At 32.0% G+C, this 230,686-nt stretch carries 233 protein-coding genes and 5 tRNA genes (2 of these 238 running past the window's edge); 112 read left to right on the top strand and 126 right to left on the bottom strand.

The window, feature by feature from the left end; translation table 11 throughout:
• The 3 genes from tig to clpX form a co-directional block, all read left to right on the top strand.
• Positions 1 to 707, top strand: the 3' portion of a protein-coding gene (gene tig, locus RN605_RS08345) for a trigger factor (protein ID WP_313324138.1). The gene continues 622 nt to the left of window position 1, outside the view; the window shows 707 of its 1,329 coding nt (coding positions 623-1,329); its start codon lies beyond the left edge, outside the window; the stop codon is at positions 705 to 707.
• A 143-nt stretch (positions 708 to 850) separates the two neighbouring features.
• Entirely contained in the window at positions 851 to 1,507 is a 657-nt protein-coding gene (clpP, locus tag RN605_RS08340; RefSeq protein ID WP_313324135.1) for an ATP-dependent Clp endopeptidase proteolytic subunit ClpP, read from the top strand.
• Positions 1,508 to 1,542: 35 nt separating this feature from the next.
• The gene (gene clpX, locus RN605_RS08335; protein WP_313324133.1) at positions 1,543 to 2,778 is read left to right on the top strand and encodes an ATP-dependent Clp protease ATP-binding subunit ClpX; all 1,236 of its coding nucleotides are present in this window, start codon (positions 1,543 to 1,545) and stop codon (positions 2,776 to 2,778) included.
• 43 nt (positions 2,779 to 2,821) lie between these two features.
• Here the strand turns inward: clpX and RN605_RS08330 are convergent, their stop codons facing one another.
• The 4 genes from RN605_RS08330 to RN605_RS08315 form a co-directional block, all read right to left on the bottom strand.
• Positions 2,822 to 5,041 carry a TonB-dependent receptor domain-containing protein gene (locus RN605_RS08330; protein ID WP_313324131.1) on the bottom strand — a complete coding sequence of 740 codons (2,220 nt, stop codon included), beginning with the start codon at positions 5,039 to 5,041 and terminating at the stop codon, positions 2,822 to 2,824.
• 174 nt (positions 5,042 to 5,215) lie between these two features.
• Positions 5,216 to 5,356: a hypothetical protein gene (locus RN605_RS08325; protein WP_313324129.1), complete on the bottom strand. Its 141-nt coding sequence runs from the start codon at positions 5,354 to 5,356 to the stop codon at positions 5,216 to 5,218.
• A 12-nt stretch (positions 5,357 to 5,368) separates the two neighbouring features.
• Entirely contained in the window at positions 5,369 to 5,986 is a 618-nt protein-coding gene (locus tag RN605_RS08320; protein ID WP_313324127.1) for a hypothetical protein, read from the bottom strand.
• Positions 5,987 to 5,992: 6 nt separating this feature from the next.
• Positions 5,993 to 7,519: a GH3 auxin-responsive promoter family protein gene (locus RN605_RS08315; RefSeq protein ID WP_313324125.1), complete on the bottom strand. Its 1,527-nt coding sequence runs from the start codon at positions 7,517 to 7,519 to the stop codon at positions 5,993 to 5,995.
• Positions 7,520 to 7,603: 84 nt separating this feature from the next.
• Here RN605_RS08315 and RN605_RS08310 point away from each other — a divergent pair, with 84 nt between their 5' ends.
• Entirely contained in the window at positions 7,604 to 8,398 is a 795-nt protein-coding gene (locus RN605_RS08310) for a DUF2797 domain-containing protein (protein WP_313324123.1), read from the top strand.
• A 366-nt stretch (positions 8,399 to 8,764) separates the two neighbouring features.
• Here RN605_RS08310 and RN605_RS08305 read toward each other — a convergent pair whose 3' ends face one another.
• Positions 8,765 to 11,362, bottom strand: coding sequence for an AsmA-like C-terminal region-containing protein (locus RN605_RS08305; protein ID WP_313324121.1), 2,598 nt, complete (start codon positions 11,360 to 11,362; stop codon positions 8,765 to 8,767).
• 177 nt (positions 11,363 to 11,539) lie between these two features.
• On the opposite strand from RN605_RS08305, the gene folK reads away from it, so the two are divergent.
• Positions 11,540 to 12,673, top strand: a complete 1,134-nt coding sequence (gene folK, locus RN605_RS08300; protein ID WP_313324119.1) for a 2-amino-4-hydroxy-6-hydroxymethyldihydropteridine diphosphokinase — start codon at positions 11,540 to 11,542, stop codon at positions 12,671 to 12,673.
• A 1-nt stretch (position 12,674) separates the two neighbouring features.
• On the opposite strand, the gene RN605_RS08295 is transcribed toward folK, so the two are convergent.
• From RN605_RS08295 to RN605_RS08285, 3 genes are all read right to left on the bottom strand, one after another.
• Complete coding sequence (locus tag RN605_RS08295) at positions 12,675 to 14,762, bottom strand: Ig-like domain-containing protein (protein ID WP_313324117.1); 2,088 nt, start codon at positions 14,760 to 14,762, stop codon at positions 12,675 to 12,677.
• Positions 14,763 to 14,876: 114 nt separating this feature from the next.
• Complete coding sequence (locus RN605_RS08290) at positions 14,877 to 15,410, bottom strand: RNA methyltransferase (protein WP_313324115.1); 534 nt, start codon at positions 15,408 to 15,410, stop codon at positions 14,877 to 14,879.
• A gap of 76 nt (positions 15,411 to 15,486) precedes the next feature.
• Positions 15,487 to 15,945, bottom strand: coding sequence for a DUF1573 domain-containing protein (locus RN605_RS08285; RefSeq protein ID WP_313324113.1), 459 nt, complete (start codon positions 15,943 to 15,945; stop codon positions 15,487 to 15,489).
• A gap of 150 nt (positions 15,946 to 16,095) precedes the next feature.
• Here RN605_RS08285 and mutS point away from each other — a divergent pair, with 150 nt between their 5' ends.
• The 4 genes from mutS (at position 16,096) to RN605_RS08265 (ending at position 20,354) form a co-directional block, all read left to right on the top strand.
• Positions 16,096 to 18,702, top strand: coding sequence for a DNA mismatch repair protein MutS (gene mutS, locus RN605_RS08280; RefSeq protein ID WP_313324112.1), 2,607 nt, complete (start codon positions 16,096 to 16,098; stop codon positions 18,700 to 18,702).
• Positions 18,703 to 18,844: 142 nt separating this feature from the next.
• Positions 18,845 to 18,917 (top strand) — tRNA-Gly (locus RN605_RS08275).
• A 16-nt stretch (positions 18,918 to 18,933) separates the two neighbouring features.
• A tRNA-Leu gene (locus RN605_RS08270) sits at positions 18,934 to 19,019 on the top strand.
• Between the two features lie 54 nt (positions 19,020 to 19,073).
• On the top strand, positions 19,074 to 20,354 hold the full coding sequence (locus tag RN605_RS08265) for a tyrosine-type recombinase/integrase (RefSeq protein ID WP_313324110.1): 1,281 nt from the start codon (positions 19,074 to 19,076) through the stop codon (positions 20,352 to 20,354).
• Between the two features lie 66 nt (positions 20,355 to 20,420).
• Here the strand turns inward: RN605_RS08265 and RN605_RS08260 are convergent, their stop codons facing one another.
• The 23 genes from RN605_RS08260 to RN605_RS08150 form a co-directional block, all read right to left on the bottom strand.
• Positions 20,421 to 20,762, bottom strand: coding sequence for a hypothetical protein (locus RN605_RS08260; protein WP_313324108.1), 342 nt, complete (start codon positions 20,760 to 20,762; stop codon positions 20,421 to 20,423).
• Between the two features lie 14 nt (positions 20,763 to 20,776).
• A complete protein-coding gene (locus tag RN605_RS08255; protein ID WP_313324106.1) occupies positions 20,777 to 21,607 on the bottom strand; it encodes a hypothetical protein in 831 nt (276 codons plus the stop codon).
• Positions 21,608 to 21,646: 39 nt separating this feature from the next.
• A complete protein-coding gene (locus RN605_RS08250; RefSeq protein WP_313324105.1) occupies positions 21,647 to 21,805 on the bottom strand; it encodes a hypothetical protein in 159 nt (52 codons plus the stop codon).
• 27 nt (positions 21,806 to 21,832) lie between these two features.
• Positions 21,833 to 22,078, bottom strand: a complete 246-nt coding sequence (locus tag RN605_RS08245) for a hypothetical protein (protein WP_313324103.1) — start codon at positions 22,076 to 22,078, stop codon at positions 21,833 to 21,835.
• Positions 22,079 to 22,102: 24 nt separating this feature from the next.
• On the bottom strand, positions 22,103 to 25,780 hold the full coding sequence (locus RN605_RS08240) for a zincin-like metallopeptidase domain-containing protein (protein ID WP_313324101.1): 3,678 nt from the start codon (positions 25,778 to 25,780) through the stop codon (positions 22,103 to 22,105).
• 20 nt (positions 25,781 to 25,800) lie between these two features.
• On the bottom strand, positions 25,801 to 26,277 hold the full coding sequence (locus tag RN605_RS08235) for a hypothetical protein (RefSeq protein WP_313324099.1): 477 nt from the start codon (positions 26,275 to 26,277) through the stop codon (positions 25,801 to 25,803).
• A gap of 3 nt (positions 26,278 to 26,280) precedes the next feature.
• Positions 26,281 to 26,844 (bottom strand): peptidoglycan-binding domain-containing protein, encoded by a 564-nt coding sequence (locus RN605_RS08230; RefSeq protein WP_313324098.1) that lies wholly within the window; start codon positions 26,842 to 26,844, stop codon positions 26,281 to 26,283.
• A gap of 16 nt (positions 26,845 to 26,860) precedes the next feature.
• Entirely contained in the window at positions 26,861 to 27,403 is a 543-nt protein-coding gene (locus RN605_RS08225) for a hypothetical protein (RefSeq protein WP_313324096.1), read from the bottom strand.
• A gap of 24 nt (positions 27,404 to 27,427) precedes the next feature.
• The gene (locus RN605_RS08220; RefSeq protein ID WP_313324094.1) at positions 27,428 to 27,973 is read right to left on the bottom strand and encodes a hypothetical protein; all 546 of its coding nucleotides are present in this window, start codon (positions 27,971 to 27,973) and stop codon (positions 27,428 to 27,430) included.
• Positions 27,973 to 28,293, bottom strand: coding sequence for a hypothetical protein (locus RN605_RS08215; RefSeq protein ID WP_313324093.1), 321 nt, complete (start codon positions 28,291 to 28,293; stop codon positions 27,973 to 27,975). Before RN605_RS08215 ends, RN605_RS08220 begins: the two co-directional genes overlap by 1 nt.
• A 21-nt stretch (positions 28,294 to 28,314) precedes the next feature.
• Positions 28,315 to 28,662 (bottom strand): hypothetical protein, encoded by a 348-nt coding sequence (locus RN605_RS08210; protein WP_313324091.1) that lies wholly within the window; start codon positions 28,660 to 28,662, stop codon positions 28,315 to 28,317.
• Positions 28,663 to 28,664: 2 nt separating this feature from the next.
• Positions 28,665 to 30,416: a hypothetical protein gene (locus RN605_RS08205; protein WP_313324089.1), complete on the bottom strand. Its 1,752-nt coding sequence runs from the start codon at positions 30,414 to 30,416 to the stop codon at positions 28,665 to 28,667.
• 76 nt (positions 30,417 to 30,492) lie between these two features.
• Positions 30,493 to 31,023 carry a transglycosylase SLT domain-containing protein gene (locus RN605_RS08200; protein ID WP_313324088.1) on the bottom strand — a complete coding sequence of 177 codons (531 nt, stop codon included), beginning with the start codon at positions 31,021 to 31,023 and terminating at the stop codon, positions 30,493 to 30,495.
• Between the two features lie 100 nt (positions 31,024 to 31,123).
• The gene (locus RN605_RS08195; RefSeq protein ID WP_313324086.1) at positions 31,124 to 31,696 is read right to left on the bottom strand and encodes a hypothetical protein; all 573 of its coding nucleotides are present in this window, start codon (positions 31,694 to 31,696) and stop codon (positions 31,124 to 31,126) included.
• A 1-nt stretch (position 31,697) separates the two neighbouring features.
• A complete protein-coding gene (locus tag RN605_RS08190) occupies positions 31,698 to 32,153 on the bottom strand; it encodes a hypothetical protein (protein ID WP_313324084.1) in 456 nt (151 codons plus the stop codon).
• Positions 32,150 to 32,677, bottom strand: coding sequence for a hypothetical protein (locus RN605_RS08185; RefSeq protein ID WP_313324082.1), 528 nt, complete (start codon positions 32,675 to 32,677; stop codon positions 32,150 to 32,152). Before RN605_RS08185 ends, RN605_RS08190 begins: the two co-directional genes overlap by 4 nt.
• A gap of 7 nt (positions 32,678 to 32,684) precedes the next feature.
• Complete coding sequence (locus tag RN605_RS08180; protein ID WP_313324080.1) at positions 32,685 to 32,879, bottom strand: hypothetical protein; 195 nt, start codon at positions 32,877 to 32,879, stop codon at positions 32,685 to 32,687.
• Entirely contained in the window at positions 32,872 to 33,714 is an 843-nt protein-coding gene (locus tag RN605_RS08175) for a hypothetical protein (RefSeq protein ID WP_313324078.1), read from the bottom strand. The genes RN605_RS08180 and RN605_RS08175 overlap by 8 nt, the downstream gene beginning before the upstream one ends.
• Positions 33,715 to 33,734: 20 nt before the next feature.
• Complete coding sequence (locus RN605_RS08170; RefSeq protein WP_313324077.1) at positions 33,735 to 33,998, bottom strand: hypothetical protein; 264 nt, start codon at positions 33,996 to 33,998, stop codon at positions 33,735 to 33,737.
• Between the two features lie 7 nt (positions 33,999 to 34,005).
• Positions 34,006 to 34,371: a hypothetical protein gene (locus RN605_RS08165; protein WP_313324075.1), complete on the bottom strand. Its 366-nt coding sequence runs from the start codon at positions 34,369 to 34,371 to the stop codon at positions 34,006 to 34,008.
• A gap of 78 nt (positions 34,372 to 34,449) precedes the next feature.
• Positions 34,450 to 35,055 carry a hypothetical protein gene (locus RN605_RS08160; RefSeq protein ID WP_313324074.1) on the bottom strand — a complete coding sequence of 202 codons (606 nt, stop codon included), beginning with the start codon at positions 35,053 to 35,055 and terminating at the stop codon, positions 34,450 to 34,452.
• Positions 35,056 to 35,117: 62 nt separating this feature from the next.
• Positions 35,118 to 35,573 carry a hypothetical protein gene (locus RN605_RS08155; protein WP_313324073.1) on the bottom strand — a complete coding sequence of 152 codons (456 nt, stop codon included), beginning with the start codon at positions 35,571 to 35,573 and terminating at the stop codon, positions 35,118 to 35,120.
• An 11-nt stretch (positions 35,574 to 35,584) separates the two neighbouring features.
• Positions 35,585 to 37,246 carry a hypothetical protein gene (locus RN605_RS08150; RefSeq protein ID WP_313324071.1) on the bottom strand — a complete coding sequence of 554 codons (1,662 nt, stop codon included), beginning with the start codon at positions 37,244 to 37,246 and terminating at the stop codon, positions 35,585 to 35,587.
• Between the two features lie 193 nt (positions 37,247 to 37,439).
• Here RN605_RS08150 and RN605_RS08145 point away from each other — a divergent pair, with 193 nt between their 5' ends.
• Positions 37,440 to 37,658, top strand: a complete 219-nt coding sequence (locus RN605_RS08145) for a hypothetical protein (protein WP_313324069.1) — start codon at positions 37,440 to 37,442, stop codon at positions 37,656 to 37,658.
• A gap of 80 nt (positions 37,659 to 37,738) precedes the next feature.
• Here the strand turns inward: RN605_RS08145 and RN605_RS08140 are convergent, their stop codons facing one another.
• The 23 genes from RN605_RS08140 to RN605_RS08030 form a co-directional block, all read right to left on the bottom strand.
• On the bottom strand, positions 37,739 to 38,011 hold the full coding sequence (locus tag RN605_RS08140; protein WP_313324067.1) for a hypothetical protein: 273 nt from the start codon (positions 38,009 to 38,011) through the stop codon (positions 37,739 to 37,741).
• Between the two features lie 152 nt (positions 38,012 to 38,163).
• Positions 38,164 to 38,394 carry a hypothetical protein gene (locus tag RN605_RS08135; RefSeq protein WP_313324066.1) on the bottom strand — a complete coding sequence of 77 codons (231 nt, stop codon included), beginning with the start codon at positions 38,392 to 38,394 and terminating at the stop codon, positions 38,164 to 38,166.
• Positions 38,395 to 38,508: 114 nt separating this feature from the next.
• Positions 38,509 to 38,739, bottom strand: coding sequence for a hypothetical protein (locus RN605_RS08130; protein WP_313324066.1), 231 nt, complete (start codon positions 38,737 to 38,739; stop codon positions 38,509 to 38,511).
• An 84-nt stretch (positions 38,740 to 38,823) separates the two neighbouring features.
• On the bottom strand, positions 38,824 to 39,039 hold the full coding sequence (locus RN605_RS08125; protein WP_313324064.1) for a hypothetical protein: 216 nt from the start codon (positions 39,037 to 39,039) through the stop codon (positions 38,824 to 38,826).
• A 4-nt stretch (positions 39,040 to 39,043) separates the two neighbouring features.
• Positions 39,044 to 39,343, bottom strand: a complete 300-nt coding sequence (locus RN605_RS08120) for a hypothetical protein (RefSeq protein WP_313324062.1) — start codon at positions 39,341 to 39,343, stop codon at positions 39,044 to 39,046.
• A gap of 195 nt (positions 39,344 to 39,538) precedes the next feature.
• Positions 39,539 to 39,895, bottom strand: coding sequence for a hypothetical protein (locus tag RN605_RS08115; protein ID WP_313324061.1), 357 nt, complete (start codon positions 39,893 to 39,895; stop codon positions 39,539 to 39,541).
• A 23-nt stretch (positions 39,896 to 39,918) separates the two neighbouring features.
• Entirely contained in the window at positions 39,919 to 40,164 is a 246-nt protein-coding gene (locus tag RN605_RS08110) for a hypothetical protein (RefSeq protein ID WP_313324059.1), read from the bottom strand.
• Positions 40,165 to 40,167: 3 nt separating this feature from the next.
• The gene (locus RN605_RS08105) at positions 40,168 to 40,494 is read right to left on the bottom strand and encodes a hypothetical protein (protein WP_313324058.1); all 327 of its coding nucleotides are present in this window, start codon (positions 40,492 to 40,494) and stop codon (positions 40,168 to 40,170) included.
• The gene (locus RN605_RS08100) at positions 40,491 to 40,715 is read right to left on the bottom strand and encodes a hypothetical protein (RefSeq protein ID WP_313324057.1); all 225 of its coding nucleotides are present in this window, start codon (positions 40,713 to 40,715) and stop codon (positions 40,491 to 40,493) included. Before RN605_RS08100 ends, RN605_RS08105 begins: the two co-directional genes overlap by 4 nt.
• Entirely contained in the window at positions 40,712 to 40,888 is a 177-nt protein-coding gene (locus tag RN605_RS08095; protein ID WP_313324056.1) for a hypothetical protein, read from the bottom strand. Before RN605_RS08095 ends, RN605_RS08100 begins: the two co-directional genes overlap by 4 nt.
• A gap of 2 nt (positions 40,889 to 40,890) precedes the next feature.
• The gene (locus tag RN605_RS08090) at positions 40,891 to 41,262 is read right to left on the bottom strand and encodes a hypothetical protein (RefSeq protein ID WP_313324055.1); all 372 of its coding nucleotides are present in this window, start codon (positions 41,260 to 41,262) and stop codon (positions 40,891 to 40,893) included.
• A gap of 2 nt (positions 41,263 to 41,264) precedes the next feature.
• Positions 41,265 to 41,861, bottom strand: coding sequence for a hypothetical protein (locus RN605_RS08085; protein WP_313324054.1), 597 nt, complete (start codon positions 41,859 to 41,861; stop codon positions 41,265 to 41,267).
• Positions 41,862 to 41,863: 2 nt separating this feature from the next.
• Complete coding sequence (locus RN605_RS08080; protein WP_313324053.1) at positions 41,864 to 42,160, bottom strand: hypothetical protein; 297 nt, start codon at positions 42,158 to 42,160, stop codon at positions 41,864 to 41,866.
• An 18-nt stretch (positions 42,161 to 42,178) separates the two neighbouring features.
• Entirely contained in the window at positions 42,179 to 43,927 is a 1,749-nt protein-coding gene (locus RN605_RS08075; protein WP_313324051.1) for a hypothetical protein, read from the bottom strand.
• Positions 43,928 to 43,953: 26 nt separating this feature from the next.
• Positions 43,954 to 44,409 (bottom strand): hypothetical protein, encoded by a 456-nt coding sequence (locus RN605_RS08070; RefSeq protein ID WP_313324049.1) that lies wholly within the window; start codon positions 44,407 to 44,409, stop codon positions 43,954 to 43,956.
• A gap of 52 nt (positions 44,410 to 44,461) precedes the next feature.
• Positions 44,462 to 44,965, bottom strand: coding sequence for a hypothetical protein (locus tag RN605_RS08065; protein WP_313324048.1), 504 nt, complete (start codon positions 44,963 to 44,965; stop codon positions 44,462 to 44,464).
• Positions 44,966 to 44,975: 10 nt separating this feature from the next.
• Positions 44,976 to 45,239, bottom strand: coding sequence for a hypothetical protein (locus RN605_RS08060; protein ID WP_313324046.1), 264 nt, complete (start codon positions 45,237 to 45,239; stop codon positions 44,976 to 44,978).
• Positions 45,240 to 45,241: 2 nt separating this feature from the next.
• On the bottom strand, positions 45,242 to 45,736 hold the full coding sequence (locus tag RN605_RS08055) for a hypothetical protein (RefSeq protein WP_313324044.1): 495 nt from the start codon (positions 45,734 to 45,736) through the stop codon (positions 45,242 to 45,244).
• A gap of 4 nt (positions 45,737 to 45,740) precedes the next feature.
• Positions 45,741 to 46,049 carry a hypothetical protein gene (locus RN605_RS08050; RefSeq protein ID WP_313324042.1) on the bottom strand — a complete coding sequence of 103 codons (309 nt, stop codon included), beginning with the start codon at positions 46,047 to 46,049 and terminating at the stop codon, positions 45,741 to 45,743.
• Positions 46,046 to 46,297, bottom strand: coding sequence for a hypothetical protein (locus RN605_RS08045; RefSeq protein WP_313324040.1), 252 nt, complete (start codon positions 46,295 to 46,297; stop codon positions 46,046 to 46,048). Before RN605_RS08045 ends, RN605_RS08050 begins: the two co-directional genes overlap by 4 nt.
• On the bottom strand, positions 46,297 to 46,575 hold the full coding sequence (locus RN605_RS08040; RefSeq protein WP_313324038.1) for a hypothetical protein: 279 nt from the start codon (positions 46,573 to 46,575) through the stop codon (positions 46,297 to 46,299). The genes RN605_RS08045 and RN605_RS08040 overlap by 1 nt, the downstream gene beginning before the upstream one ends.
• Positions 46,576 to 46,764: 189 nt before the next feature.
• Positions 46,765 to 47,010 carry a hypothetical protein gene (locus RN605_RS08035; protein WP_313324036.1) on the bottom strand — a complete coding sequence of 82 codons (246 nt, stop codon included), beginning with the start codon at positions 47,008 to 47,010 and terminating at the stop codon, positions 46,765 to 46,767.
• Positions 47,011 to 47,098: 88 nt separating this feature from the next.
• Positions 47,099 to 47,305 (bottom strand): hypothetical protein, encoded by a 207-nt coding sequence (locus RN605_RS08030; RefSeq protein WP_313324034.1) that lies wholly within the window; start codon positions 47,303 to 47,305, stop codon positions 47,099 to 47,101.
• A 141-nt stretch (positions 47,306 to 47,446) separates the two neighbouring features.
• Between RN605_RS08030 and RN605_RS08025 the strand changes: the two genes are divergently transcribed.
• On the top strand, positions 47,447 to 47,839 hold the full coding sequence (locus tag RN605_RS08025; protein WP_313324032.1) for a helix-turn-helix domain-containing protein: 393 nt from the start codon (positions 47,447 to 47,449) through the stop codon (positions 47,837 to 47,839).
• Between the two features lie 53 nt (positions 47,840 to 47,892).
• Complete coding sequence (locus tag RN605_RS08020; protein WP_313324030.1) at positions 47,893 to 48,378, top strand: hypothetical protein; 486 nt, start codon at positions 47,893 to 47,895, stop codon at positions 48,376 to 48,378.
• A gap of 294 nt (positions 48,379 to 48,672) precedes the next feature.
• Here RN605_RS08020 and RN605_RS08015 read toward each other — a convergent pair whose 3' ends face one another.
• The 3 genes from RN605_RS08015 to RN605_RS08005 all read right to left on the bottom strand — a co-directional run bounded on the left by RN605_RS08015 (position 48,673) and on the right by RN605_RS08005 (position 52,484).
• On the bottom strand, positions 48,673 to 48,882 hold the full coding sequence (locus RN605_RS08015; protein ID WP_313324028.1) for a PG1828 family lipoprotein: 210 nt from the start codon (positions 48,880 to 48,882) through the stop codon (positions 48,673 to 48,675).
• 148 nt (positions 48,883 to 49,030) lie between these two features.
• Entirely contained in the window at positions 49,031 to 51,187 is a 2,157-nt protein-coding gene (locus RN605_RS08010; protein ID WP_313324027.1) for a S46 family peptidase, read from the bottom strand.
• 52 nt (positions 51,188 to 51,239) lie between these two features.
• A complete protein-coding gene (locus RN605_RS08005; protein ID WP_313324025.1) occupies positions 51,240 to 52,484 on the bottom strand; it encodes a 3-deoxy-D-manno-octulosonic acid transferase in 1,245 nt (414 codons plus the stop codon).
• Positions 52,485 to 52,580: 96 nt separating this feature from the next.
• Here RN605_RS08005 and RN605_RS08000 point away from each other — a divergent pair, with 96 nt between their 5' ends.
• The 3 genes from RN605_RS08000 to galE are packed head-to-tail and all read left to right on the top strand — an operon-like array spanning position 52,581 to position 55,190.
• A complete protein-coding gene (locus RN605_RS08000) occupies positions 52,581 to 53,714 on the top strand; it encodes a DegT/DnrJ/EryC1/StrS family aminotransferase (protein WP_313324024.1) in 1,134 nt (377 codons plus the stop codon).
• A gap of 1 nt (position 53,715) precedes the next feature.
• On the top strand, positions 53,716 to 54,168 hold the full coding sequence (locus RN605_RS07995; RefSeq protein ID WP_313324022.1) for a nuclear transport factor 2 family protein: 453 nt from the start codon (positions 53,716 to 53,718) through the stop codon (positions 54,166 to 54,168).
• 8 nt (positions 54,169 to 54,176) lie between these two features.
• The gene (galE, locus tag RN605_RS07990; RefSeq protein ID WP_313324020.1) at positions 54,177 to 55,190 is read left to right on the top strand and encodes a UDP-glucose 4-epimerase GalE; all 1,014 of its coding nucleotides are present in this window, start codon (positions 54,177 to 54,179) and stop codon (positions 55,188 to 55,190) included.
• 42 nt (positions 55,191 to 55,232) lie between these two features.
• Here the strand turns inward: galE and RN605_RS07985 are convergent, their stop codons facing one another.
• From RN605_RS07985 to RN605_RS07925, 13 genes are all read right to left on the bottom strand, one after another.
• On the bottom strand, positions 55,233 to 55,481 hold the full coding sequence (locus RN605_RS07985) for a hypothetical protein (RefSeq protein WP_313324019.1): 249 nt from the start codon (positions 55,479 to 55,481) through the stop codon (positions 55,233 to 55,235).
• Between the two features lie 47 nt (positions 55,482 to 55,528).
• Positions 55,529 to 56,209 (bottom strand): peptidoglycan DD-metalloendopeptidase family protein, encoded by a 681-nt coding sequence (locus tag RN605_RS07980; protein WP_313324018.1) that lies wholly within the window; start codon positions 56,207 to 56,209, stop codon positions 55,529 to 55,531.
• Positions 56,210 to 56,215: 6 nt separating this feature from the next.
• Entirely contained in the window at positions 56,216 to 57,088 is an 873-nt protein-coding gene (fabD, locus tag RN605_RS07975) for an ACP S-malonyltransferase (RefSeq protein ID WP_313324016.1), read from the bottom strand.
• Positions 57,089 to 57,129: 41 nt separating this feature from the next.
• Complete coding sequence (locus tag RN605_RS07970; RefSeq protein WP_313325811.1) at positions 57,130 to 57,660, bottom strand: NADPH-dependent FMN reductase; 531 nt, start codon at positions 57,658 to 57,660, stop codon at positions 57,130 to 57,132.
• A complete protein-coding gene (locus RN605_RS07965; RefSeq protein ID WP_313324014.1) occupies positions 57,656 to 57,886 on the bottom strand; it encodes a (4Fe-4S)-binding protein in 231 nt (76 codons plus the stop codon). Before RN605_RS07965 ends, RN605_RS07970 begins: the two co-directional genes overlap by 5 nt.
• A gap of 2 nt (positions 57,887 to 57,888) precedes the next feature.
• Complete coding sequence (locus tag RN605_RS07960) at positions 57,889 to 58,296, bottom strand: OsmC family protein (RefSeq protein WP_313324012.1); 408 nt, start codon at positions 58,294 to 58,296, stop codon at positions 57,889 to 57,891.
• A gap of 1 nt (position 58,297) precedes the next feature.
• Positions 58,298 to 58,573, bottom strand: coding sequence for a GNAT family N-acetyltransferase (locus RN605_RS07955; RefSeq protein WP_313324010.1), 276 nt, complete (start codon positions 58,571 to 58,573; stop codon positions 58,298 to 58,300).
• 769 nt (positions 58,574 to 59,342) lie between these two features.
• Complete coding sequence (locus tag RN605_RS07950; protein ID WP_313324008.1) at positions 59,343 to 60,059, bottom strand: pirin family protein; 717 nt, start codon at positions 60,057 to 60,059, stop codon at positions 59,343 to 59,345.
• Between the two features lie 78 nt (positions 60,060 to 60,137).
• Positions 60,138 to 60,713, bottom strand: a complete 576-nt coding sequence (locus RN605_RS07945; RefSeq protein ID WP_313324006.1) for a Crp/Fnr family transcriptional regulator — start codon at positions 60,711 to 60,713, stop codon at positions 60,138 to 60,140.
• Between the two features lie 9 nt (positions 60,714 to 60,722).
• Entirely contained in the window at positions 60,723 to 61,034 is a 312-nt protein-coding gene (locus tag RN605_RS07940; RefSeq protein ID WP_313324004.1) for a DUF6370 family protein, read from the bottom strand.
• A gap of 4 nt (positions 61,035 to 61,038) precedes the next feature.
• Positions 61,039 to 62,202, bottom strand: a complete 1,164-nt coding sequence (gene purT, locus RN605_RS07935; protein WP_313324002.1) for a formate-dependent phosphoribosylglycinamide formyltransferase — start codon at positions 62,200 to 62,202, stop codon at positions 61,039 to 61,041.
• A 57-nt stretch (positions 62,203 to 62,259) separates the two neighbouring features.
• Positions 62,260 to 63,447 carry a pyridoxal phosphate-dependent aminotransferase gene (locus RN605_RS07930; RefSeq protein WP_313324000.1) on the bottom strand — a complete coding sequence of 396 codons (1,188 nt, stop codon included), beginning with the start codon at positions 63,445 to 63,447 and terminating at the stop codon, positions 62,260 to 62,262.
• Between the two features lie 55 nt (positions 63,448 to 63,502).
• Entirely contained in the window at positions 63,503 to 64,597 is a 1,095-nt protein-coding gene (locus RN605_RS07925; RefSeq protein ID WP_313323998.1) for a fatty acid desaturase family protein, read from the bottom strand.
• 110 nt (positions 64,598 to 64,707) lie between these two features.
• Here RN605_RS07925 and rsmG point away from each other — a divergent pair, with 110 nt between their 5' ends.
• Positions 64,708 to 65,337 carry a 16S rRNA (guanine(527)-N(7))-methyltransferase RsmG gene (gene rsmG / locus RN605_RS07920; RefSeq protein ID WP_313323996.1) on the top strand — a complete coding sequence of 210 codons (630 nt, stop codon included), beginning with the start codon at positions 64,708 to 64,710 and terminating at the stop codon, positions 65,335 to 65,337.
• Between the two features lie 33 nt (positions 65,338 to 65,370).
• Here rsmG and RN605_RS07915 read toward each other — a convergent pair whose 3' ends face one another.
• The 12 genes from RN605_RS07915 to RN605_RS07860 all read right to left on the bottom strand — a co-directional run bounded on the left by RN605_RS07915 (position 65,371) and on the right by RN605_RS07860 (position 82,068).
• Positions 65,371 to 67,650 carry a T9SS type A sorting domain-containing protein gene (locus RN605_RS07915; RefSeq protein WP_313323994.1) on the bottom strand — a complete coding sequence of 760 codons (2,280 nt, stop codon included), beginning with the start codon at positions 67,648 to 67,650 and terminating at the stop codon, positions 65,371 to 65,373.
• A gap of 108 nt (positions 67,651 to 67,758) precedes the next feature.
• Positions 67,759 to 69,387 (bottom strand): L-glutamate gamma-semialdehyde dehydrogenase, encoded by a 1,629-nt coding sequence (pruA, locus tag RN605_RS07910; protein WP_313323992.1) that lies wholly within the window; start codon positions 69,385 to 69,387, stop codon positions 67,759 to 67,761.
• A 121-nt stretch (positions 69,388 to 69,508) separates the two neighbouring features.
• Complete coding sequence (apaG, locus tag RN605_RS07905) at positions 69,509 to 69,895, bottom strand: Co2+/Mg2+ efflux protein ApaG (protein WP_313323990.1); 387 nt, start codon at positions 69,893 to 69,895, stop codon at positions 69,509 to 69,511.
• Between the two features lie 72 nt (positions 69,896 to 69,967).
• Positions 69,968 to 71,218, bottom strand: coding sequence for a type IX secretion system plug protein (locus RN605_RS07900; protein ID WP_313323988.1), 1,251 nt, complete (start codon positions 71,216 to 71,218; stop codon positions 69,968 to 69,970).
• Positions 71,219 to 71,283: 65 nt separating this feature from the next.
• Positions 71,284 to 72,054, bottom strand: coding sequence for a class I SAM-dependent methyltransferase (locus RN605_RS07895; protein ID WP_313323986.1), 771 nt, complete (start codon positions 72,052 to 72,054; stop codon positions 71,284 to 71,286).
• Positions 72,054 to 72,872 (bottom strand): type I methionyl aminopeptidase, encoded by an 819-nt coding sequence (gene map, locus RN605_RS07890; RefSeq protein WP_313323984.1) that lies wholly within the window; start codon positions 72,870 to 72,872, stop codon positions 72,054 to 72,056. Before map ends, RN605_RS07895 begins: the two co-directional genes overlap by 1 nt.
• 42 nt (positions 72,873 to 72,914) lie before the next feature.
• Positions 72,915 to 74,300, bottom strand: a complete 1,386-nt coding sequence (locus tag RN605_RS07885; RefSeq protein WP_313323982.1) for a TolC family protein — start codon at positions 74,298 to 74,300, stop codon at positions 72,915 to 72,917.
• On the bottom strand, positions 74,300 to 75,640 hold the full coding sequence (locus tag RN605_RS07880; RefSeq protein ID WP_313323980.1) for an HlyD family secretion protein: 1,341 nt from the start codon (positions 75,638 to 75,640) through the stop codon (positions 74,300 to 74,302). The genes RN605_RS07885 and RN605_RS07880 overlap by 1 nt, the downstream gene beginning before the upstream one ends.
• A 2-nt stretch (positions 75,641 to 75,642) precedes the next feature.
• Complete coding sequence (locus tag RN605_RS07875; protein ID WP_313323978.1) at positions 75,643 to 77,310, bottom strand: peptidase domain-containing ABC transporter; 1,668 nt, start codon at positions 77,308 to 77,310, stop codon at positions 75,643 to 75,645.
• 3 nt (positions 77,311 to 77,313) lie between these two features.
• Complete coding sequence (locus tag RN605_RS07870) at positions 77,314 to 77,988, bottom strand: TetR/AcrR family transcriptional regulator (RefSeq protein ID WP_313323976.1); 675 nt, start codon at positions 77,986 to 77,988, stop codon at positions 77,314 to 77,316.
• Between the two features lie 119 nt (positions 77,989 to 78,107).
• A complete protein-coding gene (gene gpmI, locus RN605_RS07865) occupies positions 78,108 to 79,628 on the bottom strand; it encodes a 2,3-bisphosphoglycerate-independent phosphoglycerate mutase (RefSeq protein ID WP_313323974.1) in 1,521 nt (506 codons plus the stop codon).
• A 73-nt stretch (positions 79,629 to 79,701) separates the two neighbouring features.
• The gene (locus RN605_RS07860) at positions 79,702 to 82,068 is read right to left on the bottom strand and encodes a DUF5916 domain-containing protein (RefSeq protein ID WP_313323972.1); all 2,367 of its coding nucleotides are present in this window, start codon (positions 82,066 to 82,068) and stop codon (positions 79,702 to 79,704) included.
• A gap of 263 nt (positions 82,069 to 82,331) precedes the next feature.
• On the opposite strand from RN605_RS07860, the gene RN605_RS07855 reads away from it, so the two are divergent.
• Positions 82,332 to 83,024 (top strand): murein L,D-transpeptidase catalytic domain family protein, encoded by a 693-nt coding sequence (locus RN605_RS07855; RefSeq protein WP_313323970.1) that lies wholly within the window; start codon positions 82,332 to 82,334, stop codon positions 83,022 to 83,024.
• A 1-nt stretch (position 83,025) separates the two neighbouring features.
• Here RN605_RS07855 and RN605_RS07850 read toward each other — a convergent pair whose 3' ends face one another.
• Positions 83,026 to 84,612: a L,D-transpeptidase family protein gene (locus tag RN605_RS07850; protein WP_313323968.1), complete on the bottom strand. Its 1,587-nt coding sequence runs from the start codon at positions 84,610 to 84,612 to the stop codon at positions 83,026 to 83,028.
• 262 nt (positions 84,613 to 84,874) lie between these two features.
• On the opposite strand from RN605_RS07850, the gene RN605_RS07845 reads away from it, so the two are divergent.
• Positions 84,875 to 84,947 (top strand) — tRNA-Gly (locus RN605_RS07845).
• A gap of 48 nt (positions 84,948 to 84,995) precedes the next feature.
• Here the strand turns inward: RN605_RS07845 and pepE are convergent.
• Positions 84,996 to 85,700 carry a dipeptidase PepE gene (pepE, locus tag RN605_RS07840; RefSeq protein WP_313323966.1) on the bottom strand — a complete coding sequence of 235 codons (705 nt, stop codon included), beginning with the start codon at positions 85,698 to 85,700 and terminating at the stop codon, positions 84,996 to 84,998.
• 114 nt (positions 85,701 to 85,814) lie between these two features.
• Here pepE and RN605_RS07835 point away from each other — a divergent pair, with 114 nt between their 5' ends.
• The 6 genes from RN605_RS07835 to RN605_RS07810 all read left to right on the top strand — a co-directional run bounded on the left by RN605_RS07835 (position 85,815) and on the right by RN605_RS07810 (position 91,070).
• On the top strand, positions 85,815 to 86,564 hold the full coding sequence (locus tag RN605_RS07835) for a hypothetical protein (RefSeq protein WP_313323965.1): 750 nt from the start codon (positions 85,815 to 85,817) through the stop codon (positions 86,562 to 86,564).
• 7 nt (positions 86,565 to 86,571) lie between these two features.
• Positions 86,572 to 87,306 carry a hypothetical protein gene (locus RN605_RS07830; protein ID WP_313323963.1) on the top strand — a complete coding sequence of 245 codons (735 nt, stop codon included), beginning with the start codon at positions 86,572 to 86,574 and terminating at the stop codon, positions 87,304 to 87,306.
• Entirely contained in the window at positions 87,307 to 87,807 is a 501-nt protein-coding gene (locus tag RN605_RS07825; protein WP_313323961.1) for a DUF6702 family protein, read from the top strand.
• 62 nt (positions 87,808 to 87,869) lie between these two features.
• On the top strand, positions 87,870 to 90,113 hold the full coding sequence (locus RN605_RS07820) for a M1 family metallopeptidase (RefSeq protein WP_313323959.1): 2,244 nt from the start codon (positions 87,870 to 87,872) through the stop codon (positions 90,111 to 90,113).
• Between the two features lie 76 nt (positions 90,114 to 90,189).
• Complete coding sequence (locus tag RN605_RS07815; protein ID WP_313323957.1) at positions 90,190 to 90,513, top strand: Sec-independent protein translocase subunit TatA/TatB; 324 nt, start codon at positions 90,190 to 90,192, stop codon at positions 90,511 to 90,513.
• On the top strand, positions 90,513 to 91,070 hold the full coding sequence (locus tag RN605_RS07810; protein ID WP_313323955.1) for a phosphatase PAP2 family protein: 558 nt from the start codon (positions 90,513 to 90,515) through the stop codon (positions 91,068 to 91,070). The genes RN605_RS07815 and RN605_RS07810 overlap by 1 nt, the downstream gene beginning before the upstream one ends.
• Positions 91,071 to 91,072: 2 nt before the next feature.
• Here RN605_RS07810 and RN605_RS07805 read toward each other — a convergent pair whose 3' ends face one another.
• Positions 91,073 to 91,714 carry an O-methyltransferase gene (locus RN605_RS07805; protein ID WP_313323953.1) on the bottom strand — a complete coding sequence of 214 codons (642 nt, stop codon included), beginning with the start codon at positions 91,712 to 91,714 and terminating at the stop codon, positions 91,073 to 91,075.
• Between the two features lie 60 nt (positions 91,715 to 91,774).
• On the opposite strand from RN605_RS07805, the gene rlmN reads away from it, so the two are divergent.
• Positions 91,775 to 92,815, top strand: a complete 1,041-nt coding sequence (gene rlmN / locus RN605_RS07800; protein WP_313323951.1) for a 23S rRNA (adenine(2503)-C(2))-methyltransferase RlmN — start codon at positions 91,775 to 91,777, stop codon at positions 92,813 to 92,815.
• A gap of 50 nt (positions 92,816 to 92,865) precedes the next feature.
• Here rlmN and RN605_RS07795 read toward each other — a convergent pair whose 3' ends face one another.
• Entirely contained in the window at positions 92,866 to 93,702 is an 837-nt protein-coding gene (locus RN605_RS07795) for a hypothetical protein (RefSeq protein ID WP_313323950.1), read from the bottom strand.
• Positions 93,703 to 93,832: 130 nt separating this feature from the next.
• Between RN605_RS07795 and RN605_RS07790 the strand changes: the two genes are divergently transcribed.
• From RN605_RS07790 to dnaG, 5 genes are all read left to right on the top strand, one after another.
• The gene (locus tag RN605_RS07790) at positions 93,833 to 94,810 is read left to right on the top strand and encodes a polyprenyl synthetase family protein (protein WP_313323949.1); all 978 of its coding nucleotides are present in this window, start codon (positions 93,833 to 93,835) and stop codon (positions 94,808 to 94,810) included.
• A 156-nt stretch (positions 94,811 to 94,966) separates the two neighbouring features.
• Positions 94,967 to 95,527 (top strand): RNA polymerase sigma factor, encoded by a 561-nt coding sequence (locus RN605_RS07785; RefSeq protein WP_313323948.1) that lies wholly within the window; start codon positions 94,967 to 94,969, stop codon positions 95,525 to 95,527.
• Positions 95,514 to 96,272, top strand: coding sequence for a hypothetical protein (locus RN605_RS07780; RefSeq protein WP_313323946.1), 759 nt, complete (start codon positions 95,514 to 95,516; stop codon positions 96,270 to 96,272). The genes RN605_RS07785 and RN605_RS07780 overlap by 14 nt, the downstream gene beginning before the upstream one ends.
• Positions 96,273 to 96,303: 31 nt before the next feature.
• Positions 96,304 to 97,356 carry a hypothetical protein gene (locus RN605_RS07775; RefSeq protein WP_313323945.1) on the top strand — a complete coding sequence of 351 codons (1,053 nt, stop codon included), beginning with the start codon at positions 96,304 to 96,306 and terminating at the stop codon, positions 97,354 to 97,356.
• 111 nt (positions 97,357 to 97,467) lie between these two features.
• Positions 97,468 to 99,444, top strand: coding sequence for a DNA primase (gene dnaG, locus RN605_RS07770; protein ID WP_313323944.1), 1,977 nt, complete (start codon positions 97,468 to 97,470; stop codon positions 99,442 to 99,444).
• A 30-nt stretch (positions 99,445 to 99,474) separates the two neighbouring features.
• Here dnaG and RN605_RS07765 read toward each other — a convergent pair whose 3' ends face one another.
• Positions 99,475 to 100,104, bottom strand: a complete 630-nt coding sequence (locus RN605_RS07765) for a response regulator transcription factor (RefSeq protein ID WP_313323942.1) — start codon at positions 100,102 to 100,104, stop codon at positions 99,475 to 99,477.
• Positions 100,105 to 100,188: 84 nt separating this feature from the next.
• Complete coding sequence (nadE, locus tag RN605_RS07760; protein ID WP_313323940.1) at positions 100,189 to 100,992, bottom strand: NAD(+) synthase; 804 nt, start codon at positions 100,990 to 100,992, stop codon at positions 100,189 to 100,191.
• A 93-nt stretch (positions 100,993 to 101,085) separates the two neighbouring features.
• Here nadE and gldB point away from each other — a divergent pair, with 93 nt between their 5' ends.
• Positions 101,086 to 102,054 carry a gliding motility lipoprotein GldB gene (gldB, locus tag RN605_RS07755; protein ID WP_313323938.1) on the top strand — a complete coding sequence of 323 codons (969 nt, stop codon included), beginning with the start codon at positions 101,086 to 101,088 and terminating at the stop codon, positions 102,052 to 102,054.
• On the top strand, positions 102,047 to 102,376 hold the full coding sequence (gene gldC, locus RN605_RS07750) for a gliding motility protein GldC (protein WP_313323936.1): 330 nt from the start codon (positions 102,047 to 102,049) through the stop codon (positions 102,374 to 102,376). The genes gldB and gldC overlap by 8 nt, the downstream gene beginning before the upstream one ends.
• Before the next feature lie 27 nt (positions 102,377 to 102,403).
• On the opposite strand, the gene yihA is transcribed toward gldC, so the two are convergent.
• Both yihA and RN605_RS07740 read right to left on the bottom strand, forming a co-directional pair.
• Positions 102,404 to 103,021 (bottom strand): ribosome biogenesis GTP-binding protein YihA/YsxC, encoded by a 618-nt coding sequence (gene yihA, locus RN605_RS07745; protein WP_313323934.1) that lies wholly within the window; start codon positions 103,019 to 103,021, stop codon positions 102,404 to 102,406.
• Between the two features lie 43 nt (positions 103,022 to 103,064).
• Positions 103,065 to 103,829 carry an alpha/beta fold hydrolase gene (locus tag RN605_RS07740; protein WP_313323932.1) on the bottom strand — a complete coding sequence of 255 codons (765 nt, stop codon included), beginning with the start codon at positions 103,827 to 103,829 and terminating at the stop codon, positions 103,065 to 103,067.
• A 401-nt stretch (positions 103,830 to 104,230) separates the two neighbouring features.
• Here RN605_RS07740 and mraZ point away from each other — a divergent pair, with 401 nt between their 5' ends.
• The 16 genes from mraZ to RN605_RS07660 all read left to right on the top strand — a co-directional run bounded on the left by mraZ (position 104,231) and on the right by RN605_RS07660 (position 121,264).
• Complete coding sequence (gene mraZ / locus RN605_RS07735; RefSeq protein ID WP_313323930.1) at positions 104,231 to 104,701, top strand: division/cell wall cluster transcriptional repressor MraZ; 471 nt, start codon at positions 104,231 to 104,233, stop codon at positions 104,699 to 104,701.
• Entirely contained in the window at positions 104,682 to 105,584 is a 903-nt protein-coding gene (gene rsmH, locus RN605_RS07730) for a 16S rRNA (cytosine(1402)-N(4))-methyltransferase RsmH (protein ID WP_313325809.1), read from the top strand. Before mraZ ends, rsmH begins: the two co-directional genes overlap by 20 nt.
• Before the next feature lie 7 nt (positions 105,585 to 105,591).
• On the top strand, positions 105,592 to 105,939 hold the full coding sequence (locus RN605_RS07725) for an FtsL-like putative cell division protein (protein ID WP_313323928.1): 348 nt from the start codon (positions 105,592 to 105,594) through the stop codon (positions 105,937 to 105,939).
• Positions 105,930 to 107,933 (top strand): penicillin-binding protein, encoded by a 2,004-nt coding sequence (locus RN605_RS07720; protein ID WP_313323926.1) that lies wholly within the window; start codon positions 105,930 to 105,932, stop codon positions 107,931 to 107,933. Before RN605_RS07725 ends, RN605_RS07720 begins: the two co-directional genes overlap by 10 nt.
• Positions 107,930 to 109,393, top strand: a complete 1,464-nt coding sequence (locus tag RN605_RS07715) for a UDP-N-acetylmuramoyl-L-alanyl-D-glutamate--2,6-diaminopimelate ligase (RefSeq protein ID WP_313323924.1) — start codon at positions 107,930 to 107,932, stop codon at positions 109,391 to 109,393. The genes RN605_RS07720 and RN605_RS07715 overlap by 4 nt, the downstream gene beginning before the upstream one ends.
• A gap of 5 nt (positions 109,394 to 109,398) precedes the next feature.
• Positions 109,399 to 110,625, top strand: a complete 1,227-nt coding sequence (gene mraY, locus RN605_RS07710) for a phospho-N-acetylmuramoyl-pentapeptide-transferase (RefSeq protein ID WP_313323922.1) — start codon at positions 109,399 to 109,401, stop codon at positions 110,623 to 110,625.
• A 1-nt stretch (position 110,626) separates the two neighbouring features.
• Positions 110,627 to 111,961 (top strand): UDP-N-acetylmuramoyl-L-alanine--D-glutamate ligase, encoded by a 1,335-nt coding sequence (murD, locus tag RN605_RS07705; protein ID WP_313323920.1) that lies wholly within the window; start codon positions 110,627 to 110,629, stop codon positions 111,959 to 111,961.
• A gap of 9 nt (positions 111,962 to 111,970) precedes the next feature.
• Positions 111,971 to 113,254: an FtsW/RodA/SpoVE family cell cycle protein gene (locus RN605_RS07700; RefSeq protein ID WP_313323918.1), complete on the top strand. Its 1,284-nt coding sequence runs from the start codon at positions 111,971 to 111,973 to the stop codon at positions 113,252 to 113,254.
• A gap of 4 nt (positions 113,255 to 113,258) precedes the next feature.
• Positions 113,259 to 114,350: an undecaprenyldiphospho-muramoylpentapeptide beta-N-acetylglucosaminyltransferase gene (gene murG, locus RN605_RS07695; RefSeq protein WP_313323916.1), complete on the top strand. Its 1,092-nt coding sequence runs from the start codon at positions 113,259 to 113,261 to the stop codon at positions 114,348 to 114,350.
• The gene (gene murC / locus RN605_RS07690; protein WP_313323914.1) at positions 114,350 to 115,690 is read left to right on the top strand and encodes a UDP-N-acetylmuramate--L-alanine ligase; all 1,341 of its coding nucleotides are present in this window, start codon (positions 114,350 to 114,352) and stop codon (positions 115,688 to 115,690) included. Before murG ends, murC begins: the two co-directional genes overlap by 1 nt.
• Entirely contained in the window at positions 115,687 to 116,409 is a 723-nt protein-coding gene (locus RN605_RS07685) for a cell division protein FtsQ (RefSeq protein WP_313323912.1), read from the top strand. The genes murC and RN605_RS07685 overlap by 4 nt, the downstream gene beginning before the upstream one ends.
• Before the next feature lie 7 nt (positions 116,410 to 116,416).
• Complete coding sequence (gene ftsA, locus RN605_RS07680) at positions 116,417 to 117,796, top strand: cell division protein FtsA (RefSeq protein ID WP_313323910.1); 1,380 nt, start codon at positions 116,417 to 116,419, stop codon at positions 117,794 to 117,796.
• 38 nt (positions 117,797 to 117,834) lie between these two features.
• Complete coding sequence (gene ftsZ, locus RN605_RS07675) at positions 117,835 to 119,769, top strand: cell division protein FtsZ (protein ID WP_313323909.1); 1,935 nt, start codon at positions 117,835 to 117,837, stop codon at positions 119,767 to 119,769.
• Positions 119,770 to 119,872: 103 nt separating this feature from the next.
• On the top strand, positions 119,873 to 120,322 hold the full coding sequence (locus RN605_RS07670; RefSeq protein ID WP_313323907.1) for a GatB/YqeY domain-containing protein: 450 nt from the start codon (positions 119,873 to 119,875) through the stop codon (positions 120,320 to 120,322).
• Positions 120,323 to 120,349: 27 nt separating this feature from the next.
• Positions 120,350 to 120,423: transfer RNA gene (locus RN605_RS07665), tRNA-Arg, on the top strand.
• 25 nt (positions 120,424 to 120,448) lie between these two features.
• Entirely contained in the window at positions 120,449 to 121,264 is an 816-nt protein-coding gene (locus RN605_RS07660) for a zinc-dependent peptidase (protein ID WP_313323905.1), read from the top strand.
• Here RN605_RS07660 and rpe read toward each other — a convergent pair.
• The 10 genes from rpe to RN605_RS07610 form a co-directional block, all read right to left on the bottom strand.
• A complete protein-coding gene (gene rpe / locus RN605_RS07655; RefSeq protein WP_313323903.1) occupies positions 121,261 to 121,923 on the bottom strand; it encodes a ribulose-phosphate 3-epimerase in 663 nt (220 codons plus the stop codon). The genes RN605_RS07660 and rpe overlap by 4 nt on opposite strands.
• Positions 121,924 to 122,108: 185 nt before the next feature.
• Positions 122,109 to 122,972: a sigma-70 family RNA polymerase sigma factor gene (locus tag RN605_RS07650; protein WP_007804760.1), complete on the bottom strand. Its 864-nt coding sequence runs from the start codon at positions 122,970 to 122,972 to the stop codon at positions 122,109 to 122,111.
• Positions 122,973 to 123,067: 95 nt separating this feature from the next.
• Positions 123,068 to 124,804, bottom strand: a complete 1,737-nt coding sequence (locus RN605_RS07645) for an APC family permease (RefSeq protein WP_313323792.1) — start codon at positions 124,802 to 124,804, stop codon at positions 123,068 to 123,070.
• A 139-nt stretch (positions 124,805 to 124,943) separates the two neighbouring features.
• Complete coding sequence (locus RN605_RS07640; protein ID WP_313323791.1) at positions 124,944 to 126,347, bottom strand: hypothetical protein; 1,404 nt, start codon at positions 126,345 to 126,347, stop codon at positions 124,944 to 124,946.
• Positions 126,337 to 126,885, bottom strand: coding sequence for an RNA polymerase sigma factor (locus tag RN605_RS07635; RefSeq protein ID WP_313323789.1), 549 nt, complete (start codon positions 126,883 to 126,885; stop codon positions 126,337 to 126,339). The genes RN605_RS07640 and RN605_RS07635 overlap by 11 nt, the downstream gene beginning before the upstream one ends.
• A 24-nt stretch (positions 126,886 to 126,909) precedes the next feature.
• Complete coding sequence (locus RN605_RS07630; protein WP_313323787.1) at positions 126,910 to 127,290, bottom strand: hypothetical protein; 381 nt, start codon at positions 127,288 to 127,290, stop codon at positions 126,910 to 126,912.
• Between the two features lie 118 nt (positions 127,291 to 127,408).
• A complete protein-coding gene (locus RN605_RS07625; protein WP_313323786.1) occupies positions 127,409 to 129,565 on the bottom strand; it encodes a polyribonucleotide nucleotidyltransferase in 2,157 nt (718 codons plus the stop codon).
• Between the two features lie 137 nt (positions 129,566 to 129,702).
• On the bottom strand, positions 129,703 to 129,972 hold the full coding sequence (gene rpsO / locus RN605_RS07620) for a 30S ribosomal protein S15 (RefSeq protein WP_313323784.1): 270 nt from the start codon (positions 129,970 to 129,972) through the stop codon (positions 129,703 to 129,705).
• A gap of 128 nt (positions 129,973 to 130,100) precedes the next feature.
• Positions 130,101 to 131,327, bottom strand: coding sequence for a cation:proton antiporter (locus RN605_RS07615; RefSeq protein WP_313356332.1), 1,227 nt, complete (start codon positions 131,325 to 131,327; stop codon positions 130,101 to 130,103).
• Positions 131,328 to 131,397: 70 nt separating this feature from the next.
• A complete protein-coding gene (locus RN605_RS07610; RefSeq protein WP_313323781.1) occupies positions 131,398 to 131,853 on the bottom strand; it encodes a GAF domain-containing protein in 456 nt (151 codons plus the stop codon).
• A gap of 70 nt (positions 131,854 to 131,923) precedes the next feature.
• Here RN605_RS07610 and xrtF point away from each other — a divergent pair, with 70 nt between their 5' ends.
• The 9 genes from xrtF (at position 131,924) to RN605_RS07565 (ending at position 139,580) form a co-directional block, all read left to right on the top strand.
• Positions 131,924 to 132,478, top strand: coding sequence for an exosortase family protein XrtF (gene xrtF, locus RN605_RS07605; RefSeq protein WP_313323779.1), 555 nt, complete (start codon positions 131,924 to 131,926; stop codon positions 132,476 to 132,478).
• The gene (locus RN605_RS07600; RefSeq protein WP_313323777.1) at positions 132,456 to 132,905 is read left to right on the top strand and encodes an exosortase F system-associated membrane protein; all 450 of its coding nucleotides are present in this window, start codon (positions 132,456 to 132,458) and stop codon (positions 132,903 to 132,905) included. The genes xrtF and RN605_RS07600 overlap by 23 nt, the downstream gene beginning before the upstream one ends.
• A 31-nt stretch (positions 132,906 to 132,936) precedes the next feature.
• Positions 132,937 to 133,767, top strand: coding sequence for a restriction endonuclease (locus RN605_RS07595; RefSeq protein ID WP_313323776.1), 831 nt, complete (start codon positions 132,937 to 132,939; stop codon positions 133,765 to 133,767).
• Between the two features lies 1 nt (position 133,768).
• On the top strand, positions 133,769 to 135,124 hold the full coding sequence (locus RN605_RS07590) for an MBL fold metallo-hydrolase (protein WP_313323774.1): 1,356 nt from the start codon (positions 133,769 to 133,771) through the stop codon (positions 135,122 to 135,124).
• A gap of 54 nt (positions 135,125 to 135,178) precedes the next feature.
• Entirely contained in the window at positions 135,179 to 135,595 is a 417-nt protein-coding gene (locus RN605_RS07585) for an HYC_CC_PP family protein (protein WP_313323772.1), read from the top strand.
• Between the two features lie 54 nt (positions 135,596 to 135,649).
• Positions 135,650 to 137,656, top strand: coding sequence for a TonB-dependent receptor plug domain-containing protein (locus RN605_RS07580; RefSeq protein ID WP_313323770.1), 2,007 nt, complete (start codon positions 135,650 to 135,652; stop codon positions 137,654 to 137,656).
• 16 nt (positions 137,657 to 137,672) lie between these two features.
• Positions 137,673 to 138,014: a heavy-metal-associated domain-containing protein gene (locus RN605_RS07575; protein WP_313323769.1), complete on the top strand. Its 342-nt coding sequence runs from the start codon at positions 137,673 to 137,675 to the stop codon at positions 138,012 to 138,014.
• A 52-nt stretch (positions 138,015 to 138,066) separates the two neighbouring features.
• A complete protein-coding gene (locus RN605_RS07570) occupies positions 138,067 to 138,792 on the top strand; it encodes a DUF2490 domain-containing protein (protein WP_313323768.1) in 726 nt (241 codons plus the stop codon).
• A 74-nt stretch (positions 138,793 to 138,866) separates the two neighbouring features.
• A complete protein-coding gene (locus RN605_RS07565; protein ID WP_313323767.1) occupies positions 138,867 to 139,580 on the top strand; it encodes a DedA family protein in 714 nt (237 codons plus the stop codon).
• Positions 139,581 to 139,623: 43 nt separating this feature from the next.
• Here RN605_RS07565 and groL read toward each other — a convergent pair whose 3' ends face one another.
• The 8 genes from groL to miaB form a co-directional block, all read right to left on the bottom strand.
• A complete protein-coding gene (groL, locus tag RN605_RS07560) occupies positions 139,624 to 141,255 on the bottom strand; it encodes a chaperonin GroEL (protein WP_313323765.1) in 1,632 nt (543 codons plus the stop codon).
• A 38-nt stretch (positions 141,256 to 141,293) separates the two neighbouring features.
• On the bottom strand, positions 141,294 to 141,644 hold the full coding sequence (locus tag RN605_RS07555) for a four helix bundle protein (RefSeq protein WP_313323764.1): 351 nt from the start codon (positions 141,642 to 141,644) through the stop codon (positions 141,294 to 141,296).
• A gap of 36 nt (positions 141,645 to 141,680) precedes the next feature.
• On the bottom strand, positions 141,681 to 141,956 hold the full coding sequence (locus RN605_RS07550) for a co-chaperone GroES (protein ID WP_313323762.1): 276 nt from the start codon (positions 141,954 to 141,956) through the stop codon (positions 141,681 to 141,683).
• Between the two features lie 142 nt (positions 141,957 to 142,098).
• The gene (gene secG, locus RN605_RS07545; RefSeq protein WP_313323760.1) at positions 142,099 to 142,461 is read right to left on the bottom strand and encodes a preprotein translocase subunit SecG; all 363 of its coding nucleotides are present in this window, start codon (positions 142,459 to 142,461) and stop codon (positions 142,099 to 142,101) included.
• A 2-nt stretch (positions 142,462 to 142,463) separates the two neighbouring features.
• Positions 142,464 to 143,288, bottom strand: coding sequence for a tetratricopeptide repeat protein (locus RN605_RS07540; RefSeq protein WP_313323758.1), 825 nt, complete (start codon positions 143,286 to 143,288; stop codon positions 142,464 to 142,466).
• A 43-nt stretch (positions 143,289 to 143,331) separates the two neighbouring features.
• Positions 143,332 to 143,835, bottom strand: coding sequence for an LptE family protein (locus RN605_RS07535; RefSeq protein ID WP_313323756.1), 504 nt, complete (start codon positions 143,833 to 143,835; stop codon positions 143,332 to 143,334).
• Positions 143,836 to 143,907: 72 nt separating this feature from the next.
• Positions 143,908 to 145,164 (bottom strand): sigma-54 interaction domain-containing protein, encoded by a 1,257-nt coding sequence (locus RN605_RS07530; RefSeq protein WP_313323754.1) that lies wholly within the window; start codon positions 145,162 to 145,164, stop codon positions 143,908 to 143,910.
• A 6-nt stretch (positions 145,165 to 145,170) separates the two neighbouring features.
• Positions 145,171 to 146,625 carry a tRNA (N6-isopentenyl adenosine(37)-C2)-methylthiotransferase MiaB gene (gene miaB, locus RN605_RS07525; protein ID WP_313323752.1) on the bottom strand — a complete coding sequence of 485 codons (1,455 nt, stop codon included), beginning with the start codon at positions 146,623 to 146,625 and terminating at the stop codon, positions 145,171 to 145,173.
• A 474-nt stretch (positions 146,626 to 147,099) separates the two neighbouring features.
• On the opposite strand from miaB, the gene topA reads away from it, so the two are divergent.
• The 7 genes from topA (at position 147,100) to RN605_RS07490 (ending at position 156,777) form a co-directional block, all read left to right on the top strand.
• Positions 147,100 to 149,601, top strand: coding sequence for a type I DNA topoisomerase (gene topA, locus RN605_RS07520; RefSeq protein ID WP_313323750.1), 2,502 nt, complete (start codon positions 147,100 to 147,102; stop codon positions 149,599 to 149,601).
• A gap of 3 nt (positions 149,602 to 149,604) precedes the next feature.
• Complete coding sequence (locus RN605_RS07515; protein ID WP_313323748.1) at positions 149,605 to 150,756, top strand: formimidoylglutamase; 1,152 nt, start codon at positions 149,605 to 149,607, stop codon at positions 150,754 to 150,756.
• 257 nt (positions 150,757 to 151,013) lie between these two features.
• The gene (gene porK, locus RN605_RS07510) at positions 151,014 to 152,417 is read left to right on the top strand and encodes a T9SS ring complex lipoprotein PorK/GldK (RefSeq protein ID WP_313323746.1); all 1,404 of its coding nucleotides are present in this window, start codon (positions 151,014 to 151,016) and stop codon (positions 152,415 to 152,417) included.
• A gap of 52 nt (positions 152,418 to 152,469) precedes the next feature.
• Positions 152,470 to 153,099, top strand: a complete 630-nt coding sequence (porL, locus tag RN605_RS07505) for a type IX secretion system motor protein PorL/GldL (protein ID WP_313323744.1) — start codon at positions 152,470 to 152,472, stop codon at positions 153,097 to 153,099.
• Positions 153,100 to 153,155: 56 nt separating this feature from the next.
• Positions 153,156 to 154,703, top strand: a complete 1,548-nt coding sequence (gene porM, locus RN605_RS07500) for a type IX secretion system motor protein PorM/GldM (protein ID WP_313323742.1) — start codon at positions 153,156 to 153,158, stop codon at positions 154,701 to 154,703.
• Positions 154,704 to 154,750: 47 nt separating this feature from the next.
• Complete coding sequence (porN, locus tag RN605_RS07495; protein ID WP_313323740.1) at positions 154,751 to 155,665, top strand: type IX secretion system ring subunit PorN/GldN; 915 nt, start codon at positions 154,751 to 154,753, stop codon at positions 155,663 to 155,665.
• A gap of 65 nt (positions 155,666 to 155,730) precedes the next feature.
• Positions 155,731 to 156,777, top strand: a complete 1,047-nt coding sequence (locus RN605_RS07490) for an NAD(P)/FAD-dependent oxidoreductase (protein WP_313323739.1) — start codon at positions 155,731 to 155,733, stop codon at positions 156,775 to 156,777.
• Here the strand turns inward: RN605_RS07490 and RN605_RS07485 are convergent.
• Positions 156,752 to 157,147 carry a DUF983 domain-containing protein gene (locus RN605_RS07485; RefSeq protein ID WP_313323737.1) on the bottom strand — a complete coding sequence of 132 codons (396 nt, stop codon included), beginning with the start codon at positions 157,145 to 157,147 and terminating at the stop codon, positions 156,752 to 156,754. The two genes, RN605_RS07490 and RN605_RS07485, sit on opposite strands and share 26 nt — an antisense overlap.
• 66 nt (positions 157,148 to 157,213) lie before the next feature.
• Here RN605_RS07485 and RN605_RS07480 point away from each other — a divergent pair, with 66 nt between their 5' ends.
• Positions 157,214 to 159,118: an ABC-F family ATP-binding cassette domain-containing protein gene (locus RN605_RS07480; protein ID WP_313323735.1), complete on the top strand. Its 1,905-nt coding sequence runs from the start codon at positions 157,214 to 157,216 to the stop codon at positions 159,116 to 159,118.
• A 3-nt stretch (positions 159,119 to 159,121) separates the two neighbouring features.
• Here the strand turns inward: RN605_RS07480 and RN605_RS07475 are convergent, their stop codons facing one another.
• A complete protein-coding gene (locus tag RN605_RS07475) occupies positions 159,122 to 160,270 on the bottom strand; it encodes an 8-amino-7-oxononanoate synthase (RefSeq protein ID WP_313323734.1) in 1,149 nt (382 codons plus the stop codon).
• A 90-nt stretch (positions 160,271 to 160,360) separates the two neighbouring features.
• Here RN605_RS07475 and RN605_RS07470 point away from each other — a divergent pair, with 90 nt between their 5' ends.
• Positions 160,361 to 160,636, top strand: coding sequence for a 4a-hydroxytetrahydrobiopterin dehydratase (locus tag RN605_RS07470; RefSeq protein ID WP_313323733.1), 276 nt, complete (start codon positions 160,361 to 160,363; stop codon positions 160,634 to 160,636).
• Positions 160,637 to 160,688: 52 nt separating this feature from the next.
• Here the strand turns inward: RN605_RS07470 and RN605_RS07465 are convergent, their stop codons facing one another.
• On the bottom strand, positions 160,689 to 161,168 hold the full coding sequence (locus RN605_RS07465) for a DUF1761 domain-containing protein (protein WP_313323731.1): 480 nt from the start codon (positions 161,166 to 161,168) through the stop codon (positions 160,689 to 160,691).
• Positions 161,169 to 161,370: 202 nt separating this feature from the next.
• Here RN605_RS07465 and RN605_RS07460 point away from each other — a divergent pair, with 202 nt between their 5' ends.
• The 5 genes from RN605_RS07460 (at position 161,371) to RN605_RS07440 (ending at position 165,849) form a co-directional block, all read left to right on the top strand.
• Positions 161,371 to 162,225 (top strand): leucine-rich repeat domain-containing protein, encoded by an 855-nt coding sequence (locus tag RN605_RS07460; protein ID WP_313323729.1) that lies wholly within the window; start codon positions 161,371 to 161,373, stop codon positions 162,223 to 162,225.
• Positions 162,226 to 162,353: 128 nt separating this feature from the next.
• Positions 162,354 to 163,997, top strand: a complete 1,644-nt coding sequence (locus RN605_RS07455) for a tetratricopeptide repeat-containing sensor histidine kinase (RefSeq protein ID WP_313323727.1) — start codon at positions 162,354 to 162,356, stop codon at positions 163,995 to 163,997.
• Positions 163,998 to 164,003: 6 nt separating this feature from the next.
• The gene (locus RN605_RS07450) at positions 164,004 to 164,672 is read left to right on the top strand and encodes a response regulator (RefSeq protein WP_313323726.1); all 669 of its coding nucleotides are present in this window, start codon (positions 164,004 to 164,006) and stop codon (positions 164,670 to 164,672) included.
• A gap of 98 nt (positions 164,673 to 164,770) precedes the next feature.
• Entirely contained in the window at positions 164,771 to 165,574 is an 804-nt protein-coding gene (locus RN605_RS07445; RefSeq protein ID WP_313323724.1) for a hypothetical protein, read from the top strand.
• Positions 165,575 to 165,600: 26 nt separating this feature from the next.
• Positions 165,601 to 165,849 (top strand): hypothetical protein, encoded by a 249-nt coding sequence (locus tag RN605_RS07440; RefSeq protein ID WP_313323722.1) that lies wholly within the window; start codon positions 165,601 to 165,603, stop codon positions 165,847 to 165,849.
• Between the two features lie 294 nt (positions 165,850 to 166,143).
• Here the strand turns inward: RN605_RS07440 and RN605_RS07435 are convergent, their stop codons facing one another.
• The 3 genes from RN605_RS07435 to RN605_RS07425 form a co-directional block, all read right to left on the bottom strand.
• Positions 166,144 to 166,950: an arylamine N-acetyltransferase family protein gene (locus RN605_RS07435; RefSeq protein ID WP_313323720.1), complete on the bottom strand. Its 807-nt coding sequence runs from the start codon at positions 166,948 to 166,950 to the stop codon at positions 166,144 to 166,146.
• A 187-nt stretch (positions 166,951 to 167,137) separates the two neighbouring features.
• A complete protein-coding gene (locus RN605_RS07430; RefSeq protein ID WP_313356330.1) occupies positions 167,138 to 167,764 on the bottom strand; it encodes a c-type cytochrome in 627 nt (208 codons plus the stop codon).
• A 97-nt stretch (positions 167,765 to 167,861) separates the two neighbouring features.
• A complete protein-coding gene (locus RN605_RS07425; RefSeq protein ID WP_313323716.1) occupies positions 167,862 to 168,701 on the bottom strand; it encodes a hypothetical protein in 840 nt (279 codons plus the stop codon).
• A 347-nt stretch (positions 168,702 to 169,048) separates the two neighbouring features.
• Here RN605_RS07425 and RN605_RS07420 point away from each other — a divergent pair, with 347 nt between their 5' ends.
• From RN605_RS07420 to RN605_RS07385, 8 genes are all read left to right on the top strand, one after another.
• The gene (locus tag RN605_RS07420) at positions 169,049 to 169,216 is read left to right on the top strand and encodes a hypothetical protein (protein WP_313323714.1); all 168 of its coding nucleotides are present in this window, start codon (positions 169,049 to 169,051) and stop codon (positions 169,214 to 169,216) included.
• Positions 169,217 to 169,403: 187 nt separating this feature from the next.
• Positions 169,404 to 169,607 (top strand): hypothetical protein, encoded by a 204-nt coding sequence (locus RN605_RS07415; protein ID WP_313323713.1) that lies wholly within the window; start codon positions 169,404 to 169,406, stop codon positions 169,605 to 169,607.
• 172 nt (positions 169,608 to 169,779) lie between these two features.
• Positions 169,780 to 169,995 carry an HTH domain-containing protein gene (locus RN605_RS07410; RefSeq protein WP_313323711.1) on the top strand — a complete coding sequence of 72 codons (216 nt, stop codon included), beginning with the start codon at positions 169,780 to 169,782 and terminating at the stop codon, positions 169,993 to 169,995.
• Positions 169,996 to 170,017: 22 nt separating this feature from the next.
• Positions 170,018 to 170,254 (top strand): hypothetical protein, encoded by a 237-nt coding sequence (locus RN605_RS07405; protein WP_313323709.1) that lies wholly within the window; start codon positions 170,018 to 170,020, stop codon positions 170,252 to 170,254.
• A gap of 99 nt (positions 170,255 to 170,353) precedes the next feature.
• Positions 170,354 to 177,046 (top strand): PKD-like domain-containing protein, encoded by a 6,693-nt coding sequence (locus RN605_RS07400; protein WP_313323707.1) that lies wholly within the window; start codon positions 170,354 to 170,356, stop codon positions 177,044 to 177,046.
• 12 nt (positions 177,047 to 177,058) lie between these two features.
• A complete protein-coding gene (locus tag RN605_RS07395) occupies positions 177,059 to 178,090 on the top strand; it encodes a PorP/SprF family type IX secretion system membrane protein (protein ID WP_313323705.1) in 1,032 nt (343 codons plus the stop codon).
• A 15-nt stretch (positions 178,091 to 178,105) separates the two neighbouring features.
• Positions 178,106 to 178,483 (top strand): hypothetical protein, encoded by a 378-nt coding sequence (locus RN605_RS07390; protein WP_313323703.1) that lies wholly within the window; start codon positions 178,106 to 178,108, stop codon positions 178,481 to 178,483.
• A 139-nt stretch (positions 178,484 to 178,622) separates the two neighbouring features.
• A complete protein-coding gene (locus RN605_RS07385) occupies positions 178,623 to 179,423 on the top strand; it encodes an endonuclease/exonuclease/phosphatase family protein (protein WP_313323701.1) in 801 nt (266 codons plus the stop codon).
• A gap of 346 nt (positions 179,424 to 179,769) precedes the next feature.
• On the opposite strand, the gene RN605_RS07380 is transcribed toward RN605_RS07385, so the two are convergent.
• Positions 179,770 to 180,507: a hypothetical protein gene (locus tag RN605_RS07380; protein WP_313323698.1), complete on the bottom strand. Its 738-nt coding sequence runs from the start codon at positions 180,505 to 180,507 to the stop codon at positions 179,770 to 179,772.
• A 235-nt stretch (positions 180,508 to 180,742) separates the two neighbouring features.
• Here RN605_RS07380 and RN605_RS07375 point away from each other — a divergent pair, with 235 nt between their 5' ends.
• The 7 genes from RN605_RS07375 to RN605_RS07345 all read left to right on the top strand — a co-directional run bounded on the left by RN605_RS07375 (position 180,743) and on the right by RN605_RS07345 (position 187,936).
• Positions 180,743 to 181,675, top strand: a complete 933-nt coding sequence (locus RN605_RS07375) for a TolB-like translocation protein (RefSeq protein WP_313323696.1) — start codon at positions 180,743 to 180,745, stop codon at positions 181,673 to 181,675.
• 90 nt (positions 181,676 to 181,765) lie between these two features.
• Positions 181,766 to 181,838 (top strand) — tRNA-Met (locus RN605_RS07370).
• A 50-nt stretch (positions 181,839 to 181,888) separates the two neighbouring features.
• A complete protein-coding gene (locus tag RN605_RS07365; RefSeq protein WP_313323694.1) occupies positions 181,889 to 182,143 on the top strand; it encodes a GIY-YIG nuclease family protein in 255 nt (84 codons plus the stop codon).
• A 162-nt stretch (positions 182,144 to 182,305) separates the two neighbouring features.
• Positions 182,306 to 182,758, top strand: a complete 453-nt coding sequence (locus RN605_RS07360) for a KTSC domain-containing protein (protein WP_313323692.1) — start codon at positions 182,306 to 182,308, stop codon at positions 182,756 to 182,758.
• A gap of 30 nt (positions 182,759 to 182,788) precedes the next feature.
• Positions 182,789 to 183,670 (top strand): GTPase Era, encoded by an 882-nt coding sequence (era, locus tag RN605_RS07355; protein ID WP_313323689.1) that lies wholly within the window; start codon positions 182,789 to 182,791, stop codon positions 183,668 to 183,670.
• A gap of 74 nt (positions 183,671 to 183,744) precedes the next feature.
• Positions 183,745 to 185,055, top strand: coding sequence for a ribosome biogenesis GTPase Der (der, locus tag RN605_RS07350; protein ID WP_313323688.1), 1,311 nt, complete (start codon positions 183,745 to 183,747; stop codon positions 185,053 to 185,055).
• A gap of 100 nt (positions 185,056 to 185,155) precedes the next feature.
• Positions 185,156 to 187,936: an outer membrane beta-barrel protein gene (locus tag RN605_RS07345; protein WP_313323686.1), complete on the top strand. Its 2,781-nt coding sequence runs from the start codon at positions 185,156 to 185,158 to the stop codon at positions 187,934 to 187,936.
• A 95-nt stretch (positions 187,937 to 188,031) separates the two neighbouring features.
• Here RN605_RS07345 and RN605_RS07340 read toward each other — a convergent pair whose 3' ends face one another.
• The 5 genes from RN605_RS07340 to RN605_RS07320 are packed head-to-tail and all read right to left on the bottom strand — an operon-like array spanning position 188,032 to position 191,247.
• Positions 188,032 to 188,847 carry a TPM domain-containing protein gene (locus RN605_RS07340; RefSeq protein WP_394853498.1) on the bottom strand — a complete coding sequence of 272 codons (816 nt, stop codon included), beginning with the start codon at positions 188,845 to 188,847 and terminating at the stop codon, positions 188,032 to 188,034.
• A 5-nt stretch (positions 188,848 to 188,852) separates the two neighbouring features.
• The gene (locus RN605_RS07335; RefSeq protein ID WP_313323685.1) at positions 188,853 to 189,290 is read right to left on the bottom strand and encodes a TPM domain-containing protein; all 438 of its coding nucleotides are present in this window, start codon (positions 189,288 to 189,290) and stop codon (positions 188,853 to 188,855) included.
• A gap of 3 nt (positions 189,291 to 189,293) precedes the next feature.
• Positions 189,294 to 189,911, bottom strand: a complete 618-nt coding sequence (locus tag RN605_RS07330; RefSeq protein ID WP_313323683.1) for a LemA family protein — start codon at positions 189,909 to 189,911, stop codon at positions 189,294 to 189,296.
• Positions 189,912 to 189,934: 23 nt separating this feature from the next.
• Positions 189,935 to 190,267: a MerR family transcriptional regulator gene (locus tag RN605_RS07325; RefSeq protein ID WP_313323682.1), complete on the bottom strand. Its 333-nt coding sequence runs from the start codon at positions 190,265 to 190,267 to the stop codon at positions 189,935 to 189,937.
• Complete coding sequence (locus tag RN605_RS07320; protein ID WP_313323680.1) at positions 190,267 to 191,247, bottom strand: peptidoglycan DD-metalloendopeptidase family protein; 981 nt, start codon at positions 191,245 to 191,247, stop codon at positions 190,267 to 190,269. Before RN605_RS07320 ends, RN605_RS07325 begins: the two co-directional genes overlap by 1 nt.
• 123 nt (positions 191,248 to 191,370) lie before the next feature.
• On the opposite strand from RN605_RS07320, the gene RN605_RS07315 reads away from it, so the two are divergent.
• The 4 genes from RN605_RS07315 (at position 191,371) to RN605_RS07300 (ending at position 197,035) form a co-directional block, all read left to right on the top strand.
• Positions 191,371 to 192,228 (top strand): SRPBCC domain-containing protein, encoded by an 858-nt coding sequence (locus RN605_RS07315; RefSeq protein WP_313323679.1) that lies wholly within the window; start codon positions 191,371 to 191,373, stop codon positions 192,226 to 192,228.
• Between the two features lie 15 nt (positions 192,229 to 192,243).
• Positions 192,244 to 194,880 carry an alanine--tRNA ligase gene (alaS, locus tag RN605_RS07310; protein ID WP_313323677.1) on the top strand — a complete coding sequence of 879 codons (2,637 nt, stop codon included), beginning with the start codon at positions 192,244 to 192,246 and terminating at the stop codon, positions 194,878 to 194,880.
• A gap of 160 nt (positions 194,881 to 195,040) precedes the next feature.
• Positions 195,041 to 195,778 (top strand): hypothetical protein, encoded by a 738-nt coding sequence (locus tag RN605_RS07305; protein ID WP_313323675.1) that lies wholly within the window; start codon positions 195,041 to 195,043, stop codon positions 195,776 to 195,778.
• Positions 195,779 to 196,243: 465 nt separating this feature from the next.
• Positions 196,244 to 197,035 (top strand): hypothetical protein, encoded by a 792-nt coding sequence (locus RN605_RS07300; RefSeq protein WP_313323673.1) that lies wholly within the window; start codon positions 196,244 to 196,246, stop codon positions 197,033 to 197,035.
• 12 nt (positions 197,036 to 197,047) lie between these two features.
• Here RN605_RS07300 and RN605_RS07295 read toward each other — a convergent pair whose 3' ends face one another.
• Positions 197,048 to 198,808: an ABC transporter ATP-binding protein gene (locus tag RN605_RS07295; protein WP_313323672.1), complete on the bottom strand. Its 1,761-nt coding sequence runs from the start codon at positions 198,806 to 198,808 to the stop codon at positions 197,048 to 197,050.
• 115 nt (positions 198,809 to 198,923) lie between these two features.
• Between RN605_RS07295 and RN605_RS07290 the strand changes: the two genes are divergently transcribed.
• The 6 genes from RN605_RS07290 to RN605_RS07265 all read left to right on the top strand — a co-directional run bounded on the left by RN605_RS07290 (position 198,924) and on the right by RN605_RS07265 (position 205,652).
• Complete coding sequence (locus tag RN605_RS07290; RefSeq protein ID WP_313323670.1) at positions 198,924 to 199,877, top strand: GSCFA domain-containing protein; 954 nt, start codon at positions 198,924 to 198,926, stop codon at positions 199,875 to 199,877.
• 72 nt (positions 199,878 to 199,949) lie between these two features.
• Positions 199,950 to 201,827, top strand: a complete 1,878-nt coding sequence (locus tag RN605_RS07285) for an outer membrane protein assembly factor BamB family protein (protein WP_313323668.1) — start codon at positions 199,950 to 199,952, stop codon at positions 201,825 to 201,827.
• 79 nt (positions 201,828 to 201,906) lie between these two features.
• Positions 201,907 to 202,437: a DUF6252 family protein gene (locus RN605_RS07280; protein WP_313323666.1), complete on the top strand. Its 531-nt coding sequence runs from the start codon at positions 201,907 to 201,909 to the stop codon at positions 202,435 to 202,437.
• A gap of 211 nt (positions 202,438 to 202,648) precedes the next feature.
• The gene (locus RN605_RS07275) at positions 202,649 to 202,867 is read left to right on the top strand and encodes a hypothetical protein (RefSeq protein ID WP_313323665.1); all 219 of its coding nucleotides are present in this window, start codon (positions 202,649 to 202,651) and stop codon (positions 202,865 to 202,867) included.
• Between the two features lie 37 nt (positions 202,868 to 202,904).
• Positions 202,905 to 204,803 (top strand): tetratricopeptide repeat-containing sensor histidine kinase, encoded by a 1,899-nt coding sequence (locus RN605_RS07270; protein WP_313323662.1) that lies wholly within the window; start codon positions 202,905 to 202,907, stop codon positions 204,801 to 204,803.
• Positions 204,804 to 205,004: 201 nt separating this feature from the next.
• Entirely contained in the window at positions 205,005 to 205,652 is a 648-nt protein-coding gene (locus tag RN605_RS07265) for a response regulator transcription factor (RefSeq protein WP_313323660.1), read from the top strand.
• On the opposite strand, the gene RN605_RS07260 is transcribed toward RN605_RS07265, so the two are convergent.
• On the bottom strand, positions 205,653 to 205,961 hold the full coding sequence (locus RN605_RS07260) for a rhodanese-like domain-containing protein (protein WP_313323658.1): 309 nt from the start codon (positions 205,959 to 205,961) through the stop codon (positions 205,653 to 205,655).
• A 99-nt stretch (positions 205,962 to 206,060) separates the two neighbouring features.
• Between RN605_RS07260 and RN605_RS07255 the strand changes: the two genes are divergently transcribed.
• The 16 genes from RN605_RS07255 (at position 206,061) to RN605_RS07180 (ending at position 222,436) form a co-directional block, all read left to right on the top strand.
• Entirely contained in the window at positions 206,061 to 206,630 is a 570-nt protein-coding gene (locus tag RN605_RS07255) for a TetR/AcrR family transcriptional regulator (RefSeq protein ID WP_313323656.1), read from the top strand.
• Between the two features lie 123 nt (positions 206,631 to 206,753).
• On the top strand, positions 206,754 to 207,827 hold the full coding sequence (paaE, locus tag RN605_RS07250) for a 1,2-phenylacetyl-CoA epoxidase subunit PaaE (RefSeq protein ID WP_313323654.1): 1,074 nt from the start codon (positions 206,754 to 206,756) through the stop codon (positions 207,825 to 207,827).
• 29 nt (positions 207,828 to 207,856) lie between these two features.
• Complete coding sequence (paaA, locus tag RN605_RS07245; RefSeq protein WP_313323652.1) at positions 207,857 to 208,813, top strand: 1,2-phenylacetyl-CoA epoxidase subunit PaaA; 957 nt, start codon at positions 207,857 to 207,859, stop codon at positions 208,811 to 208,813.
• A complete protein-coding gene (gene paaB, locus RN605_RS07240) occupies positions 208,813 to 209,097 on the top strand; it encodes a 1,2-phenylacetyl-CoA epoxidase subunit PaaB (protein WP_313325806.1) in 285 nt (94 codons plus the stop codon). Before paaA ends, paaB begins: the two co-directional genes overlap by 1 nt.
• 1 nt (position 209,098) lies before the next feature.
• Positions 209,099 to 209,851, top strand: a complete 753-nt coding sequence (gene paaC / locus RN605_RS07235) for a 1,2-phenylacetyl-CoA epoxidase subunit PaaC (protein WP_313323650.1) — start codon at positions 209,099 to 209,101, stop codon at positions 209,849 to 209,851.
• A 1-nt stretch (position 209,852) separates the two neighbouring features.
• A complete protein-coding gene (gene paaD, locus RN605_RS07230) occupies positions 209,853 to 210,353 on the top strand; it encodes a 1,2-phenylacetyl-CoA epoxidase subunit PaaD (protein ID WP_313323648.1) in 501 nt (166 codons plus the stop codon).
• 63 nt (positions 210,354 to 210,416) lie between these two features.
• Positions 210,417 to 211,199 carry an enoyl-CoA hydratase-related protein gene (locus RN605_RS07225; RefSeq protein WP_313323646.1) on the top strand — a complete coding sequence of 261 codons (783 nt, stop codon included), beginning with the start codon at positions 210,417 to 210,419 and terminating at the stop codon, positions 211,197 to 211,199.
• A 1-nt stretch (position 211,200) separates the two neighbouring features.
• The gene (locus tag RN605_RS07220) at positions 211,201 to 212,349 is read left to right on the top strand and encodes a 3-hydroxyacyl-CoA dehydrogenase NAD-binding domain-containing protein (RefSeq protein WP_313325805.1); all 1,149 of its coding nucleotides are present in this window, start codon (positions 211,201 to 211,203) and stop codon (positions 212,347 to 212,349) included.
• Positions 212,349 to 212,756 (top strand): PaaI family thioesterase, encoded by a 408-nt coding sequence (locus tag RN605_RS07215; RefSeq protein ID WP_313323645.1) that lies wholly within the window; start codon positions 212,349 to 212,351, stop codon positions 212,754 to 212,756. Before RN605_RS07220 ends, RN605_RS07215 begins: the two co-directional genes overlap by 1 nt.
• 1 nt (position 212,757) lies before the next feature.
• Positions 212,758 to 213,960: a 3-oxoadipyl-CoA thiolase gene (pcaF, locus tag RN605_RS07210; protein ID WP_313323643.1), complete on the top strand. Its 1,203-nt coding sequence runs from the start codon at positions 212,758 to 212,760 to the stop codon at positions 213,958 to 213,960.
• A gap of 45 nt (positions 213,961 to 214,005) precedes the next feature.
• Positions 214,006 to 216,501 (top strand): phenylacetic acid degradation bifunctional protein PaaZ, encoded by a 2,496-nt coding sequence (gene paaZ / locus RN605_RS07205; RefSeq protein ID WP_313323641.1) that lies wholly within the window; start codon positions 214,006 to 214,008, stop codon positions 216,499 to 216,501.
• Positions 216,502 to 216,658: 157 nt separating this feature from the next.
• Positions 216,659 to 217,408 carry an enoyl-CoA hydratase/isomerase family protein gene (locus RN605_RS07200; RefSeq protein ID WP_313323639.1) on the top strand — a complete coding sequence of 250 codons (750 nt, stop codon included), beginning with the start codon at positions 216,659 to 216,661 and terminating at the stop codon, positions 217,406 to 217,408.
• A 12-nt stretch (positions 217,409 to 217,420) separates the two neighbouring features.
• The gene (locus tag RN605_RS07195) at positions 217,421 to 218,017 is read left to right on the top strand and encodes an acyltransferase (RefSeq protein WP_313323637.1); all 597 of its coding nucleotides are present in this window, start codon (positions 217,421 to 217,423) and stop codon (positions 218,015 to 218,017) included.
• Position 218,018: 1 nt separating this feature from the next.
• Positions 218,019 to 219,302, top strand: coding sequence for a dihydrolipoamide acetyltransferase family protein (locus RN605_RS07190; protein ID WP_313323635.1), 1,284 nt, complete (start codon positions 218,019 to 218,021; stop codon positions 219,300 to 219,302).
• A 3-nt stretch (positions 219,303 to 219,305) separates the two neighbouring features.
• On the top strand, positions 219,306 to 220,373 hold the full coding sequence (locus tag RN605_RS07185) for a branched-chain amino acid aminotransferase (RefSeq protein ID WP_313323634.1): 1,068 nt from the start codon (positions 219,306 to 219,308) through the stop codon (positions 220,371 to 220,373).
• Positions 220,374 to 220,390: 17 nt separating this feature from the next.
• A complete protein-coding gene (locus RN605_RS07180; protein ID WP_313323633.1) occupies positions 220,391 to 222,436 on the top strand; it encodes an alpha-ketoacid dehydrogenase subunit alpha/beta in 2,046 nt (681 codons plus the stop codon).
• Positions 222,437 to 222,469: 33 nt separating this feature from the next.
• Here RN605_RS07180 and RN605_RS07175 read toward each other — a convergent pair whose 3' ends face one another.
• From RN605_RS07175 to RN605_RS07160, 4 genes are all read right to left on the bottom strand, one after another.
• Positions 222,470 to 223,003 carry a DUF4136 domain-containing protein gene (locus tag RN605_RS07175; RefSeq protein WP_313323631.1) on the bottom strand — a complete coding sequence of 178 codons (534 nt, stop codon included), beginning with the start codon at positions 223,001 to 223,003 and terminating at the stop codon, positions 222,470 to 222,472.
• A gap of 68 nt (positions 223,004 to 223,071) precedes the next feature.
• Positions 223,072 to 225,048: a urocanate hydratase gene (locus RN605_RS07170; protein WP_313323630.1), complete on the bottom strand. Its 1,977-nt coding sequence runs from the start codon at positions 225,046 to 225,048 to the stop codon at positions 223,072 to 223,074.
• Between the two features lie 26 nt (positions 225,049 to 225,074).
• A complete protein-coding gene (locus tag RN605_RS07165; protein ID WP_313323628.1) occupies positions 225,075 to 225,257 on the bottom strand; it encodes a DUF5522 domain-containing protein in 183 nt (60 codons plus the stop codon).
• Between the two features lie 355 nt (positions 225,258 to 225,612).
• Positions 225,613 to 230,686, bottom strand: the 3' portion of a protein-coding gene (locus RN605_RS07160; RefSeq protein ID WP_313323626.1) for a fibronectin type III domain-containing protein. The gene runs 119 nt beyond the window's last position; the window shows 5,074 of its 5,193 coding nt (coding positions 120-5,193); its start codon lies beyond the right edge, outside the window; the stop codon is at positions 225,613 to 225,615.

The raw sequence follows: 230,686 nt of genomic DNA, 5'->3' as shown, positions 1-230,686 counted from the left end.
AAACAAAAGGGTTGTTTGATGATGATCACAAATTAATGGACTATTTAGCGGTAAGTCATGAAGATGTTCATGGATTAGATGTTGAAGTTACTTTTACTATTGATGAAGTTACGACTCACGAACCTGCAGTTTTAGACCAAGAATTATTTGATAAATTATTTGGACCAAAAGTAGTTACATCTGTTGATGAATTGAAAGCAAAAATCAAAGAAGATGCTGAAAAACAATTTGCGCAACAAGCAGACCAAAAGTTCTTAAACGACGTTACTGAATTTTTAATAGACAATACTAAGTTTGATTTGCCTGCTGAGTTTCTAAAAAAATGGATTCAAGCAGCTGGAGAAAATCCTTTAACGGCAGAAGAAGCAGAAGCTGAATATGCAAAATCAGAAAAAGGATTACGTTATCAATTAATAGAAGGAAAAATTATTACTGATAATAATTTGCAAATCACTTTTGAAGATTTAAAAGCTTACACAACGGAGTTGATTAAAAAACAAATGGCACAGTTTGGTCAAATGAATCCAACCGATGAAGATGTTCAAGGAATTGTTGCGAGAGTAATGTCTAATCAAGACGAAGTAAAAAGACTTTCTGAGCAAGTAATGAATGAAAAAATGTTGAATTTGTTCAAAGAGCAAGTAAAATCAAAATCAAAAGAAGTTACTTATGATGATTTCATCAAAGCGATGTATGGTGAAATCTAAATAAATATTTTATTATATTTGAGCGTCAAAGTCAAAATGATTTTGGCGCTTTTTTATTGTCATTATGACATGGTTTAAAATAGGCATGACTTTTGACTTTTGAAATTGTATTACGAAAACATAGAACTAATAAATAGTAAAAAATGAACTACGGAAAAGAATTTAAAAAATTTGCAACCAAAAAACATGGTGTAAACAGTTTGTATTATGATAAAATGGTTGCTAGTTTGACGCCATATATCATTGAAGAAAGACAACTAAACATTTCTCAACTTGATGTTTTTTCAAGATTAATGATGGATAGAATCATTTTCATGGGAACAGGAGTTGATGATTATATGGCAAATATTATACAAGCTCAATTGCTGTTTTTAGAAAGCGTTGACGCTTCAAAAGACATCCAAATCTATATCAATTCTCCAGGTGGAAGTGTTTATGCTGGCTTAGGAATTTATGATACTATGCAATATATCAAGCCTGATGTAGCAACTATTTGTACTGGTATGGCAGCTTCAATGGGTGCAGTTTTACTTTGTGCTGGTGCTGCAGGCAAACGTTCTGCTTTGCCTCATTCAAGAGTTATGATTCATCAACCTTCTGGCGGTGCACAAGGTGTAGCAACTGATATGGAAATCAACTTAAAGGAAATGTTGAAGTTGAAAGAAGAATTATATACTATTATCGCTAATCATTCCGGACAAACATATGATAAAGTCTATAAAGATTCAGAACGTGATTATTGGATGATTGCTGATGAAGCTAAAGAATACGGAATGATTGATGAAGTTTTAAGAAGATAATTAAGGTTGAGTTTTCAACTTTACAAAATAAAAAAATGGCAAAGCAAGTATTAGAATGTTCTTTTTGTGGAAGAAAAAAACCAGAAACCAATTTATTGATAGCTGGAATAAATGCACATGTTTGCGATAGATGTATTGAGCAAGCGCATGGAATAGTGATGGAGGAATTAAAAGGAACTTCTGCATTACCAAAACCAACAAATGATTTGGTTCTAAGAAAACCAAAAGAAATCAGAGCTTTTTTAGACCAATATGTTATTGGTCAAGATCAAACCAAAAAAGTAATGTCGGTTGCAGTTTATAATCACTATAAAAGATTGATGCAATTGCAAAACGAAGAAGATATTGAAATTGAAAAGAGCAATATTATCATGGTTGGACAAACAGGAACGGGAAAAACATTGGTAGCAAAAACTATTGCACGAATGTTAGATGTTCCTTTGGCAATTGTTGATGCTACCGTTTTAACAGAAGCTGGTTATGTTGGTGAAGATGTTGAAAGTATTTTAACTCGTTTACTACAGGCAGCTGATTATGATGTTCCAAAAGCTGAAAGAGGAATTGTTTTTATTGATGAAATAGATAAAATTGCAAGAAAAAGTGATAATCCATCAATAACACGTGATGTTTCTGGTGAAGGAGTTCAACAAGCATTATTAAAATTATTAGAAGGTACAATGGTAAATGTTCCACCAAGAGGTGGAAGAAAACACCCAGACCAAAAGTTCGTAGAAGTAAATACTAAAGATATTTTATTTATTGCAGGTGGTGCTTTTGATGGTATTGAACGTATTATTTCGAAGCGAATGAATCGTCAGGCTATAGGTTATTCTAATGCAAAAAATATAGATGGAATTGACAAAAACAATTTATTGCAATATGTAATTCCAAAAGACATTAAAGATTTTGGGTTAATTCCTGAAATTATTGGTCGACTTCCAGTTTTAACTTATATGGACCCGCTTGATGCTGAAACCTTGAGAGCTATTTTAACAGAACCAAAGAATGCCTTAATCAAACAATATGAAAAATTGTTTGGAATGGATGGTGTTAAATTTACTATTTCAAAGGAAGCATTAGATTATATTGTTGAAAAAGCTTTGGAATACAAACTTGGTGCTCGTGGACTTCGTTCTTTGTGTGAAGCAATTTTGACGGATGCAATGTATGACTTGCCTAGTACAGACGAGAAAAAACTACATGTAGATGTTGATTATGCAAAAGAAGCTTTGACAAAAAATCTCTTGAAAAGATTAGAAATAGCATCTTAAAAACTATAAAAAAAACCAGCTTATTAAGCTGGTTTTTTTATTTTTATTTTCCAAAACCTCCAGTACTTTGTACTTTTTCAACATCAATATTGGTGTTTTCTTTTTGCAATTTTAAGTTTCCAAAATTGTAAGTCAACGAAATTCTAAAAGTTCTGCTGTCTTGTTTTTGATAAAAAGTAGTGTTCAAATTTTGGCCTCCAACTAACGCATTTACTTCATTAGCATTAAATACATCAAAGCAATGTAAACCTAGTTTTAATTTTTTATCCATAAATTCTCTGTGGAAAGAAATATCAAACTGTTGAATTGGTTTTGTGATTTTATAAATTTCCCAATTTCCTTTGTCTACGATAAAATAGGTAATTGTATTTTTAATTTCCCAAGGCAAAATAAATTGTGCTTGTGCCGAATAATTCCAAATGGCTTTGTTAGAATATGGAAATTCAAAACCTTCAATTTCATTTTTAACATAATTAATGTTCAAGAAAATATAATTCATCTTATCCATATAATTCATTCTCTTTTGAAACTCTTCTTTTCCTTTGAAGAAATAATCCAGAGGAATTGGGAAACTCAAAAAAGCACTAAAAGTATCATATCTTTTAAACTGTTGGAAAGTTTGATTGCTAACGGGTTCAGTTGCATTAGCATCAGCGCTAAAAATAAATAGATTGTTGTCTTTTGTTCGTGTGAAATTGGCTCCAAACTGAATAAATTGCATCGCTGAAACCTTGAATTCATAATTGTCAAAGAACGTTGGATTTAAAAATATATTTCCTTGCGATGAATTATATTGGTCAAAAGTTGAGCTATTATTTGGGTCTAAAGTATTGTAATTTGGTTGATTAATTTTTCTTGAATAAGAAGCTGAAAGATTTACATTATCATTTATTTCATAAATAGCACTCATGTTAGGAAACAAATTTGTGTTTCTGAACTTGATTTTTTCAGCAACGGTACTCGAAATACGCTCAACATTAAAATCTTCAAAACGTAGGCCTAAAGTGAAACTAAACTTCTTTATTTTTTTTCTTGCTTCAGCATAAAAAGCCAAATTATTTTCGGTGTAGTCAAAATTTATAGTGTTGGCAGTTGGACTATTAATGAAATAATCGCCAACGTTATCTACTTTTAAAATATTGTATTTTCCACCAGTTGCTATTGAAAAATTGTACTTTTCAAAAGGAATATTGAAATCATATTTCAAGTAATAATTTTTTAAATCAAAATCATTTTCACCATTATTAAAATAGTTTTCATTCGAAACAAAATCTGTTGCATCAGAGTTTGTAATTGGATTTCTTTTGAATAAGTTACTATAACCAGTAATATCTAGCGTTCTTCCTAAAGTGTCTAATTTTGTTTTGTATTGCAAACTCAATTCGTGATTTTGGTGTTTAGTTTTAGAAATACCATTGTTGTAATAATCGATATTTTCACCAAAAGTAGTTGCGTCAAAAACTGTTCGGTCATTACCTAAATATAAATTATAGTTTAAAAGAAAATTTGTTCTGTCGCTTAATTTATAGTTAGTTCCTGTTCTCCAATAAAAATTTCTATTGGTGTTTACCGAAAAATTTTCTTGTTCCAAAACCTTATTTGGAGTAAACGCTGTAAAGGTTTGATTGGTAATCGTTCTGTTTTCGCTATCAATATAGTTGTAGCCAATCATAGTTTGCCAACTTAAGTCTTTTTCTTTTCCATTTAAAAGAATTTGAGGGCTTGGTTTTTGGTATTTATTGAAGTTGTAATTAATGTTAAAACTCGCATTAATTCCTTTCATTCTTCTTGAACTTGTAATGATATTAATAATTGAACCACTGGCATTGGCATCAAATGCAGCACCAGGATTGTATATTAATTCAACTTTTTCAATTGCGTTGGCGGGTAACGAAGAAAGATAATTTTGCAAATCTTGTCCGCTCAATGTACTTGGAGCATTGTCAATATAAACAGCGACACCTTTTCCGTTTAAGGTTAAACTTCCTGTTGGCGAAGTAATAACACCAGGTAGTTTTTTTACAGCTTCCAAAGCATTACCGGTGCTTAGCATTGGGTTTTCTTTGATGCTGATGGTTGTTTTATCAGCGTCAACTTTTACAAATTGTTTTTTGTTTCCAAAAATAGTGACACCTTCAAGTTCATTTATTTTTGGAGATTTAATAGTGTCGTTAACAGTAGTTTGTTGGAAAGTTTTTTCAGCTTCTTGAGCATAAAAAGTTGCACTAAAGGATACAATAAGTGCAGTGAATAATGATTTCATTTGTGATTAATTTGATTGATGATTACTCATAAGACTTTTCATCAGTCAATATGTTACAACAAAATCAACTATTTTTTAGTTTTTTATAAATTCAAATAAATACACTGCTGATTATGAATAATGTAGTAAATTCAAAAATAAACAAGGGATAATTTTGATTTCAATTAAATGAAATCAAGCAACATTTTTATCAAAAACAGGTTTTTCTTTTGGCATTTCAACCAAACATCTTCTTCCCGGACCACATTTCATTCTATGCGGACCGCAAGAAGCGAGAAATCCTAAAAAGATTAGTAATACAAATATTTTTTTCATAGCTACAATATATTATTCTTTTTCAAATCGTTTAATTTCTTTTTTTCTATCATTGATGTAATTCTCATCAATTATTTGGAACATACAATAACATGAATAATGTTGACTTAAAATTCCTTTGTTAAATAGTAAATGAGCAAACATATTTAATTCGTTATGGTTTTTCCCAAATTCCATTCCAGTATACTCTTTTTTTGATAGCTTAACTAAAATTGAATCAAAATTTATTTTTTTCTCATAATCTTTTAATTCATCAATACTATATGAATAAAAGCCTATGTTATTTAATGCAGCCGTATCTTTGAACTCAAAATAGCGTTCTTTATTCCGAATTTGTTGTTGTATTTTATCATTTTTATTTTCGACTTCTAAAGCATAATCCAAAAACCCGCTATAAGTACATATTTCTTTCTTTTCTCCAGTATTTAAATTTTTCACATTAACAACAATGTATCTATCAATAGTGCCATTTCCTAATTCAATTAGATTAATATAGTTTAGATATTTGATTGAATCTGATTTTGATTTAAATTCTTTTTTACTTTTTATAGAGTTATTTGTCTTGTTCTTTTCACATGAAAAAATTGAAACAATAAAGATTATCAATACTAATATGAATTTTTTATTCATAGCAGTTTATTTTGGTATTTCTACCATCATGTTTTTCAATTGTTCCAAATAATCACGTTCGTTTGAAAGTCTTGGTATTTTGTGTTGTCCGCCTAATTTATTGTTTTCTTTCAGCCAATCGTAAAACAAATTTTCGCGGGCAACATTGACTTTCAAATTGTTCAATGTCATGTTTTTGTAGCGTTTAGCTTCGTAGTCAGAGTTAATGGCTTGAAGGTTTTCGTCTAGTAATTTTTGAAATGATTTTATATCATCTGGATGTTTGTTAAATTCAACCATCCATTCGTGCGCACCTTTTTCTTTTCCTTTCATAAAAATAGGAGCAACGGTATAATCTTTCACATCACAGTTCAATTCTGAACAAGTTTTGGCAATGGCTTTATCGGTGTTTTCTACCATCAATTCTTCACCAAAAACATTAATATAGTGTTTGGTTCTTCCCGAAACTCTTATTCTGTATGGATTCAACGATGTAAATCGAACGGTATCGCCAATCATATAGCGCCATAAACCCGAGTTGGTTGTAATCACAATGGCGTAGTTTTTATACAATTCAACTTCTGAAAGGCGAATAATTTTTTGATTTTCGGTGCCAAAAGTATCCATCGGAATAAATTCGTAGAAAATTCCATAATCCAGCATCAACAATAAATCATTGCTATCGTTCAAATCCTGAATGGCAAAAAATCCTTCGGAAGCGTTGTATATTTCGTAATATTTAAAATTCGAATTAGGTAAAATTTTATTGTATTGGTCGCGATAAGGTTCAAAACTTACTCCGCCGTGAAAATATACTTCTAAATTTGGCCACAATTCATAAAGATTTTCTTTGCCAGTTTCGGTTAGAATTCGGTTTAACAACACCAACATCCAAGAAGGAACACCTGCAAAACTGGTTACATTTTCGGCTTTAGTTTCATTAATTATGGCAGTTAATTTTTCTTCCCATTCGCTCATTAATGAAATTCTACTGCTTGGCGTACTGCTGAATTCTGCCCAAATTGGCATGTTTTCAATCAGTATTGCCGATAAATCGCCAAAATACGTTTTGTTGTTTTCATAGATTTGAGAACTTCCACCAAGGCGTAAACTTTTGCCCAAAAACAATTCAGAATCTTCATTATTGTTCAAATACATGCACAGCAAATCTTTGCTGCCTTTGTAATGACAATCCATCAAAGCGGTTTCGCTAACCGGAATGAATTTACTTTTTGCATTGGTAGTTCCGCTAGATTTTGCAAACCATTTGATAGGTTTGTGCCAAAAAACATTTTGCGCTCCTTTTCGCGTTAGCTCAATCATTGGTTCTAAATCTTCATAAGTAGAAACCGGAACTCTTTCGGCAAAAGTGTTATAATTTTTAACTGAATTGAAATCGTATTTTTTTCCAACAACCGTTTCTTCGCAGTTGCGAATTAAATTCATCAGCAATTCATTCTGAACTTCATTCGGATATTTTAGAAACAACTCAATCTGATGAATGCGCTGTTTCAAAACCCACGAAGCAATTGAATTGATGATTGGAAATGGCATTTTTTTATTATGGATTATGATTTACCAATTGCGAATTATAACTTTACCAAAAATAGCAAAAAAACCTTAATACAACCATTTAAAATGACTTACGAAGGAGTTTTAACCAAAATGCAAACCGAATTTCAAGCGCCAATTCAATATTATCTGGTGTTTGAAAACAGTTTTTTGAACCTCAATCAATTATTAGACAAATCGCTAGAAATAAATTTCGTTGGCTATCAATGTTTGAATTGTGGAAAAAAGAAAAAGATTTTTCGTCAAGGATTTTGTTACGATTGTTTTATGAGTTCGGCTGCGGCTGGCGATTGGATTATGAAACCCGAACTTTCAACAGCACATCTTGATATTGAAGACCGAGATTTAGAATACGAAAAAAGAGTACAATTGCAACCGCATATTGTTTATTTGGCTTTATCTAGCGAAGTGAAAGTTGGTGTTACCCGAAAAACGCAAGTTCCAACCCGTTGGATTGACCAAGGCGCGGTACAAGCCATTCCGATTGTGGAAGTTCCTAATCGTTATTTAGCCGGAATTACTGAGGTTGCGCTCAAAGACCATTTTGCCGACAAAACCAACTGGCAAAAAATGCTTAAAAATGAAGTTCCCGATATGGATTTGATTGCTGAACGTTCAAAATTAAAATCTTTTTTACCCAATGAAGTGCAAGAATATTTTCATCCCGAAAAAGAAGATTTATACGAACTCAAATTCCCAGTGTTGCAGTATCCGAAAAAAGTGAACAGTTTAAATTTAGATAAAACAGCCAATTTTACGGGGAAACTAACCGGTATTAAAGGGCAATATTTACTTTTTGAAGACGGAACGGTCTTTAATGTTCGCACCTACGAAGGTTATGTTGTGAAACTTTCGGTTTAAAATTTTTCAAACGAGGTAAAAAACATCACCGTTCAGGTTATTAACCTCTCCGTTGAACTTCAGAACCTCGTTGTTGAAGTAAAAAGCCTCGTCGTTGAAGCAAATAACTTCTTCGTTGAAGTTAAGAACTTCTTCTGCGAAGTAAAAAGCCTCGTCATTGAAGTTAATAACCTCGTCGTTGAGGTTCAGAACTTGTTTGATTAAGTAAATAACTTCAAATTAAGAAGTAGATGTCTTAATTAAGGAGCTACTAGCTTAATTAAGGAATTTTTTCTTAATTAAGGACTACTTATCTTAATTAAGCATTTTTTCCTTAATTATTGTTGATAAAAAAATCCCTTTTAGAATTTCTAAAAGGGATTGGGATTATTCAGTTTTTTTGGGTTCTTCTTTTTTCTTGCCGCCAAGCAAACCTTTAATTAAGCCAGTTGCTTTGTCTTTCACATCGGTTTTGACATCGGTTTTGGTACTATCGGTTTTTGGTTTTGTAACGTTTGAAATCACATCGTTCAACGCGTCTTTGGTATTATTAACCAATTTGTCTTTTTGTTGTTTTACCAAATTCGTAACCAAATTTGTAGTGGCTTGTTTTACGTCGGTTGAAACTTTTGGATTCGAAAAACTACCTGTCAGCATTGCATTGATAGGCACGCTTTCTACTTTATTAGCATCGGCAGGCGTTAGTTTTGCAATTAAATTGTTGACTTCGGTTCCTAAATATTTGGCAGGAACATTTAATTTTAAATCATAATTCATCAATTGGTCAAAACCATGTGTTCCGCCAATGGTTGCCGAAATATCTTGGTATTTTAAGTCAAAAGGTTTGATGTTTACTTTTCCGTCTTTAAACGTCAACGCTGCTTTTAAATCGTTTAGATTTAATTTGTTCAAATCAATAAAATTCAAATTGCTGTCTAAAGCAGAAAGCAACGTTGAATTTTTAGAATTTACAGTTGTAGAAAGTAATTGACCTAGCAAATCTCCAGTCAATGATTTTAAATCGGGAGTCATTTCTTTTTCATCAAGATTTCCGTTAAGATGAATGGTAGAATTCAATTTTCCGTTTATGATTCCTGCAATTGGAGCAATTTTTTTCATCATGTCCAATTGGGTAAACGTTTGCGCAATATCAACATTGTTTAACCCCAAATTCATATTGAATTTAGGCGTTTTTTCTTTGGTAGAAACATCGCCATTAAACGTAATTAACCCATTGAAAATATTAGTTTTTCCGTTTTCAAGCGTTACTTTTTGGTCTTTAATGATTAGTTTTCCCGAAACATCTCTCAAAGTTAAATTGTCATACAAAACCGTGTTAGCTTTGGCGGTAAGTGTACAATTTAAGAACGCTGGAATTTTCATAGCTTCGGTTTGTTTCTTTTCGCCTTCTTTTGGTTCGTTCGTAGTCATGAAATCATCCACCGCAATTTGATTGGAGTTTAAGTTAAAATCACCTTTCAACTCTTGGTTTTTGAATACAAAACCATAGAAATTTTCTAGAACACCGTTAACAGCCAAATCACTCTTTCCAGTAACAGCGTTAAATTGTTTCAAATTCACACGACTTGGGTTAAACTCAACAACAGCTTTGCTGATAGCCATTTTTTTGCCGTTTTCATCAGTATAATTAAAGCCAGTCAAATCGATATTACCAGCATTTTTAATTCGTGCATAATCGCTTTTTTCTACCGATTGCATGTCGAATTCGGTTTTTACATCGGCTTTCAAAATTCCCGAAAGTGGTTTGTCTAACTTCACAGGATAAGCTTTAGTAACATTGCCAAGATTGATAGTTCCTTTTAAATCGGCATTTACCAAGGCGTTTTCGGCAATGTTTCTAATGTTTGCTTTGGCGTTAAAAACATCTTGGTCAATGCGGAATGATAATTTATCCAGATTTACATAGGTATCATTCATTACACCAGTTTCATTGATGATTCGGGTATCAATCATGATGTTCTGAACCGATTTTGGCAAATTAGGATATTGAAACGAAGCATTGTTAGAAGCAATTTCGATGTTGAATTTTGGAATCGTAGTATCAGTATACGTTCCTTTCGCAAAACCATTTACGGTAAAATCGCCTTCGGTTTTTACATCTTTTATATTCGTTGCATACTGTGCCGGAATTAGTCCTAAGAAATTTTTAAAGGAAGAAGTTGGCGTTTTAAAAGTCAAATCATATAGCTGACCATTTTCAACCATTTGAATGAAACCATTGAATTCTAAAGGCAATTCGTTGATTTTTGCTTTGTTTTCTTTGAAAGTATATTTGCTTTGCTCCATGTCAATACCAAGAACAGCATCTAAAGACAAGGCAACATTTTTTAAATAATTGGCTTTGTCCATGTCCAAAGAAACTTTTGCAGTTGTTTTGGTGTCCAAATCGAGTTTAGAAGCGGCGAAATCGCCTTTTCCTTCGTGATTTATAGAATCTAAAACCATTTTCATTTTAGAAGCTTCGTCATAGTACTGAAATCTGAAATTTTCAACCGAGTATTCTTTGATTTTAAAAGCCATTGGTTTGCTTTTATCATCATCTTTTTTGTCTTTGTCGTCTTTTAAAGCAATGTCATAATTACCAATCCCATCTTTGTTGAAAATAATATTAATCAAACCATTTTTTGATGAAATACCGTCAATATTGATTGGTTCATCTTCGCCTTTAAATAATTCTTTGATGGACATTTTAAGGTTTAATTCTTCAAAAGCAACCAAAGTATCGCCTTCAAAAGGCGCTTTATTTATAATGGATAGCTTTTCAACACGTACACTTGCATTTGGAAAGTTTCTGAACAAACTCAAATCAGCATCAGCAAAAGCCACTTTTGCATCTACTTTTTCGTTGATGGTTTTTTCAATTTTGGCTTTAATTTGATCTTTGAAAAAATAAGGAATTGCAAAAGCAGAAACGATTAAAAGTAACAATACAATTCCAACGATTTTTAAAATTTTCTTTACCATGATTTGAGTATAAAATTCAATAATTTGCCTAACAAAGATAATGCCATCAAATGTAAAATACATTATAGAATTATGACCATATGTTTGCAAAATTTTAATATTTAATGTGAATAGTTATTAACACATCGGGTTTTTGAATAGCATTCTTAAATAACTTTTATTTATTTTGCACTTCCTATGAAGCAACATCAAGTCATTTTATCGTTAGGCAGTAATCAAGGCAACCGACTTGAAAATATTGAACGTTGTATTCAACAAATTCAGAATGAAATTGGAACGGTTATACGAGTTTCCAAGTTATACGAAACGCCAGCTTGGGGTTTTGAAAGCGAGAAGTTCTATAATTGTGCTTTAGTGATGCATACTGCAAAAGCGGCCAATCAAATTTTAGAAGAAGTTTTAGCTTTAGAAACAAAATTGGGTAGAGTTCGAACAGAAGCAGAAGGTTATCAATCAAGAATTATCGATATTGATGTTATTGCTTTTGATGAAGAAATTATTGATTCTGAAAAGTTAAAAGTGCCGCATCCTGAAATGCAAAACCGTTTGTTTGTTTTGGTTCCGATGCGCGATTTGAATTTAGATTGGCGTCATCCTATTTTACAGAAATATTTGCATGAACTAGTAGTACTTTCGGAAGATAAGGCGAATTGTAAATTCATAAAAACTTTAGAAAATCCGTTGCATAAAATTTCGTTGAATAGTTTTAATTACATTGCTATCGAAGGAAATATTGGTGCTGGAAAAACGACCTTATCTAATAAATTAGCGGAAGATTTTAATGCAAAAACGGTTTTAGAACGTTTTGCAGATAATCCTTTTTTGCCAAAATTTTATGAAGACCAAAGCCGTTATGCATTTCCTTTAGAAATGTCATTTTTGGCGGATAGATACCAACAAACGGCTGATGATTTGGCACAATTTGACTTGTTTAAAGATTTTATTGTTGCCGATTATCATATTTTTAAATCATTGATTTTTGCAAAAGTTACTCTTGCAGAAGATGAATTTAGGCTATACAAAACCATGTTTGATATCATTTATAAAGAAATGCCAAAACCTGATTTGTATATTTATTTGTATCAAAGTACCGAGCGACTTTTAGAAAATATTAAAGCTCGTGGAAGAGATTATGAACAAGAAATTCCGGCCGAATATTTGGAAAAAATAAACAATGGTTATCTTGATTATATTAAAACACAAAAAGACTTGAACGTTTTAATCATTGATGTAACCGAACGAGATTTTATCAAAAGTCAAGAAGATTATATGTTTATTTTGAACGAAATTCAAGGAAAAACCTCAAAATAAATTATCGTTTTAGAGCAAAATGACCTTTTTGTTCGGGTAAACTATCATCAATTTTTGCATTGTACCAATAATCATCTGCTGGAAGAATTTTTCCGTTAAAAGTGCCGTTCCAAAAAGGATTAGATTGATTAAGTATTGTTATCAACTTTCCATAACGATCAAAAATTTTGACGCTTGCATTTGGATAGATTGACATTCCTTTAATAGTCCAAATATCGTTATAACCATCATTATTTGGAGTAAAAAAGTGAGGTATCGAGATTACTGCAAATAGAGTAGAATCATTTCCACAACCACTAATTTCGTTTACATAAGCAGTATAAATTCCTCCAGGAACATTCAAGAAAATGGGAGAAGTTTGATAATTTATACCATCAATTGAATATTCAAAATTTCCTGTATTTGTTGTGGTTATAGTAACTGTAGCTTCATTTGTAATTACGTCATCAATTATTGGAATTTCATTAACTTGAATATTAAATGTTCTAGTTGACGAACAGTTTGACGCATTGGTTACAACTACATTATATTGACCGCTAATTGTAGCTGTAATAGTCTGGGTTGATTCACCAGTTGACCAAAGATAATTCTCTCCTGCAATTCCAGCATTCAATTGGATTGATTGTCCTTGACAAATAGTTGTTGTCAAATCTCCAGGAAGTATTGGAACTGCATTTGTGATTATAGTTACTTCAAATCTTGGTGAAAAACAATTGTTGTTATTTGCTTCAACAAAATAACTAGTATTTTGATTAATAATTGGTGTTGTAAAATTACTTCCAGTTGCAATTGGTGTTGCGCTTGAAATAGAGGTAAACCAATTTATTACACCAACATTCGTTGTTGCAGATAAGTTCGCAGAATTATTTTCGCAAATCATTATTGATGAGATTGTGGATAATTGTGGATTTTGTATTACCGTTACCGTTATTGGAGTTCTAATTCCAGTTGTGCAACCTGTTGGGAAAGGATCTAAATAATATGTTGTAGTTGAAGTTAAAACAGGAGTTGTAAATGTATTGCCAAATGCAATAGGACTTCCGCCAGAAGGAATAGCATACCAGCTAATTGAACCATTAGTTGCACTAGCACTAAGTGTCATAGAATTCATTTCACAAATTGACTGAGTACTAACAGGAAAAATAGACGGAATAGTTAAAGTTGTACTTGTGGAAATATTTAAAACAGGATCGCCAGACATTCCGCCATATTCAACAATGTATCCTTTTGGTTGATAGTTTCCACTCGTATCTCCATTATTAGACAAATCATTCCATGAACCTAGAATTCCAACTCCAACTGCCGTAATGTGAGCATAATCTTCATCGCCTGCACTATTGGGTTCACCAGTATTCCAAAATGCATAATTTGGAGTTGAGCCATTTGCTAAACCATTCCAAAAGATTGTTCCGTTTTCAGGACCAGTTACCCATTTCCAAACGCCTTCTGTTTCTGCATCACTTCCGCCAATCCAACCTGCGCCTGTAGTTTGTGCACCAGCAATTTGTGATTCTTCAGCAGATGTTAATGTTGCCAAATAACCTTGCAAGCCATAATAGTTTGTGTTTTCAGCAGCTACTTTTGCAGCTGTCCAAGTGATTCCTAAATTCGGGATGTAGAGATAATAATGACCATTAGAAGGTAAATAATTAGCTTGTCCAACGGAAATTGAAAAGTTTCTTATTCCGCTTGGGTTGCTTGAGGTTGAGTTAAATGTGACATCTTTAATTGCCGCAATTAAATCTATATAAGTTGGCTGACTTGAAACTCCTGTTAAAGAGAGTGTTCCAGTAGTTGCATTCCATGAAGAATTAATAGTTGGATGAATACCTGTCAAAGTTAAAAACTCTTCGCCATTTACATAACCCGATGAAATTTGGATGTAAATAGCATCAATTCCAATATCATCAGGATCAACAATGGTCATGTCTGTAACAATTTTTATGCTTGTTCCTGGACAATAAATTTGGTTGCCAGTTGCATCCAGCATAGGAGCAACATTGTTTGCATTTAATTGATTAAATGTAATTTGATGAGTTTTTATAGAGTCTTTAATGTGTAATTTCAAATCACTTTTTGAAATCAACATCCCAAAGGCATTTTTAGAAATAAATAAAAATAAAAGTAGAGGTAGAAATTTATTTAAAAACATTTTATAAAAATACTGATAAATAAAAAGAAGAATATTAATATTTAGTGTCAATTAACATTTTTTTAATTTTTGAAATAAATCCCAAATCACAATTCCTGTACTAACGGATATGTTTAATGAATGTTTTGTCCCTAATTGTGGGATTTCAATACTTCCATCACACAGTTCAATGGCTTTTTGATTGACTCCAAAAACTTCATTGCCAAAAACTAAAGCATATTTTTTATCTTTTTCAATCTTAAAATCATTTAAGAAAATAGCATTTTCTACTTGTTCAATAGCGAAAACGGAAATTTTTTCTTTTTTTAATTTTTCTATTACAGATAAAACATCTTTTTCATATTCCCAAGCAACGGTTTCGGTTGCGCCAAGAGCAGTTTTGTGAATTTCTTTATTTGGCGGAACAGCTGTAATTCCACATAAATATATTTTTTCTACTAGAAAAGCATCCGAAGTTCTAAAAACCGAACCAATATTATGAAGACTTCTAATATCATCTAAAACAATAATGATTGGTGTTTTTTTAGCTTCTTTAAAATCGGTAACCGTTAGTCGGTCAAGTTCTTTGTTTTCGAGCTTTCTCATAAATTAATTTTGGCAAAGATATTCAAAAAAAAAGCTCCCGAAAAACGGAAGCTTTTTAGAAAAACTATATTAATAATTAACTCTTAATAGTTTCACCTGCTGGTTTATCTTCAACTACAGTACCTTTTATAGTTAAAACTTTTGGAGTTTCTGAAGCATCAGAAGTGATAGTAACTGTTTTTGTAAAAGGACCAACTCTGTTAGTGTCATATTTCACACCAATTACACCTTTTGCACCTGGAGCGATTGCACTGTCTGGCTTAGTAGGAACAGTACATCCACATGAACCTTGAGCATTTGAAATTGTAACAGGTTTAGTTCCATTGTTTACGAATACAAATTCTCTTTTTCCATCAGCACCTTTAGTAATAGTTCCGTAATCAATAGTTTCGTTTTCAAAAACCATTCCTGGACCATCAACTTTTGGAGCTTCAACTTTAGCTGCAGCTTTCTTAACAGTTTGTTTTGTAGTTTGTGCATTTGTTGCAGTTAATCCTGCAATTGAAAGGACAGCAAGTAAAATTATTTTTTTCATTTTTAGTGTTTTTTAATGATTACGATACAAATCTATTTATTTTCATTTTACGCCTGTAAAATTTAAACTTAAGATTAAATTAATATTATAAATCAGGTTACATTTAAAATAATTAAATTCGCTGTCAAAATCTTTTAAAACCAATAAGTCTTGTCAGCTAAAGAATCCAAAAGCAAAGAAACACCTTTAATGAAACAATACAACGAGATAAAAAGCAAGTATCCCGATGCTTGTTTGTTGTTTAGAGTTGGCGATTTTTATGAAACTTTTGGTGAAGATGCTATTCGTGCCTCAAAAATTCTTGGAATAGTTTTGACAAAAAGAGGCGCAGGTTCTGAAACAGAAACGGCTTTAGCTGGGTTTCCGCACCATTCTTTAAATACGTATTTGCCAAAACTTGTAAAAGCTGGACTTCGTGTAGCAATTTGTGACCAATTAGAAGATCCAAAAATGACTAAAACGATTGTAAAACGTGGTGTGACTGAATTAGTAACTCCTGGTGTTGCAATGAACGATGAGGTTTTGCATTCTAAGTCAAATAATTTTTTAGCTTCTATTTATTTTGGAAAAAAATTGCTTGGAATTTCTTTTTTGGATGTTTCAACGGGAGAATTTTTGGTAGCGCAAGGAAATGAAGAGTACATCGATAAGTTGTTGCAAAATTTTGTTCCAAGTGAAATTTTAATTCAAAAAAACAATAGAAATCAGTTCAAAGAAACTTTCGGTGAAGATTACAACACATTTTATTTAGAAGATTGGGTTTATAAACAAGACTACGCTTTTGAAACTTTAACCAATCATTTCCAAACCAATTCATTAAAAGGTTTTGGTATTGAAGAATTACCAGATGGAATTATTGCGTCAGGTTCAATTTTATATTATTTATCAGAAACGCAACATAATAAAGTACAGCACATAACAAATATCCAAAGAATAGCTGAAGACGCTTATGTTTGGATGGATAGATTTACGATAAGAAATTTAGAGTTATACCAAAGTAATTCTCATAATGCGGTTACTTTGCTTGATGTAATTGATAAAACATTGTCTCCAATGGGTTCTCGATTGTTGAAGCGTTGGTTGGCTTTGCCGTTGAAAGATATTCACAAAATTAGAAGTCGTCATGAAGTAGTTAGCTATTTAAAAGAAAATCAAGAAGTGCTTCAAAAGATTCAATATCAAATCAAGCAAATTTCAGATTTAGAACGATTGATTTCAAAAGTTGCCACTGGAAAAATTTCACCTAGAGAAGTTATTTATTTAAAGGAATCGCTCGATGCTATAATCCCAATCAAAAGTTTGGCTTTAGAAAGCAAACAAGAAGCAGTCCGAATTATTGGAGACAATCTTCATGCTTGCGATTTATTAAGAGAAAAAATAAAAAACACTTTAAATCAAGATGCTCCAGTTTCTATTAATAAAGGAAATGCCATTGCTGTTGGAGTGAATCAAGAATTAGATGAACTTAGAAACATAGCTTTTTCAGGAAAAGAATTTTTAGAAGCAATTGAAGCTAGAGAATCTGAAAAAACTGGAATTTCCTCATTAAAAATTTCGTTTAATAATGTTTTTGGATATTATATTGAAGTTCGAAATACGCATAAGGATAAAGTTCCTTCGGAGTGGATTAGAAAGCAAACTTTAGTTAATGCCGAAAGGTATATCACAGAGGAATTAAAAGAATACGAATCAAAAATTCTTGGTGCTGAAGAGAAAATTCATCAAATAGAAAGTCAATTATTTGAGCAATTAGTGAATTGGATTGCCAGTTACATCAAGCAAGTACAATTGAACGCAAGTCTTGTGGCACAATTAGATTGTTTAACTTCCTTTGCTCAATTAGCTATTGATAATAAATATGTTTGCCCAATTTTAGACGATTCTTTTGAATTAGAAATCAAAGAAGGTCGTCATCCAGTTATTGAAAAACAATTGCCAGTTGGCGTTCCATATATATCAAACGATGTTTTTCTAGATAGAGAAACACAACAAATAATCATGATTACGGGACCAAATATGTCTGGTAAGTCGGCAATTCTACGTCAAACAGCATTAATTGTTTTGTTAGCTCAAATGGGAAGTTTTGTTCCGGCAGAATCACTTAGAATGGGAATTGTAGATAAAATATTTACTCGTGTTGGTGCAAGCGATAATATTTCGATGGGTGAATCTACTTTTATGGTAGAAATGAATGAAACGGCTTCAATTTTGAATAATATTTCAGATAGAAGTTTAGTTTTGTTAGATGAAATTGGTCGTGGAACAAGTACTTATGATGGAATTTCAATTGCTTGGGCAATTGCCGAGTTTTTACATGAAAATCCAGCAAGACCAAAAACATTATTTGCTACACATTATCATGAACTTAATGAAATGTCTGAACTATTACCAAGAATTCAAAATTATAATGTTTCTGTAAAAGAATTAAAGGATACGGTTTTGTTTATCCGTAAATTGGTAAAAGGTGGAAGTGCACATAGTTTTGGAATACATGTTGCAAAAATGGCTGGAATGCCTCAAATGGTTATTCAAAAAGCACAGAAATTATTAAAAAAACTCGAAAAAGACCATTCAAGTGATGTTTTAAATGGAATAAAAACAACTAAAGATGAAATGCAACTTAGTATTTTCAATTTAGATGATCCTCTTTTGGAGGAAATTAGAGAAGATATTTTAAGTTTAGATATTAATACTTTGACACCTGTTGAAGCGTTAATGAAGTTAAATGAAATAAAAAGAATGCTTCAAAAAAAATAGTGTCACTTATTTAGTTTTGTAAATCAAAGGATTAAAAAATAGTGAAGTTTTTTTCAAAAAAAGGTTTGTATAATTGAATTTATGTTTTACATTTGCATCCGCATTACAGGATAAGTGATGCAGTTCTTTTAAATATTTAATTGCGAAAATAGCTCAGCTGGTAGAGCGCGACCTTGCCAAGGTCGAGGTCGCGGGTTCGAGCCCCGTTTTTCGCTCAACTACCTATAAATTGCTCGAGTGGTGGAATTGGTAGACACGCTGGACTTAAAATCCAGTGGGTAGTAATGCCCGTGCGGGTTCAAGTCCCGCCTTGAGTACTTCAAAAACCCTTTATTTTAAAGGGTTTTTTCGTTTCTAGGTGTTTCTAAAAAATGAAATACATAGAGATAGTTTTTGAAAGTGTACCTACAAATGTACCTATAAAGTTAAAAATTTCAGTTGTGGAAAACCAGTATTCAGAAGTACGGCTTTACTGCTCAAAAGTTGACGGAAAACCTGCAATTGTTCCAGGTAAGTATTGGTACATTTATTACTACTTTAGGCATCCATTAACTAACAAAATGGTTAAATTTATGGATAAACTAAATATCAATAAATTTAAAACCGTTAAGGACCGTTTGAAGGTTGCTAATGCATGGATCAAAGCACAAGAGTTGATTTTAAGCAATGGTTTCAATCCTTTTACTGCTGAAGGTTTAAAAACCAAAAATGATAAATTTGATTTTGAAAACTACACGGTTAAAACTGCTTTAGAATATGCGTTAACCAACAAGGCAGGAGAACTAAAAACAGCCACTTTAAACGATTACAAGGTTAGAGTAGGAGTATTTGCTCAATGGTTAAAAGAAAACGGCTTAGAAGATAAAAATATCAAGGAATTAAAAGACGTTCATATTATTGCTTTTATGAATCATTTAATTGATCCGTTAGGCAGGAACTTAGGCAAAACTTCTCAAGATAATTATAAACGTACTTTGTCGGCAATTTTTGGTAAATTGAAAAAAGACAAAATTATAGTTGAAAATATTGTTGACTATGAAACTAGCAAAGATGATCCTATAAAAAACAAACCTTTTACTGGCGAACAAATTAAAACGATCAAAGATTATCTTCTACAAAACGATGTACAATTATATCATTTTATCATGTTTGTAATTTACGAGTTTTTACGTCCTGTGGAAATTATTCGCTTGAAGGTAGAAAACATTAATTTAGCCGAAAAAACGCTTTATGTAGAAACAAAAACCAATCGAAAAAAAGGCAAACGTTTGATTGATCCTATCATTGATTTTTTGAAAGGCATAAACATTGAAAACTTACCACAAAAAGCGCATATTTTTACCAATACTGGAAACTTTGAAGTTTGGGAAGCACTCGAGAAAACAAAAGTAGATCACTTTAGCAACCGATTTAAAAAACTCAAAGCTGCGCTTTCACTTGGTCCAGAATATGGCGTTTATTCATTTCGTCATACTGCTGCGCTTGATGTTTACAATACATTTATAAAAGAAGGTGCAACGCACCAGGAAGCCGTAAGCAAACTAAGTCCTATTATTGGTCATACCAACGCTAAAACTACTGAAACGTATTTGCGTGATGTTGGTGCATTGTTGCCAAAAGATTACGGCGAATTTTATACATTAGATTTTTAATAAAAAACCTCGAGTAGATCTGCTCGAGGTTTTTTGGAATCTAAAATTTGACAACGGTTATATTTTTCAACTATTTTCTTCGATGTTGGTATCTTCCCAACGTAAATAATCTTCTAAAAATTTCCATGCTTTTTTTAAAATTTCATCAGGATTATTGTTGGTTGCTTCACAATTATTTTGAACATAAACGCCAAACCAGTTTTCGATATAACCTTCGTTATCTTCATACTCAAAACGTTCTTGTTTTCCTGTAAATTGAAAATCAACAAAATCATCAACAAGAATAAATTCTATTAATGATAAACTTTCAAGCGAATATATCCAAATTCTGTCATCATTTTGTGTTCCGTTTTTAATTGGAATTTCACAAAAAAGAAATTCTGGTCTTTTAAAATCAAATTTTTCCATAAAGCAAATGTAGATTATTTTTTAAAATAATCATTTGCAAAATGTTCCCATTGACTTGTATTGTTTGTTGCTATATTTTTTAAAGCTATTATTTTTTTATCATCAAAAGTAAAATCTTTTCCTGTTTCTCCTTTTATGGATATCATTCCGCCAGTTGAAGAAATATGCGTTACAACACCTTTAATTTTACTTTCTCCAACATATCTAAACAAACCTCTTGATTTTTGATACTCTTTTTTGGTTAATACTGCTGTTGGTTTTAGTTCAATTATTTTTTCTAATATCTGTTGCTGAATTTGCTTATCAGTTTTAGAATAATTGATTTTTAATTTTTTGAATAGTTTGATTACAATTTCTGGGTGTTTTGATTTTATAACTTTCTTTTCAACTTTATTTATAAAAACATTTTTATTTACAGATAGTTTTTCAATTTTTGAAAAGTAATTTTTTAAAAAAATTATTGCTTCGTCTTTCCTTTCTTTAGAAAAAATATTAATATCAATTTCATTACCATAATCATAAATAGTATCATCATCTACACCATCAATTTTTGAATGATCAGAAACTCTAACACTGAAATCTATTTCTGTTTTTGGGACATAAAATTTTAAATAAATTGATCCTGTTCTAGCTTTGTCTAAAGTATAATCTTCAACTTTACCGTCAATTATTTTATTAATTGCCATTATACTTGCTTGCGGTTTTAAATTATTGACATCAATTTTAGAACCTCTTGAACTGTATCTATTGATAAGGTTTTTTACTGCGCCTAACTTGTTTTTTTCTTTTTCTGATGAAGCTGCTGCAATTGCAATAGCTGTTCCGATTAATAATAATGGAATCATAGTAATAAATTTTAATCCCGAATTTCTTCGGGATTGGTTTTACTTTCTTTTTTTAGAAACAGCTTTCTTTTTAGCTGCTGCTTTCTTTTTTGGAGTTACTTTTACAATTGCGCCGCCTTTTTTGTACTTGTAACCTGGTTTTAATCTTGTGCCGCAGGAAGTCAATCCTGTTTTTTTGGCTACTCTTTTTTCTGCCATGATGCTTGGTTTTTTAATGGTTAATGATTAAATTTTTACTTGCTCTTTGCCTTTCGTTCCTTTCACAAATTTGTGTCCTGGTAATCTACACACTTTGCCTGTGTTGTCGGTTGGTGTTGTTGAGTTTTTTAACTCAAAAACAAACATTCCTTTGCTGTGGTTTGCCGTTAACTGATCTTCGGTGCAATTTAATTTTTTTACTGCTCCAGCAATTGCTCTTTTTTCGTCGTTGTTAACTTTGCTTTTTACTACTTTGTAAACTGATTTTTCCATGATTGTTGGTTTTATTAATGGTTATTAAATTTTCTCTATTTCTTCAGTAAATTCTATTTCTTCAAAATCTACATTTTCAGCGTTGGCTTCTAACCATTCCTGGTAACGCTTTGGATTGTATCTTTTAAAGCCTTCTTCCCAAACTATTTTTTCTCCTGCTCCATAACGACCTCGATTTTCAATAAGGAAATCTTCTACTGTCATAATTGCATCTACTAAATGTGTCCAACCTTGATCGCCTTTAAAGTTTCCGCCTTTGGTAACTTCAAAAATTAGGATGAATGAAACATTTGGAAACTGCTTGATGAATTTTTCTTTGAAATCTTCGGGTTTAATTTTTTCTTTACGTATGTAATCGCTGATCATGTCAATAAAAACAAACTTATACTTGCCTGTTTTTATTTCTTTTTCTAAATCGGCTAAATTATCGATGTCGCTTGGTTCTGCTGCTGCATTGTCTGACAAACCGCTATTGATCCATAAATCTTGTGTTGACTTATTAAAACCTTGATCGGCAAAATTGTAGAGTACTTTACCAAACTTGGTTAAATAATCTGCCATTTGTAAAGCTGCTGACGTTTTACCATTTTTAGGCGCACCCCAAATAGCAATTTTCATGTTTGCCGCAGGGTTTTGCATTAGTTCCTGCCAACCTTCGTCCATTTCTAAACTGTCAAACTGCATCGCCATTAATTTATTAGTTTTAGCTGCTGTTTCTGGTTTTTTTGGATGAATAATTTTATTGGTAATTACTGAAGCTGTTACACCAGTTGCAACACCTACCATAACATCAGAAATGCCGCCGTTTAGTTGGTCCTTTTCTGGTCCAAATAGTCCAATTTGATTGTTTCCGCCTTTGATATAATTAGCTTTGTTTTGCTCGAGTTCTATTTGCTTTTTATGGAAATGCGCAATTTCGCCTTTTATTGAAAACTGTTTTTTGATAGCATTTTTATATGTGGTTTCCTCAAAAGGAGAAATATATTCTGGATCAGAAACATTGGTTAATCTATCTTGCAACCTTTTGTATTGGTTATGAAGTTCGGTTAACTTGTCTTTTAGTTCCTGGTACTCTTTGTTATATGTTGTTTCGCCTTCGCTTACATATTTTATCCTTTTTAAATTCAAGCTGTTACTTGCATCAAAATCAAAACCACCCGCAATGGCGTAGATTTTTTGTAGAAAATCGGCTTTTGTTCTTATGCGCTTACTATCTTCTGCATTGATCAAGAAATTGTACATTTCGTTTTCATGTGCGTTGGTTAATGCAACATATTTTTTACGTGCTTCGCCTATCCAGTCTGCAATACGTTCAATAATTGAGGCGTTTTGCTTGTCGCTGTTTTCGGTTAATTTTTCAACGGCTTCAAGTGTTATACCTTTTGGGTTCAACGCTGCCAGGTTTAGAATATAATTAGCGTTTTTGCCTTCGGTTTTTTTGGCTAATGCTTCAATTTCTGACTTTGATTTTTTGCCTTTTAATTCACGGTAAATTTTTGCTCGTTCAATAGGAGTTTCTAAACTTCTATTCGAGTTGCTTTTTACTTTTGCAAATTCCATGGCCATGGATTCCGTTCCTTCAAAATACTTGATTGGTGCGGTTTTCTTTTTCAAAGTTTTCAATCCTTCGTGTCTATGATGTCCTGCTAGAAGATAGGTTTTTTTGTTCTTAGGATCAATCCACACAATTAACGGATCGAGTTCTGTTTCGTTGAAGTTTTCAACGATGTTTTTTACAATAGCCTGGTTTAATTTTGTTCTGTTTTGAAAACGTCCAGGATCAAGTGTAATTTTGGATAAAGCAATTGTTTTAACGGTAGTATTGGTTTTAGTTACGCTTTTAGTTTTTTTTATTACGTTTTTTGGCTTTTTATTATACGTTTTGCTGTATTTTTTCCAATTGTCAGAGGCTAATTCCTTGTCGTATCTTTTTCTTTGAGAAGGCGTTAATTTAATTGCTTTTGTTGGCGTTACTTTTTTTTTACGTGGTGTTGGCTTTTTAGCTTCAACTGGTTTTTTCCAATCAACTATTACTCTTTTTCCTTGAGTGTTTTTTCCGTTTTTTACAACTATTTCATAAACAAAAATTTCTAAATCTTTTCCAATTTCGTTTTGCTCCAATGAATTGTAAACAGCTTTCAATTCAGCAATTGTTTTTTTAGAAGCTGCTAATTCGCCAGACAAACTGTCTAACAACATATAACCAACAATTTTACTTTTTGTTGGCGTTGGTTTTTTTGTTGGTGTTGGCTTTTTGGCTTCAACTTGTTTTTTTATATCATTCAAATATTTTGGTTCGCCTTCATTATTAAACTGCAAAACATAGTCGCACAATTCCTGCGCTTTTGTACAAGCCTTCATAATAAATTTGTTATCTTCTTTCAAGTGAACTAGGGCATTGTTCCAATTTTTTAAATATTCTGCATGGTTTTTATTGGTGTGCCAAATTATACCTGCTTCAGCACTTAAAAAAGTTGCTCCCCATTCTGCCACTAATTCCTCAAAGGCATAAGGTTTACTTCCGAAACTTCCCGAAAAATCACGGTTTAGCCTGTGGAAATTTCCTGTTGAGTGTGAAAGTTCGTGAAACAACGTTCTGTAATAATCTTGTGAGGTTTCAAAATCTACTAAATGCGGCATTTGAATTAAATCTTGACCAGGAGAATAAAAAGCCCTGTCGCCGCCGTGTTTTAATTTTGGAGCAGGACTAGGATAATTTTCTACTATTGCATCGGCAATAGGTAAGCGTTTTTCTTCGGATGCAGGTAATTCATTTTCGATAAAACCTATTTTGAAGTTTTTTAAATCAAAATCTATATTTTCAACGTCTTTTCCGTTGAAAACATTGTAATATTTTAAAATTGGTATTCTTTTTACGTCCTTTTCGGTTTTGCCTATTTCAATTGCATACTTAATGGCTTTTTCTTTGTCATACGTGCCAAAATCAATGTTTTTCTTTTTATCTTCAACTTTATACAAGTATGTAAAATAAACTACTGGAAAACCTTTTGATCCTTTTTTTAATTTTCCTTTGTTGGATTCAATTTGTTTAAACGTTAGAAAATAAGGATTTTCTAAAGGTTCAAAACCTGCTAGTAAAAATACATTTACGCCTCTGTAACGTTTTTTTGTTTCCCAATTGAAAGGAATAGTATAGCCTGTGCCGTATTGTTTTGCTTTCCATTTTTGAACGTAACCGCTTCCTGTTGCTTCTTTGATCATTAGCAGCATTTTATCGGTAATCATTTGGTAAACATCATTAGGAGAAACGGCTTTGCCTAATTGGTCAAAATCTGCATCGTTTTCAATAAATTCTAAACCGCTTAAAATATCTTGATCTAGGCTGTGCGCTTTTTTTCTAATTTTTCTACGTCCTGTTTGTCCAATACCTTTTTTATGCCAGGTTATTACGCCTTTTGGGTTTACTGTGGCGGCTTTTTGTCCGTCTAAGTAATATACAAAGTCTTTGCCTTCTTTTTTAAACTCTAAGCCGCTTAAACGGTCCAATGATTCTGGTAATTTGGTAACGGCGTTTTCCTCAAACTCAAAAATTTCTGTGTCTGGGTTATCATTAAGAAGTTTAGATATTTTTTCGTGTACAACGAAATTTTGCTCGTCAAACGCTTGAGTGCTTAGTTTTGTGATTTCTGAACGAGAAAAAGACTTACCGCCTAAACGGTTGAAGGTTTTTGTAACTGGCATAAAAATTGGTCTTTAATGGTTTAATAGGCTAGTTCTTGGTCAATGGTATAGGTTTTGCCTAATGCTTCGACTTCAATTTGAAGTTGGTAATTCTCTAAATTTCCGTCGATTCCGTTGTTTAGAAACTGATCTATTATATTCAAAAGTAATAATTTTGTTTCAATGTTTTGCACAACAACATTACTTTTTGCGGGTAACGAAAATTCTGTTAGGTTGCTTTCGGCTTCGCCTATTAAATTTCCTTTGTAAAACAATCTTATTTTACGTAGTGAAATCATGCCAACAGTATAAATATCAAAATCAATATTAGTGTTGTTATGAAACGAAATTGAAACGTTCATAAAGAGTATTCCGCCTTTATATCGCAAGTTTGAAACACTATGAAGATCAATAGTCATTTTTTCAATTACTTCGGTATAATCACGTTTTTTCTTAAACGCAAAAAGTGTTGTTGCTCCCGCAATAACACCTATTAGCTTTAACATATCATTTGCCATAATTTATATTTTTTTCACGTCAGTTGCTTTTACGAAAATCATTTTATAGTTACCGTATAAAACTAAGTACCAATCGCCTAATTGAGTTGATGATCTTACTACTCCTGCTTCACGTCCAAAATTCATGTGTAAAAAAACATCATTCGTTTTGTACCAAAGTTTGTCGGCATTTTGTTGAGCAATGTAAAGATTTGAACCGTTTGGGTTGTTTATCATTACTCTTGATCCGCTTGGTATTCTGTCGGGGTTGGCATTTGGTAACGCTACAAACTGTTTTAACGTAGTTTGTTTAACCGCTTTTTGTCTATACAATGCAGCTTCAGTAATTGAACCAAAAACACCGTCAGCACCAACGTTTAACATTTCTTGAAGTTTTTGGACTTCTGGTCCTGTACTTCCTTTTTTTAGCAATTTGTTTTCGTCTAAAACAATTGGTAAAGGCGTTGTTGGGTTTTCGTTAAAAGGTATATCGGTAGTTGTTTCTGCCTTCTTTCTTGAAAGAGAAACAACACCGATAATGGTTAACAAACCCAATCCTGCATATAAATATGTGTTATTTGATTTCATGGTTTGTTTGTGTTTTTTAGATGCCTAAAAACATAGGATTTCCTAAGCCTGTAAAACTATTACTTACCAAAGTTCTAGGCATTTGAACTTTACCTCCGTATGGGCATGGTCTGTCGCCGCCTTGTTGACTGTAAGTCGTTGTGCTTCCGTCTGGATTAGTTCTAACACAAACTGGAATTTGTCTAGTTGGTTCGCCTAATCTTCTTGTTGAATTGAAAGGTCTTAACTCTAAATTTTCGTAGATATGTCCGCTTATTGGATAAGCTGCCAATTGTTCTTCTGTTAATCCTTCAATTGGAGTTTCGTTTCCAGGATATTTGTTTTGAAAATCAACAATAGCCTGTACGTTTGCTGTGTACCAACGCTGACCGTTTAAAACTACAAACCAATTTCCGTTGTCTTTTACAACTAATTTTCCTTCGTAGGTTTGTTGTGGCAATGTAGTTCCCGCATCTGAATAACTTGGGGTTGCTGCTTCTTGGTTTTTTTTCTTTTTTAAGTAGGTTGCTATTCCGAAAACTGCTGCTGCTCCTACAATTACTTTAGTTGTTGTATTCATAATATTGGTTTTTTAATGGTTATATTATTTTTTGATTTTCCAAATGATAAATATTAGTAAAAAAAGCCAAAACAAACGACCAACCCAAAGGTTGAATTTTTGCTCTTGTGTTAATGGTTTTTCTATCAATACTGGTTTTATTGTTTCAATGGTTGTTTTGGTGCTAACGTCTTTTTTGCTTTTTGAAATTACTATGCTGTCGTAGGCTTCTTGCAGCTTTGAGTAAGCGGTTAACGTTTTTGTATATTTATTATAATAAAAACTAATTTCGTTTTTACCTTGCTTTAATTTGCCGTTAAGCGATTCAAATATTTTTTCTTTCTCCTGGTTGCAAATGCTATCGCAATTTTTAGAAACTCCTGTTTTAATATCTGGGATTGGTTTGTCAACTTGTAATTCTAGTTCTGGACGTTTTGTAACTTTTGTAGTCGTTGTGTCATTGCTTGAGTTGGTGGTGTTGGTAGTGGTGTTTTTAGTTTCAACTACTGTTTTTTTAGGACCACAAGAAAACACTAGCAAAATTGCTAGAAATAAAAACCAAACGATTAAGAATTTATATTTAAGTTTCATTACTTTATTTTATTATTTTCACAAATTGAGCATTGGTCGATATATTGTTGAAGTTTCTTTTTTATTTCTTTGTTTTCTGATTCAATTATTTTGTTTTTTTCTTCAATTTCATCCATACGCTTATTAACTTGTTCTACCATTCGAGTATAGATATTATCAATACCAGCAATGGCGTTTATATCTTCTTGTTTCCCTTTAGCAAGTTCTTGTATTCCTTTTCCTTTTTCTTGGTTGCGTTGGTAACGAATAGTAAAAATGAATGTTATAATTCCAGTAACTCCACTACTTGTTACTATGGTAATAATTGTTTCTACGTTCATAAAATTAAAGGCGTGTATAAATTAAAAAATTGCTATATAAATTAAGTGTCCAATTATGAAAACCGAACCAGTAAAAAGAATATCGGGTACGCTATTTTTTTGCCATTCTTTCCAAGTTAGATTTACTTGAAATTGGTGCGCTTGCCATACTTCAAATAACCACGAAAAACCATAACCAATTATTACGGTTAAAATAGTTTGAAAATAATGCTCCGTACCTATTTTGCCCTCGAAATAGGCTTCTTTTAAATGCATAAAATTGCAATAGTTCATTAAGAACGACCATACAAAACCAATAGGTAAAGCAATGCTGTGTAAATGCCAACGTTGAGCAATGAAATAAGCGTATATTTTTTTTATCGTTTTCATTTTTAATCGACTACTAAAATACTGTTAGGGTTAGTTGAATTGGTTTGTATGTTTGATAAGTCGCCATCCATTCCACCAAGATTATTGAATAATAAAACATTTGGATAATGAATTGAAACAATTTCAGAAGTTGTAAATATATTGGCTGGTAAAGTTGCGGTTGCAAGAGTTCCAAGTTTGCCTAAAATATCAAAACGACCACCATAATCAACACAAAAATCAACACCACAATCATAAATCCAGTAAACTTGATTTTTTTCTCTAGGTGATGAACCTTGCAAAAACGAATCGCCAACAGTTAATTTACCAAACGAATTGTTGCCACTTGAAGCAAGAAAACAAGAACCACCAAAAGCAACTTCTTTGAAAGTAGTATTTGCTTGTGAATTTATAAAACTATTGTTTCCGAACGAACAAAAATCATCGCATTTAATAGTCACGTTTTCTAAACAATTAAGGAATGTTTCATTTCCAAACGTACAATTTGAGCCAAAAATATAGTTACCGATAGTAACCGATTCAAAACAATTGTCTTGAAATATGTTGCCGTTTCCGAAATTATTATTACTTAATGCAGATGAAAAGTTATAAATACCAAAACTTATATAATCCCCAAAAGTGTTGTTTCCTTGTGCTGAATTGAAGCAATTTTCCTCAAAATTGCAATTACTTAAAAAAGTTAAATTTGCGCTACTGCTTTCAAAACATTGAACGTCAAAACTATTATTTTGCTTAAATATTGTTTTTTGTGAGTTGTAGTTTAAAAATGAATTATCGCCAAACGTTGAATTTTCGCCAAAAAGAGCATCAAAAACAACGGCATTTTTAAAACATTCCGTTCCGAAAACTTGTGTATTTCCAATGGTTAATTTATCAATATTTATGCCTTCAAAAACTTGATTTTCAAACGTACAATTGCTACCAATTTCAATAGTACCAGTAGCAAACCTAAATGTTAGATTCCCAAAAGTACAATTGTTTCCAAAAGTATTTTTACCAGTAACTCCATACAAAGCGTTCGCTTCAAAAAAACAATCATTACCAAAGGTATTGTTAGCTTTTGAACTATTTAAAGTAAAAACATCAAAAAAACTATCAGTTCCAAAAATATTATTTCCTTCTGTAAGATAAAAAGAGTTATATCCATAAGAACCATAAGAACCAAAAACTAAATTTCCTTTGTAAACAATGAAACAATTTTCACCACAAACGGTAGTAATACCAAAAGTGTTGTTTCCACTTGCATTGCTAAAACATAAGTTTTCAAAAGTATTTGTGTTTCCGAAAGTGTTGTTTCCAGTAGCTTCTTTGAAACTTTCTTCTGAAAAATAGTTGTTATTACCAAAAGTGTTGTTTCCAGTTGATTCCGAAAAACTTAACTCTTTAAATAATATTCCGCCACCAAAAACGTTGTTTTGGTCGTTAGCTTCAAAAGATTGTTTTTGAAATCCAATAACAAGACCAAGTTCATCAATAAATTGTAAATGTTCGGCATCGGTTGGTTTACCGCAAAAACCGTCAATTAATGTTAGTGTTGTGTCTTGCGGTAATGTGAAATAAAAAGTATTGTTTGAATAACTGGTTTCAGTTGGTATAACTGCCGTAAATAAAGCTAAATAAGTCAATGCTCCAGCCAAGTCAGAAAACTTTTGTTGCGTAGCATCCACAAGCTGAATTTTACCTAACGGCAAAGAACCGCCACCGTTTGACGTTTCTTTTTTTACTACTCCAATTGTTACACCTAAATTATTCATTTCTTTTTATTCTTATCGTAATAATGCTTTCCTATGAAGAAAGCTGCTGTTAAAAATGCTAGTCCTGTTATTCCAATTACTGCTTTTTTTTTACAAATTCCTTAATCCATTCAGTAGGCAGCTTTCTTAACATTACGGTTGCAATTTCGCCTACGGTAACTTTTTTGTCTTTGTTTATATCAAAGGCGGGATTTTGTGTCGCTATCAATGATGCGGGTAATTTGCTCGTTTGAATAATGTAGTTTTCATCTTTGCCAACTGCGGCAGGAAAAAACGTAACAAGATAACAGTCAACATAATTTGTGATTTTTGATTTATAAGGCAAATAATATTTTAAAACATAATCAAGCTGCTGTACTGCTGTCATGTTTCTTAATGCTGTGGTTGTAGTTCCTAAGCCAATGGCTGTGGAAGGCATGAACTGAATTAAACCAGTTGCACCAATGCTATTAGTGATTGAAGGCGAAAAAGTTCCTGCGCTTTCCCAATGCATTATTGCCATTAACCAATTAGGGTTAATACCAAGTTTTGTCGCTATTTCTTTTACTTTTGCAATAAAAGGAATACGATAACTTGAAGGCACTTTATTTTCGTAAATCAAACTCATACTTTTTTGTTTTTAGAAATTGACAATTGCGGGTTTACCGTCCAAATTCAACCCGCAAGTTGCCAACATTCACGCAAATTTTTGCTGCTAACTAACCTAACTAAATACTTGAAACTGTTGTTTTCTTTTTCTCTGTTGCTTTTTTGATTACTGCTGCGGCTAACAAAGCTGCTGCAAACCAACCTAAGTAACTTTTAGGCGGTTTTATTATTATTGGCGGCAAAACATTACTGTCTTGCTCTAAAACTACTACTGAAGGCACATTTTTAGCAATTGCTTTAAACGGCTTATAACCTATATAACTGATTATTATTGAAGCGTTAGCGTTGGTATTAATCAATTGAATAAAACCATTTTCGGTCGTGCTGTAAAACTGATCATCAACTTGAACGGTAGCCAATGGCAAAGTTTCCTCTTTGCTTTTTACCGTTGTGCGTAACGTAATTTTAACGTCTGGCTCAATTTGTGGTAAAACATCGCCAGAAGTAGGCTGTAAAGCTGTTGGCAATGTTACTGTTGGTATTGTTGTTATTGGTTGCAATCCTGTTGGAACTAAAACATTAATTGGTGTACCAGGATTATAAGTCGCTATATTTGCAAGATCAGTATTAAATGAACTATCCAAATTGGCTGCAACCGCACCTAAACCATTAAAATTGATTGTATTATTCATGTTATAGGTAGTTTGGATATTTTTGTTTTAAATCATTATAATCGTCCGTTGATAATTCGTTTTTTAGAATTATATCTAAAGGATAATAAGTTGGTGTTTGCCATAATAAAAACAAATCATTAGCAGAAAATTTATTGTAAGCACGTTTACCAAAAGCCGTCATAAGTTGCCCAAATTGATTTTGAGAAACGGTTCTTAATAATGAAAAAACTTCTTCGGTTTGTCCTGGATTAAGAAAACTAGAACCGCCCGTACGTCTTAATAAATTATAAAGTTCGTCGGCTATTTTTTTAGCATTAAAAACAGAATTATTAGCGTTGGTTACGCTGCCGTTTCCTGTTGGATCGTAGGTTGAATTAGAAGGATCGTTTTTTTTCTTAAAAATTGCAGAAAGCAATAATATTGCGGCAATTCCACCAACTCCGTAGGTTATGTATTTTTTGTCTTGTGGTGTCATATTCCAATAAATTTAGCTTGAGAAACTTCTTTTTTTGTAACTTCTTTTGTTGGTTCTGGTGCTTGTCTAAAAAATGCTCCATTTAGTAAAAATGAAAGTTTGGTTAAATCTTCGCCTCTAAATTGGTCCTGCAACCATTCAATAAGGTTTAATTGTCCGCCAAATAATTGTCCTCTACGTTTACCAAAAGCATTGTAAACACGCACAAAACCGTTATAATTTAAGCCTGTTAATTGTGCTGCAACAGTATTGTAGTCGGTAGTAAACCAACCCATTGATCCCTCAATTGCATCGGCTTTAGATTTTGCAACTGCCAAAGAAACATTAGCTTGTGGATAGTTAGAGTTTTCAGATATTTTTACAAAACGATTGGACCAACTTCTGTAAATCAAATATCCTGCTGTACCTACAACGGCAAATTTTATTAAAAACGGAAGCACAGAAGCAACTTGTTTGTTTACTTCTGATTTGTTTACTGCTTCCGCCAACAAAACTGGATTTCCTATTTTTGATTTACTAGGCATCTTTTTTTTACTTTAGTAATACTTTTAACGTCATGAATTTTGCCGCACTTTCTAAATAACTTTTAGCTTTTGGAATTTCTGATAATTCGCCTAACCTGGTTAATTGATCCGTTGGCAATTCATTGATTTTTTGCAATATCATTTTTCTTTTCAAAGCGTCCATATCTGAACTGCCTTTGACTACAATTGTATTATTATCCATTGACAATTAATTTTTCAACTTCTTGAACTAAAGCAGGATTACTACTAAACTTATGGCAAATTGCACCTAATAACTGTACTTGCTGATCATTTAAAATATCGAGAATTGTAACAAACTCTTTTTTGGTTTCACTCCAATTAGGGTTTCCAAGTTGCTCAACTTCTGGCGAAAAGCCACCGTTTTTCATAGCTGCTATTTTTTCCAACATTTCTGGTGCTTTTTCAAGCAACTTTTGAAAACCGTCGCCGTCGAAAAAGCCTTTGTTTTCCATTTTAGCCATCATTACGGCTAAAGTTTCTTTTGCTTCGGCGGTTTCGAGTTTCGTTTTGGTTGTGCGTAACTCTAAATCTAATCTGTCGTTGGCACTTCTTAAATTTCTGATTTCGTCCTTTGCCTCGTTTAGTTGATCTACTTTATCTTCATAACGTTGAGAGTTAACTTTGTCTGTTATGATTTGTCCCAACATATCAACGCCAAGTCCACCTAAACTGGCAGGAAGATTGTAAACTGGTGCTGCTTGAACTTGTTGCGTTGTTGCTACTTCCATAGTTTGAACTGGTGCATTGTTGTTATTTGCATTAACTTCAACTGGAAATGATGCTTTCTTTACTGAAGTGTTGCCTTGTTTTTCTCTAACTTCAACCCAAAAACGAGCAAAATCGTTAGGGTTGTTTAGGTTGGATTTTAGAAAATTTTCCAAATCTTCGTTTGGTATTTCTTGTAAGTAGATATACTTTTTTACAACATGGTTAGATGTTGATTGATCTACAATGCTTAAAAACCTAGTTTCTGGACTAAGTTTTAAGAATTGAATTGCTTTTGAAATATTGCTCATGTCTTTGCGTGAATTGAGTTTTATTGATTTAGTGTTACATATCCTATATAAAGGATGTTTTGTTTTGTCGAATCATTACCAAAAGTGATTTTAATTTCATTTTGTAAAACCACACCTGGTACATTTACAGGAAAACTGTCGCCTGGCTCTAATAACATACCGTTAACGTAAACGTTTTGCGTTCCTTGATTTTGAAACGTAGGATTGCATTTCCCTTTCATGGAAAAATTATTAATAGAGTTGGTAACTAGTTCGTTAACCATGTCGCCTGGTACAAAAAACATATTTTAGTTAGTTTTTTTGGTACATGAATAATACTTGAACTTGCACGTTTTGTACTGCCGAAGTTTCATAGGCTGATAACTCAACATAGTATTGAAAACTTCCAGGCAAATCGACTGGTCGCATACTATCTTGATAAGTTCCGCCATTCGTTTTTTGAGAAAATCTAATGTCCGCAGCTTTTACAACGTCATTATTGTTTTGATAAACGGTTAAATCAATGATTCTACCTTCAGTATTATCAGTAGGAACACAAGCCATTGCAACAACTCTTGAGCCTGGAATATCGGCTAATACTCTAGTGCTTTTCAAGGTGTTTTTTTCCAATATTACATTAACGGTAACGTAATCGTATTTAGGTGTTTCAAATTCCATTTTGTCTTTAGATTAAAAAAAGCCTCGCCTTAATAGGCAAGGCTTTTTTGGTTATTGGTTTTAATAATGGTTCGGTTATTATGATTTAACTTGCGTTTGACAACCTTTCAAACGAATAAGTACATAATGGAATTTTGCAGGATCTAATGAAACTCCAGGAGGAAACTTAATGTACATATCAATAGTATCAACATCATTAAGCAATCTCAAAGAATTTGTAGAAGTATAGGCATCTTTTGAGTTTTGTCCTGTATCAATATTGCAAATATCTCTTACTGGTGCTTCAAAAACTACTAAACCGTTTTGTTTAATTATGAAATCACAGTTTTGTAATACCGCAGGTGGCACATCGTCATAAGCTAATGCTCCTTCTTCTCCGTCGGCTGTGCCTTCCGCATATTCAAAGGCTACACTATCAAAAACGACTGCTCTACCTGGTTGAAGTCTGTTTTTATCGAAGTTACAAATACCTGTCACTCTTTCTGTTGTACCGTCTAACAAATCCGCTTGGTTTCCGCCTTCGATTTGTTTACGGATGTACAAAGTTTGGTCATCTAACTTAACTTTTCCTGGTTCTTTTGACAATGAAGAAACTAATTGAGCTGATAATGAGTTTGTCATTATTGCTAAAAAGTTCAAAATGATAAAGAATGTTTTCTTGTTATAATTTTGTAATGGGTTCATGATCTTTTTTTTTAATGGTTTTGTTTTATTTTTTTTGTTACTATTTTTTGATTTCTACTTTTTTATGCTCCTGTCCAGGCGACATCTTGAGTTTCTACTCTATCCCAAACGCTTGCAGCGTCGTTATTTGGCATCCAATCAACTGCTGCTAATCTTTCAGCTAATTCTACTGGTTCGTCTTTGTGTCCTAAAAAGGCATTAAAGAATTTACCAGCAATAGTGTTAGGATCTTGCGGAGCAATTGCCTCTTTTGTACGTGCTGTAATTTCATCATAGATCGGTTTTCCGCCGAAGCCTAATAATGCTAATTGTACGTTTTCGCCCATTGGCTTTTTAGTATCTACTGAAGCTGCGCCCAATAGTCCTAGTGCAGCAAGAATGTAGTTTTTATAACTGTTGGTCGAACTCGGCATAATTGCAGAAACACCGTCAGCCATTTTAACACCTACACCAACTGAAACAGCTTTCAAAACTGTATCTGTACCACTTTTAATCGAAGGTTTTTTAATTATTGACATATCGTTTTTTTTTATTTTTTAGTTTTTGTTTTCGGTTTTGACTTTGTTACATCAGTTTTTGGTTTAACCAAGAATAAAGCTGCTGCAATTCCGCCGCCTACTAAAGCTACGTTTGTAAGGCTTAAACCTTTATTGCTATCTGGTTTTGGTGGAGTTGCAACGTTTCCGCCACTTGTAGTTCCGCCGCTTGTATTTCCGCCACCTATCGAAATTGTATCGCCGCTATTAATAGGGGTAAACACAACTTTTGATAAGTTTAAAAACGGATAATCTACAAATGAATTTTGTGGAGCTTTCCAGGTTGCATTTTCTCCGCCGTCATAACCTGTTATAGATTTTGGCATCATAAATACAATAGGCGAAATTCTTTTTGTTTCTACGGTTGCACCTTTTGAAACTAAATCGCTAACTATTGCATCGGCTTTTACTTTTAACGGCTTAACAAAATCTTGATACATTTTGATTGCCTTTCTTGCACAAGCCGACCAGTTAGCCTCGCTTGGTTTTATTTCAAACTGATATTTATTGATTGCGTAAGCATCACGGATAAATTGATTAACCGCAGCTTGTAAATCATTGGTGTTTGTGGCTGTTTGTATTCTGTTTAACCAATAGTTAAAAGTTGGTACATATTGTTTTTCAATATTTACTTTTGCTTTTTGCGGGGTTAAACTTGCTCCCCAACATGATAAATCAAAACCGTTGGCAAAAACTGCTCCGAAAGTTGAGTTTAAAAAATTGGTTGGTATAATTGAAGAAACTAAGGTTTTGATTGATTGAGTATCGCCAGAAAAAACACCTGTTACTGCTGTTGCTGTTGTTCCTAAATCTAATCCTAAGCCGTGAACTCTACCTAAACCAGTAGGCGTATTCATAGCAATTGCACGTTGAAAAACTTCGCTTAAATTTGGATCTATACCGTTTTCAATGTTTTGCTTTACGATTGCTAACATTGTATTGGTAACATTACGGTTAACGCCGTTTCTTTCAAGCTGCGTTAAAAACTTATGAAAGTTGTTTACTGTATTTTGTAATACCATTGGATTACCTAAACCAGTTCTGGCTATTGGTTTACCTTGACAGGCGCAACCTAAACCAGTAAATTGTAACGGACTTGCTAAACCACGATGATACATCATTTTTTTATCGTATTTCTTAGTGTAAAAAACTTCTTTGTTGTTGTGCGTTGTTGCATCGATAATGTGTAGTTTGTTTCCTTCGGGTACTACTACGTAAACGTGCGACCAGAAAGGCGTACTTTGTTGAACTTGACGAAATGAACAATCAATTTTTAAATTGTCTAGTAACATTTGAGCCAACATACTGAAGGTTTTACAGTCAAAACCTTTTTCTCTATAATGCCATGCGGCACTTGGACTATAAAGGTTTTGCGCTTCGCCGTCTAGTTTGTATTGGAAATGATTATAAAGAAAATTGTAAATGTTTCTACAAGTTTCTGCTAACGTTTTTCCTTTTAATAACGGTGCTACTTTTGAAAACTGCCAGGAATATTTTTTGCTCCATTGAGCCATGTACTCCAACGTATCAAACGTATTACTGTTATCGCTTGGCTTGTCAAATTTTTTAACTACATTTTCAAACTTCGGTATCAGTTTTTCGTACTGATCGCCTTTTTTTAGTTTTCGATATAATAAAGCATCAACAACATTCATTTTTTGTAAAACTTTGAAACAAATTTTAGCATGAATGTTTTATAATGGTTTGGATTTTTTAGGATTGTGTCAAAATGCTACGGATTTTGTTGGATTTAAACGAATTATAACGGATTCCGTCGAATTTTTTTTAATTGATTTTATTTTTGAATTGAAAATTATAGTACTTTTGAATAACCATTAATTTACCAATATGCCAATTTACCAACCACAACGTAAAGCTGATATTTACGAAGCACTAAAACCAATTTCATTGCTAGAAATTAGAGCCGAAATTATTGAGGTTATAATGGAATTAAGAAATTGCCCAGAGAAACAAGCAAAAGACGTTAAAACGTTATATCCTAACGAGGTTGCCGAAGTGTACCGACGTTTTAAAATGGATATAGACGAAAAAAAAACCGCTAGTTAGCGGCTTTTTTTATATTGCGCCATTAAAACGGCGCATAACAGTCAATTGTAGCAATTTTGCAAACTGCTACAATTTTTGTGTTATAAAACATTTTTAAGATAGTGGTGCAGACAAGCGTAAAGTTCTTTAATTGCTTCATCGCTCAACCCAACCAAAGAATATTTTATCTTTTCGTTTTCAGAAAATTTAGTAATTGCACCATCTTCTTTTCCTGTTTCAGAAGTCAAAGAAGTTATGTAAATCATATTTCTATTTTTGCCATCAACTTCTTTTTTAACAACTGCAAATCTTCTGTTTTTTGCCTTAATAGTAAAAGCATCTTTATAACCTTGTAATTTAATTGGTTTGTACATAATAAAAACGTTTTATAACAGCAATTACACGCTATTGCTTTATTGTGATTAATTTAATTTTGGTTTTGTACCTTTCAAATCCGTGTTAAATCGAAAGATAGTTTTGTGTTTTTACGCAACATCGTGTAGTTGCGAAACGTTATAAGAAATAGCTACGATTCGTTTTCAAAATCAAATTCTTCCTTAATAATTTCGTCTAAATCTGTAGATGGTTTTTCGTCTATAATTCTAAAAGCAATTTTATGACACTCTTGAATTATATATTCAATTTCATCTTCTGTTAACAATTCACAAGTTGTTTCTCCAGTAATATCATTCATCAATAAAATAGCCTGACACCATCGTTTTGCTATTCTTCTTAAAACTAATTTATCTTTTACCATAACTTTTTGTTTAATTACCCGCTACTTCTTATAACAGGTGTTTGTAGCTACCAGCCGAAATTATAGGAGCGTGTAGGCTGGCATCTACAAGCACCGATACGTTATAAGAAATAGCTACGATTCGTTTTCAAAATCAAATTCTTCCTTAATAATTTCGTCTAAATCTGTAGATGGTTTTTCGTCTATAATTCTAAAAGCAATTTTATGACACTCTTGAATTATATATTCAATTTCATCTTCTGTTAACAATTCACAAGTTGTTTCTCCAGTAATATCATTCATCAATAAAATAGCCTGACACCATCGTTTTGCTATTCTTCTTAAAACTAATTTATCTTTTACCATAACTTTTTGTTTAATTACCCGCTACTTCTTATAACAGGTGTTTGTAGCTACCAGCCGAAATTATAGGAGCGTGTAGGCTGGCATCTACAAGCACCGATACGTTATAACAGGTAAAATAGTGTATTGATTTAGCTGCATCTTGATTTTATTATCTTCAATAGCTTTAAATGCTAATTCTTGAGTGGAAAAATTGTTTTCTTTTCCGTTGGGTAAGTTTTCTATTTCGCCTAAAACATATTCTTGATCTGACGTTGAAAAATAAGGTTCGCCTTGTTTTATCAATTTAAAAATTTTATACATAATTTTATTTTTTATGGTTTATCATTTTATAGTTGTAAAAAGCAATTAAGCAATTTTCACAAGCGGTTTTGTAGTCGGCGCATTGAAGATTATCATTGCTACAAACTTTCTTTTTTGAGGCTTTTTTTTCTAATTTATAATAAATATCTGCAATCATTTTAGGTGTTGTTTTTTTATCGTAAGCCATTGCTTCGCCACCATAAAGAATGAATAATTTTGAGATCTTAAATAAGTGGAAAATGATTCCAATAATATTAAGCATTAAGAAAAAAGGTAGTCCGAGTATTCGTTTTAAATATTTCATATTTTATTGTTGTTTTTAATTTTTCTACCTAAGCAAAATGCAATTATTGGATACATGATCATTAACGTAAGTAAACCTATTATTGTAACGGTTTTTATAAGCATATAAACCAACGTTGCAACGCTGTTAATTAGAAGTTTCATTTTATAAATTATAATTAAGAAATACTTATAATTCTAAATTTTGGAATGTCTTTTAATGGAATATCTGAATAGGAAAACAACAATCAATAATTACAGCGTTTGGAAGATTATTTTTCATGTTTGTTTTAATGAATATCAATGATTTTATAAAATCTTGATCTGTTAATTTTTTGATTTGTGCATAATTTTTAACGTTGTTAAACGTTAATGATCCTATTTCTTTTTTTAATTGAAAGGTATTTTTCAATAAATTTATATATTCAACGTTGAAATTATTGTTTCCTTCATTAATTACTCTTAATGGGTTTATCCAACATTTAGCCAATCCAAAAATAACGTTGTGTTTTTTTATATTTCTTCTGTTTTCTATTACTGGTTCTGTTGAAAATACTAAAATTATTGTTTCCATTTTGCGTGGTTTTTTAATGGTTATTATCTTATTTTAAAGTTATTTTTAGGTTTAGAAAAATATTTACTAGGATTGAATTTAGAAGGGATTTTACTGAAAAGCGATTCTTTAAAAAATATTTTTTCTGCTGGAAAACCTACTTCATCATCTTTATAACCTTCAACAACAACAAATTCAATTTCATTTTCAATACTTTCATAAAAATCTTTAAATAATTCTTGATTATGATTTTTACCTATGGCAATTATTAATTTTGGCATTTCTTTCATAGTTTACGATTTTAGCTGCTGATCAATAACGGCAGCATATTTGAGAAAAACGTTTTTTGAATAATCGTTAACGTCGTTATGTTCCTGGCACACCTTGAGTAAAACTCCTGCGTATGAAATTGGTAATGTTATCGACGTTACAACGTTGCAGCTTTCAACTTTATTACGTAGCGAATAGTATAGTTTTAAAGCTATATCCATGAATATAATTGAATCGATGTAGTTACGTTTAACGTTACCGTTTAACGTTTCCATGTAGTTAATGATTTCGTCCCGCAAAACGATTAATTCTACTTGTTTTATCTTTTTTAAAGCTACTTTTCTTGTCATTGTGATTTGATGCTTTGAATTAGTTTACCGTTTTCGTAAAAATGGACCGCATTTGCGTTAGCAAATTTTCCTTTTGCTTGGTATCTTCTTAACATTCCTAAAATTATAACCTCGTCCGATTTTCGGTTTTGATCTAATGGAGAGTAAACGGTTTCGTTAGCAAAACCATTTTTATTGAGAATAACCATTTTGATACGTGATTTTTCTTTGCTGCCAATCATTTGTTTAACTGTTTTTTGAGGCGTTTGTTTTTACTTTTTAGTACTAAAATTTCACGTTCTTTGTCGTAGAGTTCATTTTCTAATTCTCTGTTTTTATCTACTTTATTGAGGTATAAAATCGTAAAAACAAAGACAATTATTGTAACAATAATGATGTGAGTTTCTATTTTCATAACTATATTTCTTCTATTAATTCTTTAATTTCTTCTTGGGTAATTTCTTTTTTGCGTTTTGCCCAGAAAACGTGTCTACCAAACCATGTATTTTGAATTTTTATTTCATGTGTCATTAATTTTTTTACTAAATTATCTTTGGTTATAGATTCAATTTTTTCATTTAATGTATTTTCATTATCTTTAAAAGCGGAAATTGCTAAATCGAGTTCTTCCTCAATTTCTTTTACGGCTTCTGGAATTTCTAGGAATAAATATTTTTTTTCTTCTCCATTAACACTTATTACAACAGGTGTTTTGTTTTCGAGATAGCTTTTTTTTATAAATTCTAACTCATTATATTTTTCAAGTGAAATTGTTACTGTATTTATCATAACTATTTTGAATTTTTAGTTTTTAATTTATTTGATATTTCTAAACATTTTTGACAATTAACTTTATACTCTAGTCCATTTTCTCCTAAAGTTCCAGACCAATTGCCGCTATATTTAGATTTTACTTGACTACACAAGAAATTTTTTGCTTCTCTTTTTAATCTGCCAGAAGAAAAACTTTCATGTAAATAAATATGTCTTACTGTGTTTTTTTTCCAACCATTACCGCTGCTTTTTTCTGATAGTCCGCTTAAAACTTGTTTTATTTCTGACGACCATTTTACAGGAATTTCTAAGGAATTATTAAATTCAATCGCTTCTTTTTTTAAGTTTTCATAAAATAACTTTCTTTCTTCATGTTTTTTTTCTCTTTCAATCTCTATGTTTTTTTGATATTCAGAGTATTTTTCAAAATCATAAGCATAAGGATACCAACTACCAAAAACTATTATTTTTTTATGTAAATCGTTTTCGACTTCTATTTTGTTTCCTAAAATTGTTCTTTCGTTAGGTTGTAAAATAAATTGATGTCCAATAAAGTATTTCCAAAATCTTGGATCTGGAAAGTTTAGTTTTATTTTAATTTTTTCAAGTATCATAACTATTTTGAATTTTTAGTTTTTAACTTGTTTTTGCGTTTTAATTCTCGGTGCTTAAAGATTGCTCCTGCTTGAGTTCTGGCATAAATGGTTGTGCCGTCGTGCATGGTAAATGGTTTTTGTCCTTTTGCTTCGGCTTTTGCAATTTCTCGTTTGATTTTTTGTTTAGATTCAACCAGGTTTATAGCTTGTTGCCAAAGGTTTTTAAACCAGGAAACAGAAACTTTTGATTTGATCAGTAAAGCGATGAAACAAATTGCAAAAAAATAAGCGATAACGGTAATAAGTGTAAAGTACATATAATTGATTTTTAAGGTTTAACAAGTGTATTTAGTTGAAATTGAAATTAGATTTTCGGTTAATTTTTGCATATAATTTGAAGGTAAATTATTGCTCACATAGTCTATAAATTCCTCGAGAGTAAGACGGTTTCTAAAGAATTGATTCAGTTTATTTTGAAACTTTTTATCGTTATTGATAGAGTTTTCACGAATAGCAGCTTTCTTTTTAATCGATTTTTCAAGTCTTGGTTTATTTTCAAGGTATTTTATATGATTTTCGTAGGCTTTCTGGGTATATTCAAAACCGATTTCGCTTTTGGTTTTTCTGGTAAAATCAAAGTAATCAGAAGGAAACAAAGGATTTATTTTGGTTTTTGTAAACCAACGTTGTGCGTTATTGATGCGCCAGATCATTTGATCTAATTTATCTACCATTAACTCCTTGTTGTACAATGAAATTGAGTTACCATTATTGACTGTAAATAGTTTTTCGAGGTATGAGTTTATAGCTTTCTTCCATGATCCAACGAAAACCGTTTTTCCTCTATACAATTTAGCAGCATTTTTAAAAAACTCCTGGATGATCAACTCTTTAAAGTCGTGTCGGTTCATTGTTCCATACGCAGCTTCGTGGTATAAAATGCGTTTATCAATACGTTGGTAGTTGTTGAACTCGCCAGAAGATAGTTTTACGGCAAATTCCTGTTGGTCCAGGATAGAATTTTCTAGTTTTTCTGAAATTTTAACACTTTTTTCGGCGGCGGCGTTGTTTAAATTCGGTTTTTGCTTCGGATGTTCCAGTAGAAAAACAGATGAAGTAGCAGCCGAAGGCGTTCCTTTCTCAAGAAAAGCGGCAATGCCGTTTTCTATTTTCTTAATATTACTTTGTAATGGTCTAGTAGCTTCATCTTTATTGGTTAAATCTTTGTGCGTTCCAGATGTAAGTGATTGATTTTCAGCGTTGGAAAATTTCCCTGTTGAAGCATCAAAAACAACCAAAATTTGACTATTCACGGTCATTTTAACGGCAGATTTATTGCCTCTAAAGGTGTACTCTACCAAAATTCCTGCTTCTTCTAAACGGCTTCTGTGATTGCGTATCGTTGCTTTACAAACGTCTATTGCTTGTATTTCATTTCGTTTCATGGTGGCAACTTGCCAGGAGTTAATGGCTAATTGCTTTAACGGTGTAGCTTCTTTTACGCCTAACTTCATGTATTCGTTTGAAGATTTGGCTAACTGCATTGAATAAATGTAAACAAGCTGTTGGAAAACTAACTCGGTTGCATACTTAATGGTGGCAAAACGTTTCTTTTCGATTAGTAAACCGTATTCCTGGTTAAACTCGTCCGCTAGATCGTTAAACTTTTTAGGATCAAGTTTGTTGTTTTTGAGGTAAAACATTTGAGTAAACGTTTTTTGTACTTCGGTTAATTCAGTATTATCGATATATTTTACAACTTTTGCGTTGTGTATTCTAATATTTTCGTTTTCGTTGTAAACGTTTTCATTGTAGTTTGCTACGTAACTACGGTAATTATCCATTGTCATAGCCATTGCTTCCTTGTTTATATAGGGGTAAACGGCGTTTATTGAAGTATGATTTTCGACGTTTTGCGTAAAAGTTAAACGTTCAAGCCTCGTTACTTTAACGTTCGTTTTGCGTTGGCTACTGCGTTGTGCAACGTTACGTTGGTTTGACGTTGCATTTACGTTAAGTGGAAAAATGTTACTTGCAAAAAGGTTGCCAATGCTGTTGCTCTGGTTGGTTCTTTTTTGGTTCATGGTGGTTTTTTAATGGTTGTAGGTAACTATTTTGAGGGTTTACTAAACTCAATCTCACATTTATTAGTGGCAAATTTGCCTTCTGGGTACTGTATGGAAATAAGATTTTCGCCAAGTAGTTGTTTTATAAATTCATGTTCAAAGCCTTTAAGAATAGGCGTTTTGTATAAGTGAAACTTAACTTTAAAAGTTCTTTCGTTTTCAAAAACACGTCTGTCTAATCCAAAACAAATTCTGTCTATAAATTTGTTTAGAGTTTTTAAAACTTCTGGAAATTCTTCATAAACCTCTATTTCTCCTGAATCTTTATTGATTTCGTGACATTCAATACAATAGTGTTTGCCTTTTATTTCAGCCCACCCAGATTCATGAGCAATCTCAATTGCCGAATCTTCATCGCTCCAATAAGCGTGTTCATCATCTTTGCATATTTCTTGACAACGATTGCATTTTACTCCGAAAAAAACTTCTGTTATTATCATTTTATTTGCTTTTTTAAATTTTAAATATTACTTTTATACCGAAGGGGTAAATCTATTTTTCTTCGTCTTTTGCCAGTTCATTACAAATGAGTTTTTTGTGCTGCATATTCAAAACATCGTTTTCAAAACGCTTTATCATTGCTGCAACTTGAATAGCTTCTTTGATAAGGTTTAAAACGTTTAGTTTCATTTGGTGTAATGTGTCGCTTGGATCGGAGTTGGTTTTTACTTTTTTCCAAAAAACATCATTAATAACTCTGATAATGTCCATTTCCTCGTCCATTTCTTGAATTTCTTCGAGAAGTACTGCATAACCTTCGTGAGCCGATGCAAATTTTGGAAACTTTGCTTGTGCAAAATCTAATTCTCTTTGAACTAAACCGTTGATAATATCAACTTTTTTGTTGCTTAACGGTAGTTTGCTGCTTATTTCTTCTTCTGCTTTAGCGATTAAGTGCGGCAAGTTGCTTGAACAACAATATTCTATAAATTCATTCCAGGATTTATAGTTATTTTCTTTTGCGTAATCGTCTTTAATTTTTTCAAGTGTAATCATATCTTAGGATTTAGTTAGTTAAAACGCTTTTTTTGATGTTTGAAACTTCTTTTGTAAATGCGGTTATTGAAATAAGGTTTTTAGCGTCAAACTCGGTTTTCATGTCTATAAACGTTGCTTTCTGGTCCAAACCATACATTATGGTATTATAAATTTCTTCGGCTAGTCCAACGTCTTTAAATTGGTATTGCACGTTATCCAGAATCAAGTAGTTGTTTTCAACTGCTATAAATCTTGGCGTTACTTTTAGCTTATTTGGAAGAATTAAATACATAACTAACTCAATTTAGATCTAACAAACGTTGTGCGTGAGGTTTTAAAAAAGCCTATCAATCCAGACAATTCAATCTGGTAACGTATCATTTTGCGTAAAAAAGTTTCAACCTTATTGCGTACTAAAACGTCTTTGGTATTGAGAAAAATATAAGCCAGGTTTCCAATAGTTGTAGCGTTGTAGTAGTCGTATCGGCAAAATTCAAATTCACTTATATTTTTCGACGTAAATTTGTCAAAGTTTTGTTGTGTGAAACGATCTGAAAAGTCGGCTTGTAGTTGAACTGGTAAAAGGCTAATTCGAGTGCCGTATTTTGCCAACGTTTCCAACGTATATTTTGAGCCGTGTATTAAATAATCGTCTTGCGGTTTTTCGTAGAGTTTTGCTACTGTGTAATAAAACTTTTTTTCATCAAGTTCAATTAAATCTAAAATTGGATCTAATAATTGGTCCATGAACTGATCAACGGTAACGCTGCCTAACTTGTCTAAATTCATAACGTTATTTTTTTAAGTGGTACAAAAAATGAAGTTTGTCGATGTACTGAAACAACAAGCCGTTAACGAGTAGAAAGTGGCATTTGTTGGAACTGGTAGAACAATCGTAAATAAATGATTTGTCGGGCATTGGTGTAACCTTAACAACGTTGTAGGTAACGTTATTTATCGTGATTTTATCCTCTGTGATTTTTACTGAAGCTGCGCCAGGAACTACTAACCATTTTTCGTTAGTGCGCTGCTCAATTAACGTAACATTATACGTTTGTGCATACGTTGAAAATGCAAATAAAAATAGAATTATTGTTTTCATGCTGCGGTTAATTGTTGAAGTTTTTCTTTGTAGCTTTTGATCTTGTTTTTGTAAACGGTTTTTAACTCCGTTTCAAAAATTTTTGTCGAATTTTTAGAGTAAAACTCAAAGTTTCTTTCTAAAACCTTAATGCTCGAAAAAAGATTTAATTTCTCTTTTGTGGCTTCGTCTAAATTGTGGTAATGATGCGCTCTTAAAAAAGGATCAGAACTGCATAATTCGTTATATAAAACTTCTATTTGGTCCATTAGTCCGCTATTAATTCTGTAATTGCTTGATCAACTTGAAAATTATAAATAGCGTTTGAGTAGCATATAGAAGAAATTAAGGCTACTTCATCATTTTTTAAGTTAACTGTATTTAAGTCATATTTCGGCTCTATTTCTCCTTCTTCATCAATAAAATTGGTTACTAGCATAACTTTTTTTGAAGTTAAAATATTGAAACAAAGTTTTAGCTTGAATAACAGCATTTCAAAAGAGTTGCCTCTTTTATAATCTTTAATTTTAGACTGGTTAATGTGCATAATTTTTACTTTTTAGGTTAAAAAAAATAGCCGTTGCAAAGGACTTTTTCAATAAAGCTTTTAACAAATTTTATATGAAAATTGTCGAATTGGGTAAGAACGTATTGCCTTTGCACGGCTATAAATCAGTAAGAACGTAATGCTATCGGGAAAGGCTCAAGCCTACTTTGAGCCAAACCGTCAAGCCTTTTATACAAGATTGCTCTTGCTTCGGATATTTTTTGCACGATGTCTAAGTATTAGTTTATTTGCTAATACATTAACATCGTTCGGGTTATTCTTTTTGGTAACTTTTGGCACGGTTTGTGCCTTTTGCGAAGTAAGTTTTGAAAACTCTTTTTCAAAAGCTGCTAGTTCATCGGCAGAAAGCGTGTGAACTAATTGAAGTGCAATATTTGTTTGAGTTGACAACATATAATTTCTTATATTTGTCATGTAGTACTGGTAATACTACATGAACTGGTTACTTCGGTAATTGGTTTTTTAATGGTTCGGTTAGGCTTGGTCGCCTAACCGATTTTTTTTATACTGCTTTTGGCACGGTTTCTGATTTGCCACTTCTATAATTGGGATTGTACAAAATTTGTTGAATTGTTGAAGTTGAGAGATCGGTTTCTTTAGAAATAACCTCTAAACTTTCAGTTCGATTTTTTTTATCTACTTTTCTCAATTGTTGATAACGTGAACGAATAGTCTTGTTTTGCTCTTTTAGAAAATCAGCTTTATTCATTTTCGATTATTTTTTCTTTATATTTATAAAGCAAAGATATGTTATTTAATTTCACAAACGCAAATAAAATGCTATAAAAACAAATTAAATTTTACATCAAATTTCTATTTACTTCATTTTCAACGCATTAACTTAACCAAAATGAGTGAAAAAATTTACATTTCGAAAAATATAGATTTTCTTGTCAGAAAAGCTAAAGTTTCAAAAGATGAGTTCGGAACTTATTTTGATTTGAATAGAGGCGTAATTTCTCAATATATTAGAGAAATATCAACACCGCCAATTAAAACAATAATTAAGATTTGTGAAACTTATAATGTTTCTATTGATGATTTTATAAAAAAAGATTTAGAAAAAGAAAAATATGAACAAAAAGACACTTCCAATGTTATTTTTGAACCGCCAGAAGGTTACGGATTGATTTCTTTAAAATACGTTGAATCTTTAGAAACTACGGTAGATACACAAAAAAAATTATTAAAAGAATATGAAGAAAAATTACTTTCAAAAAAAAAAGTGATTGAATTGGCATAAAAATTGAAAGAATAGTAGTTAATTTGATAAACATTAACTAAAATTCTACAAACATGAAAAAATTATTTTTAGCAATTGTATTCCTGGCAATTGGAGTAAATGCACAAACTGAATCCTCTTTTACAATTCCAGAAGGAACTATAATAAAAGTTGCTTTAGACAAAGAAATTAACGGCAAGTATCTTAATGCAGGAGATAAAATAGATTTTACCACAACCGAAGATCTGATCATAGGAAACTATGTAGTTTTGAAAAAAGGACTAAAAGCAATCGGCACGGTTACTGAAGCTGCAAAAAGCAAAGGACTTGGAAAAAAAGGAAAGTTATCTTTTAAAATCGAGTTTCTTTATTTAGAAAACGGTAAAGTAATTAAGCTGCGTAATGAAGTTACTAAAAACCTAAACGGAAGCGGTGGAGTAGTAGCTGCAACGTCAGTAGTCTTAACGCCGTTAGCTTTATTCATAAAAGGAAAAAACGCAAAGTATGAAAAAGGTGCTGTTTTTGAGGCTTTTATAGATGAAACAACAACAATAAATTAAACATAAAATCGTACCTATAAACGAAAAAGTTCCTGTAAATCTTGAAAATTAAAGGGTTGAATTTCAGTAAATTAAAAATTTAAAAAGTCTTTAAAAGTGGATTTATTGAACTTAAAATCCAGTGGGTAGTAATGCCCGTGCGGGTTCAAGTCCCGCCTTGAGTACAAAAAGCTTCAAACTATGTTTGGAGCTTTTTTTGTTTATGCAATTCGTGAACTTTGAACTTTAATAAAAATAAAAAAACCATCACGCGAAGCGGATGGTTTCTTTAAAACGTTAGTTTCTAACTGTTTCTTAGTGAGCAGCTTCAGCTGGAGCAGCTTCAGTAGCAGCAGCTTCAGTAGCAGCAGAATCAACTGTTGTAGCAGCAGAGTCAACAACTGGAGCAGCTTCTACTTCAGTAGCAACTGAATCAGTAGTAGCTTCAGCGTTAGCATCAGCTTGTTTACAAGATACTACAGTTAATGTAGCGATAACAGCTAAACTTAAAAATACTTTTTTCATCTTACTTAATTATAAAAGGTTAATTATTAATTCGGAGCAAAGATATAAATTTTTTTATTCGAATAAATAAAATATCTACTTTTTTTAAAAAAATATTACTTTGAATTCCGCAAAACTTATTTACAATAATCGTGCCAAAAAAACCAATTTATTTTTTTGTTTTCTTTTTTGTTGGATAATTGATTTTCAATTCATTAATAATATTTTTTGCGTTTGCATATTTATCAATGATGAAAAGTATATATCTAACATCTACCATAATGTTTCTACAGATATCAGGACTATAATAAATATCACTCATAGTTCCTTCCCAAACTCTATCAAAATTTAGCCCAATTAGGTTACCATTTTTGTCTAAAGCTGGACTTCCAGAGTTTCCTCCAGTAGTATGATTTGTTGCTATAAAGCAGACAGGCATTTTACCATTTACACCATAATTACCATAATCTTTATTGTTGTAAAGTGTAATTAACTTTTGTGGAACATCAAATTCATAATCTCCTGGAATATATTTTTCCATTACACCATCAAGGCTTGTAAATGGTTCATAATATACAGCATCGCTAGGCTTGTAGCCTTTAATTTTCCCATAAGTTACGCGCAAAGTACTGTTTGCATCAGGAAATATTCTTGCCGATTTTGGGCTTAATTCCAATATTGCTTTCATATATGTGCGTTGTAATGCTGTATTTTTTAAGTTAATTTCATCATATTTTGGAGCGATTTGATTGAAATATGAATCGGCTATTGCTTTGATGATTTGGTATCCTTTATCGTTATTCATGTTAGCAATTACTGTTTTAGAATCGCCAGTAAGCAACTCTTTAATTTTATCATAACTTACGAATTTAGAATTTGAATAAACTTCTTTTGAAAGTTTTTCAGCATCAATATTTTTTAAATTTTCTGGTAAAAATTGACTCGGATATAATTTTGAATAGATAGTAATTAATTGTTCAAAGACTTTTTCATCAACATTTGAATTAAAATCTTTATAGAAATCGCCTAAACCATTTACTAAATTATTACGTCTATCATTAAAAGATTGTTCTCCTTTGGTGTTTAAAATTTGCTCCAATTGATATAATTTATAACCAACTGAAAGCAATTCTGTATTTCTTAAAGCTACTTCGCTGAACAAATCTCTAGCTAAAGCATAATCATTTATATCTGAGTAATTCTTTTCAAATTCGCTCAATAAATTTCCATACTCAGCTTGTTTTCCAGCTTTAGCAACTTTTTCTTGAAACTCTTTTTCAAATTTTTGTTTTATGGCAATAGCATTCGATTTTTTTAAACCTTTGGTTTCGCCAATCCATTTTTTCCAATAATTAGCTACACTAGCATATTTTGAAGCATATTGAATTTTGATGGCTTTATCTTTTCGCATAAATCCGTCCTGCACTTTCAAGGCAGCATCTCGAACTTCAATTTTTGCAGGATTTAAAGTGTTTACAATTTGTTCAACCGCAAATGATGGTAAATATTCCTGCGTTCTTCCAGGATAACCCATAACCATTGTGAAGTCATTTTCTTTTAAACTTTCTAGAGAAATAGGGAAAAAGTGTTTCGGAACGTATGGAACATTGTCTTTAGAATATTCAGCAGGTTTATTGTTTTTATCAGCATAAACTCTGAATAGCGAAAAATCTCCTGTATGTCTTGGCCAAACCCAGTTGTCGGTATCTGAACCAAATTTTCCAATAGAACTTGGCGGCGCACCAACCAAACGAACATCTTTAAACGTTTCGGTTACAAATAATATGTATTGATTTCCGTCATAAAAAGTTTTAATACTGTTTTCTTGCCACGATTCTTTCGGAGAAGAATTGGTTAAATTGCTAATGTTTTCCTGAATTTTTCTCTGTTTATCACTTTCATTTGATAAAGAAGCGACACCTTCTAAAACCTTTGTAGTTACATCTTCAATTCTAACAATAAATCTAACAAACAAATCTTTATTTGGTAATTCTTCCTCTAAACTATAAGCCCAAAAACCATCGGTTAAATAATCGTGTTCAACCGTGGAATGACTTTGAATATTATCAAATCCACAATGATGATTAGTTAATAAAAGTCCTTTATTTGAAATCATTTCGGCAGTACAACCACCGTCAAAATGTGGCACAGCATCTTTTAAACTTGATTTATTAACGGAATAAATATCTTCAGCAGAGATTTTCATTCCAAGGTTTTTCATCTCGGTTTCATTCATTCCTTTTAGCAAAGAAGGAATCCACATTCCGCCTTGTTGAGCATGAGATTGAATAAATAGGAATAAAATAAGTAATCGTAGAAATTTCATTTTTTATAATTTTATTGAGGTTGCAAGATACAATTTTTGATTTTTTTGAAAATCAATTTAAGGTTTCGTTAAGAACATGATTTAAAATAATAGAAGTTGCACCTTTATTCATTTGCACAAAAGTGGAACAAATATGTCCTTTTTCATAACGTTCATCTTCGTTTTGGAGTAATAAATCAAAAGTATCATTGAGTTCTTTTTGATTAGTAACAGAAATACAGCCGCCAAGATTTACCAAAGCAATGGCTTCAGCAAAATTGGAATAATTTGGACCAATAACTATTGGTGTTCCAAATGTTGCTGGTTCTAAAATATTATGCAAACCAGCAGTTCCAAATCCACCACCAACATAAGCAATGTCAGCATAGGAATAAATTTTTGTCAAAATTCCGATTGTGTCGACAATCATTACTTGAAAATCTTCTAATTTTTGATTTTCTTTTTCAGAAAACAGAATAGTTTTTTTAGAAATTGAATTTTTTAATTCTTGGATTTGTTCTGTTTTAATATTGTGAGGAGCAAATATAAATTTTGTGTTTCCGACATAATTATTTATATAGTTTACCAAATAGTTTTCGTCTTTTGGCCAAGAACTACCAATGACAATTGTTGTTGTATTATTTTTAAATTGTTCAATGAAATCTAAAGAATTATTGCGCTCTAAAATAGAGACAACTCTATCAAAACGAGTGTCGCCAGAAATTTTAACGTTATTGAAACTAAGTTTGTGTAATAATGTTTTAGAATTTTCATTCTGAACAAAAAAATAGTCAAAGGTCTCTAATGCTTTCTTATAGAAACCTCCATACCATTTAAAAAACGCTTGATTTTCTCTGAAAATTCCAGAAATCAAATAGGTTTTAATATTTCGAATTTTTAATTCATTTAAATAGTTTGGCCAATATTCATATTTAATGAAAAACACCATTTCAGGATTTAGGATTTCTATAAATCTTTTAGCATTCGATTTCGTATCCAAAGGCAAGTATACCGTAACATCAGCAATAGCATTGTTCTTTCTTACTTCATAACCTGAAGGAGAAAAAAAGGTAACTACAATTTTGTGATTAGGAAATTGGGTTTTAATTTTTTCTATAACAGGCAAACCTTGTTCAAATTCGCCTAAAGAAGCAGCATGAAACCAAATTGTTTTGTCTTCTTTTTTGATTTTATCAGTCAAGGTTTGAAAAACTGTTTTTCTACCATCTACAAAAAGTTTAATTTTTGGACTAAAAAAAGCCAGTAATTTTACTATTTGAGAAGCCAAAAGCAGCAATAGGTTGTATAGAAATAGCATGCTGAAAATTTTGTTGCGCTAAAATACGTTTCTTTTGTGTAACATGGAATTCTACTTTAGAATTTCTTACTTTTGTAAACTATAATTGTTTAAAGCATGAGAAAACTACAAATGGTTGACTTGAAAAGTCAATACGATAAAATAAAAACTACTGTTGATGCTTCTATCCAAGAAGTTTTAGATACCACAACTTATATTAATGGACCAAAAGTTCATGAATTTCAGAAAAATTTAGAAGAATATCTTGGCGTAAAACACGTTATTCCATGTGCAAACGGTACTGATGCATTGCAAATTGCAATGATGGGTTTAGGTTTACAACCTGGCGATGAAGTTATTACGGCTGATTTCACATTTGCTGCAACAGTTGAAGTAATAGCATTGCTTCAATTAACACCAGTTTTGGTTGATGTAGAAATGTATAACATGAATATTTCTCTCGATGCTATCAAAAAAGCCATTACTCCAAAAACAAAGGCAATTGTACCGGTTCATCTTTTTGGTCGTGCTGCAAATATGGAAGCAATTATGGCTATCGCTAAAGAGCATAACTTATATGTAATTGAAGATAATGCACAAGCTATCGGTGCCAATTGTAAATTTTCGGATGGAACTAAAAAGAAAGCTGGAGCTATTGGACATGTTGGTGCAACTTCGTTTTTCCCAAGTAAAAATTTAGGTTGTTATGGCGATGGTGGTGCAATTTTTACTAATGATGATGAATTAGCTCACACTATTAGAGGAATCGTGAATCACGGAATGTATGTTCGTTATCATCATGATGTAGTTGGAGTAAATTCAAGATTAGATAGTATTCAAGCAGCAGTTTTAAATGCTAAATTGCCTTTGCTTGACCAATATAATACAGCTCGTCAAAATGCGGCTAGAAAGTATTCAGCTGCTTTTGAAGGAAATGAAAACATTATCGCTCCAATAATTTGTGATGTTTGTGACTGTCATGTTTTTCATCAATATACTTTGAGAATTACTAACGGGAAAAGAGATCAGTTGATGGAGCATTTACAGGTGAAGCAAATACCATGTGCAATTTATTATCCAATTCCTTTACATAGCCAAAAAGCATATGCTGACGCACGTTATAAAGAAGAAGATTTTCCAGTAACAAACCAATTAGTACAAGAAGTAATTTCGTTGCCAATGCACACGGAATTGGAGGATGAACAAATTAAGTTTATAACTGATTCGGTTTTGGAATTTTTTAATAAATAAGATGAAAAATATTTTAGCGTTATTTTTTGTTTGCCTTTTCCATTTTTCAGTAATGGCTCAAAAAGATTCTAATGCAGAACAAAAAGTTGTTGCTAATCAAGTTGAAGCGTTAAGAATTGCAATGATTGATGCTAACGCAGAAAAATTAAAAGAACTTACTTCTGCACAATTGAGTTATGGACATTCAGGTGGTCATATCGAAAATCAAGAAGAATTTATTCAAAAAATTGTAAGTAGGAAATCTGATTTTGTAACCATTGAACTTCAGGACCAAACAATTTCAATATCTGAGAATATTGCAATCGTAAGACACAAACTTTATGCGCATACTAATGATAATGGAGTTGAAAAAGTTATTCAACTTGGCGTAATGTTAGTTTGGCAAAAACATAAAAAGAATTGGTTGTTAATTGCTCGTCAGGCTTTTAAATTACCAACATCAGAAAAGCATTAATAAAGAGCATGAAAATAGTAGTAACCGGAGGTTTAGGATTCATTGGTTCGCATACTGTAGTAGAGTTGCTGAATGAAGGTTTTGAAGTAATTGTAATAGATAATTTGTCAAATTCTTCAGAAACAGTTTTAGATGGAATTGAAAAAATTACTGGAAAAAGGCCTTTTTTCGAAAACATAGATTTACGAGATAAATTATTAGTCCAAGATTTTTTTGTAAAACACTCAGATATTGATGGTATAATACATTTTGCAGCTTCTAAAGCGGTTGGAGAAAGTGTTGAAAACCCTTTATTGTATTACGAAAACAATTTAAATTCATTGGTTTATCTTTTGCAAGAAATTACAAAATTACCTCATGCTAATTTCATTTTCAGTTCTTCATGTACAGTTTATGGTCAGGCAGAAAAAATGCCAATAGATGAAAATGCTTCTGTTCAAAAAGCGATGTCACCCTATGGAAATACAAAGCAAATAGGAGAAGAAATTATACTAGATGTTGCCAATGTATCTAATCTTAATTCTATTTTATTAAGATACTTTAACCCAATTGGTGCTCATCCAACTTCAGAAATTGGAGAATTACCGCTTGGTGTTCCTCAAAATTTGGTTCCTTTTATAACTCAAACGGCTATGGGTTTGCGTAAAGAATTATCTGTTTTCGGGAATGATTATCCAACAGCTGATGGAACTTGTGTTAGAGATTATATACATGTTGTTGACCTAGCAAAAGCACATGTAATTTCTTTAAAAAGATTATTAGAAAAACAAAATATTGAGAAAGTTGAAGTCTTTAATCTTGGAACAGGAAAAGGAAGTTCAGTTCTAGAAGTGATTAATGCTTTTGAAAAAGTTTCGGGACAAAAACTGCCTTATAAATTTGTCAATAGGCGAGAAGGTGATGTTATTGAAGCCTATGCAAGCACAGAGAAAGCCAACAATGTTTTAGGTTGGAAATCAAAATTAACTTTAGAAGATGCATTGGATAGTGCTTGGAAATGGGAGCAAAAAATAAGAAGTTAATAAAATAAAAAACCCCAAAATATTTGGGGTTTTTATTTTTAATTACATTGATTTTTTTACTTCATTAGCTTTTTCTTCAACTTTTTCAGCACCTTCTTTTACAGCATCTTTAACATCATTTCCTACTTCAGTTGCTGTCGAATCTACTTTTTCTGCTGCATCTTCAACTCCAGATTCTATATCATCGCCAACAGCTTCGGTCGCATCTTCAACTTTATCTTTTGTTGATTCTTTACATGAAAACGTCATTAGTAAAGCCATGATTGCGATACTTAAAATTATTTTTTTCATAATAAATTAGTTTTTAGATTGTTATTAATAACTTCAAAGTTATTGAATTACTTTGTGATTTTCAAAAGTGATTCTGGATTTGGACAGTTCTTCAGATAAAATTCTAAATTATTTTTACTTGTAACTCCGGGATAATCACCTATTTTATTTTCCATATTAATAATAATTTGGAAATGTAGATGCGGAGCATAATCACCATTAATTGGAGGCAAACCTAAAGTTCCAATTTTTTTACCTTTTTTTATTTTACTCCCAACTTTTTTGTCATTCAAACTTTCTAAACTTAAATGTCCGTATAATGTGTGAAAAACTAAACCATTAATCTCGTGTTTCAGAATAATAGTTGGTCCATAATCGCCAAGTGCTGAGTTGTTTTGAAAACTATGAATTTCTCCATCCAATGTAGCATGTATCGTTACTTCTTCATTAATCCAAAGGTCTAAACCAATGTGAATATTGCGTTCTTCGGAGTTATTGTCATTAAAAACGGAACTTCTTTTATATAAATTTCTAGTTTCATTATAACCACCAAAAGCAATTTTAGCATTGTTCTTTTCTAAGAAATTCTGAATGTAATTTTCGTAGTCAGAAGCTTTTTCTAAAATAGAATTTTGAAGTGCACTATTTGATTCAGAAAAATCAATTGGGATATAATCATCAAAATTAATTTCTGGAGCAATAACTTTTGAAGCGTTTACTTTTGAAAATATTTCCAGAATTTTATTCATCAAAAATTATGCAGAAATTGTTTCTACTTCCTTATTAATTTTATTTACCAAACCAACTAATACTTTTCCTGGACCAACTTCGGTAAAACTTGTTGCACCATCAGCAATCATTTGATTAACCGATTGTGTCCATTTAACAGGTGCAGTTAATTGAATAATTAAATTTTTCTTGATTTCATCAGCATCAGAAACAGCACTAGCAGTAACGTTTTGATAAACTGGACAAATTGGAGTAGAAAAAGTTGTTGCTTCAATTGCAGCCGCAAGTTCTTCTCTTGCTGGTTCCATCATTGGCGAGTGAAATGCACCACCAACAGGCAAAATTAAAGCACGTTTTGCTCCAGCTTCTTTCATTTTTTCGCACGCTAATTCTACAGCAGAATATTCTCCAGAAATAACTAATTGTCCTGGGCAATTATAATTTGCAGCAACTACAACTCCATCAATAGAAGCACAAATATCTTCAACAATTTTATCGTCAAGATTTAATACCGCTGCCATTGTAGAAGGTTTTATTTCACAAGCTTTTTGCATAGCCAAAGCACGTTTTGAAACTAATTTTAATCCATCTTCAAAAGATAAAGCGCCATTTGCAACTAAAGCTGAAAATTCACCTAATGAATGACCAGCAACCATATCTGGTTTGAAATTTTCTAATGTTTTAGCTAAAATAACAGAGTGTAAAAAAACAGCAGGTTGTGTAACTTTCGTTTCTTTCAATTCTTCGGCAGTTCCTTCGAACATGATATCTGTAATTCTAAATCCTAAAATTTCGTTGGCTTTTTCAAATAATTCTCTTGCTACTGTTGAGTTCTCGTATAATTCTTTACCCATACCAGTGAATTGTGCTCCTTGACCAGGAAAAACGTATGCTTTCATGTGTTTGTTTTATTGTTTGAAAGGCAAAAATACTAATAAAATTAGAACTCGATAGAATTGATAATTTCCATCAATTCATTTTTTAATTCCATATCTGTTATGACACCTTTTTCAACATCAAAACTTTCATTAAAACTCGGCAAAGAAAAAGTTCCAACAATTTCGGCATCATGTCTTGGAAATCTATCTTTTGCAATTTCTAAAACAGAACTTCCTCCGCGACCACCAGGAGAAGTTGCCATCAAAAGCATTTTTTTACCTAGGAAAGTCTTAGGGTTTATTCTAGATGTCCAATCTAAAATATTTTTGAATGCAGTAGTATAATTTCCATTATGTTCTGCCATTGAAACAACAAGTAAATCAGCACTTTCTAATTTTGATAGAAATTGAAAAGCTAAATCCGGAAAGCCATTTTCTTTTTCCTTATCTATGGAATAAATAGGCATTTCATAGTCATTTAAATCTAAGATTTCGACATCTACATTTTCAAAAAATGAAGTTGCATAGGTGACTAATTTTTTATTGATAGAATTTTTACTAGACGAACCTGCAAAGGCAATAATTTTTTTAATCATTTTTGTTTATAAAATAAGTTAAAGCACCTGAAGGACATTTTTTTACGGTTTCAACAATCTTTTCTGTTGTTGAATTTTCTGGAGTTATCCATGGTTTTTCTTTTGGTTTAAAAACATCTGGATTGTTACGAACACAGTTTCCTGAATGAATGCATTTTCCTGATTGCCAAACAATGGTTACTTCGCCATTGGTGTATTCTTTTTTTATGTCTTTTGGATCCATAATTATAAAGTTGTTTCGATGTTAATAGTTCCTTTTAAAAGTTTTGAAATTGGACACTTATCTGCAATAAATAATAATCGTTCTTTTTGTGCTTGACTAATTTTTTCTGAAAAGCTCAAACTTCTTGTAATTGTTGTAATCAAATTTTTTTCAGTTTCCTGATATAAATTTAATGAAATTTTTATTTCTGGAATGTTCCATTCTTTTCGGTCAATATACATTCGTAGAGTTGAAAGTGTACAACTCGCTAAAGAAGCTAATAAAGTAGAAAATGGATCAGGACCAATGTTTTTTCCGCCAAGATTTTCAGGTTCATCCATTAAAAGTTCACCATTTCTCCATGAAATGGTACACAAATATTTTTGTGTGCCAATTTTCCCTTCAATGTTGTTTTCTAAAATTTTTGCCATTTTATAATACATCTTTAAATTCGGGAGTTTTGTCAAAAACACTTTTAGCAAATGGGCATAATGGGATGATTTTAATGTTTTTTTCTCTTGCAAATTCTACTGCTTTTTGAACCATCATTTTTCCAAAACCTTTACCATTGTTACCTGGGTTAACTTCAGTATGGTCAATAATTATTTTATCTTCACCTGCAAAAACAAAGGTCATTTTTGCTTCTGTTTTACCATTTTCTTCAATGTAGAAAAAACCATTTTTATTGTTGAGTTCTAATTTTACCATTTTTATTTAATTTTTTTGTGAAGTGTTGAAATCTTTCAAATAAGTTTTTTTTGTTTTTAATTTCATTTTATTGTAGCCGTTTAACTTTGTAAATTGAAAAAAAATCTTAATTCATGGATGATTACATACTTGTTTATTCAATTAGTTTAATAGGTTTGTGTTTTTTATTATTCAACACAATTTATAGTTTTGTTTTAAAAAATAAAATAAAAAAAACTACATTTTCTCTTTTTTCAGTTTATTTACTTTCTCTTTTTATAATTGAAACTTTTTGTCATGTTTTAGGAATTTCAAAACCTGGATCAAATTATTTTATTTCACATTTTTACTTTAATTGTCAGTTTATTATAATATCAATATTTTTCATCATTTTGTTTAAGAATGAAAAAAAACCAAGGCTATTTATCTACATAATTTCATCCATTGTTTTATTTATAATTGCCATGACTTACATGTTTAATTATTTCAGTTTTTGGGAATTTAACTTAGTTGAAATTTGCCTCACATCATTCGTTATTTTCGCTTACGTTTTGTATTATTTTAAACTAACCATATCAAAAGAAAATGTAGAGTTCGCCTCTTTTTTTACAGGATTGGCAATATACCTAATCAGTAGTTCATTGATTTTTATAACAGGAAATGTTGAATTAGTACTCTTAGAAAAACCTTATATTGATATTTGGATATTAAACTCTTTGGTATATTTATTATTTCAATATTTTATATTCAAAGAGTTAAAATATTTTAAAATTAGAAATTTAAAATAGAATTAATTTTCCATTGGAATTTCCATTACTAAAAATTTCGCATCACTATTTGCTTTTATTTCTAATTCTGAAGTTTCCCAAATTCCTAATGCATCTCTTTTTTCTAATTTTTCACCATTAACTTCAATTTCGCCTTCAATATTCATTATATAAAACCCATTTCCTTCTTTTTTAACTGAAAGGTTTTTGGAAAAAGCTGCATCAAAATCAGATAAATAAAACCATGCATCTTGATGTATCCAAACACCTTCATCATCTGCATTTGGAGATAAAATTTGAGCAAAAGCATTTTTTTGCAATGATTTATCTAGAGTTATTTGCTGATATCTTGGCTCTACGTTTCTGGTTTTTGGGAACAACCAAATTTGAAATAATTTTGTTTGTTGGTCATGATTTGGATTAAATTCTGAATGTTGAATTCCTGTTCCTGCACTCATTACTTGAACATCACCAGTTTTTATAGTTGCAGCATTTCCCATGCTGTCTTTGTGAGCCAAATCACCTTCTAATGGAATAGTAATAATTTCCATATTATCATGCGGATGTGTTCCGAAACCCATTCCGGCAGCAATTGTGTCGTCGTTTAAAACTCGTAAAACACCAAATTGTACTCTTTCTGGATTGTACCAACTTGCAAAACTAAAACTATGGTAAGCATTTAACCAACCATGATTAGCATTTCCTCTTGTATTTGCTCTGTGTATAACTGAATTTTTCATTATTTATAAATTTAGTAATTATTATGATACAAATTTACAATCACATAAAACGAAATGCACTTAACCTAGATTAAGAAATCATTTTTTTAGCATTCGAGCTTTCATTTTACTGAAAAATTCAGGTGTAACGCCTATGTATGAAGCAATTTGTTTTTGAGGAACTTTTTGAATTAATGAGGGATATTTTGAACAAAATTTTTCAAAACGTTCTTCTGCTGATAAGCTTAGGTTATCCATTAATCGTTCTTGATGAGCAACAAGAGAATTTTCAGTTAGAATTCTAAAAAAACGTTCCAACTTTGGGATTTGAACGTATAATTCTTCTTGGTTTTCTTTAGGCAATAAAACAACTTCTGCATCTTCAAGAACTTCAATAAAAAGGTTTCCTGGTTTCTGGGATAATAAGCTGTACATGTCACCAATCCACCAACCTTCACAGGCAAAATGCAATACATGCTCAACAATATTGTCATTAATGTTGAAACTTCTTAAGATTCCAGAATTTACAAAATAAAAGTGTTTGCAGATTTCGCCAGCATGAAGAATAAGCGACTTTGATTTGTATTCTTTAGTTTCAATTTTAGACATGAAAAAAATTTCTTCTTCTTTTGAAAGAGAAACAATTTTTGAAATATTTTCTAAAATTTGAGCCAAATTAAACGACTAATTAGCAGGAAGTAGTTTGAAATAAGTAATTACAAAACGGTTGTCTTTTACTTCGCCAACCACTTCTGCTTTTCTCACAGCAGAACAAAAACCATCTTCGGCATGAGCATCGCCGTGATCATCTAATTTAGTTCCATCAACGAAATACGATTTTCCATCAATCCGAACAGCTAAATCACAACCTTTTTTTTCTGTCATTCCAAATTGACATTGCCCGCAAGAAGCTTCTACTATTTGCGTTTTTGGTTTTTCTTGCGCTTGATTTGTGAAGCAAATTAATAATACGAATAGTGAGAATATTTTTTTCATAATCTTAATGATTTACAGTTATCAATTTTGCAGTTTCTTTCGCTTGTTCAACTATTTCTTCAATTGGTGTTTCAAGCGAATCGTTTGTTAAAACAACTCCCATTCTCCGATATGGTCTAGAAGATGCTTTACCAAAGATACGAAAATCAGTTTTAGGTAAAGAAGCTACTTTTTCAATTCCAGTGAAAGTTGGATTGTTTGAATTTTCTGTTGCTAGAATAACAGCGCTTGCTCCAGCTTTTTCTAGAGTAATTTCGAAAATTGGTAAACTCAAAATTGCTCGCAAATGCAATTCAAATTCGTTAAAATTTTGTGTTCCAGCTAAGGTTACCATTCCGGTATCGTGTGGTCTTGGTGATAATTCTGAAAAATAAACACCTTCATCTTTTAAAAAGAATTCTACCCCAAAAAGCCCTGCGCCACCAAGAGCTTCAGTTACTTTTCTCGCCATTTCTTGTGCTTCCACTAAATCTTTATCTGAAACTTTTGCTGGTTGCCAGCTTTCTTGATAATCACCACGTTCTTGCCTGTGACCAATTGGCGCACAAAACAAGGTTTGATTATTTTTTTGAGTAACGGTTAATAAAGTTATTTCAGAATAAAAATTAACAAAAGCTTCTACTATGACTTCCACAACATCACCCCGCGAACCTTCCACAGAATAGTTCCATGCTTTTACAATGTCTTCTTGGGTTTTAATAGTTGATTGTCCTTTTCCTGATGAACTCATTAATGGTTTTACTACACACGGAATTCCAACTTCCTCAACAGCTTTTTGAAGTTCATCTGCTGTTGTTGCATAGCGATAATTGGCGGTTCGCAAACCTAAATCTTTTGCTGCCAAATCTCGGATGGCTTTTCTGTTCATTGTAAAATTTGCAGCTTTGGCTGAAGGAACAACTGTTATTCCTTGTTTTTCATAATCATAGAATCGTTCGGTACGAATGGCTTCAATTTCGGGAACTATAAAATCAGGTTTATGTTTGGCTACAATTCTGTCTAATTCTGAGCCATCAAGCATATTTATGACTTCAAATTCATGTGCAACTTGCATAGCTGGAGCATTAGCATAGTTATCAACTGCAATTATATATTGACCAATTCTTTGAGCTGCAATTACAAACTCTTTTCCTAGTTCACCAGAACCAAGTAATAGTATTTTTGACATTTTGTAAATTTTTATAAATAAAAAAAGCCTCAAGAATTCTTGAGGCATATTTGTTAATTAAGATACTGCTTCTTTGATTCTTCTCATAGCTTCAGTTAATAAAGCTTCGCTTGTAGCATATGAAAAACGAATACAATTTGGGTTTCCGAAGGCATCACCAGTTACTGTAGCCACATTTGCTTCAGATAATAAAAACATTGAAAAATCTGTTGCGTCTTTAATAAATTGTCCTTTCAAAGTTTTTCCAAAAAAGGAAGAAACATCAGGAAAAACATAAAAAGCACCTTCAGGAACATTTAGTTTAAATCCTGGGATATCTTTTACCAATCCGACTACTAAATCTCTACGATTTTTGAAAGCAGTTACCATTTCATTTAAAACTTTTGGATCGGAATCAACCGCAGTAATTGTTGCTCGTTGTGCAATAGAATTTGCTCCAGAAGTAACCTGTCCTTGAATTTTTGTACATGCTTTGGCAATAAATTCTGGTGCGCCAATGTATCCAATTCTCCATCCAGTCATGGCAAATGCTTTAGCAACGCCATTTACTGTAATTGTTCTTTCAAACATTCCTGGGATTGAACCAATACTACAAAAAGTTCCAGAGAAATTAATATGTTCATAGATTTCGTCAGAAACGATGTAAATGTTTGGATGTTTTTCTAAAACTTTACCGATTGCTTCAAGTTCTTCACGATTATATACTGAACCACTAGGATTACAAGGTGAACTGAACCACATCATCTTTGTTTTAGGAGTAATAGCTTTTTCTAATTGCTCAGCGGTCATTTTGAAATCAGTTTCAACTGAGGTTGGAACTTCAACCGGAACTCCACTAGAAAGTTTTATTATTTCGTAGTAAGAAACCCAATATGGCGCAGGAAGAATAACTTCGTCACCATCATTAAGCATTACTTGGGCAATGTTGTATAAAGATTGTTTTGCACCTGTTGAAACTACAATTTGCGAAGGTTTATAATCTAAATTGTTGTCTCTTTTAAATTTTCTACAAATAGCTTCTTTTAACTCCACATAACCATCAACTGGAGTATAAGTGCTGTAGTTTTCGTCGATTGCTTTTTTTGCAGCTTCTTTAATAAAATCAGGAGTATTAAAATCGGGTTCGCCTAAACTTAAACTGATAATGTCTTTTCCTTGGGCTTTTAATTCTCTAGCTAAAGCTGCCATAGCAAGAGTTTGTGATGTAGATAAATTGTTAATTCTGTCGGATAACAAATGGCTCATTGTGTTGTTGAAATTAGATTAAAATAAGAGACGCGAAAAAATCGCGTCTGGGTTATTATGCTAGTTGAGGTTTTTGACCAAGTTCTTTTAAATGCTTGAAATGCGAGTAGATTGCCTCTCGAGTTGTCTTGAATTCAAAATAAGGCAAGTTACATTCTTGAGCTGTTTGTTTCACTATTTCTGCAATTTTGCCATAATGAATATGACTTATGTTTGGGAAAATATGATGCTCAATTTGATGATTCAAACCACCAGTATAATAGTTTACTAACCAATTTTTTGGAGCAAAATTAGCCGTCGTAAATAACTGATGAATAGCCCAAGTGTTTTCAATTTCTCCATTATCATCTGGTATAGGATTGTGTGTGTCTTCTACAACGTGTGCTAATTGAAAAACAACACTCAAAATTACTCCAGCAGTATAATGCATTACTAAAAATCCTAACAATACTTTCCACCATGTAATTCCTAAAACAATTGGAATTACCAACCAAATTGAAAAATAGATAACTTTAGTTATAATTAAAGTTGTCCATCTAACAGAAGGTTTTTTGAATTCTCCATATGATAATTTACGTTTCAAATAACGTTTCATCTGAAGAAAATCAGTAGTAATTGCCCAGTTAAATGTTAGTAAACCATATAAAAAAACTGAGTAGTAATGTTGAAATTTATGAAAACGATACCATTTTGCTTCTTTAGTAAATCGCATAATTCTTCCAGCTTCTAAATCTTCATCATGACCAAGAATGTTGGTATAAGTATGATGTAAAACGTTATGTTGTACTTGCCAATTATAAACGTTTCCAGCTAGAATATAAATACTTCCACCCATAAACTTGTTCACCCAAGATTTACTTGAATAAGAACCATGATTTCCGTCATGCATTACGTTCATTCCAACTCCTGCCATTCCAACTCCGATTACAACGTTTAACAACAAGTAAACCCAAAAAGGCATATCCATTGCCAACAAGAAAAAATAAGGTGTTAGAAAAATTGAAAACATTACAATTGTTTTTAAATGAAGTTTCCAATTTCCGGTTTTATTTAGATTGTTTTCTTTGAAATAATCATTTACTCTCTTATTCAGAGTTCTGAAAAATTTCATGCTGTCATTTTTAGAAAATATAGGTGATGTAGTATCCATTAATGTAAAATTCAAAATTTGGCGTAAAGATAATTATTATAATTTTTTAAAAGATTAAAACAAATCATAATTATTAACCAAAAACCTTATTTTTGTTGAAAAGCTAAACCATGGATGAAATCCTGAAACAATTTCCTTACTTAACTGAAAATCAAATACAACAATTCGAAAAGTTAGAATCACTGTATCATGACTGGAATGCAAAAATTAATGTTATTTCCAGAAAAGATATTGATGAATTGTATACAAAACATGTTTTGCATTCATTGGCTATAGCAAAAATCCAATCTTTTGAAGAAGGGAGTTCAGTTTTAGATGTTGGAACTGGTGGTGGTTTTCCTGGAATTCCATTGGCAATTTTGTTTCCTGAGACGAATTTTTATTTAATTGATGTTATTGCCAAAAAAATAAAAGTAGTTCAAGCGGTTATTGATGCGTTGGAGCTTAAAAATGTAAAAGCCGAACAAATGAGAGCTGAAAATGTTAAAGAAGAATTTGATTTTATAGTTTCTAGAGCTGTAACCAATATGCCCGATTTTGTTTCATGGATAAAAAATAAAATTAAGAAACACAGTAACCATAAATTAAAAAATGGAATTCTTTATTTAAAAGGTGGTGATTTGACAGAAGAATTAGCAGCTTTTCCAAATGCAGTTCAATATAATATCTCAGATTTTTTTAAAGATGAATTCTTTGAAACTAAAAAAGTTGTTCATCTGCCTTTAAAATATAAAGCATAAAAAAAAGCGTCTAATTTTAGACGCTTTTTTTATTTAGTTCTTTACCAATTTCTTAGTGACACTTTGTTTCCCATTATCAATATTCAAAAGATAAATTCCTTTTGATAAATCTACAGGAATAGAATATGTGCCAGAAATAGTTATATTGTTAGATTGATAAATTCTTTTACCAAGCATATCAGTCAATGTAATTGATACATTTTCAAGAGAATAATTGGCATTTATTTCTATAGTGTTTTCAATTGGATTTTTTACCCAAATCGATTCTAACTCAGGATTACTTATACTTAATGGTGGATTTAATATTTCATTCAATGCAAAAGCTACGTTTTGAGCATTAAACGTAATATGATTTTCATTAATAGTTGGGATTGAAGAAGCAACAAAAGGCGAAACAGAACTTCCAGTAAAAGGTGTATATAAGTTTTGTGTGTTTGAAATAGCCATTGAGCTCCAAGTTGGAATAAAAGTGAAATAATCAGCATTTAAATTGGTGAAGAATTCCGTTAATAATGGGTCGTTTCCTAAACTAGTTTCAAAACCAGTCATGTCAAATCTTCCGCCTGGTGCTGTGTCTAAACCATCGGTATAAGTTGGTGCTTTTGAGTTCGCCAAACTTTCAAAACCAGTAATCCAAATTGCAATTACAAATTGCTGACCTCTGAATCTACTAACTTGATTGGTCTGATTTGCAGCAGGAGTAAATCTTAAGTTTATAATTGCTCTTTGAGACGTACTGATATTAAAAGTATGATTCATCACTTCAAAATTCGGACTATAATTCATAGTTCCATTTCCTGCACCGTTTGAGATTGAAACATTTCTTGTTAACGTTGGAAAACCCATTGTATTTAACTCATTTTGAAAAGCATTTCTAAAATTCGGTGCGCCAGTTGGAACTAATGAAGCCGAAGCAGTATTGAATTCAAAAGCACTTCCTGTTTGTAAATGTCCTTCTAAATGATCTACTAACATTTGTCTTGCTGCAGCACTTTTTATCAATCCATCAACTACAGGTTGAACAGCAGCACTTCCTAATGGACCATAAGCCATGTAATTAAATAAATGTTGAAAACCAATTGGAACATTTGCTCCTTGATGTGGTGAATCAAAAGAAATATATAATCTAGTATCGTGATTCATATTGTTCATTTCCATATAACGTAATGCATATCTAGAAATTAATCCACCCATACTTGGTCCGATAACTACATTTTTTTCAATACCTACTTTTTGAGCATTAATTTGATTGATTAATTGAACTAAAATAAAAGCATTTCTTTGAATAAAATCGGCGCCACCATCAATTACTGTTGTTGTACTTGGCACAGTATAGGTTGGGAAGTTTATAATGACAATATCATAACCTAAAGTTCTTAGATAATCAGCTAAATTTTGATTTGTACCATAATCTAACAAAGAATAAATAGCAGCTGTATTTCTTGTATCACCAGGATCAAAACCATCAATTAAAATTATAGGTTTGTCTAAAACACCATCTACATTGTCTAAGAAAATTTCATATTCACCTTGACCAAAAACGGGTGCAGTTTCTCCATAACCTTGATAAGGAATACTAGCTGTAATTCCTGAAGGTAGAAATTGTAAATTATTGTTATTTCTGTTTAAATTAGTTGAACTTGGTGTTTCAATTTCAATAGTTTCTTCCTGAGAAATACCATTTATAAAATTGATTTTAAGTTTAAGTTCTTGTTTTCCTTTATTTTGAAAAGCTACTTGAAATGGTTGGTTGTAATTAATATTTTGCCAAGAATTATTACTATTTAAATAAGAAATCGACTGAATTTCTCTTGAAGTAGTATTGAAAATTAAATTTTCATTTAAAATAAAGGTTGCATTATTTGTTTTCGATTTAGAAACAATAGGTGCAACTAGATTTAAAGAATGTAAGTCGAAATTTATTTGAGTTTTTTTTCGGCTTTCAAATTGATTGTTGGCATTTAAAATTAAATTATTTTCAAAATCACTTTTTTTAATTGTTTCAAAATCAGTAATCAAAACTGCCAAAGGGATTAGATTTTTTAAAGAAGCTAGAGTTGCTGTTTCTCTTATTTTTTCCAATTTTGGCAAAGAGTTGTTGTAATCAGCACGTTGAATTTCGTTATAAACCTGAAGAAAATAAGTAGCGCTTATGTCTTTAGTTTTTGGTTGAGTAGCATTCGATATTCCAAAAACTCTATCATATAAAATTTTTGTCTTGGTTTTGTCTTTCAACAAGTCAAAAGATTTGTCTTGAGCAAAAGTTCCAAATAATGTAAACAGTAATGCTAATAAAGTAATTTTCAATTTCATAGATGATGGTTTGTTGGTTTGACAATCGAAGGTACAAATTTTTTTTATTCAAAGACATAAAAAAAGTCCAAGATATTCTTGGACTTTTTTAGTTAATATTTCATTTCATTATTCTCCTAAAAAAGGATAACGATAATCGGCTGGAGTAACAAAAGTTTCTTTAATGGTTCTCGGAGAAACCCAGCGCAATAAGTTTTGTGCAGAACCGGCTTTGTCGTTAGTTCCCGAAGCTCTTGCGCCACCAAACGGTTGCATGCCTACCACAGCTCCGGTTGGTTTGTCATTGATGTAGAAATTTCCAGCAGAGTTTTGTAAAGCATTTGTTGCTTCAACGATAGCATATCTGTCTTGGCTAAATACAGCACCAGTTAATGCGTATTCAGAAGTTTCATCAACTAATTTTAAAGTTTCAGTCCATTTTGAATCTTCATAAATATAAACGGTTAAAACTGGACCGAAAAGTTCGGTTTCCATTGTTTTATATTTTGGATTCGTAGTTAAAATAACAGTTGGCTCTATAAAATATCCTTTTGATTTATCATAGTTTCCACCAAAAATTACTTCGGCATCCGCATCTTTTTTAGCTTGGTCAATATAGCTTGCCAGTTTGTCAAAAGAACCTTCATGGATAACAGCGGTAACAAAGTTTGAGAAATCTTCTGGCGTACCCATTTTGATTGACGCTAATTCTTTGCCCATTTCTTCTTTGATTTCATTCCAAAGTGATTTTGGGAAATAAGCTCTTGAAGCAGCCGAACATTTTTGTCCTTGAAACTCAAAAGCACCACGAATAGTATTAGCAACTACTTGCTTTACATTAGCAGAAGGATGAACCATTACAAAGTCTTTTCCTCCAGTTTCTCCAACGATTCTTGGATAGGTTTTATAAGTATGGATATTATCACCTATTTTTTTGAAAATTTCTTTAAACACAAAAGTAGAACCTGTATAATGAACACCAGCAAAATCAGGATGATTAAATATAGTATCAGAAATCATTACTGGATCGCCAAAAACCACATTGATAACTCCATCAGGAACGCCAGCTTCTTTGAAAACATCAATAATTACTTTTGCCGAAAAGACTTGGCTGTCGCTTGGTTTCCAAACAACAGTATTTCCCATTAAAGCAGCACTTGCTGGAAGATTAGCAGCAATTGCTGTAAAGTTGAAAGGAGTAATAGCATATATAAATCCTTCCAGCGGACGATATTCAACTCTGTTCCAAACATCAGAAACTGATTTTGGTTGGTCTTTATATATTTGAGTCATGAATTCTACGTTGTAACGTAAAAAATCAATCAATTCACATGCAGCATCAATTTCTGCCTGATAAATAGTTTTTGATTGCGCAATCATTGTCGCGGCATTAATCTTAGCGCGATATGGACCAGCAATTAATTCGGCAGCTTTTAAAAATATTGCAGCTCTTTGCTCCCAAGGCATTTGCGACCATTTTTTTCTTGCTTCTAATGCTTCAACAATAGCTTGGTCAATGTGTTTTTTTTCTGCTAAATGATACGTTCCAACCACATGTTGATGGTCATGTGGTGCAGACATATTTTTTGTGTTTCCAGTTCGAACTTCTTCTTTACCAATATACATTGGCACATCAATAGTTTCGTTCCACATTTTTTTATAAGCAGCTAAAACGGCTACTTTTTCTGGAGAATTTGGAGCATATGATTTTACGGGTTCATTGACTGCTTTTGGCACATTAAAAAAACCTTTAGGCATGATGTATAAATTTTAAATGTTAAACAAATTATTGTTTATTCGTCAAAAAATTACGAATAATTAAATTTTATACAAAAGTACAAAGGAATTTTTAGTTTATCAGTAATAAAAGTTACTAAAATTAATTGAGCGCAAAGCCAGCACTTAACTTAAATGTTGGAACAATTACTCTAAAGTTTCGAGTAGAAGTGAAGTTAATCATATTAAAATGTCCACGCATAGCTCCAAATGGCGACGAAAGTAGACAGCCTGAGTTATAAGTGTGAGTTTCTCCAGGTTTTAAAACAGGTTTTTTACCAATTACACCTTCGCCATCAACAATTTCTAAATTATTCAAAGCGTCAAAAATTTCCCAGTGGCGAGAAACTAACTGTACAGAATCTTTACTATGATTTTCGATAGTTATTTCATAACTAAAGGCAAAATGTATTTTGTAGTTCTTGAAGTAAGTTCCTTCAAAACTAGTAGTAACTGAAATTTTAATACCTCTTGTTATTTGTGTAACCATCTATTGGTTTTCATGAATTTAGGTCAAAAATAATAAAAATTTATAGCTCCAAAAACAATTTAGTGTTAATTTTTAGTAAGTTATGTCTACAGATGAAGCGCTTCCTCTTCCTATAATTCTGTCATATCGTTGGTTATTTTCTTTATAATAGACCAAGACTAAATAATTATTTTCTGTTTGGTGAAAATTTCCATCAATTGCATTTTCATTATCAATATTTCCATTTCCATCAGAAATCACATATTGAAAATTGGTGAAACCTTGTTTGATCATTATGGCTTTTTCATAAATGCCTTTTTTCTCATTATACTCCATTTTGTTTTCATCATTGGTAGCATAATTATTAAACATTCCATTTACGTAGATTGATTTTTTGCCAAAATAATTTGGAGCTGACAAGCTAAAGAAAACCCAAGCATAATCTGCTTCTATTTCATTTCTTTGTGCGCCGATATTATTGATGATAAAATTTCCATTATAATCAGGAAAATAAGTGTAAGGTTTGTTGGCTCTAGCTTCGCTTGTGTATAAATGAGAATTATAAATTCCACCATTTGAATCTACAAAAGCTATATTGTTGTTGGCAGCACGAATGTCTTTGTTTTCAAAAAATAAAAACTCATTTCCTGCCCAAAATTGTGTTTCCTTATCATATTTATAAATCAAATCATTTCCAATAGTAAACATTGGTTTAATGTTTTTAATAGCATTGTCAAATCTTCCATTTTGCATCAACATTACTTTTACATTTTGCAATGGACTTTGAAAATTAATATTTGCAGATTTAATTGAAAATTCAAGATTATGTTTTTTATTAAAAACAGAAACATCTCTAGCTCTTTTTACTTGAAGTGGAACAGAAACCAAGTCTTCATAAATAATGAATTTTTTTGAAAAAACTAAATTTTTATCATCGTCAAGAATTTTGATAATATAGTTGCCGCTAACTTTTAAACTAGTGAATCTATTTGGAAAAGAAAGTTTATAATGAGAATATAATTGTAAAGTTGTCAACGAATTGGTGTAATCTTGAATTCGTTGGTCGTCAAATCCAGTTAGATATTCAGCTTTAACTAATTGCGAAGGATTCCAATCATAATTACAATGTGTTATGGTAAAGTAATAATTTGCTTCGTTACCAAATAAGTCGTCAAACTGTAGTTCAAATGAATCACCTAATAAAAAAATAGGCACTGTATTTTGACCATTTTGAACAAAAGTTACTGTTTTAATGTTATAAGGTGGAGCAATTTCTTTTTCTTGAGAAAAACCAAATAAAAAAGTGAATAAAAAAGCGATTTGAAATAAAATTCTTTTTATCATAAGTTGACTATCTTGTTTTGTAAAGATACTAAAAATAGTAAACTATAATTATGCCAAAAAAATATTTATTTAAAACAAACAGGAATAATTTCGCCTTTTGCTAAGCAGTATTTTTCAACTAATTCAGGAGAAATTTTTGAGGTATAATCTTCTTCAACAACTTTAAAGCCAATGCTTCTTAGTTTGTTAAAATAATCTCTTCCATAAACGCGAACATGATCGTATTGTCCAAATATTTTTGCGCGCTCTTTTTGGTCAACTATTGTGTCGTCAGCAAAAGTTTTTTCTCTCGACAAATCTTGCGGAATTTGAAAAACACCCATTCCGCCTGGTTTTAACACACGATATAATTCTTGCATTGCTTTTGTGTCATCAGGAATATGTTCTAAAACATGATTGCAAAAGATGATGTCGAATTCATTGTCTTTAAACGGCAAATTACAAATATCTGCTTTTACATCTGCCAAAGGCGAAAGTAAATCGGTTGTTGTATAATCGATGTTTTTTTGCTTTTTGAAACGTTTATAAAATTCTTGTTCTGGAGCAAAATGAAGTACTTTTTTCTTTTCAGTTGCTGTAAAAAAATCAGTTTCATTTTGAAGATATAACCATAATAATCGATGTCTTTCTAATGAAAGCGTACTAGGTGAAAGTACATTGTTTCGTTGATTTCCGTAACCATAAGGCAAAAACATTCTAAAACTTTTCCCGTCAATTGGATCTGTAAACCGATTTCCTTTTAATAAAAATGCTAAAATTGGACGTATCACTATACTAATCCTAATTAGAATTGGTCTTGGAATTACGTTTAAAAAGAATTTGAATATTTTTTTCATTATAAAACCAAAGGTTTTGCTCTAAATTCAGCTTCTTCATCGCTAACAATTCCCAAAGCATCATAAATATATTGAAAAGTTGAAAGCAGTTCGGGTTTTCCATTTACCAAAGCTACATTGTGTTCAAAATGTGCACTTGGTTTATTATCACGAGTAACAATAGTCCAACCATCTTTAAGTGTTTTGATATTTTTTGTTCCCATGTTAATCATCGGTTCAATGGCAACAACCATTCCTTCTACAAATAGTTTTCCTTTTCCACGTTTACCATAGTTTGGCATTTCTGGAGCTTCGTGCATTTTTCTTCCTAATCCATGTCCAACTAATTCGCGAACAACACCATAGCCAAAACTTTCGGTGTATTTTTGAATAGCATTTCCAACATCTTCTACACGATTTCCTGCTTTGAATTCACGAATCCCTATGTACAAACTTTCTTTGGTTACTTGAAGTAATTTTTTTGTCTCTGGCTTTACTTCGCCAATTTCAAATGTATAAGCATGGTCACCATAAAACTCATTCATCAAAACACCACAATCTACTGAAACAACATCACCATTTTCAATTGGTCTATTGGTTGGTAAACCATGAACCACTTGTTCGTTAACGCTTGTTAAAAGTGTAGACGGACAACCATATAAACCTTTAAAACCTGGCAATGCTTTATGGTCTTTGATAAATTCTTCAGCAAGTTTATCTAGCGCTAAAGTAGTAACACCTTCTTTTATTTCGGTAGCTATCATACCAAGCGTTTTAGAAACTAGCAAAGCACTTTGACGCATCAATTCTATTTCTTCGGATGTTTTTGGAATAATCATAAATCACATTTGAGTGCGCAAAAGTAGTTATTTTAAAATAATCTAGTTAGGATTTGCCATGATTTTGAATAATTCTGCATTTGAAACAAAGAATCTATTTTCAATATTTATTTTGGATAATTGACTACTTACTAAATTGTTTTCTCTTGAATTAATTAGGAAAATTGAACTTTCTCCAAAACTAAACAATCGTTCTTCAGAGCTTAACATAGTTTGATAATCAACAACTAATTTTTCAATAATATCAATTTGACGATTTAAGGAGTTAATTTCAGTTTGTTGCGCATTGATTTTATTGGTCAATTGTAAACGTTCTAAACTTAAATTGTATTCTGCATCTTGAATTTTATATTTTGCTAGTTTCAAACTTCCTCGTTCTTTTCTTAGGAATAAAGGAAATGAAAAATTTACACCAATTTTGTAATCTTCAAATCGATAATTGTCAATATAACTAGGTTCAGAAAGATAGGAATATCCTAAATCTAATTTTGGCAAGAGCATGTTTGCTTTGAGTTTTCTTTCTATATTTAACATGTCAATTTTGGCTTGCCAAGCATTTATTTTTGGATGATTTTCAATACTTACATTTTGCAATAAATCATTAGTGCGTAAAGTTTCAGTAATGGTAAATTCCAATTTGTCTTCTGGAATTAAATCATCTTGTAATTCTAATGGGATATTATTTTCCAACCACAAAAAATTCGATAATTCTAGTTTTGATTTTGCTAATTTCAAATTTGAATCCTCCAAACTCAACTCTCGATTTCTGAGAATGATTCCTGCTTCAACACTATCAATTGCGGGTTTGTCACCTTGTTCGATAGATATTTTTATTCCTTTGAATCTAACTTTAGCATTGGTTAAATAATTTTCATACAACTTTACTTCATTATAGTTTCTTTTCCAATTAAAATAGGCAATTGATGCTTCATACAATACATTAATGGCTTCAAGTTGTTGTTCGGCTTGACTAAGTTTGATTTGAATTTTTGCTTTTCGTACATCAGCCATTCGTTGATTAATAAATAACCCTTGTCCAACAGGAATTGAAACGCCAATTGAAGTTAATCCTTGATTTGGAACAGTATTTTCTGGATTTAAATATATACCTTCATTGTTGTCAAAACCTGCTTTTAATTCAATTCCATACCAAGTTGGAATTTTGAAACTACTATTAAGGATAGAATAATATTCGCTGTCTTTGAATTTTTTTTGATCAAAATCTACTTCAATTTTTGGGTCAAAACCACCACGAGACATCATTAAATTAGCTTGTGCTTCGCTAATATTTAAATTGGCAATTTTCACCAAAGGATGGTATTTTTTCACATAACCTAAAAATTCATTGTATGTGAATTCCTTTGATGGGTTTTCTTGTCCAAAAACATTTAAACCAATGAAAAAAAGTATTGAAAAAATTAATCTCATTATTTTTTTGCTTTTTCAGATTTAGGTTGATAATAATTAGGAGGAAATCCATTTAATGTTCGCCATATTTCAAACCAAACCGGAACATTATCAAGTAATGCTAATGTTTGTGCACCTGAACCCATGCTTACTTGTTTTGGCCATGGTGCTTCAGTTTCATCTGGAGCAATTAATACTCTGAATTTGCCATTATCACTAATGAAGTTCTCAACGGCAACAATTTTTCCTCCAAAAGTTCCGTAGGACATATTTGGCCATCCCGAAAACACAATAGTTGGCCAACCATCAAACCAAACACGCACTTTTTCACCTTTATGAATTAATGGTAAATCAACAGGATCAACAAAAGTTTCTACCGCAATTTCATAATCTGCTGGCATGATACTCACAATTTGAGTTCCTTCTTTTATTGTTTCTCCAATTCCAGACTGTAAAGCTCTGTTTATGTAACCACTTTGTGGCGCTTTTATATAATACATACCATTTCTTATTTGGTAATTTTTATATTGGTTTTGAAGTTTATTAACTTGTGCTTCAGTGTCATATTGACTACTCAAAGCTGTATATTTATCACTTGAAGCTTTTGATTCTTTTTCATTATACTCTGCAATGATTCGATTAATTTCAACTTTAGCATTAATTAATTCATTTTCGCTGGTAATCAATTTGTTTTCTTGTGTTATAATTTTAGCTTCAGCTTCTTGTAGTTTTAATCGTTTTTCTTCTACATCAGTCATTGGTTTTAAACCTTCTTTATTCAATGCTAATGAACGATTAAATTGAGTTGTTGCAATTTTTATTTGAGTTCTAACGGCCACTAAATCAATACTATCACTTTTAATTTTTAAAATGGCTTGCCTAACCTTATTTTGAGCTTGTTCTAACTTTAATTTCTTTTCGTTTCTAATGGCTTCAATTTGTGCAGATAAAGATTTTACTTTTCCACCATATGATTCTGTGGCTAATTCTTTTGCTTTTAATTGACTTTCTGTGTTTTGAACCAAATTTGGGTCTAGATAATCTTCCTTAATTTCAGAAATAAACAAAATGGTATCACCTTGTTTTACAAAATCACCTTCTTTTACAAACCATTTTTCAATTCGTCCTGCAATGGCAGTTTGGACAGTTTGTGGTCTTTGATTTGGTTTTAAAGTAGTTACTGCACCTGCACCTGAAATATTTTGTGTCCATGGAAGAAATAATATCAACACACCAAGCAAACAAACCCAAAGTATAATTCGGTTTAAAATTTTATAATGCGGTCTTTCGCTAAGATTTTTAACGGTTTGATATTTTTCAATCGCGTTACTAATACTGTTGTTTTCGGATAGATTTAGCATCGTTATTGTTTTTTAATATCATTAATTATTTTTCCTTCACTCATTGTAATTATTCGATTGCATTTTTGTTCCCAATAAGGATTTTTAGAACTTATTAGAATTGACCAATTGTTTTCTTTTGAGGTAATAAAATCAATCAATTCTTCTGCAACTTGATTGTCCATTTTATCAAATGGTTCTTCTAAAAACAATATTTTTGGTTTGTTGATTATGTTTCTTGCTAATAGAATTTTTTGTGAATTTGAAGAAGAAAGTTGTTTTCCTTCAGGAAAAATTTTAGTTTCTAATCCTTTAGGTAAAGATTTGATGAAATCTCCAAGTTTTACACTTTCAATTGCCCATTTGATGTTTTCTTGAGAAATTGAGGGGTTATTGAAGGTTATGTTTTCTAAAACTGTTCCTTCAAATGGAGTTTCACCGATTATAATTGTTCCTATTTGCGAACGATATTGTTCCAGATCAATTTTTTGGTAAGTATCATCATTTATAAATAATGAACCAGATGAAGGTTTTAATAAACCACAGAGAATTCGGATTAAGGTTGTTTTTCCAGAACCGTTATTTCCTTTGAGTAAAATTTTTTCAGAAGGAGAAATTTGTAAATTTATTTTTTCTAAAACTAAGTCATTTGAATCTGGAAAACGATAATTCAAATTTTCGCATTCAAGTGTTATGTTTGAATAACAATAGTCTCTATTTATTACATCAGATTTTTCTATTTTCAAATCGGTAATTTGACCAATTTTTTCAACAGATGTCAAAACGTCGTATAATGTTTCAAGACCAATAATAATTTTTTCGACTGAGTTTATTACTAATAAAATTATTATTTCTGCCGCAACGAATTGACCAATATTCATTTTTTGATTTAAAACAAGATAACCGCCAATCAATAAAAGTCCAGCAGTTATGATGATTTTGAAAGAAATTAATTGAATGTATTGTCGCTTAATAATTCCAAAGTGTTTTTCTCGATAGTTTAAGTATTCAGTTACTAATTCATCGTTCTTTCTCAATGCAAAGTCAAAATTTGAGATTTTACGGAAGCTAAAATTATTTCTGGCAATTTCTTGAAGCCAACTCACCACTTTATACTTGTATTTTGATTCTTTCAGACTAGTGGATAGTCCTAAGTTATATGAAAATTTAAAAATAAAATAAAGAAGTGCAAATAAAAATATTCCAAAAAAGATAAAAAATGGATGGTATAGCGATAGCAAAATTATTCCAAATATAATTTGTAGTAATGCCGATGAAAAGTCAATTAATAATTTTGAAACTCCTTTTTGAATGGTCAATGTATCAAAAAAACGATTGGCTAATTCAGGAGCATATTTATTGTATAATTCTTCAAATTCAATTTTCGGTAATCGGTATCCAAACTCAAAAGAAGAACGCACAAAAAGTTTTTGTTGTAAATTTTCTGTTATCCTAAGTTGCATTAATGATAAAATTCCAACAAGTGCTACACCGACAATAACAACAAACACCAAAACTATCCAAGAAATGCTCACTCTTCCTGACTGGATGAAGTTAATGATAGCCTGTATTCCAAGCGGCAATGACAAACTTACTAATCCAGAAAAAATTGCATAGAAGAAGATTTGTGAAATATCTCTTTTGTCTAGTTTTAATAAATTTAGAAGTCTTTTTGAAGCTGGTAAAGCCATAAATTATTTTTTTAATGTTTTTTCAATTAAATCAATGTAAAATTCTGTAACACTAGTTTTTTGATTACAATTTGTTATCGTAGTTAGATGGTCTTTTAGAAAATGTTGATGTAAAGCACCTTCAACAATACTAGATGAAAGACTTTTTGCAAACAAATAATCTGAATTTACTAATTCAATCATCTCAACTAATCTGTTGACAACCCTTTTGTAAACCAAGAAGAAACCTTCTTTGTTTTCTTCGTCAACTTCTTTGGTTAAAAGTGTTTTAGTAAATTCTGCAATAATTATTTTGTTTAATATAGATTCATTAATATGTGCAGTAGTTGAATCGTCTTCTACTTTTTCGGTGACAATAGAGATGGCTTTTTTTAGTCTTTCAAATGGATTTGATATATTGTTAGTTGAAAAAACTAATCTATATTCCATCCAACCCCAATACCATGATGAAAGATAAAGTAACAATTTATGTTTGCTTTCAAAGTATCTGTAAATAGAACTTTCATTTGAACCAATTCGTTCACCAAGCTTTTTAAAAGTAAAATCTTCAAAACCTATTTCGTTAATTAATAAAATACTCTCTTGGATTATTTTTTTTCCAAGAGTTGAGGTTTCTGGATCTTTTACAAAGATTTTCTCATTAACCTGAATCTTTATGTTTGATAAAATTGAGTCCATTTTTAATATTAATTTATGCAAATATAATAGTATTACTATTAATAATGAAATTTTAACTTTTATTTATAAAAAAAGAAGCTCAAAATGAGCTTCTTTAATAATTAAATTTCAATGTTTTTTCAGGAGATTAATGACTTTCCTGTCATAACTTCTGGTTTTTCAATTCCCATTAGTTTTAGAATGGTTGGAGCAATATCGCCCAAAACTCCATTTTGAACAGGAATTTGTTCTCTATCAACCATAATGATAGGAACAGGATTGGTTGTGTGTGCGGTATTTGGTGAACCATCAGGATTTATCATCGTTTCGCAATTTCCATGGTCGGCAATGATTATTGTTGTGTAATTATTTTCTAAGGCAGTTTCAACTACATCTTTAACACAAATATCAACAGCTTCACAAGCTTTGATGGCTGCTTCCATAACTCCAGTATGACCAACCATATCGCCATTAGCGAAGTTTAAACAAACAAAATCTACATCACCTTTTTTAAGCTCAGGGATTAAAGCATCACGAAGTTCATAAGCACTCATTTCGGGTTGTAAATCGTAAGTAGCAACTTTTGGGGAGTTTCTTAAAATTCGAGTTTCGCCTTCAAATGGAACTTCTCGTCCACCAGAAAAGAAAAAGGTAACATGTGGATATTTTTCGGTTTCGGCAATTCTGATTTGAGTTTTTCCAGCTTTTTCTAGAACTTCACCCAGAGTTTCAGTAATGTTGTCTTTATCATAAATGACATGAACTTTTTCAAAAGTATCATCGTAATTGGTCATGGTTACATAGTACAAATTCAATTTATGCATGTTTTGTTCATGAAAATCTTTTTGTGACAAAGCTTCTGTTAATTCTCGTCCACGGTCAGTTCTAAAATTAAAGAATATGACAACATCATCATCTTGAATAGTTGAAATTGGGTTATTGTTAGCATCAACCATCAAAATTGGTTCAACAAATTCATCGGTAATATTATGTTTGTAACTGTCTAAAATACTCAATGCAGAATCTTTAGATTTTGTTCCGACACCATTAACAAGTAAATCATAGGCTTTTTTTACTCTTTCCCAACGTTTGTCTCTATCCATTGCGTAGTAACGACCAATTACAGAAGCTAGCTTAACATTGGTGTTGTCAATATAATTGTTTAAATCTTCTAGATATAATGCACCGCTTTTTGGATCAACATCGCGACCATCGGTAAAAGCATGAATAAAAACTTTCTCTAATCCAAATTTTTGTGAAGCATCAATCAATCCGCGTAAGTGCGAAGTATGCGAATGAACGCCACCATCGGAGAGTAATCCTAATAAATGAACCGATTTACCACTTCCTTTTGCATACTGAAAAGCTTCAATAAGTGGTTTTTCTAATGCTAAAGTATCGTTAGCAATTGCTAAATTGATTTTTGCTAAATCTTGGTAAACAATTCTTCCAGCACCAAGATTCATGTGTCCAACTTCTGAATTTCCCATTTGACCATCAGGCAAACCTACATTTAAGCCATCAGTTCTTAGTTGAGCATTTGGATATTTGGTATATAAACTATCAATAAATGGAGTGTTGGCATTATCAATTGCAGAAACTTTTGGGTCAGGTGATTTTCCCCAACCGTCAAGAATCATTAGAATTACTTTTTTGTTCATGAGTAGAATTTTAACAAAGATAATTCATTTCAAGAGTTGATTTTGAAAACTTTTTTAACGAAAACGTTATAAGTTAATTTTTTTTCTTCAATGAATTGTAATCTATGAAATAACGAACACTTATAGAAAAAATATGGTTTAAGTTTTTACTATCTAAAGATTCGTTTAAGTTTTCATTAAAAGATTGATTGTTATTTCTTGAGAATAGATAAGAATTATTTCTGTACAAAACAGAAACTTGACTTCCAGGCGCAAACCACCAAGAATAAGCTAAATCAAGGTTCCAAGTATTAAGATTTTGATTTCTGTTTTCGGAATATGTGTAATTGTTTTCAAGTGTTCCATCATCTTTTAAATTTAGATATTGAAGCACATTTAGCGAAGACCAATAATGGCGAATATTTAAATTAATATTCATTTTATTATTTATAGAATATTTAGCAGATAAAGTATTTGTTATGCTTTTTCGATCTCTTCTAGAAAAAATAGTGTTGTCAAATTCATCAAAAGCTGCCCAGCCAGTATTTTTGTTTTGACGGACAAATCTAAAATTATAAATAAGTGAAAATTTATCGTTGAATCTATATCTTGGTCCAAAGTTGAAACCATAGGTAACTCTTTGCAGCTCATTAACAAAAGTGAATGAAGGATTAAAGTCTAAAGCAAACTTTCGGTTGTAGTTTCCTGAAAAGTAAAAGAAGAAACTCATTTGTTCAGGAATTTCAACAAATCTTCTTTCGTCATATGAGCGTGGTTCATAAAAATCATAGGTTTTTAATGGATTTGTGTTTACACCAAAACCTATATAATCATTCTTTTTATTTGTAATGTTAAATTGTATATTAGCACTACCAGCTTGTATTCTTCCGGTTCTGTTATCATATTCCGAATAAAGATTCAAATAGGTGCTAAATTCATTAAAAAGTTTGTTTGGTTTTAAAATTCTATAACTAGTATTTCCATACAATGAATGATAATGTGTTTGAAAATTAACTCCTAAATCATTGTTGTCAAATTCGTTAGAAACATAGTTTCCACCAATCCGAAATCTTCTTTTTCCACTAGTTTTTCCAAAGCTTAGTGAAGTTACATATCCTTTTTTATCATCTAAACCACTTAATTCATTAACATAACTGTATTTTACATCTCCATCTAAATTAAACTTGTTTCCTTTGCTGTTTAAATCCCAAACCAATGCTGAAACATTTGCATCTCTAAATTCACCGTTTCGGGTAACATTAGTGTTAACCAATGAAATGGAGGAGTTTTTGTTGAAACGTTGGTCTAATACGAAGACATTATAATTTGCTAAAGGTTCAACAACTTCATCTCTTTCAGTAATTGTGACTGTATTGTCTGGATTTATGGTTGTTTTCCTAATTGTAGCTTCTGTTTTTTCGGTAATGGCATTTAGAATTCCTATTCCTAAACCATTTTTGGTTCGACCAGAAATTTTTAATGCGTTTAATAAGTTTACAGTATTTGGATATTCAATTACTTCTTCGTCAGCAGTCGTTGTTGGGTAAGTTGATGGTTCACTTCCAATTCTCCTTGAATAGAATAAATCACCTTTAGAAAATAAGTCGGTTCCTTCTGTAAAAAAAGGTCTTTGTTCTGCAAAAATTTGTTCAAAAGCGCTCAGGTTTAACTCAACATTATCAAATTTTGTTTGACCAAAATCAGGAACAAGAATCGCATCTAAAGTAAAAGCATCATTAATACCATATTTAATATCCATTCCGCCTTTAAACTCGGTTTGACTTTTTTGACCTTCTTTTGTGTTTAAATAAAAGGATGAATAAGGAATCAAGAAAAGTCTTGTGGGTGTTTTTACATTTTCAATTCCTTGTAATAATCCGGCACATAAAGCTTCGTTTTGAATAGTGTTGCTAATCAAACTCCAACAATATTGGTAACGATCACGACGAACTTCTCTATAAAAGTTTATTCCCCAAGTTTGCTGTTCAGATTTTGGGAAACGTAATGCAGCATAAGGGATTTTCATTTCAACAACCCACCCAAAATCTGTAATTTTCACTTCACTTTTCCAAATAGCATCCCAAGAAAAGTCTTCGCCATTAGATTCTGTATAAATTCCGTCTATTTGAACTCCTGCAGCGCTAACAAAAAAACGGAATTCATGTTGCCCGTCATTATATCCATTTATAAAAACTCCAAAATGATCTGCAGTAGCAAAATCATCTCTTAGAGTTAACTCTTTCAAAATTTTGTTAGGTTCATTATCATACAAAATCGCACCTATGTAAACAGCTTCATTGTCATAAACTAATTTTACATCTGCTTTTTGACCTTCAGGAATTGGAGTGCCATTGCCCGGATTTATCATTACAAAATCAGTAGCTGTAGAAGCTGTTTTCCAAATTTCTTCGTCTAATTTTCCATCAATAGAAATTTTTTCTGATGTAAATTTAGTCTGCAAAACTTTTTTTTGCCCAAAAGAATGATTTGAGAAAATAAAAATTAAGATTAGTAGAAACCTAGAAAATTTGGGCATTTTTCTTTTTTGAATTAAACAAAAATATGTAATATTTTGTATTATCCAATAAATCTGCAATAATTAGGCTACTTTTTTATTTAATTGACAATAGATTAAGACAAAGTTAAGTAAAGATTAATTTGGTCGTTATAATTTTTTTTATAGTTTTGTCGTCCCAAGTCTAATTACTAAACCTATAAGAATCAATGAAATATAAGATTTTATCCCTGTTAGCATTTCTGCTATTAACATCGTTTAGCAGTTTGCCAAAAAAACATTTTGAAAAAAATATAGCTTTAAATGAAGAAGAAAAATCTTTATTCAGAATTGAAGCAGTATACAATGAATTAAAGTCAAATTCTTTTTCTTTACCAAGCTTTGATTGTTTTTCAATAGCTTTAGAAGGATTTTTTAAGTTCAAGGAAAAAGGCTTTTTTCAAAAAGATATAATTACGTTAATAGATTTTTCAAAATCATCAAATTCAAAACGTCTTTGGATAATTGATTTAGATAAGAATGAGGTTTTGTTGAATACATTAGTTGCTCATGGTAGAAATACAGGTGATGAGTTTGCAAATTATTTTTCGAATAAAGAACAATCTTATCAAAGCAGTTTAGGTTTTTATGCTACTGCCGAAGTATATAATGGTAAACATGGTTTGTCATTAAAACTTGATGGTTTGCAAAAAGGATTAAACGATAATGCAAGAGAAAGAGCAGTTGTTTTGCATGGTGCAGATTATGTTTCTGAAAAATTTATTCAAAATAATAAGCGCTTAGGAAGAAGTCAAGGTTGTCCTGCAGTTCCTTTAGAATATAATGATAAGATAATAAGCTTAATTAAAGATAAATCATGTCTTTTTATTTATCATCCTTCAAAAAAGGAAAAATTTATCTAAATCATTCAGAAAGTTTTTTATACAAATCTTCGTCTAAGTTATAGATGTCATCTCTAAAAATTAATTTACTGTTTTCACTCCAAGCTGTCCAATACCATTGGTATAAATAAATTCTAGATTTTATAGGCGCTGTTTTTGTATCCAATTTTTTCAATATAGAAGTTATACTGTCCATTGGATAATTGATAGAATCTTTCAATAAATAATTGGTCAGTTCTAAAGGATTTTCTACCCTGACGCATCCAGAACTTAATGAGCGATTTGTTTTCCCGAAATAATCCCGATGGTTAGTGTCATGAAGGTAGACGGAAAATTTATTTGGAAAAATAATTTTAACCATTCCAAGTGAATTATAACTTCCTGGACTTTGAACATATCGATAACTTTTTGCCTTTGATGCTTTCCAATCATCCGCAGAAACTATGTTTCCTTGAGAATCATATGCTGTAATATTTTTGGAAGCCAGATAATTTTTATTTTTTGACATTGCCGGAATTACATCTTCTTTTAAAATAGTTGGAGGAACAGTCCAAGTAGGATTAAAAACTGCATAACTCAATTTTGATGACAGAATTGGAGTTTTTCTTTTATTTGTTCCAACGATTACTTTGTGAGTTCTGATTGTGTCTTTTTCTTCAACTGCAACAAGTTTATAATCAGGAATGTTTACCATTAAATATTCTTTTCCAAATTCTTTAGGAAACCATTTCCAACGTTCCATATTTGTAATGATTTGTTGTTTTCTTTTGGTTTTGTTGAAATTAAGAGCATACAAAGTTCCTTTTCCAATAACGCCATCAGATGCTAAACCATGTCGAAATTGAAAATTCTTGACAGCTTCAACGGTTTTAGAGTCATAAACATTGGTCAAACTATCGCTTGCTTTTAGGTCTTTCCAATAAATGAGTCTTCTTTTTATGGCAACCATTTCTTTTAAAGTGTCTTTTGGGATAATTTTTTCGTTAACTAAAATTGGTTTTATAGTGTCTTTTGGTAAAGAATTTAAAATAGAAAGTGCTGTTTTTAGTTTCTTATAAACTTCATGTTGAGGTTTACAACTATCAATAACAGCGATGAAATCATCTTGTTTTTTAAATGCTTTTATTAAAATTTTTGAAACATCAGTAGATTTTGCCTTTAAATCCCAATCTTCATAAATATCTCTTGGATTTAATTTTCCTTGACTAATGTGTTTGATGTACTTCTGAAAATTTAGTGTCAATAGTAAATCATAATCAACCAACTCTTTGTCTGACAATTTATTGATTTTCTTTTCTAATTTAGCTAGCTTACTATAGTTGTAGTCTTTTGAAAAAAGACCTTCATTTTCTGCGTTTTTAAATTCATTCAAGACAAATGTTCTTAACTCAGTAGATTGCCAAACAGTTTCATTATTATAACTTTTGTAGAAAAATTCTAAGTCTTGGTTTTCAAACTTGACGTATAAAGTAGAATCTATTTTGATAATTTTTCCTTCATAAGGTTTTTCTCTTTCTACAATTTCTATTTTTTTCGGAATTGTTTTTTCGGTTTCTTTTTTACAAGAAATAACTAAGGAAAAGAAAATAAATAGTAATAAATACTTCATAGTATAACTTTTGTGCATAATAGTTGCAATTCTATACATTTGATTCAAAAATGTTGCCAATTTTTAAAAATTAAAATTTTATTGAACGTTTTTTTGATTGTATCTTGCAAATAATGAATTTGAAGTATACCATTATAAAAGTATAACTTTTTCATAGTAAATCAATTAAAAGTTTTAAACAGGTTCGTGATATTCGATGAAAAATATTTTTCAAAAAACTTGCATCAAATAAAACAAATGATATATATTTGCACACACAAATGCGGAAGTAGCTCAGTTGGTAGAGCTCCAGCCTTCCAAGCTGGTTGTCGCGAGTTCGAGCCTCGTCTTCCGCTCTGAAAAAAACCTCAAACATTGTTTGAGGTTTTTTTATTTTATGGATTTTATATCAAAGACAAATCAGTTTCTGCTTCAAGTTCAATTGGTAATTCATTTTGTATAAACCATCGCGCAGTTAAATTTCCTTTCAAAATAATATTTTCACCTTTAACTTCTAACCAACTTCCTTCTCTTAAACCAAGAACTGGTGTTGTATTCAAAGTGTGAAACTCTTTAATTCTGGTTTCACGAGTTTCACCCATATGTTTACTTTGTAAATCTGGATCAAGATAATGTGGATTTAAATTGAATGGTAAGAATCCCAAGGTTTCAAAACTTGGCGGATAAATAATAGGCATATCGTTAGTGGTTTGCATTGTTAAACCAGTAATGTTGCTTCCAGCACTTGAACCAAGATAAGGTGTTCCGTTTTCAACTACTTTTTTTAAAGTTTTTAAAACATTGTTTTCATACAATTTGGTAACAAGTAGAAAAGTGTTTCCGCCACCAGTAAAAATTCCTTGGGCATTTTCCAATGCTTCAATTGGATTACTAAACTCATGAATTCCTTTGACATTAATATTAATTGTTGCAAATGCATTTTTTACAACATTGGTGTAATCGTCATACGAAATTCCTCCAGGTTGCGCATATGGAATGAACAGAAGCGTTGATACTTTTGAAAAATGATTTTTTAAAACGGGCAAAATATATTCTAAATAATTTCCACCATGAAGTGTTGATGTACTTGCTATAATTAATTTTTTCATAATTGAAATTGAATTTTTTCAAAAGTACTATTTTCATTTTTTTTATTTAACAAAAAATTACAAGCAGCATAAATGATTTTTAAACATCTTTGGAAAAGAATTAACTTTACAACTATGAAGTTTAAATTACTTTGCTTATCTTTAGTATGTACCTTTTTCGTTCAAGCTCAAGACGACGAATTGTATTTTTTGAAAGGACGAATTGTATCTCAAATTAAAGAGTTGAATGAAATTTATGTAACGAATTCTCGTTCAGAATCTGCAGCAGCAACTAATGGAAGTGGTGATTTTTCTCTTTTTGTTAAAGTTGGTGATACATTAAAATTTTCGGGATTACAAATTGTTCCAAAAAAGATGGTTTTATCGTCAAATGATGTTGTAAAAACATTGTTAGTTGTAGCTCTTCAACCTAAAGTGTTTGAATTGAGTGAAGTGAAAGTTAATGATCATCCAGAAATTAATGCAGTTTCGTTAGGAATATTACAAAAACCAGCAAAAAAATACACTCCTGCAGAAAGAAGATTGAAAACTGCAACTTCATTAGATGGAGCAATTGGATTTGGAGGTGTAATGAGTTTAGATCCTTTAATAAATTGGATTTCAGGTCGAACTGCTATGTTGAAAAAAGAACTTGAAGTTGAAAAACACGAACGCCTTAAAAAGAAAATTGAGAATTATTTTGGAGAAGATTACTTTATATCAACCTTAAAAATTCCAGCAGAATATGTAAACGGATTTCTTTTTTATGCGGTTGAAGATGAAAAATTAGTTCAAGTTGCATCAGAAAATAACAAAAGTTTGATGCAGTTTCAATTGGGTGAAATTGCTGTTAAGTATTTAGAATTAATATCTCAAAAAGAATAAAAAAATCATGAAAACGTATTATTATATAGTATTTATACTTTTTTTTCAATTAAGTTTTTCACAATCTTTATTGCGAAAAAACCTTAAAGGACAAGTAGTTAATGATTCTATTAAAGTTGATAATGTTGTTGTTTTTAACATCAACAATCAAAAAGGAACAACTGTTTATCAAGATGGTTCATTTGAGATAGAAGTAAGAGAAAATGATACTTTGTTTTTTTCTAGTTTATATTTTTTGCCTGAAAAAGTATTGATAACCAGCCGAGAAATCGAAAAGGGCAACTTGATTGTTCCGCTAGAAGCTTTTGTCAACAAATTGCAAGAAGTCGTGGTTAAGTCAAAAGTAAAACCACGATTAGACACTAATAGAAATATTGTTGACACTCAATACTATGGTGATTCAAAATCGTCAGTTAAAAATCCGTTTATTTATACTGGTGAAATTCAAAATGGCGTAGATTTTGTTCGTATTTTTAAGGATATTGGTCGAGCATTTAAAAAGAAAAAGAAAGAAAAACAAGCTCAGGAAATTCTGTTTACCGATTTAGTGATGAAAAAAATTGATTATGATTTCTATAAAACAACTTTAAAACTCAAAGATGAAGAAATTAGATTGTTTTTGTTTTATTGTGAAAAAGGAGAACACGATTTTGAACAATTTAATACCAAAACAAATTTTGAAATCATGAATTTTTTGATTGAAAAAAATAAGGAATATCAAAAATTTAAAATGAAAAAGTAGATGAGCAAAATTTTCAAAATATCCTTTGGGATTTTAATGTTTTTTTTAATTTCATCCTTTATAATACATAAGTTTTATGTTGGAATGTTTCAGTTAGAATTTGTTCCACAAAAGAAAGAATTACAAATCACAACACGTTTATTTATTGATGATTTAAACGAAGCATTAAAGAAAAAATTTCACAAGAAAACTTTTCTTGCCGAAGAAAATGAATCTAAAGAAGATGTTGTTTTGCTTCAAAAATATTTTTCCGAAAAGTTTAAAATTCAAATTAACGGTCAAACAAAGAGCTATGTTTTTTTGAGCAAAGAAATTGAAAACAACGTTTTAATTTGTTATTTTAAAATAAAAGATATTCAAAAAATCAATTCACTAGAAATTGAAAATTCTATACTTACTGACCTTTTCCCAGAACAGCAAAACATTATTCAATTTAATGATAATGGAAAAAAATCATCGCTTTTACTTACGGATGAAACCATTAAAGGAATGTTAAAATAATCTGTAAAAACTTTAACTTCAAAGAATTATTTTAAATTTAACGCTTTATTAAAATTTTCGAAATGAATAAAGTACTTCTTGCCTCAATTTTACTATTATTTTCAGCTCAAAACAGTAGTGCTCAAGAGCAAAAATCACAAGAAAGAAACCCAGACAAATTCAAGCAAATGTATGATTTATTGGCAACGCCAAACATGTATCGTACCGCATCTGGAATGCCTGGACCAGAATATTATCAGCAACAAGCAGATTATAAAATAGATATTGAACTTGATGATAAAAACACAAAACTTTTTGGTCAAGAAACAGTAACATATACCAATAATGCCAAAGAATCTTTGGACTATATGTGGATGCAATTGGACCAAAATCAACAATCAAGAAAATCATTATCACCTTTAGTTGAAAATAGTGTAACTGATCCAGTTATGAGTCCAAAAAGTTTTTCTAGAAAATATTTAGAAGAACCTTTTGATGGTGGATTTAATATTGAATTTGTAAAAGATTCAAATGGAAAACCAATGAAGTACACAATTAATCAAACCATGATGCGTATAGAATTGGACAAACCATTACAACACGGAGAAAAAATTTCATTTTCAATAAAATGGTGGTACAATATCAATAATTACAGATTAGATGGTGGACGTTCGGGTTATGAGCAATTTCCTGATGGAAATCGTTTGTATGTGATTGCACAATTTTACCCAAGAATGGCAGTTTACAATGATGTTGAAGGTTGGCAAAACCAACAATTTTGGGGTTCAGGAGAATTTGCACTTCCATTTGGAAATTTTGAAGTAAATATTACTGTTCCAGCCGATCATATTCTTGAAGCAACGGGTGATTTGTTAAATAGAAATGAAGTTTTCACACCAGAACAAGTAAAGCGATATGCTCAAGCTGAAAAATCTTTTGACAAACCTGTAATAGTTGTAACTCAAGCTGAAGCCGAAGCAGCAGAAAAAGGTTTTTCAGACAAGAAAAAAACCTGGAAATTTAAAGCAACTAATGTTCGTGACTTTGGAATTTCAACTTCTCGAAAATTTATTTATGATGCAATGGCAGTCCAACTTGCAACAAGAACAGCAATGGCAATTTCATTATATCCAAAAGAAGGAAATCCGCTTTGGGAACAATATTCTACCAGAGTTGTTGCACATACTTTAAAAAGCTATTCTTCACATACATTTGATTATCCGTATCCAAAAGCAATTTCGATTAATGCTGAAGATCAAGGAATGGAATATCCTATGATTTGTTGGAATTTTGGTCGTCCTGGTGCAGATGGAGTAACTTCTGAGCGAACAAAAAATGGAATGATTGGTGTTATAACGCATGAAGTTGGCCATAACTTCTTTCCAATGATTGTAAATTCAGATGAACGTCAATGGACTTGGATGGATGAAGGATTAAATTCATTTATGGAGTATATGGCATTAAAAGAATGGGATCCGAATTTTCCAGCCGATCGTGGACCAGCAAAAAATATTGTTCCTTATATGAGCGGTGATCAAAGCGGTTTAGAGCCAATAATGACCAATTCAGAATCTATAAGACAATTTGGGAATAATGCTTATGGAAAACCAGCAGCTGCATTAAATATTCTTCGAGAAACGGTTATGGGTAGAGAACTTTTTGATTATGCATTTAAAACCTACGCAAACCGATGGAAGTTCAAACATCCAACTCCCGAAGATTTTTTCAGAACTATGGAAGATGCTTCAGCTTTTGATTTAGATTGGTATTGGCGTGGTTGGTTTTATACCACTGATTACAATGACATTGGAATCAAGGAAGTAAAAAAATATTTTGTGAGTAACGAACCTTCAAAAGAAGTTGATGATTTTATAAAAACGCGAAGAAGAAGAAATAGAATTGATGGAGCTAGAGTTTATTTAGTAGCCGATGGAAGTGAAAGTTACAAACCATCAATGAATAAACCTTTTGAAATAAAAGATTCTAAAACTTTATCGGAGTATATTGAGCAAACCTTTACTAAAGAAGAGCAAGCTAAATTAAATGCTCCAAAATATTTTTATCAAGTAACTTTTGATAAACCTGGAGGTTTGGTGATGCCAATTTTAGTTGAATTAACTTTTGAAGATGGAACAACTGAAAATTATCATTTTCCAGCTCAAATTTGGAGAAAAGATGATAAACAAGCCATCAGAACTTTTGCAACTCAAAAAGTATTAAAAAAGATTACTATCGATCCAAAACAAGAAACTGCGGATATTGATTTATCCAATAATACATGGCCAAAAACTCAAGTGAAGTCAAAATTTGACGAATCCAGAAATTAAAGTTAAGCTTTTGTATTTAACTGGAATTAGTAAAAAAACTTTGTAACTTTGCAGCTCAAAAATTAATTTTTAGATTATGTTTGGAATTGGCGGTGGAGAATTATTTTTCATACTTTTTATAGCATTAATGCTTTTTGGTTCTGATAAAATCCCAACTATAGCTAGGACTTTAGGAAAAGCAATGGCACAATTGAAGAATGCTACTAATGAAATAAAAAGTGAAATTCAAAAAAGTGCTGAGGAAAATGGTGTTGATAATTCAATTAAAGAATTAACATCAACTTTTACAAAAGAAATTGATGAAGTTAAAGAAGGAATCGATCCAAATAGTATTACAAAATTCCAAAAAGAAATTGAAGATATCGAATCAATGTCTGGTCCGATTAAACGCCAAAAATAATGTTTGATAAACTAATCGATTTAGATCATAAAATTTTAATATTTCTTAACGGATTAGGTTCAGAAACATATGATGATTTTTGGTTAGTTATAACAAAACAAATTTATTGGTCGCCTTTATTTTTATTGATTTTTTATTTACTCCAAAAAAAACTGGGTTGGAAAAAATTTGGATACTACATATTATTCACGGCAGTTTTAATTTTGATTTCCGACCAAACGGCTAATTTATTTAAAAATTCATTTCAAAGACTTCGTCCATGTAATTTGGAAGAATTAAAAGGTATAATCAGAGTTGTAAAATCAAGTAGTTCTTTCAGTTTTTATTCTGGTCATGCTACAAATTCGATGGCAAGTACTGTTTTTGCTTTTATGATTTTAAAGCAATATTACAATCACAGTTATTTATTGTTTTTATTTCCGCTGATTTTCGCTTTTAGTAGAATATATCTTGGACTTCATTTTCCTTCGGATATTTTGACGGGTTATTTATTCGGAGCAACTTTTGGGTTTATTTGCTATAAATTATATCAAAAATATATACTTAAAACTACTTAGATTTATTTTACTCTCGAAACCGTTAATCCATCGCGAATTGGCAGTAAAACAGTTTCAACCCTAGAATCTTCTTTTAGGAGTTTGTTGTATTCTAATAAAATTTTTGTTGCTAAATCGTTAGGTTTTACTTCTTCAACCACTTTTCCGCTCCATAATACATTGTCTGAAAGAATAATTCCGCCTTTATTCATCATTGGAACGATTAAATGAAAATAATTAATGTAGTTTTCTTTATCAGCATCAATAAAAACTAAATCGTATTTTTTGTTTAAAGTTGGAATAATTTCTAAAGCATCGCCAAGATGTTGCGTAATCTGACTTCCCCAAGAACTTTTATCAAAATATTTTTTTTGAAAATCAACCAATTCTTCTTCAATATCAATAGTGTCAATAGTTCCATTTTCAGCCAATCCTTCAGCCATACAAAGCGTTGCATAACCAGTATAAGTTCCAATTTCTAAAATAGTTTTTGGAGCAATAATTTTTGAAAGCATACTCAAAACTCTACCTTGAAAATGTCCGCTCAACATTCGTGGTTGTAATATTTTTTGAAAAGTTTCTTTATTAAGTTGCGCTAATAATTCAGGTTCATCTTGCGAATGAATTGTAACGTATTGATCTAAATCGTCTGAAAGAAAATGCATGATTTTATTTTTTGTAAAAATACAAATTAAGAACTAATCAAATTAACCTAAATTTGCACCATGGAAATCGAGAAAAAAGACATTCGAAGTTTAACAAAAGAACAATTGCGTGATTTTTTTGTGGCTAATGGCGACAAAGCATTTCGTGGAAATCAGGTTTATGAATGGCTTTGGAGCAAGGCATCGCATAGTTTTGAAGATATGACAAATGTTTCCAAAGAAACTAGAGCCATGCTTGAAAATAACTTTGTTATTAATCATATCAAAGTAGATACCATGCAACGAAGTGAAGACGGAACGGTTAAAAATGCGGTTCGTTTGCACGATGATTTGATAGTAGAAAGTGTTTTAATTCCAACTCAAACTAGAACTACGGCTTGTGTTTCGTCACAAGTTGGGTGTAGTTTAGATTGTAATTTTTGTGCAACAGCTCGTTTAAAAAGAATGCGAAATCTGAATCCTGATGAAATTTACGATCAAGTTGTTGCCATTGATAGAGAAAGTCGTTTATACTACAATCGACCACTTTCTAACATTGTATTTATGGGAATGGGAGAACCGTTGATGAATTATCCAAATGTGATGAAAGCTATTGACAAGATTACTTCAAACGAAGGTTTAGGAATGTCGCCAAAAAGAATCACAGTTTCTACTTCTGGAATACCAAAAATGATTAAAAAAATGGCTGATGATGAAGTAAAAGTGAAACTGGCAGTTTCTCTTCATTCGGCAATTGATGAAGTTCGTTCGCAAATTATGCCGTTTTCAGAAAATTTTCCGCTAAAAGATTTACGTGAAAGTTTAGAATATTGGTATCGTAAAACGAAAAGTAAAATTACTTATGAATATGTTGTTTGGAAAGGAATTAACGATTCCAAACAAGCTGTTGATGCTTTGGTGAAGTTTTGCAAATACGTTCCGTGTAAAGTTAATTTAATTGAATACAATCCAATTGATGATGGTGAATTTCAACAAGCTTCCGATGAAGCAATTAATTTATATATAAAAGAATTAGAAAAAAATAATATTGTTGCCAAAGTACGAAGAAGCAGAGGAAAAGATATCGATGCTGCTTGTGGTCAACTTGCCAATAAATCATAAAAAAAAGCCTCAGAATTCTGAGGCTTTTTTTTATTAAGTAATCTAAAAATTTAATTTCCAAAAGTGAAAGTGTTAGCTGGACCGCCATTTATAGAAATTGTTGCTTCATTATCACAAGTTCCATCACCATAATTGATTACAGCTGTGTTATTGTTTCTAACTATTTCTAAAACTCCGCGAACTAATCTGTATTGACAGTTCATTCTAAATACCAACGGAGTTGTTATAGTTGTAGTTTGACTCCAATTTGGTCTTGTTGTTGACCAGTTTCCAGTAACTCTAAATATGTTATCAGCCCAAATTGGTGTTCCAAATCCTTCAATCATCTCAGAAACTCTGTTTCCTGTTCTTACAAAAGAATCACCATTAGGGAAAGTTACGGTTAAATTTAAAGTCATTGTACTGGTTGGATGAATTGGAGCAACAGTAGTTAATGTTCTCACTATTGTTTTATTTCCTTCTACTAATCTTGCATTAAAATGGAAATTATCAAAAGTTACAGAAAAAGTTCTTGTTAAAGGATCAGAATTTACTGTTTTCGTTATAATAATCATTCCAGATAATACATTTCCATTTGGCATTGTGCAACCGGTTGTTCCAAAATCAATCGTTCTTGTCCAAGTATTTCCAGTTACTACTGTTGTAACTGTTGCACATGGCGGAAGAAAACTTTCTGGCGCATCAGACATTCTTCCGGTATCATTTAATTGAATATCAATTTGATTTTCTACAATTGCAGAAACATCTTCAGTCATATTATCAATTTCTGCGCTTGTTCTAGCTTGAGCAGCGTTTAATGTGTTGTCATTTGAAGAAGAATCATCTTTGCTACAACTTAAGATAAACATTGATAATGCCAATCCTAATACTAGGTTTTTTATTTTCATAATCTTTTAAATTTAAAGGTTTGAAAGTTAGATACTAATTTACAATAAAGGTTTAATCAAATTGAAAAAAATTTTTCAAACAATAGCTTTATTGTATATTTGAGCATCCAAAGGAATTTGGATTAAGCGGATGAATATTACTTCACAAATAAAGCAACCCATTCAACAGGAAATGGAACTTTTTGAAAAAAAGTTCTATGAATCGATGACTTCAAAAGTGGCGTTGTTAAACCGAATAACCTATTATATTGTAAACCGAAAAGGAAAGCAAATGCGACCAATGTTTGTTTTCTTGGTTGCTAAAATGGTTTCAGAAGGAAAAGTAAATGAACGAACTTATCGTGGCGCAAGTGTAATTGAATTGATTCATACTGCAACTTTAGTGCACGATGACGTAGTTGATGATAGTAATAGAAGACGTGGTTTTTTTTCAATAAATGCACTTTGGAAAAACAAAATTGCTGTTTTAGTTGGCGATTATCTTTTGTCAAAAGGTTTGTTGCTTTCAATTGATAATGGAGATTTTGATTTACTTCGCATAATTTCGGTAGCAGTTCGTGAGATGAGTGAAGGCGAATTATTGCAAATTGAAAAAGCACGCCGACTTGATATTACAGAAGACGTTTATTATGAAATCATTCGTCAAAAAACAGCAACTTTAATTGCGGCTTGTTGTGCTTTAGGTGCAAAATCGGTTTCAGAAGACGAAGTTTTGGTTGAAAAAATGCGAAAGTTCGGTGAACTGATTGGAATGGCTTTTCAAATCAAAGATGATTTGTTTGATTATACAGATGATGCCATTGGAAAACCTACAGGAATAGATATCAAAGAGCAAAAAATGACTTTGCCTTTGATTTATGCATTAAATAATTGTACTTCAAAAGAAAAAAGTTGGTGCATTAATTCCATTAAAAATCATAATAAAGACAAAAAACGAGTAAAAGAAGTAATTCAGTTTGTTAAAGATAAAAACGGACTTTCTTTTGCCGAACATAAAATGGTTGAATTTCAACAAGAAGCACTTTTATTACTTCAAAATTTCCCCAATTCAGAATACAAATCAAGTTTAGAGTTAATGGTTAATTACGTTATTGAAAGAAAAAAATAATTTTTTTTAATAATTTTAAATTATTTAACTTATTGATTTTTAGAATATTATTTATTTTTCAAAAAAACAATTGAATTTTTTTAAATCTTCATGCAACTATTTTGAACCTATCTTCGTCTATGTTAATAGAAGTCAGATAGAAACCTAACCATCTAAATGAAAGTAATTAATTTACATCAAGAAGAAAAAGAATTAATCGAACTAGCAGTCGAAAATAATCGTCATGCACAACAAAAGATTTATTCTAAATTTTCTCCAAAAATGCTTAGCGTTTGTCGACAATATATAAAAGACATCCATGAAGCCGAAGATATAATGATTACTGCTTTTATGAAAGTTTTTACCAATTTGAAAAATTTTAAGCATGAAGGAAGTTTCGAAGGTTGGATTAGGCGAATTATGATAAATGAATGTATTTCTTTTATAAGAGTTCAAAAAAAAGTAAAGTTCTTAGAAGATGAAAATTTCACAGAAGAAAAGGTCAACAATATTGAAAGCCAATTATCAATAGAAGATATTCAATTTTTGATAGATAGTTTACCCGATGGATATAAAATGGTTTTTAACCTGTATTGTATAGAAGGTTATAAACATCATGAAATTGCAGCAATGTTAGGGATAAATGAAGGAACATCAAAATCACAATTATCACACGCAAGAAGGATTCTTCAACAAAATGTGACAAAACTTAAAAATTATGACAATGGAACCGAATAATATGGAAAATCAAATTAAAGAAAAGTTGAATTCAAGAGAAATTCAGCCTTCAGCTCAGGCTTGGGATAGATTAGACGCTATGCTTACTGTTGCCGAAGAAAAAAAAACAAAGCGTTTTCCGTTTTGGTTTATTGGCGTTGCTGCAAGCGTTTTGGTATTGCTAACAGTTGGTTTGTTTATATACAATCAAGGAAAAAGCATTTCAATCCCTAATAATGAAATAGTAGTTGCACCAGAAAATCAAGAACCTAAAATAAATAATGAACTACCAATAACTGAGCAAAATCAAGTAGCGACATCGGATAGCAATCAATCAAAATCAATCAAAATCAATCAAAATCAATCAATCAATAATCAAGGAGTTTCAATCAACAATCAAAAAAACAATCAAAATTCAATCATCAATCGTGACAAAGAAATAGAATATTTAGTAGCCGGAGATGTTGCAGCAGTAAAAGACATTCCAAAAGTTAGTTCTACTGAACCAATAGTAGTTCCACCAAGAAAAGAAATAGTTCAAAAGAAATCAACTTATGTAGATGTTGATGCGTTGCTTGCTTCGGCTGAAAATTCTAGTAAGTCGCAAATTAAATCAAAATCAGAAAAAATAAAAGTTGACGCCAATACACTTTTATCTCACGCAGATGGAGAAGTTGAGCAAACTTTTAGAGAAAAAGTAATTAACAGAATTAGTAAAAATTACCAAGAAGTAAAAACGGCTTTAGCCAACAGAAATCAAGAATAAATAATCATTAATCATTTTAAAACAAACAATCATGAGGAATTTTACAATTTACTTAGCAGTAGCGGCATGCCTATTGGCAGGAAAAATTACCGCACAGGAAACCTTTGAATCTAAAGCAAGACAAATTGCAGAAAAGATTGAAAGAATTACAAAAGAAGAGAAAGAAGCATTAAAAATTGAAATTGAAGAAGTAAACAAACAATTTGAAAACGGAACAATTACAAAAAAAGAAGCTGATGACAAAAAGAAAAAATTAGCTGAAGCTAGAGCTTTGATTATTGAAAATAAAGTAGCTGTTTCACAAGAAGAATTAAAAGAATTAGTTCAACAAAAAGTAAATGGTAAAATTTTAAGTTCAGATAAAAATGATTCTTCAAGAGTCAAAATAGGAAGAATTTCAATTAATTTTAAAAATGATACTATAAGATATAATAAAACCTATAAAGAAAAAAGAACTACGTCTCAATTTGTGTTTGCAGCTGGTTTAAATAATGTAGTTACTGATGGAGATATCGAGAATTCTGACTTCAGATTTTGGGGTTCACACTTCTACGAATGGGGTTTGACTTATAATACACGAATTGCCAAAAACAGTAATTTATTGCATTTAAAGTATGGAATGTCTGTAATGTATAACAATTTAAGGCCAACAGATAACAGAATGTTTGTTGTAAACGGAAACCAAACTAATTTAGAAGATAGCGGATTAAACTTAAAAGAATCTAGATTCAGAAATGTGTATTTGGTTGCACCATTACATTTTGAATTTGATTTTTCAGGTAAAACAATAAAAGACGATAAAACGTATTTCAGAACACACCAAGCGTTCAGAATGGGATTTGGTGGTTATGCAGGAGTTCGTGTTAAATCAAAACAAATTTTGAAATACGAAATCGATGACATAGAGATTAAAGAAAAAATGAAAGGCGATTTCAATTCAAGCAATTTTATCTACGGATTAAGTGCTTACATAGGTTACAAAGAAACAAGTTTATATGTAAAATACGATTTGAATCCGTTGTTTAGAAACAATGCTGTGAAACAAAACAATATTTCATTAGGAGTTCGTTTCGATTTAAATTAAAAAATTTAGGTTAAGGTTAGTTTATGCAAGAAACCTGCAAGTTTTCAAAAGCTTGTAGGTTTTTTTTATTTTATCATGTAACTTTGAATTCTAAATTTAGAACCAAAAATCTTGATTACCAGAGAAACCATTGATAAAGTTTTTGAAACCGCTAGAGTAGAAGAAGTCATAGGCGATTTTGTTCAACTAAAACGTGCTGGAAGTAACTTTAAAGGATTAAGTCCATTTTCAGAAGAACGAACTCCTTCGTTCATGGTTTCGCCTGTAAAACAAATTTGGAAAGATTTTAGTACCGGAAAAGGCGGAAGTGTTGTTACTTTTTTGATGGAACACGAGCATTTCACGTACCCGGAAGCCATTCGTTTTTTAGCAAAAAGATACAATATTGAAATAGAAGAGACAGAAGTTTCAAATGAAGACAAAGCCATTGCAAGTGAAAAAGAAAGCATGTATTTGGTTTCTGAATTTGCTAAAAAATATTTTCAAGAAACCATGCTTAATACCGAAGAAGGAAAAGCTATCGGACTTTCTTATTTTAAAGAAAGAGGTTTTACTTCTGAAACAATTACCAAATTTGGATTAGGATATTCACCAGAAAGTTGGGATGCTTTTACTAAAGAAGCATTGTCGAAAGGTTATTTACTTGATTATTTGGAAAAAACAGGTTTGACAATTGTAAAAGAAGACAAACAATTTGACCGTTTCAAAGGTCGAGTAATGTTTCCTATTCAATCAATGTCGGGAAGAGTTTTAGGTTTTGGTGGAAGAATTTTAAGCAATGATAAAAAAGCGGCAAAATACCTTAATTCTCCTGAAAGCGATATTTACCATAAAAGTAAAGTATTGTATGGAATTTTTCATGCCAAACAAGCTATTGCCAAACAAAATAATTGCTATTTAGTTGAAGGTTATACCGATGTGATTCAAATGCATCAAGCCGGAATTGAAAATGTTGTAGCTTCTTCAGGAACAGCCTTAACACCAGACCAAATCCGACTAATCAATCGTTTGACAAAAAACATTACGGTGCTTTTTGATGGAGATGCTGCTGGATTGCGAGCTTCTATTCGTGGAATAGATTTGATTTTGGAAGAAGGAATGAATGTGAAAGTTTGCACTTTTCTAGAAGGCGATGATCCCGATAGTTTTGCTCGAAAAAATTCGTTTGAGGATTTAGTATTGTACTTAGAAACTAATGCTAAAGATTTCATTCAGTTTAAAGCTTCTATTTTGATGGATGAAGCTAAAAACGATCCAATAAAAAAAGCGGATTTAATTCGTGATATGGTTGTCAGTATTTCTAAAATTCCAGATAGAATTAAAAGAGAAATCTATATTCAGGAATGTTCCAGAATAATGGATATTTCTGAACAAGTTTTGTTGAATACTTTGGCGCAATTGGTTAAAAAAGATATTTCTGAAGCTGATAAAAAATTTAAGCAAGATCAAAAAGCCTTTGAAGTTGTAAAAACCGAAACTCAATTTTCGCAAGAAAAAGTAAATATTATATATAAATTAGAACGTAAATTAATTGAAATATTATTGCTTTATGGAAATCATGAGGCTGAATTTGAAGATGTTATTCTGAAGCTAAACGAAGAAGGTGAAACAATTGAAATTGCCGAAAAAAATAATTATAAAGTTTTTCAAAGAATATTTTTGAGTTTGCAAGAAGACGAAATTGAACTAGCAAATCCATTGTTTAAAGAAATTTACATTGATTTAATAGCTCGATATAATCAAGAAGAAGTTTTTAATCAAGAACAATATTTGCAACAATTACCTGAAGAACAAGCTCAGATGGTTACCGATATTTTGATGCAAGATGAAAAAGAAACTTTACATAATTGGGAAACTAAGCATATTTATGTAAAGCAAAAAGACCAAACTATAAGTCAATATGTTTCAGAAACTATAATTTCCTTTAGAGAATATTTAATCAATAAATTGGTTGCTGATTTAATGAATGAGTTCACAGTTAACCAGGAAATAGACGTTGAAGAATTAAAGACAAACATAAACGATTACAATAAGTTAAAAGTCGTACTGACTAATAAAATAGGCAGAATACGTTCAACTTATTATTAAAAAAAAATCCCGATTTCTCGGGATTTTTTTTTAGACGATTTCTAAAGTTTTTGCTTTATTAACAAGGTCAACTAAATTAGTTACATTCAACTTAGTCAAAAGACGAAGTTTGTAAGTACTAATAGTTTTTTCGTTAAGCTTCAAAATCTTAGCAATTTCGTTGTTCTTTTTTCCATCACTTAAAAAACGAAGAACTTCAATTTCTCGGTTTGAAAGTTTACGGTACAATCGTTCCGTTTTGTTTTGTTTAGCAATTAATGCTAATTTTTTCTTGATGTCGTCATTTAGGATAATTTGACCATTGCTAACTTTAACAATAGTAATTCCCAAATTCTCAAGTTTTGATGTCTTATGAACATAACCAGCACAACCAGCTTTTATAGCATTTGGTGCATAGATGTGTTCTGACAAGCTACTGAAAATAATAACTTTAGTTTTTGGAAAATTTTTGATGATTGACTTAACTTCATAAATACTATTTAATCCGTCAAGTTCCAAATCCATTATTAAAACATCGATTTCTTTGTTTCTTAATGCATCTGGTATCATGAAAAAATTCCCTACGTTGGATGCAATGTTTATTTCACTGTGGTCTTTGAAATAAGCTTTGATACCAAAGTGTACAACTGGAAAGTTATCAGCAATACATACGTTTATCATAATTGTGGTATTTGATAAAATTAATAGAAATTTAGAGTAAAAATACTGAAAAAATAGAAATAATACTATTAATTAGTGAAAATATTACAAATTTTTTGGAAGTATACATACAGGTATAGGTTCCATTTTGTGTTTGTTGGCAGTATTCAAGCGTTTATAGATACTAAAAACCTCTTTTTCTCTACCACTAAAATCTTCAACTGTTTTATTTTTCTCTGATTCAAGCATTGCCCATTCCAATTCGTCATAACTTGCTCCGAGTTGGTCTTCATCGGTACGTGAATCACCAAACAAGCCGTCGGTTGGAGCCGCAATTTGTATCGAATTGGGAACTTTTAAAAATTCAGCTAAAGCATAAACATCACTTTTCATTAAATCGGCAATCGGACTTAAATCAACGCCACCATCGCCATATTTTGTGTAAAATCCAACTCCAAAATCTTCAACTTTATTTCCAGTTCCAGCAACCAGCAAACCATTTATTCCTGCATGAAAATAAAGAGTAGTCATTCTTAATCTAGCTCTGGTGTTTGCGAGTGATAAATTATACTTCGTTTCATCTTCACTAATTGGTACTTCAGTTTTAAAAGTTTCAAAAACATCAGTCAAATCAGTAATAACATGAGAAACATTAGAAAACCTGCTTTTTAATTGTTCAATATGTTCTTTTCCTCTATTAACTTGTTTAATATCTTGATGAATTGGCATTTCTACACAAAGCGTTTTCAATCCAGTTTGAGCACAAAGTGTTGAGGTAACTGCAGAATCAATTCCGCCTGAAATTCCTACCACAAAACCGTTTACTTTTGCTTTTTGAGCATATTCTTCTAACCAATTGACGATGTAATTATTTACTTCTTCAACTTTAATAGCACTTTTTTTAGTCATTTGTTAGGATTGTTTTAAGAAACTGAAACGTATATTTGCAAAGTTAAAAAATCAAAACATTTTTCACTTGTGATTTACTTTAATTTTAAATTAATGAAAAAATCTCTTTTTTTAGTTTCCTTTTTCCTTTTGCTATTCATTTCTTGTGATAAAAAATCTAAAGTAGAAAAAGCAGTCGAAGAAATTCCTGTGCAAATAAGAGTAGTTCGATTTGATAAAGCTTTTTTTGAGGCAAAACCTTCGGATTTGCAAAATTTAAAAGCTGAATATCCATTTTTCTTTCCGGAAGGAAATGATGATAGAGTTTGGTTAGATAAAATGCAAAATCCTTTGTGGCGTGAACTTTATGATGAAACTGAAAAAAAGTACAGTAATTTTGGTAAACAAACAACAGAAATTGAAGAACTTTTCAAACATCTTAAATATTATTTCCCAACAATAATTACTCCAACAGTTTATACGGTTATTGGTGAAATGGATTATAACAACAAAGCAATTTATGCCAATGATAAATTGATTATTGCATTAGAATTATATCTAGGAAAAGAGCACAAGTTTTATGAATTTCCAGCTTATTTGAAGCAAAATTTCGAGGAAAGACAAATGATGCCAGATATAGTTTCGAGTTTTGCGATGAGAACAAATCCGCCATCACAAGATAAATCACTTTTAGCTGAGATGATTTATTATGGTAAAGAATTATACTTAAAAGATTTGTTATTGCCTGATTATACAGATGCCGAAAAAATTGGTTATTTGCCAGAACAAATTACTTGGTGTCAAGAAAATGAAAGTTATATGTGGCGATTTTTTATAGACGAAAATATATTATATAGTTCCGATTCAAGATTGCCAAATCGATTTATAAATCTTGCTCCTTTTTCCAAGTTTTACTTAGAAATTGATAATGAATCACCAGGTAGAGTAGGACAATGGATTGGTTGGCAAATAGTTCGTTCATTTATGAAAAATAACGAGAAAGTAACAGTTCAAGATTTACTAAAAATGGATTATAAAGAAATTTTTGATCGCTCAAAATACAAACCAAAAAAGAATGAATAAAACTTCAGAAATAAAATTCGTAGTAGAATTAGACGAAAACAGAGTTCCAGAAAAATTGACTTGGTCTGCTCAAGATGGCGGTGTTGATTTAGAAGAAGCAAAAGCAATGATGTTATCCATTTGGGATGCAAATGCAAAAGAAACATTACGCATCGATTTATGGACAAAAGATATGCCTGTAGATGAAATGAAGCAATTTTTTCATCAAACTTTAGTAGCTATGGCTGATACTTTTAAACGTGCAACTGCCGATGAAAAAATGACCGAAACTATGAAAGATTTTTGTCAATATTTTGCCGAAAAAATGGAATTAACTAAATAAAAAAAAGCGGTCATTTGACCGCTTTTTTTAAAATCCATTATCCTTAAACATTTCTTGATTTACAGAGTCGATAAATTCTAACAATTCTTTTCTTCCTGTGCCTTCGGTAGAAGAAGTTACAAAATGTTGCGGCATTTCTTCCCAGTTATTAGCCAGCAATGCTTTTCGATAGGCTGCAATATGAGAATCTATTTTTGTTTTACTTATTTTATCAGCTTTGGTGAAAATTAAACAAAATGGGACTTCAATTTCTCCTAAATAATTGATGAATTCTAGGTCTATTTTTTGAGCTTCTAGTCTAATGTCAATTAACACAAAACCGCAAACTAACTGTTCTCTTTTTTCAAAATAATCGGTAATAAACTTTTGAAAAACTTCTTTTGTTTTTTTTGAAACTCTAGCATATCCATAACCAGGTAAATCGACTAAAAACCAATTTTGATTAATCTTAAAATGATTTATTAATTGCGTTTTCCCTGGTTTACCCGAAGTTTTAGCCAAATTTTTATGATTGGTCAACATATTTATCAATGAAGATTTTCCAACATTAGAGCGACCAATAAAAGCATATTCTGGCAAAGGTTCTTTCGGACATTTGCTCACTTCAGAATTGCTAATTATAAACTCGGCTTGATTTATTTCCATGATTTTTAAATAAAAAAAGTTCCAATTCAGGAACTTTATATTGTTACAAATGTACTTCTTTTAACCATTCATGCAAAATTCTGTTAAATTCTTCAGGATGTTCCATCATGGCGGCATGACCACATTTATCAATCCAATATAAGGAGGAATTTGGCATTAATTTATGAAATTCTTCGGCAACTTCTGGAGGTGTAACTTTGTCATTTTTACCCCAAATAATGCATGTTTTCTCATGCATTTTAGGTAAATCTTTTGCCATGTTATGACGAATAGCACTTTTGGCTATTGTTAAAGTTTTGATGACTTTTATTCTGTCATTTACAATTGCAAAAACTTCATCAACAATTTCTTTGGTTGCTATTTTTGGGTCATAAAAAACACCTTCAGTTTTAGCTTTTATATATTCATAATCACCTCGTTTTGGATAACTATCACCCATTGCACTTTCGTAAAGACCAGAACTTCCGGTAATTACAATCCCTGCAACTTTTTCAGGATACATTTTAGAATGGTATAAAGCAATATGTCCACCAAGAGAATTTCCTAAAAGGATTACTCTATCAAATCCTTTAAATGTGATAAAATCTTTTACATATTTGGCAAAAGCCTTTACATTAGTTTTTAGAATATTTTGAGTGTAAAGTGGTAACTCCGGAATAACAACTTTATAGCCATTATTAGAAAAATAATCAGCAACATCTCCAAAATTACTCAAACCACCCATTAGTCCGTGTAATACTACTATTGGTGTTCCTTCACCAGCTTCAAAATAAGAATATCGTCCTTCTTTTTTATAAATTTTTTCCATTAAAAATAGGTGCTTTCCGTATGTCACAAATATATAATTTTCTTTATATAATATATGATTTATTACCTTTAATTACTCCGGATTGTTAAAAAAACAGTATCAGCAGCTTTTAAATTTTAACAGTCTAATTATCAACATTCTTATTCTTAATTTTAAAATTTTCTCATTGCTTCTTTTTTTTGACTTTTTCGCATTAAAAATGAAAATAACGTATTAATTTTTCTTTTAGTATGCTTGTAATTCATGATTTATTAAATAATTCTTAAAAAAATCATTTTGATTTAACGACAGTTTTCATTTCTAAAGTTTCAAAAAGTGGTAAAACTTATTAACAAAGTGGTAATTTGTGGTAAAATGTGGTAATTATTTTTATATTTTTGCTCATATCTTAAAGAGAAAGAGTGGATTCAATAATTGGAACATATGAATGTAAAGTTGACGCAAAAGGAAGATTGATGATTCCAGCTGCGTTAAAAAAGCAATTAACATCTTCGTTGAAAGATGGTTTTGTTTTAAAGCGTTCAGTTTTTCAACCATGTTTAGAATTGTATCCAATGGCAGAATGGAACTTGATGATGCAAAAAATCAATAAGTTAAATCGTTTTGTGAAAAAGAATAATGATTTCATTAGAAGATTTACGGCTGGAGTAAAAATGATTGAAGTAGATGAACTTGGCCGATTGTTAGTTCCAAAAGATTTAATCGCTTTCTCAAAAATTTCTAAAGACATTGTCCTTTCGTCAGCTGTAAACATAGTTGAGATTTGGGATAAAGAATTATATGAAAAATCAATTTCTGGTGATGATGTAGATTTTGCTGATTTGGCAGAAGATGTAATGGGAAATATAAATGATGACAATGGAATATCATAATCCTGTTTTGTTGCATGAAACTGTTGACGGTTTGAATATTAAGCCTGATGGAGTTTATGTAGATGTAACTTTTGGCGGCGGCGGACATTCAAGAGAGATTATGAAAAGGCTTGGACCAAACGGAAAATTATTCGCATTTGATCAAGACGAAGATGCTCAAGCAAATAGTATAGCCGATGAACGCTTTGTTTTGATTCCTGAGAATTTTAGATATATAAAACGTTTTTTGAGATTTTATGGAATAAAAAATGTTGATGGAATTTTGGCAGACTTAGGAGTTTCGTCGCATCAATTTGATGTTCCTGAAAGAGGTTTTTCTACTCGTTTTGAAGCAGATTTAGATATGAGAATGAGTAAAAAAAATGATTTAGATGCATTTAAAGTTGTTAACGAATATGATGATGCAAATCTGAGAAGAGTTTTTTTGGATTATGGAGAATTAAAAATTGCTCCAGCTTTAGCAAGAACAATAATTGAAGCTAGAGAAAAAAAGACAATTAAAACCACTGAAGAGTTAAAACAAGTTCTTAATAAATATTTACCAGAGCAGTTCAAAAATAAAATTTTGGCGCAAATCTACCAAGCCATTCGAATTGAAGTAAATCAGGAGATGGAAGTGTTGAAAGAATTTTTAGAGCAGTCGCTTGAAATCTTGAAACCAAATGGAAGATTAAGTGTGATATCATATCATTCTTTAGAAGATAGATTAGTAAAACGCTTTATGAAAAACGGATTGTTTGAAGGTGAACCTGAGAGAGATTTTTTCGGGAATTTTTCGGTTCCATTTAAACTGATAGAAAAGTTAATTGTTCCGACAGAAGCAGAAATCAAAATAAACAATAGAGCTAGAAGTGCAAAGTTGAGAGTTGCTGAAAAAAAGTAAATAGTTTATGAAGAAAGGTGTTTACAGCATATTGAAAGCAAGATTTTTAGTAAATGAAGATGCTACAAAAAATTGGCGTTTTATCGTTTTTCTAATTCTTCTAGCTATTGGAATGATTGCAAATACGCATCGATTTGAACGTAAAGTTTTTAGAATTACAGAGCTTACAAATGAAGTAAAGGAATTGCGTTCAGAGTTTGTAGATAGACGTTCTGAGTTAATGAAATTAAAAATGGAATCGACAGTTTCGGAGAAAATGAAAGAACGAAATATTTTTCCATCATCGGTTCCACCAAAAAAAATAAAAGTAAAAAAAGTAGAAGAAAAAAGTTTGTTTAAGAAGTTATGGCAGTAGAAGAAAAGCAAATATCATATCGCATTTATCTCGTTGCATTCAGCTTCTTTGTTATTGCATGCGCAATTACGTTTAAACTTACCAACATTCAATGGGTTAAAGGCGATTATTATAGAAAACTAGCCAAAGAACGTTCGGTTAAAAACTTCATCATTCCTGCTAACAAAGGGAACATTTATTCTGCCGATGGAAGTTTGTTAGCTACTTCAATTCCAAATTACACGATTCGATTTGATGCTGTTGCGCCGAAAGAAGAAGATTTTGATAAAAATGTAAAAGCACTTTCTGATTCATTATCAGTAATGCTTGGAAAACCAAGTTCTTATTATCATTCAGAACTCAGAAAAGCAAAAGCTGATAAAAACAGGTATTTTCTTTTAGCAAGAAGTTTAACATATACAGAATACTTAAGAATTAAAAGTTTTCCATTATTTAATCTAGGAACTTATAAAGGTGGAATGATTACTGAACAAAAAACAGTTCGTGAACATCCAATTGGTAAAATAGCAGAAAGGACAATCGGTTACGAAAGAATAACGCCATCAGGAATTCCAGATGGAAAAGGAATCGAATGGTCGTTTAGAAAATATTTAAACGGTAAAGACGGCAAAATATTAAAACAAAAAATCGCAAAAGGTCAATGGAAACCGATTAGAGATATTAATGAAGTTGATCCACAAGATGGCTATGATGTAATTTCTACGATTGATGTTTACATTCAAGATATTGCGCATCATGCTTTGTTGAAACAACTTGAATTGTATGAAGCCGATCATGGTTGTGTTGTTGTGATGGAAACTAAAACAGGTAATGTAAAAGCTATCTCAAATTTAGGTAGAGCAAGCGATGGTTCGTATTATGAAACTGTAAATTATGCTGTAGCAGAATCACATGAACCTGGTTCAACATTCAAATTGGTTGATTTGATTGCTTTACTCGATGATAATAAAGTTGATACTAGTAAAGTTTATGACACTAATGGTGGAATTGTAACTTATTATAACCGAAAAGTTCGTGATTCGCACGAAGGTGGTTATGGCAAAATTTCATTAGCTCGTGGTTTTGAAGTTTCTTCAAATACGGTTATGGTTCAAGCTGTTTATGATAACTACAAAGACAATCCAAAAGAATTTGTTGATAGAATTGATGCTTTAGGGCTAAATAAGCCAATTGGTTTGCCATTTGAAGGTGAAGGAATTCCGTATATTCCTCAACCTGGTGATAAAAAATGGAGCGGAATTTCGTTACCATGGATGGCTTATGGTTATGGAGTTTCTGTTACGCCTTTACAAACTCTTGCGCTTTACAATGCAATTGCCAATAATGGAATAATGATTAAGCCAAAATTTGTTACAGAAATTAAGGAATGGAATAAAGTCATTAAAAAATACAATACTGAAGTAATAAATCCTCGAATTTGTTCTGAGGAAACCATTAAAAAAGTAAAAGCAGTTTTAGAAAATGTTGTTAAAAGAGGTACGGCTTCAAAGTTATATTCTAAAGATTTTTCAATGGCAGGAAAAACAGGAACTGCCGCAGCAAATTATGGTGTAAATAGCGGAGCTGATAAATATTACATTTCATCATTTGCTGGATTTTTCCCCGTTGAAAATCCAAAATACTCTTGTATTGTGGTAGTTCATAAACCAAATACATCAAATAACAATTATTACGGTGCTGATGTTGCTGGACCAGTTTTTAAACGAATTGCTCAAAAAATATTTACCGATGCGCCATCAACAAATGAAATCAAAAATTTGAATTCAAAAGTTTCAAAAGTTGAAGTTGCTTATCAACAATATTATGACAAAGCTCAATCTGAAAAGAAAACATTGCCTAATCTAAAAGGAATGGCAGGAATGGATGCTGTTGCTCTTTTAGAAAATTTAAAAATAAAAGTAAAAGTAATTGGTGTTGGAAAAGTTAAAAAACAATCCATTTTGCCTGGAGAATTACTTGAGAATGTAAAAATTATAACTCTGGAATTATCGTGATAATTTTAAAAGAAATATTATATAAAGTAGCTATCGAAGTTGTAAAAGGTTCGACAGATATTGCTATTGAAAAAATTGAATTTGATTCACGAAAAATTCAAGAGAATGATGTTTTTGTGGCAATTCGAGGAACTATTTCTAATGGTCATGATTTTATTGAAAAAGCAATTAATCTAGGCGCAACGGTTATAGTTTGTGATACTTTGCCTGAAATTATTGTTTCCGGAATTACCTATGTTCAAGTAAAAGATACCAATACAGCTTTAGCGTTTTTAGCTTCAAATTTTTATGGAAATCCATCCAACAACTTGAAGTTAATCGGAATTACTGGAACCAATGGAAAAACAACCATTGCTTCACTTTTATACCAATTGTTTAAAAAAGCTGGCTATAAAGTAGGCTTATTGTCAACAGTGAAAATTTTGGTTGATGACCAAGAATATAAAGCTACACATACAACGCCAGATTCGTTGACCATTAATCATTATTTGGCAGAAATGAATACAGCTGGTGTTGAATATTGCTTCATGGAAGTTAGTTCACATGGTATTCATCAAAAAAGAACGGAAGGATTGCATTTTGCAGCTGGAATTTTCACCAATTTATCGCATGATCATTTAGACTATCATCCAACTTTTGCTGAATATCGTGATGTTAAAAAATCATTCTTTGATCATTTGCCAAAGACAGCTTTTGCATTAACCAATATTGATGATAAAAATGGTTTGGTTATGCTTCAAAACACAGCTGCAAGAAAATTGACTTATGCATTAAAAAGTTACGCAGATTATAAAGCTCAAATTCTTGAAAACCAACTTTCGGGTTTGCTGTTAAAAATTAATGAAAGTGAAGTTTGGGTTAAATTAATCGGAACGTTTAATGCCTATAATTTATTGGCAATTTATGGAACTGCTGTAGAACTTGGTTTAGATAAGTTAGAAGTTTTGCGATTGCTTTCAGAGTTAGAAAGTGTTTCAGGAAGATTTCAGTTTATAGTTTCTGAAGAACAAATCACAGCAATTGTTGATTATGCACATACGCCTGATGCTTTAGAAAATGTATTAAAAACCATTAATGATATCAGAACGAATAACGAACATTTAATTACGGTTATTGGTTGTGGTGGTGACAGAGATAAAGCAAAAAGACCAATCATGGCGCATATTGCAACATCAATGAGCAACAAAGTAATTATCACTTCTGATAATCCAAGAACCGAAGATCCAATTGATATTATTGCTGATATGGAAAAAGGTGTTGAGGTTCAAAATCAAAGAAAAACGCTTTCAATAGTTGATAGAAAACAAGCTATCAAAACCGCTTGTCAATTGGCCAGTTTTAAAGATATTATTCTGATTGCTGGGAAAGGACATGAAACCTATCAAGAAATCAATGGAGTTAGATATGATTTCGATGATATGAAAATAGTAAAAGAATTTTTAGAGCAACTAAATAAGTAAACATTATGCTATATTATTTATTTGAATACCTAGATAAAACAATGGATATTCCTGGAACGGGAGTTTTCCAATACATCACGTTTCGTTCTGCATTAGCATTGATACTTTCATTGATGTTGTCTACTATTTATGGAAAAAAAATAATCACATTTTTAAGAAATCAACAAGTTGGTGAAACTGTAAGAGAACTTGGTCTTGAAGGACAAACTCAAAAAGCCGGAACGCCAACAATGGGTGGATTAATCATAATCATCGCTACGCTTATACCGGTATTATTATTCACAAGATTGGATAATATTTATGTTTTGTTGTTGATTGTAACTACGCTTTGGATGGGAACAATCGGTTTTATTGATGATTATATCAAAATTTTCAAAAAAGACAAACAAGGATTAAAAGGTATTTTTAAAGTGATTGGTCAAGTTGGTCTTGGATTGATTGTTGGTTCTGTTTTATATTTTCATCCTGCAGTTACCATCAGAGAACACACTAATAATGCGGTTCCATTTAACAGTACTGAGAAAGTAATTAATGAATTACCAGCGGAAATAAAATCGACTACAACTACAATTCCATTTACCAAAAACAACGAATTAGATTATGCTCAAATTTTAAAACCATTTACCGATGATTATCAAAATTGGGCTTGGTTGGTATTTATTCCTATTGTAATTTTTATCATCACTGCCGTTTCAAATGGTGCAAATCTAACTGATGGAATCGATGGGTTAGCTGCTGGAACATCAGCCATTTCGGTGCTCGCACTCGGAATTTTTACGTTCGTTTCAGGTAATATCATTTTGTCCAATTATTTGAACATTATGTACATTCCAAATTCTGGGGAAATGACCGTATTTATTTCTGCATTTGTTGGAGCATTAATTGGATTTCTTTGGTACAATTCTTATCCAGCTTCTGTATTCATGGGCGATACAGGAAGTTTAACTATCGGTGGAATTATTGCAGTTTTAGCAATTTCTGTTCGAAAAGAAATGCTTTTACCAGTATTGTGTGCCATATTTTTTGCTGAAAATCTTTCTGTAATTATTCAAGTGAGTTATTTCAAATACACTAAAAAACGTTTTGGTGAAGGACGAAGGGTTTTCTTGATGTCACCATTGCATCACCATTATCAGAAAAAAGGATATCACGAAAGTAAAATAGTAACCCGTTTTTGGATTGTTGCCATTATGCTTGCCATCGTTTCTATTGTAACCTTGAAATTGAGATAAAATGCAACGATTGGTAATACTTGGCGGTGGAGAAAGTGGAGTTGGAACAGCCATTTTGGGAAAGAAAAAAGGATACGAAGTTTTTGTTTCTGACTTCGGAAAAATAAAAGAAAACTATAAAGACGTTCTTAATCAGTATGAAATTAAATGGGAAGATGAAACCCATACTGAAGATTTAATTCTGAGTGCAAACATCGTAATGAAAAGTCCAGGAATTCCTGAAAAAGCTCCAATTGTAAAAAAGTTGGTTGAAAAAGGAATACCAGTTATTTCAGAAATTGAGTTTGCAGCAAAATATACTTCGGCTAAAACCATTGGAATTACAGGAAGTAATGGTAAAACAACCACAACAATGTTAACCTATCATTTGTTAAAATCGGGTGGATTAAATGTTGGTTTAGCAGGTAATGTTGGAAAAAGTTTTGCATGGCAAGTAGCAGAAGAAAATTTCGATTGTTATGTATTAGAGTTAAGCAGTTTTCAGTTGGATGGAATTATTGACTATAAGCCAGAAATAGCCATAATTACAAACATTAGTCCAGACCATTTAGACCGATACGATTATAAGTACGAAAATTATATCGCGTCAAAATTTAGAATTACAATGAACCAAACCGAAGATGATTTTTTAATCTTCGACGCAGATGATGAAGCAATTTCGGAATGGTTAAAACAAAACAAAACAAAAGCAAAACTAGTTCCTTTTTCACTGTCAAAACAATTTGAATTTGGAGCATTTATAAAACAAGACACTATGAACATTCTTATCAACGAAGAAGAATTGGAAATGAAAATTGTAGATATTTCTTTAGAAGGAAATCACAATTTGAAGAACGCAATGGCAGCTACATCAGTGGCACAATTGATGAAAATCAGAAAAGAAACCATTCGCGAAAGTTTATCAAATTTTCAAGGTGTTGAGCATCGTTTGGAGAAAGTTTTAAAAATCCAAAACGTGCAATACATCAATGATAGTAAAGCAACAAATGTTAACGCTACGTTTTTTGCTTTAGACAGCATGACTGTTCCAACGGTATGGATTGTTGGTGGTGTTGACAAAGGAAATGATTATTCAGAATTAATGCCTTTAGTGCGCGAAAAAGTAAAAGCAATTATTTGTTTAGGAATTGATAACAAAAAAATAATTGATGCCTTTAGAGATGTAGTCGATATGATGGTTGAAGTTGACAACATGCGAGATGCTGTTATTACGGCAAAACATTTAACTGAAAAAGGAGATGCTGTTTTATTATCGCCTGCTTGTGCAAGTTTTGATTTATTTCAAAACTATGAAGACAGAGGAAATCAATTTAAAGCAGCTGTAAAAAATCTATAGAAGTTTATTATGAAAGAGTTTATAAACAGTTTAAGAGGAGACAAAGTTATCTGGGCATTCGTTGCTTTGATGGCGATGCTTTCTTTTATGCCTGTTTTTAGCGCAAGTAGTAATTTGGCATATATGCGTCATGGTTCAGGAAATGCGTTTACTTATTTGTTGAAGCATGCTGCACAGGTATTTGTTGGATTTTTTATTTTATACAAAATTCACAAAGTACCATATCATTATTTTAAAACAATTTCCAAAATAATGTTACCTGTTGTTTGGATTTTGTTGGTTTATACTTTGCTCAAAGGAACAATGATTGATGGTGCCAATGCAAGTAGATGGATTCAAATTCCGTTTATTGGTATTACCTTTCAAACATCAACTTTAGCCGCCATTGTTTTATACATTTATGTAGCAAGATTTTTATCCAAAAAAAGAGAAACTCCAATTACTTTTAAAGCTTCTATTTGGGAATTATGGACGCCAGTTTTCATAACATTGGCATTAATTTTACCTGCAAATTTATCTACAGCAGCGTTAATTTTTTCTATGGTTTTAATGTTGGTTTTTATTGGGAAATATCCATTAAAATACATCGGAGTTATACTTGGTGTTGGATTAGTAAGTTTGGTGTTTTTTGTTTTAGTAGCCAAAGCTTTTCCTGGTGCATTCCCAAATCGTGTTGATACATGGATTAGTCGTATTGATAATTTTGCTACCGATAAACCTGATGAAGATGACTATCAAATTGAAAAAGCAAAAATAGCTATTGCTTCAGGTGGCGTTTACGGACTTGGACCTGGAAAAAGTGTTCAAAAAAACTTTTTACCACAATCTTCTTCCGATTTTATTTATGCCATAATTGTTGAAGAATATGGCTTATTTGGCGGATTATTTGTATTAGGATTATATCTTTTACTATTATTCAGATTTGTAGTTGCAGCTCATAAATCAACAACGCTTTTCGGTAAATTATTAGTTGTTGGACTTGGTTTTCCAATCATTTTTCAAGCCATGACCAATATGGGAGTTGCTGTAGAATTATTACCAGTCACAGGACAAACATTACCATTAATAAGTTCTGGTGGAACTTCGATTTGGATAACCTGTATTGCTTTGGGTATTATTATCAGTGTTACCAAAAAAGAAGAAGAAATAGCTGAAGACGAAGCTGAAAAAGCTAAACGTGAAGCAGCTTTACAAAAATTAATTGATAAACAATTAGAAGAAGATGAATTGGAAGAGGAAGATTTTTCAATAGTTGAAAATCAAAATCCTTTAGATGTAGTTTTAAATAAATAAAGAGATGAAAAAACTAAAATTCATAATTAGCGGAGGCGGAACTGGCGGACATATTTATCCGGCAATTGCTATTGCAAATGAATTGAAGTTACGATTTCCTGATGCCGAGTTTCTTTTTGTTGGAGCAAAAGATAAAATGGAAATGCAAAAAGTACCGCAAGCAGGATATAAAATTGAAGGTCTTTGGATTGCTGGATTACAACGTAAATTAACGTTTCAAAACGCTATGTTTCCTTTGAAATTAATGAGCAGTTTATGGAAATCAAGAAGTATTATTAAAAAATTTAAACCTGATGTTGTTATTGGAACTGGAGGTTTTGCTTCTGGTCCGTTGCTTCAAATGGCTAATAGTGCAAATATTCCAACTTTGGTTCAAGAGCAAAATTCATATCCAGGAATCACAAATAAATTATTGAGCAAAAAAGCCAATACCATTTGTGTTGCCTATGAAAATTTAGAACGTTTTTTTCCAAAAGAGAAAATTATTTTAACAGGAAATCCAGTTCGTCAAGATTTGCTAGATATTTCAAATAAAAGAAATGAAGCAATAGAGTATTTTAAATTAAAAGAAGAAAAGAAAACTCTTTTAGTACTTGGTGGAAGTCTTGGATCAAGAAGAATAAATCAATTAATAGAAAGTAAAATATTTGATATAGTTGCCAATGATATTCAGGTTATCTGGCAATGTGGTAAATTTTATATTGAAGAATACAAACATTATTCAGACAATAAAAATGTACAAGTTACTGCTTTTATAGACAGAATGGATTTGGTTTATGCAGTAGCAGATTTTGTGATTTCTCGTGCTGGTGCATCATCGGTTTCCGAATTATGTTTAGTAGGAAAGCCAACTATTTTTATTCCGTCACCAAACGTTGCTGAAGATCATCAAACAAAAAACGCTAAAGCAATTGTAGAAAAAAATGGCGCTTTGATGATTAAGGAAAATGAATTAGACGAAAAATTTGATGAAGTTTTTCAAAATTTAATTTCTGACGAAAAATTGCAAAATGATTTGTCAAAAAATTGTAAAGAACTAGCAAAACCTAATGCTACAAAAGATATTGTTGAAGAAATAATTAAGTTGATTAAATAATGAATTTGAACCAAATACATAATGTTTATTTTATTGGAATTGGCGGCATCGGCATGAGTGCTTTGGCGCGCTATTTCCAAAATATTGGCAAAAATGTATCTGGTTACGACAAAACACCTTCAACATTGACCAATGAACTTATTGCAGGTGGAATGTCAATTCATTTTGTAGATGATATAAACTTGATACCAAAAGATTATTATATTGAAAACACGTTAGTAGTTTTGACGCCAGCAGTTCCAATAACACATTCAGAATTAAATTATTTTTTAGAACGCGATTATATTGTAAAAAAGCGTGCTGAAGTTTTAGGAATAATAACCAAAGATACTTTTTGTTTTGCGGTTGCTGGCACACACGGAAAAACAACAACTTCAAGTATTCTTGGTCATATTTTGTATGAAAGTGGCGCTGACGTTACCGCTTTTCTTGGAGGAATAGTTGAAAATTACAATTCAAATTTAATTGGTTCAGGAAAAAATATTTCAGTTGTTGAAGCTGATGAGTTTGACCGTTCCTTTTTACATCTTCATCCAAACATTGCCTGTGTAACTTCAATGGATGCGGATCATTTGGATATTTATGGCGATGCTTCTTCAATTGAATCCTCTTTCAGAGAATTTGCAGATAAAGTTTCAGATAAATCAAAATTGTTTGTTCCAAAAGGGTTACCATTAGAAGGTTTGACAGTGGCAATAAACGAAGAAGCAACATTTACAGCAACAAATATTAGAATTGAAAATAGTGCATATGTTTTTGATGTAAAATCACCTTCAGAAACAATTGAAAATATAGCATTCAGCTTGCCTGGACATCATAATTTAATGAATGCCTTGATGGCTTTAGCGATGGCGAAAACGTTTGGCACCCCAACCAACGACATTGCTAAAGCCTTGGCTTCATTTAAAGGTGTACAACGTAGATTTTCATATCAAATTAAATCTGAAAATTTAGTTTATATCGATGATTATGCACATCATCCAACAGAAATTGAAGCGGTTCATCAAGCTGTTAGAGAATTATATCCAAATCAAAAAGTTTTGGCCATTTTTCAACCACATTTATTCAGTAGAACTAAAGATTTTATCGATGGCTTTGCCGAAAGTTTATCAAAATTTGACGAAATACTATTATTAGATATTTATCCTGCAAGAGAGCTTCCAATGGAAGGCGTTACATCAAGTTGGTTATTGTCAAAAATTGAAAACTCAAACAAAAAATTAGTTTCAAAATCAGAGTTGATTTCTGAAATATTGAAAAGTAATTCTAAGGTAATTGTTACTATCGGTGCAGGCGATATTGGTGAATTAGTTCCAAACGTTAAAAAAGCATTATCATGAAGATTTTAACTTGGACAAATATCAGATTATTACTCATGTTTATTTTAGTGATTTTTTTGTATTCATTTACTTCATATAGAAATAATCATAGAAAAATAAAGAAAGTAGAAGTAGAAATTCTAGATAATAACACGCCTTTTATTAAATCTGAAATGGTTAATAAATTGTTAATAGAAAAAAATAGTAATGCTAAAACTTTTACTAAAGAAACTTTAGTTTTGAAGAAACTAGAGAATTCTATCAACGAACAAAAGTTAATTCAGAAAGCTGATGTATTTGTCAGTGTTGATGGAGTTTTAAAAGCAGTGGTAAAACAAAAAACTCCTCTGGGAAGAGTTAGTACTGAAAATAGATCTTTTTATATTGATTATGAAGGAAATGAGATGCCTTTTTCAGACAATTATACAGCGAGAGTTCCACTCATTTCGGGGGATATTAATGGAGTGAAAAAAGAAAAATTGGCTCTGGTGTTGAGGACAATTTTTGAAGATGAGTTTTTGAAAAAAAATATCATTGGTGTTCAAGTTTTGCCTAATGGCAGCTTGATTTTAGAAAACAGAAATTATGATTTTAGAATAGATTTTGGTCGAACGATCAATGTTGAACGAAAATTTAATAATTATAAAGCATTTTTTCAAAAAGCAGTTTCAGATAGCACTTTGAATAAATACAAAATGATAAATCTGAAGTTTACACAACAAGTGGTTTGTATTAAATAGTTAAAGTATGGAAAAAGAAAACATCGCCGTTGGATTAGACATTGGAACAACAAAGATTGTTGCAATGATTGGAAAGAAAAACGAGTATGGCAAATTAGAGATTTTAGGCGTTGGTAAAGCCAAAAGTCTAGGTGTAGCGCGTGGTGTTGTAAACAACATTACTCAAACTATTCAATCCATTCAACAAGCAGTTTTAGAAGCCGAAAATAATTCGGGTTATAAAATCAATGATGTTGTGGTTGGAATTGCGGGTCAACATATTCGTAGTATTCAACATACTGACTATGTGATTAGAACCAATCCCGAAGAAGTTATAAGCGGAAAAGATATCCAGTTATTAATCGATCAAGTGAATAAACTTGCAATGCTTCCTGGTGAAGAAATTATTCATGTATTGCCGCAAGAGTTCAAAATTGATGGTCAATCAGAAATAAAAGAACCAATTGGAATGTATGGTGGAAGATTGGAAGCAAGCTTCCACGTTGTGGTCGGACAAGCAGCTTCTATTAGAAACGTTGGTCGTTGCATTCAAAGTTCAGGAATTGAATTATCTGGTTTAACATTAGAACCATTAGCTTCAGCCGATGCAGTTTTAAGTCAGGAGGAAAAAGAAGCAGGTGTTGCTTTAATTGATATTGGTGGTGGAACTACAGATTTAGCGATTTTTAAAGATGGAATTATTCGTCATACTGCAGTAATTCCTTTTGGAGGAAATGTAATTACGGAAGACATTAAAGAAGGTTGTTCAATTATTGAAAAGCAAGCAGAATTACTAAAAACAAAATTCGGTTCTGCTTGGCCAGGTGAAAACAAAGACAATGAAATAGTATCAATTCCAGGTTTACGTGGTCGTGATCCAAAAGAAATTTCACTAAAGAACTTATCAAAAATTATCCATGCGAGAGTTGTGGAAATAATAGAACAAGTTTATACTGAAATAAAAGCATATGGTCATGAAGATCCAAGAAAGAAATTAATTGCTGGAATTGTATTAACTGGTGGTGGTTCTCAATTGAAACACATCAAACAAATTGTTGAGTACATTACAGGAATGGATACAAGAATAGGTTATCCTAATGAACATTTAGCTGGAAATTCAAGTCAAGAAATTTCAAGTCCATTGTATGCAACTGCTGTTGGATTAGTAATGAATAGCATTGCAAATAATACTGTTAGCGCTTATAAAATTGAATTAAAAGATTCGTTTACAGAAACTACAAGACAAGTTCATGTTCCTGTTGCAGAGCAGCCAATTGAAGAAGTTTCAAATGAAGTTTTTGAAGAAGCGAAAGTGCAAGAAAAAGAATCTACAGGTGAAAAAATTAAGAAATCGTTTTTCGACCGATATGTAGAAAAAATTAAAGATTTTTTAGATAACGCAGAATAAAACCATAATAAGTCAAACAAAACAAAAACCAAAATAGTATGATAAGCAACTCAGAATTTGGAAATATATCATTTGATTTGCCAAAAAATCAATCAAATGTTATTAAAGTAATTGGAGTTGGTGGCGGAGGAAGCAATGCCATTAACCACATGTTTAAGCAAGGAATTAAAGGTGTAGATTTTATAGTTTGTAATACTGATTCTCAGGCATTACAAAATAGTGCTGTACCAAATAAAATTCAATTAGGTGTTAATTTAACAGAAGGTTTAGGCGCAGGAGCGAATCCAGATGTTGGGCAACAATCTGCAATAGAAAGTATTGCTGATATTGAAAAGATGTTAGATACAAACACGAAAATGGTTTTTATTACTGCTGGAATGGGCGGAGGAACAGGTACTGGTGCTGCACCGGTAATTGCTCAATTGGCCAAAGAAAGAGATATTTTAACTGTTGGTATTGTTACTATTCCATTTCAATTTGAAGGGAAAGTACGTTCTGACCAAGCTTTACAAGGTGTTGAAAGATTAAGAAAACAAGTAGATTCTTTGATTGTTATTAATAATAACAAATTAAGAGAAGTTTACGGTAATCTTGGTTTCAAGGCTGGTTTCTCAAAAGCAGATGAAGTTTTGGCAACTGCTTCAAGAGGAATTGCAGAAGTAATTACACATCATTATACTCAAAATATTGACTTAAAAGACGCAAAAACGGTTTTATCAAATAGTGGAACTGCAATAATGGGTTCATCTGTTGCTTCAGGTGAAAACAGAGCAAAAGAAGCTATAATTTCTGCTTTAGATTCACCATTATTGAATGATAATAAAATTACAGGTGCCAAAAACGTATTGTTGCTTATCGTTTCTGGAACTAGCGAAATCACTATTGATGAAATTGGAGAAATCAATGACCATATTCAAGCCGAAGCAGGTTATAACGCTAATATTATCATGGGAGTTGGTGAAGATGAAACGCTAGGCGAATCAATTGCGGTAACTATTATTGCTACTGGTTTTAATGTAGAACAACAAAATGAAATAGTAAATACTGAACCAAAAAAAATAATTCACTCTTTAGAAGATGATCAAAAACTAGTTAGAGATTTATCTCAAAAACCAGTTGACGTTTTTCAATCAAAAGTAGAATCACCAGTTGAAGAAAAGGAAGAAAAAATTGTTTTTGAATTGATCGAAGACGATTTTGAAACAACTTCACCTGTTGTTAATGAAGATGAAAATGAATTGATTGCTATGACGCAATTCATAAAAAATTTAGATGTGACTTTTGAAATTGTTTCTCCAATAAAAGATATTGATTTCAGAATTACAACTCCTGAAGTTAAAGAAATTAATGTTGTTGAACCTCAAACTATTTCTAAAGAAGAAGAGCAAATCACTTTTACTTTTGAAGCTCAAACAGAGATGAAAAGTGAAGCTGAAGAGACAAAAATTGTTTTCGATTTATCCGATGAAACTAAAAACATCGAAGTTAATGAGCCAGTTCAATTTGTTCCTGTAACGGAGTTAAATGAAGAAGGAATTATCAAGTATTCATTAGAAGAATACATGGAATTAGAGAATGATTTGTTGAATTCAAAACCAGCAGCTAACGCAAAAGTTGAAGAACCTATAGATGAAGCTTTAGATATTACAATGAAAGATGTAACAGAAACTAAAACTTCAACATTTACACCTTCTTTTGAAGATGTTTCTCCAATAGAAATGACCATTGAAGAAACTTTAAAAATGCGCGCTGATGAAAGAAGAAGAAAGTTAAAAGAGTTTAATTATAAATTCCATAATAATCCATCGAGAGTTGATGAATTAGAAAAAGAACCAGCATACAAGCGTTCAGGAATTGATTTAAATGAAAATCAACCTTCAAATTCTGCATCACGTTTGTCATTAGGAACCGATAGTAATAATGATAATCAATTGCGTTCAAATAATTCATTTCTACACGACAATGTAGATTAATTATAAAAGATACAAATTCAAAACCCGAAAGTTTCCTAGAGATTTTCGGGTTTATTTTTTTAACTTCGCAACACAAAAAAATACACATTAAAAAACTAAAAATATGAGTTTATCGGCAAAAGTAATGAGCGAAATGAAAGAAGCAATGAAATCAAAAGATACAATTGCTTTAGAAGCTTTACGTGCAATAAAATCTGAATTATTGTTAGCACAAACTGCTACTGGTTCAAAAGAAGAGTTAGCAGAAGCAGATGAAATAAAGATATTGCAGAGATTAGTGAAAATGAGAAAAGATAGTGCTGAAATTTTCTCTAAACAAAATCGCCCAGATTTAGCAGAACCAGAATTGGTTCAAATATCAGTAATCGAAAAATTTCTTCCAGCACAATTATCAGAATCTGAAATTGAGGCAATTATTTCAAAAATTATTTCGGAAACCGGCGCATCAGGAATTGCATCTATGGGTAAAGTAATGGGATTAGCTTCATCTCAAATTGGCGGACAAGCAGAAGGAAAAGTTATTTCTGGAATCGTAAAAAAACTATTAACATAGTTTTGAATTAGATTTCTAACTTATTATGGCTGCGTAGTTCAACTGGATAGAATATCGGATTTCGGCTCCGACGGTTGCAGGTTCGACTCCTGTCGCAGTCACAATTAAAAGCTCCAAATTTATTATATGGAAATTATTTTACTTGTTTTTTTTGGAGTATTATTATTTGGAGTTTTTATAGCTTATACTCTTAATTTTTTTCTCAGCTTACTAGATGATATTTGGATAGCTTTTTTTGAACGACCATTGTATGTTCATTTATATTTATCACCAAAGAAAATTTCTGAGGAAGAACAATTTATTTTAAGGCAAAAATTTACTTTTTATAATAAACTTTCAGAAAAACAAAAAAAGTATTTTCACCACAGATTAGCTGTTTTTAATCAAACATATCAATTTATTCCACGTGGTGATTTTCAAATGAATAAAGAAGCACAAGTTTTGATTGCTGCTACTTATGTAATGTTAACTTTTGGTATGAGAAAGTATTTGGTCAATATTTTTGATAAAATAATTATATATCCAGAAGAATATTTATCTACACATACTGAACAATATCATAAAGGAGAATTTAATCCCAGGATGAAAGCTGTTGCTTTTTCTTGGAAACATTTTTACGAAGGTTATGAGATTGATAATGATAATTTAAACCTAGGAATACATGAATTTAGTCATGTGATTCATCATCATAGTTTAAGAAATACTGATGCTAGTTCACTTTCTTTCAAAAAACATTTTGAAACTATTATGAAGGAAGTAAATCACCCGCCAAATAGACAACGATTGATTGATTCAAATTATTTTAGAATATATGCTTATACCAACCAATTTGAATTTATTTCTGTAATTATTGAGCATTACTTTGAAACTCCATATCAATTCAAAAATGAATTTCCAGAATTGTATGCAAATGTCTCAAAAATGCTAAATCATAAGCATTAAAAGTTTGTCAAATTCTTTAAATTAGCTATTGTTTGTGTTGGGTTTTCTGCATTAAAAACAAAACTTCCAGCTACTAAAACATCAGCACCAGCATCAACTAATTGTTTTGCGTTTTTTGAAGTAACTCCACCATCAATTTCAATTTTTGTTGAAGCATTTTTTCTCTTTATTATTGCTTTTAGTTTTTCTACTTTTGCATAGGTGTTTTCTATAAAACTTTGCCCTCCAAAACCTGGATTTACACTCATTAAGCAAACCAAATCGATATCTTGAATTACATCTTCCAATAAATCAATATTTGTATGTGGGTTTAAAGCAACTCCAGCTTTCATTCCTTCTGCTTTTATTGCTTGTAACGTTCTGTGCAAATGAGTACAAGCTTCGTAATGAACGGTTAAAATATCGGCGCCTAATTTTTTAAAAGTTGTAATATATCTATCAGGATCAACAATCATTAAATGTACATCGATAGTTTTTTTTGCATGACGCGAAATAGCATCTAAAACAGGCATTCCAAAAGAAATATTTGGAACAAAAACACCATCCATAATATCAATATGAAACCAATCAGCTTCGCTGTTATTAATCATTTCGATATCGCGTTGAAGATTAGCAAAATCAGCAGCTAAAACTGATGGTGCAATAAGTGTATTTTTCATTGTTGTTGTTATGTTGTTTATCCTGAATTTATTTCAGAATTAGTTGTAGTTGCAAAGATAATTTTTATTTAAAGAATCTGAAACAAGTTCTGATTAAAAAGTAAAACTCCGGTAATCAGCCGGAGTTTCAATCATCAATCAAAAAACGAACAGTTAATCAGACTGTTTGTTATCGCTTTTAGGTTTTAACCTAAATATGTTTTTAATATTTTACTTCTAGATGTATGTTTTAATCTACGAATTGCTTTTTCTTTAATTTGACGAACACGCTCACGAGTTAAATCAAAAGTTTCTCCAATTTCTTCTAAAGTCATTGGATGTTGGTCACCTAAACCAAAGTATAAACGAACAACATCAGCTTCTCTAGGAGTTAAAGTTTCTAAAGAGCGTTCAATTTCAGTACGCAATGATTCGTGAATTAATTCTCTATCTGGATTTGGAGATTCACCTGAACGCAAAACGTCGTATAAGTTAGAATCTTCACCTTCAACAAGTGGCGCATCCATTGATAAATGACGACCAGAATTTTTCATTGATTCTTTTACATCATTTACTGTCATATCAAGTTCTTTCGCAATTTCTTCAGCACTTGGTGGACGTTCGTTAGATTGCTCTAATAAAGCGTACATTTTGTTGATTTTATTGATAGAACCAATTTTATTTAATGGTAAACGAACAATACGAGATTGTTCTGCTAAAGCTTGTAGAATAGATTGACGAATCCACCAAACAGCATATGAAATAAACTTGAAACCACGAGTTTCATCAAAACGTTGAGCAGCTTTAATCAAACCAAGATTTCCTTCGTTGATTAAATCGGGTAAAGTTAATCCTTGATTTTGATACTGTTTTGCTACAGAAACTACGAAACGTAAATTAGCTTTTGTTAATTTCTCTAAAGCACGTTGATCTCCAGCTTTGATTCTTTGTGCTAATTCTACTTCTTCATCAGCGGTAATCAAATCTACTTTTCCGATTTCTTGTAGGTATTTGTCTAAGGAAGCAGTTTCACGATTAGTTACCTGCTTGGTGATTTTGAGTTGTCTCATTAAATTTTTCCTTTTCTTTTTAAAGCGTTCAGGTGGTTATACGTAATTAGATTCAAAAAAGTTACAATTTTTTAATATTGAAGTGATTTTTTTTTCTACATAATTAATCTAACACCATTTAGCTCAGAAACTCTATAAGAAAATCGATCTCCAGGTGAACTGATAAACATAAAATTAGTTGGGATTTTCCACTTTTGACTCAATTCTTCAATTAAATCAGGACCAAATTTTCCTTCTAATTGAATGTATTCAAGCTTGATTTCAGGATATGCTCTATCTAAAGCATTAAAATCGCTCATAAAATCCTCTGAAACTTGCTTGTTTTCATCAACTATAGTTACAATTTTTAGTTTTTTTGTTATTTCATTTTCTTCAACATAAAGTATGGCTTTATTCAATTGTGAAATATTATCACCTTTTGAGAAATAAACAAATTCTTGTTGAGTTAAACGGTTGATTTTCTTTGTTAATAAAACTTCTCCAATACGAGCGTGTTTTTTAAAAGAATCTATAAAGCTTTTTATAACTACTAAAAGATATTGAAGAACAAATTTTCTGTTTAATAATAAAAAGATTAATACAATCGACGGAACAAAATATTGAAGAAATACAACTAAATATTCAGGGTGTAATTTTATGTTTCCATAAATGGCGACAATAATTGCAAATATTGCTATTGCTACTACATAAGGTTGCGCGTATTCTGGGCGTGGTAATTTTGAACGTTTTATTTTTAGCAAGAAATTACCAAAACCAAAATAAGCCATTACTGCAAGAAATGACATGGTGTAAACTCCAGCCAATGGTCGTAATTCACCATTTGTAATTAACAAAACGGATACACATAATAAGAAGAATACAAATAGAATTCTTGGAGAACTGCCGCTTTTATTTTCTTTTATAAGTGCTTGAGGTAGTATTCTGTCTAATGACATGCGTTTCATTAATCCAGAAACACCAACATAAGAGGTTAAAACTGCACCACTCAATACTAAAACCGCATCTATTGAAATTAAAGTTCCAAGATTTGAACCTCCAGTTATACTTCCAAGATGTGAAAGTAATGTTTCTTGATGTTGACCCACTTCAATCATAGGAACTACACCGATAATTACCAAAGCCATTAATGGATTTATAACACTGACAGCAATCCACATATTTCGTAATGTTTTTCTAAAAACACCTTTGTCTTGTTCTTCTACAAAATTTGCTGAACTTTCAAAACCTGAAATACCTAACATTGCTGTACTAAAACCTAAAAACAATGCCACAGGAATACTTCCGTTTATAGGTTGTTTGAAATTAACTGACATTATGCTAAAATCATTTGTATAAGCAAACCAAATTCCGCTTCCTATAAGGAATAACATTGATGCTAGATGAAAAACAAATATAAAAATAGCCACATTAGAAGATTCTTTTATTCCGGCCATGATTAGCAGTAAAAAAAATGTCAAAAGACCAATTGTTGCCCAAAAAACAGAAATTGAATCTACTAAACTATGAAGATAATGCATTGCTTCACTTGCTGATAATACTGCTGTTGCCATATAAGAAAGAATGGTTAAACAAGCAGCGATTGAAGCATTACTTTTAGAAGTTGTATTTAATAAAATATTATATGCACCGCCATTTAGAGGTAATGCACCAACAGCTTCACCATAAATTTTTCGGAATAAATATAAAACTCCTGCAACTATTAGTAGCGAAATCCAAGCATATTGTCCTGCATACATTATGGCTAAGGCTGAAACATATAAACACGATGAAGTAATGTCGTTTCCACATATTGCTGTGGCAGCGAATTCTTTTAGTTTTTTGTGGGTACTCATTAGGGATTTTTAATGATAATAGAAATCCAAAGATAATATTTTTATATTTAAATAGTTTCCAAAAAAAACAAACTTGCCAAATGAACAAACCTATATTTCGAAAAATTTAAAAACACAAAAGTTTGTATCAATATAGAAATTAGTTATTCAAACTGTATCTTAAACCTGTTCTTATTACAAAAGAATATGGTTTTACAGAATTCTTGCTATCAAAAGTGTTCAAGTGATAGTTAAAAATTGGTTCCACAATGATTTTCAATCTTTTGTTTAATTTATAGTCAATTCCTAAGCCAAGATTAGCTGTGAAATTTATTTTCATCAAATTTGAAGTTTCTCCAATGAATTGACCAAAACCATTTTTAGTTTTTGCATAAATTTCATTTTTATTGAGGATTAAAAAACTAAAACCTGCAATTCCATTTATCCCAAATTTTGAATTTATCAAGTTGTATTTAATATCTAATGGAATTTCAGAATATGATATTTCTTGAGTTAGTTCCATTGTTTCAGAATTATTCGAATCTAAGTATATTGATTGATTTAAAGTGTTTGGGTTATAATTGATAAAAGAATAGTTTGTTGTATTTATGAGTACATTTGAAGTGGTTAAGCTATAATTAGTGATTCCATATCCAATTCTAAACGAAATTTTTTCAAACAAATTACAACTTAATCCAAATCCAAAACTAGATTTAATGTTCGATTTTTTAGCATTATTGTCAAGTCTGTTATCTAAAAAAGATTTATTTGCCATAGTATTGTAAAGTGTAGGCGACACATAGATGTCTATTTCAAATTTTCTATATTTAACACTACTGTCTTTTTTAGTTGTATTCTCAGGTAACATTTTTATATTTTTAATTTTCTCTTTCTTTTTAGAAACAGAATCAATTGCCGTTTTACTTGATTTTTTTGTAATGGTGTCTTCTAACTTATTAAAGCTTTTTAAATCTAATTTTGTTTCTTCTTGATTTTCATTAATATTAATTTCTTCTTTTATTTCATTATTAATTGAATTGTTGGTTGAAAAAAACGTGTTTTTGTTATTTACAGAAGAAATTAATGATTTTGAAATATGTTTTTTTGATTTATTATTTTTCGTTGAATTAGTTTCTCTATTTTTTTTTGATTTTTTGGCGCTGTTATTATTTTTAAAACTTTCCTGATTGGTTTTTTTATTTTGAGCATTTTCGATAGAATCTTTATCAATTGAGTTGTTATTTTCGGTTACTGAATAATTTTCAATAGTATTTGAATTAATATTGTTCTCATTATAATCAATATCTATGGTTTTTAAAGTTGAATTATTAGTATCAACCTGATTTTCTTTTTTTGATGAATTGAAATTCAAGTAAGTTTTGGTCGAAAAGACTATAAAAATTAGAAATAGAGGTGTAAACCAAAACCAAAAGAGAATAATTCTTCTTTCTTTCTTTTTCTTCAATTCAAGTTCAATATTTTCCCAGACTTTTTTGGATGGAATATTATCTAATTTTTCCAAATTAGTTTTATAAAATTTTCCTATATCATTTTTAGATTCCATTTATAACTTGTTTTTGATTGAATTCTAAAATTTTATTTTTTAAGATTGCTTTTGCTTTATGTAAATTTGATTTCGAAGTTCCTTCGGAGATTGAAAGCAATTTTGCTATTTCACTATGAGAATAATCATCAAGTTCATAAAGGTTAAAAACCAATCGATATTGATTTGGTAGTTCTTGAATAAATTGTAGTAATGAATCAAGAGATATTTCTAAATTGGATAAAGTTATTTCTTCATCCATTACTTTAAATATTCCATTTTCAATCGGATAGTTTTTGATTGTTTGCTTGAATTTAGAAATGGCTTTATTTATTGTAATTTTTTTCATCCATCCTTCAAAACTTCCTCTATTTTTATATTTAGAAATGTTAGAGTAAATTTCTAAAAATGAATCATGTAAATTATCTTCCGCATCGTTAAATGAATTACAATATTTTAAACTAAGATTGAATAATTGGTTTGCATAAATATCATATAGTGCTTTTTGATGCACTAGATTATTTTTTTTACAACCATTAATTATTTCTTCTAAAGTCAATTTGCTAAATGTCTAAAACATTAATTATAATTTATTAATTTCAAGCGTATTTTCACAATATGAACCTTCAATTCCTGTAGTTTTTGTTCTTATTACTCCTGTTATAAAATTATTTCCAAAGTGAATTGTTGCTTCATTTGTGTTTTGTCCGTCAACTATTGATATATCTCCAGATATAACTTCCCATTCCATTGTTGAATAATCAAAACTGGTAGAATTTGTATAAATATAAGATGTATTAGTTTTTACTAATATTCTGCCATCAATATCACAACAAGTCGCAACTCCAAATACACAATCTTCATCTTGATCATATAAATAGGAATCATCCGCTTTATCGCGAGAACAATTAATCGATAAAAATAGAATTAAAAAAGTTATTAAAATGTGTTTTATTTTTTTCATGATTTAAGGTTTTTATAAATAATAGTACACAAAACATGAAAAGGTTGCCTTATTAAATAAAAAAAAACTCCAATCTATTAAAATTGGAGTTTTATAATGAATTAATAATACTAGTTTACTAACCTTTTGGAGCGTCTTTTTTCTCTTCTCTTGGTGGACGAGGTAAAAGTTGTTTTCTAGAAACTTTTTCTTTTCTAGTTTTTGGGTCAACGCCAAGGTATTTCACCATAAATACATCACCCATTTTTACAACATCGGCAACATTTTCTGTTCTTTCCCAAGCAAGTTCTGAAACGTGAAGTAATACTTCGTTTCCTGGAGCTTTTGTGTATTCTACTACTGCACCAAAATCAAGCATTTTAATTACTTTTACTTCATATGCTTCACCAACTTCTGGTTTGAAAACAATAGAGTCTATTTTTGCTAAAACTTTTGCAATTCCATCTGGATCTGTACCTAATATTTCAACAACTCCTTGTTCATCAACTTCATTAATAACAATAGTTGTTCCTGTAGCTTTTTGTAATTCTTGAATCACTTTTCCACCTGGTCCAATTAATGCACCAATGAAAGCACCAGGAATTGTTCTTGTAATGATTTTTGGAGCATGTTTTTTAACATCATTTCTAGGTGCAGCTATTGTTTCAGTAAGTTTGCCTAAAATATGCAAACGTCCTTCACGAGCTTGGTCTAAAGCTTGCTCCATGATATCATAACGCAATCCGTCAATTTTAATGTCCATTTGACAAGCAGTAATTCCATCAGCAGTTCCAGTGACTTTAAAATCCATATCACCTAAATGATCTTCATCACCTAAAATATCTGATAAAACTGCAAATTTTGAACCATCAGTAATTAATCCCATTGCGATACCAGAAACTGGTTTCATCATTTGAACTCCAGAATCCATCAAAGCCATTGTTCCAGCACAAACAGTAGCCATTGAAGAAGAACCATTTGATTCTAATACTTCAGAAACTATTCGTATTGTATATGGACAATCAGCAGGAATCATATTTTTTAATGCACGTTGTGCCAAGTTTCCATGACCAACTTCTCTTCTTGAAGTTCCTCTTAAAGGTTTAGCTTCTCCAGTTGAAAATGGGGGGAAATTATAGTGTAAATAAAATTTTTCTTCACCTTGTTCGCTAGGCGAGTCAATTTGATTTGCTTCTCTAGAAGTTCCTAAAGTTACAGTTGCTAAAGCTTGAGTTTCTCCACGAGTAAATAGAGATGAACCGTGAACTCTTGGCAAATAATCAACTTCACACCAAATTGGTCTGATTTCAGTAGTTTTTCTTCCATCTAAACGAATTCCTTTTTCAAGGATTACGTTACGAACAGCTTCTTTTTGAGTTTTGTAGTTGTATTTAGAAACTAATTCAGCTAAATCTGCATTTTCAGCATATTCTTCTTCAGTGTATAAAGCTTTTACTTCTTCTTTAACTACTGCAAATTTTTCGCCTCTTTCACTTTTTGCTGAAGCTTCTTGAGCAATTGCATAATATTTATCATAAGAAGCTGCTTTTATTTTTGCATAAACAGTTTCGTCTTCAACTTCTCCTTCATATTCTCTGTATGCTGGCGAACCAACTGCTGCTCTTAAACGTTCTTGTGCTTGAATTTGAACTTTAATAGCTTCGTGTGCAAATTTAATTGCTTCAACCATTTCTGCTTCTGAAATCTCTTTCATTTCTCCTTCAACCATGGCAACAGAATCCATTGAAGCACCAATCATCATGTCGATGTCTGATAATTCTAATTCAGTTCTGCTTGGGTTGATTACAAATTTTCCATCAATACGTGCAACACGTACTTCTGAAATTAAATTGTAAAATGGAATGTCAGAAACAGCCAAAGCTGCCGATGCAGCTAAACCTGCTAATGCATCAGGCATAACTTCTTCATCGTGACTCATTAACTGAATCATTACTTGCGTTTCAGCGTGATAATCATCTGGGAAAAGTGGACGTAAAACACGGTCAACAAGACGCATTGTTAATACTTCACTATCGCTTGGACGCGCTTCTCTTTTGAAAAATCCACCTGGAAATCTACCAGCTGCTGCAAATTTTTCACGATAATCTACTGTTAAAGGTAAAAAATCTACTCCTGGATTTGCTGTTCTAGCAGATACAGCTGTTGCTAACAACATTGTATCACCACATCTAACTACTACTGAACCATCTGCTTGTTTGGCTAATTTGCCTGTTTCGATGGTAATCGTTCTACCATCGCCTAAATTGATGGTTTCTTGGGTTACTTTTGGAATCATAAAATTTAATTCTGTTTTAAACAATTAGGTTAGTTGTGTTGTTGTTGTAGTTGTTTGTAACCCAATGAAAAACCGAAACTTTTCTTTTATTTATTTTAAAAACAAAAAGAGGCACTTTCGCACCTCTTTATTATTGATTATTTTCTAATATTCAATTCTTTGATAATCTCACGATATCTGTTGATATCTTTTTTCTTTAAATAGTCAAGTAAGCTTCTTCTTTTACCTACTAACTTTACTAACGAACGCTCAGTGTTGTAATCGTGACGATTCGCTTTTAAGTGACCAGTTAAATGGTTAATTCTAAATGTGAACAATGCGATTTGTCCTTCTGCAGATCCTGTGTTTTCTGCTTTTCCTCCGTGTTTAGCGAAGATTTCTGCTTTTGTTTCTTTACTTAAGTACATGCAAATATTATTAAAATGATTATTATGTATGAATTTGGATTTTCCTAATTCGGTTGCAAAGGTAAAAATATTTGTCAATTATGACTACTAATTATGAAAAAATATTTCACCAAATTTTAAAAGCAAAACTATTTTTCAACCAGTAAAAATGCTCTTTTCAATAAAAAAGGAGTGCATATTGTTGTGAAAACTCCCATTATAACTAACATTGAAAATATTTCCAATGAAATAATTCCTGCCTTAAAGGCAATGTTTGCAATAACTAATTCCATAATTCCGCGAGCATTCAAACCAATTCCAATTGCTAAAGCAGTTTTTTTATCTTGTCGTGCAATTCTACTTCCAAAATATCCGCCAATTATTTTCGAGGCAAATGAAACAACAATTATTAGTATCAATAATGGATAATTATGAATGGATGAAAACTGAAATTCAAGTCCAATTCCTGCAAAGAAAATAGGAGCAAGAAACCCCATTGCCATTCCGTTTGTAGTATTGTGAATTGTGTTTAGATGTTTTTCTCCAACTAACTCTTTGGAAATTAACATTGATGCAAAAAAAGCTCCAATGATAAAATGCAAACCAATACTTTCGGTGATTGTAGCAAATATTAAAACAAAAACAAAGAAAATAGCAAACAAGGATTCTTTTCCTTTTAAAAAATTCAAAATTTTGTTCAACTTATCTTCTATGAAATTTTCCTTTCTCGAAAAACGTTCAATTAATTTATAAAAAGCAATAATCAAGAGCACAAAGAAAGTTAGTTTTAAAAGTGTAAAAAATACAGTTTTTCCAATGTTTATAAATGATAGTTCTTCATCTTTTAAATCTAAAATAATCCCAAGTATTGATAGCGCTAGAATATCATCAAAAATGGCAACAGAGATAATTTTTTGTCCCAATGTGCTATTAAGTTTTCCAAAATCCATAAGAATTCGGATGCTTACAGGCAATGCTGTTATTGCAATACACAAACCAACAAAAATGGTTGCCATAATGTCTAACTCGAAAAATTTTCCAAGAAAAACACCTGAAAAGAATGGGATAAAAAAGGCAGAAAGAGAAATAACAATATTTCTACCTTTTAGTGATTTGACGATTCCTTCAAAATTAATTTCGAGTCCTGCTAAAATGATTAATAAGAATACACCAAGTTCTGAAATTACTTTTAATTCTTCGGTTCTATGAATGAAATTTAAAATGGTTGGTCCAAGAATGACACCAGCTATAATTTCTCCAATTAAAGCAGGTTGTTTGAAACGTTCCATTATTTCGCCAAAAAATCTTGCTAGCACTAATAAAATTAGGAGGTTAGCGAAAAAAGGTAATTCTAAAAAAGGAACATTAAAATGCATTTTTATGTTTAATAAAGATTAATTAAAAAACGCATCAAATATAGACAAAGGAATGAAGCAGAAATGATGTTTAAAATAATTTTGCAACTTCTTGATTAACGAATTCTAAAAAGCGTTCGTCGGCTTCAGTAAATGGATCAATTACATGACTATCAATGTCAATTTGACCAATATTTTTGCCATCAACAAAAAGTGGAACTACAATTTCAGATTTAACCGTAAAACTGCAAGCGATATAATTATCTTGAGCAGAAACATCAGGAACAACAAAGTTTGCATTTGACTCAGCAACTTGTCCGCAAATTCCTTTTCCGAAAGGAATTACAGTATGGTCGGTTTCTGCACCAACATATGGTCCAAGATGTAGTGTTTTTGAATCATGATTTGCAAAATAAAACCCAACCCAATTGTAATAAGAAACCGAATCGGATAAAAATTGGCAAAGATTTTTAAGTTTCGTGTCTCTGTTAATTCCGTTTTCAGTTAGTATTGTTACTACTTGCGGTTTTAAATTTTCTAATTTCATTTTTCAAATTTTATGCAAAAGTATTTAAAGAAGCGATTATATTTTATATAAATTTGTTAAAAATTCAGCTTTGAAAAAACTACTTCTTCAATACAAACCATTTCTTCTATTTTTAGGCAAGTTTTTTTTAAGTTATTTGATTTTAACCTTGATTTACCAAACTTATCTAAATCAATTTGATGTAAAAAATGCCGAAATTGATGGTTTTACTAACAGTGTTGCAAAGCAAACAGAATTAGTCTTATCATTGTTTGACGACCAATCCTATACAATGCCACATCTTACTGAACCAAGTGTTAAGTTGTATTATAAAAACAAATACATTTCCAGAATTATTGAAGGTTGTAATGGATTGAGTGTGATGATTTTATTTGTTGCTTTTGTGATTGCTTTTAGCGGAAAATTCAAAAACACTATCGTTTTTATTCTTTTGGGTTTGGTTGTAATTCATGTCTTAAACGTCTTGAGAATTGCTCTTTTGAGTGTTGCTTTGTATTCATTTCCAGAGTATGAACATTTTTTGCATGGAGTGGTTTTTCCTTTGGTAATTTATGGTGTTGTTTTTCTTTTATGGGTAATTTGGGTTAATAACTATTCTTCTTATGCTAGAGTTTCTAAAAAATAACAAGTCAAAAGTTATCTATTCTTCAATTCTAATTTTACTTTTAGTATTGATTAGAGTGTTTGAAAACCAATTGTTTTACGACCCGTTTTTAAATTATTTTAAAAGTGAATATGCTAATTCACCTTTTCCAAAATTCAATATTTTTAAACTTTTTTTCAGCTTAGGGTTTCGGTTTTATTTGAACATGATTATTTCGCTTGGATTACTTTATGTTCTTTTTGATGATAGAAAAATAGTGAAGTTTTCAATCTTTCTTTTTATGGTTTTGGGTTCAATTCTATTAATAAGTTTCTTTTTTGTGCTTACTTTTTTTGCCGAAGAAAGCAAAATGACCTTGTTCTACATCAGACGATTTTTAATTCAACCAATTTTTATACTGCTTTTTATTCCAGCTTTTTATTATCAAAAAATAACTAAACAAGATTAATTTTTGTAACTTTAGTATATAAATACTGAGGATGAAAATTATCAAACAATCTGGTCAAGTTGTCGATTTTAATATTCAAAAACTAAAGCATTCGCTCTTAAAATCTGGTGCAAGTATTGAAACAGTTGAGAAAGTATTGGCACAAATAGAAAGTCAACTTTATGAAGGAATTTCAACAAGAAAAATTTATAAACTTGCCTTTTCATTATTAAAAAAATCTGCAAAATCTCATGCAGCAAGATATAATTTGAGAACAGCTATTCAACAACTTGGACCAGCAGGTTTTTATTTCGAAAAATTTATTGCAGAATTATTTTCTTCGGAAGGTTATTCATCAAAAACAAACCTTTTTTTGAATGGAAAATGTATTTCTCACGAAATTGATGTTGTAATTAAAAAGGATGACCTGATTTCAATTATTGAATGCAAATTTCATAGTACAAACGATAAAGTCACAGATGTTAAAGTTCCCATGTATATTTTGTCGAGGTTTAATGATTTAAAAAGTCAAAAACATTCAATTTTTTCCAATAATGATGAAGTTTCAAAATGCATAATAGTTACAAATAACAGATTTACATCGGATGCAATTGCATTTGGAACTTGCTCAGGATTACAATTATTAAGCTGGGATTATCCTGCTGAAAACTGTTTAAGAAAAAAAGTTGATCGTGATGGTTTGTATCCAATAACGTGTTTGACAACCATTTCTTCTGCTGAAAAAAGTAAATTGTTAGAATTAGGTCTAATCTTAGTTTCACATTTAATAAAAACTCCTGATTTGTTGAGTAAAATTGGAATCAGTCAAAAGCGTAGTGTAAATATTTTAAGAGAAGCAACAGAACTTTGTAATTATATTTAAAATGAAAATAAAATTTATTGGTGGAGCAGGAAGAGTTACTGGTTCAAAAACATTAATTGAAAGTAATGGAATAAGAATTCTAATAGATTGTGGTTTATTTCAGGGAATAAAACCTTTGCGCGAACTCAATTGGGAACCATTGCCAATTTTGCCTTCAACTATTGATTTTGTTTTGTTAACTCATGGTCATCTTGATCATTGCGGTTGGTTGCCAAGATTAGTCAATCAAGGGTTTTCTGGAAAAGTATATTGTACAAGTCCAACAGCTGCAATTTCAAAATTAATTTTATTAGATAGTGCCAAAATTCAGGAAGAAGAAGCCGAAAAGGCAAATGAAGAAAAGTATTCAAAACATGATCTAGCTGAACCTTTATATGATGTAAGTCAAGCAGAAAAAGTTTTTCCTCATTTTAGAATTATTAAAGAAAATGAAGAAATAAATCTAGATACTGAAATTTCTGCAGTTTTCAAAAATGCAGGCCACATTATTGGCGCTTGTTCCATAGAGCTAAAACTTGAGAACAAAATTTTAGTTTTTTCAGGCGATATTGGAAGAGATAATGATGTATTGATGTATCCGCCAACTAAACCTAAAAAAGCTGATTATGTATTTTTAGAAAGCACTTACGGCAATAGAATTCATCCAACAGAAGACACGAAACTATTTTTAGAAATGTTTATCAATAACACATATCATAATCACGGAACTGTTTTGATTCCAAGTTTTGCTGTTGAAAGAGTACAAACATTGATGTTTTTGTTATGGCAACTAAAAAAAGAACAAAAATTGCCTGATATTCCATTGATAATTGATACGCCAATGGGAATAAATGTATTGGATGTTTTTCAAAAAAACACTTCTTGGCACAAGTTAAATGCTTATGAGTGTGAAGAAATGTGTAAAATTTTTACTTTTATTTCCGACTATAAGGAAACCATCGATACAATTTATAATCCAAAACCAAAAGTTGTAATAGCTGCAAGCGGAATGATTACTGGAGGAAGAATTTTGAGTTACATGGAAGAATATATTGGAAAACCTGAAACTTCTGTGATTATTGTTGGCTATCAAGCAGAAGGAACGCGAGGCAGAAAATTATTGGAAGGTGCAAATGAAATTAAGATTTATGGAAAATATTATTCTGTGAATGCTAAAATTTTAGAAATAGAAGGTCTTTCGGCTCATGGCGACCAAAATGATTTAATAAATTGGTTATCAGATTTAGAAACTAAACCACAAAAAGTATTTCTTGTTCATGGCGAAAATCAGCCTGCAGATGAACTTCGTATAAAAATAAAAGAAAAACTTGGCATTGAATGTTCTATTCCTTTAATGGGACAAGAAATAGAAATTTGAAAAAATTAATTATAAATTAAGAACTTAAAAATCAACTTATAGTATCTTTGCGCTATGATTTTCAAAAAACAACTAAGTGTTTTAATAGCATTTCTGGTATTGATTTCCAATTCTGGACTGGCTTTTAATGTACATTTTTGTGAAGGAAAAATAGCTTCTGTAACTTCAGTTTTTTCAAAAGAAGAAGTTTGTAAAATGCCGGTTGAAGTTGAAAAACCATGTTGCGCAAAATTAGAAACTACTCATAAAAAATGTTGTTCAGATAAAGAAGTAAACCTAAAAGACGACATCGAAAAAGTACTGGTTAAAATTTCATTCGATACTAATTTTATTCTTGTTTTCAACGGGTTTACTCCTTTAGAAATCAATCAAATTGCTTCAAAAAAATCCAATGACAAGATTGTTTACAACTGCGATGCTAATGCGCCGCCATTATACAAACTCTACTGTCAATACACATTTTACTCATAATTTTAATTTTTTTATAGAATCTTTTTAGAATATAAATAAATTAAAATTACACTAATGAAAAAAACATTTCTATTCTTTGCTTTGTTGTTTTTCACTTATTCATTTTCACAAGAAGAGCTTGAAGAAGTTAAAGTTAAAGCAACAAAAAAAGGAATAACAAAATCCTTAAAAGGAACTTCAAACACAACATTGGTTACTAGTAAAGAGTTACTAAAAGCAGCGTGTTGTAATTTGGCCGAAAGTTTTGAAACCAATCCATCAATTGATGTGAATTTCTCGGACGCTTTGACTGGAACGAAGCAAATTAAAATGTTAGGATTAACAAGTCCATACATTATGATTACTGAAGAAAACATTCCTTCAGTTCGTGGCGCATCACAAGCTTATGGAATGTCTTTCACACCAGGAACTTGGGTTGAAAGCATTCAAATTACGAAAGGCGCAGGAAGTGTTGTTAATGGCTACGAAAGTATTTCGGGACAAATCAATACCGAATTATTAAAACCAATGGATGATATTCCATTTTTTCTAAATGCTTATGGAGATAACAGTAGCCGATTTGAACTTAATACTCATTTTAATAAAAAGTTAAACGATAAATGGGCAACTAGTTTATTGGTTCATGGGAATGGTCGTTTTGGAGAAAACGATATGAACAATGATGGTTTCTTAGATAATCCAAAAGGCAAACAATTAAACGTAACTAATCGTTGGCAGTATTCTAATCAAGAAACGGGTTGGGTTTCTTTTTTGAATGCCCGATTTATGCACGATGAGAAGTTGTCTGGAGAAATGCATTTTGATCCAGATAGAGATAAATTGACTACAAATCATTGGGGTTCAGAAATTAATACTGAACGTCTAGATTTGGCTTCAAAAATTGGTTATGTATTCAAAGATTTGCCTTTTCAAAGTATTGGTTTTCAAAATGCTTTTACATGGCATAATCAACAATCATATTATGGATTGAATCAATATGACATTAAGCAACAAAGTTTCTATTCAAATTTAATTTTCAATTCAATAATAAGTAACACAAGAAATAAATTCTCAACGGGTTTAAATTTTGCACTAGATAATTATACAGAATTTGTGAATTTAAATGATGTTAGCAGAATGGACAATTCAGTTGGAGCATTCTTTGAATATACCTATGATGATAATGATAAATTCAGTTATATTCTTGGAGGTAGAATAGACAATCATAACCGATTAGGTGCTTTTTTTACTCCAAGATTGCACGTGAAATATAATGTTCTTAAAAATAGTGTTTTGCGTTTGTCAGCAGGAAGAGGAAAGCGTGCAGCTAATATTTTTGCAGAAAATCAAACACTTTTTGCTAGCTCAAGACAATTTTCAGTTTTGGATACAAACGGAAAAATTTATGGATTAAATCCTGAAATTGCATGGAATTATGGTGTAAGTTTTACACAGAAATTCAAAATATTTTCCAAAAATGCCGATGTAACTTTAGATTTCTATAGAACTGATTTTCAAAATCAAGCAGTTGTAGATGTAATGAATTCTCCACAGCAAGTATTGTTTTATAACTTAAAAGGAAAATCATTTGCCAATAGTTTACAATTTGATTTCAATATTGAATTAATGAAGCACTTGAATGTAAGAACGGCATATAAATATTATGACATTGCTACTGATTATCTTTCGGGAACTTTTCAAAGACCATTGCAAGCCAAACATAGATTGTTTGCAAATGTTGAATATGAAACGCATATTTTAGACAAAGGACAACAATGGAAGTTCGATTTTACTACTAATTGGTTAGGAAAACAACAATTACCTTATACTGCTTCTAATCCTGAAGAAGATAGATTTCCAGAGTTTTCACCTTCATTTGCTGTAATGAATTTTCAAGTAACCAGAACTTTTTCTAGTACTTTTGAAATGTATATTGGAGGAGAAAATATTGGCAATTACAGACAAGATAAGGCAATATTAGGAAGTGATAATCCATTTGGAACAAATTTTGATGCATCAATAGTCTATGCGCCAGTTTTTGGTAATATGTATTATGCTGGATTACGATTTAAAATAAAATAATAATAAAACACAGATTATGAAAAATATAATTATCGGAATAATGATTCTATTAGTATCATTTTCGACACAAGCTCAAGAGAAAAAAAATAAAAATGCCAAATATAACATTGAAGTTAATGGTAATTGCGAAATGTGTAAAAAGCGAATTGAAGATGCAGCTTTTTCTGTTTCGGGAGTAAAAAGTGCCGAATGGCATATTGATGACCATATGCTTCATTTAATTATTAATGAGCAAAAATGTTCAATTCTTGATGTGCAAAAAGCAATAGCAGAAGTTGGTCATGATACTAATGATGTTAAAGCAATGGATGAGCAATATCAAAAACTTCACGGTTGTTGCATGTATGAAAGAAAATAAATGATTTAAACTCCTTACTTTTGTAAGGAGTTTTTAATTTAAATCAATACCATTGAAAAAGTTTTTCATTTTAGTTTTCATTTCAATTTCATTCTTTGGATTTTCACAAAAAACAAAACAAGACCAAGCAGTTTGGTTTGCTTATATAGGTCAATATAAAGCATCAAAAAAATGGGGTTATCAAATTGAAGCCCAATTTAGAATGGATAATGATTTAGGTAAAAGTATCCAAAATTTGTATAGAGTAGGTGGAATCTATTTTTTACCAAACAAAAAATCACTTGCTGGAGGATTTTCATTAGTTAAAACATATAATAAAACGGCTGATGATTATTTAAACGAAAACAGATATTGGGAACAATTCCAATTAAATCATAGCTGGAAACAAAATGAAATGGTGCATCGATTTAGATTAGAACAACGTTTTGTTGAAATGTTAGATGTTGATAATACTTTGTTAAGAGAAATGGAGTTTCAAAACAGATTTAGATATTTGAATAGAAACTTATTTCATTTAACTAACTTAAAATCCGGAAAAGAAGAAATTTATCTTGTATTACAAAACGAAGTCTTTTTGAATACTGCCGACAATAAAGTAAACTCAAAATTTGTTGACCAAAATAGATTATTGATTGGTTTAGGGATAAATTATCAAAAAAGCATTCGTTTTGAGTTAGGATATATGAATCATTACATAACTTCCAATAGTCCAACTAATTTAATGCGACATACTATTTCACTTTCATTAATTCAAAATTTAGATTTATTTAAAGAATAGTTAACGAATAGTATTTATAAACGAAATCTAAAAAAATATCATTAAATTCACGCTCTTAAATTTAAAATCTTACTATGGACACTTCAGAATGGATTAAGTTACTAAACCCTGAATTTTACATAAATATGTCGGTTGGTGGTGTCCAAGTTGGACTTTGGATTGTGTTGTTTATTGTTTTTGCTGAAACAGGATTGTTTGCTGGATTCTTTCTTCCAGGTGACAGTTTGCTTTTTTTATCTGGAATTTATGCTTGTAAATATACTGATCTTAAAGGAATTGAACATCCTGGATTAATAGATCAGTTCTACAATTTTGATAACGAATTTACGAGTGTTTTAATTTTAGCATCTTTAGTGGCTATTGCCGGAATCATTGGGAATATGGTTGGATATTGGTTTGGTTCTAAAAGCGGATACTATCTTTACAAAAAAGAAGATAGTTTTTGGTTTAAGAAAAAATATTTAATTCAGTCAAAAGATTTCTTCGAAAAATATGGTGGAAAAGCAATAATCTTTGCACGTTTTTTACCTATTTTCAGAACATTTGCACCAATTGTAGCAGGTATAGTAGCAATGGATAAAAAGAAATTCATGTTTTATAACGTTGTTAGTTCTTTTCTTTGGTCATTCGTGTTAATTTTTTCTGGACACTACTTATATGGATTGTTTTTAGAAAAATTTAATGTGGATTTAAAACACCATATCGAGAAAATAATAATTGCAATTATTCTGGTTTCAACTGTTCCTGTTTTGTTGAAAATGTTTAAAAAAGAAAAGAAAGCAGTATAAAAAAACCGCCTCTAATGAGGCGGTTTTTTTATTTAATCATGATTTACATCATTCCTGGCATTCCTCCACCCATTGGCATTCCTACACCAGCATTTTCTTCTTTAATGTCAATTAATGCACATTCGGTTGTAAGTATCATTCCAGAAACTGAAGCAGCGTTTTCTAATGCTACACGAGTTACTTTTTTAGGATCAATAATTCCAGCTTTAAGCATATCAACGTACTCATCTGTTTTTGCATTGTAGCCATAATTGTCTTTTCCTTCAGCAACTTTTGCAACTACAACTGAACCTTCTAATCCAGCATTTTCAACAATTGTTCTTAATGGAGATTCGATAGCTCTTGATACAATTTGAATTCCTGTTGCTTCATCTGCATTATCAGCTTTTACTTTATCCAATGCTTTTTTAGCTCTTAATAATGCAACGCCGCCACCAGCGACAATTCCTTCTTCCACAGCAGCACGTGTTGCATGTAATGCATCGTCAACTCTGTCTTTTTTCTCTTTCATCTCAACTTCAGATGCGGCACCAACATAAAGAACAGCAACACCACCAGCTAATTTAGCTAAACGCTCTTGCAATTTTTCTCTATCATAGTCAGATGTAGTGGTTTCCATTTGAGCTTTGATTTGATTTACTCTGTTTTTAATCAAATCAGCACTTCCTGCACCATTAACAACGGTTGTGTTATCTTTATCAATAGTTACTTTTTCTGCTGTTCCTAGCATGTCTAAAGTAGCGTTTTCTAAAGTATAACCACTTTCTTCAGAAATCACAGTTCCGCCAGTTAGGATTGCAATATCTTCTAACATAGCTTTTCTTCTATCGCCAAATCCTGGAGCTTTTACCGCAGCAATCTTTAATGCACCACGTAATTTATTTACTACCAATGTTGATAATGCTTCACCGTCAACATCTTCCGCTATAATCACTAACGGTTTTCCTGATTGTGCTACTGGTTCTAAAACTGGTAGTAATTCTTTTAATGAAGAAACTTTTTTATCATACAATAAAATGTATGGATTTTCAAGCTCAACATTCATTTTCTCTGGATTAGTAACAAAGTATGGTGATAAATAACCTCTGTCAAATTGCATTCCTTCTACAACATCAACGTAAGTATCAGTTCCTTTTGCTTCTTCAACAGTAATTACACCTTCTTTACCAACTTTTCCAAATGCGGTAGCAATTAAATCACCAATAACATCATCATTGTTAGCTGAAATTGAGGCAACTTGTTTAATCTTATCAGATGAACTTCCAACTTCTTTGGCTTGTTTGCCTAAATCAGCAACAATAGCTTCTACTGCTTTGTCAATTCCACGTTTTAAATCCATTGGGTTTGCACCAGCAGCAACGTTTTTTAACCCTTCTTTTACTATTGCTTGTGCTAAAACGGTTGCTGTTGTAGTTCCATCACCTGCTAAATCATTAGTTTTTGAGGCAACTTCTTTAACCATTTGCGCACCCATGTTTTCTAAAGGATCTTTCAATTCTACTTCTTTTGCAACTGAAACACCATCTTTAGTAACCGTTGGTCCACCAAACGATTTTGAAATGATTACATTTCTTCCTTTTGGTCCTAAAGTTACTTTTACTGCATTAGCCAATGCATCAACACCACGTTTTAATCCATCACGTGCTTCAATATCAAATTTTATATCTTTTGCCATTATGTTTGTGCTTTATGCTTTAAGCAAAATGCTTTAAGCTAGTTTAATTTTTGTTTTAATTTGTATATTTTACTTTTAATTGTATTTGTTTTGGAATCTAAATCAGAAAAAATCTCTTCTGATATGTAATTTAAATCTTTAGACAATAATAATAGGTATTCTGTTTCATTAGCAGAACCTAAAGCTATGTTGAGAAATTGATTAAATTCTTTGTCACTATTTCTTCCGCAACCTTCACTAATATTTGTAGGAATGGATGAAGAAGCTCTTCTTAATTGGCTAACTAAACCATACAACTCTTCATTTGGGAAATTAGAAGTTGCTTTATAAACTTCTAAAGTTAAAGAATGGCTTAATTGCCAAATATCATATTTTTTGAAATCTCTCATGTTAGCTTATTGCTTACTGCCTATAGCTTATAACTTTTAGATTATTGCAAGGATATCATCTTCTCTCATGATAAGATAATCTTTTCCTTCGAACTTTAATTCAGTTCCAGCATACTTTCCATAAAGAACAGTATCGCCAATTTTTACGGTCATAGTGTGGTCTTTTTTTCCGTTCCCAACAGCCACTACATTTCCTTTTTGTGGTTTTTCTTTTGCAGTATCTGGAATAATGATTCCAGAAGCAGTTTGTGTTTCAGCAGCAGCTGGTTCCACAATTACTCTGTCTGAAAGTGGTTTAATGTTTAATGCCATAATTCTATAGTATTTAAATTTTATTTATTTTGATGTTTTCTGTTTTTCAGAAATTATGCCAAGCCATCGAAACTGCCATTTTTTCCTAAAAAAAATGCCAGCATGTCAGCGCTGGCATTATATATGTTTTTATAACTCAGGGTTATTTTTTTTCTTCAGCTGGTGTAGCTGGAGTTGTAGTAGTTGTTGCTGGTTCAGCTGCTTTTGTTTCTGCTGGTTTTGCAGGAGCTGCTTTTTCAGTTTCATCAATAATTTTTGAATTTGAATCAGCTAATGCACCACTAAAACTTAAACTTGATAACAATATTAATACGATTAAGATTGTTGCCAATGTCCAAGTGCTTTTATCTAAAAAGTCTGTTGTTTTTTGAACACCACCCATTTGTGATGAACTTCCAAAAGTAGAAGAAAGTCCTCCACCTTTTGGGTTTTGAACCATGATAACTATGATTAGTAAAAAACAAACGATTGTGATTAATACTAAAAAGATTGAAAATGTACTCATTACTAATTATTATTTTGTTGTAAAATCTTTATATCTGAAATTCGGTCTGCAAAGAAACTACTTTTTTCTGGATATTTCAAAATTAATATTTCATAGGCTTGTATTGCTTTTGAATATTTTTTTTGTTCCAAATAAACTCTTGCCAATGTTTCCGTCATAAGGTAAGATATGTCCTCGTCTTTGCTTTCTTTTACAGGGATTGTTTTTTCTCTGTCAATTGCTGGAATTTTAGGATTTGACTCAATAAATTTATCAATTAAATCCAATTTTTTCTTTTTCTCTTCCGAAAAAGGTTGTGTGTTTGTTTCCTTTTTTTCTTCTCTAATTATAGGTGTAAATCGAGCCAATTGTAGCCATTCTTCAAAGGAATGTTTTTCATCTTTTGAAAATTCGAGTGGTTTTCCAATTTCTAATTTCTCAATTGCTAAACTTTCTTCAGGATTTGACTGTTGAATAGAACTCAAAATAGATTGCTCTAACGGATTAGCAGTTGATTGACTTTTATTTACAACTACAATTTCACTTTCAACAACATGAATATTTAATAATTCTTGTAATTTTCTTTCGTATAAACCTTTTTGAACTGCCACAAAATCATCTGAAGTAATAAAATCAAACAACATGCTTCTATCAGTTGTATAAGCAGCCGAAACCTTTAAAGCTTGGTTGTATTTGTAACTATCTTGATTATACAGATGTTTTAGTCGCATAACTCGAGCACTCTGAAAATATGGAAATTCTTCCATCACTTTTTCAAGAGATTCAGCATATCGTTCATTGATAGCATCTGGTTTGTTAAGTAAATAAGTATAATCAGTTAAATTCAAAGTGTTTTGTTTTCAGATTTTAAAGATACATTTTTTTCAAAAACTACCATTTTGCCAATGACTCATTAAATATATCTTGTGTGATTCTCTCAAAAATCACATCTAAAGATCTTGATAATTGTTGTCCAGTCAACGGTGTATCAGCTGGAAAGTCATCAAAGAATGAAAACTGTTTTTCAAAATTATCTTCTTCTTTATTTTTATTAGTAAATCGAACATTTACTGCAATTGTCAATCGGTTTTGTGCTGCTCTAATATCTGCAGTAGCAGTCATTGGCGTAACATTATAACGAACAATTTCACCTTCATAAACCAAATCGCCATTCGAATTAGTTAGATTCAAATTGGTTTGATTCTGAATTAAATCTTGCAAACGCAATGTAAAAGTTCTTTCAATTCCTGGTTCAATCAACTCGGCATTATTTTGAAAATAATTAACTTGAAAAGTTTTGGCATCAATTTTTCCGGTTCCAGTAAAATTATATACCGAACAGCTATTGATAACCAATACAACAAAAAGGAGTAAAATATATTTAGTGAATTTCATGTCTTATTTTTCAAAAATCAAATATAAACGCATTATTGGAATTAGAACTTTTAATTATTGTAATTTTAACGATTACAAATCAAACTGCTTTATTTTTCTATAAAGTGTTCGTTCAGAAATACCTAATTCATCGGCAGCAGCTTTTCGTTTTCCGTTATGACGTTCCAATGATTTTTTGATTAGTTCTATTTCTTTTTGTTCCAATTTTAAAACTTCTTCTTCTTCAATCGTTTCTGCGTCAAGGAAATTTTGATCTTCATCATCTTGATAATTATCTTGTATTACCGGACTTTGAATTGGCAACGAACTTCTTCGTGGTTCTTCTTCAAACGAAATTTCACTGTCATTAGAACCATAGACTTTCTGAATTAAACTCGGATTGATGTCTTGAATTTTCGTTCCGTTTTTAATCAATTCCAAAGTCAGTTTCTTCAAATCATTCAAATCACTTTTCATGTCAAAAAGCACTTTGTACAAAATGTCTCTTTCGGTAGCAAAATCACTTTCTGATTTTTTTCCGCCAATAACAGAAGGTAACGTAGAACTTTCGGTTGGTAAATACGATTGTAAAGTAGCCAAACTAACATCTCTATTAGTTTCTAAAACCGAAATTTGTTCGGCAACATTTCGCAACTGACGAATATTCCCACTCCAACGGTATTTTTGCAGAAATTCAACTGCATCATCGCGTAATTTTATCGGCGGCATTTTATATTTATGAGCAAAATCAGCGGCAAACTTTCGAAACAATAAATGAATATCGTCTTTTCGGTCTCGCAACGGTGGCAAAGGAATATCAACCGTACTCAATCTGTAATACAAATCTTCTCGGAACTTTCCTTTTTCAATGGCATCAAACATATTTACATTTGTTGCCGCTACAATACGAACATTGGTTTTTTGAACTTGCGACGAACCTACTTTGATGAACTCTCCATTTTCCAAAACACGCAACAAACGAACCTGAGTAGTCAAAGGCAATTCGCCTACTTCATCCAAGAAAATTGTTCCACCATCAGCCACTTCAAAATAACCTTCACGGGTTGAAGTAGCACCAGTAAAAGCACCTTTTTCATGACCAAATAATTCACTATCAATCGTTCCTTCCGGAATGGCGCCACAGTTTACCGCAATATATTTTCCGTGTTTTCTGTGCGAAAGCGAATGGATAATTCTAGGAATACTTTCCTTACCAACACCGCTTTCGCCCACAACCAATACCGAAATATCAGTAGGAGCAACCTGAATGGCTTTCTCAATAGCACGATTGAGTTTTGGATCATTCCCAATAATCTCAAATCGTTGTTTTATACTTTGAACTGATTCCATTTTTAATTAAACAATTTGCATTTCCGAATACCCAACCGCTTCTCCAATTAGAGTAGCTGTAGTGCAATCAGAAACTTTTACCAATACAAAATCTCCTGGCTTATAATGTTCTTTTGGGAAAACCGTAACCACATTTTCAGAATTTCTTCCGCTCCAGTGTTTATCTGACTTCTTCGATTCTTTTTCAATCAATATTTCAACGGTTTGCCCTAAGAAACGTTTGGTTCTTTTTTCGCTCAACACTTGTTGCAAATCAACGATATCTTGCAAACGTCTTTTCTTCACTTCTTCCGGAACATCATCTTCCATTTTTCGCGCTGCCAAAGTTCCCGGACGTTCAGAATACGCAAACATATACCCAAAATCATACTCAACATATTCCATCAAACTCAAGGTGTCCTGATGATCTTCTTCCGTCTCCGTTGGAAAACCCGATATCATATCCTGCGAAATCGAACAACCCGGTATAATTCTTTTGATTTTGTCTACCAATTCCATGTATTCCTCACGAGTATGTTGTCGGTTCATTTCCTTTAAAATTCTCGTGCTTCCACTTTGAACTGGTAAATGAATATAATTACAAACATTATCATATTTAGCAATAACATGAAGCACTTCTTCATGCATATCCTGTGGATTCGAAGTCGAAAAACGAAAACGCATTTTAGGAAACGCAATCGCACATTGTTCTAACAACTGAGCAAAATCAACCGCAGTAGCTTTTTGCATTTCGGTGGCTTTCACAAAATCTTTCTTCAGTCCGCCGCCATACCATAAATAACTATCCACATTTTGCCCTAGCAGACAAATCTCCTTAAATCCTCTATCCCACAAATCTTTGATTTCTTCTAAGATACTTTGTGGTTCACGGCTGCGTTCTCTACCACGAGTAAACGGTACCACACAAAAGGTACACATATTATCACAACCACGTGTAATCGATACAAACGCATTCACACCATTACTGTTCAATCGAACCGGTGCAATATCACCATAAGTTTCCTCTTTCGATAAAATAACATTGATGGCATCTCTTCCTTCATCCACTTCCTTCAACAAGTTAGGCAAATCCTTATACGCATCCGGACCAACAACCATATCAACAATCTTCTCTTGTTCCAAAAATTGGTCTTTCAATCGTTCTGCCATACAACCCAAAACGCCCACTTTCATCCCTGGATTAATACTGCGTTTAATAGCGTTATATTTCTCCAAACGTTTTCTAACGGTTTGTTCAGCTTTGTCTCTAATCGAACACGTATTTACCAAAACCAAATCTGCTTCCTCCAGGTTTTGCGTAGTGTTATAACCTTGTTCGGTCAAAATGGAAGCCACAATCTCACTGTCCGAAAAATTCATCGCACAACCATAGCTTTCTATAAAAAGTTTTTTGGTGTTTTCTGCCTTTTGTTCCAAAACCAAGCTCGTGCCTTGTTTCTTCTCGTCTAATTCCTTTTCCATAAAAATAATTTCGATTAAATCGGGTAGCAAAGATAATACTAAATTTATTTATATGACAAGATGGCAGATAAGGTTTAACAAAAGATTTATTTTATAGTCATTTTATATAAAAACATCAAATGTTTATTACCCTTTAAGTTAGTATGATTGTTAGTTAATGTTTTTGTTTGGCTATATACATTTTATTATTAGTTATATTTATAACATACTTATAGCATACTTATAGCGTATTTATAGCGTATTTATAGCGTACTTATAGCGTATTTTACATTCTCTATATTAATTAAAGTCTGTATGTTTAATTGTAATTAAGTTACTTTTGAAGTTAAATTGCTTTCAAATATTATTTACTTTTTATTTCTAAATATAAGGTTTTAAACTAGCAACTATTTTCTACATTTAATCGTTAAAAAGTGTCGATAAATCGGATTTTTAAAAAAAACAATTACATTTGTCCACACAAACTACAGACAAATGGCAAAGAATTTAGTAATCGTTGAGTCACCAGCAAAAGCAAAAACCATAGAAAAATTTCTAGGCAAAGACTTCCAGGTCGAGTCTAGTTACGGACACATAGCCGACCTTCCGTCCAAAGAAATAGGCGTAGATGTTCTAAATGGTTTTACGCCAAAATACCAAGTGTCTTCAGATAAAAAAGCATTGGTAAAGAAACTCAAAGATTTATCTAAATCAGCCGATATGGTTTGGTTAGCTTCCGATGAAGACCGCGAAGGAGAAGCCATTTCTTGGCATCTTGCGGAAGAACTAAAATTGGATAAGTCTAAAACAAAACGTATTGTTTTTCACGAAATCACTAAAAACGCCATTCTAAAAGCCATCGATAATCCTCGCGAGATTGATTATAATTTGGTAAACGCACAACAGGCACGTCGTGTATTAGATAGGCTAGTGGGTTACGAACTTTCCCCAGTTTTATGGAAGAAAGTAAAAGGAGGTTTGTCTGCCGGTAGAGTTCAATCGGTTTCTGTACGTCTAATAGTAGAACGTGAAAGAGAAATACAAGACTTCAAACCAGTAGGTTCTTATGCTGTTTCTGCTGAGTTCACTAACGCCGCAGGAAAAGTGGTGAAAGCCAAATTGCCAAAAAACTTTGCCACCAAAAAAGAAGCTGAAGATTTTCTAAATAAAAGCATCGGTTCCAATTATAAAGTAGCAGACTTAGAAACAAAACCAGCAAAAAAATCACCAGCCGCTCCGTTTACAACATCAACCTTGCAACAGGAAGCAGCACGTAAATTATATTTACCGGTAGGAATCACGATGCAAATCGCACAACGCCTTTACGAAGCCGGATTGATTACCTATATGAGAACCGATAGCGTCAATCTTTCTCAAGAAGCCATGTCGGCTGCTCAAGCAGAGATTATTAAATCTTACGGAAAGGAGTTCTCAAAACCAAGAACCTTTACTTCAAAATCAAAAGGTGCACAGGAAGCGCACGAAGCCATCCGTCCTACCGATATGTCACAACACACCGTGAACATCGATAGAGACCAAGCTCGTTTATATGATTTAATCTGGAAAAGAACATTGGCGTCTCAAATGAGCGATGCAGAATTAGAGCGTACCAATGTAAAAATTGAAGCAAACAACCATTCTGAAGTGTTCCAAGCATCGGGAGAAGTAATAAAATTTGAAGGTTTCCTTAAAGTATATCTTGAAGGTCATGACGACGACGAAGAAGAACAAGAAGGAATGTTGCCAGCTTTAAAAGTAGGCGAAGCCTTAAACAATACATTAATAACCGCTAAAGAACGTTTCACGCAAGCACCAAGTCGCTACACAGAAGCATCTTTAGTAAAGAAATTAGAAGAATTAGGCATTGGTCGTCCATCAACCTATGCGCCAACAATTTCTACCATCATCAGTAGAAATTATGTAGAAAAAGGAACAAACGAAGGAACAGAGCGTAAATACAATCAACTTACTTTAAAAGGTAACGAAGTTAAATCGCAGGTTCTTTCAGAAATGACAGGTTCCGATAAAGGGAAATTAGTTCCAACAGACATCGGTTCTATCGTAAATGATTTCTTGGTCAAAAACTTTTCAGTCATTCTAGACTATAACTTCACCGCCAAAGTAGAGCAAGATTTCGACGAAATCGCAGAAGGAAATGTGGATTGGGCAAAAATGATGCAAGAGTTCTACGATAAATTCCACCCAAATGTTGTCGAAGTAGAAGAAAACGCCGATAGAGAAAGCGGAGAACGAATTCTAGGAACTGACCCAAAATCTGGAAAAACGGTGTTAGTTCGTTTAGGAAAGTTTGGTCCAATGGCACAAATTGGTGACGCTGACGATGAAGAGAAACAATTTGCTAGTTTAATGGCCGACCAAAATATTGGAACTATTACTTTAGAAGATGCATTGAATTTGTTTTTATTGCCTAAACAATTAGGTACATATAAAGGAGAAGAAGTAGAAGTAAACAACGGTCGTTTTGGTCCTTATGTTCGCTTCGGAAAACAATTCATCTCACTGCCAAAAGGCGAAGATCCATTAGATGTAACTATGGAACGTGCTCAAGAGTTAATCAACGAAAAAGCAAAAGCCGATGCGCCAATCGCTACTTATAAAGGTATGGATGTGCAAAAAGGCGTTGGTCGTTTCGGACCATTCTTAAAATGGAACGGCATCTTTATTAATGTAAATAAGAAATACAACTTCGATAATTTATCACAATCAGACATCACAGAATTGATTGAAGAAAAATTACAAAAAGACATCGATAAAGTAATTCATAACTGGGAAGCCGAAGGAATTAAGGTTGAAAAAGCTCGTTGGGGCAAATCGGTAATTCTTAAAGGAAAGCTAAAGATTGAATTGAATAAAGACATCGATGCTTCTAAATTTACTTTAGAAGATGTGAAAAAGATTATTGAAGAAAAAGCACCTGCCAAGAAAACAACTGCTAAAAAGACAACAACCAAAAAAGCAACCGCTAAAAAGAAATAATACATGGAATTCGATTTTCTATCACCTGTTGATAATGAAATTGTACAATTTGTAGCAAGCTTATCTAGTCAAAATCTAGGAAGTAAAGTTGCTTTCCACACAGATAAAGATTTCCCAGATGTAGATAAAATTAAGATTGCAATCATTGGAGTTCCAGAAAACAGAGGTGATTTTAATGCTTATGAAGAAGTTAATTTAGTTTTTATTCGAAAAGAATTGTACAAATTATATCCTGGTAATTGGCAAAGTTCAATTGCCGATTTAGGAGATATTCTTCCAGGTAATTCTCTAGAGGATACTTTTTTTGCACTTAAGGAAGTTGTTTCAAAACTTTTAAAAAAAGGAATTATTCCTGTAATTTTGGGCGGAACACAAGATTTAACGTATCCATTATACAGAGCATACGATAAGTTGGAACAGATGGTTAACATAGTTTCAATAGATTCTAAATTTGATATTGGCAAACCAGAAGATGGAATTTCATCAAATTCTTATTTAGGAAAAATTATTCTTGATGAGCCAAACAACTTATTTAACTATTGTAACATTGGTTTTCAAACTTATTTTAATTCGCAAGAAGAAATAGATTTAATTGAAAAATTATATTTTGACGCCTATAGATTAGGTGAAATTTCCAATAATATAACCCTTTCAGAACCAGTTTTAAGAGATGCTGACTTAGTTTCTTTAGATTTAACAACTGTAAAGTCCTCAGATTCAGGAAATTTATATAACTTTACGCCAAATGGATTTAATGGTAAAGAAATTTGTAGTCTATCAAGATATGCTGGAATAAGTGATAAGGTATCATGTTTTGGTTTATTTAACCACAACAATACTAAGGAAGAAGCAGTTTTAATAGCGCAGATAGTTTGGTATTTTATTGAAGGAATTAATTTTAGATCAAATGAATATCCTTTTAGCTCAAAAAATAACTATTCTAAATATATTGTGCCATTAGAAGAGGAAGAAATAGTGTTTTATAAGAGTAATAAAACCGAGCGTTGGTGGATAGAAATACCTTTTTTTTCAAATTCACACAATAAATTGAAAAAAAATACGTTATTACCTTGTTCACATGAAGAATATTTGACTGCTTGCAATCAAGAAATACCTGAAAGATGGTGGAAAGCACAGCGAAAAAATATAATTTAACATATTTTAAATTATAAAAGTTAGATTTTGTTTAAGTGAATAAGTTCTAAATCAGTAATATATAGATTACAAATAAATCAAAAAAGTGTATTTTATCGATATTTAAATGCTTTTTATCGATAAATAATTTTTTTATTTCAAAAATTAATTCTAGTTTTGGCTTGTTAATTAATTTTTACGTTAATAATTGTTTTTTTAAAAAATTATAAATAGGTTTACGCCCTTAAAAATTGAGTATTCAAATAACCCCAATTTATATGAAGAAGTTCATCGCATTTGCATCTGTTTTAGCTTTATTAACAAGCTGTGGACGTTCTAACGACAAAGGTGAGTTAGTAGGTGTTAAAGGAAAGAAATGGCATCCAGAAAAACCATACGGAATGACTTTGGTTCCAGGTGGAGCTTTTATTATGGGTAAATCAGATGATGATTTAGCTAACGTACAAGATGCACCAACAAAAACTGTAACAGTTCGTTCGTTTTACATGGATGAAACTGAAATTACAAATAGTGAGTATAGACAATTTGTAGAATGGGTTAAAGACTCCATTATTAGAGTACGTTTAGCTATTCTTGCAGATGAAGTTGGTCAAACAGCTGGCAGTGGTAAAGGTGGCAAAGCCGGAAGTATTGGCGATTTTGCCTTCAATGATACAGATCCTGCTAAAATGACGGCATACGATAAGTACATGTATGAAAACTATTATAGTGTTGGAACTGATGATGATCCATATGCTGGTAGAAGATTAAACAAAAAAGTTAAACTTATCACAGATACTAGTAAATATCCTGACGAATATTATACTGAAGTTATGGATACAATGTATCTTCCTTTAGCAGAGTCATTTAATGGTTTGAGAACCATCGATGTTACAAAATTAAAATTCAGATACTCTTGGATGGATATCCAAGCAGCTGCAAAAGCTAAAGTGGGTAAAAGAAGTTCATTTATTAAAACAGAACAACAAGAGGTTTATCCTGATACAACTGTTTGGATAAAAGATTACTCATATTCATATAATGAGCCAATGCATAATGATTATTTCTGGCACCAAGCCTACAGCGAATATCCTGTTGTTGGAGTTTCTTGGAAGCAAGCTAAAGCATTTTGTGCATGGAGAACTTTAAATAAAAACGCTTACATTAAATCTAAGAAGAAGAAAAGAGATTTAATTAACTCTTTCCGTTTACCAACAGAAGCTGAATGGGAATATGCTGCTCGTGGTGGTTTAGAATCTGGAACTTATCCTTGGGGTGGTCCGTATACTAAAAATGACAGAGGATGTTTCTTAGCAAACTTTAAGCCTAATAGGGGAGATTATGCTGCAGACCAAGCTTTATATACAGTTGAAGCTAAATCTTATGAGCCAAATGGTTATAATCTTTACAATATGGCTGGAAATGTAGCTGAATGGACTGATTCATCTTATGATGCTGCTGCTTACGAATATGTTTCATCAATGAATCCAAATGTACAAGACAACAAAAACATGAGAAAAGTTGTTCGCGGCGGTTCTTGGAAAGATGTTGCTTATTTTTTACAAGTTGCAACAAGAGATTTTGAATATGCTGATACTGCAAGAAGCTACATTGGATTCAGAACTGTTCAGGATTATATGGGAACTCAAGTAACTGGTAAAGCAGGTACACCTAGAAAATAATTTTTAACCAACTTTAAATATTAAAACTTAACTAACTAAAAAATTTATTATTATGGCATTATTAAGCAAAAAAACAATGAATTTCGCTTACGGTATGGGAGCGGCTGTTGTAATTATTGGAGCATTATTCAAATTAATGCACTGGCCTGGAGCAAGTGCGATGCTTATTATAGGACTAGGAACTGAAGCATTAATTTTCGGATTATCAGCTTTCGATCCAGTTGATCAAGAATTAGATTGGTCTTTAGTATATCCAGAATTAGCTGGTGGAGAAGCTAAAGCAAAAGATAAAAAAGAAGATCCAAAAGATGCTCAAGGTTTATTGTCTCAAAAATTAGACAACATGTTAAAAGAAGCAAAAATTGATGGTGAATTAATGGCAAGTTTAGGGAACAGTATCAAAAATTTTGAAGGTGCTGCTAAAGCTATATCTCCAACAGTTGATTCAGTTGCTTCTACTAAAAAATATGCAGAAGAAATGACTAAAGCTGCTGAGCAATTACAAACATTAAACGGATTATACCAAGTTCAACTTCAAAGTGCAGAGAGAAATGCTCAAATTAACAATGAAGTTGCTGAGAATAATTTAAAATTAAAAGATCAAATGCAATCACTAACTTCTAACCTATCTTCATTGAACAATGTTTATGGTGGAATGTTATCTGCAATGAGTAATAGATAATTAGTTTTATAACTATATTTTAATCAAAAAATAATAATTTAAACTAATTAGAAATAATGGCAGGAGGAAAATTAACACCTAGACAGAAGATGATTAACTTGATGTATCTGGTATTCATCGCAATGTTGGCATTGAATATGTCAAAAGAAGTTTTGTCTGCTTTTGGTATATTAAATAATAAAATAATCGAGTCTAACTCTGTTGCAGATGCAAGAAATCAATCTTCATTTGAACAATTAGCTCAAAAAGCACAAGATCAACCTTTACAGTTTGGAGACAAAAAGGCTAAAGTTGAAAAAATTAGAGCACTTTGTAAGGATTTTTCTACTTATTTAGAAAGTATGAAAACTGAATTCACAAAGGAGTTCAAGCGTGATGAAGATGGAAATCTTCCTTTTGAATCAATGGATAAAGGTGACATGGTTGACCAAAAATGGTTTAATGGAGATAAGCCTTCGAAAGATGGTCAATTATTTCTTGATAAAATGGCTAACTTTAAATCTCAAATTAAACAAATTGGTGGTAGTTCAATTGCTGATTCAGAAATGAAAAAAATTGAGAAAAGATTCGCTACTGAGCCAGTTAAATCAAAAAATGCAGGCACTACTTTAGGATGGTTAGATTACAATTTTAAAGGTTTCCCTTTAATTGCTACAGTAACGAAATTATCGCAATTACAGGCTGATATTAAAACTACTGAAAGTGATATTATCGCAGGAATGTTCCAAACTGACCTTGTTGCGGCAGCATCTTTGACAGCTTATCAACCAATTGTTGTTCCAGATAAAACAGCTTTCTTTCAGGGAGAATCAGTTACAGGTAAGATTATCTTAGGAAAATTTGATCCTAATTTAGTTGCAAAATCAGTAATTGTTAATGGTGCTAGTGTACCAGCTGAAGCAGGACAAGCAAAGTTTTCATTTGGTGCTGGAAATGTTGGAGAACATGAAATTACAGGATCTTTCAATTTTGATGAAGGAGGTAAAGTTGTTAGTTTACCAATTAAAGGTAACTATGTTGTTGTTCCACAACCAAAATCTGCTAATATTTCTGCAGATAAAATGAATGTTGTTTACAGAGGTTTACCAAACCCAATGACAATTTCTTTTGCTGGTATTTCAGATGATAAAGTAACAGCTTCTGCGCCAGGTTTATCTAGAGCTTCAGGTAATGGAAAATATAATTTAAGTCCTGGTTCAGGTACTGAAGTTACTGTAAGCGTTACTGCAAAATTACCAGATAACAAGACTGTTTCTGATAAAAAGACTTTCCGTATTAAAAATATTCCAGCTCCAGCAGGTGCTATTGGTGGAACTACAGGAGTTACTAAAGGTGCAAAATCACGTTTAGAAGTTTCTACTATATCTGCTAAATTGGAAGACTTTTTATATGACTTAGATTTCCAAGTTACACAATTTACTTTTAAAGTTCCTGGTCAACCTGCTATAGTTGTAAACGGAGATAAAGTAGATGGTAGATGTAGAGCTGCTTTAGCAAGAGTTACTCGTGGAGATCAAGTAACAGTATCAGATATTAAAACAAAAGTTACAGGTGCTCAAATTGTAGTTCCTACAGCTGCTCCAGTAATTTACGAAATACAATAATAATTTGAGTTAGATATTACCTACTTAAATAACTTATAATTAAAAACATGAAAATTAAAAATCTTTTATTCGTTGCATTTGCATTTGCAGGTATCCTATCGGTTTCTGCACAGTCAAATCTGTTAAATGCCAAAACTCCTGATGAGATTGGTAAAAAGACTCCTGCTCAAATGATATCAGACAATGATAAACCACTTCCTTATGGTTATGTGCATGATAGAGATGTTTTAATGGGTAAAACAATATGGGAAATTATAGACATTGATGAGCGTATAAATTTTCCATTATACTATCCAATTGACACAGCTTTTGTAGGGAAAGATAGAAGATCTTTATTTGATGTTTTGGTTAAAAACATTAAGAATGGTAAAATAACTGAAGTATATGCTGATGATTATTTCAATACCAAAAGAGCAATGAAAGATATGGAATCATCATTTGTTTATATCGATACAATTCAAGCAGGTTTTGACGAAATAAACAATTATTATGATGATTATAAATCTGGAAAAAAAGTTTTAGATCCTCAATTCATTAATAAGCAAGATTTAACTGCTCAAGATATTTCTGGATGGAAGATTAAAGGATTTTGGTATTTTGATAAAAGACAAAGTGAATTAAAGTATAGATTACTTGCATTATGTCCTGTAACTCCAGAAGCTCGTGATATTGGTAAAGATAATCCAGATGTGATTGACTTATTTTGGGTTTATTTTCCAGCAATAAGAGATATACTTCATGAGGCAAAAGCATTTAATGATAAAAACTCAGCTATGCCAATTACATTTGACCATTTGTTAAATTCACGCAGATTTAATGCTGTTATTTACAAAGAAGAGAATGTTTATGGTGACAGGGAAGTACAACAATACATGAAAGATAATGCTCAAATGCAGTTGTTGGAGTCAGAACGCATCAAGGAAAAAATTCGTAGTTTCGAATCTGATATGTGGAATTACTAATATGTATTTCATAAAATAATTTAAAACTCTCATCTATATGATGGGAGTTTTTTATTTCTAAATAAATGATAGATTATATAATTGTTGGTTCAGGATTATCAGGAATTGCTTTTGCAGAAACACTTTTGCAAAATGATAAGTCATTTGTTGTTTTTGACGATGATTCTCAAAATTCTTCCAGAATTGCTGGCGGTTTATATAATCCTGTAATTTTAAAACGTTTTAGTGAAGTTTGGAACGCTAAAGAGCAATTAAATATTGCAATTCCATTCTATAAAAAGATTGAAGATAAATTATCTATTACTATTGATTATAAACTTCCCATTTACAGAAAATTTTTTTCTGTTGAAGAGCAAAACAATTGGTTTATTGCGGCCGATAAACCTAATTTATCACCTTTTCTATCAACCTCAATTGTAAAAAAAGATTATAATTCTATTAATTCTCCTTTTGGGTATGGTGAAGTTTTGCAAACAGGTTACGTTGACACTGTTGAATTATTATATTCTTACCATAAATACTTAAAAGCAAACAATTTATTGATTTCAGAGACTTTTGATTACTCCAAAATTAATTTTTCTGATGATTTTATTAAGTACAATAATCTTGAAGCAAAGCATATAGTGTTTGCTGAAGGATTTGGAATGCATTCTAATCCATTTTTTGATTATTTACCACTAGACGGAACCAAAGGCGAATTATTTATCATTAAAGCTCCTGAATTAGATTTAGATGTAATTATTAATACTAGTGTTTTTATTTTACCACTAGGAAATCATTTGTTCAAAGTTGGAGCAACATATGATTGGAAGGATAAAACAAATAATCCAACAGAAGAAGGCAAACAAGAACTTTTAGAAAGAATCAGAGAAATTATTTCTTGTGATTTTGAAATTTTGGAACATTATGCAGGAATACGACCAACGGTAAATGATAGAAGACCTTTACTTGGTACGCATCCTGAATTTAAAAATTTACATATTCTCAACGGACTTGGAACACGAGGTGTTATGCTTGCACCAGCAATGGCAATTGATTTATACAATTACATTGAAAACAAAATATCTTTAGACAAAACGATTGATATTAATCGTTATGCACGTTTTTTGTAGCTTCAGGATTGTAGTGAACAAAAATATTAATATAGATATTTCTTGAAAGGCGCGCTGTTATTGGAGTCAACAATAATAAAGCAGCAATAATTGCTATAAAAGATTCAATTAAATCTAAACCAATAAAAACTTTTCCAATAATAAAAGTGGCAACGCCAATGGCAACTGTTAATGCATAACTAACATACATAGCACCGTAAAAAAAAGAGGGTTCAATTTTATATTGTAATTCACAATGGCTACAATTTTCATGCATATCGTACAATTTAGATAAATGATATGGATTTTTGTCAATATACATGCTTTCTTGATGACATCTCGGACAACTTCCTGTTAAAATACTATATAGTTTGGATCCTTTTTTTAACATTTGCAAAAATTTTATACAAAGGTAATCTTATTATAAAATTATCAATGTAACATTTGTAACAATAATATGCTAAATATTCATAATTTATCGGTTTCTTTTGGTGGTACTTTTCTTTTTGAAGAAGTAACTTTCAGGCTTGGCTCTGGCGACAGAGTTGGACTTGTTGGAAAAAATGGTGCGGGAAAATCTACCATGTTAAAAATTCTTGCCGGAGATATAAAACCTGATTCTGGTCAAATTGCAACTGAAAAAGAAGTCCGAATGGGTTTTCTTCGTCAAGATATTGATTTTGAAGTTGGAAGAACCGTTCTTGAAGAAGCCTATGAAGCATTTACTGAAATTAAAAAAGTAGAGCGAAAACTAGAAGAAATCAATCATCAGCTTGTTACTAGAACCGATTATGAAAGTGATGAGTATTCACAAATTATAGAACAACTTTCTGATTATACGCATCAATTTGAAATTTTGGGTGGTTATAATTATGTTGGAGATACCGAAAAAATCCTATTAGGATTAGGTTTTAAAAGAGAAGAATTCAATAACCAAACAGATACTTTTTCTGGTGGTTGGCGTATGCGTATCGAATTAGCTAAATTGTTATTACAATCTAACGATATTCTGCTTTTGGATGAGCCAACGAATCACTTAGATATCGAGAGTATTATTTGGTTGGAAAGTTTTCTTAGAAATTTCCCCGGAGTGGTGGTGATTGTATCTCACGATAAAATGTTTTTGGATAATGTTACCAATAGAACCATAGAAATTTCTTTAGGAAAAGCATACGATTTCAATAAACCTTATTCACAATATTTAGTATTACGTGAAGAAATTAGAGAGAAACAATTGGCAACCCAAAAAAATCAAGCCAAAAAAATTGAAGAAACCGAAAAGCTAATCGAAAAATTTCGTGCAAAAGCCAGTAAAGCTTCCATGGCACAATCTTTAATTAAAAAGCTTGATAAAGTTGAAAGAATTGAAGTAGATGAAGACGATAATTCAGTAATGAATATTTCGTTTCCAGTTTCTCAAACGCCAGGTCGAGTTGTTATTGAAGCAGAAAATGTAACCAAAGCCTATGGTGATAAAGTTATCTTGAAGGATATTTCACTTTTGGTAGAACGCGGAAGTAAAATTGCATTTGTTGGTCAAAATGGTCAAGGAAAATCAACGTTTATCAAAGCCATAGTCAACGAATTCAAATACGACGGAACCATAAAATTAGGTCACAACGTACAATTGGGCTATTTTGCTCAAAATCAGGCGGAATATTTAGATGGCGAAATTACGTTATTAGAAACCATGATTAATGCAGCAACCGACACCAATCGTTCCAAAGTGCGCGATATGTTGGGTTCGTTTTTATTCCGTGGTGATGATGTAGAGAAAAAAGTAAAAGTGCTTTCTGGAGGTGAACGTAATCGTTTGGCGTTGTGTAAATTATTATTACAACCCATAAACGTGTTACTGATGGACGAGCCAACCAATCACTTGGACATCAAATCTAAAAATGTATTAAAAGCAGCTTTAAGTAAATTTGAAGGAACTTTATTATTGGTTTCTCACGATAGAGATTTTCTTCAAGGCATGGCCAACACGGTATATGAATTCAAAGGCCAAAAAATAAAAGAATATTTAGGCGACATTAATTTCTTCTTAGAACAACGCAATGCTATGAACATGCGTGAAATTGAAAAGAAAGATGTAGTAAAAGAAACTCCAAAAGCAGAAAAAAAGAATCTCTCTTTTGAAGAACAAAAAGCTCAAAAATCACTTCAAAATCGCTTAAGTAAAGTAGAAAGTTTAATTCAACAGCTTGAAAAAGACATTCAGCACGATGATAAAGAATTAGCTTCTAATTATGATAAACACATTGAAAATGCTGCTTTCTTTGCTGCCTATGAAAAGAAAAAGCAAGAATTAGATAAACTACTTGCTGAATGGGAAGAAATTCAAATGGAAATGGAAAGTTAATATCTATTTAAATGGATGTCGTTGTTGCCAAGCTAATGTAGGTTCTAATTTAGGGAAAATTTTATCAATATACTTGTTGATTAATTTGTTGGTGTGAAATATAAATCCCGACATCATAATGGGTTTTGCACCAATAGAGCTTTTTATTTCTAAAGCAGTTCTTCCAAAAATTATTTTTTCAAATCGGTTTTCAATACCAAAAACAGTCATGTTGTAAAGCATATTCAAATACAACATTTTTTCTTTTTGAATTTGCTCATCATAGCCTAAGAAATAAGTTTCAAGCACTTCACCATTCAATAAAAGAGAATGAAAACCTATCAATTCGTTGTTCATGAAATAACCAATTAAAACAAATCGATTGCCACATTGTTTCTTAAAAGTTGTAAAATGATTTTCAGCTAAAAAGAAAGTGTTAAATGGAGCATTTTTGGCAACATAATGATACAATTGATAGATTCTTGATTCATACTCAATAATTTCTTCCAAGTTCAATTCCCGTGTTGTAATCCCTTCCGATTTTTTTCTGGCGCGTTTATATTGGTCTCGATATTTTTTCGTAAAAGCACTAACATAATCGGCTTCCGAATGCCAATTCGAATCCAATTCAAATATCATATTGGGTTGTGTATTGAATTCATAAATAGGAGCAAAGGCATTATTCTTTAGTTCAGTTGCAGAGTTTTTATAAAAATCTTTAAAGGAAACAATATGAATTTTTATGTTTTTGCTTCTAAAGTATCCTATTAACTCATCGGAACAATTCAAAAGAATTTCACTAATGCATTCATAATTCATAGGTTTTGAAAACACATAACCATTTTGACCTGTAATCATATTGTTACCCAAAAACAATACATGCGAAGCAAAATTCTTAAAAACAAAGTTCCTGATATAGGTTTTCAAACATTGGTCGCGTTCACCAAAAGACTCAAGTTTATTCAAGTTTAAATATTGAGCCAAAGCAACACCGATTAACTCATTCGACTCAAAAATTCCAATATAAAAACACTCCATATTGGTTGGAGCCGAATGTTCTAAAACTTGTAAATAAGGAATTTGAAGAAAAGCATTAGAATGTGAAACTTCATCCCATTTTTTTGGAAGTTCGCTAACTTTTTGATATATTGAGAAAGTAATGTTTTGATCCAAAAGAATAGATATATAGTTTCAAAAGTAATTAAATATTAATTGGAGATAAAAACATTACACTTATTTTTAACTTATATTTAAAACAATAATATGATACCCTATACGAATGCCGAAATTGTAGAATCTTTAATGAAAGCCAAAGACTGGAATTATGTAAATGAATGTCTTGAAAAACAATTCCTGTTTGAGGATTTTAACCAAGCATTGGGATTCATTTTAAAAGTTGGAATTTTAGCAGAAAAACAAAACCATCATCCAGAGATAAACAATGTCTATAACAAAGTTACACTCAGAATTTATACTCATGATGCGAATGGAATTACTGATAAAGATTTTAAACTAGCAAACAGTATTGATAAACTATAAAAGAAAACGCTTCTAAATTTAGAAGCGTTTTTTTGTAATGTTCAATTAATTTTTAAACCCATCCACAAACAATGGCACCAATGATAGTCATACAAACGGTCCAATAGCCTGTTTGAATAAAAATATATTTCCATGATTTATGTTCAAACAATCCATTAGTTCCAATAATAGGGAATGCAATGAAAACACCCGACATAAATCCATGTAACGCACCATGTTTAAAAGTTCTATAAGCACTTCCATAGTCAGTCATAAAATCAACATAAGACTGTTTTGCTTGAGTAACATCACCACCAATCATGCCTAAAGCACCAAATTGGTGAATGGTTAACATTTGCATGATGAAGGCTAACATTAAGGAAAATACAAATGTTAATCCGAAGATTTTAAACATATTTCCTTTTTTCATCTGTTCTTCAGTGAATCCATTTTCAGCCATCCAAGCTTTTCCGAACAATGGACCATACCAAAGAAATCCAACAACGAATGTTGATAATGCAGCTACTAAAACTGCTAAAAAGTTTACTTCCATACTTTTAAGTTTATTGATTAGTATATCAAATGTATAAAAAAAATATTTTACTACAACCTTTTTATTTTTTTGAAAAAATAATGCATCTTATAAGAAAAAGATAACAAATAATTCTTAAAAAATGCATTTCATCGATTTTATTTGTTTTTAAACGAGCACACTAATACTTTTACAACGTCATAACCTCAAATCTAACTATGATATGAAAACTATTTTTACTTACTTATCAGTTCTGCTTGTTTCAGCTTCTGTTTTTGCTGAAATATCATCTACAGAAAAAAAGGCATTATTGAAATTATACAAATCAACCAATGGTGCTAAATGGACAAATACTTGGAATCTAAAACAATCTCCATCTACTTGGTATGGTGTTGAAGTTAAAGACGACAAAGTAGTTTCACTTAAATTAATGAACAACAATCTAGAAGGTGTTTTACCAAGTGAATTGGGTGATTTAACAAACCTTGTAGAAATTAATTTTTTCCGTAATCACATAACGGGTGCTTTACCTGCAACTTTAGGGAATTTAAAAAGTTTAACTAGTTTGAATGTTGCATTCAATCAAGTTTCAGGAAGTTTACCAGAAGCATTAGGGAATGCAAAACAATTAAAGTCAATTGAAATGCACATGAACCGTTTAACAGGTAAATTACCTTCAAGCATCGGAACTTTAACAGCATTAGAAACACTATCATTATTCAATAATGAAATTGAAGGCGAAATTCCAACGTCATACTACCAATTAAAATCATTAAAAGTTTTATTGTTAAGCAGTAATAAATTAGTTGGAGCTTTAAGCCCAGACATTTCTAATTTAACATCATTAGAAAATTTAAGTTTGTTTGAAAATAAAATGGAAGGACAAGTTCCTTTTGATTTAGAAAAGTTACACAACCTTAAAGAAATGAATATTTCATACAACATGTTCAACGGTTTAGTATCAAGAAATTTAGCAAAATTAGATACGCTAAACATGACCATGATAAATGAAGAAGGTGTAGCAACTACATTGAAAATCAGTATCGATAAAAACTCTGCATACGCTGCAGACGAATAATATACGTTCTTAGATTGAATTTAATTTTGTTGGGTTAACAAAATGCAAAAGTCTCGAGCAATCGAGACTTTTTTGTTTATTTTCATCTACACATCATTTCCTTTTGTTTTTTTTAATAATTTCGGGAAATGAGAACCACCGTCAATTTCTTTTTGTTGCTGCTTTGTAGCCTGGTGTTTTTTGCTTGCAACAAGAGCAATGATAAACTCACTTCAAACAGTACAGGTTATAATTCAAACATAGAAAAAGGATTCTCAAGTCTTCAAAAACAAAAACTAGACAGCGCTTTCTTTTATTTTAATCAAGCACATCAACATGCAGTAAGCAATGATGAAAAAGTCTACGCATTATTGCAAATGGCGTTTATTCAAACACAGATTGCCGACTTTTCAGCAGCTGAAGAAACACTAACACAAGCTTATAAAACCAACACATCACCGGCATATGATATGCACATTTACAATGCACTTGGTATAGCTTATCTTGAGCAAAACAACTATCAGGAAGCCATCAATTACTATGATAAAATACTAAACGATACCATAAGCGAAATCAACAAATGCATTATTCTCAACAACAAAGCAGTGGTATATTTAGAACAATCAGAATATCAAAAAGCAATAAACATTGAAACAAAAATTTGGCAGAACGATTCGCTTAAGAAAGACAAAAAACAATGGGCAAAAATCCTCGATAATCTTGGCTATGCATACTATAAAACAAATAATAACAAAGCATTAGAACTTTTATTAAAAGCAAAATCCATTCGCGATTCTATAAACGATGATTACGAAAAGATAGCAAGCTATATTCATCTTTCGCAATATTATCAAAATACAAACCAAGAATTAGCAGCCAGCTATGCCCAAAGCGCTTTTCAATTTGCAAGCAAAATAAATAACCCCGACGATAAAATGGAAGCGCTTCAATATTGGATCATCAATGCGCAACCAAATGAAGCAAAATCATTAGCGCTCAAACAAATGAAACTTTCTGACAGCATCAACAAAGTGCGTCAATCTGCCAAAAATCAATTCGCCAAGATACGATTCGACGCTTCCAAAGCCGAACAAGAAAAATTAAAATCTGAGAAACAAAAACAAACAATATTTTGGATATTAATAGCAGTGGCGGTAATTGCTTTCATTACAATTTTGCTAATCCGTTACCGAAACAAACAAAAACTAAAAACATCCATCTACGATACCGAAACACGAATCTCAAAAAAGATACACGACGAATTGGCAAACGATGTTTTTCAAGCACTAACCTTTGCCGAAACCCAAGACCTGAGCAATCCTCAAAAAAAAGAAACATTTCTCAACAACCTCGACGACATTTACCTTAGAACAAGAAACATTGCCAATGCCAACAGCCAGGTAAATACCAACGCAAACTATCAAGAAAATTTGTTCAACATGATTAGCGGTTTCAATAGTCCGCAAACCAATGTCATAATCAATTCCGATGACACTATCGATTGGAACAAAATCAAAAGAGAAACAAAAATCACACTCTATAGAGTACTTCAGGAACTAATGGTCAACATGAAAAAACACTCCAATTGTTCTGTTGTAGTTTTATCATTTATCAATCACCCAAAACAAATTCAAATAAAATACGCCGACAACGGAAAAGGAATCAATCCCGAAACTTTTGATAAAAAAGGACTTCAAAATGTGGAAAACCGCATTTTTACACTAAACGGAACCATTATATTTGAAAGCGAAACCCAAAAAGGCTTCAAAGTAAACATCGAAATTCCAAAATAAGTCATCATGTTCAATAAAGTTTTAATTGCCGAAGACATAGACACCATTAGTTTGGCAGTCCAGCTAACACTCATCCAATTAGGAATTACAAACATGCAACATGTCAAATATTGCGACGATGCAATACTTAAAATTAAAAAGGCAATACAAGACAACGAACCCTTCGACCTTCTGATAACCGACCTGTCTTTCGAACCCGATTCCCGTTCAGTTAAATTAACTTCTGGTCAAGAAACCATTGCCGAAATACATAAAATACAACCCAGCTTAAAAACAATTGTTTACTCAGTCGAAGACAAAAAAAGCACCATTAAAACACTCTACGACGACTATAAAATCAATGCCTACGTACACAAAAGCCGAAACAGTATAGAACAACTAAAAACAGCAATAACACAAGTTTATAGTTCAAACTCAGCATTTATTTCAACAGAAATAAAATACCTAATTGCCGATAAAGAAGCAAATAAAATAGATTACGCTGACGTCCAAATTCTAAAACAACTCGCACTCGGAAATACACAAGACCAAATTGCCGATTTCTTCAAAACCCAAAACATAAACCCCAGCAGTAAAAGCGCCATCGAAAAAAAAGTAAACAAACTCAAAGACTCTTTTAAAGCAAATAACACTGCCCATTTAGTAGCCATCACAAAAGACTTAGGCATCATCTAAAAAAGTTTTAAAAAAAACACCCATTTTACGGTTTTCCGTAAAATACTTCCAAAATACCATCATAAGTTTGAATTGAAAATCTTAAATCAATTCAAATCATGAAAAAAATTATCCCATTATTGCTTTTGATATTTATGATGTCATGCAATACCGTAAAAAATTATTACCAGGTTTATCAAACGAACTCAAAAACTGTTCAACACAAAGACAATAATGCATTGGTTTTTGAAGACAATAATTGTCGAATAAGTTACAATCTTTGGGGAAAATATGGAAACGCTGGATTTAGTTTTTATAATAAAACAAACGAAACAATAACGCTATTACTTGATGATAGTTTCTATGTAATTAATGGTAATGCTTACGATTATTTTCAAAACAGAATTTTTAGCAATTCATCAAATTCTTCTTCAAGTACAACTTCTTCTTCAAGTGTAACACTTTGGAGCAGATTAACAGTTTCAAATTTTGCGTCAAATACTTTAGTAGCTAATACAGCAAGTGGTGTAGAAAGAATAGAGCCTAGAACAATTGCAATACCTGCCAACACATCCAAAACAATTTCCGAATTCGACATCAATCAAACCATTTTTAGAGATTGCGATTTGTTGCGTTTTCCAACATCAAAACAAACAAGCTCAAAATCTTTTTCTGAAGAATCCACACCAATTAAGTTTTATAATTCAATAGCATATAAAATGGGAGATAAGGTTAATAAAGTTAAAAATGATTTTTATGTATCTAACATTACCAATATAGCTGAAAAAGACATTCTTAAAGATGTGAAAAATAATTTCTGCGGACAAAAGAATGGATCAATACAAAAGGTATTTAAAGAAAGTGGACCAGATAAGTTTTATATCACTTATCTAAAATCTCAATCAGATGTTTGGAAATATTAGTTAGTTATTAATCTTTTTAACTCACTATGAAACTCTATTACGTCAACAGAAACCCAAACCAAATAGGCAACCACGAATTGCATTTAGCAACATGCAATCATTTGCCTAATATTTTCAACCGTGTCTGCCTTGGCGATTATAAAACACCTCATGAAGCACTTCATGATGCCAAAAAAATATACCCATCAGCAACAGTTTGCAACACTTGTCTTGAAAACCATAACGAAAAAATAAAACCAATACCATTCTACAAAAAATGGTTCAGAAAAAAATAATTGTGGGGTGATTGCTCTGGAGCGAATTATTAATGCCAATTCCTCCAGAGATAATCACTATTTAAATGAAGAAAAACAATTCTATCAGTAAAAAGAATAAAAAAAACGATTCAAATTTCTTCAAATCGTTTCTTAGTCATTTCATCTAAACTTTATAAATACCAATAAGCATCAGTATATAATAAAAGCCAAAAGATTATTAATACAACTGCAAGCGTCACACTTGTTACAGTTAATATTTTATAAGCATACTTTTTCATTTTTTTTTATTTTATGATTAATGATTCTTATTTATTAGGCTATCAATTCCGAACTTTTCAACTCCAGTAATTCAAGTTCTTCATCGCTCAAAATGATGCCAAATTGTTTCTTAAGCAAACTTCCCGTAACCTCTTTCGAAGAAAGCAACACCGAACAAGGAAGTATCCCGTTCGAACTCTTAAAGTATTCACCAGCCAGGGTAATTCTTCCATCCGTTTGATACAAAGAAGCCAAAGTATTTTTACGAAACACAGACTCAGGCGAAGTTTCAATATAACGGCAAGCCTGTCTGAAATCCTCACGCGTTTTAGCACTCAAATCAAAAACATACCTCGGAGTCAAAACTCCGTTAGCATCTTTAAAATAAAGTGCCTTCATACCGTCAAAATCGTCAACGATATACTCAAAATCTTCCCCTTTACTATACGCTTTGTTGAAGATAGGCAATGGGTCACCAAACGATTTCCCATTGCCAACATCAACCAAATAAAGGTCACCCTCAAGTTCAACAACAAGCGCCATGTGCATGTGCTCATCATCATTCTTAAGCGGCAAACCTTTAAACATTTCACCTCTGATAAACTGTACATCAAAACCAATAGCCTTCAAAATGTCATAAAAAAGACCATTGTTTTCATAACAAACACCGCCTCGATTTCTCTCAACAATCTTCGTAAAAACAGGCATTGACGAATAATCCAAAGGAATACCCATATGAATATCAAGGTTCTCAAAAGGAACATGCAACAAAAACTGCTGCTGCAAATCTCTCAAAACAGCATAAGTTGGCTCAAACGCACCATTATATTGGATGCGTTTTCTAATTTTTTCTAAATTCATAATAATCTAAGATTAAATTTTGTTCAGTTTTAATTTAGCGGCAGCAACAGAAACCCTACACTCGATGAGTATTCCCATCGAGGTAACGATTTCAGTAGAAAAAGGATTCCATTCAAGTATCAACGAAACACAAGAAACCCTCCATCAATAATGATGTTAATCCAATACCACTAAATAAAATTTCCGATTAAATAGCTGGCAGAACAGCTTGTGGAACAATATTCTCAACAGGCTTCAAACTTTGCAAATAAGCAAAAATAGCCTTCAAGTCCTCGTCACTCATTTGCGCATAAGCAGGCCAGGGCATCGGTGGAAGCAACTGTCTGCTGCCTTTTAAGCCTTTATACTTACCTTTACGAATAGCGGTCAAAAACTGCTCCTCACTCCAGTTACCAATTCCAGTATCATCCGGAGTTAAATTTCCAGCAAACGAAGTTCCCCACGGACCAATACTCGCAGTACCATTCATGTTAAAAAGAACATAACCCTTACTGCCATTTTTGTCATACGGAGGCAAAGGCTCATTCATATCATGCCCCGATAATAATCGGTCAGGATCAGGAATCGGACCATGGTCAGTCATTTTCTTTGGCGAATGACAGTCATTACACCCCGAAGTGTTTACCAAATAGTTACCTCTTTCAATTTGTTTGGCCAAAGTAACTTCTTCTTTCTCTTTGTACTCTTGTGCTTCGTTGTTTGAAGTGTTACAACTCAAAAGCATCAGTCCAGCAACGACAGTGCTGACTCTTAAAAATTTGTTTTTCATGATTGATGATTGTTTTGATTTGATGATTTTTTTAATTCTAAGCAACTAGACGACATAAAAAATAAAATGTTACACACTTTAATATTTTTTTTCTGATAAACTTAAAAAACCCTTGTAGTACAATAGAAACAAACCAAATAAATTACTCTTTATTTTTGATATACTTGTTAATCATATAAGTAGTAATAGGCTTTAAAGGTTTGCCATTTATAGGATGATAACCTGGTTGATTAAAATATTCAACGTTATCATTGTCAATTTTACAGTAATAAACAATAGCTTTTCCTTCTTCAAAAAAAGTTGTAGTATCACAAACTTTTATCTTTTCGAGATTCATCAACTCTTCCTTTATAGGTTTTTTTGAGCTGCTTTTAAAACCATTTATTTCTTCTAAACAATTCACTTCCACATAATGATCATCCTGCCATTGCATGCATTGTTTTTCAGGTATCAGTTTATCTTTTACAACATAGCCAAGACTCGACAACCCAATTAACCCCAAGAACACATACAATATCTTTTTAAAAGAATAGGTTTTTTGCTTTTTATTGGTTTGAGATAAATCAGTTATATTCTCATCTTCAGCTCTACCTGAATCTTTGCTTTTGGAGGTTTCATTTTTTAAACCGCTAAACTTAGCATAAGGTCTTGGGCTAAAATCAATCAAAATAGCAACCAATTCAATTCTTGGTCTATTGTCAGTATCTGTTTCTCTCCTAATAAATGAAATAATCGGTCTGAACTTATCAATATTACAGCGCTTTATTGATAGCTTCAAAGAGTCTTCTTTTTTTGTCTCGAAAAAAACACGCATTAATTCCTCATCGGTCTTACTCAAGCCTCCATCAATTTTTAAACTACACAAATCCCTCATCTGAGCAGGTGTTGGGTCTAATAAAACACCCGTCACATCATCGCCTTTAACTGTATCATAATGCTCAAGCAATGCCTTCTTATAATCTTTAAAAGTATTTTTTTTCATAGTGGAACAAATGATTAAAACGGAATTATCAGGAATTCTTCGGAATCTTCGGAAACATCGGAATTCTTTATAAACACTCACTCAAAAACCACATTCCTTTGCTTCAGAATTAGTTCTTGTTCTACCTCGCGATAAGAACAAATGTACAAAACTACTTCTAAAAAGTGCTGACATACAGAGCTCAATTTTTTATTCGGGAAGTATAAACAATAGGTTCTGTATCAACGCACTTCACTTCCCACTATAGGTCAATCTTGACCTTCAATAATCAAGCAAAGGAAATTCCATTGCAATGCCTCGAGAAACTCGGGCAGCAAAACTATTGTTCAATTTTTAAATCTGTTAAAATGAAAAAAATACTTTTATTTTCGATTATTATGTTGGCTACAACAACATTTACTTCTTGTACAGCCGACTCAATTACTGATAATGTTCCAGCTCAAACACAAGCGGATGATACTGGAGGTCAAAGCGGACAATTAACACCGCCACCACCACCGCCAACAAAACCATAATTTGGTTAGGTAAAAAAGGGGATGCTTTTTAGCATCTCCTTTTTAAATAATTCATGAGTGTTATTCTGAACAAAGTGAAGAATCGCATAAAAAGAGGCCATATTTTTTATCCATTTTACGGTTTTCCGTAAAATATCTGTTTCAGAAAGACTTAAATTGAGAAATAACAATTAAAAATATAAAAACGATGAAGTATTATGTCAACAAAAATGCACAAAGCAATGGAGACCACGAAGTGCATAAAGAAACTTGTATTTATCTACCTCGTCTTGAAAACCGAAAGTATCTAGGAGACTTTACCAATTGTAGGGATGCAGTAAAGGAAGCAAAAAAGACGTATCCAACAGCAAACGGTTGCAAAACATGTTCAAACGAATGCCATACCAGTTAGGATTTTGAGTAATTAAAACCATAAGTTCTAGCTTGTGGTTTTTTTATCCATTTTACGGTTTTCCGTAAAATACCTATCTCAAATTGGTTTAAGTTTGAAATGTGTTTTGTTAATAAAAACAAAAACACTGCATTCTGATTGCACTCACAAATAGTATAATTGTTTTTTAACATTGGATATAAGAGTAATCATAAAAGTACATGAGCTGATTGAAGCCGAAAGAACAGGAACACCTAAAGAGTTATCAAACAAATTAGGTCTTTCAGTCAGAACGGTTTTTAATTATATAAACTTTATGAAACTCGAACTCAATGCACCAATAACATTCAACACCCAAACCAAAAACTACTACTACGAACGGAAATGTGAATTATGTTTTAACGGATAAACTACAACAAAACAATACAAATATGAAAAAACTACTACCACTTCTTTTGTTATTCCTTTTTGCTTGCAATCAAGGAAATCAACCAACCACAAATCCTCAAATAGCATCAACCTGCGAAGCACGCGGATGCAATGGTTCAGACGATTGTACAGCTTGTAAAAACTGCTCAGGTTGCAAACATTGTGCAAAACTTGGCGGTACCTGTGGCGTTTGTGAGCCACCTGTAAAGAAGAAAAAAGTGACTAAGAAGAAAAAGTAATTAACAATGTAATATGTGTTAAATAAACCACTATTTTTATGCACTTAACTAGTTACTAGTTTGTTGAAAAGTATAGTATGAAATAAAATTTTATTGAGTATGAAACAAAAATACCTGTTAATAATTTTAGTATTAATTTATAGTTTTAGTCATACTTATGCAAAAAGTATAAACTTACCTCCATCGGCTACTATTTCAGGGACTACAACAGTTTGTCAAAATGCAGCAAGTCCAGTAATTACTTTTACAGGTTCTGGAGGAACTGCTCCTTATACATTTACATATACCGTAACAGGAACATCGGGCAATCAAACAGTATCTACAACTGGAACAAATTCGTCTGTGACAGTTTCAGTTCCAACAGGTACAGCAGGGACTTTTGTTTATAATCTTGTCAGCGTAATTGATGATTCTACTCCACCTATTCCACAGAATGTTTCTGGAACTGCTATTGTAACAATTAATCCTCAACCAAATGCTAATATGGGTGGGACTGGCGCAGGTTCTATTTTTGATAACTTTCCAGTATTCAGAATTTGTTCTAATAGTGCTTCATTATTTAACTTCACAAATACTTCCACAACATCTTCCACTAACAATAATTACACTATAAATTGGGGTGATGGGTCGCCTAATTTCACAGGTTCTAGTTGGACTACTTTATCGCATACTTACCAAATTGGCTTATGGTATTTAAATTATACAATTTCAGGGAGTAATGGTTGTTCAATTACTAAAACATACATAGTTTTTGTCGGTTCAAATCCTGCAGTTTCGTTGGGGAATCCCGGAAATACAGATATATGTAATGCAAATTCACTTACATTTCCAATAACAGGAACATCGAATAATCCACCTGGAACAACATATACGGTGACTTTCAATGATGGGTCTGCACCAATTCCATTTAATCATCCACCTCCAGCATCTGTTACACATACATTTACTTCTTCATCATGTGGCACAGATAGTTCAGACGGTTCCAATACATATCAAAATTCATTTTCAGCAAATATAGTGGCAACTAATCCATGTAGTACTTCATCAGTTGGAGTTGTGCCAATTTATGTTTCAGCAAATCCTCAAGCAAATTTTACAGCTCCAGTTTCAGCTTGTATTAATACTCAAGTTTGTTTAACAAATACATCTCTAGGTAATCAAGTTATCAGTAATACTTGTTCAAATCCTCTAATAGTTTGGTCTATAAGTCCATCCACAGGTTATTCTTTGACATCGGGGAGTTCATTAGGAAATGATTTTTCATCAACTGATCCTAGTTTGTGGTTATCAGGTTCAGATGTTTTATGTTTAAATTTTAGTATTTCTGGGACATATACAATTACAATGAAAACGGGTAATAAATGCGGCATAGATACAATTTCGAAAACCATTTGTGTACAACCACCACTAACACCTCTTTTCTCACTAAACACCAATACAGGCTGTATTCCTCTTTCTGTAACAACAACCAACAATACAGTTTTAACTAATCAATGTGGTACACCTACCTATTTATGGACGGTTACTTACGCATCTGGATTTTGTAGTACTGCATCGCCAACATTTCCCAATCAAACTACAGCAAATGCCAATTTTAATTTTACCGAACCAGGCACATATACAATAAGACTAGCAACAACAAATTCTTGTGGAACTAATACTACTACACAAACGGTAATAGTAAAAAAACCACCAACTGCTTCAATTGCAGCAATTACTGGAGCTTGTGGAACAGCAAACATTAGCCCAACAGCAACAATCATTGGTTGCGCACCTACAACCAGCACGCTAACCTATGCTTGGAGTTTCCCGGGAGGTACACCTGCAACTGCAAACACAGCCAACCCAGGAACAATTAATTATCCAACAACAGGAAATTATACAGTTTCTTTAGTGGTAACAAATGAATGTGGTGCTTCAACAACAGCAACCCAAACTTTTTCGGTAAGCACTGCGCCAGTTATAACGAATACAGTTTTAACGGAATCTATTTGTTCGGGTTCAACGACAACACCAGTTACTTTAACGGCCAATCCAACAGGAACTACATTCGCTTGGACAGCAACAGCAACAGCCGGAATTACAGGTTTTACTGCTACAGGTTCAACAAATACTATTCCTGCTCAAACAATTACAACAACAAATTCAAATCCAGGAACGGTAACCTATGTTATTACACCATCATTTAATGGTTGTGATGGACCAACAGTCAATTATGTTATTACCATAAACCCTGCACCAACTATCACAACACAACCAAGTTCTAGTTCTGTTTGTTTAGGAGGTACGCCAACAGCACTTTCAGTAGTAATTAATTCTTCATCGGGTACGCCATCATACCAATGGTATTCAAACACATCAAATTCAAACACAGGCGGAACTTTGATTTCAGGGCAAACAAACAGTACATTTAACCCACCAGCTTCAACCATCGGAACACTCTATTACTACTGTGTCATCACTTTAACCTCGGGCGGATGTTCTAGTTTAAATTCAAACGTTGCTACAGTTACAATTAATCCACTGCCAACTATTAATACGCAACCAATGGTAACTCAAAATGCTTGTGTTGGAGTTGCACTAGCATCACCTTTAACGGTCAGTTATACTGGAGGAATTGGAACTGCTACTTACCAATGGTATTCCAATACAACAAATGCAACAACTGGCGGAACCTTAATTTCAGGCGCAACAAATGCTACCTATACACCGCCTGTCTATACAGCAGCAGGAACATATTATTACTATGCAATAATTTCACTTTCTAGTAACGGATGTGGCACAACAACTAGTAACAGTGCAGAAGTAGTAGTGTTTAACGACCCAACAATAACGACCCAGCCTTTAACGACCCAAACATTATGTCAAGGAGCTACACCATCAACTTTATCAGTTGTTGCATCAGGAGGTAACGGTAGTTTTAATTATCAGTGGTACAGTAATACAAACAATAATACAACCAATGGGGTGCTAATTCCCTCAGCAACAAATGCAACTTATACCCCACCAACTTCTAGTGTTGGAACAATTTTTTATTATTGCATAATTACTCAAAATACACCAGGTTGTTCAGTTACTTCTACAACAGCAGCAGTAATAATTAATCAATCTCCTTCAATCGTCAATCAACCGCCTTCAAGTTCGGTCTGTTTAGGTGGTACTCCAACTACATTGTCATTTACGTATAGTAATGGTGCAGGAACACCAACATATCAATGGTATTCTAATATTAATAATAACAATACTTCAGGAACTTTAATTACTGGAGAAACTAATGCAACATTTACACCACCAGCCAATACAGTTGGAACAACATATTATTATTGTTTAGTTACATTTCCAAACATTACGGGAAGTTGTGCTACTATTGCAACCAATACTGCTGAAATAATAATAACTTCAGCATCAACTATTGACCAAAATCCAGTACCAAACCAAAGTCTATGTGTGGGTGCAACAATTACGACTCCATTAAGTGTATCATACATTGGAGGAACAGGTACACCAAACTATCAGTGGTATTCAAACAATACGAGTACAAATACAGGCGGTACACCAATAACTGGTGCAACAAATTCAACCTACACACCGCCAGTTTATTCAGTTCCAGGAACATATTATTATTATGTCCAAATATCTTTTTCTGGGAGTGGTTGCGGCAGTATAGTGAGTGATGTAGCTACTATAGATGTAATTGCGGATCCTATAATTACTCCACAACCCCAAACTACACAAACTGTTTGTCAAAACACACCTGCAACTACTCTCTCTGTGGGCGCAACAGGTGGTATAGGAACTTCATACACATATCAATGGTATAGTTCGACTACTAATAACACAACTACTGGTGTAGTTATTTCTGGAGAAACAAATAGCACGTTTACACCGCCAACAGCAACAACAGGAACGGTGTTCTACTATTGTGTTATCAATCAAACCAACGGTACGGGTTGTAATGCAATTTCTAATACAGCTCAAGTAATTGTAAATCCTGCGCCAGTAATAACGTCACAACCACAATCAAACACTTGGTGTAAAGACCAAGTCCCAACAAGTTTAACTTTAAATTATTCAAGCGGAACAGGAACACCAACATACCAATGGTTTTCAAACACAATTAACAGCAACACAGGTGGTTTTAGCATCCCAAGTGCAACCAATGCAACTTACACACCACCAACAAATAGTGTAGGCAGTTTGTATTATTACTGTATTATTAATTTCCCTTCATTGTCCGGAGGTTGTGCAACAATAATTTCAGACACAGCATTAATTACAATCAACCAAAATCCAGTTATTGCATCAGAAAGCACAACGATTTGCAGCAATAACCCGTTCACAATTACACCTTCTAATACGGGAGGCAACATTGTTCCTCTTGGCACTACATACACTTGGTCAACTCCAACAATAAATCCAGCGGGTGCAATATCAGGCGCTAATTCTGAAGCAACTCAGCAAAATCAAATCAGTCAAACATTAATTAATACAACAACTTCACCGGCCACAGTAACTTATACGGTAACTCCAATTTCTGGGGTTTGTATTGGTAATGATTTCACGGTAACAGTAGTGGTCAATCCAGCAATAAATCCAAATGTGATTGCCAGCAATAATTCGTGTTTCGGAGTTAATAATGCATCAATAACAACTAATATAGTTGGCGGAATTCCACCATATACAATAACATGGTTAGGACCTAACGGATTTACTTCAGCAGCAACAGCAATAAATAATCTAGAACCAGGAATATACGATTTAACGATTGACGATACAGGCAATTGTCCTTATACGAACACGTATACCATTACAGAACCAGACGATATACTAATCTCAATTGACAGCGAAAATGACATCACTTGTTTTGGCTTTGCAAACGGAAGTATTAATATATCAGTAACTGGCGGAACAGGAAATTATACCTACACTTGGACAAAAGATACTTTTCCATTTTCGAATAACGAAGACATTGCAAATTTAAGTCCAGGAACATATGTTGTCACAGTAACAGATGCCAATAATTGTGGTCCTAAAACGGAAACATTTACCATTACTCAACCACCAATTTTAGCCGTTAGTTTAATCAGTCAAACAAACGTTGAATGTTTTGGAGCAGCAACTGGAGCAATCAATATAAACCCATCAGGGGGAACACCAATCGAAATTACACCCGGTGTGTTCGATTACAACTACGCTTGGACAGGTCCAAACGGTTTTACAAGCACAAATCAAAACCTTACCAATATAGTTGCGGGAACTTATACTGTAACGATAACCGACAACCAAGGATGTACAGAAAACCTATCTGCAGTCATCACCCAATCCACAGAGATAATTATTAGTTATACCACAACACCAATAACATGTTACGGCGCTAACAATGCTTCTTTCACAACAACAATTTCTGGAGGAAATCCACCCTATCAATACCAATGGAGTAATCTTTCAACTGCATTAAATCAGAACAACCTTTCAGCAGGAACATATACCATTACAGTAACAGACAATCTTGGATGTATTAAAGCAGAATCCATCATTATTCCCGAAGCACCAATATTTACAGTAAATCCTATAGTTAATAATGTTTCATGCTATGGTGCAAATAATGGGAGTATTAATCTAAACTTAACAGGAGGAATACCAACAGTTACTTTAACTTGGAGCGATGGTAGCACCGCAGGTCTAATAAGAAACAATCTCGGACCAGGAACATACACAGCAACCATAGCTGACGGAACACCTTGTTACATTGTAAGAACATTTACAATATTAGAACCACAACCCTTAGTAGTTTCTGCAAATACTACTAATCCCCTAGACTGTTCCAATGCAAATACTGGGGCAATAGACTTAATCGTTGCAGGAGGAACACCTCCTTTTAACTACAGTTGGTCAAACGGAGCCTCTACAGAAGATTTAGTAAATGTTAATGCCGGCAATTATCAAGTAACAGTTACAGATAATAATGGCTGCTCATTAACAAGTCAATTTAATTTAGTAAGACCAGCACCCATATATATAAATGTTACTACCCAAACAGATTTTAATTGTTCTACTCATCAAGTAACACAAAACTTTGTTGCTCAAGCTTCAGGTGGAGTACCACCATTTCAATACCAATGGTCTAGTGGAAATATAAGCGGCCCAGACAATAACATTATGAACTCTAGCACCAATGGAACAGTAATATTAACAGTAACTGACAATATAGGATGTACTGCAACCTATACTGTTGATGTTGATAATCCTGTTATTGGTTATTCATCATTTGATACAACTTCTTTTGGATACACATCATACGGTATATATTCAATTGGAGACCCAATTCAGTTTCAAAGTAATATTACTGGCGATTATATTTCTGTATCATGGGATTTTGGGGATGGTACTTTTTCAACTGAATTAAATCCAGTACACACTTATGCTATTCCAAAAGAATATATTGTAACACAAACTGTAACTTACCCTTTCGGGTGTGTTTATGTGCAAACTATTTCGCTTTTAGTGGAAAAGGGATACTTAATTGTTGTGCCAACAGCATTTACTCCAAACAATGATGGTCTTAACGATACCTACAGACCAGTAACTAAAAGATTAAAGAATGTACAATTGAATATATACGATACTTGGGGTTCTATGATATATAGTGAAACAGGAGACGTACTAGTCGGATGGGATGGCAAAATAAAAGGATTCAATGCTGAAAATGGAAATTACTATGCAAAAGTAACTGCCGAAACTTTTTATGGAACCATAATATTTGATAACCAAACATTTGTTTTAATCAAATAAGCCTACATCAAAATGAAATACAAATTATTTTTCACTATACTCATCATAACTTTTTCTACAAAAGTTTTAGCTCAAGACCCGGTTTTCACACAGTTCTATTTAGTTCCTGAGAAAATAAATCCTGCTTTTACAGGAATTTCAAATACATGGAGCGCAGGTCTAATTCATAGAAGACAATGGCCAGATGGAAACAGAAAAATAGATACACAATATGGATATTTCAACAATATTGTTAGCGAACAAATTGGTGTTGGTGTAACTGTTTTAAATCACAACGAAGTATTTACGGATTATAACTATTTTCAAATTAATGGAGCATTTTCCTATCGGATAGAACTCAATTACGATTGGAGGATGAGGTTCGGTTTAGAAACAGGCTTTGGTCGAAAAGATTATAACTTTAGTAACTTGTTATTAGAAGATCAAATCAATATAAATGATGGTTCTATTAGTCAAGGTTCAATAGACCCGGGAGTATTAGGGTACAGTAATAAAATTAATTTTTTCGATATAGGAGTAGGATTGGTTATTGACCAAGAAAATGCATGGATAGGTGCGGCAGTAAAACACTTAACAAGACCTGACATTTCATTTATAGAAAACAACAATGTTCCTTTAGATATGATGCTTTCAGTTCATGCAGGATACTATTTTGAATTTATTGATTCACCATCTAAACTGATACCTGAAGGAACTGATTTGCTTTTTACAGCAAACTATATGAGACAATCACAATATAATAGATTAGATATTGGAGCAGTGATGGATTTTCCCCGATTAAGTCTGGGGATTATTGCTGCAACAAACCCAGAAAGAAGAAGCGATAATGCCCATTTAATAACTTCAATTAATTCTATTTTGGGCTTTAAGTTAGGCGAATTTACTTTTGGATATTCCTATGATTTAAACACATCCAAAATACAAAGAACTCAAGGGGTACACGAACTATCATTAACTTGGCAATCAAGTCAACGATGTGATAAATGTGATAATTATAAGGTAAAGCTAAAAAGAAATGGTGAAGCAGGTTATCAAAAAATGTAAATGAATTAATTTAAAATGAATACAAAAACATTATTAGTTTTCTTTATTACAGTATTACTTTTCATTCAATGTAAATCATCTTCAAATGATGAGATTAATGAAGGAAGTAAATTCCCAATTGTAGATAATAAATCAGTTGAAAATGGAGGCTATACAGATGGAGAATACTGCGCAGAGATTGAATATTATAATCCAGAAAGAGGAACTAATTCAACATATACCCTAGTTGTTGAAATAGAAAATAATGAATTAACTATTATTCACTGGCCAAACGGAGGTTGGTTGGACAGCACGCATTTTATGCCTCCAGACATTTCGGAAGGACATGCCTCCTTCACTAGCGATACAGGTGCTGAATACAACATAACAATTATAGATACAGATTGTAATTAGGTAAGTATAACCCCATCGGGGTTTAATGTTTGTAGCCACGGGTTTCAATCCGTGGTATAAAAACCATCACCAACCCAAAATCCCTTAGAGATGATATCACTATCTTTACAAAAACATACATACGTCCATCATCTGAAAAATGAAAACCAAACTCCTCTTTCTTCTACTAATAACAACTACACTCCAAGCCCAACTCAAAATCATATCTTGGAATCTGGAAGACTTTGGTAACTCAAAAACTGATACAACCATAATCTATATAGCAAACACTATTAAAAACTATGACATCATAGCCATACAAGAAGTCGTAGCAGGATACGGTGGAGCACAAGCAGTAGCAAAACTAGCCAACGAACTAAACACAAAAGGAGCAAAGTGGAGTTACACTATCAGCGAGCCAACCTCAAGTTCTGCATACAAAACCGAGCGTTATGCATTTCTATACAAAACAGCCTCAGTAAAACTAATCGGAAAACCATGGCTTGAAAAAAAATACAACCTACTCATTGACCGAGAACCCTATTATGCAACCTTTCAATACAACAACAAACAAGTAACATTGGTAAACTTTCATGCCATAACAAAGAAAAAACAACCTGAAACTGAAATCAAATACTTTAAATTTCTACCTGACCAATACCCAACACTAAACCTAGTATTCTTAGGCGATTTCAATTGTCCTCAATCGCACACAGTCTTTAATCCACTTAAAGCAATGGGGTACGAATCCGCTTTCATAAACCAAAAAACATCACTTAAAAAAGAATGCAAAAACAACAATTGTCTTGCCTCAGAGTTTGATAATATTTGGTACAATACCAATAAAATTCAATTAAAAAACAGCAAAGCAATCCATTTTTATAAAGACTTTCCAAAATTTTATCAAGCAAAACAAATCTCAGACCATATCCCCATAACAACAGAGCTATATATAAAGTAGCTGAGTCTTCTTTTCTTATTTTTATCTGATTAACGTAAGTTTTATATGCGAAAGCACCAAAGCAATGCGAAGCATTGCAACGCTTTTACGTAGAATAGTTTGAAAAAGCTCTGAAAACAGGAGCAAAGCGACGCAGAGTTTTTCAAACGGTTTTAATCAAAGATTAAAAATTCCTCGTAAAAGTGTCCTTTCTTTTGGTTCGTTTTCTTTGGACAAGCAAAGACTCGAGGCAAAGCCGAACAGAGCGAAGCTAAAATGAATATAGAAAACAAGGACTAACTAGTGTTTTTATTTAAAAATAAAGAGAAAGCAACATCTAACTCGCATTAATAATCTTTATCAACTTTCAATACACCTTCAAAACTACTATTCCATAAGCTGTTTTGTCTTTCAAATCATAAAACAAACCATTCAAGTCTTGTGTATATCGATAATAAAAAACAGCAACACGAATACCTGTTAAATCAGGTGGAACAGCAGCTTCCATACTAATTGTTCCAAAATCAGTATTTTTAGGAATAAGTAAGGGAGAACTAGCAAACAAAAACTTATTTTTCGCATCAAAATCAAGAGAAACGATACCTAATTGCAATTTCAAATGAGTAGCACCTTTAGGATATTTCAATCCTTTCACATTAAAATCCGTAATAGTAAAAGTAGAGGTCACTTCATCAAAATAACTGTTCGAATAAGGTAATTTTAACGAAGTAAATTCAAAATTTTCCAGAAATTGTTTGCCTTCAGAACTTTCAATCCCTAAGGGAACACTTCTTTTACCTCGTTCAGAAACTAAATCACAATTCTTAATCTTTATAAACAATTGCATCAATGCTCCTTGAAGAACACTATCTTTTACATTTCCCAAAAAAGGAGCCAAACTATCTTTAAAAAGTTTCTTGGCACTCGATGTAGTTCCAAATTCACTATTGTTTTCCCTAATTCTAGCCATGCTAGGTTTCTTTTTAATAGCACTACCATTAAAACCACCGCCAGCTCTTCGGGCTACAGGTTTACCTTTTCTAATATAAAAATTCACTCCGTTTATTGTACCAACAAAATGAATTATACCTTTTTGCTTTGCCATACAGTTGATATTTAGTAATGTGAAAGTAATAAATAATTATCAAATAATGTATATATATGTCGTATTTATATTGGGTATATGTCGTATATATATCGTATGTTATTAATGTCTTATTGCCGTTATATTAATGCTTGACTAATCTATTAGTGAACTAGTATTTTAGTGTTATTAATAATAAAGTAAGCAAACATTTACCTAAATTCGTTGAATCATTCATCAACAAAACACAATCACCATGAAAAAAACACAAATCATCACATTCTTCTTAGCAATCACCAGCCTGATAAACGCCCAACAAGAACAAACCATCGAAATAGCCTTCCCAATCCTCAACCAATACACAAACATCCGCGATATAAACATCGCAACCGATGGTTCAGAAGCCTACTTTACCATCCAATCACCAGCCGGCGAACTATCACAAATAGCCTACATCAAAAAAACCAACAACAACTGGTCAGAACCACAACTACTAAGCTGCTCCGACCAATACAACTACCTCGAACCATTCCTATCATCCGACCAAAAACGCCTCTACTTCGTTTCAGACAGACCACTAAACAAAACCACCACCGAAAAGAAAGACTTCGACATCTGGTACCTCGAACGTCAAAACAAAAAAAACCCATGGTCCGAACCAATAAACCTCGGCAGTCCAGTAAACACCACCCAAAACGAATTCTACCCTACACTCGCCGACAACAATAACCTCTATTTCACCCTAGATTCTCCATCCGGTTTAGGAAAAGACGACATCTACTATTCAAAATGGAATGGCACAGCCTATGAAACCCCCGAACTCCTCAACCAAAACATCAATTCCTCCGGCTACGAGTTCAACGCCTTCATATCCAAAAACGAAGACTTCCTAATCTATACAAAATACAACACACCCGACGGTTTCGGCAGCGGCGACCTTTACATAGCCCGCAAAGACAACCAAGGACAATGGCAAACCCCAACCAATCTAGGCAAAAACATCAATACTAAATACATGGAATATTGCCCATTCTACGACCAAGCCAATCAAACACTCTATTTCACCAGCAAACGAAACAACATAACCCCAAAACAATTCAAAAACTTCAAAGAATACCAGCAATACATCCTCCAAAGCCACAACGGATTAAGCAAAATATACAAAACAAAAACCAACCTAACCGAGTAAAAACAAACCCTCAGAAATAAAAATCAAAAAATTTATTAAAACATTTTGTTTGCATAATACAATATAATGTATATCTTTGCACTCACAAATCGCGGGATAGAGCAGTAGGCAGCTCGTCGGGCTCATAACCCGAAGGTCACAGGTTCGAGTCCTGTTCCCGCTACAAAGAAAAAAGCCATTCAGAAATGAGTGGCTTTTTGTTTATATTTACATATGGATGAATTCGTAGTTTATATATTATACTCTAAACAATTTCACAAAAATTATACAGGCTATACTTCTAATTTAATAGAAAGGTTTAAATCTCATAATTATTATGGAACTAAAGGATACACTATAAAATATAGACCTTGGGAAGTAATTCATGTAGAATTCTTTTCTTCAAAAGCAGAAGCTTTAAAGCGAGAAAAGTATCTAAAAATGGGAGCTGGAAGAGAATTTATAAAAAATATTATATCCAATTTATGAAGTCGGGCTCATATCCGCCGCGGCGGACACAGGTTCGAGTCCTGTTCCCGCTACAAAGAAAAAGCCATTCAGAAATGAGTGGCTTTTTTATTTATAATCTTTTCTAAATCATTGATTAGTAATAAATAATATATACTACCTTTGCCGCTTTATTTTCAAAACATGAACACAAAAAAAATAGCAGAGTACAGAGCTTTGCTAAATGTTTCAAAAACAGCAACATTAAAAGAGCTAAAAACAATCTACAGAAACAGTATGAAAGAATGTCATCCTGATAAATTTGTAGGTTCAGATGCTAACGAACAAGCAGAAGCACAAAGTACTGCAATCATTGAAGCTTATCATTTCTTGGTAAGTATCGCTCCCGAAACACAGGAAAAAGTAAAACCAGCTTACGAAAACACTATTAAAAACGCAGGCATTTTAGACTTCTACATGGAAAACGGTGCTTTATACATCAGCTTCACCGACGGTAGCAACTTCGAATATTTTGGAGTACCAAAAAACACCTACATCAAGATGATCAATGCAGAATCGCCAGCGCGTTTCGCAAGAAGACACATCTACAATAACTTTTTATACCGAAGCGCAAGCAAACTGCTAGCCGAAGTATAATTATTTTTAAAAAAAAGAATTCAGAAAGAAATGCATAAAGCAGGATTTGTAAACATCATAGGAAACCCAAACGTGGGTAAATCAACATTAATGAATGCCTTCATTGGTGAACGATTATCCATTATAACTTCAAAAGCACAAACAACCCGTCACAGAATTTTAGGAATTGTTAATGGCGAGGAGTTCCAAGTAGTCCTTTCAGACACTCCAGGAATTATTAAACCAGCTTATGAAATGCAAAAATCAATGATGGATTTTGTGAAATCTGCTTTTGAAGATGCTGATGTGTTAATCTATATGGTTGAAATTGGTGAAAAAGAACTGAAAGACGAAGCATTTTTCAATAAAATCATTCACTCTAAAATTCCGGTTTTATTACTATTAAATAAAATTGACAAGTCTAACCAAGAACAACTCGAAGAGCAAATTGACCTTTGGAAAGAAAAAGTTCCTAATGCTGAAATATATCCAATATCAGCTTTAGAGAACTTTAATGTAAAAGAAGTTTTTGCCCGAATATTAGAATTATTACCAGAATCACCACCATATTATCCAAAAGACGCACTAACCGACAAACCTGAGCGTTTCTTCGTAAACGAAACCATTCGTGAAAAGATTTTAACCAACTACGACAAAGAAATTCCATACGCTGTAGAAATAGAAACAGAAGAATTCTTAGAAGATGAAAAAATCATCAGAATTCGTTCGGTTATTATGGTTGAACGCGATACCCAAAAAGGAATCATCATCGGTCATAAAGGCGCAGCACTCAAAAAAGTAGGCATGCAAGCTCGTGAAGATTTAGAGAAATTCTTCGGAAAACAAATCCACATCGAACTTTTTGTAAAAGTCAACAAAGATTGGAGAAACAACGCTTACCAACTTAAAAGATTTGGGTATAATCAAAAATAATAGCCACTAATTTTAAACATTTTATATTATAAACCTTTAAAACAAAAGGTTTACTTTTGCAAAAAATAAAAACCATGAACAATATAGTAGCCATAGTAGGAAGACCAAACGTAGGGAAATCTACTTTTTTCAACCGTTTAATTCAAAGAAGAGAAGCCATTGTTGACTCTGTTTCTGGAGTTACTCGCGATAGAAATTATGGTAAAAGTGAATGGAACGGAAAAGAATTTTCAGTTATTGATACTGGTGGTTACATCAAAGGTTCCGATGATATTTTTGAAGGCGAAATTCGTCGTCAGGTTGAATTAGCTATTGATGAAGCCGATGCTATCATTTTTGTGGTTGATGTTGAAGAAGGAATAACTCCAATGGATGCCGAAGTTGCAAAGCTTTTAAGAAAAGTAACCAAACCAATTTTAATAGCGGTAAACAAGGTTGATAATGCTATGCGCGAAAAAGACGCAGTTGAGTTTTATAACCTAGGATTAGGCGAATATTTTACAATTGCAAGTATTAGCGGCAGCGGAACAGGTGAATTGTTAGACAAATTAGTCGAAGTTTTACCTGAACTTCCTGAAGCAACAGAAGAAGAAAATCCATTACCTCGTTTTTGTGTAGTTGGTCGTCCTAATGCAGGAAAATCATCCTTCATCAATGCATTAATTGGCGAAGACAGATTTGTAGTTACAGATATTGCAGGAACAACTCGTGATGCTATTGATACTCGCTATAATCGTTTTGGTTTCGAATTCAATTTGGTTGATACTGCCGGAATCCGAAGAAAAGCTAAAGTAAAAGAAGATTTAGAGTTTTACTCAGTAATGCGTTCGGTGCGTGCTATCGAGCATTCTGATGTTTGTATACTAATCATTGATGCTACTCGTGGCTTTGAAGGTCAAGACCAAAGTATTTTCTGGTTAGCAGAAAAGAATAGAAAAGGAGTAATAATTTTAGTAAATAAATGGGATTTGGTTGAAAAAGATACCATGTCAACCCGTGATTACGAGCGTAAAATCCGCGAGCAATTACAACCATTTACTGATGTGCCAATTCTTTTCGTTTCAGCCTTAACAAAACAGCGTTTGTTAAAAGCTTTAGAATCAACAGTACAAGTTTTTGAAAACAGAAAACAACGCATTCCAACTTCTAAGTTCAACGATTACATGTTAAAACTAATAGAAGCATATCCACCGCCAGCATTAAAAGGGAAATATGTAAAAATTAAATACTGCATGCAGTTGCCAACACCAACACCACAGTTTGTGTTTTTTGCCAATCTACCACAATATGTAAAAGAACCATACAAACGTTTTCTAGAAAACAAGATTCGTGAAAATTGGGACTTTTCAGGTGTTCCAATTGATATTTATATTAGAGAAAAGTAAAAATTCTGTTAAATTTAGGTAAGAAATTTTCTCAATACACAATAAAATAAGTAATTAGTCGTTTATAGTTTTAACTAACCTTAAACGACTAATTTTTTTTATGCCAAAATCATTTCTTTTGATGCTATCACTTTTTTGTTGTAGCATAGTTTTTTCTCAAAATTCTATTTCTTTAAAGGGAAAAGTAATCGACAAAAATTCTAAAATTCCTCTCGAATCAGTAACGGTTTATTTAACTTCAAAAATCGATTCTACAGTAGTAGACTATACCATTACCAACAAAATGGGTTTTTTTGATTTAAAACTTAAAAAAACGAACAAACCTTTAGTACTAAAAATTTCATATGTAAGCTACAATGATTTCAAAGAAGATGTTTCTAATTTAAATTCTGATAAAGACTTTGGTACAATAGAACTTGAGGAAGCCATCAAAAACTTAGATGAAGTTGTTGTAAAATCAGAAACACCGCCAATCCGAATAAAAAAAGACACACTCGAATTCAATGCTTCGTCGTTTAAAGTTGGCGCCGATGCTAATGTTGAAGCACTTTTAAAGCAGTTGCCAGGAGTTGATATTTCACCCGAAGGGAAAATTACGGTAAACGGTAAAGAAGTCAATAATATTTTGGTAAACGGCAAACCATTCTTTGGCAAAGACGGAAAAATTGCCACACAAAATCTTCCAGCTGATATTATTGATAAAGTTCAAGTAGTCGACACTAAAACCAAATCAGAAGAAATTTCAGGTGAAGGAGCAAGTTCCGAAGATAAAACTATAAACCTTACCATTCAGGAAGATAAAAACAAAGGTTTTTTCGGGAAAATAATGGCTGGTCGTGGTTCGGATAGACGATATGAATCTAGTTTATTGCTCAATTATTTTAAAGGCGAACGAAAGATTTCTGTCTTAGCATCATCTAATAATATTAATTCTGTTGGTTTTTCGATGAATGAAATATTTGATAATATGGGCGGAGGAAGAAACACATCCATGTACTATAACGACGATGGAAGATTTGGAATAAACGGGATGACTTTCGGCGGCGGAAACGGAATTACAAAATCCAACTTGGTTGGTGTAAATTATCAAGACCAATGGTTCAAAAAATTGGATAATACAACGAGTTATTACTTTTCGAATGCCGAAAATGAAAACATAAATAGAACACAAAGCACTAATTTATTGCCAACAGGAACAACTTTGACAAACTCAAATTCTATTAGCAGTTCGATTAGCAATGGACATAATCTAAACACTGATTTTGAAATAAAATTAGATTCTACAGCAACTATTTATGTTAGTCCGAAGTTTACTAAAAACCTTTCGAAGAGTAGATTTTCAAGAGATAGAATTACTACCGATGAAAATTTGAATGAATTAAACCGAAGTAACAGCGATGATTACAGAGAAATTGAAAATTCAAATTTTGAAACTGAAGTAAGTTATAGTAAAAGATTCAAAAAGAAATCTCGTGGAATGACTGTTAATTTAAATTTTGAATCAAAAGACCAAAGAACATTTAACAACACCAATTCGGCTACTTTGTTTGCAGATACAACACCTGATGATATTCGACAGCAAAATAGTTTTGAACGAGAAAAGCAGAATGATTTGCGGTTTGAAGTTCGTTTTGGTGAACCATTGACGGATTCATTGCGATTGAGTTTGACTTCAGAAATAAAATTCAATAACAGAAGAGAAAGCTTAAATACTTTTGATTTTGATGCTATTGCCAACGATTATAGTGATTTCAATGATTTACAATCCAATTCTATTCGTTCAGACCAGTTTACTTATTTTCCTTCAACGGGTTTAATTATTGGTAAAAACAAAACCAATGGAAGAATTAATTTTGGTCCTGAGTTTGTAAATTTCAAAGCAAAATCAGATTACTTGGGAGTTTCTACTGATTTGAATAAAAATTATATTTTTCCAAAAGTAAAAGGATACATCAGTCACCGAATTGGAAAATCAAAATCAATTTATGCCAATTATAATTATGAAGTTTCTGTTCCAAGTGCGAGTCAATTATTGCCTGTAGAAAACTTATCCAATCCATTAAACACTATTGTTGGTAACGAAAATTTAGATCCAACCAAACGTCACAGTATGTATTTTGGGTTCAATAATTATGATTATGCTTCACGTTCTGGATATTATATTTACTCTGGATTTAATGCAAGTAAAGATGCGGTTGTTTCATCTACTGTTTTTGATTCTAATTTTAAATCAATCACTACTTATGAAAATGTAGATAGGTCATTTTCCTCTTATTTTGGTGGAAATTGGAACAAATCGTTTAAAAAAGAAAAAAGAACCTTAAGATTATCAACAGGAATTAGTTTTGACTACAATGTTAATCAAGGATTAACCAATGCAGTTTTATTTGAGTCAAGACAATTACAAATTAATCCTAGAGTTAATTTAACTTGGAGTATTGATGAGTTAATTACCATTGCGCCAAGCTACAGATATTCCTTTTCAAAAACTAAATATGACAACTATGTAATTGATAAAGCCGATAATTTTACACACAATGCAAAAATTGAAATTACTTCCTATTTTCCTAAAAAGTTAGTAATAGGAAATGATTTTGGATATACTTATAATTCAAATATCGCTGGCGGTTTCAGAAAAGATTTCTATTTATGGAATACAAGTATTGGATACAACTTTTTTAATGACCAATTGCTTGCAAAAGTTAAAGTATACGATTTATTAAATCAAAACTTAAACACCAGAAGAACCATAACACCAACAGCAATCATCGATTCTGAAAACACCGTTTTAAGACGTTATGTAATGTTTTCGCTGACCTATAAAATTGAAAAATTTGGCGGAAAGAAAAAGAATGACAATATGATGTTCTTTGAAGATTAAAAATAAAAAGCCTCGCTATTTGCGAGGCTTTTTAAATTATAGTTTTTATAAAATTTCAAACCTTATATTTCTTAATTGTAGAATAGTAAATTTGATTACCATCCGCCGCTTGCGCCACCACCAGAAAATCCGCCGCCACCAAAACCACCGCCAAAACCACCACCAGAAGAACCTCCGAAACCTCCGCCAAATCCACCGCCAGATGAACCACCAAAACCACCTCGATTTCGTCCTAAGCTACTTAGAATAATAATATCTGATAAGTCTAAACCACCACCACGATTACCTGAGTTTCCACCATTATTTTTGTTTTTAGCAAAAATTATTATCAGAATGATGATTACAATAATGATTGGAAAAATTGGAAAATTTCCTTTTTTGTTTTCTTTTCGTGTGCCTTTAAATTTGCCTTTTAAAACATCAATTATAGCGTCAGCTCCTTTGTCTAAACCTCTGTAATAACTTCCGGCTTTAAATTCAGGAACAATTATATAGTCTATTATTTGTCCACAAGTAGCGGCAATTAATTTATCCTCAACGCCATAACCAGGTCGAATGCTTATTTTTCTATCGTTTTTTGCAACAAGAATAAAAACACCATTGTCTTCTTTAGCTTGTCCAATTCCCCAATTCTGTGCCCAATTGGTTGAAACTACATCTATACTTTCTCCTTTTAAATCATCAATAGTGGCAACAACGATTTGAGTTGAGGTAGAATCAGAATATCTAATGAGTTTTTCTTCAAGTTGAGTTTTTTCAGAATCGCTTAATAATTTAGCATAATCATAGACCGAAGTTTGAAAGCTTGGTTTTTCAGGAATTGTAAATTGTGCAAAAACAGTTTGAATTTGGAGTACAAAGCAAAAAAGTATAATTCGATAAAAAAGCATTTTTGTATTTATAATTTTCATGTTTTTTATCCTTTTGAAATTTCATTAGAAAGCTCATTTGTATCGTCATCTTGATAAGGAAAAAATTTTTTTAATTCTTCTCCAGCTTTCAGGATGCCATCAATCAAACCTTGTTTAAAATTTCCTTGTTTAAAATGTGATACCATAATATCACGCGTGGTATCCCAAAAATTATCAGCCACTTTAGTATTGATTCCTTTGTCACCATAAATTACAAATGTCTTGTCTTTTACGGCTACATAAATCAAAACGCCATTATGCTCTTTGGTTTCATCCATTTTCAAAATATGAAAAACTTCCATAGCACGTTCAAACGCATCTATAGAAGTCTTTTTTTCTAAATGCACACGAATTTCACCTGAAGTATTTTTTTCAGCCACACGAATAGCTTCAACAATTTCTTGTTCTTCTTCTTGGGTTAAAAAATCTTCTACTTTTGACATCAATTATTCTTTTTTGTCATTGCTGAAATCGAATTCTACGTCAACTGGTTTTTCAGCACCAGCAACTGCTTCGAAATATGGTTTTTCTTTGAAGCCAAATAATCCTGCGAATAAATTATTTGGAAACACTTTAATGTGACTATTGTATGGTTTAGTTGCTTCATTAAACCTAGTTCTTGCAGTTAAAATTTGATTTTCTGTGCTTGCTAATTCTCTTTGTAAGTCTAGAAAGTTTTGACTTGCTTTTAAATCAGGATATTTTTCTACAGTTACTAACAATCTTGATAAAGCACTATTTAATCCGCCTTGAGCTTGGTTAAATTGAGCTAATTGTTCTGGTGTAATGTTTGTTGGGTCAACAGTTACCGAAGTAGCTTTTGCTCTAGCATTTACAACTGCTTCAAGTGTAGATTTTTCAAAATCAGCTGCGCCTTTTACGGTTTTTACTAAGTTACCAATAAGGTCATTTCTGCGTTGGTAAGCTGTGTTAACATTACCCCAAGCTTCTTTAATGTCTTGTTCGTATACTACAGCTTTGTTATTGATTCCTTTTACGTAATTGTATCCAATAAAAAGAACTACAATTACAATTATCCACGGTAAAAATTTTTTAAAATTCATGTTTTATTTGTTTTAGGTTTATTTTATAAATTCTTTTTTAAATCAGTTAGTTGCGCTTTGATAGTTTCTAGTTTCGCAACAATGTCAAACTTGTCTAAGGTTTGTTTTTTACCTTCTTTTAAATGAGTTTTTGCACCTTCAAGTGTAAAGCCACGTTCTTTTACCAAATGGTAAATCAATTGAAGATTTTTAACATCTTCTGGAGTAAACATTCGGTTGCCTTTAGCATTTTTCTTTGGTTTGAGAACATCAAATTCTTTGTCCCAAAAACGAATTAAGGAAGCATTTACATCAAAAGCTTTGGCTACTTCGCCAATGCTGTAATATCTTTTATCGGGTGAAAGTTCTATATGCATTAATCTAGAGATTGGTTTTCTTGGTTAGCTAATCGTGAAATAACGGTATATTCTTCGGCAGAAATATTGCCATAATAAAAATTAATTGGGTTGACAACTTTGCCATCTTTATGCACTTCATAATGCAAATGCGGAGCTTCGCTTCGTCCAGTGCTACCAACATAGCCAATTATATCACCACGTTTTACACGTTGTCCTGCACGAACGTTGTATTTGCTTAAATGACCATACAAAGTTAAATAGCCATATCCATGATTGATTTCAATATGGTTTCCGTAACCCGATTTTGAATTATCTGCATTTTTCACAACTCCATCACCAGTGGCAAAAATAGGCGTACCAGTATTAGCTGTAAAATCCATGCCTTCATGCATTTTTCTAGCTTTAGTAAACGGGTCGCTTCGATAACCAAAACCAGAAGCTATGCGTTTCATTTGCTCATTTTTTACGGGTTGTATTGCAGGAATTGCAGCTAATAATTTATTTTTTTCTTTTGCCAATTTCAAAATTTCATCTAATGATTTTGACTGAATTGCCAATTCTTTTGAAATAATATCTACCCGTTTTGAAGTATTAATAACAAGGTCAGCATTGTTTAGTCCTGCTAATTCTTTATAACGATTAATTCCGCCAAAACCTGCTTTGCGTTGTTCGTCAGGAATAGGAGAAGTATTGAAATAAGCGCGATAAATATTGTTGTCTCGGTCCTCAATGTTGGCCAAAACTTCATCAATCTGATCCATTTTTTTATTTAAAATGGAATATTTCAGCTTCATGGTTTCAATTTCACGAGTCAACAATCTGTCTTTTGGCGTTTCAAAAAAGGTAGTGTTTAAAAGCACCACAAAACATAAAAATCCAAATAACGCAGACGATAAAATAAATCCGCCAACATAAGCGAATTTTCTTTTAAATGAAGTCTTTATTTTTTTATAAGCTAAACTTTCGGTATCGAAATAATACTTTACTTTCTTCGCCATTTTTTATTTTATACTATTTTTGTGGAGTTTAAAAGAAACACTAGTTATACGAACAAATTTAAGAAATGTTTCATAGTTATCTAGTTTTTATTTTTTTAATCTTAACTTTTAATACTTAATACCATGGCTGTAGTTACTGTTGAAACAATATTTGATTCCTCACCTCAAAAGGTTTGGGAAGCGATTACTAAACCAGAAATAATGAAAGTATGGTATTTTGATATTTCTAATTTTAATCTTCAAATCGGAAACGAGTTTACTTTTTATGAACCAGACGGGAACTCTTATTTTCATAAATGTAAAATTCTGAAAGTTGAGGAAAATAAGTTACTTCAACATACGTGGACGCACCCAGAACAATCAAAAGGAAGTTCAGTTGTAACTTGGAAAATAGAAGCCATTAACGATGAAAAAGTAAAAGTTACTTTAACTCATGAAGGGCTTGAAACCTTTGCTGATGGTGGTGATAAGTTTGCTCCTGAAAATTATGAAATGGGATGGAATGCTTTAGTGAAAACCAACCTGAGAAATTATTTGTATAACATAGAGAAAATTAAATTTACCACTGTCATAAACGCATCTGCTGGTAAAGTATGGGATATAATGTGGAACAAAGAATTATATACAAGATGGACAACGCCATTTTGTGTTGGTTCTTATTTTACGGGCGAATTAGCTCAAGGAAGTCGTGTTCACTTTTTGTCGCCATCAGGTTCAGGAATGTACAGCGATGTGTTATATTTAATTCCAGAAAAACTGATTATTTTCAAACATATTGGAAATATTGCCGACTTAAAAGAATTACCTTTGGACGCCGAAACCGAGAAATGGACAGGTTCATTTGAAACCTACAAATTGGATGAAGTTGACGGAATAACAACAGTTACGGCCGAAGTAGATTGTGTAGAACAATATCTTGACTATATGAAGGATAAATTTCCTTTGGCATTAACTGAATTAAAAAGAGTAGTAGAAAAATAATATCTCAATAGTTAAATGAAATCACAAGACATTAGAAAAGCATATTTGCAGTTCTTTGAAAGCAAAAACCATTTGATTGTACCATCAGCTCCAATCGTTCTTAAAGACGATCCAACACTGATGTTTAACAACTCAGGAATGGCACAATTCAAAGAATTCTTTTTAGGAAATGGAACCCCTAAAAGTAAAAGAATAGCCGATACCCAAAAATGTCTTCGTGTTTCAGGTAAGCACAATGATCTTGAAGACGTAGGTTTTGATACTTATCATCACACCATGTTTGAAATGTTGGGCAACTGGTCGTTTGGAGATTATTTTAAAAAAGAAGCACTTGCTTGGGCTTGGGAATTTTTAACCGAAGTTTTGAAGCTTGACAAAGACCGTTTATATGTTTCTGTTTTTGAAGGAAATCCAGCTGAAGATGTGCCTTTTGACCAGGAAGCTTTTGATATTTGGAAGCAATATGTTCCTGAAGACAGAATCATTTTTGGAAACAAAAAAGACAACTTCTGGGAGATGGGCGACCAAGGTCCGTGTGGTCCTTGTTCAGAAATCCATATAGATTTACGAAGTGATGCAGAACGTTCAGCAGTTTCTGGTAGAAGTTTGGTCAATGCAGACCATCCACAAGTGGTAGAAATCTGGAATAACGTATTCATGGAATTCAACCGAAAAGCCGATGGTTCCTTAGAAAAACTTCCAGCACAACACGTAGATACCGGTATGGGATTTGAACGTTTGTGTATGGCAATGCAAGGTGTTACCTCCAATTATGACACGGATGTTTTTACACCATTAATTGAAAAAGTAGAGCAAATCACAGGATTAAAATACACTTCAAACGAAGTTAAAAACATCTCTGAAGAACAAAACAAAGTAAATATCGCAATCCGTGTGATAGTAGACCATGTGCGTGCCGTTGCCTTTGCTATTGCAGATGGACAATTGCCGTCAAATACTGGTGCAGGTTATGTTATCCGTAGGATATTGCGTCGTGCTATTCGTTATGGTTTTACGTTTTTGGATACCAAGGAACCTTTTATCAATCAATTAGTAGCTGTTTTAGCTAATCAAATGGGTGAGTTCTTCCCAGAGATTAAGTCCCAACAACAATTGGTAACCAATGTAATCAGAGAAGAAGAAGCATCGTTCCTAAGGACTTTAGAGCAAGGGTTACAATTACTCGAAAACGTAATTGTATCAACTAAAGGAAAAGAAGTGTCTGGTGAAAAGGTTTTTGAGTTATACGATACCTATGGTTTCCCAAAAGACTTGACCGCACTGATATTGAAAGAGAAAGGTTATTCGTTTAATGAAAACGAATTTGAGATAGAACTTCAAAAACAAAAAGCACGTTCTCGTGCTGCTTCTGAGGTTTCAACCGAAGACTGGAAGGTATTAATTCCAGGAAATGTAGAAACTTTTGTGGGTTATGACCAAACCGAAAACGATGTTAAGATAACCCGTATCCGAAAAGTTGACAGTAAAAAAGACGGTATTTTATACCAAATTGTTTTGGATGCTACACCATTCTATCCAGAAGGCGGAGGACAAGTAGGCGATAAAGGTGTGCTTGTGTCAGCTAATGAAACGATTGAAATTATAGATACCAAGAAAGAAAATAACTTGATTCTTCATTTTGCAAAGCAACTTCCAGAGAATGTTGAAGCGGCTTTTGTAGCAAAAGTAAATACAGATTTAAGGACTTCAACCTCAAAAAATCACTCTGCTACGCATTTGATGCACTTGGCTTTGCGCACCATTTTAGGAACGCATGTAGAGCAAAAAGGCTCATTGGTTAGTCCTAACTACTTGCGTTTTGACTTTTCTCATTTTAGCAAAGTAAACGATGAAGAATTAAAACAAGTAGAGAATTTTGTAAACCAACGCATTGCGGAACAACTGCAATTAAACGAATACAGAAACCTACCTATACAGGAAGCCTTGGCAAAAGGAGCTATGGCTTTGTTCGGAGAGAAATATGGTGACAGCGTTCGTATGATTGAATTTGGCGAAAGCAAAGAGCTTTGCGGAGGAATTCACGTAAAAAATACAGCCGATATTTGGCATTTTAAAATAGTTTCAGAAGGTGCTGTTGCGGCAGGAATCCGTCGTATTGAGGCAATTACTGGCGATGCGGTTAAAGATTTCTATAACCAACAAGAGCAAACTTTAGCAGAATTGAAAGAAACTTTAAAATATCCTCAGGATGTTTTAAAAGCAGTTGGTTCGTTGCAAGATGAAAATACCAAGCTTAAAAAACAGGTTGAGCAACTAATTAAAGACAAAGCTAAAGGACTGAAAAGCGAATTAGCTTCTCAAATTCAAGAAGTAAACGGAGTAAAATTCCTAGCGGTTCAGGTAGATTTAGATGCGACTGGCGCAAAGGATTTAGCATACGAATTAGGAACTAAAGAAACCCAACTGTTCCTTCTTTTAGCAACTAACCAAGACGATAAACCGATGTTAACCTGCTACATCTCTAAAGAATTAGTAGATAGCAAAGGCTTGAATGCTGGTCAAGTAGTGCGCGAATTAGGGAAATATATAAACGGAGGCGGAGGCGGACAGCCTTTCTTTGCCACAGCTGGAGGTAAAAACTCAGCAGGAATTCCAGAAGCTTTAGAAAAAGCAGTCAATTTCATTAAATAAATATTTTAATAAATGATAAAACTTTTTACTATAAACCCATCTGATATTCTTCAGACGGGTTTATTTTTTTAATTAACAATCAACATTTTTTTTGTTGAGAAAAAACTTTTTTAATTCATAATAAATTTACTTAATTGCGCAAAATTTAAATTAAACTGAAATGAAAAAAGTTATCTTATTTTTAAGCGCCATTACCATTACCTTATCATCATGTTCTAGTAGTGATAGTTCTTCTAGTACAACAAACGTTGATGATGTATTACCAATTAAAATTACTGACACGTATAATGATGGTTCAGTAGTCTCTAATATTACTTATAACGGTAAAAAAATCAAACAAGTTTCAAGCAACGATGGAGAGTTAATTAAATATACCTACACTGGTGATTTGATTACCAAAGTAGAAACTTTTTACGATGGTGAATTGGACACTACAGAAACATTGACTTACAATGCTTCTGGTCAGTTGATTGGTTATACAGATATCTCTGATTTTTGGGATAATCAAGAAACATATACTTACAACTCAGACGGTACTGTTTCTTTTACAAGAATAGCAGATGGAACATTCTATTCTTCAGGTAGTATTACCATGATTGGAAATGATGTTTCACAAGTTGTAATTAATTACGATGATACTGGTCTTACTTCAACAAATACATATACTTACGATACAAGTTATTCTCCGTTTAAAAACATTGTAGGCTATAAATGGTATTTATTGGCAGGACTTTCAGAAAACCAAACACAAGGTTTTGACCATAACGTTTTATCATATACTGAGTCTCTATCATCATTCAGTAATTATACAAGTACTTATCAATATAATTCATTGAATTTTCCAGTTTCAATTTTAACATCAGATGATGATGCTTTGACTACAATTCAGTACAACTAAAAGTAAAATAAGGCACAGCAGAAAACCTAAAGCAGTTACAACCTTAGGTTTTTCTGGAATTTCTAAGCAATTTTACAATTAAATACAGATAGAAACCCATGCAACTGCATGGGTTTTTTATGGGTTTTCTTTGGGATGTTTGCATATTGATTAAATAATAACTCTATACTGAGTCCATATAAAAATCCGTTTTATACGGACACAGTATGGACACAGTATGGACTCAGTACGGACTCACTCCGAAGAAAAACCATTTTAATTACTGCTTTTTAGTTAATAAAAACCGAAAAATTACAGATTTAAAACCGAATCCATTTTCTTGAATTTTGATGGATTTATTGTTTGTAAATCAGTATATAATAGCTATATATCGATTTTTTTAACAGATTATCGCAAATTTTGTGATTAGCAATACTAATCGTATAAGTTTGAAGTGCCAAATCGAATTTTAAATACATTGCACTTATGAAGCCTACTTCTATAATAACAGCTTGTTTTCTTTTACTATCATTAGCGCTAACATCGTGTAGCAGTGATTCTACGTCTAGTAATCAAATGGTTCAAAGTATGGTTGATGTTGCTACAAATGGTGTAACAAGAACAAGTACCTTTAACTATAATGGTAATAAAATTGTCAGCATTGTTAATGAAGATGCTTCTATTGAATTCTCATATTTAGGGAGTTTAATTTCTCAAACTGTTCAAACTAATTTAACTACTTTAGAGCAGGAAGTTCTTAATTATACCTATACAGACGGTAATTTGACTAAAATAGTATCTTCTAATAATTATTCTATAAACTACCTTTATCAGGCTAATGGAACGATTAATTACGAAAAGATTGCCAACGAAGGACTTACAAACGAAACGCTGCTATTACACGGAACATTGAACATTGCTAATGAAAATCTGTTGAGTGATAATACTGATTATGATGACAGTCCAGTAGATATTGAGCAAAAACATCAACTAGTTTACAACTACGATTCTAACAGAAATCCTTTGTATAACATTACAGGATTTAAAAAATTGTTGAATTTTGGCAAAGCAATTTCAAAGAATAATGCTAATAATGGTACAGAAATGTATTCTGAAAATAATATAGCTACTAATCAAGCTACCTCTTCAATGGAACTTTTGGTTAGCACGTTTCAGTATAATGGTAACCAATATCCACAAAAAAGAGAATCTAATTTTCTTCTTTTAGATTTTGGTGTTGCATTTCCTAACTACGAAAAAACCTTGTATAGTTATTAGAATACTAATGAGTTAAGCGGTAAAAGTCGCTTTTCGTTCCCCAATTTGCTGACGCCACATCGCATAATACAATCCTTTTTCGGCTACCAGGTCATCGTGTTTTCCTTCTTCAATTATTTTTCCTTGTTCTAGAACAAATATCTTATCGGCGTGCATCACGGTTGATAAGCGGTGCGCAATCAATACTGTAATTCGGTTTTGGTCCGAAATGGTTCTGATAGTATGATTGATTTCTTCCTCGGTAATCGAATCTAAAGCCGAAGTAGCTTCGTCAAAAATCAATAAATTAGGGTTTCTCAATATGGCACGAGCAATGGATAAACGTTGTTTTTCGCCGCCAGAAACTTTGATTCCACCTTCGCCAATGGTAGAGTTTAATCCGTCATCGGCACGGTCTAATAACTTTTGACAACTGGCTTTTTGCATCACTTCAAGCAATTCTTCATCGGTAGCATTAGGTTTTACGAATAATAAATTCTCGCGAATGGTTCCTGAAAATAGCTGTGCATCTTGGGTTACAAATCCTAATTGCTTTCTTAAATCGAGCAAGTCAATTTCTTTAGAATCAATATTGTTATACAAAACTTCTCCATCGGCTGGCGAATATAAGCCAACCAACAGTTTCACCAAAGTTGTCTTTCCTGAACCCGATGGTCCAACAAATGCAACGGTTTCGCCTTGCTTGATGTCAAAATTAATGTTGTCAACCGCTTTTTGACCAGCAGTTTTATGTTTGAAAGAAACGTTTTTGAAACGCAAATTAGTAATCTTACCTACGTGTTTTGGGCTTTTTGGACGGTATTCTTTTGGAGCGCTAAGCAGTGTTTTAAAGTTCTCCATAGATACTTTGGTTTCGTTTAAAACGATGATAAAATTCCCCAATTCCTGCAAAGGACCAAAGATGAAAAAGGTAAAGAATACCATAGTTAGCAAGTCGCCTACCAATATTTTTCCACCAAAAAGGAAATAATACAAGGTGAAAACCACACAAGTTCTTAAGAAATGCACAGTGGTTCCTTGAATGAAACTCAAACTTCGAATGAAGCGAACTTTTTGTAGTTCTAACTGAAGTATTTTCAAGGTGTTGAGGTTGAGTCGTTTTTCTTCCTGATGGGTTAATCCTAAACTTTTTACAAGTTCAATATTGCGTAAACTTTCGGTAGTTGAACCTGCCAAGGAATTAGTTTGATTAACTATTTTACGAGAAACGACTTTTATCTTTTTACCCAAATAAGAACTTACTAAAGCAATAATTGGCGCCGTGATTAAGAAGATTAATGAAATACGAGCATCAATTCGAGAAACGTATAGAATCACAAAAACAAACCCGATAATGGTTTGAAATATTAATGAAATGGACAACGTGATTAGCTTTTCGCTATCCGAACGTACTTTGGTAAGTTTACTCAAGGTTTCACCACTACGTTGGTCTTCAAACTCTTCAAACGGTAAATCGAGCGACTTTTTAATACCATCAGTATACATTTCGGCACCAGTTCGTTGGATGACGATGTTTGTAAAATAATCTTGAAAGTTTTTAGTAATACGTGAAATCATTGCAGCACCAAGCGACAAGCCTAACCAAAACCCAAGCGATTTTAAAAATCCAACTTTGTTTCCTGCATATTTTGCTATTTCCACACCACAATCCTGCATTAGTTTACCCGTAATTACGGAGTCAGAAAGACTAAAGCAGATGTTAATGGATGCCATGATTAAGGCAAGAAAAAGCAATAATTTGTGTTTTATGATATAAGAGTAGAGTAGTTTCATAGCGTGAAAATTTTCAGAGGCAAAAGTACTAATAATACTCAATTGACTAGTCGTAAAAAAATATTAAATCTTTTAGAAATTAATTTCATTACTTTTGAAAACCAAATGATTTAGTATGGATTTTAGAACCATTGTACCCATAAAAAAACATGAAAACCCAATAGATTACAATAGCGAACTATTGCTGATGGGTTCGTGTTTTGCTGAAAACATTGGTGATAAATTTGAGTATTTTAAGTTTAAAAATGCTGTAAATCCATTTGGTATCATCTTTAATCCAGTTTCAATTATGAAATTGGTAGAGCGAGTAGTTGAAAAAAACTATTATAAAGATTCAGATGTTTTTTTTCATAACGACTTGTGGAGTTGTTTTGAGGTACATTCGGAGTTGAGCAATCCCAAAAAAGACGATTTGTTGAAGCAGTTGAATGATTTAATTGAGTCAACACATCAACAAATAAGTAATGGAACCCATTTCCAGATTACCTATGGTACTTCATGGGTTTATCGTTATAAAACTTCGAATGAAATAGTTGCAAATTGTCATAAAGTGCCACAAAAAGAGTTTGAAAAAGAGCTGTTATCAACAGAAAATATTCAAAATTCTATTCAGAAAACCATTCAATTGGTTCATGAAATAAACCCAAAGTGTCAATTCATTTTTACTGTTTCACCAGTCAGACACATCAAGGATGGTTTTGTAGAAAACCAGCAAAGCAAGGCACATCTTTTAACTGCGCTTCATAAAGTTATCAGTCAGTATTCATCAACAAGTTACTTTCCAAGCTACGAAATCATGATGGATGAGCTTAGAGATTACCGTTTTTATGCCGAAGATATGTTGCATCCTAATCAGGTTGCTATAGACTATATTTGGGTAAAGTTTTTTGAGAATTTTGTTTCTGAAGCAGTATTTAAAACCATGCAAGATATTTGTGATATTCAAAAAGCACTGCATCACAAACCTTTTAATCCTGATTCTGAAAGTCATCAAAAGTTTTTGAACAACCTTGAGTCAAAGATTTCAAAAATTAAAGAGAAACTACCTTTCATTAATTTCAAAAAATAGGGCAACTGCCTTATTTACTGTTTTTTATTTTTTAATGAGGTTTGTAAAGTACAACTTTATAAATCTACACTTATGAAAACGGTAATTAAAAAGATTAAGATTTACTTCTTATTGTCTATTATGTTTTTGAGCAACGTTTTTGCTCAAACAAGTCCCAAAAACACTTATAATCTGGATGGTAAAATTAACTTCATGAAGTTAACTGAAGCAGGTGTTTTACTCATAGCTCACAAAGATGGTTTTGCAGGAATAAAACCAGAATCAAACAAACTAATTTTTGATTTTAAAGATTATGGTTCTGTAAAAGAGGAAGAACTAGAGTTTGTTCCCGATTCACCTTATGTTGTAATTGCACAAGGTGGCTTTGCTAATATGTCTTCCAAAAAAACAGTTTTTGATTATGTGATTGGAAAACAATTGTTTGAAACTAAAGAAAATGGTTGGAAAGATGCTTTTTCAACACAAGTTTTTTTACCTCAAAATAAATTGGTAGTTGCAGGAGTAAGAACTTCAAAAGAAAAGTTTGCACCAGCAGTTGGAATATACGATTTAGTTACGGGTAAAGAAGATAAGCTCATTTATTTGATAGAACCGGGTAAAGTAACTATGGGAACAGTTACAATTACTGGTAGTGTTTTTATGAAAGACAAAAAAATTTATATTCCAACTTCTAAAGAATTAATTTGTTATGATACGAATACAAGTAACAAAATATGGTCAGCAAAGGTTGATGATTTGACATGGTTAACATCTGATGAAAGTGGAAAAGAAATTTATGGTTTCGAAGGAACAAATGGCGGTGATACCAAAATATATAAAATAAGCAGCTCAGGAGAAGTTTTGTGGAAAGAAGCTCAAAAAGTAAAAGGAGCGGTTACTCGTTTCGAGATTTTACCTCAAGGCATCGCAGTTGTTAGTGATGTAGCAGATAAAGGCGGAAGTGTTTTTGCGGCAAAAGCAGAATCAAAAATTACGATGCTAAGTGCAAAAGACGGTGCAGATTTATGGGATAAAGCTCCAAAAACCAAAGGATACGTTCAACATTTTTATATCATGGAAGATGGAATATTATTTGGAATTCAATCAGGAGGAATCAATAAAATATCATTTACAGGAGAAACGCTGTTTAAAAAACCATTAAAAACAGGCGAAAACATTCACACTATGGCTTTAACACCAAAAGGGATGATTTATATAACTGACTCAGATGCAGATATTATTAATTTGAAAACTGGAGAGTCAATCTGGAATAAATCTATAAAATACAAAAGTAAAAGCGCTGTAACTAGTACCTATGACTCCAAAAATAAAAGATATCTAATCAGCACTGGTGATGAGATAGTGGCAATTGATGAAAATTCAGGTACTATTTCAACATTAACAGCATATAAGTTTGAAGAAAAAGAATCGCCAACTAGTTTTTCTGTTCGCAATGGTGGATTATTACTCTCATCAGACCAAAATATAATGATGCTCAATTTTGATGGGTCAAAAAAATTTCATGAGTATTACAAATCACCAGGAAGATCAACATTTGGTAAAATCATGGGAGGTGTTTTGGCAGTTGCATCAACGGCTGCATCTGTTTCAATGGCTGCAAGAGCAGGAGCGAACAGAACTGGATACGGTGGAGTTAATGATATGAGTAGTTATAATGATTATGGTAAAGAAGCAAAAAGAGCATCAGACATGTTTGCAAGTATCGGTTCTGCTTCATTTGATTACATGAGTAAAAGATTTAAAGCTTCGGCAGCAACAGAGAATTCGCAATTTATATTGACAAAATTAGATGATGGTGTTGGATTAGTAAAAATCAATAAAGATAGTGGGACAAAAGAAAAAGAAATAGTGTTAAAAGATAAAAAGCCACAATATGAAGTTGATGAATATGCTGGTGTTTTGTACTATCAAAAAGACGATAAAACTATTGAAGCTTTTGACTTAAATTAATAAAATAGGGCAAATGCCTTATTGATTGCTATTTGACTTAGAATCAACTTTGTATCACTAACTTAAACATTAAATAATTATGAAAACAATCAAAAAAATCAGTTTAGTTTTATTTGCTGCATTAGCAGTATCATTATCATCATGTAGTAGTGATGGTGGAAGTGGTGGAGGAACAGCTGGGGCTGGAACCATTAAAGCAAAAGTGAACGGATCGTGGGTAACTACACCAGAATTGACTACAGCGGCTACTCATTCAGGGAATTTTTTGCATATTCAAGGAACTGCTGGAGATACTTCAAGTAAATCGTTTTCAGTTAATGTAATTGCTTTTGATGGTGTGGGAACTTATGATATTGGCGGTGGCGTTTCGGGCTTAGGTGCTGCTAATGCTACTTACAATGAAACTATTGTGAATATATCAAATCCAATGGCTTCTGATTACAGCAACTGGTCCGCACCTTATGATGGTGGAGCGAAAGTTGGCGAAGTTACAGTTACTGAAATTACCGAAACAAATGTTAAGGGTACTTTCTATTTCACTGCAAAAAATACAGATGATAATTCAACAAAAGAAATTACGGAGGGTTCATTTAACATACCTTTAGAATAAAAGTAGATAATGCAGAACATAAAAAAGACCTGAGAATTCAGGTCTTTTTTATCCTATAATCCTAATAAGTAATGCCAATTCTAGGAGTAATAAAAACAATCAAATAAAAAATAGGTTAAGAACGTTTTACTTTTAATTCACAATAGTTATGACTTTCCTTCTAATGCTACTTTTTTTCTTTATTTTGGGTTTTGTGCTTTATATAAGCTTCATGATAAACAATCAAAAGAAAAAATTTAAGAGTACTATTTTAAATCTTCAAAGAGCTATGGTTCAGCTTACTGTTGAACAGAAAAAACAAAGTCAGCAATTGGTTTTATCAGAAGATTTGAAACAAAAAATAGTTCAAATAAACCAAACCATAAGTCAAAGCGTCTATGAATTAGGCTTTGAATTGTTTAAACAAAATTACCCAAAGAGAACAACTTAACTTTACTTTTTATATTTTTAGAGAATAAACAATATTCATGAAACAGTTTTATATTTTCTTATCATTTGTTGTATTCAATTTTACTTATGGTCAAAATAAAAATCTTCAAGAACTTCTAGGTAAAGCATTTACATCCGTCGATTCTTCGGATTATTATTTTAAAATGGCAAAAAAAGCCATTAAGAATAAAACAGATGAAGGTCAATATTATTTTTGTAAAAATGCTCGTTGTACAGATTTTAATCAATTAGATAGTGCTGTAATTTATGGTGAAAAAGCCATTAAACTTTTACAACGAAAAGAGGATTTGAACTCTTTATTGACAGTTTATTTAAATCTTAATAAAGTCTACAACAACCAAGGACAATATGAAAAAGCTATTGATTATACTTTAAAATGCTTGAAAATTGCCGAAAAAGAAAACAATCAAGCTTGGATAATACTCTGTTATTCTATTTTGGCGGTTGATTATCATGACTATGAAAGTTTTGAAAAAGGAATTGAATATGGCAAAAAAGCTTTAAAAATTCTAGAGAAAAACGAAAAAAATCTAAAAAAACATTGGCACACACTTAATGCAATTGCCATAAATTATGATGATTGGAACAAACCCGATAGCGCTTTGTTTTATCATAAAAAAGCATTAAGTTATTTTAAAGGAAGTGATACTTTGTCTATTCCAACTACTTATAACAATATTGGAAATACTTTATTAAAACAAAAAAAATATAAAGAAGCCAAAAGATGGTTGACTTCAGGTTTAAAAATTACTGAGATAAATCATAAAAAGAATAATGACATTGAAAATGTTCCATATTATTATGGATTGGCAACTTTGTATACCAATCTTGCAATAATTGATTCTGAGTTAAAGAATTATTCTTCTGCAAAAGATTATTTTGCTAGAGCATATGAATTTTCCAAAAAAAGTAATAGTGCTGAAAAATTGCGTGATTTGTACGCATCAAGAGCAAAATATTATACAAGAATTAAAGATTTTCAAAAAGCAGTTGCTGACCAGGAACAGTATATAAAAATAAGAGATTCAGTTTTTGACGAAGAACGAAATAAAGTTTTTTCTGAGCTAGAAGTAAAATATCAAAATGAAAAGAAAGAAAAAGAAATACTTCAGGCAAAAGCCAATATTGTAAAAAAAGAAACAGAAATAAAAACAAAAAACACTCAGTTTTTGATTTTATCTTTGATTACAATTGGTTTGATAGTGATTTCTGTTTTAATATATCGACAACAAAAATTAAAACGAAATCAAGAACAACAAGAATTTGAATTAAAGTCGGCTATTGATAAAATTGAAACTCAAAACAAGTTACAAGAACAACGCCTTCAAATTTCAAGAGATTTGCACGATAACATAGGTTCGCAACTAACGTTTATAATTTCTTCTGTAGATAATGTGAAATATGCTTTTGATATAAACAATTCAAAGCTTGATGATAAATTGTCTGGAATAAGTGATTTTGCAAAATCAACAATAATTGAACTTCGCGATACTATTTGGGCAATGAATAAAAGCGAAATTACTTTAGAAGATTTGCAAACCAGAATTCACAATTTTGTTGAAAAAGCAAAATTGGCTAAAGACGAAATTGACTTTAGTTTTGATGTAGATGATGATTTGAAAGAAGTAAAATTTTCGTCAGTTGAAGGTATGAATATTTACAGAACTATTCAAGAAGCTATTAATAATGCTATCAAATATGCAAGTGCATCATCAATAAAAATATCAATTTCAAAAAAGGATAATAAAATGAAAATAACAATAAAAGATGATGGCGTTGGATTTTCATTTGACGAAATAAAACTAGGAAATGGTATCAATAACATGAAAAAAAGAATAGATGATATTGGCGGAAAATTTGAAATCAATTCATCTAAAAACAACGGTACTTTCGTAATTTTAGAAATAATAATTTAAAACAAAAACATTCAAATACGTCATTTGTCGTATTTTTTTATCGATTTTATATAAACACCTTTGTAATTCAAATTGTGGTTGTTTGAAAAAAATAGAAGATAAAAACTGGTTGTTTTTATTGTTGTCCTTTTCAAACCATAGAAGTAATAAGTACACTTTTGGATTTGGAAAGGACTTTTTTTAATCCACTTTTAATTTTAAATGCTGATAAGAATAGCCATAGTTGATGATAATGTTTTTTTGCAAAAAGCCATTGCAGAAAAACTTTCTTTTTTTGAAGATTTGACATTAAAATTTACTGCAATTGATGGTAAAGATTTACAGCAGAAATTAGAAAAAGACAAAAATCTCGATTTAATTTTAATGGACATAGAAATGCCATTATGTAATGGAATTGAAGCCACAAAGATTATCAAGTCAAAATTTCCTCAGATTAAAATCATCATGCTTACCGTTTTTGATAATGATGAAAACATTTTTAATGCAATAAAAGCAGGCGCTGATGGTTATTTACTAAAAGAAGTAAACCCAAAAGAATTATATCAGGGAATTATTGAAACTTTGAATGGTGGTGCAGCAATGAATCCTTCAATAGCATTAAAAACTTTGAAACTTCTCAGAAATCCTGTTGATTTTGAAAATAGAGAACAAGAAGATATTAAGCTTACAACTCGAGAAGTAGAAGTTCTGGAACAATTGAGCAAAGGACTAAACTATAATCAAATTGCTGAAAATCTTTTTCTTTCTCCTTCTACAGTTAGAAAACATATTGAGAATATTTATAATAAACTTCAGGTGCATTCTAAGATTGAAGCCATTCAAAAAGCTAGAGATAATAATATTATTTAGTTACAATTTACTTTCTAAACTTTGCCATCCGCCGCCATTCATACATTCAATACCATTATTTTTAAGAATTGAAGCCGCTTGAGCACTTCGCATTCCGCTTCTACAACAAACAATTATAGGTTTGTTTAATTTTTTAATTTCTTCAACTTTTGCAGATATTGTATCAAGTGGAATATTTTTAGAATTTTTAATATGTCCTTCTCTATATTCACCAACAGTTCTCACATCAATAATTATTGCGCCTTTTTCAACAAAATCTTTTACGCTTTCTGATTTTCCAGATAAACCTAATATGTTTAACAATCCCATAGTTTTAGTTTTAAATTAATTACAAAAGTATAGCAATAAGAACCAGTTGTAAGTAACAAAAGTTACCTAAGCCGAAATTATTTTTATATTTGAAAGCATATGAAAGTAAACGATAGAAAAACTGAAATCATAAATTGTGCTGCAAAACTTTTTAAAGAAAAAGGATATAGCGCTGTAACCATGCGTGATATTGCACAAGCCATGAACATAAAAGCGGCAAGTCTATACAATCATATAAAATCCAAGCAAGAAATTTTAGTTTTGATTGTGATTGACATAGCCGAAGAGTTTACAGCTGTTATGAATGATATTGTATCTTCTGAAACTTCTACCATCCAAAAAATTGAGAAAGTAATTCAGCTACACATTGACATTACACTTAGAAATCCTGAAGCTTTAGCTTGTTTAAATAATGATTGGATGCATTTAACAGATGAAGAATTAGTTTATTTTATCAAAATGAGAGAAGAATATGAACAGAATTTTAGAGAAATTATTTTGAAGGGAATTGAAAATAACGAGATAAAAAACCTGAATTCTGAGGTTATTATTTTTTCTATGCTTTCAACTTTACGTACACTTTACCTTTGGTATGGAAAGAAAAAAGGGCTAACCGAAACTTCGCTAAGAAACCATATGTCAGAAGCACTTCTTAGAGGAATTGTTTGATGTAATCTTTTACTTTATAAGCTAAACGTTAAAAAATTATAACGTTTTCGTAAACAATTAAAAAATTGATTAAATTTGCATAGTAAACTAACAATTGTTAGTTTTTGTAATTATTTCAATTAAATGGCAAAATTTTACAATATTCAAGTTCAAGATATTGACAAAGTAACAAAAGATTGTTCGGTAGTTACTTTTCTAATTCCTGATGAATTAGTTCCAGAATTTCAATATAAACAAGGACAACATTTAACACTAAAGTCAGTTATTGATGGACATGAAGAACGACGTTCTTATTCATTATGTTCAAGTCCAGTTGAAAATAAATGGCAAGTTGCCGTAAAAAAAATTAATGGTGGTTTGTTCTCATCATTTGTAAACGAAACATTAAAAAAAGGAGATTTTATTGAAATCATGCCGCCAAGTGGAAAGTTTAATGTTGATGTTGATTCAGATAAAGCTAAAAATTATATTGCATTTGCTGCAGGAAGTGGAATTACACCTATACTTTCTATCATAAAAACACATTTAGCAAAAGAACCAAATAGTACATTCAAATTGTTTTATTTGAATAGAAGTGTAAAAACAATTATCTTTAAAGAAGAAATTGAACAGCTGAAAAACAGATACTTTGGTCGTTTTGAAATATTTCATTTCTTAACAAAAGAACATAGAAGTGTTGAGTTATTTAACGGACGTTTCACAAAGGAAAAAATGCAACTTCTAGCAGATAAAATTATTGATATTCCATCGGTAGATGATTGTTTTCTTTGCGGACCGGAAGATATGATTTTTCTTTTACGGGATGAATTAAATGCTGCTGGTTTAGAAAAAGATAAAATTCATTACGAATTGTTTACATCTGGAATTTCAGATGAAGACAAAGAAAGAATAAAAAGAATTGTTGAGCACAAAGCTGAAGGAACCGATGTAACCATTATTGATGGAGGAAAAGAGTTTCACTTCGTCATGGATGAAGCTTATGATAACATTCTTGACGGTGCTTTAGCTGCTGGTGCTGATTTGCCTTTTGCCTGTAAAGGTGGCGTTTGCAGTACTTGTAAATGCAAAGTTTTAGAAGGCGAAGTAGAAATGAAAGTAAACTATGCGCTCGATGCTCATGAAGTGGCAAAAGGTTTGGTTTTAAGTTGTCAAGCTGTGCCAACAACCGATAAAGTGGTTGTAGATTTTGGTGTTTAAACTAATTGTCAATTATTAATTGAAAAGTTATGTCAGAAAAAGAAATTAAGAATTTAGAAGAAATTTTCGATGCAAAAATTGCACGCGACGAAAAAATCGAACCAAAAGATTGGATGCCCGAAAAATACCGTCAAACGCATATTCGTCAAATTTCTCAACATGCACATTCTGAAATTGTTGGAATGTTGCCAGAAGGAAATTGGATAACACGTGCACCTTCTTTAAAAAGAAAAGTTGCTTTACTTGCAAAAATTCAGGATGAAGCAGGTCATGGTTTGTATCTTTATTCTGCTTGTGAAACTTTAGGTGTTTCAAGAGAAGAATTGTATGAACAATTGCATTCAGGTAAAGCAAAATATTCTAGTATTTTTAATTATCCAACATTAACTTGGGCTGATATGGGTGCAATTGGTTGGTTAGTTGATGGTGCAGCCATTATCAATCAAGTGCCGTTGTGTTCTACTTCTTTTGGTCCATATGCAAGAGCAATGGTTCGTGTTTGTAAAGAAGAAAGTTTCCATCAGCGTCAAGGATTTCAAATTATGATGACTTTGGCAAATGGAACTCCAGAACAAAAAGAAATGGCTCAAGATGCTTTAAATCGTTGGTGGTTTCCATCACTAATGATGCTTGGACCAACTGACGATGCTTCAGTTCACACCGAACAATCTATGAAATGGAAGTTGAAACGAAAAACTAATGATGAATTGCGTCAGCAATTTGTCGACCAAACGGTTCCACAAGCGGATATGATTGGTTTAACAATTCCTGATCCAACTTTAAAATGGAATGAAGAAACGCAACATTATGAATTTGGAGAATTAGATTGGGATGAGTTTTGGCAAGTAGTAAAAGGTCACGGACCATGTAATAAAGAACGTATTTCTGCTAGAGTAAATGCATGGGAAAACGGAAAATGGGTTCGCAATGCTGCTATGGCATATGCCGAGAAGCAAACAAATAATGAAGAAAAACAAGCAATATAATTATGAAAAATTGGCCGCTTTGGGAAGTATTTATAAGAAGTAAAAACGGATTAGAACATCGTCATTGTGGTTCATTGCATGCAAGCGATGCTACAATGGCTTTAGAAAATGCTCGTGATGTTTATACTAGAAGAATGGAAGGTGTAAGTATTTGGGTTGTTCCATCAGCTCAAATAACAGCTTCTAATCCAGATGATAGCGCTGAACTTTTCGAGCCAGCAAAAGATAAAGCTTATCGTCATCCAACTTTTTATGAACTTCCAGACGAATTGAAACACATGTAAGATGAAAGAAAATTTAATTCAATACATCTACGGAATAGCAGATAATGACTTGATTTTAGCTCAACGTCTAGGAGAACTTTGTGGTCATGGACCAAGTTTGGAAACCGATATTGCAATGACCAATATTTCTCTCGATTTGTTTGGACAAGTAAGAAGTTATTACCAATATGCTGCTAAAATATTGGGTAATGAATCAACAGAAGACACTATTGCTTTTTTAAGAAATGAAAGAGAATACAAAAATGTGCTTCTAGTAGAACAACCAAATCGTGATTTTGGATATACAATTGCAAGACAATTTTTATTTGATAATTTTCACTTGTTACTGTTGAATGAATTACAAAATAGCAAAGATGAAATCCTTGCTGCCATTGCTAAAAAAAGTATCAAAGAAGTAAGTTATCATGTGCGTTTTTCTTCTGATTGGATAAAACGATTGGGTGATGGAACTGAAGAAAGCCATTCTAGAATTCAAACCGCTATAAATTATTTGTGGGTTTATACAGACGAGTTATTTCATGTGACTGATGCTGATAAAGCTATGATTAATGAAGGAATTGGAGTTGATGTTCGATCACTAAAAGAACCTTTTTATAAAAAAATAAATGAAGTTCTAGAAGAAGCAACATTACAAACACTAGATATTCAATATTTCCAAAAAGGAGGAAAACAAGGCATTCATACAGAACATTTAGGTTATTTATTAACTGAAATGCAATACATGCAACGCACTTTTCCAAAAATGGAATGGTAAAATGACACAAACTTTAGAACATATCGACCAAAAACTATTCGAAATACTCGAAACAGTTTCAGATCCAGAAATTCCGGTTTTATCAATAATGGAAATGGGAGTTGTTCGTTCGGTAAAGAAAGTTGATAATGTTATTGAAGTTCAAATAACACCAACCTATAGTGGTTGTCCTGCGATGGATGTTATTGGTGAAGATATTGTAAAAGCATTTAAAGACAAAGGTTACAAAGCCAAAGTTGAATTAATATTATCACCAGCTTGGACAACCGATTGGATAACAGAAAAAGGTAGAAAAGCGTTAGAAAAATACGGAATTGCTTCGCCATTATCTGAATCAGCGGATAAAGAAGCACTTCTTGGAAATAAAAAAGTAGTGAAATGTCCACAATGTGGTTCATTCAACACAAAATTAGTTAGTCAGTTTGGGTCAACAGCATGTAAAGCATTGTTTAAATGCGAAGATTGTTTAGAACCATTTGACTACTTCAAATGTTTAAAATAAATATGCGAATTTGCGGTTTTAGTCTTTGCGACTTTGCGACTTTGCGAAAAACATAATTAAGGTATGAGCAATTCAATTGAATTAAAAATTGAAAATAAAATAGCATTTATAATACTGAATCGTCCAGACGTTTTCAATAGTTTCAATCGCGAAATGGCATTGTCTATGCAAGAAAAATTAGATAATTGTGCTAGCGATTCAAATATAAGAGCCATCGTAATTTCCGGAAACGGAAAAGCATTTTGTGCCGGACAAGATTTAAAAGAAGTTACAGAACCAGAATTGAATCCAGGTTTTAGAAAAATATTAGAAGAACACTACAATCCAATCATCAAAAAAATTAGAACTATCGAAAAACCTATTATAGCTGCTGTTAATGGCGTTGCCGCTGGTGCTGGAGCAAATATTGCTTTAGCTTGTGATGTAGTTGTAGCTGTTGAAAGTGCAAGTTTTATTCAAGCATTTAGCAAAATAGGATTAATTCCAGATAGTGGTGGAACATTTTTTTTACCTAGATTAATTGGTTTTCAAAAAGCTTCTGCTTTAATGATGCTTGGAGATAAAGTTTCAGCTGTTGAAGCTTTGAACATGGGAATGATTTATAAAATATTTCCAACAGGATTGTTTGAAGAAGAAGTTAAAAGTTTAGCTGAAACGTTAGCCAATATGCCAACAAAAGCACTAGGATTAACCAAACGCTTATTAAATCAATCAATGACAAATGATTTGGTTGCCCAATTAGATTTAGAAAGTGATTTACAAATTGAAGCCAGTTCTTCCAATGATTATAAAGAAGGTGTGACGGCCTTTGTAGAAAAAAGAAAACCAGAGTTCAATGGAAACTAAAATGAAAGTAGCAGTTATTGGTTCAGGAACAATGGGTAGCGGAATTGCGCAAGTTGCCGCAACTGCTGGTTGTGAAGTAAAAGTATTTGACACTAATCAAGAAGCATTAAATAGAAGTAAAGCTAATCTCGAAAATATTTTATCTAAATTAGTTGAGAAAGAAAAAATTTCTGAAAAAGTTAAGTTTGAAATTACCAGTAATGTTTCTTTTGCAAACACTTTAGGCGAATTATCACATTCTGATTTGATTATTGAAGCAATAGTTGAAAATTTTGAAATTAAGAAAAAACTATTTGCCGATTTAGAAAATTATGTTTCTCCAGATACTATTTTAGCATCCAATACATCATCATTATCCATAACTTCCATTGCAGCTTCTTGCCATAAACCAGAACGTGTTATTGGAATTCATTTTTTTAATCCAGCACCATTAATGCAATTAGTGGAAGTTGTTCCATCAATTCAAACTAGTGAAGAGGTTTTAAATAAAACAGTTCAAACTATTTCTGATTGGAAAAAAGTAGTTGCTGTAGCAAAAGACACACCAGGATTTATAGTAAATCGTGTAGCTCGACCATTTTACAGCGAAAGTTTGCGAATTCTAGAAGAAGGTTTTGCTGATATGGCAACAATCGATTGGAGTTTTAAAGAAATTGGTAGTTTCAAAATGGGACCATTTGAATTAATGGATTTCATTGGTCACGATGTAAATTATGTAGTAACCGAAACCGTTTTCACAGCATTCTATTTCGACCCAAGATACAAACCATCATTAACCCAAAAACGTTTAGTCGAAGCAGGTTATCTTGGAAGAAAATCAGGAAGAGGTTTTTATGATTACAGTAAAGATTTGCCAAAGCCAACAGAAGATAGAATCAAAGCACAACAAATATTCGACAGAGTTTTAGTAATGTTAATTAACGAAGCAGCCGATGCTTTCTTTTTAAACATTGCATCAGCGAAAGACATCGATAATGCCATGACCAAAGGAGTAAATTATCCAAAAGGATTATTAGCTTGGGCAGATGAAAAAGGAATCAATTGGTGTGTTGAAAAATTAGACGAATTATACAACGAATACCGTGAAGATAGATACCGTTGCAGCCCAATTTTGAGAAAGATGAATAAAGAAAATAAAACCTTTTTTTAATGGAAGGAACAAAAATACCATACAAAATGCTTTCTCTTGATGCTTACAGTCAATGGTTAGGTATCGAAATTTTAGAATGTGAAATAGGACGATGCAAAGTAGCGATGACCGTTAGAAGAGAAATGCTGAACAGTATGAACAAAGCACATGGTGGAATAACCTATTCCTTGGCTGATACAGCATTTGGATTTGCCGCCAATACTCATGGAAGGTTTGCCGTTTCTATCGAAACTTCTATTAATCACATAGAAGCTGTAAATGAAGGTGATTATTTGGTTGCCGAATCTATCATAGAAAAAGTAAATAATAAACTCGGATTTAATATTATCGAAGTAAAACGCGGCGATGAAATGGTAGCACTTTTCAAAGGAGTTGTTTATCGAACACAAAAAGAATGGGAACAATAAAATGGAAGCATACATAATAGACGGAATACGTACACCAATTGGAAGTTATCAAGGAAGTTTGTCATCAGTTCGACCAGATGATTTAGGTGCATTGGTGATTAAAACAGTAGTAGAAAATAATCCAAACATTCCAAAAGAAGCTTATGACGATGTGATTATGGGTTGTGCCAATCAAGCTGGAGAAGACAATCGTAATGTGGCGAGAATGTCTTTATTATTAGCAGGATTACCTTATACTGTGCCTGGAGAAACCGTAAACCGTTTGTGTAGTTCGGGATTATCAGCCATTATTCACGCCAATCGTGCCATAAAAGCAGGTGACGGACACATTTTTATCGCTGGCGGAATTGAAAACATGACTCGCGGACCATTGGTAATTTCAAAACCATCTTCTGCTTATGGTACTGATAGTAAAATGTACGACAGCAGTTTTGGATGGCGTTTCATCAATCCTAAAATGCATGCCATGTATGGCACAGATGGAATGGGAGAAACAGCCGAAAACCTAGTGGAAAATTATTCGATTTCAAGAGAAGATCAAGATAAATTTGCCTTAAACAGTCAAATGAAAGCAACAACTGCTCAAAATTCAGGTCGTTTGGCAAAAGAAATTGTTCCGGTTGAAATTCCACAACGAAAAGGCAATCCTGTTGTTTTTGCAAAAGATGAATTTGTAAAACCAACAACATCATTGGAAGTTTTGTCAAAATTACGTCCAGCTTTCAAAAAAGACGGAAACGTAACCGCAGGAAATTCATCAGGTTTAAATGATGGCGCAGCAGCAACAATTATTGCTTCAGAAGAAGCTGTAAAAAAATATAATCTAAAACCATTGGCAAGAATTGTCAGTTCTGCAGTAGTTGGTGTAGAACCAAGAATAATGGGAATTGGTCCGGTTGAAGCAACTAAAAAAGCGTTGGCAAAAGCCAATTTAACCTTAGATCAAATCGACATCATAGAATTAAACGAAGCCTTCGCTTCACAAAGTATAGCTTGTTTACGCGAATTAGGCTTAAAAGACGATGACGCAAGAGTAAACCCAAATGGTGGTTCCATAGCAATCGGACATCCATTAGGAGTAACAGGAGCAAGAATTGCCTATTCAGCAGCATTAGAATTACAACTGACTCAAAAAAGATACGCATTAATCACAATGTGCATAGGAGTAGGACAAGGTTATGCAGCAATTATCGAAAGAGTATAAAAAATAAAACTTAGCGAAAAACCTTTGCGGTCAAATAAACATAATATGAAGTTACAAAACTACATAAACGGAAGTTGGGTTGAAGGACAAGGAGAAGGAACTCCAATGTTCGATGCAGTAACTGGCGAAATAATTGGATTTTCTTCCACAGAAGGATTAGATATTCCTAACGTTTTAGAATACGGAAGAACAACAGGTGGCGAAAAACTTCGAAAAATGACCTTCCAAGAAAGAGGAAACATGATCAAATCATTAGCCTTATATCTTACCAAAAAGAAAGAAGCTTTTTACGAATTAAGTTACCGAACAGGAGCAACCAGAATCGACAGCTGGATTGACATAGAAGGTGGATTCGGTAATTTGTTTGCTAATGCATCTTTACGAAAATTATTCCCAAACCAACCGTTTCATGTAGAAGGTGATCCAATCGACTTATCAAAAGGTGGTCGTTTTATGGCACATCATATTTTGGTTCCAAAACACGGTGTTGCGGTTCACATCAACGCATTCAATTTCCCAGTTTGGGGAATGTTAGAAAAATGTGCCGTGAATTGGATGGCAGGAATGCCAGCTGTAGTCTTGCCAGCACCACAAACGGCTTTTTTAACAGAAGCTGTAGTTAGAGAAATAATAGCATCAAACATTTTACCTGAAGGAGCTTTACAATTATTGAGTGGTATGACAAAATCTATCTTAGATACTGTAAATTCTCAAGATGTTGTAACGTTTACAGGTTCAGCCCATACAGGAAAATTACTAAAAAATCATCCAAGATTAATCGAAGAATCTGTACCATTCACTATGGAAGCCGATTCTTTAAACTGCTCAATTTTAGGAAAAGATGCCGTTCCAGGCACACCAGAATTTGATTTATTCGTAAGAGAAGTCAAAAACGAAATGACCGTTAAAGTCGGACAAAAATGTACAGCAATCCGAAGAATAATTGTTCCAGAAGAATTAATAGATGATGTTCAAAAAGCTTTGGCATCACAATTAAATAAAGTCACTATTGGTGATCCAAGATTAAAAGAAGTTCGAATGGGAGCTTTGGTAAACAAAACCCAAGTCGAAAGTGTAAAAACCCAAGTAAACAAAATCGCTCAAACAGCACAAATGGTCTACGGAAACTTTGATGAAGTTCAAACTATTGGAGCAGATGCAAAAAAAGGTTCGTTCTTGAAACCGATTTTAATGCGTGAAAATAATCCATTTACAAATACAGCATGTCACGAAATTGAAGCTTTCGGTCCGGTTTCAACAATAATGCCTTATAAAAACTTAGAAGATGCTATCACTTTATCGCAAATGGGTAAAGGTTCGTTAGTTTCTTCCATTTTCACTTATGATGATGCTATTGCAAGAGATTATGTAATCGGAGCAGCATCACATCACGGTCGAATTTTAGTAGGAAATCGTGAAATGGCAAAACAAAGTACAGGTCACGGTTCACCATTGCCAATGTTGGTTCACGGTGGTCCAGGTCGTGCTGGTGGAGGAGAAGAAATGGGTGGAGTTAGAGGAATCAAACATTACATGCAACGTTGTGCAATTCAAGGTTCACCAACAACAATTACAGAAATCACAGGTATTTATCAAGCCAATGCCAAATATAAAGAAGCACCAGAACATCCTTTCAAATACCATTGGGAAGAGATTCAACCTGGAATGTCGTTGAAAACGCATAAGCGTACAGTTACTGATACAGATATCATCAATTTCGCCAATTTAACTTGGGATCATTTTTATGCACATACCGATATTACTTCGCTTGACGGAAGTATTTTCGAAAAAAGAACTGCGCATGGCTATTTCATTTTAGCTGCAGCAGCGGGATTATTTGTTTATCCAAACAAAGGTCCGGTTGCGGCAAATTACGGTTTGGAAGAATGTCGTTTTTTACGTCCAATTTATCATAATGATACAGTATATGTGCGTTTAACATGCAAACAAAAAATAGAACGTGATGTAGCTTCAGCTGAACATCCAAGCGGAATTGTAAAATGGTTTGTTGAGGTTTTTGATAGTGAAGATGAATTAGTAGCAGTAGCAACTATTCTTACTATGGTTCAGAAAAAACAAGAAACATTTGTGGAGATGACAGATGAAAAAATCGAAGAATGCATCAACAAATTGACAGAAAACACAAAACCAAAATGGGGAATTTTAACGCCTCAACATTTGTTGGAACATTTAGAGCACGGTTACAGAATCATGTCAGGTGAAATTCAAGATTTTGAAGTTGCAACACCCGAGAAAATTTTAGATAAAGTACACAATTCATTATACAATTACGATAAATTCCCAATGGGAACCTCTTTTCCAACCATGAAAAAAGGAGAAGTAGAAGTATTAGTTCATCCCGATTTTGAAACAGCAAAAGCCAAGTTTTTCGAAGCCAGACAAGCTTACAAAACCTTTTTCAAAGAAAACCCAGAAGCAAAAGTAAAGAATATGGTCTTCGGAATTTTAAATAAATATGAAAATTATTTGCTTGAACGCAAGCATCTTAACCATCACTTCGAACAATTCGATTTGATATAAAATAATTAGGAGCTATTTCCTGCTATCCGTTGCAATCTTTTTATTTTTAAAGAAAAATTAAAAAGAATTTCCACTATTATCAGGGCTAGAATTTAAAGTAAAAAGAAAATCAGCGATAATCAGTAAAATCTGTGTCATCCGCGTTCAAAAAACAACTATGGAAGCATACGTAAAACAAGAAATAAAAAACAAAATCGCAACAATCGAGTTCTTTCATCCAGAACACAACTCATTACCAAGCAATATATTAGCAAAATTAGCTAACACCATCACAGAAGTTGGGAACAACAACGAAGTAAAAGTCATCATCTTAAAAAGTGGAGGAGACAGAACTTTCTGTGCAGGAGCAAGTTTTCAAGAATTAATTTCCATAAACGAAGCAGCAACCGGAAAAGTATTCTTCTCAGGATTTGCCAACGTAATCAATGCGATGCGTAAATGTCCAAAATTCATCATAGGAAGAATTCAGGGAAAAACTGTTGGTGGTGGTGTTGGTATTGCAGCAGCTACTGATTATTGTATGGCAACAAAATTTGCAGCGATAAAATTATCTGAGTTAAATGTAGGCATTGGACCATTTGTCGTAGCACCAGCTATCGAAAGAAAAATTGGCGTTTCAGCCATGTCACAAATAGCTATTGATGCCAATTCCTTTTATGAAGCCGATTGGGCAAGACAAAAAGGATTGTTTACAAAAGTTTTTGATACCATTGAAGAATTAGATGTAGAAGTACAAAAATTTGCCGAACATTTATGTACCTATAATCCAGAAGCGATGCAGGAAATGAAAAAAGTTTTTTGGCGTGGAACAGAAGATTGGGACAACCTTTTAGCCGAACGAGCAGCAATTAGCGGAAGATTAGTGTTGTCTGATTTTACAAAAGAAACGCTGAAGAAGTTTAAATAATTAATCGTTAAAATGATTTACGAATTCAAAGGATTTATTCCGGTCATACACGAAAGTAGTTTCATTCATCCGCAGGCTGCTGTTACGGGTAATGTGATTATTGGAAAAGATGTGTATGTTGGTCCTGGTGCTGCCATTCGTGGTGATTGGGGAGAAATTATTATTGAAGACGGATGCAATGTTCAGGAAAATTGTACCATTCATATGTTTCCAGGAAAGACAATTGTTTTGAAAGCCGGATCACATATTGGTCATGGAGCCATCATTCACGGAGCCAACATTGGTAAAAATTGTTTGGTTGGGATGAATTCGGTTATTATGGATGATGCAAACGTTGGTGACGAATGTATCATTGGAGCTTTAACCTTTGTAAAAGCAGGCATGCAAATCCCAAATAGAAAAATGGTAGTGGGTAATCCGGCAACCATTATAAAAGATGTTTCCGATGAAATGATTGATTGGAAAACCAAAGGGACAGCGTTGTATCAACAATTACCAAAAGAATGTTACGAAACGTTAAAAGCTGTTGAACCGTTAAGAGAAATTCCAAAAAACAGACCGACACAGGAAGCTTTTTACAAAACATTAGAAGAATTTAGAAAAAAATAAAATGCCAATAATAGAATTCAAAATGCCCAAAATGGGTGAAAGTATATCCGAAGCAACGATAATTTCCTGGTTGAAAAACGTAGGCGATTTTGTGGATGCTGAGGAAACAATTTTAGAAGTGGCAACTGATAAAGTCGATAGTGAAGTTGCTTCACCAGTTTCGGGAACGATTTCCGAAATTCGTTTTCAAAAAGACGATATTGTTGCAGTCGGAAGCGTTTTGGCATTAATCAATTCTGATGTTCAGTCAACTTCAGAAAAAAAAGAAGTTATAAGTAATATAAAAACAGAAACTAAAGAAGAAGTTAAGCAATCGAATACAGAATTTAAGCAACTAAAAAGCAATCCAGACGCATTTCTTTCACCTTTGATTATAAGTATTGCTCAAAAAGAAAATCTTTCTTTAGAAGAAGTACAAAGTATTCCAGGTTCTGGAACAGATGGAAGAATTCAAAAAAGTGATGTTTTTAATTATTTAAAAAACAGAAAGTATCCCTTAAAATCAATACCAACAACCAATAACCAACAACCAACAACTTCTTCATATCCAAAACCCAAAATTAATTACGTAGAAGGCAAAGACCGAATTGTTGAAATGGACAGAATGCGCAAAATGATAGCGGATCACATGGTCTATTCTAAGCAAACTTCTCCTCACGTAACTTCATACATTGAAGTAGATGTTACGAATTTGGTAGATTGGAGAAATGCTAACAAAAATAAATTTCAAGAAAAATACAAGGAAAAACTAACTTTTACACCAATATTTGTTCAAGCAGTAGCCAAAGCAATCGAAGATTTTCCATTAATCAATGTTTCGGTGGATGATAAAAAGATTTATGTTCACAAAGACATTAATATCGGAATGGCAACCGCTTTACCAAGTGGAAATTTAATTGTTCCTGTGGTAAAAAATGCTAATGAAAAAGATTTAGTTTCTTTAGCAAAAGACGTAAATCAATTAGCAGAAGCTTCACGAAATAATAAATTAAAACCCGAACAAATTCAAGGAAGTACGTTCACGATTTCAAACGTGGGAACTTTTGGTAGTTTAATGGGAACACCAATCATTAACCAACCGGAAGTAGCTATTTTAGCCTTAGGAATTATCAAAAAAAGACCTGAAGTTATCACAACCGAAAAAGGAGACGAAATTGCCATTAGAAGTATGATGTACCTTTCGCTTTCCTTCGACCACAGAGTTGTAGATGGGTTTTTAGGTGGTTCATTTTTACGAAAAGTAGGCGATTATTTAGAACAATTTGACACAAATACAACTATATAAATTATGAGCGAGATTATGACATCAGAAATAAAAATAACTAAAGTTAAAGAATCAAGAGTAAGCCAAGTTGATTTGGAAAACGTAACAATGGGATTCAATTTTACCGATCATATGTTCATTTGCGATTATGAAAACGGAGAATGGCAGAATCCCAGAATAGAACCTTTAGCTTTAATTCCAACGCATCCGGCAGCCATGGCTTTGCATTACGGGCAGGCTATTTTTGAAGGTATGAAAGCCAGAAAGTCAAAAAACGGAACACCATTATTATTCAGAGCTGATGAAAATGCAAAACGTTTAAATTTTAGCGCAGACCGAATGGGAATGCCATTATTTCCTGAAGATTTATTTATTGAAGCATTAAAACAATTTACCGCGATAGAAAAAGATTGGATTCCATCAAAAGAAGGAAGTGCGTTGTACTTAAGACCATTTATGTATGCTGACGAACCTTTTATTGGTATGCGTGCTGCAACTAAATTTAAATTTATGATTATTGCATCGCCAGCTGGACCATTTTTTAGCAGAAAAATTAAGTTATATGCTGAAAAAAAATATGTTCGTGCTGTAAATGGTGGAACAGGAGAAGCAAAAGCTGCAGGAAATTATGCAGCAGCTATTCGCCCAACAGAATATGCAAAAGCTAAAGGTTATGACCAAGTTTTATGGCTTGATGCACATGATTTTGAATACATTCAAGAAGTTGGAACCATGAATATTTTCTTCAAAATAGGAGGAAAATTCATCACGCCAAGCTTGACTGGTTCAATTTTATCCGGAATAACAAGAATGAGTGTCATTGATTTATTAAGACATAAAGGATTTGAAGTAACTGAAAGACCAATTAAAATATCTGAAATTATTGTAGCTTCACAAAATGGAACTTTAGAAGAAGCATTCGGAACAGGAACTGCAGTAGGAATTGCGATGATTGAAGAAATTGGGAATAATGATTTATCAATCAAATTTCCTTTAGAAAATCCGGTTTCAATAATGGTAAATGATACTTTGAATAAAATTAAAAAACAAGAAATTGAAGATCCATTCGGTTGGGTTATAGAAGCGGAATAGATTTCAAAAAAGAAAGAATGTTAGATAAAAACATATTACAAAAAGCATTTTCAACTATGGCAACCGCAAAAGCCATGAGTGAATTATATGAAGAAAATTTTAAAATAGTTTCAAAATATGTTCACGCAACATCACGTGGACACGAAGCCATTCAGATTGCGGTTGCAATGCAATTATTGCCTCAAGATTATGCGTTTCCGTATTATCGTGATGATGCCATGTTGTTGGGAATTGGAATGCAACCTTACGATTTGATGTTGCAATTAATGGCCAAAAAAGAAGATCCGTTTTCTGGTGGTCGTACTTATTATTGTCATCCCAGTTTGAAGGATGCTGATAAACCAAAAATCCCACATCAATCTTCTGCAACTGGAATGCAAGCTATTCCAGCCACTGGAGCAGCAATGGGTTTTTGGTATAAAGAAAAAACAAATATTTCTGAAGATATTAAAGAAAAACCTTTAGTGGTTTGTTCTTTAGGTGATGCTTCTGTTACTGAAGGAGAAATTGCTGAAGCACTTCAAATGGCAGCTTTAAAACAATTGCCAATTTTGTATTTAGTACAAGATAACGGTTGGGATATTTCAGCTAATGCAGCCGAAACTCGTGCTCAAAATGCGTTTGAATATGCCAAAGGATTCCACGGAATTGAAGCCATTTCTATCGATGGAGCCAACTTTACAGAAAGTTACGAAGCACTTGAAAAAGTAATTGCAACCATTCGTACAGAAAGAAGACCATTTTTAGTACATGCCAAAGTTCCGTTATTGAATCATCATACTTCTGGAGTTCGAATGGAATGGTATCGTGATGATTTAGAAGAAGCAAAATCTTGTGATCCATTTCCAGTACTGAAGAAACAACTTTCAGATGTTGGATTTTCGGAAAATGAAATAAAAGAATTAGAAAAAGAAGCAATTTCAAAAGTAAAAGTAGATTTCGAAAAAGCGCAAAAAGCTGAAGATCCAAAACCTGAAGATTTATTTACGCACGATTTTGCTCCAACATTAATCACAGAAGAAGTTGGAGAGCGAAATCCACAACGTGAAGAAAAAGTGGTAATGGTGGATTGTGCTTTGTTTGCTGTGGAAGAAATCATGCGAAAGCATCCAGAAAGTTTACTTTATGGACAAGATGTTGGTGGAAGATTAGGTGGCGTTTTTAGAGAAGCAGCAACTTTAGCTCAAAAATTTGGAGATGAACGTGTTTTCAATACACCAATCCAAGAAGCATTTATCGTTGGTTCAACCGTTGGAATGTCAGCTGTTGGATTAAAACCAATTGTTGAGGTTCAATTTGCCGATTACATTTGGCCTGGTTTAAACCAATTGTTTACTGAAGTTAGTCGTTCTTGCTATTTATCTAATGGGAAATGGCCAGTAAGCATGATTTTGCGAGTTCCAATTGGAGCTTACGGAAGTGGCGGACCATATCATTCGTCTTCTGTTGAAAGTGTTTTAACGAATATTAAAGGAATAAAAATAGCTTACCCAAGCAATGGTGCCGATTTAAAAGGTTTGTTAAAAGCTGCTTATTATGACCCAAATCCAGTGGTGATTTTAGAACATAAAGGTTTGTATTGGAGTAAAGTGAAAGGAACAGATGCCGCAAGAGTTAACGAACCAAGCGAAGATTATATGTTGCCTTTTGGAAAAGCAAATATAGCTCAAGAGATTTGGGAACAAGAAACCAAAGAAACTATTTCAATTGTAACTTACGGTATGGGAGTTCATTGGGCTTTGAATGCTTCGGCAGATTTTAAAAACCAAGTTGAAATTATTGATTTACGTACTTTATATCCTTTGGATGAAGAAGCAGTTTTGAAATCAGTAAGAAAAACTAAAAAATGTTTAGTGGTAACTGAAGAACCAACTAATAATTCTTTCGCAAGAAGTTTAGCAGGTCTAATTCAAGAAAAATGTTTCAAGAATTTAGATGCTCCAGTTATGGTAATTGGTTCTGAAAATATGCCTGCAATTCCTTTAAATAGTACTTTAGAATTCACCATGATTCCAAATGTAGATAAAGTAAAAGTTAAGATTGAAGAGTTGTTAAACTATTAAATAAAAAAACCTCCAAATTGGAGGTTTTTTTATTTATTTCTTTTGTGGCGGATATTGAGCCAGAATTTTTGTGACAAACTCTTTTACATTTTCTTCTTTCTTTTCAGTGTTTTTGGTTAAAACACCTTCACCTTCGCCTTGCCAAATCAATTCTCTCTTCTTAGCATCAATTATATCAATGGTCAAAATACCTTCACTATATCTTGATATGGTTGTGTTTCCACCCCACATCCACGGATTCCAACCCCAACCCCAGCCATAACCCCAGCCAGCATTAAATTGGTTTACATTGACTTGTTCTCTTTCCTTTGTGAAGAAATTAATTAACAAATCAGGGTTTTCAGATTTTGTAAATCCTTTACTTGCCATAACTTCATCGATAGAACGTAGAATTCTTTTTTTATCTAAATCTGATATTTCTACTTTATCAATGCCACTTTTATGGTAAGCATAAGTTTTGTAACCATCAAAGGATACATTTTTATCATAGTCTTGATTTACTTTAATTGAACTACAAGATGTAATAATAAAAAGTAAAAGTAGCGGAAGGAATTTGATGTTTTTCATAGCTATTTATTTAAATTATAATTTTAAATTTTAAAATTGAGAATAATCAAAACAACAAAACTTTAAAATTATAATAGTGATTCGTCTACTATATTTGGGATGGTAACTTTTAATAAAGGTTGCGTCTCCATCGCTCTTTTAATTGCAAAAATAGCACCTTCATTTCTGGCCCAACTTCTTCTCGAAATTCCATTATTTACATCCCAGAAAAGCATTGATTCTAAACGTTTTGAAGCTTCTTTAGTTCCGTCAAGAACCATGCCAAAACCACCATTAATTACTTCACCCCAGCCAACTCCGCCTCCATTGTGGATAGAAACCCAAGTTGCACCGCGAAAACTGTCGCCAATGACATTTTGGATTGCCATATCGGCAGTAAAACGTGAACCATCATAGATATTTGAAGTTTCTCTATATGGAGAATCTGTTCCAGAAACGTCATGATGATCACGACCTAAAATCACATATCCTATTTCACATTTTGCAATTGCTTGGTTAAAAGCTTTTGCGATTTTAATTCTTCCTTCTGCATCTGCATAAAGTATTCTGGCCTGCGAACCGACAACTAATTTGTTTTCTTGTGCGCCTTTTATCCATTGAATATTATCTGCCATTTGTTGCTGGATTTCTTCTGGAGAATTTTGCATCATTTCTTCCAAAACATAGCAAGCAATTTCGTCAGTTTTAGCTAAATCTTCAGGATTTCCTGAAGCGCAAACCCAACGGAATGGACCGAAACCGTAATCAAAACACATTGGCCCCATGATATCTTGTACGTAGCTTGGATATTTAAAATCGATATGATTCTCAGCCATAATATCTGCTCCAGCTCGAGATGCCTCTAATAAAAAGGCATTACCATAATCAAAGAAATAAGTTCCTTTAGCAGTATGTTTATTAATTGCTGCAGCATGTCGACGCAACGTTTTTTGAACTTCTTCCTTGAATTTTTCTGGATTGTTAGCCATCATTTCATTAGCTTCTTCAAATGAAATTCCAACTGGATAATAACCGCCAGCCCAAGGATTGTGTAGTGAAGTTTGATCTGAACCTAAGTCTATATGTAAATTTTCTTTATCAAAACGTTCCCATACATCAACCACATTTCCTAAATAAGCTATCGATACAACTTCCTTGTTCTCTAAAGCTTTTTTAACTCTAGGAACTAATTCGTCAATGTTTTCAATAATCTCATTAATCCAACCTTGAGAATGACGAATATGGGTAATTTTTGGATTTACTTCAGCACAAACAGTTACACAACCCGCAATGTTTCCTGCTTTTGGTTGTGCGCCAGACATTCCACCAAGACCAGAAGTGACAAATAATCCACCTTTTGGAGATTTTTTTATTTTTCTGAATCCATTTAAAACCGTGATTGTAGTTCCATGGACAATTCCTTGAGGACCAATATACATATAACTTCCAGCTGTCATTTGTCCGTATTGCGAAACGCCTAGAGCGTTCATTTTCTCCCAATCATCCGGTTTTGAATAATTTGGAATTACCATTCCGTTAGTAACTACAACTCTTGGTGCTTCTTTATGACTTGGAAACAAACCCATCGGATGACCAGAATACATTGCTAATGTTTGTTCATCAGTCATTTCAGCAAGATATTGCATGGCTAATAAGTATTGTGCCCAGTTTTGAAAAACAGCACCATTTCCGCCATATGTAATCAATTCATGAGGATGTTGAGCAACCGCATAATCTAAGTTATTTTGAATCATTAGCATGATTGCCTTAGCTTGTTCACTTTTTCCGGGATATTCGGAAATTGGTCTTGCATACATTTTATAATCAGGACGCAAACGGTACATATAAATTCTACCGTAAGTTTCAAGTTCCGCTTTAAATTCAGTGATTAATTCTGCGTGATGTTTTGGTTCAAAATAGCGTAAAGCATTTTGCAGTGCTAATTTTTTTTCGTCATCAGAAAGTATCTCTTTTCTTTTTGGTGCGTGGTTTATTTCCTTTTCATAAGGTTTTGGTTGAGGTAAAATAGACGGAATTCCTTGAAGAATTTGCTCTTTAAATGTCATTTTAGTGTTTGTTATAGTTAGTTGTTTTATTTTTTTGGTTTTATGGTTCCGGTTTTTTTATCAAATCCGTAAGGACAATGTCTGCAACCACTTTTGCAACAATATCCACGTTTTAAATGATATTTTTCAGTAAAACAGCGATAACCTTCAGGAGTTAAATAATAATCTTCGCCTTCGATTAATTTATTTTCTGTATTTTGGTCATTCATAGGTGCAAATTTAAAGACTTTATAAATAATGTTGATTATTGTTTCGAAATATTTAATACCTAAAGGATATAGTGGAATTTCTTTGTTTCCATTTATTATTTTGAAAGATTTAAAATCTAAACAAAATTTAATTGTTGTTAATCATGAAAAAATTCACATTAGACAGCAATTGGAGTTGTTAATCATTCCTTTTTTTATTTGGTATTTTTTAGAGTTTATAGTTCTTTTTTTTACATTAAAGAATTGGAATCAAGCTTATAGAAACATATCTTTTGAGAAAGAAGCTTATCAAAATGAAAAAGACCTTAACTATTTAAAGCAAAGGTCTTTTTGGAATTTTTTAAACTACTTTTAGTTAATACAAAACTTTTCTAATTATTATTTCTCCAGTATTCAACTTTATTTTTAGCAATAGGGTTGTGTTGTTTTTTCTTAGATTGTTTAAAGTGAAATAATTGTTATTAATATTGTTGTATGTGTTTATTTTTTGCCCTAAAACATTAAATACAATTATAGAATCCATTTGAAGATTACTCGAGCTAACTGCAACTTCATCATTAGTAATAACTTTAATATTGTTGTTTATTGATAAATCATTTATTCCAAGAGAATTTTGTTGATACACAATTTTGAACCTATCATTAATAATTCCTGACTGTGATGTAAACTGATAAGGAGATGTTTTAATGTCATGAGTAATATTCAACAAAATGTCTTTTAGATATATATTTTGATAATTAAACAATCCATCAACAGCTCCAATAGCTATTGAATAATTTCCCGATGAAGGAATATTAACTCCTATAGGAACTTCATCATTTATGTCAAAGGGTAAACTTCTGCCTTGAATTGAGTATTTTGTGTTGTCAATAAGTGAATAAATTAATGTTCCTCCTGTATTCTGAGTTACACAATCATAAAAACTATCTCTGTTCATTGTTGCACCTTCGATATAACCAAAAAGTGTTCTGTCTGATTGTCCATTAGAGTTAATTATATCTAACCAAATTCTATTTCTTTCTAAGGAATTAATGTCAAAATTATTGTTAGGTTCATTCAACGTTCTATAGAAAGTACTGTTGCTGTAAGTTGAACTTCTTAAATCATTGTTGAATGAAATAAAATCTGTTGCTGCTGGACCATCAATCATTTGAACAAAAAAACCTTGTCCAGAGCCAATAAATAGATCAGATGCTGCAAGAGGACAACAACTAGTACCAGTAAAATTATATGTCAAATAATCACCGGGACTATAATTGTAAGCAAAAGAATCATAAAAAGGACTTGCAATATTTGCAGGTAGAGTACCATGAGTCCATAATTTAATATTACCTTCAATTTTGGTATTATTGTTAAATAAAAATTGACTTCCTCTTATTGCAGATGGATATGGATTACCTACTAGATTCCAATTGTCACTATAATTGGATATCTCTGAGCCATTATTACCAACATGAAATGATGTATTTGTATCGTTTCCTCTTTGTATTTGGAGTGTAATATTTCCATTATTTGGAACACCAGTAAAACTGCCATTAAAATTTGATGCAGTTGATGAACTAAAACTTGATGGTCCACTTGCAATATATCCTTTACCTGGAATCATAATATTACCTGATGCATTCTCCCAATTTCCTTGTCCTCCATTAGGATTTGCTACAATAGTATTCCATTTGTAAATTCCCCAAAATGATAGTGGAGAAGCAATATTGTTAATATTAAAGTTTGAAACAGGAGAGGACCAGTAAACATAATCTAGACTTCTAATAAATGCATTTCTTTTGTAAACTATATTACCAATGTTAGTTGTATTATTTATTTGCACTAAACTAGCATTGTTATTAATTAAAAACCCTCCAGTAGGTTGAATGTTAACCCAGTCTGTAACTGTTATGCTATTGTTAGAATTAATAGTTAAAAGAGCGTTATTTAAAACGGTTAAAGTTCCAGCAAGACCATTATAACTTGATCCTGAAACAATTGGCTTATTGGTAGTGTTTGGAATTGTTACGCAATCTGTCCCATTTGGTATCCCAATTGGAGTCCAATTATTATTTTTATCCCAATCCGTATCAATACTACCATTCCAAACTTTTGAGCCATTAACATTAACAGTAGTGTCATCAACTATTTTAAGATTTGTTCCATTACATAAAGTATAAGTTACTTCAGCCGTATAAGTTGTTGTAAATGTAGGGCAAACATTTATAGTGTTTGTTGTTCCAAGAAGAGGTCCAGTAGTTCCTAATCCTTCAAACCATTTTATTGATGTCAAGGAAGATCCAGAAGGTGTAAATCTCCAAGCTTCATTAATGGTTGACCAATTTGTGTCCAATCCGTTTCTACCCGGAGCAACTACAGCTGAAGTTCCAGCGGCATTTTGAACTCCAACAATTGCATTGCCCCAGTTCCATGAATCATTGTAATAAGATGAATATGAATCTACTAGTTTTTCTTTAATGTATACTTCTATAATGTTTGTGTTTTCGTATAAAACCATCATGCCTGTATATTTTATTGTATTATCCCTATACATTGGTACATCTTTCCAAGATGCTATCAATGCTCTACATCCAGTATTTAAAGTTATTAGTTCCCATCCAACTTCACCACCTTTACTAGGATCAATATCATGATATACACCGTAAATTGTATTTCCAAATAATGCGCCAACTGTACTTGGTAGATTGTTGTTAAACTCATATCCAGATGATGTGGTAGCATAAGAAGTATTGAATGAAAGCATTCCATTTGAGCCGATAACGCATGAATTATAACTATTTCCATAAAAACAAAAATTAAATGGAAGATTTACAATTGATGACCACCTGTCATCAATATTAACACTAACTTGATTGGTTAAACATCCAAATTGATAAGGTGGAGAATAAGGTATTGAAGAAACTGTATAATTAGTTGTTTGATTTAATTGCAAATAAGTAGCTTCTAGATTTACGCAATTCCCACTATTACAATTAATCGGAGAAGAATCTGCTCCATTTAATCCCAATCCGCCTGTTACTATATACGGACATCCAAGTGTTGTTACACCTGTTCCTGTTCCAGGATTACATGGACAATTTAAACTAAAGTTAACGGTTCCGCCATTAGTGTTTTCTGGGTCTAATAAAAAATAATATTGAATACCTGCTGTCAAATTAAAGGTCGCACTTGTAGCTGCCCCTGAAGTATCAAATATACAAGTCCATCCTGTTCCACTACAACCGCCGCTTGCAATTTTATAAAAATAATCTATGTAAGTATATGCATTTGATTGTGAAATTGTATAATTACCACTTACGGTTGGGGTAAAGCTGAATATTACTTCTCTTCCTGGAGTTGACCATCCGCACGAACCTGGCGAATATATACCATTGCCAGGAGATATAGTTACTGAGTTAGTTCCACAAGCAATTGGAGTTATGTTTGAACATGGAGGGATTGGTGTTGTTAAACAGGCTGTAAATGTCCCTTGTCCAGAACCATTTGAATAACTGTAAACCCTCATATAGTAAGTGTTTCCAATTGTTAATCCTGTTAGTGATGCAATTTCTGCCGAGCTGCCAGAGGTTGAATCTAAACATCCAAAACTTGTTAAAGAACCACAATTTCCACTAAAAAATTGTAACACTGCATCATTTAAGGTCCCTGGTATTACAGTCATAATGTGTGATGTTGATATGGCGACAAATTTGAACCATACATCATCATCTGCTGTTCCCGCACATCCTGATTGGGACTGAGTTGCGCCAACTGTGGTTGAAGACACACTTGTTGTACATGCCTCACCTGAATTTGCTGTTATTGTAGTAACTCCAGTGCATTCATCATTAGCAATAGGTGTTGTACAAGTTCTTGATATTGTAAATGTGCCAGTTGTTGAACTACCTGAAAGATAATGAGCAACATATACATAATAAGTTGTTCCTAAAGTTGCAACAAAACTGTAGCTTTCATTGCCGTTACTAAAACCAACATCTTGACAAGTAATGTTTGTTAAACTACCACAGCTTCCTCTTGCAATCGCCATTTCTTGATCGAAACCACCAGTTCCTGTTGTGGTTATAGTGTTTAAATTCCCATCTCCAATAAAGGTATACCATTTTCCAAAGTCGCTTAAGAAACACCCACTTCCATTTGAATAGTTGGTTGACCCTACTGTTGTTCCTGCTAAATTTATTGTACCACAAGCTAAATTTGTTGCATTAGAACATGGAGTAGCTGGAGCTAATGTTATTATATTTCCATTAACATAAGAACTATTACATCCATTACTAGCTAATATTCTATAATAATAAGTTGTACTTGCTGATAAACTTGTTATGTTTATTGTATTTGCTGATACTGAAAACGGAGAACCCGAAATATTTGTTGTGTAGCCAGAATCAGTTGTTATTTGAATAATATACGTTAGAGCTGAAGCTGAACCGCCATTAGGGTTAGACCAACTTAAATTAAAACTATTTGATGTTATACCAGTTGCTAATAAGGAATTTGGTGTGCCTGGGCAAGTAATTCCACTACCAATCAATGGACCAGATGCATTGTAAATTGGTCCACCTGAACATCCACTATTGTTAGTGTAAGCGTATATGTAGTAAAAGTATTGAGTATTTTCAATTAATAGATTGCTAGGTATTGATGTTGATGAACTGGTTTGAATAAATGTCAACCCACTTCCGAGTGAACTTATGTTAGTACTCGAATATAAAACACCATCAACAGGTTGAGTTGGAGGAATGTTTGAATTTGATTGAATAACTAGATATCCATTTGCACTTCCTGAAAATGAAGCAGGAAAAGAAGTAGATGTTTTAGTTCCAGAGAGAAAACTTGTAGCTTGATTTGGAGCTAAACATATTGGTTTTTTCGAAATTAATGAAACATCATCAATGCCAGCTGGAGGATTTGTAGTTCCTGAAACGGCATCATTTACCCACTCAAATACAAGTCTAAAGGTTGTTCCAGCATAAGCGGCAGGTATTGAAGTAGAATAATTTGTCCATGAATTTTGATTACTAAAATTCCCTCCAATTTGAATATTACCAGTTGGCGCACTTCCTGAAGCAATAATAGCTGCAGCATTGTAATTTAAATTTGTTGATGTAGGAACTAGCCATACGGTCATTTTATCATTTGAACCATCGCCCAAACATATCCAACGAAAGCTTAAAGTTATATCTGTTTCAGATGGATCGGCAATAGTAATATCTTTATATAAAGTTGTTCTAGCAACCGTTGTTAGGTTGTAGGTATGTGTTTGAGTTGTATTCCATGTGTTTGACAAATAGGCACATCTTGTTCCACTAAAACCTGAAGTAGCATTTGTGCCACAAACCCAATTAGTTCTTGTTGTTGTAGGACTTGTGTTTGTGTTCCAACCATTAGATGCAAAATTAGTTCCTGTTTCAAAGCCACCATCACCAGCA

The organism is Flavobacterium sp. PMTSA4, assembly GCF_032098525.1.
GTDB lineage: Bacteria > Bacteroidota > Bacteroidia > Flavobacteriales > Flavobacteriaceae > Flavobacterium > Flavobacterium capsici.
The sequence above is the reverse complement of the archived record's forward strand: the minus strand, read 5'-3'. Positions and strand labels throughout refer to the sequence as shown.

Bases quoted from the DNA above. Each gene is read 5' to 3' on its own strand.
- clpP (WP_313324135.1), top strand. From the start codon at position 851: ATGAACTACGGAAAAGAATTTAAAAAATTTGCAACCAAAAAACATGGT.
- clpX (WP_313324133.1), top strand. From the start codon at position 1,543: ATGGCAAAGCAAGTATTAGAATGTTCTTTTTGTGGAAGAAAAAAACCA.
- RN605_RS08330 (WP_313324131.1), bottom strand. From the start codon at position 5,041: ATGAAATCATTATTCACTGCACTTATTGTATCCTTTAGTGCAACTTTT.
- RN605_RS08325 (WP_313324129.1), bottom strand. From the start codon at position 5,356: ATGAAAAAAATATTTGTATTACTAATCTTTTTAGGATTTCTCGCTTCT.
- RN605_RS08320 (WP_313324127.1), bottom strand. From the start codon at position 5,986: ATGAATAAAAAATTCATATTAGTATTGATAATCTTTATTGTTTCAATT.
- RN605_RS08315 (WP_313324125.1), bottom strand. From the start codon at position 7,519: ATGCCATTTCCAATCATCAATTCAATTGCTTCGTGGGTTTTGAAACAG.
- RN605_RS08310 (WP_313324123.1), top strand. From the start codon at position 7,604: ATGACTTACGAAGGAGTTTTAACCAAAATGCAAACCGAATTTCAAGCG.
- RN605_RS08305 (WP_313324121.1), bottom strand. From the start codon at position 11,362: ATGGTAAAGAAAATTTTAAAAATCGTTGGAATTGTATTGTTACTTTTA.
- folK (WP_313324119.1), top strand. From the start codon at position 11,540: ATGAAGCAACATCAAGTCATTTTATCGTTAGGCAGTAATCAAGGCAAC.
- RN605_RS08295 (WP_313324117.1), bottom strand. From the start codon at position 14,762: ATGTTGATTTCAAAAAGTGATTTGAAATTACACATTAAAGACTCTATA.
- RN605_RS08290 (WP_313324115.1), bottom strand. From the start codon at position 15,410: ATGAGAAAGCTCGAAAACAAAGAACTTGACCGACTAACGGTTACCGAT.
- RN605_RS08285 (WP_313324113.1), bottom strand. From the start codon at position 15,945: ATGAAAAAAATAATTTTACTTGCTGTCCTTTCAATTGCAGGATTAACT.
- RN605_RS08265 (WP_313324110.1), top strand. From the start codon at position 19,074: ATGAAATACATAGAGATAGTTTTTGAAAGTGTACCTACAAATGTACCT.
- RN605_RS08260 (WP_313324108.1), bottom strand. From the start codon at position 20,762: ATGGAAAAATTTGATTTTAAAAGACCAGAATTTCTTTTTTGTGAAATT.
- RN605_RS08255 (WP_313324106.1), bottom strand. From the start codon at position 21,607: ATGATTCCATTATTATTAATCGGAACAGCTATTGCAATTGCAGCAGCT.
- RN605_RS08250 (WP_313324105.1), bottom strand. From the start codon at position 21,805: ATGGCAGAAAAAAGAGTAGCCAAAAAAACAGGATTGACTTCCTGCGGC.
- RN605_RS08245 (WP_313324103.1), bottom strand. From the start codon at position 22,078: ATGGAAAAATCAGTTTACAAAGTAGTAAAAAGCAAAGTTAACAACGAC.
- RN605_RS08240 (WP_313324101.1), bottom strand. From the start codon at position 25,780: ATGCCAGTTACAAAAACCTTCAACCGTTTAGGCGGTAAGTCTTTTTCT.
- RN605_RS08235 (WP_313324099.1), bottom strand. From the start codon at position 26,277: ATGGCAAATGATATGTTAAAGCTAATAGGTGTTATTGCGGGAGCAACA.
- RN605_RS08230 (WP_313324098.1), bottom strand. From the start codon at position 26,844: ATGAAATCAAATAACACATATTTATATGCAGGATTGGGTTTGTTAACC.
- RN605_RS08225 (WP_313324096.1), bottom strand. From the start codon at position 27,403: ATGAATACAACAACTAAAGTAATTGTAGGAGCAGCAGCAGTTTTCGGA.
- RN605_RS08220 (WP_313324094.1), bottom strand. From the start codon at position 27,973: ATGAAACTTAAATATAAATTCTTAATCGTTTGGTTTTTATTTCTAGCA.
- RN605_RS08215 (WP_313324093.1), bottom strand. From the start codon at position 28,293: ATGAACGTAGAAACAATTATTACCATAGTAACAAGTAGTGGAGTTACT.
- RN605_RS08210 (WP_313324091.1), bottom strand. From the start codon at position 28,662: ATGAAAACGATAAAAAAAATATACGCTTATTTCATTGCTCAACGTTGG.
- RN605_RS08205 (WP_313324089.1), bottom strand. From the start codon at position 30,416: ATGAATAATTTAGGTGTAACAATTGGAGTAGTAAAAAAAGAAACGTCA.
- RN605_RS08200 (WP_313324088.1), bottom strand. From the start codon at position 31,023: ATGAGTTTGATTTACGAAAATAAAGTGCCTTCAAGTTATCGTATTCCT.
- RN605_RS08195 (WP_313324086.1), bottom strand. From the start codon at position 31,696: ATGAATAATACAATCAATTTTAATGGTTTAGGTGCGGTTGCAGCCAAT.
- RN605_RS08190 (WP_313324084.1), bottom strand. From the start codon at position 32,153: ATGACACCACAAGACAAAAAATACATAACCTACGGAGTTGGTGGAATT.
- RN605_RS08185 (WP_313324082.1), bottom strand. From the start codon at position 32,677: ATGCCTAGTAAATCAAAAATAGGAAATCCAGTTTTGTTGGCGGAAGCA.
- RN605_RS08180 (WP_313324080.1), bottom strand. From the start codon at position 32,879: ATGGATAATAATACAATTGTAGTCAAAGGCAGTTCAGATATGGACGCT.
- RN605_RS08175 (WP_313324078.1), bottom strand. From the start codon at position 33,714: ATGAGCAATATTTCAAAAGCAATTCAATTCTTAAAACTTAGTCCAGAA.
- RN605_RS08170 (WP_313324077.1), bottom strand. From the start codon at position 33,998: ATGTTTTTTGTACCAGGCGACATGGTTAACGAACTAGTTACCAACTCT.
- RN605_RS08165 (WP_313324075.1), bottom strand. From the start codon at position 34,371: ATGGAATTTGAAACACCTAAATACGATTACGTTACCGTTAATGTAATA.
- RN605_RS08160 (WP_313324074.1), bottom strand. From the start codon at position 35,055: ATGAACCCATTACAAAATTATAACAAGAAAACATTCTTTATCATTTTG.
- RN605_RS08155 (WP_313324073.1), bottom strand. From the start codon at position 35,573: ATGTCAATAATTAAAAAACCTTCGATTAAAAGTGGTACAGATACAGTT.
- RN605_RS08150 (WP_313324071.1), bottom strand. From the start codon at position 37,246: ATGAATGTTGTTGATGCTTTATTATATCGAAAACTAAAAAAAGGCGAT.
- RN605_RS08145 (WP_313324069.1), top strand. From the start codon at position 37,440: ATGCCAATTTACCAACCACAACGTAAAGCTGATATTTACGAAGCACTA.
- RN605_RS08140 (WP_313324067.1), bottom strand. From the start codon at position 38,011: ATGTACAAACCAATTAAATTACAAGGTTATAAAGATGCTTTTACTATT.
- RN605_RS08135 (WP_313324066.1), bottom strand. From the start codon at position 38,394: ATGGTAAAAGATAAATTAGTTTTAAGAAGAATAGCAAAACGATGGTGT.
- RN605_RS08130 (WP_313324066.1), bottom strand. From the start codon at position 38,739: ATGGTAAAAGATAAATTAGTTTTAAGAAGAATAGCAAAACGATGGTGT.
- RN605_RS08125 (WP_313324064.1), bottom strand. From the start codon at position 39,039: ATGTATAAAATTTTTAAATTGATAAAACAAGGCGAACCTTATTTTTCA.
- RN605_RS08120 (WP_313324062.1), bottom strand. From the start codon at position 39,343: ATGAAATATTTAAAACGAATACTCGGACTACCTTTTTTCTTAATGCTT.
- RN605_RS08115 (WP_313324061.1), bottom strand. From the start codon at position 39,895: ATGGAAACAATAATTTTAGTATTTTCAACAGAACCAGTAATAGAAAAC.
- RN605_RS08110 (WP_313324059.1), bottom strand. From the start codon at position 40,164: ATGAAAGAAATGCCAAAATTAATAATTGCCATAGGTAAAAATCATAAT.
- RN605_RS08105 (WP_313324058.1), bottom strand. From the start codon at position 40,494: ATGACAAGAAAAGTAGCTTTAAAAAAGATAAAACAAGTAGAATTAATC.
- RN605_RS08100 (WP_313324057.1), bottom strand. From the start codon at position 40,715: ATGATTGGCAGCAAAGAAAAATCACGTATCAAAATGGTTATTCTCAAT.
- RN605_RS08095 (WP_313324056.1), bottom strand. From the start codon at position 40,888: ATGAAAATAGAAACTCACATCATTATTGTTACAATAATTGTCTTTGTT.
- RN605_RS08090 (WP_313324055.1), bottom strand. From the start codon at position 41,262: ATGATAAATACAGTAACAATTTCACTTGAAAAATATAATGAGTTAGAA.
- RN605_RS08085 (WP_313324054.1), bottom strand. From the start codon at position 41,861: ATGATACTTGAAAAAATTAAAATAAAACTAAACTTTCCAGATCCAAGA.
- RN605_RS08080 (WP_313324053.1), bottom strand. From the start codon at position 42,160: ATGTACTTTACACTTATTACCGTTATCGCTTATTTTTTTGCAATTTGT.
- RN605_RS08075 (WP_313324051.1), bottom strand. From the start codon at position 43,927: ATGAACCAAAAAAGAACCAACCAGAGCAACAGCATTGGCAACCTTTTT.
- RN605_RS08070 (WP_313324049.1), bottom strand. From the start codon at position 44,409: ATGATAATAACAGAAGTTTTTTTCGGAGTAAAATGCAATCGTTGTCAA.
- RN605_RS08065 (WP_313324048.1), bottom strand. From the start codon at position 44,965: ATGATTACACTTGAAAAAATTAAAGACGATTACGCAAAAGAAAATAAC.
- RN605_RS08060 (WP_313324046.1), bottom strand. From the start codon at position 45,239: ATGTATTTAATTCTTCCAAATAAGCTAAAAGTAACGCCAAGATTTATA.
- RN605_RS08055 (WP_313324044.1), bottom strand. From the start codon at position 45,736: ATGAATTTAGACAAGTTAGGCAGCGTTACCGTTGATCAGTTCATGGAC.
- RN605_RS08050 (WP_313324042.1), bottom strand. From the start codon at position 46,049: ATGAAAACAATAATTCTATTTTTATTTGCATTTTCAACGTATGCACAA.
- RN605_RS08045 (WP_313324040.1), bottom strand. From the start codon at position 46,297: ATGGACCAAATAGAAGTTTTATATAACGAATTATGCAGTTCTGATCCT.
- RN605_RS08040 (WP_313324038.1), bottom strand. From the start codon at position 46,575: ATGCACATTAACCAGTCTAAAATTAAAGATTATAAAAGAGGCAACTCT.
- RN605_RS08035 (WP_313324036.1), bottom strand. From the start codon at position 47,010: ATGACAAATATAAGAAATTATATGTTGTCAACTCAAACAAATATTGCA.
- RN605_RS08030 (WP_313324034.1), bottom strand. From the start codon at position 47,305: ATGAATAAAGCTGATTTTCTAAAAGAGCAAAACAAGACTATTCGTTCA.
- RN605_RS08025 (WP_313324032.1), top strand. From the start codon at position 47,447: ATGAGTGAAAAAATTTACATTTCGAAAAATATAGATTTTCTTGTCAGA.
- RN605_RS08020 (WP_313324030.1), top strand. From the start codon at position 47,893: ATGAAAAAATTATTTTTAGCAATTGTATTCCTGGCAATTGGAGTAAAT.
- RN605_RS08015 (WP_313324028.1), bottom strand. From the start codon at position 48,882: ATGAAAAAAGTATTTTTAAGTTTAGCTGTTATCGCTACATTAACTGTA.
- RN605_RS08010 (WP_313324027.1), bottom strand. From the start codon at position 51,187: ATGAAATTTCTACGATTACTTATTTTATTCCTATTTATTCAATCTCAT.
- RN605_RS08005 (WP_313324025.1), bottom strand. From the start codon at position 52,484: ATGCTATTTCTATACAACCTATTGCTGCTTTTGGCTTCTCAAATAGTA.
- RN605_RS08000 (WP_313324024.1), top strand. From the start codon at position 52,581: ATGAGAAAACTACAAATGGTTGACTTGAAAAGTCAATACGATAAAATA.
- RN605_RS07995 (WP_313324022.1), top strand. From the start codon at position 53,716: ATGAAAAATATTTTAGCGTTATTTTTTGTTTGCCTTTTCCATTTTTCA.
- galE (WP_313324020.1), top strand. From the start codon at position 54,177: ATGAAAATAGTAGTAACCGGAGGTTTAGGATTCATTGGTTCGCATACT.
- RN605_RS07985 (WP_313324019.1), bottom strand. From the start codon at position 55,481: ATGAAAAAAATAATTTTAAGTATCGCAATCATGGCTTTACTAATGACG.
- RN605_RS07980 (WP_313324018.1), bottom strand. From the start codon at position 56,209: ATGAATAAAATTCTGGAAATATTTTCAAAAGTAAACGCTTCAAAAGTT.
- fabD (WP_313324016.1), bottom strand. From the start codon at position 57,088: ATGAAAGCATACGTTTTTCCTGGTCAAGGAGCACAATTCACTGGTATG.
- RN605_RS07965 (WP_313324014.1), bottom strand. From the start codon at position 57,886: ATGGATCCAAAAGACATAAAAAAAGAATACACCAATGGCGAAGTAACC.
- RN605_RS07960 (WP_313324012.1), bottom strand. From the start codon at position 58,296: ATGGCAAAAATTTTAGAAAACAACATTGAAGGGAAAATTGGCACACAA.
- RN605_RS07955 (WP_313324010.1), bottom strand. From the start codon at position 58,573: ATGGTAAAATTAGAACTCAACAATAAAAATGGTTTTTTCTACATTGAA.
- RN605_RS07950 (WP_313324008.1), bottom strand. From the start codon at position 60,059: ATGAAAAATTCAGTTATACACAGAGCAAATACAAGAGGAAATGCTAAT.
- RN605_RS07940 (WP_313324004.1), bottom strand. From the start codon at position 61,034: ATGAAAAAAATATTCTCACTATTCGTATTATTAATTTGCTTCACAAAT.
- purT (WP_313324002.1), bottom strand. From the start codon at position 62,202: ATGTCAAAAATACTATTACTTGGTTCTGGTGAACTAGGAAAAGAGTTT.
- RN605_RS07930 (WP_313324000.1), bottom strand. From the start codon at position 63,447: ATGAGCCATTTGTTATCCGACAGAATTAACAATTTATCTACATCACAA.
- RN605_RS07925 (WP_313323998.1), bottom strand. From the start codon at position 64,597: ATGGATACTACATCACCTATATTTTCTAAAAATGACAGCATGAAATTT.
- rsmG (WP_313323996.1), top strand. From the start codon at position 64,708: ATGGATGAAATCCTGAAACAATTTCCTTACTTAACTGAAAATCAAATA.
- RN605_RS07915 (WP_313323994.1), bottom strand. From the start codon at position 67,650: ATGAAATTGAAAATTACTTTATTAGCATTACTGTTTACATTATTTGGA.
- pruA (WP_313323992.1), bottom strand. From the start codon at position 69,387: ATGCCTAAAGGTTTTTTTAATGTGCCAAAAGCAGTCAATGAACCCGTA.
- apaG (WP_313323990.1), bottom strand. From the start codon at position 69,895: ATGGTTACACAAATAACAAGAGGTATTAAAATTTCAGTTACTACTAGT.
- RN605_RS07900 (WP_313323988.1), bottom strand. From the start codon at position 71,218: ATGATAAAAAGAATTTTATTTCAAATCGCTTTTTTATTCACTTTTTTA.
- RN605_RS07895 (WP_313323986.1), bottom strand. From the start codon at position 72,054: ATGAAAAAAATATTCAAATTCTTTTTAAACGTAATTCCAAGACCAATT.
- map (WP_313323984.1), bottom strand. From the start codon at position 72,872: ATGATTATTCCAAAAACATCCGAAGAAATAGAATTGATGCGTCAAAGT.
- RN605_RS07885 (WP_313323982.1), bottom strand. From the start codon at position 74,300: ATGAGATTAATTTTTTCAATACTTTTTTTCATTGGTTTAAATGTTTTT.
- RN605_RS07880 (WP_313323980.1), bottom strand. From the start codon at position 75,640: ATGCTAAATCTATCCGAAAACAACAGTATTAGTAACGCGATTGAAAAA.
- RN605_RS07875 (WP_313323978.1), bottom strand. From the start codon at position 77,310: ATGGCTTTACCAGCTTCAAAAAGACTTCTAAATTTATTAAAACTAGAC.
- RN605_RS07870 (WP_313323976.1), bottom strand. From the start codon at position 77,988: ATGGACTCAATTTTATCAAACATAAAGATTCAGGTTAATGAGAAAATC.
- gpmI (WP_313323974.1), bottom strand. From the start codon at position 79,628: ATGAACAAAAAAGTAATTCTAATGATTCTTGACGGTTGGGGAAAATCA.
- RN605_RS07855 (WP_313323970.1), top strand. From the start codon at position 82,332: ATGAAATATAAGATTTTATCCCTGTTAGCATTTCTGCTATTAACATCG.
- RN605_RS07850 (WP_313323968.1), bottom strand. From the start codon at position 84,612: ATGAAGTATTTATTACTATTTATTTTCTTTTCCTTAGTTATTTCTTGT.
- pepE (WP_313323966.1), bottom strand. From the start codon at position 85,700: ATGAAAAAATTAATTATAGCAAGTACATCAACACTTCATGGTGGAAAT.
- RN605_RS07835 (WP_313323965.1), top strand. From the start codon at position 85,815: ATGAAGTTTAAATTACTTTGCTTATCTTTAGTATGTACCTTTTTCGTT.
- RN605_RS07830 (WP_313323963.1), top strand. From the start codon at position 86,572: ATGAAAACGTATTATTATATAGTATTTATACTTTTTTTTCAATTAAGT.
- RN605_RS07825 (WP_313323961.1), top strand. From the start codon at position 87,307: ATGAGCAAAATTTTCAAAATATCCTTTGGGATTTTAATGTTTTTTTTA.
- RN605_RS07820 (WP_313323959.1), top strand. From the start codon at position 87,870: ATGAATAAAGTACTTCTTGCCTCAATTTTACTATTATTTTCAGCTCAA.
- RN605_RS07815 (WP_313323957.1), top strand. From the start codon at position 90,190: ATGTTTGGAATTGGCGGTGGAGAATTATTTTTCATACTTTTTATAGCA.
- RN605_RS07810 (WP_313323955.1), top strand. From the start codon at position 90,513: ATGTTTGATAAACTAATCGATTTAGATCATAAAATTTTAATATTTCTT.
- RN605_RS07805 (WP_313323953.1), bottom strand. From the start codon at position 91,714: ATGCATTTTCTTTCAGACGATTTAGATCAATACGTTACAATTCATTCG.
- rlmN (WP_313323951.1), top strand. From the start codon at position 91,775: ATGGAAATCGAGAAAAAAGACATTCGAAGTTTAACAAAAGAACAATTG.
- RN605_RS07795 (WP_313323950.1), bottom strand. From the start codon at position 93,702: ATGAAAATAAAAAACCTAGTATTAGGATTGGCATTATCAATGTTTATC.
- RN605_RS07790 (WP_313323949.1), top strand. From the start codon at position 93,833: ATGAATATTACTTCACAAATAAAGCAACCCATTCAACAGGAAATGGAA.
- RN605_RS07785 (WP_313323948.1), top strand. From the start codon at position 94,967: ATGAAAGTAATTAATTTACATCAAGAAGAAAAAGAATTAATCGAACTA.
- RN605_RS07780 (WP_313323946.1), top strand. From the start codon at position 95,514: ATGGAACCGAATAATATGGAAAATCAAATTAAAGAAAAGTTGAATTCA.
- RN605_RS07775 (WP_313323945.1), top strand. From the start codon at position 96,304: ATGAGGAATTTTACAATTTACTTAGCAGTAGCGGCATGCCTATTGGCA.
- RN605_RS07765 (WP_313323942.1), bottom strand. From the start codon at position 100,104: ATGATAAACGTATGTATTGCTGATAACTTTCCAGTTGTACACTTTGGT.
- nadE (WP_313323940.1), bottom strand. From the start codon at position 100,992: ATGACTAAAAAAAGTGCTATTAAAGTTGAAGAAGTAAATAATTACATC.
- gldB (WP_313323938.1), top strand. From the start codon at position 101,086: ATGAAAAAATCTCTTTTTTTAGTTTCCTTTTTCCTTTTGCTATTCATT.
- gldC (WP_313323936.1), top strand. From the start codon at position 102,047: ATGAATAAAACTTCAGAAATAAAATTCGTAGTAGAATTAGACGAAAAC.
- yihA (WP_313323934.1), bottom strand. From the start codon at position 103,021: ATGGAAATAAATCAAGCCGAGTTTATAATTAGCAATTCTGAAGTGAGC.
- RN605_RS07740 (WP_313323932.1), bottom strand. From the start codon at position 103,829: ATGGAAAAAATTTATAAAAAAGAAGGACGATATTCTTATTTTGAAGCT.
- rsmH (WP_313325809.1), top strand. From the start codon at position 104,682: ATGACAATGGAATATCATAATCCTGTTTTGTTGCATGAAACTGTTGAC.
- RN605_RS07725 (WP_313323928.1), top strand. From the start codon at position 105,592: ATGAAGAAAGGTGTTTACAGCATATTGAAAGCAAGATTTTTAGTAAAT.
- RN605_RS07720 (WP_313323926.1), top strand. From the start codon at position 105,930: ATGGCAGTAGAAGAAAAGCAAATATCATATCGCATTTATCTCGTTGCA.
- mraY (WP_313323922.1), top strand. From the start codon at position 109,399: ATGCTATATTATTTATTTGAATACCTAGATAAAACAATGGATATTCCT.
- murD (WP_313323920.1), top strand. From the start codon at position 110,627: ATGCAACGATTGGTAATACTTGGCGGTGGAGAAAGTGGAGTTGGAACA.
- RN605_RS07700 (WP_313323918.1), top strand. From the start codon at position 111,971: ATGAAAGAGTTTATAAACAGTTTAAGAGGAGACAAAGTTATCTGGGCA.
- murG (WP_313323916.1), top strand. From the start codon at position 113,259: ATGAAAAAACTAAAATTCATAATTAGCGGAGGCGGAACTGGCGGACAT.
- murC (WP_313323914.1), top strand. From the start codon at position 114,350: ATGAATTTGAACCAAATACATAATGTTTATTTTATTGGAATTGGCGGC.
- RN605_RS07685 (WP_313323912.1), top strand. From the start codon at position 115,687: ATGAAGATTTTAACTTGGACAAATATCAGATTATTACTCATGTTTATT.
- ftsA (WP_313323910.1), top strand. From the start codon at position 116,417: ATGGAAAAAGAAAACATCGCCGTTGGATTAGACATTGGAACAACAAAG.
- ftsZ (WP_313323909.1), top strand. From the start codon at position 117,835: ATGATAAGCAACTCAGAATTTGGAAATATATCATTTGATTTGCCAAAA.
- RN605_RS07670 (WP_313323907.1), top strand. From the start codon at position 119,873: ATGAGTTTATCGGCAAAAGTAATGAGCGAAATGAAAGAAGCAATGAAA.
- RN605_RS07660 (WP_313323905.1), top strand. From the start codon at position 120,449: ATGGAAATTATTTTACTTGTTTTTTTTGGAGTATTATTATTTGGAGTT.
- rpe (WP_313323903.1), bottom strand. From the start codon at position 121,923: ATGAAAAATACACTTATTGCACCATCAGTTTTAGCTGCTGATTTTGCT.
- RN605_RS07650 (WP_007804760.1), bottom strand. From the start codon at position 122,972: ATGAGACAACTCAAAATCACCAAGCAGGTAACTAATCGTGAAACTGCT.
- RN605_RS07645 (WP_313323792.1), bottom strand. From the start codon at position 124,804: ATGAGTACCCACAAAAAACTAAAAGAATTCGCTGCCACAGCAATATGT.
- RN605_RS07640 (WP_313323791.1), bottom strand. From the start codon at position 126,347: ATGGAATCTAAAAATGATATAGGAAAATTTTATAAAACTAATTTGGAA.
- RN605_RS07630 (WP_313323787.1), bottom strand. From the start codon at position 127,290: ATGAAAAAAATAAAACACATTTTAATAACTTTTTTAATTCTATTTTTA.
- RN605_RS07625 (WP_313323786.1), bottom strand. From the start codon at position 129,565: ATGATTCCAAAAGTAACCCAAGAAACCATCAATTTAGGCGATGGTAGA.
- rpsO (WP_313323784.1), bottom strand. From the start codon at position 129,972: ATGTACTTAAGTAAAGAAACAAAAGCAGAAATCTTCGCTAAACACGGA.
- RN605_RS07615 (WP_313356332.1), bottom strand. From the start codon at position 131,327: ATGCATTTTAATGTTCCTTTTTTAGAATTACCTTTTTTCGCTAACCTC.
- RN605_RS07610 (WP_313323781.1), bottom strand. From the start codon at position 131,853: ATGAAATTAGAAAATTTAAAACCGCAAGTAGTAACAATACTAACTGAA.
- RN605_RS07600 (WP_313323777.1), top strand. From the start codon at position 132,456: ATGCTAGAGTTTCTAAAAAATAACAAGTCAAAAGTTATCTATTCTTCA.
- RN605_RS07595 (WP_313323776.1), top strand. From the start codon at position 132,937: ATGAAAATTATCAAACAATCTGGTCAAGTTGTCGATTTTAATATTCAA.
- RN605_RS07590 (WP_313323774.1), top strand. From the start codon at position 133,769: ATGAAAATAAAATTTATTGGTGGAGCAGGAAGAGTTACTGGTTCAAAA.
- RN605_RS07585 (WP_313323772.1), top strand. From the start codon at position 135,179: ATGATTTTCAAAAAACAACTAAGTGTTTTAATAGCATTTCTGGTATTG.
- RN605_RS07580 (WP_313323770.1), top strand. From the start codon at position 135,650: ATGAAAAAAACATTTCTATTCTTTGCTTTGTTGTTTTTCACTTATTCA.
- RN605_RS07575 (WP_313323769.1), top strand. From the start codon at position 137,673: ATGAAAAATATAATTATCGGAATAATGATTCTATTAGTATCATTTTCG.
- RN605_RS07565 (WP_313323767.1), top strand. From the start codon at position 138,867: ATGGACACTTCAGAATGGATTAAGTTACTAAACCCTGAATTTTACATA.
- groL (WP_313323765.1), bottom strand. From the start codon at position 141,255: ATGGCAAAAGATATAAAATTTGATATTGAAGCACGTGATGGATTAAAA.
- RN605_RS07555 (WP_313323764.1), bottom strand. From the start codon at position 141,644: ATGAGAGATTTCAAAAAATATGATATTTGGCAATTAAGCCATTCTTTA.
- RN605_RS07550 (WP_313323762.1), bottom strand. From the start codon at position 141,956: ATGGCATTAAACATTAAACCACTTTCAGACAGAGTAATTGTGGAACCA.
- secG (WP_313323760.1), bottom strand. From the start codon at position 142,461: ATGAGTACATTTTCAATCTTTTTAGTATTAATCACAATCGTTTGTTTT.
- RN605_RS07535 (WP_313323756.1), bottom strand. From the start codon at position 143,835: ATGAAATTCACTAAATATATTTTACTCCTTTTTGTTGTATTGGTTATC.
- RN605_RS07530 (WP_313323754.1), bottom strand. From the start codon at position 145,164: ATGGAATCAGTTCAAAGTATAAAACAACGATTTGAGATTATTGGGAAT.
- miaB (WP_313323752.1), bottom strand. From the start codon at position 146,625: ATGGAAAAGGAATTAGACGAGAAGAAACAAGGCACGAGCTTGGTTTTG.
- topA (WP_313323750.1), top strand. From the start codon at position 147,100: ATGGCAAAGAATTTAGTAATCGTTGAGTCACCAGCAAAAGCAAAAACC.
- RN605_RS07515 (WP_313323748.1), top strand. From the start codon at position 149,605: ATGGAATTCGATTTTCTATCACCTGTTGATAATGAAATTGTACAATTT.
- porK (WP_313323746.1), top strand. From the start codon at position 151,014: ATGAAGAAGTTCATCGCATTTGCATCTGTTTTAGCTTTATTAACAAGC.
- porL (WP_313323744.1), top strand. From the start codon at position 152,470: ATGGCATTATTAAGCAAAAAAACAATGAATTTCGCTTACGGTATGGGA.
- porM (WP_313323742.1), top strand. From the start codon at position 153,156: ATGGCAGGAGGAAAATTAACACCTAGACAGAAGATGATTAACTTGATG.
- porN (WP_313323740.1), top strand. From the start codon at position 154,751: ATGAAAATTAAAAATCTTTTATTCGTTGCATTTGCATTTGCAGGTATC.
- RN605_RS07490 (WP_313323739.1), top strand. From the start codon at position 155,731: ATGATAGATTATATAATTGTTGGTTCAGGATTATCAGGAATTGCTTTT.
- RN605_RS07485 (WP_313323737.1), bottom strand. From the start codon at position 157,147: ATGTTAAAAAAAGGATCCAAACTATATAGTATTTTAACAGGAAGTTGT.
- RN605_RS07480 (WP_313323735.1), top strand. From the start codon at position 157,214: ATGCTAAATATTCATAATTTATCGGTTTCTTTTGGTGGTACTTTTCTT.
- RN605_RS07470 (WP_313323733.1), top strand. From the start codon at position 160,361: ATGATACCCTATACGAATGCCGAAATTGTAGAATCTTTAATGAAAGCC.
- RN605_RS07465 (WP_313323731.1), bottom strand. From the start codon at position 161,168: ATGGAAGTAAACTTTTTAGCAGTTTTAGTAGCTGCATTATCAACATTC.
- RN605_RS07460 (WP_313323729.1), top strand. From the start codon at position 161,371: ATGAAAACTATTTTTACTTACTTATCAGTTCTGCTTGTTTCAGCTTCT.
- RN605_RS07455 (WP_313323727.1), top strand. From the start codon at position 162,354: ATGAGAACCACCGTCAATTTCTTTTTGTTGCTGCTTTGTAGCCTGGTG.
- RN605_RS07450 (WP_313323726.1), top strand. From the start codon at position 164,004: ATGTTCAATAAAGTTTTAATTGCCGAAGACATAGACACCATTAGTTTG.
- RN605_RS07445 (WP_313323724.1), top strand. From the start codon at position 164,771: ATGAAAAAAATTATCCCATTATTGCTTTTGATATTTATGATGTCATGC.
- RN605_RS07440 (WP_313323722.1), top strand. From the start codon at position 165,601: ATGAAACTCTATTACGTCAACAGAAACCCAAACCAAATAGGCAACCAC.
- RN605_RS07435 (WP_313323720.1), bottom strand. From the start codon at position 166,950: ATGAATTTAGAAAAAATTAGAAAACGCATCCAATATAATGGTGCGTTT.
- RN605_RS07425 (WP_313323716.1), bottom strand. From the start codon at position 168,701: ATGAAAAAAAATACTTTTAAAGATTATAAGAAGGCATTGCTTGAGCAT.
- RN605_RS07420 (WP_313323714.1), top strand. From the start codon at position 169,049: ATGAAAAAAATACTTTTATTTTCGATTATTATGTTGGCTACAACAACA.
- RN605_RS07415 (WP_313323713.1), top strand. From the start codon at position 169,404: ATGAAGTATTATGTCAACAAAAATGCACAAAGCAATGGAGACCACGAA.
- RN605_RS07405 (WP_313323709.1), top strand. From the start codon at position 170,018: ATGAAAAAACTACTACCACTTCTTTTGTTATTCCTTTTTGCTTGCAAT.
- RN605_RS07400 (WP_313323707.1), top strand. From the start codon at position 170,354: ATGAAACAAAAATACCTGTTAATAATTTTAGTATTAATTTATAGTTTT.
- RN605_RS07395 (WP_313323705.1), top strand. From the start codon at position 177,059: ATGAAATACAAATTATTTTTCACTATACTCATCATAACTTTTTCTACA.
- RN605_RS07390 (WP_313323703.1), top strand. From the start codon at position 178,106: ATGAATACAAAAACATTATTAGTTTTCTTTATTACAGTATTACTTTTC.
- RN605_RS07385 (WP_313323701.1), top strand. From the start codon at position 178,623: ATGAAAACCAAACTCCTCTTTCTTCTACTAATAACAACTACACTCCAA.
- RN605_RS07380 (WP_313323698.1), bottom strand. From the start codon at position 180,507: ATGGCAAAGCAAAAAGGTATAATTCATTTTGTTGGTACAATAAACGGA.
- RN605_RS07375 (WP_313323696.1), top strand. From the start codon at position 180,743: ATGAAAAAAACACAAATCATCACATTCTTCTTAGCAATCACCAGCCTG.
- RN605_RS07365 (WP_313323694.1), top strand. From the start codon at position 181,889: ATGGATGAATTCGTAGTTTATATATTATACTCTAAACAATTTCACAAA.
- RN605_RS07360 (WP_313323692.1), top strand. From the start codon at position 182,306: ATGAACACAAAAAAAATAGCAGAGTACAGAGCTTTGCTAAATGTTTCA.
- era (WP_313323689.1), top strand. From the start codon at position 182,789: ATGCATAAAGCAGGATTTGTAAACATCATAGGAAACCCAAACGTGGGT.
- der (WP_313323688.1), top strand. From the start codon at position 183,745: ATGAACAATATAGTAGCCATAGTAGGAAGACCAAACGTAGGGAAATCT.
- RN605_RS07345 (WP_313323686.1), top strand. From the start codon at position 185,156: ATGCCAAAATCATTTCTTTTGATGCTATCACTTTTTTGTTGTAGCATA.
- RN605_RS07340 (WP_394853498.1), bottom strand. From the start codon at position 188,847: ATGAAAATTATAAATACAAAAATGCTTTTTTATCGAATTATACTTTTT.
- RN605_RS07335 (WP_313323685.1), bottom strand. From the start codon at position 189,290: ATGTCAAAAGTAGAAGATTTTTTAACCCAAGAAGAAGAACAAGAAATT.
- RN605_RS07330 (WP_313323683.1), bottom strand. From the start codon at position 189,911: ATGAATTTTAAAAAATTTTTACCGTGGATAATTGTAATTGTAGTTCTT.
- RN605_RS07325 (WP_313323682.1), bottom strand. From the start codon at position 190,267: ATGCATATAGAACTTTCACCCGATAAAAGATATTACAGCATTGGCGAA.
- RN605_RS07320 (WP_313323680.1), bottom strand. From the start codon at position 191,247: ATGGCGAAGAAAGTAAAGTATTATTTCGATACCGAAAGTTTAGCTTAT.
- RN605_RS07315 (WP_313323679.1), top strand. From the start codon at position 191,371: ATGGCTGTAGTTACTGTTGAAACAATATTTGATTCCTCACCTCAAAAG.
- alaS (WP_313323677.1), top strand. From the start codon at position 192,244: ATGAAATCACAAGACATTAGAAAAGCATATTTGCAGTTCTTTGAAAGC.
- RN605_RS07305 (WP_313323675.1), top strand. From the start codon at position 195,041: ATGAAAAAAGTTATCTTATTTTTAAGCGCCATTACCATTACCTTATCA.
- RN605_RS07300 (WP_313323673.1), top strand. From the start codon at position 196,244: ATGAAGCCTACTTCTATAATAACAGCTTGTTTTCTTTTACTATCATTA.
- RN605_RS07295 (WP_313323672.1), bottom strand. From the start codon at position 198,808: ATGAAACTACTCTACTCTTATATCATAAAACACAAATTATTGCTTTTT.
- RN605_RS07290 (WP_313323670.1), top strand. From the start codon at position 198,924: ATGGATTTTAGAACCATTGTACCCATAAAAAAACATGAAAACCCAATA.
- RN605_RS07285 (WP_313323668.1), top strand. From the start codon at position 199,950: ATGAAAACGGTAATTAAAAAGATTAAGATTTACTTCTTATTGTCTATT.
- RN605_RS07280 (WP_313323666.1), top strand. From the start codon at position 201,907: ATGAAAACAATCAAAAAAATCAGTTTAGTTTTATTTGCTGCATTAGCA.
- RN605_RS07275 (WP_313323665.1), top strand. From the start codon at position 202,649: ATGATAAACAATCAAAAGAAAAAATTTAAGAGTACTATTTTAAATCTT.
- RN605_RS07270 (WP_313323662.1), top strand. From the start codon at position 202,905: ATGAAACAGTTTTATATTTTCTTATCATTTGTTGTATTCAATTTTACT.
- RN605_RS07265 (WP_313323660.1), top strand. From the start codon at position 205,005: ATGCTGATAAGAATAGCCATAGTTGATGATAATGTTTTTTTGCAAAAA.
- RN605_RS07260 (WP_313323658.1), bottom strand. From the start codon at position 205,961: ATGGGATTGTTAAACATATTAGGTTTATCTGGAAAATCAGAAAGCGTA.
- RN605_RS07255 (WP_313323656.1), top strand. From the start codon at position 206,061: ATGAAAGTAAACGATAGAAAAACTGAAATCATAAATTGTGCTGCAAAA.
- paaE (WP_313323654.1), top strand. From the start codon at position 206,754: ATGGCAAAATTTTACAATATTCAAGTTCAAGATATTGACAAAGTAACA.
- paaA (WP_313323652.1), top strand. From the start codon at position 207,857: ATGTCAGAAAAAGAAATTAAGAATTTAGAAGAAATTTTCGATGCAAAA.
- paaC (WP_313323650.1), top strand. From the start codon at position 209,099: ATGAAAGAAAATTTAATTCAATACATCTACGGAATAGCAGATAATGAC.
- paaD (WP_313323648.1), top strand. From the start codon at position 209,853: ATGACACAAACTTTAGAACATATCGACCAAAAACTATTCGAAATACTC.
- RN605_RS07225 (WP_313323646.1), top strand. From the start codon at position 210,417: ATGAGCAATTCAATTGAATTAAAAATTGAAAATAAAATAGCATTTATA.
- RN605_RS07220 (WP_313325805.1), top strand. From the start codon at position 211,201: ATGAAAGTAGCAGTTATTGGTTCAGGAACAATGGGTAGCGGAATTGCG.
- RN605_RS07215 (WP_313323645.1), top strand. From the start codon at position 212,349: ATGGAAGGAACAAAAATACCATACAAAATGCTTTCTCTTGATGCTTAC.
- pcaF (WP_313323643.1), top strand. From the start codon at position 212,758: ATGGAAGCATACATAATAGACGGAATACGTACACCAATTGGAAGTTAT.
- paaZ (WP_313323641.1), top strand. From the start codon at position 214,006: ATGAAGTTACAAAACTACATAAACGGAAGTTGGGTTGAAGGACAAGGA.
- RN605_RS07200 (WP_313323639.1), top strand. From the start codon at position 216,659: ATGGAAGCATACGTAAAACAAGAAATAAAAAACAAAATCGCAACAATC.
- RN605_RS07195 (WP_313323637.1), top strand. From the start codon at position 217,421: ATGATTTACGAATTCAAAGGATTTATTCCGGTCATACACGAAAGTAGT.
- RN605_RS07190 (WP_313323635.1), top strand. From the start codon at position 218,019: ATGCCAATAATAGAATTCAAAATGCCCAAAATGGGTGAAAGTATATCC.
- RN605_RS07185 (WP_313323634.1), top strand. From the start codon at position 219,306: ATGAGCGAGATTATGACATCAGAAATAAAAATAACTAAAGTTAAAGAA.
- RN605_RS07180 (WP_313323633.1), top strand. From the start codon at position 220,391: ATGTTAGATAAAAACATATTACAAAAAGCATTTTCAACTATGGCAACC.
- RN605_RS07175 (WP_313323631.1), bottom strand. From the start codon at position 223,003: ATGAAAAACATCAAATTCCTTCCGCTACTTTTACTTTTTATTATTACA.
- RN605_RS07170 (WP_313323630.1), bottom strand. From the start codon at position 225,048: ATGACATTTAAAGAGCAAATTCTTCAAGGAATTCCGTCTATTTTACCT.
- RN605_RS07165 (WP_313323628.1), bottom strand. From the start codon at position 225,257: ATGAATGACCAAAATACAGAAAATAAATTAATCGAAGGCGAAGATTAT.